This is a genomic window from Cribrihabitans pelagius, assembly GCF_048820915.1.
GTDB classification, from domain to species: Bacteria; Pseudomonadota; Alphaproteobacteria; order Rhodobacterales; family Rhodobacteraceae; genus Cribrihabitans_A; species Cribrihabitans_A pelagius.
Genome location: NZ_JBMERR010000007.1, coordinates 1 through 207,106, shown reverse-complemented (window position 1 = coordinate 207,106; position 207,106 = coordinate 1). Strand labels below are relative to the sequence as shown.

The 207,106-nt window shown below is 65.3% G+C and carries 206 protein-coding genes, 3 tRNA genes and 8 pseudogenes; 88 read left to right on the top strand and 129 right to left on the bottom strand.

The window, feature by feature from the left end:
- Positions 1-504 precede the first annotated feature (504 nt).
- From ACOHX0_RS08755 to ACOHX0_RS08730, 6 genes are all read right to left on the bottom strand, one after another.
- Positions 505-1,947, bottom strand: a complete 1,443-nt coding sequence (locus tag ACOHX0_RS08755) for a methyl-accepting chemotaxis protein (protein ID WP_420676288.1) — start codon at positions 1,945-1,947, stop codon at positions 505-507.
- Between the two features lie 241 nt (positions 1,948-2,188).
- Positions 2,189-2,265 (bottom strand) — tRNA-Arg (locus tag ACOHX0_RS08750).
- Positions 2,266-2,364: 99 nt separating this feature from the next.
- Positions 2,365-2,441: transfer RNA gene (locus ACOHX0_RS08745), tRNA-Arg, on the bottom strand.
- Positions 2,442-2,532: 91 nt separating this feature from the next.
- The gene (locus tag ACOHX0_RS08740) at positions 2,533-3,918 is read right to left on the bottom strand and encodes a sensor histidine kinase (RefSeq protein WP_420676287.1); all 1,386 of its coding nucleotides are present in this window, start codon (positions 3,916-3,918) and stop codon (positions 2,533-2,535) included.
- Positions 3,919-3,933: 15 nt separating this feature from the next.
- Entirely contained in the window at positions 3,934-5,352 is a 1,419-nt protein-coding gene (locus ACOHX0_RS08735; protein WP_420676286.1) for a dihydrolipoyl dehydrogenase family protein, read from the bottom strand.
- Positions 5,353-5,354: 2 nt separating this feature from the next.
- Complete coding sequence (locus ACOHX0_RS08730) at positions 5,355-6,122, bottom strand: TVP38/TMEM64 family protein (RefSeq protein ID WP_420676285.1); 768 nt, start codon at positions 6,120-6,122, stop codon at positions 5,355-5,357.
- A 354-nt stretch (positions 6,123-6,476) separates the two neighbouring features.
- Between ACOHX0_RS08730 and rpmH the strand changes: the two genes are divergently transcribed.
- From rpmH to ACOHX0_RS08675, 11 genes and pseudogenes are all read left to right on the top strand, one after another.
- Positions 6,477-6,611 (top strand): 50S ribosomal protein L34, encoded by a 135-nt coding sequence (gene rpmH, locus ACOHX0_RS08725; protein ID WP_008554144.1) that lies wholly within the window; start codon positions 6,477-6,479, stop codon positions 6,609-6,611.
- A gap of 23 nt (positions 6,612-6,634) precedes the next feature.
- Positions 6,635-7,060, top strand: a complete 426-nt coding sequence (rnpA, locus tag ACOHX0_RS08720; protein ID WP_420676284.1) for a ribonuclease P protein component — start codon at positions 6,635-6,637, stop codon at positions 7,058-7,060.
- A gap of 63 nt (positions 7,061-7,123) precedes the next feature.
- Positions 7,124-7,354, top strand: a complete 231-nt coding sequence (gene yidD, locus ACOHX0_RS08715) for a membrane protein insertion efficiency factor YidD (protein ID WP_420676283.1) — start codon at positions 7,124-7,126, stop codon at positions 7,352-7,354.
- A 101-nt stretch (positions 7,355-7,455) separates the two neighbouring features.
- Positions 7,456-8,343 carry a tRNA 2-thiocytidine(32) synthetase TtcA gene (gene ttcA, locus ACOHX0_RS08710; protein ID WP_420676282.1) on the top strand — a complete coding sequence of 296 codons (888 nt, stop codon included), beginning with the start codon at positions 7,456-7,458 and terminating at the stop codon, positions 8,341-8,343.
- A 65-nt stretch (positions 8,344-8,408) separates the two neighbouring features.
- Entirely contained in the window at positions 8,409-9,953 is a 1,545-nt protein-coding gene (locus tag ACOHX0_RS08705; RefSeq protein WP_420676281.1) for a putative bifunctional diguanylate cyclase/phosphodiesterase, read from the top strand.
- Between the two features lie 192 nt (positions 9,954-10,145).
- Entirely contained in the window at positions 10,146-11,954 is a 1,809-nt protein-coding gene (yidC, locus tag ACOHX0_RS08700) for a membrane protein insertase YidC (RefSeq protein ID WP_420676280.1), read from the top strand.
- Positions 11,951-12,703 (top strand): MOSC domain-containing protein, encoded by a 753-nt coding sequence (locus ACOHX0_RS08695; protein WP_420676279.1) that lies wholly within the window; start codon positions 11,951-11,953, stop codon positions 12,701-12,703. Before yidC ends, ACOHX0_RS08695 begins: the two co-directional genes overlap by 4 nt.
- Complete coding sequence (gene yihA / locus ACOHX0_RS08690) at positions 12,703-13,350, top strand: ribosome biogenesis GTP-binding protein YihA/YsxC (RefSeq protein WP_420676278.1); 648 nt, start codon at positions 12,703-12,705, stop codon at positions 13,348-13,350. Before ACOHX0_RS08695 ends, yihA begins: the two co-directional genes overlap by 1 nt.
- An 85-nt stretch (positions 13,351-13,435) precedes the next feature.
- Positions 13,436-13,747 (top strand): DUF2946 domain-containing protein, encoded by a 312-nt coding sequence (locus tag ACOHX0_RS08685; protein WP_420676277.1) that lies wholly within the window; start codon positions 13,436-13,438, stop codon positions 13,745-13,747.
- 126 nt (positions 13,748-13,873) lie between these two features.
- On the top strand, positions 13,874-14,173 hold the full coding sequence (locus ACOHX0_RS08680; RefSeq protein WP_420676276.1) for a PepSY domain-containing protein: 300 nt from the start codon (positions 13,874-13,876) through the stop codon (positions 14,171-14,173).
- Positions 14,163-14,339: pseudogene (locus ACOHX0_RS08675) on the top strand (PepSY-associated TM helix domain-containing protein); the annotation flags it as partial. The gene ACOHX0_RS08680 and the pseudogene ACOHX0_RS08675, both read left to right, overlap by 11 nt.
- Before the next feature lie 286 nt (positions 14,340-14,625).
- Here ACOHX0_RS08675 and ACOHX0_RS08670 read toward each other — a convergent pair.
- The gene (locus ACOHX0_RS08670; protein ID WP_420676275.1) at positions 14,626-15,354 is read right to left on the bottom strand and encodes an SDR family NAD(P)-dependent oxidoreductase; all 729 of its coding nucleotides are present in this window, start codon (positions 15,352-15,354) and stop codon (positions 14,626-14,628) included.
- Positions 15,355-15,491: 137 nt separating this feature from the next.
- On the opposite strand from ACOHX0_RS08670, the gene argB reads away from it, so the two are divergent.
- The 5 genes from argB (at position 15,492) to ACOHX0_RS08645 (ending at position 19,235) form a co-directional block, all read left to right on the top strand.
- Positions 15,492-16,352 carry an acetylglutamate kinase gene (gene argB / locus ACOHX0_RS08665; RefSeq protein WP_420676274.1) on the top strand — a complete coding sequence of 287 codons (861 nt, stop codon included), beginning with the start codon at positions 15,492-15,494 and terminating at the stop codon, positions 16,350-16,352.
- A 135-nt stretch (positions 16,353-16,487) separates the two neighbouring features.
- On the top strand, positions 16,488-17,282 hold the full coding sequence (locus ACOHX0_RS08660) for a sterol desaturase family protein (RefSeq protein WP_420676294.1): 795 nt from the start codon (positions 16,488-16,490) through the stop codon (positions 17,280-17,282).
- 104 nt (positions 17,283-17,386) lie between these two features.
- Positions 17,387-18,079: a ferredoxin gene (locus ACOHX0_RS08655; RefSeq protein ID WP_420676273.1), complete on the top strand. Its 693-nt coding sequence runs from the start codon at positions 17,387-17,389 to the stop codon at positions 18,077-18,079.
- A complete protein-coding gene (locus ACOHX0_RS08650; RefSeq protein ID WP_420676272.1) occupies positions 18,076-18,573 on the top strand; it encodes a SixA phosphatase family protein in 498 nt (165 codons plus the stop codon). The genes ACOHX0_RS08655 and ACOHX0_RS08650 overlap by 4 nt, the downstream gene beginning before the upstream one ends.
- A gap of 224 nt (positions 18,574-18,797) precedes the next feature.
- A complete protein-coding gene (locus ACOHX0_RS08645) occupies positions 18,798-19,235 on the top strand; it encodes a GNAT family N-acetyltransferase (protein WP_420676271.1) in 438 nt (145 codons plus the stop codon).
- A gap of 62 nt (positions 19,236-19,297) precedes the next feature.
- Here the strand turns inward: ACOHX0_RS08645 and ACOHX0_RS08640 are convergent, their stop codons facing one another.
- The 33 genes from ACOHX0_RS08640 to ACOHX0_RS08480 form a co-directional block, all read right to left on the bottom strand.
- Entirely contained in the window at positions 19,298-20,089 is a 792-nt protein-coding gene (locus ACOHX0_RS08640; RefSeq protein ID WP_420676270.1) for an amino acid ABC transporter ATP-binding protein, read from the bottom strand.
- A 12-nt stretch (positions 20,090-20,101) separates the two neighbouring features.
- Positions 20,102-21,421 (bottom strand): amino acid ABC transporter permease, encoded by a 1,320-nt coding sequence (locus tag ACOHX0_RS08635; protein ID WP_420676269.1) that lies wholly within the window; start codon positions 21,419-21,421, stop codon positions 20,102-20,104.
- Between the two features lies 1 nt (position 21,422).
- A complete protein-coding gene (locus ACOHX0_RS08630) occupies positions 21,423-22,691 on the bottom strand; it encodes an amino acid ABC transporter permease (protein WP_420676268.1) in 1,269 nt (422 codons plus the stop codon).
- A gap of 129 nt (positions 22,692-22,820) precedes the next feature.
- Positions 22,821-23,837: an amino acid ABC transporter substrate-binding protein gene (locus ACOHX0_RS08625; RefSeq protein WP_420676267.1), complete on the bottom strand. Its 1,017-nt coding sequence runs from the start codon at positions 23,835-23,837 to the stop codon at positions 22,821-22,823.
- 231 nt (positions 23,838-24,068) lie between these two features.
- Positions 24,069-24,773 (bottom strand): ATP12 family chaperone protein, encoded by a 705-nt coding sequence (locus ACOHX0_RS08620; protein WP_420676266.1) that lies wholly within the window; start codon positions 24,771-24,773, stop codon positions 24,069-24,071.
- A gap of 3 nt (positions 24,774-24,776) precedes the next feature.
- Positions 24,777-25,445, bottom strand: a complete 669-nt coding sequence (locus ACOHX0_RS08615; protein ID WP_420676265.1) for an HAD-IA family hydrolase — start codon at positions 25,443-25,445, stop codon at positions 24,777-24,779.
- Positions 25,442-26,488, bottom strand: coding sequence for an RluA family pseudouridine synthase (locus tag ACOHX0_RS08610; RefSeq protein ID WP_420676264.1), 1,047 nt, complete (start codon positions 26,486-26,488; stop codon positions 25,442-25,444). The genes ACOHX0_RS08615 and ACOHX0_RS08610 overlap by 4 nt, the downstream gene beginning before the upstream one ends.
- Positions 26,485-26,865, bottom strand: a complete 381-nt coding sequence (crcB, locus tag ACOHX0_RS08605; RefSeq protein ID WP_420676263.1) for a fluoride efflux transporter CrcB — start codon at positions 26,863-26,865, stop codon at positions 26,485-26,487. Before crcB ends, ACOHX0_RS08610 begins: the two co-directional genes overlap by 4 nt.
- A gap of 164 nt (positions 26,866-27,029) precedes the next feature.
- Positions 27,030-28,346 carry a replication-associated recombination protein A gene (locus ACOHX0_RS08600; RefSeq protein ID WP_420676262.1) on the bottom strand — a complete coding sequence of 439 codons (1,317 nt, stop codon included), beginning with the start codon at positions 28,344-28,346 and terminating at the stop codon, positions 27,030-27,032.
- Entirely contained in the window at positions 28,346-29,737 is a 1,392-nt protein-coding gene (locus ACOHX0_RS08595) for a trypsin-like peptidase domain-containing protein (protein ID WP_420676261.1), read from the bottom strand. Before ACOHX0_RS08595 ends, ACOHX0_RS08600 begins: the two co-directional genes overlap by 1 nt.
- 156 nt (positions 29,738-29,893) lie before the next feature.
- The gene (locus tag ACOHX0_RS08590; RefSeq protein ID WP_420676260.1) at positions 29,894-30,973 is read right to left on the bottom strand and encodes a 3-deoxy-7-phosphoheptulonate synthase; all 1,080 of its coding nucleotides are present in this window, start codon (positions 30,971-30,973) and stop codon (positions 29,894-29,896) included.
- Between the two features lie 294 nt (positions 30,974-31,267).
- The gene (locus ACOHX0_RS08585) at positions 31,268-33,565 is read right to left on the bottom strand and encodes a CHASE3 domain-containing protein (RefSeq protein ID WP_420676259.1); all 2,298 of its coding nucleotides are present in this window, start codon (positions 33,563-33,565) and stop codon (positions 31,268-31,270) included.
- Positions 33,566-33,751: 186 nt separating this feature from the next.
- Positions 33,752-34,174 carry a 50S ribosomal protein L17 gene (rplQ, locus tag ACOHX0_RS08580; protein ID WP_420676258.1) on the bottom strand — a complete coding sequence of 141 codons (423 nt, stop codon included), beginning with the start codon at positions 34,172-34,174 and terminating at the stop codon, positions 33,752-33,754.
- Between the two features lie 137 nt (positions 34,175-34,311).
- The gene (locus ACOHX0_RS08575) at positions 34,312-35,328 is read right to left on the bottom strand and encodes a DNA-directed RNA polymerase subunit alpha (protein ID WP_420676257.1); all 1,017 of its coding nucleotides are present in this window, start codon (positions 35,326-35,328) and stop codon (positions 34,312-34,314) included.
- Positions 35,329-35,440: 112 nt separating this feature from the next.
- Positions 35,441-35,830, bottom strand: coding sequence for a 30S ribosomal protein S11 (rpsK, locus tag ACOHX0_RS08570; RefSeq protein ID WP_420668257.1), 390 nt, complete (start codon positions 35,828-35,830; stop codon positions 35,441-35,443).
- 15 nt (positions 35,831-35,845) lie between these two features.
- Entirely contained in the window at positions 35,846-36,214 is a 369-nt protein-coding gene (gene rpsM / locus ACOHX0_RS08565) for a 30S ribosomal protein S13 (protein ID WP_420668256.1), read from the bottom strand.
- Between the two features lie 253 nt (positions 36,215-36,467).
- On the bottom strand, positions 36,468-37,112 hold the full coding sequence (locus ACOHX0_RS08560; RefSeq protein WP_420676256.1) for an adenylate kinase: 645 nt from the start codon (positions 37,110-37,112) through the stop codon (positions 36,468-36,470).
- On the bottom strand, positions 37,109-38,473 hold the full coding sequence (secY, locus tag ACOHX0_RS08555) for a preprotein translocase subunit SecY (RefSeq protein ID WP_420676255.1): 1,365 nt from the start codon (positions 38,471-38,473) through the stop codon (positions 37,109-37,111). Before secY ends, ACOHX0_RS08560 begins: the two co-directional genes overlap by 4 nt.
- Positions 38,474-38,584: 111 nt before the next feature.
- The gene (rplO, locus tag ACOHX0_RS08550; protein ID WP_420676254.1) at positions 38,585-39,055 is read right to left on the bottom strand and encodes a 50S ribosomal protein L15; all 471 of its coding nucleotides are present in this window, start codon (positions 39,053-39,055) and stop codon (positions 38,585-38,587) included.
- 268 nt (positions 39,056-39,323) lie between these two features.
- Positions 39,324-39,542 (bottom strand): DUF1127 domain-containing protein, encoded by a 219-nt coding sequence (locus ACOHX0_RS08545; protein ID WP_420676253.1) that lies wholly within the window; start codon positions 39,540-39,542, stop codon positions 39,324-39,326.
- A 269-nt stretch (positions 39,543-39,811) separates the two neighbouring features.
- On the bottom strand, positions 39,812-40,027 hold the full coding sequence (locus tag ACOHX0_RS08540) for a DUF1127 domain-containing protein (protein ID WP_420676252.1): 216 nt from the start codon (positions 40,025-40,027) through the stop codon (positions 39,812-39,814).
- 248 nt (positions 40,028-40,275) lie between these two features.
- The gene (gene rpmD / locus ACOHX0_RS08535; protein ID WP_420676251.1) at positions 40,276-40,464 is read right to left on the bottom strand and encodes a 50S ribosomal protein L30; all 189 of its coding nucleotides are present in this window, start codon (positions 40,462-40,464) and stop codon (positions 40,276-40,278) included.
- A 12-nt stretch (positions 40,465-40,476) separates the two neighbouring features.
- Positions 40,477-41,046 (bottom strand): 30S ribosomal protein S5, encoded by a 570-nt coding sequence (gene rpsE, locus ACOHX0_RS08530; RefSeq protein WP_420676250.1) that lies wholly within the window; start codon positions 41,044-41,046, stop codon positions 40,477-40,479.
- Between the two features lie 115 nt (positions 41,047-41,161).
- Positions 41,162-41,521, bottom strand: a complete 360-nt coding sequence (gene rplR, locus ACOHX0_RS08525; protein ID WP_420676249.1) for a 50S ribosomal protein L18 — start codon at positions 41,519-41,521, stop codon at positions 41,162-41,164.
- Positions 41,522-41,532: 11 nt separating this feature from the next.
- On the bottom strand, positions 41,533-42,066 hold the full coding sequence (gene rplF, locus ACOHX0_RS08520; RefSeq protein WP_420676248.1) for a 50S ribosomal protein L6: 534 nt from the start codon (positions 42,064-42,066) through the stop codon (positions 41,533-41,535).
- Between the two features lie 12 nt (positions 42,067-42,078).
- A complete protein-coding gene (gene rpsH / locus ACOHX0_RS08515) occupies positions 42,079-42,471 on the bottom strand; it encodes a 30S ribosomal protein S8 (RefSeq protein ID WP_420676247.1) in 393 nt (130 codons plus the stop codon).
- A 13-nt stretch (positions 42,472-42,484) separates the two neighbouring features.
- Positions 42,485-42,790, bottom strand: coding sequence for a 30S ribosomal protein S14 (rpsN, locus tag ACOHX0_RS08510; RefSeq protein WP_420676246.1), 306 nt, complete (start codon positions 42,788-42,790; stop codon positions 42,485-42,487).
- A gap of 18 nt (positions 42,791-42,808) precedes the next feature.
- Positions 42,809-43,372 carry a 50S ribosomal protein L5 gene (gene rplE, locus ACOHX0_RS08505; protein WP_420676245.1) on the bottom strand — a complete coding sequence of 188 codons (564 nt, stop codon included), beginning with the start codon at positions 43,370-43,372 and terminating at the stop codon, positions 42,809-42,811.
- Positions 43,365-43,676, bottom strand: coding sequence for a 50S ribosomal protein L24 (gene rplX / locus ACOHX0_RS08500; RefSeq protein WP_420676244.1), 312 nt, complete (start codon positions 43,674-43,676; stop codon positions 43,365-43,367). The genes rplE and rplX overlap by 8 nt, the downstream gene beginning before the upstream one ends.
- A 2-nt stretch (positions 43,677-43,678) precedes the next feature.
- Positions 43,679-44,047: a 50S ribosomal protein L14 gene (rplN, locus tag ACOHX0_RS08495; protein WP_005621870.1), complete on the bottom strand. Its 369-nt coding sequence runs from the start codon at positions 44,045-44,047 to the stop codon at positions 43,679-43,681.
- Between the two features lie 99 nt (positions 44,048-44,146).
- Entirely contained in the window at positions 44,147-44,377 is a 231-nt protein-coding gene (gene rpsQ / locus ACOHX0_RS08490; RefSeq protein ID WP_420676243.1) for a 30S ribosomal protein S17, read from the bottom strand.
- 11 nt (positions 44,378-44,388) lie between these two features.
- Entirely contained in the window at positions 44,389-44,592 is a 204-nt protein-coding gene (gene rpmC, locus ACOHX0_RS08485; protein ID WP_420676242.1) for a 50S ribosomal protein L29, read from the bottom strand.
- 228 nt (positions 44,593-44,820) lie between these two features.
- Positions 44,821-45,441, bottom strand: coding sequence for a 2OG-Fe(II) oxygenase family protein (locus ACOHX0_RS08480; protein WP_420676241.1), 621 nt, complete (start codon positions 45,439-45,441; stop codon positions 44,821-44,823).
- A 202-nt stretch (positions 45,442-45,643) separates the two neighbouring features.
- On the opposite strand from ACOHX0_RS08480, the gene ACOHX0_RS08475 reads away from it, so the two are divergent.
- Positions 45,644-47,806, top strand: a complete 2,163-nt coding sequence (locus ACOHX0_RS08475; protein WP_420676240.1) for a methyl-accepting chemotaxis protein — start codon at positions 45,644-45,646, stop codon at positions 47,804-47,806.
- 248 nt (positions 47,807-48,054) lie between these two features.
- On the opposite strand, the gene rplP is transcribed toward ACOHX0_RS08475, so the two are convergent.
- The 15 genes from rplP to rpsL form a co-directional block, all read right to left on the bottom strand.
- The gene (gene rplP / locus ACOHX0_RS08470; RefSeq protein ID WP_420668239.1) at positions 48,055-48,468 is read right to left on the bottom strand and encodes a 50S ribosomal protein L16; all 414 of its coding nucleotides are present in this window, start codon (positions 48,466-48,468) and stop codon (positions 48,055-48,057) included.
- A gap of 12 nt (positions 48,469-48,480) precedes the next feature.
- Complete coding sequence (gene rpsC / locus ACOHX0_RS08465) at positions 48,481-49,197, bottom strand: 30S ribosomal protein S3 (protein ID WP_420676239.1); 717 nt, start codon at positions 49,195-49,197, stop codon at positions 48,481-48,483.
- Entirely contained in the window at positions 49,197-49,577 is a 381-nt protein-coding gene (rplV, locus tag ACOHX0_RS08460) for a 50S ribosomal protein L22 (RefSeq protein WP_264212177.1), read from the bottom strand. Before rplV ends, rpsC begins: the two co-directional genes overlap by 1 nt.
- A gap of 3 nt (positions 49,578-49,580) precedes the next feature.
- The gene (gene rpsS / locus ACOHX0_RS08455; protein WP_008554066.1) at positions 49,581-49,859 is read right to left on the bottom strand and encodes a 30S ribosomal protein S19; all 279 of its coding nucleotides are present in this window, start codon (positions 49,857-49,859) and stop codon (positions 49,581-49,583) included.
- Between the two features lie 3 nt (positions 49,860-49,862).
- Complete coding sequence (gene rplB, locus ACOHX0_RS08450) at positions 49,863-50,705, bottom strand: 50S ribosomal protein L2 (RefSeq protein WP_420676238.1); 843 nt, start codon at positions 50,703-50,705, stop codon at positions 49,863-49,865.
- A 259-nt stretch (positions 50,706-50,964) separates the two neighbouring features.
- A complete protein-coding gene (locus tag ACOHX0_RS08445) occupies positions 50,965-52,362 on the bottom strand; it encodes a hypothetical protein (protein ID WP_420676237.1) in 1,398 nt (465 codons plus the stop codon).
- Positions 52,363-52,748: 386 nt separating this feature from the next.
- On the bottom strand, positions 52,749-53,045 hold the full coding sequence (locus tag ACOHX0_RS08440; protein ID WP_420676236.1) for a 50S ribosomal protein L23: 297 nt from the start codon (positions 53,043-53,045) through the stop codon (positions 52,749-52,751).
- The gene (gene rplD, locus ACOHX0_RS08435) at positions 53,042-53,659 is read right to left on the bottom strand and encodes a 50S ribosomal protein L4 (RefSeq protein ID WP_420676235.1); all 618 of its coding nucleotides are present in this window, start codon (positions 53,657-53,659) and stop codon (positions 53,042-53,044) included. The genes ACOHX0_RS08440 and rplD overlap by 4 nt, the downstream gene beginning before the upstream one ends.
- On the bottom strand, positions 53,656-54,378 hold the full coding sequence (gene rplC, locus ACOHX0_RS08430) for a 50S ribosomal protein L3 (protein ID WP_420676234.1): 723 nt from the start codon (positions 54,376-54,378) through the stop codon (positions 53,656-53,658). Before rplC ends, rplD begins: the two co-directional genes overlap by 4 nt.
- A gap of 19 nt (positions 54,379-54,397) precedes the next feature.
- On the bottom strand, positions 54,398-54,712 hold the full coding sequence (rpsJ, locus tag ACOHX0_RS08425) for a 30S ribosomal protein S10 (protein ID WP_420676233.1): 315 nt from the start codon (positions 54,710-54,712) through the stop codon (positions 54,398-54,400).
- Positions 54,713-54,869: 157 nt separating this feature from the next.
- Positions 54,870-55,532, bottom strand: a complete 663-nt coding sequence (locus tag ACOHX0_RS08420; protein WP_420676232.1) for a hypothetical protein — start codon at positions 55,530-55,532, stop codon at positions 54,870-54,872.
- A gap of 337 nt (positions 55,533-55,869) precedes the next feature.
- A complete protein-coding gene (gene tuf / locus ACOHX0_RS08415; protein ID WP_420676218.1) occupies positions 55,870-57,045 on the bottom strand; it encodes an elongation factor Tu in 1,176 nt (391 codons plus the stop codon).
- A gap of 64 nt (positions 57,046-57,109) precedes the next feature.
- Entirely contained in the window at positions 57,110-59,227 is a 2,118-nt protein-coding gene (gene fusA, locus ACOHX0_RS08410) for an elongation factor G (RefSeq protein ID WP_420676231.1), read from the bottom strand.
- An 18-nt stretch (positions 59,228-59,245) separates the two neighbouring features.
- A complete protein-coding gene (rpsG, locus tag ACOHX0_RS08405; protein ID WP_420668368.1) occupies positions 59,246-59,716 on the bottom strand; it encodes a 30S ribosomal protein S7 in 471 nt (156 codons plus the stop codon).
- Between the two features lie 15 nt (positions 59,717-59,731).
- Complete coding sequence (gene rpsL / locus ACOHX0_RS08400) at positions 59,732-60,103, bottom strand: 30S ribosomal protein S12 (protein ID WP_005980675.1); 372 nt, start codon at positions 60,101-60,103, stop codon at positions 59,732-59,734.
- A gap of 365 nt (positions 60,104-60,468) precedes the next feature.
- On the opposite strand from rpsL, the gene ACOHX0_RS08395 reads away from it, so the two are divergent.
- The gene (locus ACOHX0_RS08395) at positions 60,469-61,275 is read left to right on the top strand and encodes a putative rhamnosyl transferase (protein ID WP_420676230.1); all 807 of its coding nucleotides are present in this window, start codon (positions 60,469-60,471) and stop codon (positions 61,273-61,275) included.
- Positions 61,276-61,292: 17 nt separating this feature from the next.
- Here the strand turns inward: ACOHX0_RS08395 and ACOHX0_RS08390 are convergent, their stop codons facing one another.
- The 10 genes from ACOHX0_RS08390 to secE form a co-directional block, all read right to left on the bottom strand.
- Positions 61,293-62,168 (bottom strand): DMT family transporter, encoded by an 876-nt coding sequence (locus ACOHX0_RS08390; RefSeq protein WP_420676229.1) that lies wholly within the window; start codon positions 62,166-62,168, stop codon positions 61,293-61,295.
- Positions 62,165-62,977, bottom strand: a complete 813-nt coding sequence (locus tag ACOHX0_RS08385; RefSeq protein ID WP_420676228.1) for a glycosyltransferase — start codon at positions 62,975-62,977, stop codon at positions 62,165-62,167. The genes ACOHX0_RS08390 and ACOHX0_RS08385 overlap by 4 nt, the downstream gene beginning before the upstream one ends.
- Positions 62,978-63,444: 467 nt before the next feature.
- The gene (rpoC, locus tag ACOHX0_RS08380) at positions 63,445-67,686 is read right to left on the bottom strand and encodes a DNA-directed RNA polymerase subunit beta' (protein WP_420676227.1); all 4,242 of its coding nucleotides are present in this window, start codon (positions 67,684-67,686) and stop codon (positions 63,445-63,447) included.
- 93 nt (positions 67,687-67,779) lie between these two features.
- A complete protein-coding gene (gene rpoB, locus ACOHX0_RS08375; RefSeq protein ID WP_420676226.1) occupies positions 67,780-71,916 on the bottom strand; it encodes a DNA-directed RNA polymerase subunit beta in 4,137 nt (1,378 codons plus the stop codon).
- A gap of 251 nt (positions 71,917-72,167) precedes the next feature.
- Positions 72,168-72,542 carry a 50S ribosomal protein L7/L12 gene (rplL, locus tag ACOHX0_RS08370; protein WP_259967561.1) on the bottom strand — a complete coding sequence of 125 codons (375 nt, stop codon included), beginning with the start codon at positions 72,540-72,542 and terminating at the stop codon, positions 72,168-72,170.
- 80 nt (positions 72,543-72,622) lie between these two features.
- Positions 72,623-73,141, bottom strand: coding sequence for a 50S ribosomal protein L10 (gene rplJ, locus ACOHX0_RS08365; protein ID WP_420676225.1), 519 nt, complete (start codon positions 73,139-73,141; stop codon positions 72,623-72,625).
- 524 nt (positions 73,142-73,665) lie between these two features.
- Positions 73,666-74,364 (bottom strand): 50S ribosomal protein L1, encoded by a 699-nt coding sequence (gene rplA, locus ACOHX0_RS08360; protein WP_420676224.1) that lies wholly within the window; start codon positions 74,362-74,364, stop codon positions 73,666-73,668.
- A 1-nt stretch (position 74,365) separates the two neighbouring features.
- Positions 74,366-74,791: a 50S ribosomal protein L11 gene (gene rplK / locus ACOHX0_RS08355; RefSeq protein ID WP_420676223.1), complete on the bottom strand. Its 426-nt coding sequence runs from the start codon at positions 74,789-74,791 to the stop codon at positions 74,366-74,368.
- Positions 74,792-74,919: 128 nt separating this feature from the next.
- Positions 74,920-75,453: a transcription termination/antitermination protein NusG gene (nusG, locus tag ACOHX0_RS08350; RefSeq protein ID WP_420676222.1), complete on the bottom strand. Its 534-nt coding sequence runs from the start codon at positions 75,451-75,453 to the stop codon at positions 74,920-74,922.
- 218 nt (positions 75,454-75,671) lie between these two features.
- The gene (gene secE / locus ACOHX0_RS08345) at positions 75,672-75,869 is read right to left on the bottom strand and encodes a preprotein translocase subunit SecE (protein ID WP_420676221.1); all 198 of its coding nucleotides are present in this window, start codon (positions 75,867-75,869) and stop codon (positions 75,672-75,674) included.
- A 221-nt stretch (positions 75,870-76,090) separates the two neighbouring features.
- On the opposite strand from secE, the gene ACOHX0_RS08340 reads away from it, so the two are divergent.
- Complete coding sequence (locus tag ACOHX0_RS08340) at positions 76,091-78,235, top strand: O-linked N-acetylglucosamine transferase, SPINDLY family protein (RefSeq protein ID WP_420676220.1); 2,145 nt, start codon at positions 76,091-76,093, stop codon at positions 78,233-78,235.
- Between the two features lie 65 nt (positions 78,236-78,300).
- Here ACOHX0_RS08340 and ACOHX0_RS08335 read toward each other — a convergent pair.
- Positions 78,301-78,376, bottom strand: a tRNA-Trp gene (locus ACOHX0_RS08335).
- A 207-nt stretch (positions 78,377-78,583) separates the two neighbouring features.
- On the opposite strand from ACOHX0_RS08335, the gene ACOHX0_RS08330 reads away from it, so the two are divergent.
- A complete protein-coding gene (locus ACOHX0_RS08330) occupies positions 78,584-79,267 on the top strand; it encodes a lysophospholipid acyltransferase family protein (protein WP_420676219.1) in 684 nt (227 codons plus the stop codon).
- A 132-nt stretch (positions 79,268-79,399) separates the two neighbouring features.
- Here ACOHX0_RS08330 and tuf (ACOHX0_RS08325) read toward each other — a convergent pair whose 3' ends face one another.
- The 3 genes from tuf (ACOHX0_RS08325) to ACOHX0_RS08315 form a co-directional block, all read right to left on the bottom strand.
- Positions 79,400-80,575 carry an elongation factor Tu gene (gene tuf, locus ACOHX0_RS08325; RefSeq protein ID WP_420676218.1) on the bottom strand — a complete coding sequence of 392 codons (1,176 nt, stop codon included), beginning with the start codon at positions 80,573-80,575 and terminating at the stop codon, positions 79,400-79,402.
- A 123-nt stretch (positions 80,576-80,698) separates the two neighbouring features.
- Entirely contained in the window at positions 80,699-81,298 is a 600-nt protein-coding gene (locus tag ACOHX0_RS08320; RefSeq protein ID WP_420676217.1) for a hypothetical protein, read from the bottom strand.
- A gap of 128 nt (positions 81,299-81,426) precedes the next feature.
- Positions 81,427-83,775 carry a DNA topoisomerase IV subunit A gene (locus ACOHX0_RS08315; protein WP_420676216.1) on the bottom strand — a complete coding sequence of 783 codons (2,349 nt, stop codon included), beginning with the start codon at positions 83,773-83,775 and terminating at the stop codon, positions 81,427-81,429.
- A gap of 272 nt (positions 83,776-84,047) precedes the next feature.
- Between ACOHX0_RS08315 and ACOHX0_RS08310 the strand changes: the two genes are divergently transcribed.
- From ACOHX0_RS08310 to ACOHX0_RS08285, 6 genes are all read left to right on the top strand, one after another.
- The gene (locus tag ACOHX0_RS08310) at positions 84,048-84,719 is read left to right on the top strand and encodes an SH3 domain-containing protein (RefSeq protein WP_420676215.1); all 672 of its coding nucleotides are present in this window, start codon (positions 84,048-84,050) and stop codon (positions 84,717-84,719) included.
- Positions 84,720-84,776: 57 nt separating this feature from the next.
- Positions 84,777-85,607, top strand: coding sequence for an SDR family NAD(P)-dependent oxidoreductase (locus ACOHX0_RS08305; protein WP_420676214.1), 831 nt, complete (start codon positions 84,777-84,779; stop codon positions 85,605-85,607).
- Positions 85,608-85,706: 99 nt separating this feature from the next.
- Positions 85,707-85,910, top strand: coding sequence for a twin transmembrane helix small protein (locus ACOHX0_RS08300; RefSeq protein ID WP_420676213.1), 204 nt, complete (start codon positions 85,707-85,709; stop codon positions 85,908-85,910).
- A gap of 6 nt (positions 85,911-85,916) precedes the next feature.
- Positions 85,917-86,489 carry a cob(I)yrinic acid a,c-diamide adenosyltransferase gene (locus ACOHX0_RS08295; RefSeq protein WP_420676212.1) on the top strand — a complete coding sequence of 191 codons (573 nt, stop codon included), beginning with the start codon at positions 85,917-85,919 and terminating at the stop codon, positions 86,487-86,489.
- 276 nt (positions 86,490-86,765) lie between these two features.
- Positions 86,766-87,524, top strand: coding sequence for an electron transfer flavoprotein subunit beta/FixA family protein (locus ACOHX0_RS08290; protein WP_420676211.1), 759 nt, complete (start codon positions 86,766-86,768; stop codon positions 87,522-87,524).
- Positions 87,524-88,450 (top strand): electron transfer flavoprotein subunit alpha/FixB family protein, encoded by a 927-nt coding sequence (locus ACOHX0_RS08285; protein WP_420676210.1) that lies wholly within the window; start codon positions 87,524-87,526, stop codon positions 88,448-88,450. Before ACOHX0_RS08290 ends, ACOHX0_RS08285 begins: the two co-directional genes overlap by 1 nt.
- Positions 88,451-88,560: 110 nt before the next feature.
- Here the strand turns inward: ACOHX0_RS08285 and ACOHX0_RS08280 are convergent, their stop codons facing one another.
- Positions 88,561-89,385, bottom strand: a complete 825-nt coding sequence (locus ACOHX0_RS08280; protein ID WP_420676209.1) for a DUF6473 family protein — start codon at positions 89,383-89,385, stop codon at positions 88,561-88,563.
- Positions 89,386-89,539: 154 nt separating this feature from the next.
- Between ACOHX0_RS08280 and ACOHX0_RS08275 the strand changes: the two genes are divergently transcribed.
- Positions 89,540-90,415, top strand: a complete 876-nt coding sequence (locus ACOHX0_RS08275) for a 3-hydroxybutyryl-CoA dehydrogenase (protein WP_420676208.1) — start codon at positions 89,540-89,542, stop codon at positions 90,413-90,415.
- A gap of 218 nt (positions 90,416-90,633) precedes the next feature.
- Here the strand turns inward: ACOHX0_RS08275 and ACOHX0_RS08270 are convergent, their stop codons facing one another.
- From ACOHX0_RS08270 to ACOHX0_RS08240, 7 genes are read right to left on the bottom strand one after another with little or no spacing between them, the layout of a single operon-like run.
- Positions 90,634-91,527 carry a lysophospholipid acyltransferase family protein gene (locus ACOHX0_RS08270; RefSeq protein ID WP_420676207.1) on the bottom strand — a complete coding sequence of 298 codons (894 nt, stop codon included), beginning with the start codon at positions 91,525-91,527 and terminating at the stop codon, positions 90,634-90,636.
- A gap of 33 nt (positions 91,528-91,560) precedes the next feature.
- Positions 91,561-91,830: an HPr family phosphocarrier protein gene (locus tag ACOHX0_RS08265; protein WP_420676206.1), complete on the bottom strand. Its 270-nt coding sequence runs from the start codon at positions 91,828-91,830 to the stop codon at positions 91,561-91,563.
- Positions 91,831-92,238 (bottom strand): PTS sugar transporter subunit IIA, encoded by a 408-nt coding sequence (locus ACOHX0_RS08260; RefSeq protein ID WP_420676205.1) that lies wholly within the window; start codon positions 92,236-92,238, stop codon positions 91,831-91,833.
- Complete coding sequence (rapZ, locus tag ACOHX0_RS08255; protein WP_420676204.1) at positions 92,235-93,128, bottom strand: RNase adapter RapZ; 894 nt, start codon at positions 93,126-93,128, stop codon at positions 92,235-92,237. The genes ACOHX0_RS08260 and rapZ overlap by 4 nt, the downstream gene beginning before the upstream one ends.
- Positions 93,121-93,570 carry an HPr kinase/phosphorylase gene (locus ACOHX0_RS08250; RefSeq protein WP_420676203.1) on the bottom strand — a complete coding sequence of 150 codons (450 nt, stop codon included), beginning with the start codon at positions 93,568-93,570 and terminating at the stop codon, positions 93,121-93,123. The genes rapZ and ACOHX0_RS08250 overlap by 8 nt, the downstream gene beginning before the upstream one ends.
- Before the next feature lie 3 nt (positions 93,571-93,573).
- Positions 93,574-95,274 carry a sensor N-terminal transmembrane domain-containing protein gene (locus ACOHX0_RS08245; RefSeq protein WP_420676202.1) on the bottom strand — a complete coding sequence of 567 codons (1,701 nt, stop codon included), beginning with the start codon at positions 95,272-95,274 and terminating at the stop codon, positions 93,574-93,576.
- Positions 95,275-95,323: 49 nt separating this feature from the next.
- Positions 95,324-96,028, bottom strand: a complete 705-nt coding sequence (locus ACOHX0_RS08240; RefSeq protein WP_420676201.1) for a response regulator transcription factor — start codon at positions 96,026-96,028, stop codon at positions 95,324-95,326.
- A 339-nt stretch (positions 96,029-96,367) separates the two neighbouring features.
- Here ACOHX0_RS08240 and ACOHX0_RS08235 point away from each other — a divergent pair, with 339 nt between their 5' ends.
- Together ACOHX0_RS08235 and ACOHX0_RS08230 are read left to right on the top strand one after the other, a co-directional pair.
- Positions 96,368-97,966 carry a phosphoenolpyruvate carboxykinase gene (locus tag ACOHX0_RS08235; protein WP_420676200.1) on the top strand — a complete coding sequence of 533 codons (1,599 nt, stop codon included), beginning with the start codon at positions 96,368-96,370 and terminating at the stop codon, positions 97,964-97,966.
- Positions 97,967-98,139: 173 nt separating this feature from the next.
- Positions 98,140-98,826, top strand: a complete 687-nt coding sequence (locus tag ACOHX0_RS08230) for a PAS domain-containing protein (RefSeq protein ID WP_420676199.1) — start codon at positions 98,140-98,142, stop codon at positions 98,824-98,826.
- A 20-nt stretch (positions 98,827-98,846) separates the two neighbouring features.
- Here ACOHX0_RS08230 and dgt read toward each other — a convergent pair whose 3' ends face one another.
- From dgt to ACOHX0_RS08215, 3 genes are all read right to left on the bottom strand, one after another.
- A complete protein-coding gene (gene dgt, locus ACOHX0_RS08225) occupies positions 98,847-100,199 on the bottom strand; it encodes a dGTP triphosphohydrolase (RefSeq protein ID WP_420676293.1) in 1,353 nt (450 codons plus the stop codon).
- A 91-nt stretch (positions 100,200-100,290) separates the two neighbouring features.
- Positions 100,291-101,187 carry a cation diffusion facilitator family transporter gene (locus ACOHX0_RS08220; RefSeq protein WP_420676198.1) on the bottom strand — a complete coding sequence of 299 codons (897 nt, stop codon included), beginning with the start codon at positions 101,185-101,187 and terminating at the stop codon, positions 100,291-100,293.
- Positions 101,188-101,243: 56 nt separating this feature from the next.
- Entirely contained in the window at positions 101,244-102,020 is a 777-nt protein-coding gene (locus tag ACOHX0_RS08215) for a sulfite exporter TauE/SafE family protein (protein ID WP_420676197.1), read from the bottom strand.
- Between the two features lie 146 nt (positions 102,021-102,166).
- Here ACOHX0_RS08215 and ACOHX0_RS08210 point away from each other — a divergent pair, with 146 nt between their 5' ends.
- The 3 genes from ACOHX0_RS08210 to ACOHX0_RS08200 all read left to right on the top strand — a co-directional run bounded on the left by ACOHX0_RS08210 (position 102,167) and on the right by ACOHX0_RS08200 (position 105,365).
- Positions 102,167-103,852: an acyl-CoA dehydrogenase family protein gene (locus ACOHX0_RS08210; RefSeq protein WP_420676196.1), complete on the top strand. Its 1,686-nt coding sequence runs from the start codon at positions 102,167-102,169 to the stop codon at positions 103,850-103,852.
- Between the two features lie 146 nt (positions 103,853-103,998).
- Entirely contained in the window at positions 103,999-104,688 is a 690-nt protein-coding gene (locus ACOHX0_RS08205) for an SGNH/GDSL hydrolase family protein (protein WP_420676195.1), read from the top strand.
- A gap of 284 nt (positions 104,689-104,972) precedes the next feature.
- A complete protein-coding gene (locus tag ACOHX0_RS08200) occupies positions 104,973-105,365 on the top strand; it encodes an META domain-containing protein (protein WP_420676194.1) in 393 nt (130 codons plus the stop codon).
- Here ACOHX0_RS08200 and recO read toward each other — a convergent pair.
- The gene (gene recO / locus ACOHX0_RS08195; RefSeq protein WP_420676193.1) at positions 105,349-106,074 is read right to left on the bottom strand and encodes a DNA repair protein RecO; all 726 of its coding nucleotides are present in this window, start codon (positions 106,072-106,074) and stop codon (positions 105,349-105,351) included. The genes ACOHX0_RS08200 and recO overlap by 17 nt on opposite strands.
- Positions 106,075-106,212: 138 nt before the next feature.
- Here recO and ACOHX0_RS08190 point away from each other — a divergent pair, with 138 nt between their 5' ends.
- Positions 106,213-106,395, top strand: a complete 183-nt coding sequence (locus ACOHX0_RS08190) for a hypothetical protein (RefSeq protein WP_420676192.1) — start codon at positions 106,213-106,215, stop codon at positions 106,393-106,395.
- A gap of 123 nt (positions 106,396-106,518) precedes the next feature.
- Here ACOHX0_RS08190 and ACOHX0_RS08185 read toward each other — a convergent pair whose 3' ends face one another.
- The 10 genes and pseudogenes from ACOHX0_RS08185 to folK form a co-directional block, all read right to left on the bottom strand.
- Positions 106,519-106,848 (bottom strand): DUF1491 family protein, encoded by a 330-nt coding sequence (locus ACOHX0_RS08185; protein WP_420676191.1) that lies wholly within the window; start codon positions 106,846-106,848, stop codon positions 106,519-106,521.
- Positions 106,849-106,936: 88 nt separating this feature from the next.
- Complete coding sequence (gene era / locus ACOHX0_RS08180; protein ID WP_420676190.1) at positions 106,937-107,842, bottom strand: GTPase Era; 906 nt, start codon at positions 107,840-107,842, stop codon at positions 106,937-106,939.
- A 111-nt stretch (positions 107,843-107,953) separates the two neighbouring features.
- Complete coding sequence (rnc, locus tag ACOHX0_RS08175) at positions 107,954-108,631, bottom strand: ribonuclease III (protein ID WP_420676189.1); 678 nt, start codon at positions 108,629-108,631, stop codon at positions 107,954-107,956.
- Complete coding sequence (gene lepB, locus ACOHX0_RS08170; protein ID WP_420676188.1) at positions 108,628-109,464, bottom strand: signal peptidase I; 837 nt, start codon at positions 109,462-109,464, stop codon at positions 108,628-108,630. Before lepB ends, rnc begins: the two co-directional genes overlap by 4 nt.
- Before the next feature lie 58 nt (positions 109,465-109,522).
- Entirely contained in the window at positions 109,523-109,963 is a 441-nt protein-coding gene (gene acpS, locus ACOHX0_RS08165) for a holo-ACP synthase (RefSeq protein ID WP_420676187.1), read from the bottom strand.
- 73 nt (positions 109,964-110,036) lie between these two features.
- The gene (locus ACOHX0_RS08160; protein WP_420676186.1) at positions 110,037-110,783 is read right to left on the bottom strand and encodes a pyridoxine 5'-phosphate synthase; all 747 of its coding nucleotides are present in this window, start codon (positions 110,781-110,783) and stop codon (positions 110,037-110,039) included.
- A gap of 250 nt (positions 110,784-111,033) precedes the next feature.
- Positions 111,034-111,660: pseudogene (locus tag ACOHX0_RS08155) on the bottom strand (DUF2062 domain-containing protein); the annotation flags it as partial.
- 42 nt (positions 111,661-111,702) lie between these two features.
- Complete coding sequence (locus ACOHX0_RS08150) at positions 111,703-113,835, bottom strand: RelA/SpoT family protein (RefSeq protein ID WP_420676185.1); 2,133 nt, start codon at positions 113,833-113,835, stop codon at positions 111,703-111,705.
- A gap of 36 nt (positions 113,836-113,871) precedes the next feature.
- Positions 113,872-114,225: a DNA-directed RNA polymerase subunit omega gene (gene rpoZ, locus ACOHX0_RS08145; RefSeq protein WP_420676184.1), complete on the bottom strand. Its 354-nt coding sequence runs from the start codon at positions 114,223-114,225 to the stop codon at positions 113,872-113,874.
- A gap of 92 nt (positions 114,226-114,317) precedes the next feature.
- Complete coding sequence (gene folK, locus ACOHX0_RS08140; protein WP_420676183.1) at positions 114,318-114,887, bottom strand: 2-amino-4-hydroxy-6-hydroxymethyldihydropteridine diphosphokinase; 570 nt, start codon at positions 114,885-114,887, stop codon at positions 114,318-114,320.
- A 137-nt stretch (positions 114,888-115,024) separates the two neighbouring features.
- Between folK and ACOHX0_RS08135 the strand changes: the two genes are divergently transcribed.
- Positions 115,025-115,594, top strand: coding sequence for a LabA-like NYN domain-containing protein (locus ACOHX0_RS08135; RefSeq protein ID WP_420667797.1), 570 nt, complete (start codon positions 115,025-115,027; stop codon positions 115,592-115,594).
- Positions 115,595-115,700: 106 nt separating this feature from the next.
- Here the strand turns inward: ACOHX0_RS08135 and ACOHX0_RS08130 are convergent, their stop codons facing one another.
- On the bottom strand, positions 115,701-116,201 hold the full coding sequence (locus ACOHX0_RS08130; protein ID WP_420676182.1) for a c-type cytochrome: 501 nt from the start codon (positions 116,199-116,201) through the stop codon (positions 115,701-115,703).
- A 99-nt stretch (positions 116,202-116,300) separates the two neighbouring features.
- Between ACOHX0_RS08130 and ispH the strand changes: the two genes are divergently transcribed.
- The 5 genes from ispH (at position 116,301) to ACOHX0_RS08105 (ending at position 119,606) form a co-directional block, all read left to right on the top strand.
- Positions 116,301-117,251 carry a 4-hydroxy-3-methylbut-2-enyl diphosphate reductase gene (ispH, locus tag ACOHX0_RS08125; protein ID WP_420676181.1) on the top strand — a complete coding sequence of 317 codons (951 nt, stop codon included), beginning with the start codon at positions 116,301-116,303 and terminating at the stop codon, positions 117,249-117,251.
- A gap of 102 nt (positions 117,252-117,353) precedes the next feature.
- Positions 117,354-117,968, top strand: a complete 615-nt coding sequence (locus tag ACOHX0_RS08120) for a LysE family translocator (protein WP_420676180.1) — start codon at positions 117,354-117,356, stop codon at positions 117,966-117,968.
- Positions 117,965-118,420: a DUF3429 domain-containing protein gene (locus tag ACOHX0_RS08115; RefSeq protein ID WP_420676179.1), complete on the top strand. Its 456-nt coding sequence runs from the start codon at positions 117,965-117,967 to the stop codon at positions 118,418-118,420. The genes ACOHX0_RS08120 and ACOHX0_RS08115 overlap by 4 nt, the downstream gene beginning before the upstream one ends.
- Before the next feature lie 69 nt (positions 118,421-118,489).
- Positions 118,490-118,954, top strand: a complete 465-nt coding sequence (rnhA, locus tag ACOHX0_RS08110) for a ribonuclease HI (protein WP_420676178.1) — start codon at positions 118,490-118,492, stop codon at positions 118,952-118,954.
- Between the two features lie 28 nt (positions 118,955-118,982).
- Positions 118,983-119,606: a trimeric intracellular cation channel family protein gene (locus ACOHX0_RS08105; RefSeq protein WP_420676177.1), complete on the top strand. Its 624-nt coding sequence runs from the start codon at positions 118,983-118,985 to the stop codon at positions 119,604-119,606.
- A 15-nt stretch (positions 119,607-119,621) separates the two neighbouring features.
- On the opposite strand, the gene ACOHX0_RS08100 is transcribed toward ACOHX0_RS08105, so the two are convergent.
- From ACOHX0_RS08100 to def (ACOHX0_RS08085), 4 genes are all read right to left on the bottom strand, one after another.
- Positions 119,622-119,858: a GlsB/YeaQ/YmgE family stress response membrane protein gene (locus tag ACOHX0_RS08100; RefSeq protein ID WP_420676176.1), complete on the bottom strand. Its 237-nt coding sequence runs from the start codon at positions 119,856-119,858 to the stop codon at positions 119,622-119,624.
- Between the two features lie 47 nt (positions 119,859-119,905).
- Positions 119,906-120,811: a methionyl-tRNA formyltransferase gene (gene fmt, locus ACOHX0_RS08095; RefSeq protein WP_420676292.1), complete on the bottom strand. Its 906-nt coding sequence runs from the start codon at positions 120,809-120,811 to the stop codon at positions 119,906-119,908.
- A gap of 172 nt (positions 120,812-120,983) precedes the next feature.
- The gene (def, locus tag ACOHX0_RS08090) at positions 120,984-121,481 is read right to left on the bottom strand and encodes a peptide deformylase (protein WP_420676175.1); all 498 of its coding nucleotides are present in this window, start codon (positions 121,479-121,481) and stop codon (positions 120,984-120,986) included.
- A 28-nt stretch (positions 121,482-121,509) separates the two neighbouring features.
- Positions 121,510-122,028, bottom strand: coding sequence for a peptide deformylase (gene def / locus ACOHX0_RS08085; protein ID WP_420676174.1), 519 nt, complete (start codon positions 122,026-122,028; stop codon positions 121,510-121,512).
- A 98-nt stretch (positions 122,029-122,126) separates the two neighbouring features.
- Here def (ACOHX0_RS08085) and ACOHX0_RS08080 point away from each other — a divergent pair, with 98 nt between their 5' ends.
- Positions 122,127-123,299 (top strand): MalY/PatB family protein, encoded by a 1,173-nt coding sequence (locus ACOHX0_RS08080; protein WP_420676173.1) that lies wholly within the window; start codon positions 122,127-122,129, stop codon positions 123,297-123,299.
- A 2-nt stretch (positions 123,300-123,301) separates the two neighbouring features.
- Positions 123,302-123,829: a L,D-transpeptidase family protein gene (locus ACOHX0_RS08075; protein WP_420676172.1), complete on the top strand. Its 528-nt coding sequence runs from the start codon at positions 123,302-123,304 to the stop codon at positions 123,827-123,829.
- 615 nt (positions 123,830-124,444) lie between these two features.
- Here ACOHX0_RS08075 and ACOHX0_RS08070 read toward each other — a convergent pair.
- Complete coding sequence (locus ACOHX0_RS08070) at positions 124,445-124,813, bottom strand: hypothetical protein (RefSeq protein WP_420676171.1); 369 nt, start codon at positions 124,811-124,813, stop codon at positions 124,445-124,447.
- A gap of 220 nt (positions 124,814-125,033) precedes the next feature.
- Between ACOHX0_RS08070 and ACOHX0_RS08065 the strand changes: the two genes are divergently transcribed.
- The 4 genes from ACOHX0_RS08065 to ACOHX0_RS08050 all read left to right on the top strand — a co-directional run bounded on the left by ACOHX0_RS08065 (position 125,034) and on the right by ACOHX0_RS08050 (position 129,269).
- Positions 125,034-126,008 carry a glutathione S-transferase family protein gene (locus ACOHX0_RS08065; protein WP_420676170.1) on the top strand — a complete coding sequence of 325 codons (975 nt, stop codon included), beginning with the start codon at positions 125,034-125,036 and terminating at the stop codon, positions 126,006-126,008.
- Positions 126,009-126,183: 175 nt separating this feature from the next.
- Positions 126,184-127,146: a threonine-phosphate decarboxylase CobD gene (gene cobD, locus ACOHX0_RS08060; protein ID WP_420676169.1), complete on the top strand. Its 963-nt coding sequence runs from the start codon at positions 126,184-126,186 to the stop codon at positions 127,144-127,146.
- A complete protein-coding gene (gene cbiB / locus ACOHX0_RS08055; RefSeq protein ID WP_420676168.1) occupies positions 127,143-128,054 on the top strand; it encodes an adenosylcobinamide-phosphate synthase CbiB in 912 nt (303 codons plus the stop codon). The genes cobD and cbiB overlap by 4 nt, the downstream gene beginning before the upstream one ends.
- 45 nt (positions 128,055-128,099) lie before the next feature.
- Positions 128,100-129,269 (top strand): lytic murein transglycosylase, encoded by a 1,170-nt coding sequence (locus ACOHX0_RS08050; protein WP_420676167.1) that lies wholly within the window; start codon positions 128,100-128,102, stop codon positions 129,267-129,269.
- Positions 129,270-129,338: 69 nt separating this feature from the next.
- Here ACOHX0_RS08050 and ACOHX0_RS08045 read toward each other — a convergent pair whose 3' ends face one another.
- The 3 genes from ACOHX0_RS08045 to ACOHX0_RS08035 all read right to left on the bottom strand — a co-directional run bounded on the left by ACOHX0_RS08045 (position 129,339) and on the right by ACOHX0_RS08035 (position 133,491).
- Positions 129,339-129,494, bottom strand: coding sequence for a hypothetical protein (locus ACOHX0_RS08045; protein WP_420676166.1), 156 nt, complete (start codon positions 129,492-129,494; stop codon positions 129,339-129,341).
- Positions 129,495-129,602: 108 nt separating this feature from the next.
- A complete protein-coding gene (locus ACOHX0_RS08040; RefSeq protein WP_420676165.1) occupies positions 129,603-129,959 on the bottom strand; it encodes a hypothetical protein in 357 nt (118 codons plus the stop codon).
- A 76-nt stretch (positions 129,960-130,035) separates the two neighbouring features.
- A complete protein-coding gene (locus ACOHX0_RS08035; RefSeq protein WP_420676164.1) occupies positions 130,036-133,491 on the bottom strand; it encodes a chromosome segregation SMC family protein in 3,456 nt (1,151 codons plus the stop codon).
- Positions 133,492-133,752: 261 nt separating this feature from the next.
- Between ACOHX0_RS08035 and ACOHX0_RS08030 the strand changes: the two genes are divergently transcribed.
- Both ACOHX0_RS08030 and ACOHX0_RS08025 read left to right on the top strand, forming a co-directional pair.
- Positions 133,753-134,523, top strand: coding sequence for a FadR/GntR family transcriptional regulator (locus ACOHX0_RS08030; protein ID WP_420676163.1), 771 nt, complete (start codon positions 133,753-133,755; stop codon positions 134,521-134,523).
- Between the two features lie 119 nt (positions 134,524-134,642).
- A complete protein-coding gene (locus ACOHX0_RS08025; protein ID WP_420676162.1) occupies positions 134,643-136,232 on the top strand; it encodes a class I SAM-dependent methyltransferase in 1,590 nt (529 codons plus the stop codon).
- A gap of 132 nt (positions 136,233-136,364) precedes the next feature.
- Here ACOHX0_RS08025 and ACOHX0_RS08020 read toward each other — a convergent pair whose 3' ends face one another.
- The 6 genes from ACOHX0_RS08020 to ACOHX0_RS07995 all read right to left on the bottom strand — a co-directional run bounded on the left by ACOHX0_RS08020 (position 136,365) and on the right by ACOHX0_RS07995 (position 140,123).
- A complete protein-coding gene (locus tag ACOHX0_RS08020) occupies positions 136,365-136,925 on the bottom strand; it encodes a F0F1 ATP synthase subunit B (protein WP_420676161.1) in 561 nt (186 codons plus the stop codon).
- Positions 136,926-136,929: 4 nt separating this feature from the next.
- The gene (locus ACOHX0_RS08015) at positions 136,930-137,475 is read right to left on the bottom strand and encodes a F0F1 ATP synthase subunit B' (RefSeq protein ID WP_420676160.1); all 546 of its coding nucleotides are present in this window, start codon (positions 137,473-137,475) and stop codon (positions 136,930-136,932) included.
- A gap of 85 nt (positions 137,476-137,560) precedes the next feature.
- Positions 137,561-137,785: a F0F1 ATP synthase subunit C gene (locus ACOHX0_RS08010; protein WP_005636439.1), complete on the bottom strand. Its 225-nt coding sequence runs from the start codon at positions 137,783-137,785 to the stop codon at positions 137,561-137,563.
- 58 nt (positions 137,786-137,843) lie between these two features.
- Positions 137,844-138,647: a F0F1 ATP synthase subunit A gene (locus tag ACOHX0_RS08005; RefSeq protein WP_420676159.1), complete on the bottom strand. Its 804-nt coding sequence runs from the start codon at positions 138,645-138,647 to the stop codon at positions 137,844-137,846.
- Positions 138,648-138,687: 40 nt separating this feature from the next.
- Positions 138,688-139,032, bottom strand: coding sequence for an AtpZ/AtpI family protein (locus tag ACOHX0_RS08000; protein ID WP_420676158.1), 345 nt, complete (start codon positions 139,030-139,032; stop codon positions 138,688-138,690).
- A 194-nt stretch (positions 139,033-139,226) separates the two neighbouring features.
- On the bottom strand, positions 139,227-140,123 hold the full coding sequence (locus tag ACOHX0_RS07995; RefSeq protein ID WP_420676157.1) for a DMT family transporter: 897 nt from the start codon (positions 140,121-140,123) through the stop codon (positions 139,227-139,229).
- Between the two features lie 83 nt (positions 140,124-140,206).
- Between ACOHX0_RS07995 and ACOHX0_RS07990 the strand changes: the two genes are divergently transcribed.
- Positions 140,207-140,542 carry an ArsR/SmtB family transcription factor gene (locus ACOHX0_RS07990; protein WP_420676156.1) on the top strand — a complete coding sequence of 112 codons (336 nt, stop codon included), beginning with the start codon at positions 140,207-140,209 and terminating at the stop codon, positions 140,540-140,542.
- Positions 140,543-140,625: 83 nt separating this feature from the next.
- On the opposite strand, the gene ACOHX0_RS07985 is transcribed toward ACOHX0_RS07990, so the two are convergent.
- Positions 140,626-141,528 carry a DMT family transporter gene (locus tag ACOHX0_RS07985; protein ID WP_420676291.1) on the bottom strand — a complete coding sequence of 301 codons (903 nt, stop codon included), beginning with the start codon at positions 141,526-141,528 and terminating at the stop codon, positions 140,626-140,628.
- Entirely contained in the window at positions 141,525-142,403 is an 879-nt protein-coding gene (locus ACOHX0_RS07980) for a LysR family transcriptional regulator (RefSeq protein WP_420676155.1), read from the bottom strand. Before ACOHX0_RS07980 ends, ACOHX0_RS07985 begins: the two co-directional genes overlap by 4 nt.
- A gap of 143 nt (positions 142,404-142,546) precedes the next feature.
- Here ACOHX0_RS07980 and ACOHX0_RS07975 point away from each other — a divergent pair, with 143 nt between their 5' ends.
- Complete coding sequence (locus ACOHX0_RS07975) at positions 142,547-143,128, top strand: FMN-dependent NADH-azoreductase (protein WP_420676154.1); 582 nt, start codon at positions 142,547-142,549, stop codon at positions 143,126-143,128.
- Between the two features lie 267 nt (positions 143,129-143,395).
- On the opposite strand, the gene ACOHX0_RS07970 is transcribed toward ACOHX0_RS07975, so the two are convergent.
- Complete coding sequence (locus ACOHX0_RS07970) at positions 143,396-143,923, bottom strand: prolyl-tRNA synthetase associated domain-containing protein (protein WP_420676153.1); 528 nt, start codon at positions 143,921-143,923, stop codon at positions 143,396-143,398.
- 109 nt (positions 143,924-144,032) lie between these two features.
- Entirely contained in the window at positions 144,033-145,940 is a 1,908-nt protein-coding gene (locus ACOHX0_RS07965) for an elongation factor G (protein WP_420676152.1), read from the bottom strand.
- Between the two features lie 444 nt (positions 145,941-146,384).
- On the opposite strand from ACOHX0_RS07965, the gene ffh reads away from it, so the two are divergent.
- The 8 genes from ffh to rimM all read left to right on the top strand — a co-directional run bounded on the left by ffh (position 146,385) and on the right by rimM (position 151,876).
- On the top strand, positions 146,385-147,920 hold the full coding sequence (gene ffh / locus ACOHX0_RS07960) for a signal recognition particle protein (RefSeq protein ID WP_420676151.1): 1,536 nt from the start codon (positions 146,385-146,387) through the stop codon (positions 147,918-147,920).
- Positions 147,917-148,522, top strand: a complete 606-nt coding sequence (locus ACOHX0_RS07955) for a GNAT family N-acetyltransferase (RefSeq protein WP_420676150.1) — start codon at positions 147,917-147,919, stop codon at positions 148,520-148,522. The genes ffh and ACOHX0_RS07955 overlap by 4 nt, the downstream gene beginning before the upstream one ends.
- 146 nt (positions 148,523-148,668) lie before the next feature.
- On the top strand, positions 148,669-149,235 hold the full coding sequence (locus ACOHX0_RS07950; protein WP_420676149.1) for a GNAT family N-acetyltransferase: 567 nt from the start codon (positions 148,669-148,671) through the stop codon (positions 149,233-149,235).
- Entirely contained in the window at positions 149,232-149,765 is a 534-nt protein-coding gene (locus ACOHX0_RS07945) for a GNAT family N-acetyltransferase (protein WP_420676148.1), read from the top strand. Before ACOHX0_RS07950 ends, ACOHX0_RS07945 begins: the two co-directional genes overlap by 4 nt.
- Positions 149,766-149,820: 55 nt before the next feature.
- Positions 149,821-150,144 (top strand): chorismate mutase, encoded by a 324-nt coding sequence (locus ACOHX0_RS07940; RefSeq protein ID WP_420676147.1) that lies wholly within the window; start codon positions 149,821-149,823, stop codon positions 150,142-150,144.
- 72 nt (positions 150,145-150,216) lie between these two features.
- Positions 150,217-150,576 (top strand): 30S ribosomal protein S16, encoded by a 360-nt coding sequence (gene rpsP, locus ACOHX0_RS07935; RefSeq protein WP_420676146.1) that lies wholly within the window; start codon positions 150,217-150,219, stop codon positions 150,574-150,576.
- Between the two features lie 4 nt (positions 150,577-150,580).
- Positions 150,581-151,219 (top strand): 5,6-dimethylbenzimidazole synthase, encoded by a 639-nt coding sequence (gene bluB, locus ACOHX0_RS07930; RefSeq protein ID WP_420676145.1) that lies wholly within the window; start codon positions 150,581-150,583, stop codon positions 151,217-151,219.
- Positions 151,220-151,372: 153 nt separating this feature from the next.
- Positions 151,373-151,876 carry a ribosome maturation factor RimM gene (gene rimM, locus ACOHX0_RS07925; protein WP_420676144.1) on the top strand — a complete coding sequence of 168 codons (504 nt, stop codon included), beginning with the start codon at positions 151,373-151,375 and terminating at the stop codon, positions 151,874-151,876.
- Positions 151,877-151,896: 20 nt separating this feature from the next.
- On the opposite strand, the gene ACOHX0_RS07920 is transcribed toward rimM, so the two are convergent.
- Positions 151,897-152,889 carry an aminoglycoside phosphotransferase family protein gene (locus ACOHX0_RS07920; protein WP_420676290.1) on the bottom strand — a complete coding sequence of 331 codons (993 nt, stop codon included), beginning with the start codon at positions 152,887-152,889 and terminating at the stop codon, positions 151,897-151,899.
- Between the two features lie 107 nt (positions 152,890-152,996).
- On the opposite strand from ACOHX0_RS07920, the gene trmD reads away from it, so the two are divergent.
- The 5 genes from trmD to ACOHX0_RS07895 all read left to right on the top strand — a co-directional run bounded on the left by trmD (position 152,997) and on the right by ACOHX0_RS07895 (position 157,941).
- Complete coding sequence (trmD, locus tag ACOHX0_RS07915) at positions 152,997-153,797, top strand: tRNA (guanosine(37)-N1)-methyltransferase TrmD (protein ID WP_420676143.1); 801 nt, start codon at positions 152,997-152,999, stop codon at positions 153,795-153,797.
- Positions 153,798-154,106: 309 nt separating this feature from the next.
- Positions 154,107-154,481 (top strand): 50S ribosomal protein L19, encoded by a 375-nt coding sequence (gene rplS / locus ACOHX0_RS07910; RefSeq protein WP_420676142.1) that lies wholly within the window; start codon positions 154,107-154,109, stop codon positions 154,479-154,481.
- A gap of 11 nt (positions 154,482-154,492) precedes the next feature.
- The gene (rpmE, locus tag ACOHX0_RS07905) at positions 154,493-154,714 is read left to right on the top strand and encodes a 50S ribosomal protein L31 (RefSeq protein WP_420676141.1); all 222 of its coding nucleotides are present in this window, start codon (positions 154,493-154,495) and stop codon (positions 154,712-154,714) included.
- A 108-nt stretch (positions 154,715-154,822) separates the two neighbouring features.
- On the top strand, positions 154,823-157,021 hold the full coding sequence (locus ACOHX0_RS07900) for a DEAD/DEAH box helicase (protein ID WP_420676140.1): 2,199 nt from the start codon (positions 154,823-154,825) through the stop codon (positions 157,019-157,021).
- A 110-nt stretch (positions 157,022-157,131) separates the two neighbouring features.
- A complete protein-coding gene (locus tag ACOHX0_RS07895; protein WP_420676139.1) occupies positions 157,132-157,941 on the top strand; it encodes a division plane positioning ATPase MipZ in 810 nt (269 codons plus the stop codon).
- Positions 157,942-157,998: 57 nt separating this feature from the next.
- Here the strand turns inward: ACOHX0_RS07895 and ACOHX0_RS07890 are convergent, their stop codons facing one another.
- On the bottom strand, positions 157,999-159,225 hold the full coding sequence (locus ACOHX0_RS07890; RefSeq protein WP_420676138.1) for an adenylate/guanylate cyclase domain-containing protein: 1,227 nt from the start codon (positions 159,223-159,225) through the stop codon (positions 157,999-158,001).
- Between the two features lie 51 nt (positions 159,226-159,276).
- Positions 159,277-159,717, bottom strand: a complete 441-nt coding sequence (locus tag ACOHX0_RS07885; RefSeq protein WP_420676137.1) for a MarR family winged helix-turn-helix transcriptional regulator — start codon at positions 159,715-159,717, stop codon at positions 159,277-159,279.
- Between the two features lie 71 nt (positions 159,718-159,788).
- Here ACOHX0_RS07885 and hmgA point away from each other — a divergent pair, with 71 nt between their 5' ends.
- The 6 genes from hmgA to maiA all read left to right on the top strand — a co-directional run bounded on the left by hmgA (position 159,789) and on the right by maiA (position 166,252).
- Positions 159,789-161,156 carry a homogentisate 1,2-dioxygenase gene (gene hmgA / locus ACOHX0_RS07880; RefSeq protein ID WP_420676136.1) on the top strand — a complete coding sequence of 456 codons (1,368 nt, stop codon included), beginning with the start codon at positions 159,789-159,791 and terminating at the stop codon, positions 161,154-161,156.
- 106 nt (positions 161,157-161,262) lie between these two features.
- Positions 161,263-162,519 (top strand): fumarylacetoacetase, encoded by a 1,257-nt coding sequence (gene fahA / locus ACOHX0_RS07875; RefSeq protein WP_420676135.1) that lies wholly within the window; start codon positions 161,263-161,265, stop codon positions 162,517-162,519.
- 84 nt (positions 162,520-162,603) lie between these two features.
- The gene (locus ACOHX0_RS07870) at positions 162,604-163,554 is read left to right on the top strand and encodes an MBL fold metallo-hydrolase (RefSeq protein WP_420676134.1); all 951 of its coding nucleotides are present in this window, start codon (positions 162,604-162,606) and stop codon (positions 163,552-163,554) included.
- A gap of 175 nt (positions 163,555-163,729) precedes the next feature.
- Positions 163,730-165,349, top strand: a complete 1,620-nt coding sequence (locus ACOHX0_RS07865; protein ID WP_420676133.1) for an FAD-dependent oxidoreductase — start codon at positions 163,730-163,732, stop codon at positions 165,347-165,349.
- Positions 165,346-165,564, top strand: coding sequence for a DUF2783 domain-containing protein (locus tag ACOHX0_RS07860; protein WP_420676132.1), 219 nt, complete (start codon positions 165,346-165,348; stop codon positions 165,562-165,564). The genes ACOHX0_RS07865 and ACOHX0_RS07860 overlap by 4 nt, the downstream gene beginning before the upstream one ends.
- A 46-nt stretch (positions 165,565-165,610) precedes the next feature.
- On the top strand, positions 165,611-166,252 hold the full coding sequence (gene maiA, locus ACOHX0_RS07855; RefSeq protein WP_420676131.1) for a maleylacetoacetate isomerase: 642 nt from the start codon (positions 165,611-165,613) through the stop codon (positions 166,250-166,252).
- 4 nt (positions 166,253-166,256) lie between these two features.
- Here maiA and ACOHX0_RS07850 read toward each other — a convergent pair whose 3' ends face one another.
- A complete protein-coding gene (locus ACOHX0_RS07850; RefSeq protein WP_420676130.1) occupies positions 166,257-168,347 on the bottom strand; it encodes a peroxidase family protein in 2,091 nt (696 codons plus the stop codon).
- Positions 168,348-168,733: 386 nt separating this feature from the next.
- Between ACOHX0_RS07850 and ACOHX0_RS07845 the strand changes: the two genes are divergently transcribed.
- A complete protein-coding gene (locus ACOHX0_RS07845) occupies positions 168,734-170,383 on the top strand; it encodes a Glu/Leu/Phe/Val dehydrogenase dimerization domain-containing protein (protein WP_420676129.1) in 1,650 nt (549 codons plus the stop codon).
- A 92-nt stretch (positions 170,384-170,475) separates the two neighbouring features.
- Positions 170,476-174,609, top strand: coding sequence for a response regulator (locus ACOHX0_RS07840; protein ID WP_420676128.1), 4,134 nt, complete (start codon positions 170,476-170,478; stop codon positions 174,607-174,609).
- 42 nt (positions 174,610-174,651) lie between these two features.
- On the opposite strand, the gene ACOHX0_RS07835 is transcribed toward ACOHX0_RS07840, so the two are convergent.
- Positions 174,652-175,341, bottom strand: a complete 690-nt coding sequence (locus ACOHX0_RS07835; RefSeq protein ID WP_420676127.1) for an autoinducer binding domain-containing protein — start codon at positions 175,339-175,341, stop codon at positions 174,652-174,654.
- A 286-nt stretch (positions 175,342-175,627) separates the two neighbouring features.
- On the opposite strand from ACOHX0_RS07835, the gene ACOHX0_RS07830 reads away from it, so the two are divergent.
- Both ACOHX0_RS07830 and ACOHX0_RS07825 read left to right on the top strand, forming a co-directional pair.
- Positions 175,628-176,242, top strand: coding sequence for an acyl-homoserine-lactone synthase (locus tag ACOHX0_RS07830; protein ID WP_420676126.1), 615 nt, complete (start codon positions 175,628-175,630; stop codon positions 176,240-176,242).
- Between the two features lie 77 nt (positions 176,243-176,319).
- Complete coding sequence (locus ACOHX0_RS07825; RefSeq protein WP_420676125.1) at positions 176,320-176,571, top strand: hypothetical protein; 252 nt, start codon at positions 176,320-176,322, stop codon at positions 176,569-176,571.
- Positions 176,572-176,630: 59 nt separating this feature from the next.
- Here the strand turns inward: ACOHX0_RS07825 and ACOHX0_RS07820 are convergent, their stop codons facing one another.
- The gene (locus tag ACOHX0_RS07820; protein ID WP_420676124.1) at positions 176,631-178,076 is read right to left on the bottom strand and encodes an alanine/glycine:cation symporter family protein; all 1,446 of its coding nucleotides are present in this window, start codon (positions 178,074-178,076) and stop codon (positions 176,631-176,633) included.
- Between the two features lie 144 nt (positions 178,077-178,220).
- On the opposite strand from ACOHX0_RS07820, the gene ACOHX0_RS07815 reads away from it, so the two are divergent.
- Positions 178,221-179,033, top strand: a complete 813-nt coding sequence (locus ACOHX0_RS07815; protein ID WP_420676123.1) for a helix-turn-helix domain-containing protein — start codon at positions 178,221-178,223, stop codon at positions 179,031-179,033.
- On the opposite strand, the gene ACOHX0_RS07810 is transcribed toward ACOHX0_RS07815, so the two are convergent.
- From ACOHX0_RS07810 to ACOHX0_RS07800, 3 genes are all read right to left on the bottom strand, one after another.
- The gene (locus tag ACOHX0_RS07810; RefSeq protein WP_420676122.1) at positions 179,030-179,989 is read right to left on the bottom strand and encodes an asparaginase; all 960 of its coding nucleotides are present in this window, start codon (positions 179,987-179,989) and stop codon (positions 179,030-179,032) included. The genes ACOHX0_RS07815 and ACOHX0_RS07810 overlap by 4 nt on opposite strands.
- Before the next feature lie 256 nt (positions 179,990-180,245).
- Positions 180,246-182,654: a YbcC family protein gene (locus ACOHX0_RS07805; RefSeq protein ID WP_420676121.1), complete on the bottom strand. Its 2,409-nt coding sequence runs from the start codon at positions 182,652-182,654 to the stop codon at positions 180,246-180,248.
- Between the two features lie 13 nt (positions 182,655-182,667).
- Positions 182,668-184,218 (bottom strand): proton-conducting transporter transmembrane domain-containing protein, encoded by a 1,551-nt coding sequence (locus tag ACOHX0_RS07800; protein ID WP_420676120.1) that lies wholly within the window; start codon positions 184,216-184,218, stop codon positions 182,668-182,670.
- 113 nt (positions 184,219-184,331) lie between these two features.
- On the opposite strand from ACOHX0_RS07800, the gene ACOHX0_RS07795 reads away from it, so the two are divergent.
- The 3 genes and pseudogenes from ACOHX0_RS07795 to ACOHX0_RS07785 form a co-directional block, all read left to right on the top strand.
- Positions 184,332-185,222 (top strand): LysR family transcriptional regulator, encoded by an 891-nt coding sequence (locus tag ACOHX0_RS07795; protein WP_420676119.1) that lies wholly within the window; start codon positions 184,332-184,334, stop codon positions 185,220-185,222.
- A 182-nt stretch (positions 185,223-185,404) separates the two neighbouring features.
- The gene (locus ACOHX0_RS07790) at positions 185,405-185,563 is read left to right on the top strand and encodes a cytochrome ubiquinol oxidase subunit I (RefSeq protein ID WP_420676118.1); all 159 of its coding nucleotides are present in this window, start codon (positions 185,405-185,407) and stop codon (positions 185,561-185,563) included.
- A 36-nt stretch (positions 185,564-185,599) separates the two neighbouring features.
- Positions 185,600-185,929: pseudogene (locus tag ACOHX0_RS07785) on the top strand (cytochrome ubiquinol oxidase subunit I); the annotation flags it as partial.
- 134 nt (positions 185,930-186,063) lie between these two features.
- On the opposite strand, the pseudogene ACOHX0_RS07780 reads toward ACOHX0_RS07785, so the two are convergent.
- The 3 genes and pseudogenes from ACOHX0_RS07780 to ACOHX0_RS07770 all read right to left on the bottom strand — a co-directional run.
- Positions 186,064-186,150 (bottom strand): annotated as a pseudogene (locus tag ACOHX0_RS07780) (sigma-70 family RNA polymerase sigma factor); the annotation flags it as partial.
- Positions 186,151-186,331: 181 nt separating this feature from the next.
- Positions 186,332-186,676 carry a hypothetical protein gene (locus ACOHX0_RS07775; protein ID WP_420676117.1) on the bottom strand — a complete coding sequence of 115 codons (345 nt, stop codon included), beginning with the start codon at positions 186,674-186,676 and terminating at the stop codon, positions 186,332-186,334.
- A 113-nt stretch (positions 186,677-186,789) separates the two neighbouring features.
- On the bottom strand, positions 186,790-187,998 hold the full coding sequence (locus ACOHX0_RS07770; RefSeq protein WP_420676116.1) for an ROK family transcriptional regulator: 1,209 nt from the start codon (positions 187,996-187,998) through the stop codon (positions 186,790-186,792).
- Positions 187,999-188,154: 156 nt separating this feature from the next.
- Here ACOHX0_RS07770 and ACOHX0_RS07765 point away from each other — a divergent pair, with 156 nt between their 5' ends.
- The 6 genes from ACOHX0_RS07765 (at position 188,155) to ACOHX0_RS07740 (ending at position 193,365) form a co-directional block, all read left to right on the top strand.
- Entirely contained in the window at positions 188,155-189,168 is a 1,014-nt protein-coding gene (locus tag ACOHX0_RS07765; protein ID WP_420676115.1) for a sugar ABC transporter substrate-binding protein, read from the top strand.
- Positions 189,169-189,280: 112 nt separating this feature from the next.
- Complete coding sequence (locus ACOHX0_RS07760) at positions 189,281-190,345, top strand: ABC transporter permease (RefSeq protein ID WP_420676114.1); 1,065 nt, start codon at positions 189,281-189,283, stop codon at positions 190,343-190,345.
- Entirely contained in the window at positions 190,345-191,121 is a 777-nt protein-coding gene (locus tag ACOHX0_RS07755) for an ATP-binding cassette domain-containing protein (RefSeq protein ID WP_420676113.1), read from the top strand. The genes ACOHX0_RS07760 and ACOHX0_RS07755 overlap by 1 nt, the downstream gene beginning before the upstream one ends.
- On the top strand, positions 191,118-191,756 hold the full coding sequence (locus tag ACOHX0_RS07750) for a nucleoside/nucleotide kinase family protein (protein WP_420676112.1): 639 nt from the start codon (positions 191,118-191,120) through the stop codon (positions 191,754-191,756). Before ACOHX0_RS07755 ends, ACOHX0_RS07750 begins: the two co-directional genes overlap by 4 nt.
- On the top strand, positions 191,753-192,703 hold the full coding sequence (locus ACOHX0_RS07745; protein WP_420676111.1) for a carbohydrate kinase family protein: 951 nt from the start codon (positions 191,753-191,755) through the stop codon (positions 192,701-192,703). Before ACOHX0_RS07750 ends, ACOHX0_RS07745 begins: the two co-directional genes overlap by 4 nt.
- On the top strand, positions 192,700-193,365 hold the full coding sequence (locus ACOHX0_RS07740; RefSeq protein WP_420676110.1) for a D-lyxose/D-mannose family sugar isomerase: 666 nt from the start codon (positions 192,700-192,702) through the stop codon (positions 193,363-193,365). Before ACOHX0_RS07745 ends, ACOHX0_RS07740 begins: the two co-directional genes overlap by 4 nt.
- Before the next feature lie 143 nt (positions 193,366-193,508).
- Here the strand turns inward: ACOHX0_RS07740 and ACOHX0_RS21895 are convergent.
- A pseudogene (locus ACOHX0_RS21895) lies at positions 193,509-194,569 on the bottom strand (IS110 family RNA-guided transposase).
- 22 nt (positions 194,570-194,591) lie between these two features.
- Positions 194,592-195,337, bottom strand: a pseudogene (locus ACOHX0_RS07725) (IS5 family transposase); the annotation flags it as partial.
- A gap of 335 nt (positions 195,338-195,672) precedes the next feature.
- Here ACOHX0_RS07725 and ACOHX0_RS07720 point away from each other — a divergent pair.
- Complete coding sequence (locus tag ACOHX0_RS07720; RefSeq protein ID WP_420676109.1) at positions 195,673-197,229, top strand: trimethylamine methyltransferase family protein; 1,557 nt, start codon at positions 195,673-195,675, stop codon at positions 197,227-197,229.
- A gap of 120 nt (positions 197,230-197,349) precedes the next feature.
- On the opposite strand, the gene ACOHX0_RS07715 is transcribed toward ACOHX0_RS07720, so the two are convergent.
- Genes ACOHX0_RS07715 through ACOHX0_RS07700 form a run of 4 tightly spaced genes read right to left on the bottom strand, consistent with a single transcriptional unit; the run spans position 197,350 to position 201,828 of the window.
- Entirely contained in the window at positions 197,350-198,690 is a 1,341-nt protein-coding gene (locus ACOHX0_RS07715; protein WP_420676108.1) for an NAD(P)/FAD-dependent oxidoreductase, read from the bottom strand.
- Positions 198,687-200,186 (bottom strand): aldehyde dehydrogenase, encoded by a 1,500-nt coding sequence (locus tag ACOHX0_RS07710; RefSeq protein WP_420676107.1) that lies wholly within the window; start codon positions 200,184-200,186, stop codon positions 198,687-198,689. Before ACOHX0_RS07710 ends, ACOHX0_RS07715 begins: the two co-directional genes overlap by 4 nt.
- 3 nt (positions 200,187-200,189) lie before the next feature.
- Entirely contained in the window at positions 200,190-201,107 is a 918-nt protein-coding gene (locus tag ACOHX0_RS07705) for a dihydrodipicolinate synthase family protein (protein ID WP_420676106.1), read from the bottom strand.
- Positions 201,108-201,117: 10 nt separating this feature from the next.
- Positions 201,118-201,828, bottom strand: a complete 711-nt coding sequence (locus ACOHX0_RS07700) for a GntR family transcriptional regulator (protein WP_420676105.1) — start codon at positions 201,826-201,828, stop codon at positions 201,118-201,120.
- Positions 201,829-202,063: 235 nt separating this feature from the next.
- Between ACOHX0_RS07700 and ACOHX0_RS07695 the strand changes: the two genes are divergently transcribed.
- The 4 genes from ACOHX0_RS07695 to ACOHX0_RS07680 are packed head-to-tail and all read left to right on the top strand — an operon-like array spanning position 202,064 to position 206,069.
- Positions 202,064-203,068 (top strand): quaternary amine ABC transporter ATP-binding protein, encoded by a 1,005-nt coding sequence (locus tag ACOHX0_RS07695; RefSeq protein ID WP_420676104.1) that lies wholly within the window; start codon positions 202,064-202,066, stop codon positions 203,066-203,068.
- Positions 203,069-203,079: 11 nt separating this feature from the next.
- Positions 203,080-204,018, top strand: a complete 939-nt coding sequence (locus ACOHX0_RS07690; protein ID WP_420676103.1) for an ABC transporter permease — start codon at positions 203,080-203,082, stop codon at positions 204,016-204,018.
- Positions 204,019-204,071: 53 nt separating this feature from the next.
- Entirely contained in the window at positions 204,072-205,061 is a 990-nt protein-coding gene (gene proX, locus ACOHX0_RS07685; RefSeq protein WP_420676102.1) for a glycine betaine/L-proline ABC transporter substrate-binding protein ProX, read from the top strand.
- Positions 205,062-205,118: 57 nt separating this feature from the next.
- The gene (locus ACOHX0_RS07680) at positions 205,119-206,069 is read left to right on the top strand and encodes a GlxA family transcriptional regulator (RefSeq protein ID WP_420676101.1); all 951 of its coding nucleotides are present in this window, start codon (positions 205,119-205,121) and stop codon (positions 206,067-206,069) included.
- Positions 206,070-206,089: 20 nt separating this feature from the next.
- Here the strand turns inward: ACOHX0_RS07680 and ACOHX0_RS07675 are convergent.
- A pseudogene (locus ACOHX0_RS07675) lies at positions 206,090-206,889 on the bottom strand (IS5 family transposase).
- 128 nt (positions 206,890-207,017) lie between these two features.
- Between ACOHX0_RS07675 and ACOHX0_RS07670 the strand changes: the two are divergent.
- Positions 207,018-207,106 (top strand): annotated as a pseudogene (locus ACOHX0_RS07670) (IS5/IS1182 family transposase); the annotation flags it as partial.

Sequence of the window (207,106 nt, the reverse complement as noted above, 5' to 3'; positions counted from 1 at the left end):
TCCGGCCCGTCCCGGCGCCTCTCCGCCGCGTTTCCCGATCCGATCCTGCATCGCCATCCCTGGCTCAGCGTCCCGTCCGGTGTGTCTCAGCAGCGCCTCAGCGCCGCCGGTGAAGGGGGTTCTAAGGTTAGTCGCACAGAGTCGCAAGCGCTTTTTTGAGGTTCCTCCTGCTTTTTTCCGCATGATGGATAAGTGTCTTTATAATCAACGGCTTAAACAGAAAAAACTGCGGTCCTGCCATGGAGACCACCCAATGCGAGCCAGGAAAATCTGGAGTCCGATGGCTTAGCTCCCTTAATCCAAACCAGATATAGAGGTCTCGGACTTAACGCGCACAAGAGGGGCGCCCTAAGGGCGACTCGCACAGCCCGCAAAAGACCCTTGTTTCCGCGGCGCCGCCCTTCATTTGTTGCCAGGGGCGGCGCAGCCGCACAAAATCCACAGGGTGCGGGCCGGCCTCGCATCCCTCACGCCTTTCCGTGGCTTCATGCACGGACTTTGCGGTCAGAAGTCCTCCCAGCCCTGCACTTCGGGTGCCGGGGCTTGAGCCGGGCCATTGGCAACTGCAGCTGCGGGTGCGCGCTCCCGGGAGCCACCGGCGGCCGGTGCCGGGCGGGACAGCTGCACAACAGGCGCAGAAGTGGCGCCAGCGCCCGTCTTGAATTTGCCGACCTCGCGCATCAGCTGGCCCGCGTCGCTGGTGAGCGTCTGGCTGGCAGCGGACGTCTGCTCCACCATCGCCGCATTCTGCTGGGTGACCTGATCGAGCTGGGAGACGCCGGTGTTAATCTCGCCGAGCGAGGTCGACTGCTCAGCGGCGCCGGAGGCGATTTCGCTGATGTGCGAGGAGATCGTGCCGACGGACTTGATGATCTCCTGCAGTTCCGTCCCCGACTTGCCGACCAGGTCGACCCCATTGACAACGTGCTGCTTGCTCTGGCCGATAAGCTGCTTGATCTCCCCGGCCGCGTCAGACGAGCGCTGCGCCAGCGCGCGCACCTCAGAAGCGACAACGGCAAAGCCGCGCCCGGCCTCCCCTGCCCTCGCGGCCTCGACGCCCGCGTTCAAGGCAAGCAGGTTGGTCTGGAAAGCGATATCGTCAATCACGCTGATGATCTTGGAAATCTCCTCGGACGAGCCTTCGATCTGCGACATCGCCGCGATCGCGTCGCTCACCACCTGGCCGCTGCGCTCCGCCGTGGTCTGCGCCTCGCCGACGATGCCTTCGACCTTGCGGGCGCCGTCGGCGGCGGAGCGGACGGTTGCGGCCAGCTCCTCGATCGCCGCGGCGGTCTGTTCCAATGTGGCGGCCTGGCTTTCCGTGCGCTGGGAGAGGTCGCCCGCCGATTGCGCGATCTCGCCGGCGGTGCGCTCTACCGCGGCGGAGACCTGCTTCACGGTGATGACGGCTGTATCCAGCTGTTCGGCCGAGCGGTTGAAGGCTTCGCCCAGCGCGCCGATGTCCTCCTGATCGGAGATCTCCACCCGGTAGCCGAGATCGCCAGCGCTCATCGCGTCGAGCCCGCGGGCGATTTCCTGCAGCCCGAGGCGGCGCGCAGTGACGTCGGTGGCGACCTTCACCACCCGCTCCACCTTGCCGTCCGGCCCCTCCACCGGGGCGTAGGTGGCCTGGATCCAGATGGTCGCGCCATCCTTGGTAACTCGGGGAAATTGATCGGTGAACACCCGCCCGCCCGCCAGCTCCTGCCAGAAATTGCGGTAGCCGCTGCTTTTGGCAAGATCCGGCGCAACGAACATCGAGTGGTGCTGCCCCTGGATCTCTTCCAGCCGGTAGCCCAGCGCATTCAGGAAATTCTCATTGGCGGTCAGAATGGTGCCGTCCGGCTTGAATTGAATCGTCGCCTGGGTCCGGTCGATCATGCCGGCAATCACCTTGTCCATATCGACCTGTTGCGCGGCGGCACGGCGCTTCTTTTTAAAAATCACAGTAAAGTCTCCACTCTTGCAGAAATCTGGGCCAATGCCGTCAAACTGCACGTCCGAGAGTGAAGATTTCTTTTACCAGCCGTCGGGCGGCAGCCATTTTATTCAAGAAATCGCGAGAATCGCGCCCGTCCGGCGGCGGCCCGCCTGCAAATTTTAACGCCAATTTCCTGGATCTCAGCCGCGGCAGCACGGCATGGAATACGGCACAACCGCAGCCGCCCAGCCGCACACGGGCAGGCAGTGGCGGACCGAGGAGGATTCGAACCCCCGACCCCTTGATTCGTAGTCAAGTACTCTATCCAGCTGAGCTATCGGTCCACTGCGCGCCGGATCCCATCCGGCACAGCTGCCTGTGCGCCCCGTGAAGCCATCTCCGGCTTCGGTGCCCTGGGGTCTGGAAACCCGGGCGGAGGCTAGTGGCGGACCGAGGAGGATTCGAACCCCCGACCCCTTGATTCGTAGTCAAGTACTCTATCCAGCTGAGCTATCGGTCCACTGGTGGCGGGGTTTAATGTTAGCAGAGAGAAGCCGCAACCCCAAAAACGAAAATTCTTGCGGGACGCCTGCGGCGGAGAGCCCGCGGGCTCAGACGGTGCCGTCGCCCTTGGGAAGGCAGATCTCGAAGACTGTGCCTTCGGGGCCGGTCCGTTTCAGCGTGACCGTGCCGCCGTGGCCGCGCGCCAGTTCGCCCGCGATGGCCAGCCCCAGCCCGGTGCCGCCCTTGCGGGTTCCGCCCTGGAAGGGGGTGAACAGGTTGTCGAGCGCCTTCTGCGGCAGGCCGGGGCCGGTATCGGCGACCTCGATCCACCAGGCATCGCGCTCCTCGCGCGCCGAGATGGTGACGCGCCCGCCGCGGCCGGTGGCGGCAATCGCCTGGCGCGCGTTGCGCACGAGATTCATGATGATGCGGAACAGCTGTTCGGGATCGGCGCGCAGCATCATGCCGGGCGGCACCTCGCTTTGGATCTCGACGCCCTCCTCACCCGCCGCCAGCGCTTCGCTGCTTGCGATGTCGCCCGCGATCTGGTGCAGGTTCACATGGGCAAAGGCCGGGGCCGGCTCCTCGGCGCGGCCAAACGCCAGGGTGCCCTCGCACAAGGAGACCGCCCGGGTGATGGAATTCACCAGCTTCGGGGCCAGCCGCCGCACCAGCGGATCCTGGCTGGCTTCGATCCGGTCGGTGAAGAGCTGCGCCGAAGTCAGGATATTGCGCAAATCGTGGCTCACCTTGGCCACCGCCCCGCCCAGCTGGGCCAGCCGCTCCTTCTGCTTCAGCGCATGGGTGAGCTCGGTCTGCAGCTTCATCAGTGCTTCTTCCGCCTCGCGCAGTTCCACCACGCCGGCCTTGGGCTGGATGATGCCGCGGGCGTCCTCGGGCGCGGCGGCGTAGCGCTGCATGTAGCCGATCACCCCCTTGATCGGCTTCACCAGGAAGATTCGCACCGCGGCAAACAGCAACAGCGCCGTCACCACCGAGATCACCGCCGAGAGGATCAGGATGCGCACCCCGTAGTCGAGCATCGCCGCCCTGAGCGGCGCGGTCTCCATCGTGACCTCGATCAGCAGGCCCGCATCGCGCACCGGCGCGCCGATCACGCGGATGATCTCGTTGCGCGGTGTGACCAGCCGCCGCATCGCGTCACGGATAAGCACGTAAGGCCCCGCGTTGCGCAGATCGTAAGTGCCGTCGATCGGCCGGGGGATGGGGGAAGCCAGCATCAGCTGGCGGATCTCGTCGCGGCGCAGCACCACATTAAAGACGCCTGCGTTCTCCAGAAGCTCCGCCTCCAGGTCGGTGTCCAGCATGTCGTCGGCCAAGAGCGCAAGGGAGGCAATCTGCGCCCGCTCCAGCCGGTCGGACAGGTAATCGAGCCGGAAGCGCGCGATCGAGGGTACGAAGATCAGGACTTCGGCCAGCATCACGAAAACCGTGGTCAGGACCAGAAATCTCCCCGATAGCGTGTTGAGCATTCCCCAGCCCTATATTCAAGGAATCCAGCGCTGAACCAGCCGCACCGCGCGTTTGACCAACTCACTATCAAATAGACGCGGCGAGAAATAGGCCCCCGCCGCCCGCTTGTTCACCTCGCCGATGGTCGGATAGGACGCCACCATGGCAGCCACCTGGCTCATCTTCAGGTTATTGGCGAGCACGAGAGACCACAGGCCGATCAGCTCCCCCGCCTGATGGCCCGCGATGGTCACCCCGACCGGGCGGCCCTTGACCACCATCACCTTGATGAACCCATGCGAACGGCGCTCGGCAATCGCGCGGTCGTTATGATCGTAGCTGAACCGCGCCACTTCCAGATGCGCGCCGTGCACGTCGCGGGCTTCGCCCTCGGTCAGCCCGACCTGCGCCAGTTCCGGATCGGTGTAGGTGACGCGGGGAATATGGCTGGTCTTGGCCTTGGAGGGCAGGCCGAAGAGGATCGAGCGGATCACCACGCTGGCATGGTAGCCGGCCAGATGGGTGAACTGCATGCCGCCCGCCACGTCGCCGATGGCATAGACCTTCCTGTTGGTGGTGCGCAGGTTGCTGTCCACCCTGATCCCCTTGTCCGTGGCCTCGATTCCCGCGGCCTCGAGGTTCAGCCGGGCAGTGTTGGACTTGCGCCCTACCGCGACCAGGAGGTGCGAGCCCTTGAACAGGCGGCCGTCCTTGGCCTTGACCTCCACCGCGCCGGCGCTGCCGCGCACCTCCGCGGCATGGGCCCCCTCGGCGATCTCCACGCCTTCCTCGCGCAGCCGCTCCAGCACCAGCGCCGCCGCTTCCGGGTCCTCGGTGCCCAGCGCGCGGGCGCCTTCGATCACGGTGACCTTGCAGCCCAGACGCACATGCGCCTGCGCCATTTCCACCCCGATAGGCCCGCCGCCGATGATCAGCAGGTGGTCCGGCTTCTCCCGCAGATCAAACAGGGTTTCGTTGGTCTCATAGGGCACCTTGTCCAGGCCCGGCACGGGCGGCACCAGCGGCGCGGAGCCGGTGGCGATCACGATGCGGCGTGCAGTGATGCGGTAGGGGCCGGCCCCGACCTCCTCCGGACCGGTGAACTGACCGTATTCCCGGATCACCCGGACGCCCAGGCCTTCGAAGCGCTCCTGGCTGTCGACGGGGGCGATGGTTTCGATAACCTGATGCACATGATCCTTGGCGGCGGCGTAATCAGCCTGCGGCACCTGGTCCGCGACGCCGAAGGCCGCCGCGTGGGACTGGGCATGGGCCGCCTTGCCGCTGGCCAAAAGCGCCTTGGAAGGCACGCAGCCGTAGTTCAGGCAGTCGCCGCCCATCTTGTGGCCTTCGAGCAGCACCACATCGGCGCCCATCTGGCTGGCGCCCGCCGCCACCGACAGCCCGCCGGACCCGGCTCCGATGACCAGGAGATCGCATTTGATATGGCTCATCTTCACTGACCCCTCTTTTTGCCCTTCGGCGTGCCGCGCGACTTGCTGCGCACAGTCTTCACGATGATCGGCAGCACCGCCAGCCCGCAGAGCCCCAGAATCGGGCCAATCACATAAGGTTCCCACAACAGGCTCAGATCCGGCGCGCCGCCGCGGCTGAAGACCTCGCCCAGCCCGACGCCGATCCAGGTGAATACCAGAGCGCCGGGGATGATGCCCAGCGCCGTAGTCCACAGGAAGGTGCGGAACTTCACCCCGACCAGCGCGGGCAGCAGGTTGGCGGCAAAAAACGGCACCGCAGGCACCAGTCGCAGCAGCAAGAGCACCTCGGCCTCATTCTCGCGCAGGCCGTGCTTCAGGGTCTCGATCCGCCCCTCGGCCGCCTCCAGCTTGGCCGTCAGCGTCCGCCCCAGCCCCCAGCGCGCCGCCAGAAAGATGCCCGCCGCCCCGATGGTGGCCGAAACCACATTGAGCGCAGTCCCCGCCGCCAGCCCGAACAGGAACCCCCCGGTGACCGAAGCCACGGTGGCCCCCGGCAGCGAGAACAGCACGATCAGAATGTAGGCCGCCATGAACATCGCCGCCATGCCGAGGAAATTCCGGTCCCGGAACGCTTCCAGCGCTTCCCGGTGTTCGCGCAGCGTGTCGAAGGTCAGATAGTCGCGCAACAGCACGGCGCCCGCCAGGGCCGCCGCCAGCAGTGCAATCAGCGGCAGATAGCGGATCAGGCCGGGCCGCTCCCCGGCGCGGGGTTTGGGGGAATCAGTCATGCGTCCTTCCGGTCCCTTGTTGATCGGTGCCCCGAGCTGCACCCGGGTGTGCTTGTTTGGCTTGCTACGTGTTAAATGGCCCCCGTGCGAGGGCGCGCAGCCCCGGTTCACGGCTGCTTGATCAGCGGCGCGGCAATCGTGAGCCGCTTTGCGGATTCGCGCGTCTGATGTTACAGGCAGCCCCAGCATCAAGGCATTCCACCACCGTTTTGGGCAGAAATGTTGCAGATCGGCCGGAAAACCTGCCCCAATGGGTTTGACTTGCGCGCTATTCCCTTCTAGAGACCGGGCTTCGAGATAGACCCCGGGGGGCGATTCCGCGCCGCACCCGCATGACAGTTGGAGACCGGAGCGATGAAACGCACCTATCAGCCTTCGAACCTGGTTCGCAAACGCCGCCACGGCTTCCGTGCGCGCATGGCCACCAAGGCAGGCCGCAAGATCCTGAACGCCCGCCGCGCCCGCGGCCGGAAAGAACTGAGCGCATAAGCTCAGTTCCCGCGTCGACGGACATGACACCGCCGGAGGCCCCCAAGGACGGCAACGCTGCCCGCGGGGACACGCCTCCGGCGGTGTCCGTTTGTGCATCTGACGCAGCGAAGATCGAAGTCATGGCCAAGCGCCGTGATTTCCTCGCCTGCGCCCGCCCTCCCGCCCGCAAGCAGGGCACCAAGGCGATGATGGTCCAGGGCCGTGACCGCCAGGACGAGGGCGGTATCCGCATGGGCTTCACCTGCTCCAAGAAAGTCGGCAACGCGGTCGCCCGCAACCGCGCCAAACGCCGCCTGCGCGAGGCGGCGCGGATGATTCTGCCCGAGCATGGCCGGGCAGGCTGGGACTACGTTCTGATCGGCCGCGCGGCTGAGACGGCCCAGCGTCCTTTCGAGGAGCTGAAACGCGACCTGATCTACGCCCTGAAACAGATCCACGGCAAGTAAGCCGGCACAAGCCACGCGGGGTTCGTCATTGCGGCATCGGCGCCCTGCCCCTATCTACCCATCATGACCCCGCTCGCCCACATCTTTGCCCTGCCCGTACGCGCCTACCGGCTGCTGTTCAGCCCCTGGGTCGGCTTCAATTGCCGCTACCAGCCCACCTGCTCGGCCTATGCAATGGAAGCCTTGGAGAAGCATGGGGCCATCAAAGGCGCCTGGCTCACCGCCCGCCGTATCGGACGCTGCCACCCCTTTGGCGGCGCCGGCTACGACCCGGTGCCGGACAGGCAGGACTGACGCGCAGGTCTGACAAGCACGGCAGACACCCGCACCACGGGCGGGCGCCCGCACCGCCGATTTTTCTTGGCAAAACGCGCGCGCTCGGCTACGGGGCCGGCATGCTTGATGATGATCTGGACGAAATCCACCCGCTGTTTGCCGGGGCCCCCGCCACCACCGAGTTCAAGAAGCTCAGGAAGCGAATCGTGCGCTATACGCGCGAGGCTGTCGAGCAATACGGCATGGTCGAACGGCGCGCGGACGGCAGCACGCCGAAATGGCTGGTTTGCCTGTCCGGCGGCAAGGACAGCTACACGCTCCTGGCGGTGCTTTACGAGCTGAAGTGGCGCGGCCTCCTGCCGGTGGACCTGCTGGCCTGCAACCTCGACCAGGGCCAGCCCGGCTTTCCGGCCACGGTGCTGCCGGAGTTCCTGGAGCGGATGCAGGTGCCGCACCGGATCGAATATCAGGACACATACTCCATCGTGATGGATAAAGTGCCGCAGGGGCGCACATATTGCGCCCTGTGTTCGAGGCTGCGGCGCGGCAACCTCTACCGGATCGCCCGCGAGGAAGGCTGCTCGGCCGTGGTGCTGGGCCATCACCGGGACGACATCCTGGAAACCTTCTTCATGAACCTGTTCCACGGCGGCCGTCTGGCCACGATGCCGCCCAAACTGGTGAACGAAGAGGGCGATCTCTTCGTCTTCCGCCCGCTTGCCCATGTGGCCGAGGCCGATTGCGGGAAGTTCGCCCGCGCGATGAATTATCCGATCATCCCCTGCGACCTCTGCGGCAGCCAGGACGGGTTGCAGCGCCAGCAGGTGAAAGGGATTCTCGACCAGTGGGAATCAAACAGCCCCGGCCGCCGCCAGGTGATGTTCCGCGCCCTGATGAACGCGCGGCCCTCGCATCTGCTGGACTCCGGACTGTTCGATTTCGCCGGGCTGGAAATCAAAAAAAGCGCAAACGAAGAAGAAAATCCCGAAATCCCCAAGCTGCGTTAACTCCCGGGTCACGACCCAGACCTAATCTCCGGACTGCACGAAAGCTGCAGGCGAAAGGTCTGAATATGACAAACAGGGGTCCAGGTCTCCTGGCGCGCATCCGGAAATCCGCTGCTCCGGTCCTGTTCGGGCCGCCCGGCCTGGCGTTCCTGCCCGCCCTGACGCTTGCCACCTATTGGCTGGGCGGGGAGATCGCGCTGCTGATCGTGGCACTTGGCGCGCCGCTGATGATTGCCGCGGCAGGCGGGCTGACGCGCCGCGCACCTGCCGGCCAGCCGCGCGATGGAGTTACGGGCATGATCCTGCGTGAGGGATTCGAAGAGGCTGCCAGCCGCCTCCACGCCGACAGCGCCGCTTCGGGCTTGCGCTCGGCGCTCTATATTCTGGATGTCGACGACTACAAGCATGTGGCGGACCGCCACGGGCAGGAGGCGGGCGACCGCGTGATGCGCCACTGCGGCGCACAGATCGCCTCGATCCTGCGCAACAACGATGTGGTGGCCCGGATCGGCGACAGCCGCTTTGCCGTCTGCCTCGGCCCGGTGATGCAGCTGGATCTCGAACTCTGTATCCAGATGGCCGGCCGCATGCAGGCCGCGGTGGAGGAGCCGGTGGCGCTGGATGGCAGCACGCTTTACGTCTCCTGCTCGATCGGCTTCTGCCTGCGCAGCCGCGCGCCGGGCGCCGCGGCGACGGACTGGATTGCCGCAGCCGCCGCCGCCCTGGGCGAAGCGCAGAGCAATGGCGCCTCCAGCATCCGCGCCTATTCCGCCGACATGTCCGAACGTGTCACCGCCCGCAGCAACCTGCGCGAGGAGGCCGCCGCCGCGCTGGAAACCGGCCAGATCCAGCCCTGGTTCCAGCCGCAGATCTGCACCGATACCGGACGGGTCTCGGGATTCGAGGCGCTGGCGCGCTGGTCGCATCCGGTCCAGGGCCTGATCCCGCCCTCCACCTTCCTGCCCGCGCTGGAGGAAGCCGGGCTGATGGAGCGGCTGAGCCAGGTGATGCTCTACCACTCCATGGTGGCTCTCAAGGCTTGGGACGCGGCCGGGGTTGCGGTGCCGCGCGTCGGGGTGAACTTCGCCACTCAGGAGCTGCGCAACCCGGGGCTGGCCGACCAGATCCGCTGGGAGCTAGAGCGTTTCGAACTGCCGCCGGGCCGGCTGACGGTGGAAATCCTCGAAACCGTGATGACCGACCAACCTGACGATGCCGTCACCCGAAACATCCTCGCGCTTGGCGAGATGGGCTGCCAGATCGACCTCGACGATTTCGGCACCGGCCATGCCTCGATCGCCGCGGTGCGCCGCTTCAACATCTCCCGCATCAAGATCGACCGCTCCTTCGTGATGAAAGCAGACCAGGACCCCAGCCAGCAGAAGCTGATCGCCGCAATCCTCACCATGGCCGAGCAGCTCGACCTCGATACGCTTGCCGAGGGGGTGGAGACGGCGGGCGAACATGCGCTCCTTTCGCAGCTGGGCTGCGGCCACGTGCAGGGCTTCGGCATCGGCCGCCCGATGCCCTTTGACCAGACGCTGGACTGGATTGCCGCGCATCAGGCCCGCCTGCAGGACGCCCCCGCCATCGGCCGCGGCACGCCGTAGGGCGCGCCGAATCAGCCCGCTGCTGCAGCGGGACCCCGTGCCGGAAGTCGTGCCGGACCCGGCGCCGGGATCCTGCGCCCTCTCCGCCCCTGCCGCCGCTCCTGTCCCTGTGCGCCCCGATTCTGCTTGACCTTTGCGGCCCACGTCTGTTGAACCCCACCTGTCATACTATGCACGAGGTGGCAGTCCCCAATGGACGATCAGAACAAAAATCTCATTCTTGCAACCGCACTCAGCTTTCTGGTGATCCTCGGCTGGTACGTCGTTTTCCCGCCGCCGGAACCGGAACAGGCGCCGGAGACCGCGATCAGCGAAACCGTCCCGGAAAGCCGCACCGCCGCCGCGCCAAGCGCCGCTGAGGCCGAGGCAGGCTCCGCCCCCGCAGCGGAAGCCGCGGCTGGCGAGGAGGCCGCGCGCGTTGCCATCGACACCCCGCGGATCAAAGGCAGCATCTCGCTGCGCGGCGGCCGGATCGACGATCTGTCGCTGAAGGACTACCGGGTGTCGATCGAAGAGAATGCCGAGATCGTCAAACTGCTGAGGCCCGCAGGCGAGCCGCATGCCTATTACGCGCTTTACGGCTGGGCAGCGGGTGCCGGGCTGGCACCGGGCGATGTGCCTGGGGCCAACACTCTGTGGCGCGCCGAAGAGAACGCCACCCTGACCCCCGGCAGCCCGGTGACGCTGACCTGGGACAACGGCAAGGGGCTGACGTTCGCGCGCACTGTTTCGGTCGACCAGGACTACATGTTCACGGTCACCCAGTCGGTCACAAACACCTCCGGCAACAGCGTTTCGCTGGCGCCTTACGGCACGCTCGCGCGCCATGGCGAGCCGGAAAACCTGAAGAACTTCTTCATCCTGCACGAAGGCGTCGTCGGCATGGCAGATGGCGAACTGGCCGAGATCGACTATGACGACATCGCCGATTTCGACCCCGATCCGCGCGACGGCTCGCTGTCCGAGGTGCGCCAGGTCGAGACCAACGGCTGGATCGGCTTCACCGATCACTACTGGATGTCGACCCTGATCCCCGCGCCGGGCCAGAGCTTCCGCTCGCTCACTAAGTTCGACCCGCGCCGCGAGATCTACCAGACCGACGTGGTGCTGCCCACGATGAGTGTCGCGGCAGGCGAGACCGCTGAAGTCAGCACCATGCTGTTTTCCGGCGCCAAGGAATGGGCGACCATTCGTGCTTACGAGAAATCGGGCATCGAAGGTTTCCTCGATTCGATCGACTGGGGCTGGTTCTTCTTCCTGACCAAGCCGATGTTCGCGGTGCTGCACTGGCTGAACGCGCTGATCGGCAACATGGGCTGGGCGATCATCGGCCTCACCGTGCTGATCAAGATCCTGGTCTTCCCGCTGGCCTTCAAATCCTACGCCTCGATGGCGAAGATGAAGGAACTGCAGCCGGAGATGGAGAAACTCAAGGAGCGCGCGGGCGACGACCGCCAGCGGATGCAGAAGGAGATGATGGAGCTCTACAAGCGGGAAAAAGTGAACCCCGCCGCGGGCTGTCTGCCGATCCTGATCCAGATCCCGATCTTCTTCTCGCTCTACAAGGTGATCTTCGTCACGCTGGAACTGCGCCACGCGCCCTTCTTCGGGCCGTTCCAGGACCTCAGCGCGCCGGACCCGACCTCGATCATGAACCTGTTCGGCCTGCTGCCCATCGCTCCTCCGGCACCGGAAAGCATCCTGGCGCTGGTGTTCATCGGCATCCTGCCGATCCTGCTGGGCGTCTCCATGTGGCTGCAGCAGAAGCTGAACCCGGCGCCGACCGATCCGACCCAGCAGATGATCTTTGCCTGGATGCCCTGGGTGTTCATGTTCATGCTCGGCGGCTTTGCCTCCGGCCTGGTGGTCTACTGGATTGCCAACAACACGATCACCTTCACCCAGCAGTACCTGATCATGCGCAGCCACGGCTACAGGCCGGACGTGTTCGGCAACATCAAGTCGGGCTTCAAGAAGAAGCCTAAGGCGGACCCGAAATGACGCACACCGTTACGGACATCTGGCGCCACCCGCTCAAATCGCACGGGCAGGAAGCGCTGGAGAAAGTAACCCTGACCGCCGGGCAGACCATGCCCGGCGATCGTGTTTGGGCAGTGGCGCATGAGGCCTCGCAAGCCGATGGCAGCAAGTGGGTGCCCTGTGCCAATTTCACCCGCGGCGCCAAGGCGCCTCAGCTGATGGCGATCCGCGCCCGGCTGGATGACGCAACCGGCGAGCTGGCACTGTCGCACCCGGACCGGCCTGACCTGCGTTTTGACCCCGAAGACCCGGCGGACCTGCCGCGCTTTCTGGAGTGGGAGAAGCCGCTGACGCCTTCGGGCCGCGCGGCGTCTGCCCGCATCGTGCGGGTTCCCGGCCGCGGCCTGACCGACACGCCCTTCCCTTCGGTTTCGCTCTGCAATTGGGCAACGCACCGCGCGGTAGAGCAGGCAATCGGTCTTGAGCTGTCGCCCGAGCGCTGGCGCGGCAACATCTGGTTCGATCTGGGCGAGGCCTGGGCCGAAAACGAGCTGCTGGGCCGCGAGGTTCAGATTGGCGGCGCGGTCTTTGGAATTCGCGAGCGGGCGCGCCGGTGCCTCGCAACCACCGCCAACCCTGAGACGGGCGAGCGGGATGCGGACACGCTGAAGACCTTGCAGGACAATTGGGGCCATCAGGATTTCTCGGTCTATGGCGAAGTGGTCCGGGGCGGCGAGATCCGCCTCGGCGATACGGTGAAGGTGCTGTGATGCAGATGCAATTTCCCCTGGCCGACGCGCCGGATGAGCTCTCGGCCGAGAAGGGCCGCAAGCTGTTTGCAGGCGAGACGGAGTTTCTCAAGGGCGTGGTGGCGATGAACGGGCTGCCGCCCGCCGACCGGGTGGAGATCTGCTTTGCCGGCCGTTCCAACGTCGGCAAGTCGAGCCTGATCAACGCGCTGACCGGCACAAAGGCGATTGCGCGCGCTTCCAACACGCCGGGGCGCACGCAGGAGATCAACTTCTTCACCCAAGGTCCGGAGCTCTATCTCGTCGACCTGCCCGGCTATGGCTATGCCAATGCGCCGCTGCCGGTGGTGGAGAAATGGCAGAAGCTGCTGAAGCAGTATCTTTCGGGCCGCGTCTCGCTGCGCCGCGCCTTTGTGCTGATTGACAGCCGCCACGGGGTGAAGAAGGTCGACGAGGAGATCATGAAGCTCCTCGACAGCGCCGCCGTCACCTTCCAATGCGTGCTGACCAAAGCCGACAAGGTGAAGGAGAAGGACCGCGGCAAGGTGCTGGAGCAGGCTCGCGGCGCGCTGGCCAAACACCCCGCCGCCTATCCGGAGATCGTGCTGACCTCCTCGGAAAAAGGCGACGGCATCGCGACACTGCGCGCGATCATCGCAAACCTCTGAGTCCCCTCTCACCGTGCTGCGGCGCCTGTCTTCCGCCCTGCTGGCGACCGCCCTGGCCGTGGCCGGGCTGATCCCGGCCGGCTGAATGCCTGCGCCGGCAGCGGACGGCAAGATGCTGATGGTGACCTGTACTGGCGGCAGCATGGTGGAGACCTGGGCCGACCTTGGCCCCGGCGGCGACGGCAGCCTGACCGGGGCACCGCATGAGGCCGGGGACCGCAGCTGTCCCTTCCCGGCGATCCCGGCAAGCGCCCTTTTACCCGAAGCACGGCTTCTGCCCGCTCCCGCCGCGGCGCTAGCGGCGCGCTTCGAGCGCGAAGCCTTCACCCGTCACAGCGCCGGGTTCCACGGCCGCTACGACACCCGCGGCCGCCCGCACTCTCCTGATCTTCGCTGACACTTCTGATCTTGCAGCAGTGAACTCAGCATCGCCGAACAATCCGCCGCGGTTCTGGCCGCCCGGCCGGGAATCATCGCCGAATGGATCGGCTCCAAGGCCCCCGGTCTGGTCACCGTGTTCCGCGTGAAGACCGAAGACGGACAAAGCCTGGTGGCGCTCAACCAGTACACCGGCAAGGTGCTGGAGACCTGGGACCGCCGCGCCGGCTGGTACGATCTGGCCGGCAACTTCCATTCCAGCCTGCTCATCGGCGGCACCGGCAACCGTCTGATCGAGATCGCCGCGGGCCTTGGCATCGTTCTGGTGCTGAGCGGTCCGTACCTGTGGGGGCCGCGCGCTGGGGATAGAGGGCCGCTTCCGTCCGGCCTATCCGTCCGGCGAGACCGGCGTCTGGACCCTCAGCCGCGACCGCATGAGCAGTGATTCCGATGAGCCCTTCTCGGACCGCACGGCGCCCGTGGACCGGCACAGCGGCAAGATCCTGGCTGATGCGAGATACGGAGATTACCCCTGGGCGGGCAAGGCTATGGCGCTTGGCGTTCCTTTTCACATGGGGCGGATGGGCGGCTGGAACTTCGTGTTGAACGTGCTGTTCTGTTTCGCGGTGATCTTTGTCTGCCTCTCGGGCGTCGTCATGTGGCTGATCCGCCGCCCGTCCCGCGCCGCCCAAGCCGCGCGGCCTGCCGTTCTGGCAAGCGCCGGCGCTGATTTCGCTGATGGTTTCCCTGCTCTTCCCGCTGACGGCGCTTGCGCTCTTGGCGGTGCTGGTCTTCGACCTGTCGCTGCTTGCCGGCGTGCCGTTTCTGAAACGCGCGGCGAGCGAAGCGCAATAGGCCCGGTGATCCTGCCCGGCCCGGCTAAACGCTTTCCGGGCACTATACGTGCTGGGCGCCGTTCACCTCGATCTCGGCACCTGATATATAGGAGCTGTCCGGTGAGCACAGGAAATAGATCGCCGCCGCCACCTCCTCGGGCTGGCCCAGCCGCTGTAGCGGCAGTTTCTCGACGATCTCCTCGGTGCCGGGGCTGAGGATTGCGGTCTCGACCTCGCCCGGGGCGATGGCATTCACGCGCACGCCCATTGGTCCGAAGTCATGCGCCATCTCCCGCGTCAACGCCGCCAGCGCTGCCTTGGAGGTGGCATAGGCGGCGCCCGCAAAGGGATGCACCCGGCTGCCCGCGATCGAGGTCACGTTGACCACCGCGCCTTTGGCCGCGGCCAGCTCGTCCTTCAGCCCGCGTGCCAGCACCACCGAGGCGAAGAAATTCACGTGAAACACCTTGCCCCAGTCCAGAAGGTCGGTGTTGAGGGTATTGAGCCGCTCTCCCTCCGGCCCCTTCGGAGAGATGCCCGCATTATTCACCAAAGCATCGAGCTTGCCGTCCAGCCGCTCCTGGATCTCGCCCACCGCGTTGATCGTGCCCGCCGGGTCGGAGAGGTCCAGCCGCACGTGGTTCTCCTCCCCGCCGCCCCAGGGGCATTCCTTGGGAAACGGAAGGCGCGAGCAGGTGATGACCCGCCAGCCCCCGGCGTTGAAGCGGCGCACGGTGGCGTGGCCGATGCCGCGGCTGGCGCCGGTCAGCAGCAGGGTTTTCTGGCGCATGGCACGGGGCTCCCCGATAGGATGACATTCGCGCCACAGCCTAGCAGTCATGCAGGCGGCTGCAACGGCGCAACAGCCGCCTTCCTTGGCAGAGCCGCCGGAAAGGCGTAACACAGCCTGTCAAAGGGACCCAAGCGATGAAGAAACAGACCATGAACCGCGACTGGATTGCCACAGCCGAGACCCTGTCAAGCGCCCTGCCCTACCTGCAGCGCTTCTCCGGGGCGATTGTCGTCATCAAGCTGGGCGGCCACGCCATGGGCAGTGACGAGGCGATGGAGACCTTCGCCCGCGACATCGTGCTGATGCGCCAGGTCGGGGTGAACCCGGTGATCGTCCACGGCGGCGGGCCGATGATCAACAAGATGCTGGAAAAGCTAGAGATCAAGTCGGATTTTGTGAACGGCAAGCGGGTGACCGATGCCGCCACTATGGAAGTGGTGGAGATGGTGCTGTCGGGGCTTGTGAACAAGCGCATCGTGCAGGCGATCAACCGCCAGGGCGGCCGCGCGGTGGGGCTCTCGGGCAAGGATGCCAACCTCATCACCTGCGACCAGGCCGATCCCGACCTGGGCTTTGTCGGCGCGCCGGCCGAGATGGACCCGAAGGTGCTGTACGGTCTGTTCGAGAAGGACATGATCCCGGTGATCGCCCCGATCGGCGCGGGCCGCGGCGGCGAGACCTTCAACATCAACGGCGACACCGCGGCGGGGGCGATTGCCAAGGCGCTGACCGCGGACCGGCTGCTGCTGCTGACCGACGTTGCCGGCGTGAAGAACGGCAGCGGCGAAGTGGTGACCGAGCTGAAGGCGGCCGATGTCGAGGAGATGACGGCGAGCGGCGTGATCGCGGGCGGCATGATCCCCAAGACCGAAACCGCACTGGACGCGGTGCGCAACGGCGTCCGGGCCTGCACCATCGTTGACGGCCGGGTGCAGAATGCGGTGCTGCTGGAACTGTTCACCGACCACGGCGCCGGGTCGATGATCCGGGCTTGAGCGGCGGGAGGGGCTGAAGGGGCGCTGCCCCTCTTGGCCTTCCGGCCAATTCACCCCGGGGTATTTCCGGTCAAAAAGTTGCGGCGCCGCCGTGGCGGGCTTGCTATCCGGTATTGGATGCGTGTTTCTGAATGGATGGAACATGAAAGCCTGATCCGCCTGGCCATCTTTCTGGTGCTCTTCGGCCTCTTTGCCGGGGCCGAAGCATGGGCACCGCGGCGGCGGCGCTGCCTGCCGCGCGGGCGGCGCTGGCTGACCAACCTGTCGATTTCAGTGCTGAACACGGTGATGCTTCGGCTGTTGGCCCTAGGCCTGCCGCTGCTGGCGGCGGGGGCGGCGCTGGATGCGGCGGCGCGCGGGGCGGGACTTTTCAACCGCCTGGACTGGCCCGGCTGGCTGGAGGTGCTGCTGGCGGTGCTGATTCTGGATTTCGCGATCTGGGGGCAGCATGTGATCACCCATAAGATACCGCTGCTGTGGCGGCTGCACCGGGTGCACCATGCCGACCGCGACATGGATGTGACCACGGCTGTACGCTTTCATCCGGTGGAGATTGCGCTGTCGATGCTGGTGAAGATCGGGCTGGTATACCTGCTGGGAGCCTCGGTTCTGGCGGTGGTTCTGTTTGAGATCCTGCTGAGCGGCACCGCGCTGTTCACCCATGCCAACCTGCGGCTGCCTGCGCGGGTGGACGGCTGGCTGCGGCTGGTGCTGGTGACACCCGACATGCACCGGGTGCACCACTCGGTTCAGCGCGCCGAGCATGACAGCAACTATGGCTTTGCGCTGTCGCTTTGGGACCGGCTGTTCAGAACCTACCGCGCCCGGCCCGGAAATGGTCACGGCGGCATGACCGTCGGGCTCACCTGGCAGGACGGGCGGCCCGCGCGGCTGGTCTGGAGCCTGCTGCTGCCGTTCCGCCGCTACTGAGGAGAGGCGGCGCGGAGTGGCCAGACGCGGACGCTTTTGCGCGGGTCCGGCCGCGTGCCGGCCGGCTAGGCTGGGCGCATCAGCGCCGAGCCAGGAGTGCAAACATGCCCGATACCGCCCTGCCCCTTTCGCCTGCCGGAAACTTCGCCCGAGCGGAGGCCGCGGCGGCGGCGGCCGGGCTTATCGTTTTAGGAGCGCTGCACCCGGCGCGCCATGGGCTGAGTTATCCGGACCGGGGCACGTTGCTGCTGCTTGGCAGCGGCCCTGCGTTCTGGCCCGCGTTGACGGCTGCCCCCGAGTACCGCGGCGGGGCACCCGATCCAGTAGACCGCTGGTCGCGCCGCATCGGACAGGCGCTGGCGGCGGAGCTGGGCGCCACCGCGCATTTCCCCTTTGGCGGGCCGCCTTTTGCGCCGTTTGTTGCCTGGGCGCTGGCCTCCGGGCGGGCCTTTGTCTCGCCGGTGCGGATGCTGGTGCATGATGCAGCCGGGATGATGCTCTCCTACCGGGCAGCACTGCACTTCGAAGCGGAATTTGACATACCGCCACCGCCTTTGGCAGACTCGCCCTGCCAAAGCTGCGCTGCCCGCCCCTGTCTGAGCGCCTGCCCGGCCGGGGCGCTGGCGGCAGACGAGCCCTATGACCTGGCCGCGTGTCATGCGCATCTCAGCCGCGCCGCGGGCCGGGAGTGCATGGACGGGGGCTGCCTGGCACGGCGGGCCTGCCCGCTCAGCCGGGCCTCCGGCCGCGATCCTGCGCAGAGCGCGCATCACATGAGGTATTTTCATCCGCGATGACCTGCACCCTGATCCTCACCCGCCACGCCAAATCCGCCTGGGATACCAATGTGCCCAGCGATCACGCCCGGCCGCTGAACAAACGCGGCCGCCGCTCCGCTCCGGCTATTGGCGCCTGGCTGCGCGATACAGGCCATGTGCCGGAGCAGGTTATCGCCTCCTCGGCGCTCAGGGCCCGGGAGACCTGGGAGCTGATGGACCTGGAAGCGCCCGTGGCTTTCACCGAGCGGCTCTATATGGCGAGTTCAGACATGATCCTGAAGGTGCTGCGCCAGGCGGAGCACCCGCGGGTCATGCTGATCGGCCATAACCCCGGTGTCGCGGCCTTCGCCCATACCGTCGTCGCCCACCCGCCCGGCCATGCGCGGTTCGACGATTTCCCGACCGGAGCCACGCTGATTGCGGAGTTTGCGATCAGCAACTGGGCTGATCTCACCTGGAGCAGCGGCACTGCTGTGGATTTCACGGTGCCGCGGGAGCTTTTGGGCGAGTGAGCGCCGCGCTTGCCCAGCCGGGTCCCATGCGTCTAGGCTGACCGCGGAACCCAGGAGATTTGATGTCCCGCTGACCGGGGCGCTTCGGCGCCGCCACGCATTCCTGAAACGCGAAACGCCCGCAGCCATCCGCGGGCGGCTTGAAGGGTGCGGTCCAAGATCCCACGACATCTGCTGCACATGTGATTTCAGTCCGTGCGGCCTCTTTGCGGGAACAGCTGACAATGATCAGACCCTACGCCCCATCCGATCAGGAGCGGGTTCTTCACATCTGGCGCACAGCCAGCGCAATTGCGCACCCCTTCCTTTCAGCGGAAAAGACGGACCAGGCCGAGACCATGATCCGCGAGAGCTTCCTGCCTGTGGCGGAGACCTGGCTTGCCTGTCCCGGCGGAACGCCCGCCGGCTTCATCGCCCTCATCGGTGAGGAGGCAGGCGGGCTGTTCGTGCTGCCGGACTCGCAGGGCCGGGGGCTTGGGCGCGCGCTTCTGGATCATGCGCTTACACGCCGTGCGCGGCTGGAGCTCGACGTCTTTACCGGGAACCGGCGCGCCCTGCGGTTCTACCGCCGCTATGGCTTTACCGTGGTGGAGCAGCGCATGAACGCCTTCTTCGGCCATCCCGAAATCCGGATGCGTTTCAACCCGGCGGTCGGCGCCTGACGAAAAAGGCCCCCGGAATTTCTCCCGGGGACCTTGCGATTAATCCGGCCGCGGCCGTGGACTCAGTGGCCCAGGATCTGGCTGAGGAACAGTTTGGTGCGTTCGCTCTTGGGGTTGTTGAAGAACTCTTCCGGCTCGTTCTGCTCCACGATCTGGCCCGCATCCATGAAGATCACCCGGTTGGCGACCTGGCGGGCAAAGCCCATCTCGTGGGTCACGCAGAGCATGGTCATGCCCTCTTCGGCCAGTTCGATCATCGTGTCGAGCACTTCCTTGATCATCTCGGGGTCAAGCGCCGAGGTCGGCTCGTCGAACAGCATGATGCGCGGCATCATGCAGAGCGAGCGCGCAATCGCCACCCGCTGCTGCTGCCCGCCCGAAAGCTGGCCCGGGTACTTGTGGGCCTGATCGGGGATCTTCACCTTTTCGAGGAAATGCATCGCCCGGTCCACCGCTTCCTTCTTGGGCGTCTTGCGCACCCAGATCGGGGCCAAGGTGCAGTTCTCCAGGATGCTCAGATGCGGGAACAGGTTGAAGTGCTGGAACACCATCCCGACTTCGGAGCGGATCTTGTCGATATTCTTGAGGTCGTTCGACAAGACGGTTCCATCCACCACGATCTTGCCCTGCTGGTGTTCCTCCAGCGCGTTGAGGCAGCGGATCAGGGTGGACTTGCCCGAGCCGGAAGGTCCTGCGATCACGATGCGCTCGCCCTGGTTCACCGTCAGGTTGATGTCGCGCAGCACGTGAAACGAACCGAACCACTTGTTCATGTTGGTGATTTCGATGGCAACCTTGTCGCTCACCTGCATCTTGGAGCGGTCGATTGCGCGGTCGGTCATAAGTTCAGACATGTGTTGAACTCCTTAACGGTGGCCAGTCTGAAGCTTGCGCTCCAGATACATGGAATAGCGGGACATGGAGAAGCAGAAGACGAAGAACATCAGGGCGATGAAGCCGTAGAGTTCCCAGACGATGCCGTTCCAGTCGGCGTCCGCCCGGATGGCATTGGAGAGGCCCAGGGGATCGAGGAGCCCGATGATCGAGACCAGCGTGGTGTCTTTGAACACCCCGATGAAAGTCGACACGATGCCGGGGATCGAGATCTTCAGTGCTTGCGGCATGATGATCAGCCGCTGCGCCTGCCAGTAGTTGAGGCCGAGGCTGTCGGCGCCCTCGTACTGGCCCCTCGGCAGCGCCGCCAGGCCGCCGCGGATCACTTCGGCCATATAGGCCGAGGCAAACAGCGTCACCATGATCAGCACCCGCAGGATGATGTCGAAATCCGTGCCTGGCGGCATGAAGATGTTCAGAAGGGTCGATGCCACGAACAGCAGCGTAATCAGCGGCACACCGCGGATGAACTCGATGAAGCCGACGCAGATGTATTTGACAATCATCAGGTCCGACTGCCGCCCCAGCGCCAGCACCACGCCGATCGGCAGCGAGCAGGCGATGGCGACAACGCCGATGGTGACCGACAGCATGAAGCCGCCGAACTTGCGGCTGTCGACCGGCTCAATGCCGATAGGCAGGATCGACTCCAGCGCGCCCACCACGTAGCCCGACAGAACCAGCCACCACAAGAGCGCCGCGGCAACCGCCAGGATGATCCCGAAGAGCGTGCTTAGCTGTTCGGAGATCAGTTTGAACACCAGCCCGCCGATCACAAAGCCCGCCAGCGCCGCAAACGGGGCCCAAATGGTGCCGCCCCACAAGAGCCAAGGGAAGATGAACGGATAAAGCGCCGAGAAATACAGCAGTTTGGACGGCATCTTGTCCGAAAACAGCACTGGCGCCAGGGCCAGGCCAAGGAGCAGGAAGGCCGCAATCGGGCGCCAGTAGAGATGGCTGGGGTAAAAGCCGAAGATCAGCTGAATCCAGCGTTCCTTGATGACGCCCCAGCAGGCGCCATGGGCATCGCCGTGCCCGGCTGCCGCCAGTGTCTCGCGGCAGTTGTTGAGCGAGGTGCCGTCCCAGGTCGGCGACAGCAGCCACGGCAGCGCTGCGGCGAGCACGTAGTAGATCGCCGCAATCGAGGCCAGGGTCAGAACCGTGTTCAGCCAGGAGGAGAAGAGGTTATGGCGCATCCAGCCGACGGCGCCGACCTCGGATGCGGGCGGCTCCTGTTCGGGGAGCATGGTGTCGCGGACATAGGCGACGGTGTGTGCATGGGTGCCGCTCATCTCAGCGCTCCTTCAGCTTCACGGCTTCGTTGTACCAGTTCATCACTGCCGAGATGGTCAGCGAGATCGCCAGGTAAACGAGCATCAAGAGCAGAACACATTCCAGCTCGCGTCCCGTCTGGTTCATGGTGATTCCGCCCAGGGTGCCGGTGATGTCCATGTAACCCACGGCAATCGCCAGCGAGGAGTTCTTGGTCAGGTTCAGGTAGTTGGAGATCAGCGGCGGGATGATCACCCGCAGCGCCTGCGGCAGAATCACCAGCCGCATGATCCGGTTGGAGCGCAGGCCCAGCGCCGCGGCGGCCTCGGTCTGGCCGGTGGAGATCGCCAGGATGCCCGCGCGCACAATCTCTGCGATGAAGGCCGCGGTATAAAGCGACAGCGCCAGCCACAGCGCAATCAGAGAGTTGCGCAGGTGGGTGCCGCCCTGGAAGTTGAAGCCCCTCAGTTCCGGGTAGCCAAGGTGGAAGCCGAGCGCCGCCAGCAGCACCAGCATCGGCACCGCAATGACCGCGGTCCGCACATGCCAGGTCCTGGGCCGCACGCCGGTGGAGGCTTGCAGCCGGTCGGCGCGCTGGCGGATCTTGCGGGAGACAAACAGCCCCAGCCCCAGCACCACGAGGATTGCCACCAGGTCCAGGCTCACGTCGAAACGCAGCGAGCTGTCGCCGAGCAGATGCACGTCGCCCAGCGGCCGCGAGAACAGCGGCTCGGGGATGTAGACGCCGCGGTTGGTCACCGCCACGGTGTCGCCCAGGTTCATCACCGCTTCGGGGTTCTCGCCGCGGAACGCCCGCGGCGCCGGCAGCGTCTCGATCAGCACCGCCATCACGAAGACGATCCACAGAAGCACCGGCACGTTGCGGAAGACTTCCACATAGACCGTCATCAGCCGCGCCACCAGCCAGTTCGACGACAGCCGCAGCACGCCGATAACGACGCCGAGGATGGTTGCGGTGATGCAGCCGAGGACGGCCACCACCAGTGTGTTCAAAAGCCCCAGCAGGGCGGCACGCAGATGGCTGTCGCGCGAGGTGTAGTCCAGCAGGCGCTGGTTGATGTCATAACTGGCCGGCTCCGTGAAGAAGCCGAATTCGAAAGCCTTGCCCTGCGCCGCGAGGTTCTGGATCGTGTTGTTGATCAGCCAGGCAGCGAGAAGCATGAACCCGATCATCGCAATGACCTGAATCGTGGCCGAGCGGTAACGGGTATCGTAAAGGAGCATGGACAGCCGGAACTGCTCCTTTGGTGGGTCAGTAAGAGTGGACATAAGGTGTGATCCCCTGGCTCCGGAGGTCTGTCCTGGCGGTGTTGGCCACCGCTCCGCAGCAATCCGGAGATTCTTTTGGACGATAGGAAAAGGGCGCAGGATTGTCCCGCGCCCCTCCCGGTGGTTGATTTAACGGAACGGCGGCGAGTACAGCAGGCCGCCGTCGGTCCACTGGGCGTTCAACCCGCGGGCCAGGCCGATCGGAGTGTCTTCGCCGATGTTCTTGGCAAAGATCTCACCGTAGTTGCCGCCCGCCGAGATGGCGTTCTTGGCCCAGTCGTTGGACAGGCCCAGCATTTCGCCCAGGGTGCCTTCGGCGCCGAGCAGGCGGTTGATTTCCGGGTTGTCGGTGCCGGCTGCCATTTCGTTGATGTTGGTCGAGGTGACGCCCAGCTCTTCGGCTGCGACCAGCGCATTCAGGGTCCAGCGGACCACATCGCCCCACTCATGGTCGCCATGGCGGACCAGCGGGCCGAGCGGCTCTTTCGAGATGATTTCCGGCAGGATCACATGTGCCGACGGATCGTCGAAGGTGGCGCGGGTCGCGGCCAGGCCGGAGGCGTCGGTTGTGTAGACGTCACAGGCGCCCGCCAGATACTGCTGCTGCGCTTCGGCGTTGGTCTCGATCGGCACCGGCTCGTAGCTGATGTTGTTGGAGCGGAAGAAGTCCGCCAGGTTCAGCTCGGTGGTGGTGCCGGTCTGGATGCAGACGGTGGCGCCGTCCAGTTCCTTGGCCGAGGACACGCCCAGCTCCTTCGGCACCATGTAGCCCTGGCCATCGTAGTAGTTGATGCCGGTGAATTCGAACTTCAGGTCGACGTCGCGGGAGAACGTCCAGGTGGTGTTGCGGGCCAGCATGTCGATCTCGCCCGACGCCAGCGCGGTGAAGCGGGTCTTGCCGGTGGTCGGCACGAATTCCACCGCGGTGGAGTCGCCCAGCACAGCCGCTGCCACGGCGCGGCAGACCGCAACGTCGAAGCCTTCCCATTCGCCATTCGCATTCGGGGCCGCAAAGCCGACCAGGCCGGTAGTCACGCCGCAGTTCAGCTTGCCGCGCGCCTTCACGTCATCCAGCGTGCCCGCAGCTGCAGCGCCAGCCGCCAGACCGGCCACGGTCACAGCGCCCAAAAACACGGATTTTTTCATATTTACCTCTTCCTGATGGCCCGCCTGTCCGGCGGTTCTTATTTGCCGACGCTTGCCCGCCGGAACTCAGACTGAACAGGGGCTTCCCCCTGATCCGAGGCCAAGTTTGGGCGCATTCATCAGCAAACGTCAAGTATGGTATCAGGAAATTCGATGACCGGATAACGCACGGTCATACGCCCCGGCAGCAATCTTGCCCCAGCCGCCGAAGCTTTGAAATTTCTGGTCTTTTCAGGACAGGCGGAAGAAGCGCTCCGCATGCAGGAATTCCCGCCGTTTCACCGCGGCGGCGGCGGCAGCTTCCTCGTCCACGCCCCACTGTTCTTCCTGCCAGCGCTCATCCAGACGCGACAGCTGCCAGATCTCGTCCGCGCTGCGCCAGCCCTCAGCCGCGGCAAACCCCAGCACCAAGGAGCCGGAAATCCCTACCAGATCATGGAAAGCCGCCAGCTGGAACGGGGCCAGCGCATGCACCTTGCCGCCCAGGGTCTCCAGCGCCGCCGGATCCTGGGCGGCGTGCAAGACTCCTTCGCGCGGCAGCAGCCGGGCGCCCAGCGCCGCTTCCGCCCAGTCCAGCGCCGGGTCCCACTCCGCGGCCTGGCGCCGGGCCAGTTCCTCCGGCGCGGCGGCGCGGTAGCACAAGAGATCGGTGTCGCCGTATTCGGCCAGCATGGCGGCCACTTCGCCGTGCTGATGTGTCACCTTGTCAATCGCGGCATTGGCCGAGCGGGTGCAGGGCATCGCGTGGGGGTCAACCGATTCGCCCTGCGCGTTCCATTCCGCCGCGATCGCCTCCGCCATTGCGCGCGTCGGCACCGCCAGCGGCGCCTTGGCCGGGGTTTTCACCCGGCGGCCGTCCAGTTCCACCGCAAAGCTGCTGCCGGCCTCGGCAACCGTCACCTGTTTCCAGAACCGCTTTTGCTTCCACTCGCTCATCGCTCATGCCTTCCAGATATTTGCCAGCAGCGGACGCAGCTCCGCAAAGCTGCGGATCAGGAAATCGGCGCCCAATGTCTCTGCCGGATGATAGCCCCAGGGAACGGCAATGGTGGTCACGCCCGCCGCCCTGCCCATCTCGATGTCAAACCGCGTGTCGCCGATCATCACGGTGCTTGCGCGATCCACCCCGGTTTCCGCCATCGCCGCTTCGATCATCGCCGGATGCGGTTTCGAAGGGTGGTGATCCGCCACCTGCCGGGTCACGAAACAGTCGAGTCCATGGGAGGCCGCAAGCGCATCGAAACCACGCGCGGATTTTCCGGTGGCAACGCCCAGAAGGTATTCCGGCACCGCGTTCAGCTCCGCCAGCACTTCGCGCGCGCCGGGAAACAGCGGCGTATGCCCTGCACCTGCCGCCTCGCGCGCCTGCATGTAAGCGGTCTTGTATCCCTCCACCAGCGCATCCAGCACCGGCGCGTCCTGCTCCGGGGCCAGCACCCGCATTGCCAGGGGCAGCGACAGCCCGACGATCGACAGGATCGCCTCGCGCGGCGGCACGGCGAGACCGGCGCCGCCGAAAGCTGCGGCCATCGCGCCGGTGATCGCGGCCTGGCTGTCCGCCAGCGTGCCGTCGACGTCGAACAGGATGAGCCGCAGGGGCCCGCTCACTGCAGATCCTCGAAAGGATCGTCCGCCGCCAGGTCCTCGCTCCAGCCGAAGGTCTCCCAGCTTTCCTTCATATGCGCCGGCAGCGGCGCCACTACGGTCACGTTCTTGCGGCTCACCGGGTGTTCGAACACCATGCGGCGCGCGTGCAGGTGCAGCTTCTTGGAGATCACCCCGCCAAACCGCGCGCCCCAGCCATCGCCCAGGTTCTCCTGGCCCGAGCCGCCGTATTTGCCATCGCCGGCAATCGGATGCCCGATGCCCGACATATGCGCGCGCAGCTGATGGGTGCGGCCTGTGATGGGCTCCATCGCCACCCAGGCGGCGCGGCTCGCCACCCGGTACAGCGTCGCATAGACTGTATGCGCGCGCTTGGCGCCGGGCGTGTCGGCGATGTCGCGCGGATGCACGTTGATCATCTTCTCGCCTTCGCCGCCCTTGCCGTGGCCCGGGGCCTTCACCAGCCCGGTCTTGACCTCGCCGAGGTAGGGCGTCGGCACGCCTGCCACCAGCGCCCAGTAAATCTTGCGCGTGCTCTTGTGGCGGAAGGCGGCCGTCAGCGCCTGCGCCGCCTTGCGGTTACGCGCCAGCACCAGAACCCCCGAGGTGTCCTTGTCCAGCCGGTGCACCAGCCGCGGCTTTTCCTCCAGCCCGAACTTCAGCGCCTCCGACAGGCCGTCGACGTGGCGCGAGGTGCCGGAGCCGCCCTGCACCGCAAGGCCCGCGGGCTTGTTCAGCACGATGACGTCGTCGTCGCGGTAGATCACGCAAGCCTGGATCATCTTTTCATCCGCGGGCGAGATCCGCGTCGGCCGCGCCTCGGCCGGCTTGTGGTCGCTGTCGGGCAGCGGCGGCACCCGCACGGTCTGCCCGGCCTCGATCCGCGTGCTGGCCTTGACCCGGCCGCCCTCGAGCCGCAGCTCGCCCTTGCGGCACATCTTCTCGATCCGCCCCTGGCTCAGATGCGGAAACAGCCCGCGCAGCCAGCGGTCGATGCGCTGGCCGCCATCGTCGTCGCTTACGGTGATCATCTGCACGCCGCTCATGCGAACACTCCTCTTGCAGCCATCAGGCCCAGGAACAGGCCGCCGATGGATCCCCCCGCCGACAGCCCGACATATATCGCGGCCTGCCCGAAGGCGCCGCGTTCGATCAGATTGGCGGCCTCCAGCGAGAACGCCGAAAAGGTGGTGAAGCCGCCCAGCAACCCGGTCATCACAAAGGGGCTGAGCCAAGTCAGCCCGCGCATCGCCGCCGCCACCACAAAGACCCCCATCAGGAAGGAGCCGAGGATGTTCACCGACAGCACCGCCAGCGGGAAGGCGTGATGTCCCGCCAGCCGGATCACCGCCAGCCCGGCCAGATAACGGCCGGAGGCGCCGATCGCACCGCCAAGCGCCACCATGGAAACCGTTGAAATCATCCCCGTCCTGTCGCGCGCGAGGCCGCGGATGTCAAGTTTCCATGGCGCAAACCTGCCTTGCACGCGGCGCCCGCACGGCCGACCTGCGCGTACAGCCCCGCTCTTTCATCTTGCCGCAAATACTCCCGCCGGAGGCACCGGCTTTCCGGCGGAAAGCCGGTTCACTATTTGCGCTGCAGACGGAGCTTCGCAAAATACTCCGTGCGCCGCTTCAACTCGCGCTCGAACCCCCGCTCCACCGGCTGATACAGCACCGGCCGTTTCACGCCCTCGGGAAAGTAGTTCTGCCCAGAAAAACCGTCTTCGGCGTCGTGGTCGTAGTCATAGCCCGAACCGTACCCCTGCTCTTTCATCAGCTTGGTCGGCGCATTCAGGATATGCTTGGGCGGCGGCTCGCTGCCGGTCTGTTTGGCCAGCCTGCGCGCCGCCTTGTAGGCCATGTAGCCCGCGTTGGTCTTGGGCGCGAGCGCGAGGTAGATCACCGCCTGCGCCAGCGCCAGCTCGCCCTCGGGCGAGCCGAGCCGCTCGTATGTGTCCCAGGCCTGCAGGCACACCGCCTGCGCCTGCGGATCCGCCAGGGCGATATCCTCCACCGCCATCCGGGTCAGGCGGCGCGCCAGGTAGCGTGGATCTTCGCCGCCTTCCAGCATCCGGGCAAACCAGTAGAGCGCCGCATCCGGATCCGAGCCGCGCACCGATTTGTGCAGCGCCGAAATCAGGTTGTAATGCTCGTCGCCCGACTTGTCGTATTTCGCCGCCCGCCGCATCAGCCGGCTGGCCAGTGCCTCGCGCCCCAGGGGTGCATCAACCCGCCAGGCAGCAATCTGTTCGATCAGGTTGAGGAGCGCCCGTCCATCTCCGTCGGCCATCTCCTGCAACGCGTCGCGGGCATCCCCCGACAGCGGCAGCGCGCGGCCCAGCTCCTGCTCGGCGCGCTGCGTCAGCCGCTCCAGATCGGCCAGCGGCAAGCGCTCCAGAACCAGCACCTGCGCCCGCGACAGCACCGCCGCGTTCAGCTCGAACGAAGGGTTCTCGGTCGTCGCCCCCACCAGGAGGATAGTGCCATCCTCCATATGCGGCAGGAAGCTGTCCTGCTGGGCCTTGTTGAAGCGGTGGATCTCGTCCACGAACAACAGCGTCCCCTGCCCGTTCTGGCGCCGGATCTTGGCCGCCTCGAACACCTTCTTCAGGTGCGGCACACCGGTGAAAATCGCCGAGATCTGCACAAAATGCAGATCCGTCTCGCGTGCCAGGAGCCGCGCGATGGTGGTCTTGCCCACCCCGGGCGGCCCCCAGAACACCAGCGACGAAAGGGAGTTGGAGGCCAGCATCACCCCCAGAGGCGCGTCCGGCCCCAGAACCTGCGCCTGGCCGATCACCTCAGACAGGCTTTGCGGACGCAGCCGGTCGGCGAGCGGGCGGTTCGGCTCGGGCCGCGATGCGTCACCGCCGGGCGGGGGACTTGCAAACAGGTCCGCCATCAGATCCGGAACCGCAGCGACAGGTTGCGGCCGCGGCGCTGCAAGTCGATCTGCACCCAGCGGCCGCTGCGGGAGAGTACCCGGGCCACATCCTCGGGGTTGCGCACCGCCCGGCCATTCACGGTCGTCAGCAGATCACCCGGTTGCACCCCGCCGCGCGCGGCATAGGGGCCCGGGTCGACCACGGCAACGCCCTTGGCCGACAAGGGCAGCGCAAGGCGCGCAATCACCTGCGGGTTCACCTGCGCCACCGTCAGCCCCGGCAGTGCCGTGCGGCGGCCGAGCTGCACTGGCTCCGAGGGCGGCTCGTCCGGCGCGGCGGCCATGCGCACTTCGACCTCCTCCGCGCGGCCATCGCGAAACCGGGTGATGCGGGCGGTGCTGTCCATGCCGGCAACGCTCATGCGGAACACCATTTCCGAGGGCGAGTTCACCACTTCACCGTCAACATGAGTGATCACGTCGCCCACCCTGAAACCCGACTCCGCAAAGGGGCTTTCCGGGTGCAGGTCGGAGACCACCATCCCCTCCGGCAGGGCCATGCCGAGGGAGGCGGCGAGGTCCGCGTCCACCGGCTGCCCGGCCATCCCCGCCCAGGGCCGCTGGAATTCCTCCGCGCCATCGCGCGCCTGATCCACAAACTCCCGCACCAGATTGGCGGGGATCGCAAAGCCGATGCCGTTGGAGCCGCCCGAGCGCGACAAGATACGGGTGTTGATGCCGATCAGCCGCCCGTCCACCCCGATCAGCGCGCCGCCGGAGTTGCCCGGGTTGATCGGCGCATCGGTCTGGATGTAGTAGCCAAAGCCGTCGCCAGCCCCCATGCCGGTGCGGGCCAGCCCCGAGATGATGCCGCTGCTCACCGTCTGGCCCACACCAAAGGGATTGCCGATTGCCAGCGCCAGCTCCCCCACCTCGACCCGGTCGCTGTTGCGCAGCTCCAGATGCGGCAGCCCCTCGGCCCCCTGCAATTGCAGGATGGCAAGGTCGCTGGCCTTGTCGCCCAGAATCACCCTGGCGTCATATTCGCGCCGGTCCGCCGTCACCACGCGGATTTCGGTGGCCGAGCCAACCACGTGGTAATTCGATACCACGATGCCGTCAGCCGACAGGATCACGCCGGACCCGAGCGAGTTCTCGACCCGCGGGCGCGGTTCGGCAAAGCCGCGGAAGAAGTCGTCGAAAAATGGGTCGCTCGCAAAGGGCGAGCGCCGCTGCACCCGGGTCACGATCTTGGCATAGATGTTGACCACCGCAGGCGAGGCCTCCTTCACCAGCGGCGCAAAGCCCAGCGAGATTTCGGATTGACTTTGGGGCACACGGGTCTCGGCGGAGACGGCGGCGGGCAGGGCCAGCGCGAGGGCCAGGATAGTGAGGGCGGCGCGGATCATGATAGCTCCCTTGGTGGCTGCCCGAAGGATATGCGGAGCCGGCGCCGGGATTGCAAGCCGCGCGCCGTATTGCGGGCGCGCAGGCGCTTTTGTCATCTTGCCCCAAGTACTCCCGCCGGAGGCACGCGCCGCGAGGCGCGTCCCCCGCTGGCAGCGTCACGCCTCGGCCAGCTCGCGCCGCGCTGCCCGCTGGCGCCGCGCCTTGACCGCCTGCGCCAGCTTCTCCAGCTCCGCCACCGTGTCTTCCCAGCCGAGACAGCCATCAGTCACCGACTGCCCGTATGTCAGCGGCTCCTGTCCCAGGTCCTGGCGCCCAGCCACCAGGTGGCTTTCGAGCATCACCCCGGTGACGCGGTGGTCGCCGCCCGCGATCTGGCCTGCCACATCCGCGAGCACCTGCGGCTGGCGCATCGGGTCCTTGCCGCTGTTGGCGTGACTCGCGTCGATCATCACCTGGGGGCGGATACCATCGCGCGCTGCCAGGGTGCAGGCGGCCTCCACTGCGTCCGCGTCATAGTTAGTGCCGCCGCCCCCGCGCAGGATGATATGGCAGTCCGGGTTGCCGGTGGTCGCCGCAATCGCGGCGCGGCCGTTGCCCGCGAGCGCCATGAAGTGATGCGGATGCGCCGCCGCGCGCACCGCGTCCGCCGCGATCTGCACGTCGCCCTTGGTGCCGTTCTTGAACCCCACCGGGCAGCTGAGGCCCGAAGCCATCTCGCGGTGGATCTGGCTTTCGGTGGTGCGGGCGCCGATCGCGGCCCAGGCCACCAGGTCCGAGATGTACTGCGGCACCGCGGTATCCAGGAACTCGGTCCCCGCGGGCACGCCAAGCGCGTTGATCTCCAGGCACAGTCGGCGCGCCAGCGCCAGCCCGTCATTGATCCGGAACGAGCCGTCCAGCCCCGGATCGTTGATCAGCCCCTTCCAGCCGCTGATGGTCCGCGGCTTCTCGAAGTAGACCCGCATAACGACTTCGAGCTCTCCTGCCAGGCGGTCGCGCAGCGGCTTCAGGCGGCGGGCATAGTCCAGTGCCGCCTCGGGATCGTGCAGCGAACAGGGGCCGGTAACGACGATCAGGCGGCCATCGCGGCCGTGGAGGACGTTCTGGATCGCGGCGCGGCTGGCCAGTACGGTATCGAGCGCGGCCTTGGGCGCGGGCAAACGCTCGGCCAGCGCGCCGGGAGAGATCAGTTCCTGCATGCCGGTGATGCGCAGGTTTTGGGTTTCGGCTGTCATGGTTCTGCGGGTCCTTGCTGGAGGCCCGGGCCCGGCGGCGGATACGAAAAAACCGCCTGCGGGACGCGGGCGGCTGGTTTGGTATCATGCGGGTTCCAAAGATGTTCAGAACGCCAAGACCCCTCCGTCCGCCTGTCGGCGCGGATAATAAAAGTACCAGAATGCGGCATAGGTACGGGTCATGGCCGGGACGTTAGCGGGGGAAATCCGCCCTGTCACCCCAAAAATGCCCCGGCCCGGAACACCGGGCGAGGGCGGCATTGCACACGGCCACGCCTTGCGGCCACCGGAGCGTCAGGCGGCGGCGGCTTGAGACGGCCGTGCGGTCTGGGCTGTGCCGCCGGTGTTGAAATGCCCCATCAGCTCGGCCAGCCTCGCGGCATCGCTGTTCAGCATGTGGCCGGCCGCGGTGGCCTCCTCCACCATGGCGGCGTTCTGCTGAGTTACCTGATCGAGCTGCGACATGCCCATGTTGATCTCATTGAGGCCAACGGACTGCTCGGCAGCGCCTTCGGCGATGCCGGACACCAGCTGCGAGATATGGCTGACCTGGGCGACGATGCTTTGCAGCGCCTCGCCGGTCTTGCCGACAAGTTCGACGCCGCGCTCCACCTGTTTCGAGCTGTCGCCGATCAGCGTCTTGATCTCCATCGCCGCATCGGACGATCGCTGCGCCAGCGCGCGCACCTCGCTTGCAACCACCGCAAACCCCTTACCGGCCTCGCCCGCGCGCGCGGCCTCGACACCTGCGTTCAGGGCAAGCAGGTTGGTCTGGAAGGCGATGTCGTCGATCACGCTGATGATCTGCGAGATATGTTTCGACGATTGCTCGATCTCCGTCATCGCCGCGACGGCGCTTTGCACCACTTCGCCACTCGCTTCCGCCTCGGCCTTGGCCCCGCCCATGGTGGCTTCCACCGAACGCGCGCCTTCGGCGGCGGATTTGACGCTGGCCGTCAGCTCGTCCAGAGCCGCTGCGGTTTCCTCCAGGGTCGCCGCCTGGCTTTCAGTGCGGCGCGACAGGTCGTCGGAGGACTGGCTGATCTCCGCGGCGCCGTTACGGATGCTGGCCGACAGGCCCGCCACCTGGTCCACGATGGAATGCAGGTTGCGCGCGGTGGTGTTGAAATCCTGGCGCAGCTTCTCATAGTCCTGCGGGAAAGCATCGGCGATTTCCACAGTCAGGTCGCCCTGGGCCAGCAGGGACAGGCGCTCGCTCAGCTGGCGCACCACAGCGGTCTGCTCAGCGTCCTTGCCCTCGGCCTTCTTCTTCTCGGCTTCCTGCATCTTGATCAGCTCGCTGCGGAACGTATGCAGCGCTGACGCCATTTCGCCCACTTCGTCACGGCGGTTCTGCCCCTTGATTTCGACGCTGTTGTCTCCTTCGGCCAGGGCGCGCATCGCCGCGGCAATGCTGCGCACTCCGGAGGCGATGCTGGAGCCAAGCACCAGCGCCATCACCGCGCCGATCAGAATGGCAACGCCAATGGCGGCGGGGATCATCACCCGGGTTTCCGACGCGATCTTCTCGTTCTCGGCCTGCCGCTCGGCCATCAGCGCGGCCTCGGCGTTCCGGAAGTCCCCCAGCGCGGCGCGGAAGGCGTCGAAATATTGCTTGCCGCGGCCTTCAGCGACGAAATCGGCCATGTCGTCCATGGTGGCGGCATCGCCGATCTTGCGGCGCATCTGCATCGCAGGCGCGGCCACTTCGCTGCGCCATTTGCCGACAATGGAGGTCATGTTGTTGAGCCGGTTTATCTGCAGCAGGTTCTCCCCCAGCGCCGATTTCAGCTCGGCCAGCAGCCCGTCGAAACGAATGCTGCTGTCGACATAAGACCGCAGGAATTCCGGATCGCCCGCAAGCAGGAAGCCCCGCATCCGGGTTTCCATATCGACCGAGGCGGACAGCAGGTCCTTGGCGGTATTGATGACGCCATAGCCGTTTTCGACAGCCTGCAACGACTGGGTGAGGTAGTCGGCCTTGGCGATCCCCAGCTTCACAAGCGAAGAGAAGCTGCGGCGTTTGTCTTCGAGCGACACCTCCTCCTCGCTGGTGAAGCTCTCGATTTCGGCCCTGAGCTCCTTGAAGTAATCCTTGCCCAGGGATTTCTTCACTTCATCCGCCATGTCGTTCATGTTCAGCGCGTCGCCAATCTCGCGGCGCAGGGCAATGGCCTCGACTGCGACGTTGTCCTGCCAGTCGCGCAGGATCTGGCCTGCCTTTTCCAGCCGCGCCAGCTGATCCGGCCGGCCCGCTGCCGCGGTTTCCAGCGCCGCCAGAGCGGCTTCGGCGCGGCTTTGCCCGGCTTCAAAAGGCGCCAGGTACTCCTCGTGTCCGGCCAGCAGATAGCCGCGCAGGCCGGTTTCCATATCGACCGCAGCTGCTGTGAGTTCCTGCGCGGTCTCCAGCGTCTTCCGGGTAGCCTCCACCCGCTCTGCCGTTTCCGCCATGCGGCCGAGGTCGACCACGGCGAGCACGCCCACGCCCATGACCAGGATCAGCGGCAGCAGCGCCGTCAGGACGATCTTCGGTTTTGTCCTCAGGTTGCCGAGCGACCAGCGTCGGCGCGGGTTTTGCTTTGAAACTGCCATGTCATCCGTCCCATGCTTCACGATCAAGAACCGTCAAAGCAGAATAAAATTACGATTCCATTGCCAGCGCGGGAAGCCGGGCACGGGGGAGTGTCATGGGGGGAGGTCGTGGGGGCAAAAACGAAAAGCCCCCGCTCCGGGGCGGAGCGGGGGCCAGGGCGGCGATCCAGGCGGACCGGCTGCGCCTTATTCTTCTTCGGCGGCCTCGAACTCGGCCAGGCGGGCCTTGTCGGCGGCGCCTTTGGCAGAGGTGTCACGGTCGACGAATTCGATGATGGCCATCGGCGCCATGTCGCCATAGCGGAAGCCGGCCTTCAGGATGCGGATGTAGCCGCCCTGGCGGTCCTTGTAGCGCGGGCCCAGAACCTCGAACAGCTTGGCGACGTCCTTGTCCTCTTTCAGGCGGGCTGCGGCCTGACGGCGGGCGTGCAGGTCGCCGCGCTTTGCCAGGGTGATCAGTTTTTCAACGACCGGGCGCAGTTCTTTTGCCTTCGGCAGAGTGGTTTTGATCTGCTCGTGTTCGATCAGCGAGCCAGCCATGTTGGCAAACAGGGCCTTGCGGTGCTCATGGGTCCGGTTCAGGCGGCGGTAACCACGTTTATGACGCATTGTTCAATCCTTTGATCAGCGTTTTGCTTTGTCTGGCGCCCCATGCGTGCGGGGTGCTCTCCTTGGGGCAGATGCCCGCGTGTTCCCCGGCCAAACCCGGGAATTTGTGAAGGGGGCCGCGGCCCCCTCCGAATGGTTCAGAAGCTGTCTTCGAACTTCTTTGCCAGATCTTCGATGTTGTCCGGCGGCCAGTCCTCGACGTCCATGCCGAGGTGCAGGCCCATGCCCGACAGCACTTCCTTGATCTCGTTCAAAGACTTGCGGCCGAAGTTCGGAGTGCGCAGCATCTCGGCTTCGGTCTTCTGGATCAGGTCGCCGATATAGACGATGTTGTCGTTCTTCAGGCAGTTGGCCGAACGCACGGACAGTTCCAGCTCGTCCACCTTCTTCAACAGAAGCGGGTTGAACTCGAGACCGTCTTCGTCGTCCTGGCGGCTGGCCGATTCCGGCTCGTCGAAGTTGACGAAAATCGACAGCTGATCCTGCAGGATGCGGGCGGCAAAGGCCACGGCGTCATCCGGGGTGATGGAACCGTCGGTTTCCACCTTCATGGTCAGCTTGTCATAGTCCAGCACCTGGCCCTCACGGGTGGGCTGCACGTCATAGGAGACCTTCTTGACCGGCGAGTAGATCGCGTCGATCGGGATCAGGCCGATGGGCGCGTCTTCCGGCTTGTTCTTGTCGGCGGAGACATAGCCCTTGCCGGTGTTCACGGTCAGTTCCATGAACAGGTCGGCGCCGTCGTCCAGGTGACAGATCACGTGGTCGCGGTTCAGAACTTCGATGCCGGCGGTTTCGGCGATGTCGCCTGCGGTGACGACAGCCGGGCCCTTGGCATTGATCGACAGGCGCTTGGGGCCTTCGACTTCCATGCGCAGGGAAACGCCCTTGAGGTTCAGGATGATGTCGGTGACGTCTTCACGCACACCGGCAACGCTGGAGAATTCATGCAGCACGTTGTCGATCTGCACGCTGGTGATTGCGGCACCTTGCAGCGAGCTCATCAGCACGCGGCGCACGGCGTTGCCCAGCGTCAGGCCAAAGCCGCGCTCCAGCGGTTCGGCGACGACGGTCGCCTGGCGCGCGGGGTCATTGCCCGGCTTCACGTCAAGCTGCGTCGGCTTGATCAGCTCTGCCCAGTTCTTGTGGATCATGCGGTCCCTCCATTCTTGTCTCTGCCCCATGTCCGAAGGCGGAGACTCCCGAGGTTTAAATGACGGACTGGGGCCCTGCGGAAAAGCGGGGCCCCAGCGGAATTTCCTGCGATCAGACGCGGCGGCGCTTCGGCGGGCGGCAGCCGTTGTGCGCGATCGGGGTCACGTCACGGATCGAGGTGATGTTGAAGCCGACAGCCGCCAGCGCGCGCAGCGCCGATTCGCGGCCAGAGCCGGGGCCCTGCACTTCGACTTCCAGGGTTTTCACACCGTGTTCCTGAGCCTTCTTGCCTGCGTCTTCCGCAGCCATCTGAGCGGCGTAAGGCGTCGACTTCCGCGAGCCTTTGAAGCCCATGGTGCCGGCCGACGACCAGGAGATCGCGTTGCCCTGCACATCGGAGATCAGGATTTTGGTGTTGTTGAACGAAGAGTTCACATGCGCAACACCGGTTGCGATGTTCTTGCGTTCTTTACGCTTAACGCGGGATTTATCGCGTGCCATTGATCGAACCCTCCCTTACTTCTTCTTGCCGGCAATCGGCTTCGCCGGGCCCTTACGGGTGCGGGCGTTGGTGTGGGTGCGCTGACCGCGAACCGGCAGGTTGCGGCGGTGGCGCAGGCCGCGGTAGCAGCCGAGGTCCATCAGGCGCTTGATGTTCATCTGAACTTCGCGGCGCAGGTCGCCTTCGACGGTGTAGTTGGCGTCGATGTGCTCACGGACCGCCAGGACTTCTGCGTCCGACAGTTCGTTCACACGGCGGGTTGCATCGATACCCACGGCTTCGCAGATTGCTTTCGCCGAGGTGTTGCCGATACCGGTGATATAGGTGAGGGCGATGGGTACCCGCTTTGCAGTCGGGATATTAACGCCGGCAATACGTGCCACGTGTCACTTCCTTTTCGTTGCGGTTCCGTAGTACCAGAACCTTTTTTCACAACGCTTGACCGTGGCAGTGTGGCCAGAGGGTCCAGCATTTAATGAGGTATGTCAGCAGGCAAACGAATCTGCCCGCCGGGAATCGTTCCCAGGAGGGATGCGGTTGGGTATGTGGAAAATCCGGGGGCGTCAACCCCGCCGGAAACGGGAAAGGCCGGGAAACTTCCCCGGCCCTCAAAACTCTTGCCCGGACGTGGCCGCGTCAGCCGAGAACGGCCTGGATCGAGGCCTTCACCTCGGAAATATCGGCCAGACCGTTGACCGGGCGCAGGTCGCCCTTGGCGTAATAGTAGCCGATCAGCGGCGAGGTCTTCTTGTAGTATTCCATCAGCCGGGTGCGCAGGCTTTCCTCGTTGTCGTCGGCCCGGCGCACCATCTCGGTGCTGCCGCAATGATCGCAGACGCCCGGCTTTTCGGTCGGCTTGGTCTTGTCGTGGTAGACCTCGCCGCAGTTGCCGCAGGTGAAACGGCCGGTGATACGCTCGACCAGCGCATCATCGTCGACGCGAATCTCGATCACCGTGTGCAGCGACTGGCCCAGCTTTGCCAGCAGCGCCGCCAGCGCATCGGCCTGCGCAAGGGTGCGCGGGAAACCGTCGAAGATGAAGCCGCCGCCGGTCTGGCTCGTGAGTTTCTCCTCGATCAGCCCGATCACGATCTCATCGGTGACCAGCTTGCCGGCATCCATGATCTCGGCAACCCGCCTGCCCATTTCGGTGCCGCTGGTCTTGGCGTCGCGCAGCATGTCGCCGGTCGACAGCTGGATCATGCCGCGGGTCTCCACCAGGTGACGCGCCTGGGTGCCCTTGCCGGCGCCCGGCGGTCCAAGAAGAATAATATTGGTCATCGGCGAGAGGGCCCCCGTTTCGTGCGTTTCTTGTTGCGCCCGCGCAGCTGGCTCTTCTCGATGAGGCCTTCATACTGATGCGCGAGGAGGTGGCTTTGCACCTGCTGGATCGTGTCCATCGTGACCGAGACCACGATCAGCACCGACGTGCCGCCGAAATAAACCGGGATCGCGAACTGGCCACGCAGCACCTCGGGCAGCAGGCAGACCAGCGCCAGATAGCCGGAGCCCAGAACCAGGATGCGGTTCACTACATATTCGATGTATTCCGCGGTCTTCTTGCCCGGGCGGATGCCGGGAACAAAGCCGTTCTGGTTCTTCAGGTTGTTGGCCACGTCATCGGGTTTGAAGGAGACGTTGAAGGTGTAGAAATAGGCAAAGAACACGATCATCGCGACGAAGAACAGCAGGTACAGCGGCTGGCCGGGACCGAAATTGGCCAAGAGCCAGGACATCACCGGACCGGTCGCCGCCCCCGAGGAGAACGCCGAGATTGTGGTCGGCAGCAGCAAGAGCGAGGAGGCGAAGATCGCCGGGATCACGCCCGCCGGGTTCACCTTGACCGGCAGATGCGAGGAGCCGCCGTCATAGACCTTCATGCCGACCTGGCGGCGCGGGTACTGGATGTGGATCTTGCGCAGGGCGCGCTCCATGAACACCACGAACATGATCACCGCGATCACCATCAGGATCACGGCGATGATCACCGCGGGGCTGATCGCGCCGGAACGGCCGGAGGCAAAGAACTGCGCGATGGCAGCCGGAACCTCGGCGATGATGCCGACAAAGATGATCAGCGAAATACCGTTGCCGATGCCGCGCTGGGTGATCTGCTCGCCCAGCCACATCAGGAACATGGTGCCGCCGACCAGGGTGATCATGCAGGCCATGCGGAAATACATGCCCGGATCGGTCGCGAGGTCCCCGGATTCCAGCGAAACGGCCAGGCCATAAGCCTGCGCCGTCGCCAGCACCACGGTGCCGTAGCGGGTGTACTGGTTGATCTTCTTGCGGCCCTGCTCGCCCTCTTTCTTGATCTGCTCAAGCGCGGGCACCATGGAGGCCAGAAGCTGAACGATAATGGAGGCGGAGATATAGGGCATGATGCCAAGGGCAAAAATCCCCATCCGGCCAAGCGCGCCGCCGGTGAACATCGACACCATGCCGCCGATGCCCTGGCCCGCCTGCTCCATGAACTGGCGCAGGGCCGCGGCATCGATGCCGGGAACCGGAATGAAGGTGCCAAGCCGGTAGACGATCAGGAGGCCGAGGGTGAACAGGATCCGGTTGCGCAGATCCGTGGCCTTGCCCAGGGCTGCCCAGCTGGTGTTCGCCGCCATTTGTTCTGCTGCTGATACCATGAAAAGGTCTCTTCTTTAGCGGAAACGCCGCCCGGAACCGTTTTCCGGCTCGGGCGGCGTTCAAGGAAAACTTGGGACTATGTAAGCGGCATTGGCGCCGCGAACAAGCCGTTACTCCGCGGCGGCTGCCTGAGCCACGGTCAGAGCGCCGCCAGCCTTTTCAACGGCCTCGATGGCTGCCTTGGAAGCGCCGGTCACCGTGATGGTTGCCTTGGCGGTGATGTCGCCCTTCGCCAGCACGCGGACACCGTCCAGCTTGCGGCGCACCAGGCCGGATTCCACCAGCGAGTCCTCGGTGACATTGGCCGCGTCCAGCTTGCCTGCGTCGATGAACTTCTGGATCAGGCCCAGGTTCACAACGGCATATGCCTTGCGGTTCGGCTTGTTGAAGCCGCGCTTGGGCAGGCGCTGGTAGAGCGGCATCTGGCCGCCTTCGTAACCGTTGATCGAAACGCCCGAGCGGGATTTCTGACCCTTGATACCACGGCCGCCCATCTTGCCCTTGCCGGAGCCGGGGCCGCGGGCGACGCGGGTGCGTTTCTTGGCAGCGCCGGGATTGTCGCGCAGTTCGTGAAGTTTCATGTCGCTTCTCCTTGCCGGATGTGGCCCCCGAAGCGGATTGGGCCAACCGCGGCTTTGTTCAATTGGTGATTCCGTGGCCCGCAAGGCCACCGGGGGCGTATAGACCCGATAGCCGCCCGGTTCAAGCCCGCGGCTCGGAAATGCCCTCCCGGCCCCGGAGTGCGATGCCGAGGGCAAACAAAAACGCCCCTGCCGCAGGGCAGGAGCGCTTTTCATCCGGATCCGGAGAGGAGGGAGGAGAAGGATCCGGAGGGGAGACTCCCTGGCCTCAGATCCGGCCGTAGACCTGGGTCCGGGCTATGCCGCGGATCGCGGAGCGGTGCAGGCCGATGTCGGACAGCTCGCGGTCCGACAGTGCGCGCAGCTCGTTCACGGTGCGCTTGTATTCCATCCGCTGGCGCCAGGTTTGCGCCAGGCCGGAGACGGCGGTGCGCAGGCGCAGGGAGAAGCCGGAGGCGGCGGGGGCGGAGAGGGTCGAATATGCCATTGGTCAATTCCTTTTCAGCGGCGCCGGGACGGGTTCCCGGAGCAAGGCATGTCGTGGTCGTTTTGTGACAGACGGGAGATAGTCAGAGGCCCCTGCCCCCGCAACGCCCGCTTTGGTCTGGCCGCTTTGCAGCGGCTGCATGGCTCACGCGCAGGGCTCTTCCAGACCGACTTGAGAGACAACGCCCCCGCCAATGCGGCGGGGGCGCTCTGCGCCCGAAGGGCCAGGGAGGAGGAAGGGACCTCTCCGGGCGAAAACCTGAAGACCGTTTACCGGCCGTAGACGTGCTGGCGGGCGATGTCCGCGATATCGCAGCGGCGCACGCCGATGTCGGCCAGCTCGTGGTTGGACAGCCCGTCCAGCTCGGCATAGGTGCGTTTGTACTCGCGGTTCAGCGCCCAGGTGCGCTGCACGCTCTCGACGTAGCGGCTGATGCGGGCGGAGAGGCCAAGGCCGTGGTTCGGGGTGCTGATAACATGTGCCATCGTTTCGTCCTTTCTGTGCGTCCGGGCCTATTCCCGGCGCCTGTGTTTCCATCTTCTGGTGAGGCTGAGATAGGCGCTTGCGGTGGCGCTAACAACTGACAGTACGGACAACCGGCTATGCAGCACATGCATGGGCGGGACATTGGGCCGATGGGCGCCCTGGCTCCGGGCGAAACTGAAGAACACACGGCACAAAAAAAACGCCCCCGGCATCCCGGAGGCGTCTTCAGTCTTTGCTGCGAAGAGGCTTAGCCGCGCTCTTCGACGATCTCGACCAGATGCGGGATCTTGGCGACCATGCCGCGCACGGAGGGGGTATCCTCCAGCTCGCGGGTTTTGTGCATCTTGTTCAGGCCCAGGCCGACCAGGGTCTGGCGCTGTTTGGCCGGGCGGCGGATCGGCGAGCCGATCTGCTTTACAACGATGGTTTTAGCCATTTGTCCGTCTCCTTACGCTTCAGCGGCTTCGGCAGCCGGTGCTTCGTCCCGCTTGGGCAGGATGTCGGCGACCTTCTTGCCGCGGCGCTGTGCAACCGAACGCGGGCTCTGCTCTTTGGTCAGGCCGTTGATGGTGGCGCGGATCATGTTGTAGGGGTTCTGCGAACCGATCGACTTGGACACAACGTCCTTGATGCCGAGCATTTCGAAGACGGCACGCATCGGGCCGCCCGCGATGATCCCGGTACCTTCCGGCGCGGTGCGCATCACGACCTTGCCGGCGCCGTGGCGGCCGTTCATGTCGTGGTGCAGGGTGCGGCCCTCTTTCAGCGGCACGCGGATCATCTGGCGCTTGGCCTGTTCGGTCGCCTTGCGGATCGCCTCGGGCACTTCTTTCGCCTTGCCCTTGCCGAAGCCGACGCGGCCCTTCTGGTCGCCGACGACGACGAGAGCTGCAAAGCCAAAGCGCTTACCGCCTTTGACGGTTTTCGACACGCGGTTGATCGCGACCAGGCGATCTGCGAATTCCGGTGCTTCGTCGCGTTCGCGGCGGCCGCCCCGGCGGTTGTCACGTTCTGCCATAAGGCATCCCTTTCTGTCTGGCGCTTGGCGCCTGTTAGTTCAATCCTGGTGAGCCCGCGCCAATGAAGCGGGCTCCCGGATCATCGGGGCGGCGCGAACGCCGCCCGCAGCCACACTAGATCTTCAGGCCGCCGTCACGCGCGGCGTCGGCCAGAGCCTTCACCTTGCCGTGGAACAGGAACCCGCCGCGGTCGAAATAAGCTTCTTCGACACCGGCTGCCTTGGCGCGCTCTGCGATCACCTGGCCAACCTTGGTCGCTGCTTCGACGTTGTTCTTGCCGACGTGGCCCAGGTCCTTCTCCAGGGTGGAGGCGGAGGCCAGGGTCACGCCGCGCAGGTCGTCGATCAGCTGAACCGAGATGTTCTTGTTCGAACGGTGCACGGACAGGCGCGGACGGCCTGCGTTCACTTTGCGAAGCTTGTTCCGGACGCGCAGCCGGCGCTTCAGAAACAGGGTACGTTTGCTGTTTGCCATTTTGCTGGTCCTTACTTCTTCTTGCCTTCCTTGCGGAAGATGAACTCACCCTTGTAGCGGATGCCTTTGCCCTTGTAGGGCTCGGGACGGCGCCAGTCGCGGATTTTCGCCGCCACTTCGCCCACCTGCTGCTGGTCGTTTCCTTCCACAACGATTTCGGTCTGCTTCGGCGCGGTGATGGTGACACCTTCCGGAGCAACGAAATCGACGTCGTGGCTGTAACCGAGGTTCAGCTTCAGGGTGTTGCCCTGAACCTGCGCCCGGTAACCCACACCCTGGATCTCAAGCTCCTTCTTGAAACCCTGGGTCACGCCGGTAACCAGGTTTGCAACCTGGGTACGCGACATGCCCCACTGCTGGCGGGCACGCTTGGACTTGCCGCGCGGCTCGACCTTGACGGTGTTTTCCTCAACGGTGAGGGTCACATCGTCGGTGGCAGTGAAGGTACGGGCGCCTTTCGGGCCTTTCACCTCGATGGTCTGGCCGGACACGCTCGCGGACACGCCGCTGGGCAGTTCGACCGGTTTCTTACCAATACGGGACATCGTGTGGCCTCCTTAGAAGACGGTGCAAAGCACTTCGCCGCCGACGTTGGCTGCGCGTGCGTTTGCGTCCGACATCACACCCTTGGGGGTGGAGACAATCGACACGCCCAGGCCCTGACGGACCGACGGGATGTCATTGACGCCCATGTAAACGCGGCGGCCGGGTTTGGAGACCCGCTTGAGCTCGCGAATAACGGGTTCGCCGTCGAAGTATTTCAGGCTGATTTCGATGGCCGGGTGGCCATTTTCGCCAGTCATCTTCTCATAGCCGCGGATGTAGCCCTCGTCCGCCAGCACGTCCAGCACCCAAGCCCGCAGCTTGGAAGCCGGGGTCAGGACGGTGGATTTGCCGCGCATCTGAGAGTTACGGATACGGGTGAGCATATCGCCGATAGGATCGTTCATATCACTCTCTCCCTTACCAGCTCGATTTCACCAGGCCAGGAATCTGGCCGGCGGAGCCCAGCTCGCGCAGTGCGATACGGCTGATCTTCAGCTTACGGTAGTAAGCGTGCGGACGGCCGGTCAGCTGGCAGCGGTTGTGCAGCCGCGTGGGCGACGAGTTGCGCGGCAGTTTCGCCAGCTCGAGGCGCGCCTTGAAACGCTCCTCCATCGGGCGGTTTTCGTCAGTCGCGATTTCTTTCAGCTCGGCACGCTTCGCGGCGTATTTTGCCACCAGGCGCTCGCGCTTCTTCTCGCGTTCGATCATGCTTTTCTTAGCCATGTCTTTTCCTTCCCGCGCTTAGCTGTTGAAGGGCATGTTGAAAGCTTTCAACAGCGCCTTTGCTTCCGCGTCGGTTTTCGCGGTGGTGGCGATCACGATATCCATGCCCCAGGGCTCATCGATCTTGTCGAAGTCGATCTCCGGGAACACCATGTGCTCCTTCAGGCCCATGGCGTAGTTGCCGCGGCCGTCGAAGGAGGTGCCCGAAACGCCGCGGAAGTCGCGGATGCGGGGCATTGCAATGGTGATCAGGCGATCCAGGAATTCGTACATCCGGTCACCGCGAAGGGTCACCTTGGCGCCCATCGGCATGCCTTCGCGAACGCGGAAGCCGGCGATGGAGTTCTTTGCCACGGTGGTCAGAGCTTTCTGGCCTGCAATGAGGGTCAGATCAGCCTGAGCGGACTTGGCTTTCTTGCTGTCTTTGACGGCCGCACGGCCGCAGCCGATGTTCAGAACGACTTTCTCCAGCTTGGGGAGCATCATGTCGTTCTTGTAGCCGAACTCTTCCTTCAGGGCGCCACGGATGGTTTCCTTGTAAAGAGCTTTCAGACGCGGGGTGTAGGTTGCGTTATCAAGCATCGATCACGTCCCCCGTGGTTTTGGCGAAGCGAACTTTCTTGTCGCCTTCCATGCGGAAGCCAACCCGGGTTGCCTTGCCGTTTGCGTCCAGCAGCGCCAGGTTCGACAGGTCGATCGGCAGTGCCTTGGGCAGACGGCCGCCCTGTTCGGATTGCGACTGGCGGGTGTGGCGGATCGCCATGTTCACGCCTTCGACAACAGCTTTGCCGGCTTTCGGGTCAACGGAGGCGATGGTGCCTTCCTTGCCCTTATCCTTGCCGGCCAGCACGACGACCTTGTCGCCTTTGCGGAGTTTAGCAGCCATGATTACAGCACCTCCGGAGCCAGCGAGATGATCTTCATGAAGTTCTTCGCGCGCAGTTCACGAACAACCGGGCCAAAGATACGGGTGCCGACCGGCTCGTTGTTGTTGTTCAGGATGACAGCGGCGTTGCGATCGAAGCGGATCGCGGTGCCGTCTTCACGGCGGACTTCTTTGGCGGTGCGCACGACGACGGCCTTGCGGACGTCACCTTTCTTCACGCGGCCGCGCGGGATGGCTTCCTTGACCGAGACGACGATGATGTCGCCTACGGATGCGTATTTACGCTTGGAGCCACCCAGAACCTTGATGCACTGAACTCGGCGGGCGCCGGAGTTGTCAGCTACATCCAGATTTGTTTGCATCTGGATCATGTGGTTTCTCCCGACCTTTGGGGCGCCGATGCGTGGCGTGATCCCCCAGGGTTTCGACTGACTGTTAAGTCTAGCCGCCAGGAGTCTCGATTGAGACTCTTAGGCTTCCAGAACTTCCCAGCGTTTCGTTTTCGATTTCGGCGCGCATTCGATGATGCGTACGGTGTCGCCGACCTTGAAAGCGTTCTGCTCATCGTGAGCCCGGTACTTCTTGGACTTACGAATGGTTTTCTTCAGAACCGGGTGCGTAAAGCGGCGCTCGACCGAAACAGTTACGGTTTGGGCGTTGGCGTCGCTGGTCACGGTGCCAGTGAGAATGCGTTTGGGCATCGTGTCGCTCCTTATTCAGCAGCTGCGGCTGCAGCTTTTTCGTTCAGGATGGTCTTCACGCGGGCAGCGTTGCGGCGGGCCGCCTTGATGCCAGCAGTGTTTTCCATCTGACCGGTCGCCTGCTGAAAGCGCAGGTTGAAGCTCTCTTTTTTCAGGGATGCGAGCGTATCGCGGAGTTCATCCACGGTCTTGTCGCGCAGATCATTGGCGTTCATCGCCTTTGTTCCTTGTCCTAAGCACCAGAAGGCCCCGATGGGTCACCTTGTCCCTGGTGGGTTATGTCATCCGCGCAGCATAGCGCGGCAAAAAGAATCACCTGGCCCAGATCCTGTGCGGAAAAGGGACAAGCGATGGGTCCCTATAGAGGAGGATCGCCTTGGGGGCAAGGGCGGATTGGATGCAGCCCTGGGGCGGTGCGCGAACCTGCCATGCCGTGCCTGCGCCTACCCCCAAGCATAGTTGAAACTGACCGAGATCCGCTCGTCTTCGGCCATGTTCATCGGCACCTCGTGGCGCAGCCAGCTTTCCCACAACAGCACGTCGCCCACCTCGGGCTTCACGTAGATGAAGGGCTTCAACTCGCGCCGCGCGTCCTTGGTGCGGGCTGGGCTCGCCATCATCCGGGCCGAGCGCGGGTCTTCCAGCTTGAGCGCACTCGCTCCGTCCGGCATCGCGACATAGGTCGTGCCGGAAATCACCGAATGCGGGTGCAGATGCGAGGAATGGGTGCCGCCTTCAGGCAGGATGTTGATCCAGATGTCCTCCAGCTTCAGCTCGCGGCCGTCGAGGTCGAACTCCAGGTCCTTGGCAAAGGCCGCCACATGCTGGTCCAGCACCTTCACCAGGTCGGCAAAGATCGGGAAGCGCCACGGCAAATCGGTGAGCGAGGCATAGGAGGTGTATCCGGGATAACCGTTCTCTTCGCACCAGTCCTGGCCGGCGTCGTCATCACCCGCGATCACAAGGCAGGAGTTTTCCATCTCATCCGCGTCGACCTTCGGGGCGAACTCGGACAGGGGCGCGCGGTAGAGGCGCGTAACAAAGAGTGATTCAATTTGTGCCATGCCTCCTCTTACCCCAGCCCGCAAGTCAGGGCGAGAGGCCGCTTGCACGCAGCCAATAGCGTGCGGATTCCGTACGGAATGTATCAATAATTCAAACCAACCACGCAAACTCACGCTGTCTTAACGGTTTGCAGGCAGTTTTGCAGGCGAGTCCTGACAGTCACCAAACTCCCCAGCTTAACAGCAAACCGGTATTCCCCTCATGAAGTCACTCCTGACAATCCGTACCGCCATTCTCTCGATCATTGTGCTTGCGGGCGGGCTCATGTTTGCCCTGGTCAGCCTGTCGCTCTATTCCCACGGCGTGCGGGACCGCATGCAGGCCGAGGTCGCAATGATCGAAAAGATCTACATCCACCTCGACGAGACCGAATTGGAGTTCCTGATGGCCCGGAGGGCCGAGAAGGACTTCCTGCTGCGCCGCGACGCGAAATATGCCGCGCGCCACGCCGATACCATGGCGCGCCTCAAGGAAGCCTTCAGCAAGGTGCGCACGGAAGTTGCCGCGGTTCCGTCCCTCGCCGGCAATGACGCGCAGGTCGCCGCGATCCGCGAAGCGATCCGTGATTACGAAGCCGCCTTCCTTGCCCTCACCGCCAGCAACATGCGGCTTGGCCTGGACGAGAACAGCGGCCTCGAGGGCGAGCTGCGCGCCGCCGTGAAGAATGCCGAAGCCACGCTCAAACAGCTCGACCAGCCGGTCATGCAGGTCAAGATGCTGATGATGCGGCGGCACGAGAAGGATTTCATCATGCGCCAGGCCCCGAAGTACCTGGACCGCCTGAACGCCCGGGTCGAGGAATTCCGCGCCTTCCCGGCGGGTTACTATGAAAGCAGCGCCCAGCAGAAGGAAATCCTCGGACTGATGGATGTCTACCAGAAATCCTTCGCTGCCTATGTCGGGGAATCCCTGCGGGAAAAAGAACTTCGCCGCGAGGTGTCCAGCCATTACGCCACTGCGGAGCCAATTCTGGCCGAAGTTCACGAAAAGGTGCGGCAAGAGCTGGCCGGCGTGATGCATGAAAGCGAGGCGGTAAGCGCGGCGGCGCAAACCAACGCGCTGCGGGCCGGGATCGGCGGCGCCGCCATCTTTATCACCGTGGCCCTGCTGCTTGCCCGCAGCATCGCGCGCCCGCTGCAGCGGACCGACATCGTGCTCAAGAAGATGCTGCGGAACGACTTCGCCCCCGAACTCCCGAAGAGCCGCATCCGCGAGATTTCGGCAATTGCCACTGCGGTGGGCATGTTCCGCGACGCCGAAGAGTCCAAGCACCGGCTGACCGGAGAGATCACCACCGTCATCGCCGCCTGCGGCGAGGGCGACTTCTCGCGCCGGATCGCGGCCAGCGGCAGCAGCAGCCAGTTCGCCGGGCTGAGCCAGGGCGTGAACGCCATCGGCGATGTGGCCGAAAAGGGCCTCGGCGACGTGCTGGATGTGGTCGGCGCCTTGGCCAATGGGGACCTGACCCGGCGCATGCCGGACGGGCAGAAGGGCGTTTTCAAGGACATCTCCGACGCCATCGACAACCTGGCCGACAGTCTCGAAGGCATCATCCGCCAGCTTGCGGGCAGCAGCGAGATGCTGAACAACACCTCGGCTGAGATCTCCACCGCGGTGGCCGACGCCTCGCGCCGGGGCGAATCCTCGGCAGCCGCGCTGGAGGAAACCTCCGCCGCGCTGCAAACGGTCAGCGACACCGTGCGCGACACCGCAGGCAGCGCGCAGGAGGCCAGGAAGTTCGTCAACGACGCCCAGCACAAGGCCGAAGCCACCCGCGAGGTTGCCGAGCAGACCGTTTCGGCCATGCAGCGGATCAAGGATTCGTCGGATGCGATTTCCAAGATCACCGGGCTGATCGACGACGTTGCCTTCCAGACCAATCTCCTGGCACTCAACGCAGGGGTCGAGGCCGCCCGCGCAGGCGAGGCCGGACGCGGCTTTGCCGTCGTTGCCTCGGAGGTGCGGGCCCTTGCGCAGCGGTCTTCGGCCGCGGCCAAGGAGATCAGTGCACTGATCAACAGCAGCCAGACAGAAGTCACCTCCGGCGTGCAGCTGGTAGACGAGGCGGGCGACTCGCTGGCCGCAATCCTGGAAACGGTGAGCCGCGCGGTCGAGAAGGTGAACGAGATCGCCGAGAATTCCGTCGACCAGGCCAACGGCATCTCGGAGGTCAATATCGCGCTGGAATCGCTCGACAAAGATTCCCAGCGCAGCGCCGCCATGCTGGAGGAAACCGCCGCTGCCGGCCAGATGCTGAGGGAGGAGGCGGCCCGGCTTGCCCGCGCCATCGGCGGCTTCCGGACCGATGAGGAACACCGCGCGCGCCCGGTGCAGTCCGGAAGCGGCACTGCCCGGGCCGCCTGAGGCCGCTGCTGCGCACAGGTTCTCCGGCCCGGGGCACTGTATCCCCGGGCCGGAACACCTTTCCCCACCCGCACGCCCCCTCCCCTGGACACGAGACGGCACGAAACCGGCCAGACCCCGGCCCGAAGAACATGTCTCACCTGCCCCTGAGCCTCACGCCAGACGCCCTCTACGGGCCCGGTCAGGAACGAAAAAGCCCCCGCCGGATCTTCGGCGGGGGCTATTTTAGTTTTTGGGGAAGGCCGGGCTTACCAGTCTTCGCGGACCACGATGCGGGTCTTGATCGGCAGCTTCATCGCGGCCAGGCGCAGGGCCTCGCGGGCGATGTCGTCATTGACGCCGTCGATCTCGAACATCACGCGGCCGGGCTTCACTTTGGCAGCCCAGTAATCCACGGAACCCTTACCTTTACCCATACGGACTTCGGTCGGCTTCGAAGTCACCGGGGTGTCCGGGAAGATCCGGATCCAGACGCGGCCCTGACGCTTCATGTGGCGCGTCATGGCACGGCGTGCGGCTTCGATCTGGCGCGCGGTGACGCGCTCGGGCTGGGTAGCCTTCAGACCGTAGGTGCCGAAGTTCAGGTCGGAACCGCCTTTTGCCAGGCCGGAGATCCGGCCTTTGTGCATTTTGCGGAATTTAGTACGCTTTGGTTGAAGCATCTTTCTGTCTCCTTAACGGTCGCGGCGACCGCCACCAGCACCACGGGGTGCAGGGCCGTCCTGGAGTTCTTGTGCTTTGCGGTCACGCGCCGAAGGATCGTGCTCCATGATCTCACCTTTGAAGATCCAGACCTTGATCCCGATGATCCCGTAAGGGGTCATCGCCTCGGAAGCAGCGTAATCGATGTCGGCACGCAGGGTGTGCAGCGGCACGCGGCCTTCACGGTACCATTCGGTCCGCGCGATTTCCGCGCCGCCCAGACGGCCAGCGACGTTCACCCGGATACCCAGGGCGCCCATGCGCATGGCGTTCTGCACCGACCGCTTCATCGCGCGGCGGAAGGACACACGGCGTTCCAGCTGCTGAGCGATCGACTCGCCAACCAGCTGCGCGTCCAGTTCCGGCTTGCGCACTTCAACGATATTGAGGTGCAGCTCGCTGTCGGTCATCTTGGCCAGCTTCTTGCGCAGGACTTCGATGTCCGCGCCTTTCTTGCCGATGATGACGCCCGGACGGGCGGTGTGGATGGTGACGCGGCACTTCTTGTGCGGGCGCTCGATGATCACGCGCGCGATGCCGGCCTGCTTGCACTCTGCGTTGATGAACTCGCGGATGGCGATGTCCTCAAGCAGCAGATCACCATAGTCTTTGGTGTCTGCGTACCAGCGGCTGTCCCAGGTGCGGTTGACCTGAAGGCGCATGCCAATCGGATTTACTTTCTGACCCATTAGGCTTGCTCCTCAACTTGACGCACCTTGATGGTGATCTCCGCGAACGGCTTCAGGATTTTCCCGAACCGGCCACGAGCCCGCGGACGGCCGCGCTTCATGGTCAGGTTCTTGCCAACCCATGCCTCGGCGACGATCAGTTCATCGACGTCCAGGTTGTGGTTGTTCTCGGCATTCGCGATTGCGGACTGAAGGCATTTCTTCACGTCTGCTGCAATCCGCTTGTTGGAGAAGGTGAGGTCGGTCAGCGCCTTCTCGACCTTCTTGCCGCGGATCATCTGCGCCACCAGGTTCAGTTTCTGCGGGGAGGTGCGGAGCATGCGCAGTTTTGCCATTGCTTCGTTGTCTGCCACGCGGCGGGGATTCTTTTCCTTACCCATGACTTACTTCCGCTTCGCTTTTTTGTCAGCGGCATGGCCATAATAGGTGCGGGTCGGCGAGTATTCACCGAACTTCTGACCGATCATGTCTTCCGAGACGTTGACAGGAATGTGCTTCTGGCCGTTGTACACACCAAAGGTCAGGCCGACGAACTGCGGCAGGATGGTGGAACGGCGCGACCAGATCTTGATCACTTCATTGCGGCCCGATTCACGCGCTGCTTCGGCCTTTTTCAGGACGTAAGCATCAACGAAGGGGCCTTTCCATACGGAACGTGCCATGGATTAGCGGCCTTTCTTCTTGGCGTGGCGCGAGCGGACGATAAGCTTCTGCGACGCCTTGTTTTTGTTGCGGGTCCGTTTGCCCTTGGTCGGTTTGCCCCAGGGGGTCACCGGGTGGCGGCCACCGGAGGTCCGGCCTTCACCACCGCCGTGGGGGTGGTCGATCGGGTTCATCACGACACCGCGCACGGAGGGACGCTTGCCCTTGTGGCGCATACGGCCGGCTTTACCGAAGTTCTGGTTCGAGTTGTCCGGGTTCGACACGGCACCGACGGTGGCCATGCATTCCTGACGGACCAAGCGCAGTTCGCCCGACGAGAGGCGGATCTGAGCGTAACCGCCGTCACGGCCAACGAACTGAGCGTAGGTACCGGCTGCACGGGCGATCTGGCCGCCTTTGCCGGGCTTCATTTCGATGTTGTGAACGATGGTACCGATCGGCATGCCCGAGAACGGCATTGCGTTGCCCGGCTTGATGTCGGCTTTCTGCGACGCCACAACCTTGTCGCCGACAGCGAGACGCTGGGGGGCCAGGATGTAGGCCTGCTCGCCATCTTCGTATTTGATCAGCGCGATGAATGCGGTCCGGTTCGGGTCGTATTCGATCCGCTCAACGGTGGCCGCTACATCAAATTTGTTCCGTTTGAAGTCAACGATCCGGTAGAGGCGCTTTGCGCCGCCGCCACGGCGGCGGGAGGTAATCCGTCCGGTGTTGTTCCGGCCGCCCGATTTGGTCAGACCCTCAGTGAGAGATTTGACCGGACGCCCTTTCCAAAGCTCCGAACGGTCGATCAGAACCAGCCCACGCTGGCCCGGCGTCGTCGGCTTATACGACTTGAGTGCCATGCTTTCTGTCTTCCGTTTAGCGTGCCAGGCCTTAGGTTGTTGTCTTTGGCCCGGCTATGTTGAAGGCCCCCGTAGGTGCCTGAGTTATAGGGCCCCGAAGGTCCCCAGTTCGAACATCCCGACAAACGTAACGACCCCGGAACGAATCCGGGGTCTTCAGGATGGATGGCGTTTAGCAGTGATGGAGAGGGGTGTCCAGTACAATGCAACGAAGAATGTTCACTTCGCGCCGCCACTTTTTTGAACTCAACTTTTCATGTCAATTTACCCCAAATCTGGGTAAGTCAACAGTATGCTTCAAAGCAGCGTCACTGCTGAAGCCAACCGATGAGTGAGCTGCAGTTAACTCTTCCAAGTAGATCAAGTTTCCATCATTCGGACTCCGAAAACTTTGCGGGCGAAGAGCCCGCTCAATCAAAGCACTGTTACTGCGCTGGCTAATGTTTGCAACGGAAGCTGCCACACTTTTGAATAGCTTTCTTTTTCCGAGCGCACTTTTTATTGTCGGCGCCAACGAACTGAATACTGCAAGGCTTCTTCCACCAACCTCACCAACACCAAAGGCAACCAAAGAATGTGCGATTTTCAGAGACGAACGCTCTCTAAAACTTAAGAGGCTAACTCCACTTATGCCCTCTTCCGCCATGTACGCTGCTATGGCAGAAGCATAAGTGCGAAAGGCATCCTCAAGGTCCTTCTCCAAGTCCCCAATAGAATCTCTATTATTTAAAGACACTGCACTTTTTACAAAATTTAGGAACTCCCACTTTTTCTTGTAAATCCTAGTCCCTCTGACAGTAAAATTCAAAAATATGTCCAGGCGATCCCGAGGAAACGTCTGAGGTATCCCGATCAAGGGTGTCAAACCCGCTCGAAGTGGGTCTACCTCATAGTACTCACTAAAGCCTAGCAAATCCTCGAACGATCTCCCGATTGTAGTTTCAGCTCCAACATCTTGCCCCATACTATGAGAAAGGCACATTGCAAAATTGTAGTGGTAAGCTTGACAAGCGATAGACATCAAACTCCTCACAGCCATATCTGAAACTATCAGCCGCTCGGATTTGGCCTTTTCCAAAGTATCCTCAACAGTTTGCCTAGGAAACTCAGCATATTTCTCGTTCTCGACTATGCGATCAAATATCTCTGAAAAACTACTTTCTGAGAACCCCATGAGACCTAAGTCTTCTATACTTTTACCCTTCAACCTAGCGAATAGCTTTCGAAAACCGGCGTCCATCTGGAATGGCGGGAACGCTCTGAGTCCACCTTCATCGAAAAAACCGCAGTGTCTCTTAATTTCGGCTTTGCGCTCCGCATAGTCCGGACGAGCAAGTGTGGCTTCGTTTGAGGCCATACCTCTAGCCGACATTCTTTCTGGAGTATCGACAAAAGCATCCACATCCAGTTCGCCAGTCTTTGTAATAACTTGGGCAAATCCGGTGCGTATCATTCCCCATAACAGGCTTTTCTCATCGGAAAGTTGGTCAAACCCATCGCTTGCGAAAAGATAACCATCGTTGATGATTATCGGATAACCAAAAAGTGCTGACTTTATCAACTGCCTAGTAAAGAAATCAGCTTCGAAAACCCCAGCAATAGGGTCAAATCTTTGAATAACATCATCCAAGAGACCACCATAGGTATATTTTTGCACCAAAGAATTATCCTCTGCTTTATTCCTCCGAGGGGTGCCCGGAGTATGCTCTTTCACTCCATAAATTAGACAGGATAAGTGTAAAGCGCGAGCGGGCGCCTCCAATTCTTGCTGTAGGTAAGCATTTGAGTCTAGCAAACATTCTGGCTGCGCGGCCTGTCGCAGGGGGTTGATAGCTCTTCTCAAATCCTTGGGCAGCCTAAACTAGCGAGCCAGCCCGTTGCGCATCCACCGCACGCAGGGCTTCGCGGTTCTCAACCGGCAGCGGCTATACCTTGGGAAACAGCTTACCCAAAGGACCCCGCCATGCCCCACAAGCCCCCTACCCCAACACAAAAGGCCCCCGCTTGCGCGAGGGCCTCTCAATCTTGTCAAAAAGGCAAATCTCAGAGTCCGGTGGACACGTCGATGGTGTTGCCTTCTTCCAGGGTCACATAGGCCTTCTTCACGTCTTTCCGGCGGCCCATCTGGCCGCGGAAACGCTTGACCTTACCCTTGGTGACGGTGGTGTTGACCGCTTTCACCTTGACGCCAAAGAGCGCCTCGACGGCTTCCTTGATCATCGGCTTGTTGGAGTCGATTGCCACCTCGAACACCACTGCGCCGTTTTCGGACGCCATGGTGGATTTCTCGGTGATGATCGGCTTGCGGATCACGTCGTAGTGTTCTGCTTTCGCGCTCATTTCAGACGAGCCTCCAGTGCTTCGACACCTGCCTTGGTGATCACCAGGGTGTCACGCTTCAGGATGTCATAGACGTTTGCACCCATCGTCGGCAGGATATCCAGGCCTTCGATGTTGCGCGACGCTTTCAGGAAGTCTTCGTTGACCGAAGAGCCATCGATGATCAGCGCGCGTTTCCAGCCCAGGTTTTTCACCTGCTTGGCCAGAGCGGCGGTTTTGCCTTCGGCAGCTGCATCCTCGATGATGACCAGCTCGCCCGCTTTCGCCTTGGCGGACAGCGCGTGGCGCAGGCCCAGCTTGCGGAACTTCTTGGTCAGCTCGTGGCCGTGCGAACGGACGACGGGACCCTTGTAGATACCACCCTTGCGGAAGATCGGCGCGTTGCGGTCACCGTGGCGTGCGCCGCCGGTGCCCTTCTGGCGGTAGATCTTCTTGGTCGAGTAGGACGTCTCCGAACGGGTCTTCACCTTGTGGGTGCCCTGCTGCGCATTGTTGCGCTGCCAGCGGACCACCCGGTGCAGGATGTCCGCACGCGGCTCCAGGCCGAACAGGTCTTCGGACAGTTCGATGTCGCCAGCCTTGCCGCCGTCCAGTTTGATCACGTCAAGTTTCATGCTTCACCCCCTTCCGCGGGCGCTTCGGCAGCAGGTGCCTCAGCAGCAGTTTTCAGAGCAGCCGGGAACGGCAGGCCCTCGGGCGCCTTCTTCTTGACGGCGTCCTTGACGGTGACCCAGCCGGATTTCGGGCCCGGAACGGCACCTTTGATGAAGACCAGGCCGCGCTCGGCGTCGGTTTTCACCACTTCCAGGTTCTGGGTGGTCACGCGGGCAGCACCCATGTGGCCGGCCATCTTCTTGCCTTTGAAGACCTTGCCGGGGTCCTGACACTGGCCGGTGGAGCCGTGCGAACGGTGGCTGATCGACACGCCGTGCGAGGCGCGCAGGCCGCCGAAGTTGTGCCGTTTCATGGCACCGGCGAAACCTTTACCGATCGAGGTGCCGGTGACGTCCACTTTCTGGCCTGCCAGGAAGTGCTCGGCCGAGATCTCGGAGCCGACGTCGATCAGGCCGTCTTCGGAGACGCGGAATTCCGCGAGCTTCCGCTTGGGCTCGACCTTGGCAGCGGCGAAGTGGCCGCGCATGGCTTGCGAGGTGCGTTTGGCCTTTGCGGCGCCTGCACCGAGCTGAACGGCGGTGTAGCCGTCCTTGTCCGCGGTGCGCTGCGCAACAACCTGCAGCCCGTCCAGCGACAGCACGGTCACCGGGATCTGCTTGCCGTCTTCCAGGAACAGCCGGGTCATGCCGACTTTCTTTGCGATAATACCAGAGCGCATGTTCAACTACCCTCCGATCTTATGACTGCAGCTTGATTTCGACGTCCACGCCGGCCGCGAGGTCGAGCTTCATCAGCGCGTCCACGGTCTGCGGGGTCGGATCAACGATGTCCAGGAGCCGCTTGTGGGTGCGGATCTCGAACTGGTCGCGGGATTTCTTGTCGACGTGCGGGCCGCGCAGAACGGTGAACTTCTCGATCTTGTTCGGCAGCGGGATGGGCCCGCGCACCTGCGCGCCGGTCCGCTTGGCAGTGTTGACGATCTCCTGCGTGCTGGAATCCAGTACGCGGTAGTCAAATGCCTTCAGCCGGATACGGATGTTTTGGCTTTGCATAGATATGCCTTTTTATCCAGGCGTTGGGGTTGAGAGGAGGGCCCGCGCTCACCGCAACCCCTCATCGAACCCAAAAGGCGGGAATCATCCCGCCTCCATTCGCACGTGGCGAACTCGCGCCCTATACGCGGGTTTGAGCTGACGGGCAAGGGGCTCTTCAACGCTGTTCCGCAAAACGCTCCGGCAGCGGCGGATAGGTAATCGCGCGGAAAGCCGGGAAGTCCCGATAGCGCGGCTGGCGCTCATCTTCAGGCGGCGGCACTGCTCCGGCCTTGAGGATAGCCCGTGTCGGGCCGATCCAGGAGTAAACGCTTCTCTCCGGGTTCTCTCTCCACGTGAGATTGAACGCTGCGCGCTTCGGAAAGAAGCGAATGCGGTGAAAGTTGAGGTGGTCGTAGAGCCACCAAGCCAGATCAAGATAATCGCGCCCTTGCTCATACTGATCCGCAAACCAGGGGACGACGATACTGACGCAAGCGCCGCAGTTCCCGCCGTCATCCCTTTGGTCCCAAATATGTGACGCCCGGTTGGACTTGTTGGATGCACAGCCCAGCCCTTGCTCAGCCCCGTACCCGTTAACTTCAGGCGATCGGTAGGCCGACCGAACAGCAATCGGGCCGAAGGTTTCAACGAGAGGCTCGAGCAGCTCAGCAGCCAGCCTGCGGCCCACGCGGAGAGCTAATTCGGGATCATCCGGTATATTCCGAATCCTGAAGAAATTTCCGATCTCGCTGTAGAGAAAGTCCCGCATGAAGAAATGACGCGACAGCCGTTCCCGGCCCAGTGTTTCCAAAGATTTCACACTTCCCGGTTTGCGCAATGCCCCGTCCTCCCGGTTCTCCTGTGGCAATTAATCAGGACAGTGCGAGGCAAGCAATCGCAAATAGCCACGACCCGGCGGGCAGTCTCCTTCCCTCCAGTGGCACAGCCCATGATAAAACTGGATGCGCTCCCACAACATCACGGAAGCCTGTTGTTTGCCTTCAGGGAAAACGGCCCGGAATAATCGGTTTTTCCGGGCCGGAATCCGTGCCGGTTTCCGGTTGCTGCGATGAAAAAGGGCCGCTCGGTTGAGCGGCCCTTCCATCCAGGTATCGGAAGTTCCGATTACCCGGTGATCTTCGACACACCAACCAGGCGCGTCTCGGGATCTACGATCACTCGGTGATCTTCGACACCACGCCGGCGCCGACGGTGCGGCCGCCTTCGCGGATGGCGAAGCGCAGGCCCTGCTCCATCGCGATCGGCGCGATCAGTTCAACGTCGAACTTCAGGTTGTCGCCCGGCATCACCATCTCGGTGCCTTCCGGCAGGGTCACGGTGCCGGTCACGTCGGTGGTGCGGAAGTAGAACTGCGGACGGTAGTTCGCAAAGAACGGCGTGTGGCGGCCGCCTTCTTCCTTGGTGAGGATATAGGCCTCGGCTTCGAACTTGGTGTGCGGGGTCACCGAGCCCGGCTTGCAGAGCACCTGGCCGCGCTCAACGCCATCACGGTCGACACCGCGCAGCAGCGCGCCGATGTTGTCGCCCGCCTCACCGCGGTCCAGCAGCTTGCGGAACATTTCCACGCCGGTGCAGGTGGTTTTCTTGGTGTCGTTGATGCCGACGATTTCGATCTCGTCGCCAACGTTGATCACGCCGCGCTCGACACGGCCGGTCACAACGGTGCCGCGGCCGGAGATCGAGAACACGTCTTCGATCGGCATCAGGAACGGCTGGTCGACAGCGCGCTCGGGGGTGTCGATGTAGTCGTCGACAGCCGCCATCAGCTCCTTGATCTTCTCTTCGCCGATTTCGGGCTTGTTGCCTTCCATCGCCGCCAGAGCCGAACCCGCGATGATCGGGATATCGTCGCCCGGGTAGTCGTAGGAGGACAGCAGTTCGCGGATTTCCATCTCGACGAGCTCCAGCAGCTCTTCGTCGTCGACCTGGTCCACCTTGTTCATGAAGACGACCATCTTCGGGATGCCGACCTGGCGGCCCAGCAGGATGTGCTCGCGGGTCTGCGGCATCGGGCCGTCGGCTGCGTTCACCACCAGGATCGCGCCGTCCATCTGCGCCGCACCGGTGATCATGTTCTTCACATAGTCAGCGTGGCCGGGGCAGTCGACGTGCGCATAGTGGCGGTTCTCGGTCTCATACTCGACGTGCGCGGTCGAGATGGTGATGCCGCGGGCTTTCTCTTCCGGCGCGCCGTCGATCTGGTCGTAGGCTTTGAAGTCACCGAAATATTTGGTGATCGCCGCGGTCAGCGTGGTCTTGCCGTGGTCAACGTGGCCGATGGTGCCGATGTTGACGTGCGGTTTGTTACGCTCAAACTTTTCCTTAGCCATTATGGCCTCCTTTTGTTGCGGAGAAGGGCTCACGCGTGCCGCGAACCCTTCCTTGTCGTTATGCTCAGGCGTATTTCGCCTGGATCTCTTCCGAGATGTTCTGCGGCACCGGATCGTAGTGATCGAACTGCATGGTGAACTGGGCGCGGCCCGAGCTCATCGAACGCAGGGTGTTGATGTAGCCGAACATGTTGGCAAGCGGCACGAAGGCGTCGATCGCAATTGCGTTGCCGCGGTTCTCCTGGCCGGACACCTGGCCCCGGCGCGAGGTCAGGTCGCCAATGATACCGCCGGTGTATTCTTCCGGGGTGATCACTTCGACTTTCATGATCGGCTCGAGCAGCTTGGCGCCAGCCTTGCGCATGCCTTCACGCATACACATGCGGGATGCGATTTCAAACGCCAGAACCGAGGAGTCCACGTCGTGGAACTTGCCGTCGATCAGGGCAACCTTGAAGTCGATCACCGGGAAGCCAGCCAGCGGGCCCGAATCCATCACCGAGTTGATGCCCTTTTCGACGCCCGGAATGTATTCCTTGGGCACCGAACCGCCAACGATACGGGATTCGAAGGAATAACCTTCGCCCGGCTCTGTCGGCGAGATGATCAGCTTCACTTCGGCGAACTGGCCCGAACCACCCGACTGCTTCTTGTGGGTGTAGGAATGCTCGACTTCGTGGCCGATGGTCTCACGGTAGGCCACCTGCGGCGCACCGATGTTGGCCTCAACCTTGAATTCGCGCTTCAGACGGTCCACCAGGATGTCCAGGTGAAGTTCGCCCATGCCCTTCATGATGGTCTGACCGCTCTCGATGTCGGTCTCGACGCGGAAGGACGGGTCTTCGGCGGCCAGACGGGCCAGACCCTGGGACATCTTCTCCTGGTCGGCTTTGGTCTTCGGCTCGACCGCGATCTCGATCACCGGATCGGGGAAGGTCATGGTTTCCAGCACAACCGGGTCGTTGACGGCGCAGAGCGTGTCACCGGTGGTGGTGTCTTTCAAACCTGCCAGCGCGATGATGTCGCCCGCGAACGCTTCCGTGATTTCCTCACGGTTGTTCGAGTGCATCATCATCATCCGGCCAACGCGCTCTTTCTTGCCTTTGGTCGAGTTCAGGAGCGTATCGCCCTTGTTCAGGACACCGGAGTAGATCCGGGTAAAGGTCAGCGAGCCGACGAAGGGGTCGTTCATGATCTTGAACGCCAGGCCCGAGAACGCCATGCCATCGTCCGCACGGCGGGCAATGTTACGGGTTTCGGTTTCGTCACCGGGTTTGAAGCCCATGTAATCGACAACGTCCAGCGGGCTGGGCAGATAGTCGATCACGGCGTTCAGCAGCGGCTGCACGCCTTTGTTCTTGAACGCGGAACCGCCCAGAACCGGCACAAAGGCCAGGTCCAGCGTGCCCTTGCGCAGCAGTTTGCGCAGGGTCGGCACGTCGGGTTCTTCGCCTTCCAGGTAGGCTTCCATGGCGTCGTCGTCCATTTCGACGGCCGCCTCGATCATCTTGCCGCGCCATTCTTCGGCCATGTCTTTCAGGCTGTCGCGGATCGGAGCCTTGATCCACGAAGCGCCAAGGTCTTCACCCTGCCACAGCCATTCTTCCATGTTGACCAGATCGATCAAGCCTTCCAGCTCGTTCTCTGCGCCGATCGGGATACCGACGGGCACGGCGCGCGCGCCGGTGCGGTCTTCGATCATGTTGACGCAGTTGAAGAAATCAGCGCCGATCTTGTCCATCTTGTTGACGAACACCATGCGCGGAACCTTGTAGCGGTCAGCCTGACGCCACACGGTTTCGGTCTGCGGTTCAACACCGGCGTTGGCGTCGAGCACGCAAACAGCACCGTCGAGGACCGCCAGCGAGCGTTCGACTTCGATGGTGAAGTCGACGTGGCCGGGGGTGTCGATGATGTTCAGGCGGTGCTTTTCGGAATCGGGCGTCTGGCCGTCTTCGGTGCGTTCCCAGAAGGTGGTGGTCGCAGCCGAGGTGATGGTGATGCCGCGTTCCTGCTCCTGCTCCATCCAGTCCATGGTGGCTGCACCGTCGTGCACCTCACCGATGTTGTGGGATTTGCCGGTGTAAAACAGGATACGCTCCGAGCAGGTGGTCTTGCCTGCATCGATATGCGCCATGATACCGAAGTTGCGGTAACGTTCGAGCGGATAGTCGCGTGCCATAGGTCTAGGTCCTCTAGCTTACCAGCGGTAATGGCTGAAGGCTTTGTTCGCCTCGGCCATCTTGTGGGTGTCTTCGCGCTTCTTGACCGCGGTGCCGCGGGACTGCACAGCGTCCAGCAGCTCGCCGGCGAGGCGTTCTTCCATGGTGTTTTCGTTGCGGTTGCGCGCGGCGGTGATCAGCCAGCGGATCGCCAGCGCTTCACGGCGCTCGGGGCGGACTTCAACCGGCACCTGGTAGGTGGCACCGCCCACACGGCGGGAGCGCACTTCGACCGAGGGCTTCACGTTGTCGAGCGCTTCGTGGAACACTTCGACAGGTGCGCGCTTGATCTTGGCTTCAACGCGGTCAAAGGCGTTGTAGACGATACGCTCTGCGACCGACTTCTTGCCGTCGATCATCAGGTTGTTCATAAATTTGGTCAGAACGCGGTCGCCGAACTTGGCGTCGGGCAGGACTTCGCGTTTTTCTGCGGCGTGACGACGGGACATCTCAGCCTCTCCTTCTTACTTGGGACGCTTCGCGCCATACTTCGAACGGCGCTGCTTACGGTCTTTGACGCCCTGGGTATCCAGAACACCGCGCAGGATGTGATAACGCACACCCGGAAGGTCTTTTACCCGGCCGCCGCGGATCAGGACCACGGAGTGCTCCTGAAGGTTGTGGCTTTCACCGGGGATGTAGGAGATCACCTCGTAACCGTTGGTCAGGCGGACCTTGGCCACTTTCCGCATAGCGGAGTTCGGTTTCTTCGGAGTGGTGGTATACACACGGGTGCAGACGCCGCGTTTTTGCGGGCACTGCTCCAGGTGCATGGATTTCGAGCGTTTAACTTTCGGCTGCCGCGGCTTGCGGATCAGCTGCTGGATCGTGGGCATTCCGGTTTTTTCCCCGTTTTGCAACACTTCGTGTCATGCACGCCGGCGCGTGCGGGTGATATCGCTGCACATATGCGTCCACATGCGCAAAAACCGCAATCGCTCCCGTTCCGAGGTGAGACGACGCGGTGAGTTTACAGAGGCTCCGGGGGATAAAATTGCCCGGAACTTGATCCACTACATTTTGAATTCGGCTTGCGGGAGCTGTCCCGGGTGCCGGATAGGCGCGCGTATATGGGGAGTCGCGGGGCTTGTCAACCGCAGCCGGCCCCTGCCCTGCCCCCGGGCGCGGCGCGGCGCGCTTGCTGCGCCGCGGGCGGCCGTGCATAGTCCCCCTGGCGCTGTCGCGCAAGAGGTATTTCAGAATGCAGGTCATTGGTCTGTGCCGGTTTTCCTACCCGGCCGTCGGCGGCTTCCAGATCCGGCACTCCACCGTCGAGGAGCGCACCGCCTACCTCTATGGCGCCGCCCGGCTGGAGGAGCGTTTCCGCCTGTTCGAGACCGTCGCCCTGCCGAGCCTGCGCGCGCAGACCGATCCGGATTTCGAGCTGATCGTGGTAATTGGCGACAGCCTGCCCGCGGGGCACCGCGACCGGCTCTACGGGCTCACCGCGGATATGCCGCAAGTCCGCATCCAGGCCGAGCCGCCGGGGCAGCACCGGCCGGTGATGAAACAGATCCTGAACGCCGCCCGCCGCAATCCCGCCGCGCCCTGCCTGCAGTTCCGCCATGACGACGACGACGCAATCTCGGTGGATTTTGTCGAACGGCTGCGGCAGGCGGCGCGGGATTGCGAAGGGCTGCTGGGGCGGCACAATTCCGTCGCCTTCGATTTCAACCGCGGCTACCTGGCGGAACTGGGTCCTGCGGGCATCTCTGCGATGCCGATCTTCCGGCCCTATTACACCGCGGCGCTGGGGATGCACGTGCGGGGCGGCTGCCCGCTCACCATCATGAACTTCGCGCATGAGAAGATTCCGCAGTTCATGCCGACCGTCACCTTCTCCGATGCGCCAATGTTCGTGCGCACCCAGAACACCTTCAACGACTCACCGCCAAAGCCCGCGGGCGGCGCCCGGCCGGAGCCGCTCACCCCGGAAGAGGAAGGCGAGTTCGAAGCGCGTTTCGACTTGCGTGCGGATGCCGTGCGGCGGGCTTTCGCGACAATCTGATCCTCCCTCTTCCCTGCTCAGGCCCGGCTGGCCCGGGTCTGGCGGCGCTCGCGGTAGAAGGTGAAGCCGCCCGCCGCCACCACGATGGCCGCGCCCAGGAGCGTCAGGGCATCGGGCCAGTCGCCAAACACCGCCCAGCCCAGAAGCAGCGCCCATAACAGCCCGCTGTAGCGGAACGGCGCCACCACCGCGACCTCGCCCGCCCGCATCGTCATCACCGAGCAGAGGTAGCCCGCAAAGATGAACAGCGCGGCCCCCATCAGCAGGCCGAAACTGTGCCGGTCCATCGGCTGCCACTCGGTTCCAACAGACAGCAAAAGGCCAAAGACCGTCACCGTCAGCGCCGCCATCAGCGTCACCGTCATCGAGGGCACATTCGGCGGCATCCGCCGTGTGGTGAGGTCGCGCACAGTGACGCAAGCCACCGCGCCTATGGCATAAAGCGCACCGTCGCCAAAGCCCTCGGGACCGGGGCGCACGATCAGCAGCATGCCCAGAAATCCCGCCGCAATCGCCGCCGCCCGGCGCCAGCCCACCGGCTCGCGGAAGACCAGCGCAGCCCCCAGCGTCACCGTCAGCGGCAGCCCCTGCAGCATCGCCGTCACATTGGCCAGCGGCATCCGCATCAGCGCGGTCAGGAAAAGGTAGGTCGCGCCTGCCTCGGCCAGGCAGCGCAGCCCTACCAGCACCCAGGACGCCGCGGGGAGGCGCAGCCGCAGACTGCCCAGCACGCGCGCCAGCACTAAGATCAGCAGGCTCGCCGCCAGCCCGCGCACCACCAGGATCTGCGGCAGCGGCAATTCTTCTCCGGCAAGTTTCACCAGCGTGTCGTTGAAGGTGAAGGCCGCCATGCTGACCATCATCAAGAGGGCCCCCGCCTGGTTCCCGCTCATGGCAGCAGCACCTCCAATTCCTCAAGCTCCAGCCCGAAATGGCGCCGCAAGGCGGTGGCCCGGCGCGCCGCGCTCCAAGCGCCGGAGATGCCGTTCTTGGCCGGGGTGGACTTGTTGTCGCCATGGATCGTGCGCAGGAAGGCAGGCACCGAGATGTCGCTGAAGGTGTTGTAATGCTGGGCAAAGCGGCGGTGGTTCACCGCATAGGGCGTGCCGCCATGCCCGGCCGGCGCCACCAGCGCGGCCCCGGCAGACAAGGGCGCGCGTTCGCAGGTGTCGATGAGTGCTGCGCGCTTCGCCTGCCGCTCCAGATAGAAGCCGCGGTTGTGGGCGATGATGAAAGGTGTCTCTGCCCCCTGCACCGGGATCAAACCCCGGGCCAGCGCCTTGGTGCGCCGCACGAAGTGCCGATCCACCGCGTCGTCGTCGTCCAGCCGGAACAGGATACGGTGCGTCGCCCGGCGCACCGGCACCGTGTCATAGGCCTCCTTCAGCTGCCGGTGATGCGCCGCGGGCGGCACCGCGCGCAAACTCGCGTTGGGCATCGGTGCAATCAGCGCCTGCAAGCGCTGCATATAGGGCTGCGGCAGGTCCCTGGCCGTCAGCACCACCAGGCGGAAGCGCCGGTCGCTTTGCCGCACAAGCGAGCGCAGGCAGAGCTGCTCGAACAGCCGGAAGCGCAGCTCCATGCGTCCGGGCGCAAACAGATGTGCGGCGGTGTCCTCCAGGCTTGCGAAGCGCTCGGAATAATAGCTCGGACTAAGCACGGAAAAGCGCACCAAACCGATCATCCGCAAATTCACCCTCATCCCGTGCTCCCCGGAGACCCGCCCGGCCACAAGGAATAGCCTCGGGCGCGTAAAAGAAAAGGGGGTGTCCATTTGTCGTGCTGACGGGTTTCCCCTCACGAAAGAACGGCCGATCGAGGCGGTCATGACGCAACCGCCTCAAACGCCTTCCCCCTCCCCGAGATACAAGCCTCGCCCCGCCGGTGCGCGCAGGGGCGATCCGAAGGCTCGGAATTGGCAGCTTATTCCGGCCAAACCTGCGCTGCCTTCTCGAAGGAGCGCCCAACCGCACCAAATCGCCGCCGCGTGGCCGCGCACCGGCGATGCGCGGCGGCCTGGCATCATTGTCCCGCGCCGGGGAAGACTTGGGACCGGGTTTTGGCAGATTGATCTTCTTGTCGGCCCGGCACGGTCTGCAGACACCTGGAACGAAAAAGCCCCCGCATGTCTCCATGCGGGGGCTTTCGGTTTGTCTCAGAGCGGGCGGATTACTCGCGGCTTTCCGGGGTTTCGACCAGAATGTCGAAATCGTCGCCCGGAGTATCCTCTTCCATCACCGGCGCAGCCAGGGCAGCGGCGGCTTCGGCTTCCTCGCGGCGGGCTTCCAGCACCACGTTGTCGCGGCCCTGGGCAATCTGGCGCACCCTCTGGGTGGCGCCACCGGTGCCCGCCGGGATCAGGCGGCCGACGATGACGTTCTCCTTGAGGCCGACGAGCTTGTCCTTCTTGCCCTGCACCGAGGCTTCGGTAAGCACCCGGGTGGTCTCCTGGAAGGAGGCCGCCGAGATGAAGGAGCGGGTCTGCAGCGACGCCTTGGTGATGCCGAGCAGGATCGGCTCGCCCTGGGCAGGACGTTTGCCACGCGACAGCGCCTTCTCGTTGGCGGCGTCGAACTCCTGCTTGTCCACGTGCTCGCCTTTCAGCAGCGTGGTCTCGCCGGAGTCGGAGATCTCCCACTTCTGCAGCATCTGGCGGACGATCACCTCGATGTGCTTGTCGTTGATCTTCACGCCCTGCAGCCGGTAGACGTCCTGGACCTCGTCGATCATGTAGTTGGCCAGCGCTTCGACACCCATGATGGCGAGGATGTCATGCGGCGCCGGGTTGCCGTCCATGATGTAGTCACCCTTCTGCACGAAGTCGCCTTCCTGCACCGGGATGTGCTTGCCCTTGGGCACCATGTATTCGACGGGCTCCATCGAGTCGTCGGACGGCTCGATCGAGATGCGGCGCTTGTTCTTGTAGTCGCGCCCAAAGCGCACGTAACCATCGATTTCGGCGATGATCGCGTGGTCCTTGGGACGCCGCGCCTCGAACAGTTCCGCAACCCGCGGCAGACCACCGGTGATGTCCTTGGTCTTGGCGCCTTCACGCGGGATCCGCGCGACGACGTCACCGGCCATGATCTGCTGACCGTCTTCGGCCGACAGGATCGCGTCCACCGACATCGGGTAGGTCAACGGGTTGCCAAGGTCGTTGCGGACCGGCTCGCCATCGGCATCGACCAGGATGATCTCCGGCTTAAGGTCGGAGCCCTTCGGAGCCGCGCGCCAGTCGATCACGATCTTCTGGGTCATGCCGGTTGCATCGTCGGTTTCCTCGCGCACGGCGAGGCCCGAGACCAGGTCGACATACTTCGCGGTACCCGGCTTCTCGGCGATGATCGGCAGGGTGTAGGGGTCCCACTCGAACAGCTTGTCGCCGCGCTTGACCGTGTCGCCTTCCTTGACGAACAGCTTGGAGCCGTAGCCCAGCTTGTGGCTGGACCGCTCTTCGCCGTGCTCGTCCTGGATGATCAGCTTCATGTTACGGCCGACAACCAGGGTCTCGCCATTGGCGTTCTCCAGGGTCTGCGGCATTTCGAAGACGATCTTGCCTTCCTGGCTGGCTTCCTGGAACGACTGCTGGCCGCCCTGGGCAACGCCGCCGATGTGGAAGGTCCGCATGGTCAGCTGGGTGCCCGGTTCCCCGATCGACTGCGCCGCGATGATGCCGACAGCTTCGCCGGTGTTCACCTTGGTGCCGCGCGCCAGGTCACGGCCATAGCACATGGCGCAGACGCCCTCTTCGGACTCGCAGGTCAGCGGCGAGCGGATACGGGTGCTTGGCACGCCCGCTTCCTCAACCGCATCTGCCATCCGCTCGTCGATCAGCTGGCCGGCCGCAACCAGAACCTCTTCGGTGCCCGGGCGCAGGATGTCGTCAGCTGCAACACGGCCCAGGATACGCTCGCCCAGGGTTGCCACGACCTCACCATCGTTGACCGCCGCTTCAGCGGTGATCGCACGCTCGGTGCCGCAGTCGTTTTCCCGCACAATGCAGTCCTGCGCCACGTCCACCAGACGGCGGGTCAGGTAACCCGAGTTAGCCGTCTTTAGCGCGGTATCCGACAGACCCTTACGGGCACCGTGGGTCGAGTTGAAGTACTCGAGAACGGTCAGGCCTTCCTTAAAGTTCGAGATGATCGGGGTCTCGATGATGTCGCCGTTCGGCTTCGCCATCAGGCCGCGCATCCCGCCCAGCTGCTTCATCTGCGTGACCGAGCCCCGCGCACCGGAGTGGGCCATCATGTAGACCGAGTTCGGCTCCATCACGGCGCCTTTCTCGTCCCGGCGGTCGGCCGAGATGGTCTTCATCATGGCTTCGGTGACACGGTCGTTGCACTTCGACCAGGCATCGACAACTTTGTTGTACTTTTCGCCCTGGGTAATCAGGCCGTCCATGTACTGCTGCTCGAAGTCCTTCACCTGCTCGCGGGTGTCGTCGACGATGGTCCACTTGGTATCCGGGATCACCATGTCGTCCTTGCCGAAGGAGATGCCGGCCTTGAACGCTTCGCGGAAACCCATGGTCATGATCTGGTCGCAGAAGATCACCGATTCCTTCTGGCCGCAGTAGCGGTAGACGGTGTCGATGACCTGCTGCACCTCTTTCTTGCGCAAGAGGCGGTTGACCAGTTCAAAGGGCGCCTTGGCGTTCTTCGGCAGGAGCGCGCCCAGACGGACACGGCCCGGCGTGGTCTCGAAGCGCTTCAGCACCTCGTTGCCTTCCTCGTCGATCTGCGAGATCCGCGCGGTGATCTTGGTGTGCAGGTGCACCTCGCCCGCGTCCAGCGCGTGCTGAACCTCGTCGATGGTGCCGAAGATCTTGCCTTCGCCCGGCATGCCTTCGCGTTCCAGGGTCACATAGTAGAGACCCAGGATCATATCCTGCGACGGAACGATGATCGGCGCGCCGTTGGCGGGCGACAGAACGTTGTTGGTCGACATCATCAGGACGCGCGCTTCCAGCTGGGCCTCAAGGCTCAGCGGCACGTGCACGGCCATCTGGTCGCCGTCAAAGTCCGCGTTGAACGCCGAGCAGACCAGCGGGTGCAGCTGGATGGCCTTGCCTTCGATCAGCGTGGGTTCGAACGCCTGGATGCCAAGACGGTGCAGCGTCGGTGCGCGGTTCAGCATCACCGGGTGCTCGCGGATCACCTCGTCGAGGATATCCCAGACCTCGGGGCGCTCTTTCTCGACCAGCTTCTTCGCCTGCTTCACGGTTGAGCTGAGGCCCTTGGCCTCCAGCCGCGAGTAGATGAACGGCTTGAAAAGTTCGAGCGCCATTTTCTTGGGCAGGCCGCACTGGTGCAGCTTCAGTTCCGGGCCGGTCACAATGACCGAACGGCCGGAGAAGTCGACGCGCTTACCCAGAAGGTTCTGACGGAAGCGGCCCTGCTTGCCTTTCAGCATGTCGGACAGCGACTTCAGCGGACGCTTGTTGGCGCCGGTGATGACGCGGCCGCGGCGGCCGTTGTCGAACAGCGCGTCCACCGATTCCTGCAGCATCCGCTTTTCGTTACGCACGATGATGTCGGGCGCACGCAGCTCGATCAGCCGCTTCAGGCGGTTGTTCCGGTTGATCACCCGGCGGTAGAGGTCGTTCAGGTCCGAGGTCGCAAAGCGGCCGCCGTCCAGCGGCACCAGCGGACGAAGTTCCGGCGGGATGACCGGAATGACGGTCATGATCATCCACTCGGGCCGGTTGCCCGACTCGAGGAAACTCTCCACCACCTTCAGACGCTTGATGATCTTCTTGGGCTTCAGCTCGCCGGTGGCCTCGGCCAGTTCGGCGCGCAGGTGCTCGGCTTCTGCCTCAAGGTCGATCGCCGCCAGCATTTCGCGGATCGCTTCAGCGCCGATGTTGGCGGTGAAGGCGTCCATGCCATAGGCGTCCTGGGCGTCCATGAACTCTTCTTCGGTCATCATCTGGCCGTATTGCAGGTCGGTCAGACCCGGCTCGATGACAACATAGTTTTCGAAGTACAGCACGCGCTCCAGATCGCGCAGCGTCATGTCCAGCATCAGGCCGATGCGCGAAGGCAGCGACTTCAGGAACCAGATATGCGCAACGGGCGCCGCCAGCTCGATGTGGCCCATGCGCTCGCGGCGCACTTTCTGCAAGGTAACCTCGACGCCGCATTTCTCGCAGACGACGCCGCGGTACTTCATCCGCTTATATTTGCCGCAGAGGCACTCGTAGTCCTTGATCGGGCCAAAGATCCGGGCGCAGAACAGGCCGTCGCGCTCGGGTTTGAAGGTCCGGTAGTTGATGGTCTCGGGCTTCTTGATCTCGCCATAAGACCAAGACAGGATCCGTTCCGGCGACGCCAGCGAGACTTTGATTTCGTCAAAGACCTTGGGCGGCGTCAGCGGGTTGAACGGGTTGTTGGTGATTTCCTGGTTCATTTTGATGTCCTCAAATTCGTGCGGAAAGGCCGGGAGGGGCGGCAAGCTTCTTGCAAGAAGCTTGCCAAGATTTTTCGAAAAATCTTGTGCCCCTTATTCCTCGCCCTCCGCATCCAGGAGTTCCATATTCAGGCCGAGGCCGCGGACTTCCTTCACAAGAACATTGAAGCTCTCGGGAACGCCCGCCTCGAAATTGTCCTCGCCCTTGACGATCGATTCATAGACCTTGGTCCGGCCCGCGACGTCATCCGACTTGACGGTGAGCATCTCCTGCAGGGTGTAGGCGGCGCCGTAAGCTTCCAGAGCCCAGACCTCCATCTCCCCGAAACGCTGGCCGCCGAACTGCGCCTTGCCGCCCAGCGGCTGCTGGGTGACCAGCGAGTAGGGGCCGGTCGAACGCGCGTGGATCTTGTCGTCCACCAGGTGGTGCAGCTTCAGCAGGTACTTGATGCCGACGGTGACGGGACGCGCGAACTGCTCGCCGGTGCGGCCATCGAACAGGATCGACTGGCCCGACTGATCAAAGCCCGCCCGCACCAGCGCGTCGTTCACGTCGTCTTCCTTGGCGCCGTCGAAGACCGGGGTGGCGATCGGCACACCGCGGGTGACGTTGCCTGCGGCGTCAATCAGCGCATCCTCGGACATGCCGGCGATGCCTTCGTCGTAGACATCATCGCCATAGGCGTGATGCATCGCTTCGCGCACCGGGGTCAGGTCGCCCGAGCGGCGGTATTCCTGCAGCGCCTCGTCCACCTTGATGCCAAGGCCGCGCGCGGCCCAGCCCATGTGGGTTTCGAGGATCTGACCGACGTTCATACGCGACGGAACACCGAGCGGGTTGAGGCAGAAGTCGACCGGAGTGCCATCGGCGAGGAACGGCATGTCCTCCATCGGCACCACTTTCGAGATCACACCCTTGTTGCCGTGACGGCCGGCCATCTTGTCGCCCGGCTGCAGCTTGCGCTTCACCGCGATGAAGACCTTGACCATCTTCATCACACCCGGCGGCAGGTCGTCGCCGCGGCGGACCTTCTCGACCTTGTCCTCGAAACGGGCATCCAAAGCGCGCTTCTGCACTTCGTACTGCTCGTTCAGGGCCTCGACCACCTGCGCGTCCTGCTCGTCTTCCAGCGCCAGCATCCACCACTGGCCGCGGGACAGCGTGTCCAGCAGCTCTTCGGTGATTTCGGTGCCGGCACGGACGCCTTTCGGGCCTTTGACAGCCACTTTGCCCAGGATCATGCCGCGCAGACGCGCATAGATGTTGCGGTCCAGGATCGCCAGCTCGTCGTCCCGGTCACGGGCCAGACGCTCGACTTCCTCACGCTCGATCTGCAGCGCGCGCTCGTCTTTTTCCACCCCATGGCGGTTGAAGACACGCACTTCCACGACGGTGCCGTAGTCGCCCGGCTTCACGCGCAAGCTCGTGTCGCGCACGTCCGAAGCCTTCTCGCCGAAGATGGCGCGCAGGAGCTTCTCTTCCGGGGTCATCGGGCTTTCGCCCTTCGGAGTGATCTTGCCGACCAGAATGTCGCCCGGCTCCACATCGGCACCGATGTAGACGATGCCCGCCTCGTCGAGGTTGCGCAGGGCTTCCTCGCCGACGTTGGGGATGTCGCGGGTGATTTCTTCCGGGCCCAGCTTGGTGTCACGGGCGGCGACCTCGAATTCCTCGATGTGCACCGAGGTGAACACGTCGTCGCGCGCGATACGCTCGGAGATCAGGATCGAGTCTTCGTAGTTGTAGCCGTTCCACGGCATAAACGCGACGACCACGTTCTTGCCCAGAGCCAGCTCGCCGATATCGGTCGACGGACCGTCGGCGATGACTTCGCCCTTGGTCACGGTGTCGCCCACCTTCACCAGCGGACGCTGGTTGATGCAGGTGTTCTGGTTCGAGCGCTGGAACTTGCGCATGCGGTAGATGTCCACACCCGCGTCGCCCAGCTCCAGATCCTCGGTGGCCCGGATCACGATCCGCTGCGCATCGACCTGGTCGATGATGCCCGCACGCTTGGCCTGGATCGCCGCGCCGGAGTCGATTGCGACCTTTTCCTCGATGCCGGTGCCGACCAGCGGCGCCTCGGCGCGCAGCAGAGGAACCGCCTGACGCTGCATGTTCGAGCCCATCAAAGCGCGGTTGGCGTCGTCGTTTTCCAGGAACGGGATCAGCGAGGCCGCAACCGAGACCAGCTGCTTGGGCGAAACGTCAATCAGATCGACGCTTTCGTTCGGCGCCAGCGTGTAGTCGCCCGACTGGCGGGTCGACACCAGGTCGTTCACGAACTTGCCGTTCTCGTCGAGAGACGCGTTCGCCTGTGCCACGGTGTGGCGCATTTCCTCGGTGGCGGACATGTAGTGGACCTCGTCGGTCACTTGTCCGTTGTTCACCACGCGGTAGGGCGTCTCGATGAAGCCGTATTTGTTGACGCGCGCGAAGGTCGCCAGCGAGTTGATCAGGCCGATGTTCGGGCCTTCCGGCGTTTCAATCGGGCACATCCGGCCATAGTGGGTCGGGTGCACGTCGCGCACCTCGAAGCCGGCGCGCTCGCGGGTCAGACCGCCGGGGCCAAGCGCCGAGAGGCGGCGCTTGTGCGTCACTTCGGACAGCGGGTTGGTCTGGTCCATGAACTGGCTGAGCTGCGAGGAGCCGAAGAATTCACGCACAGCTGCCGCGGCGGGCTTGGCGTTGATCAGGTCCTGCGGCATCACCGTGTCGATCTCGACCGAGGACATGCGCTCCTTGATCGCGCGCTCCATGCGAAGGAGACCGACGCGGTACTGATTTTCCATCAGTTCGCCGACAGAACGCACACGCCGGTTGCCCAGGTGGTCGATGTCGTCGATGTCGCCGCGGCCGTCGCGCAGGTCGACCAGCGCCTTGATACAGGCGACGATGTCTTCCTTGCGCAGGGTGCGCTGGGTGTCTTCGGCGTCGAGTGCCAGGCGCATGTTCATCTTCACGCGGCCAACGGCCGAGAGATCATAACGCTCGGAATCGAAGAACAGGGTGTCGAACAGCGCCGAAGCGGCTTCAACGGTGGGCGGCTCGCCCGGGCGCATCACGCGGTAGATGTCCATCAGCGCGCTTTCGCGGCCCATGTTCTTGTCCGCCGCCATGGTGTTGCGCATATAGGGGCCGACGTTGACGTTGTCGATATCCAGCACCGGAATGTCGGTTATGCCGGCATCCAGCAGCTCTTTCAGAGAGCCGCCGATCAGCTCGCCGTCCTTGTCGTACTCCAGGGTCAGCTCATCACCGGCCTCGACATAGATCGCGCCGTTGTCTTCGTTGATGATGTCCTTGGCGACATATTTGCCGACGATGTGGTCGAAGGGCACCAGCAGCTCGGTGATGTTGCCTTCGTCAATCATCTTCTTGACGGCGCGCGGAGTGACCTTCTTGCCGGCCTCGCAGATAATCTCGCCGGTGGCGGCATCGACCAGGTCGTAGGTCGGGCGGGTGCCACGCACGCGCTCGGGGAAGAACGGGGCAATCCAGCCGCGGGACTTCTCCAGCTTGAAATGGATGGTGTTGTAATAGGCATCCATGATGCCTTCCTGGTCCAGTCCCAGGGCATACAGCAGGGTGGTCACCGGCAGTTTGCGGCGGCGGTCGATCCGGGCAAAGACGATATCTTTGGCGTCGAATTCGAAGTCGAGCCAGGAGCCGCGGTACGGGATGATGCGGCAGGCAAACAGCAGCTTGCCCGAAGAATGCGTCTTGCCCTTGTCGTGGTCGAAGAACACGCCCGGGCTGCGGTGCATCTGGGACACGATCACACGCTCGGTGCCGTTGACCACAAAGGTGCCGTTCGGGGTCATCAGGGGCATGTCGCCCATGTAGACGTCCTGTTCCTTGATGTCCTTCACCGACTTGGCGCCGGTGTCTTCGTCGACATCAAAGACGATGAGGCGCAGAGTGACCTTCAGCGGCGCGCTGTAGGTCATGTCGCGCTGCATGCACTCCTCGACATCATATTTCGGCTTCTCGAAGGAATATTTCACGAACTCCAAAACGGAAGTTTCGTTGAAATCCTTAATCGGGAACACCGACTGGAAAACGCCCTTGATGCCTTCGCCGTCAAGCGGTTCTGGAGCATCGCCGGAGCGCAGGAACAGATCATAAGAAGATTTCTGAACCTCGATGAGGTTCGGCATTTCCAGCACTTCGCGGATTTTGCCGTAGTATTTGCGTAGACGTTTCTGGCCAAGGAACGATTGAGCCATGTCAGATGTCACCTTTCGAGTTCTCACCGGTCAAGGATGCCGCCGGGCCCCGGCACCTTGCCCATACGAGACAGCGTGTTCGGATCAATTCATGGCCACCGTCCCGAATGGCAGCCTCCCGATCCTGTGAACTCCGCCTGAAAAAGAACCTCCCCCCGGAGGCCCTTTTTAAGACAGGTTCGGCTGGACCCGGGGAACCCCCGGGCCCAGCCAAATTTCTCGATGCATCAGCAGTGCACCGGATGCCGGGCTTAGGCCAGCTCGACTTCCGCGCCAGCTGCTTCCAGCTTCGCCTTGACGTCTTCGGCTTCGTCCTTGGACACGCCTTCTTTGATCTTGCCGCCGGCTTCGACCAGCTCCTTGGCTTCTTTCAGGCCCAGGCCGGTGATGCCGCGGACTTCCTTGATCACGTTGATCTTGGACGCGCCGGCGTTCTTCAGAACGACGTCGAATTCGGTCTTTTCTTCTTCAGCTGCACCGCCGGCGTCGCCGCCAGCTGCCATGACAACTGCGCCGCCGGCTGCGGGCTCGATGCCGTACTCATCCTTCAGGATGGTTTTCAGTTCTTGTGCTTCCAGCAGGGTCAGACCCACGATGCTTTCTGCGAGTGCTTTCAGATCAGCCATTGTATCAGCTCTTTCCGTTTACAGTATGTGTGTTCCAACGTGCGGGACTTGCCCCACGCCAGTCATTCAGTGCCAACCGCTTACGCAGCTTCCGCCTTCTCTTCGATGGTCGAAAGGATGCTTGCGATGTTGCTTGCAGGTGCGCCAATCGCGCCGGCGATGTTGGAAGCAGGTGCGCCAATGCAGCTTGCGATCTGAGCGATAAGCTCGTCGCGGGACGGCATTTTCGACACGGCTTCAACGCCTGCGCGGTCCAGAGCGTTCTCACCCATTGCGCCGCCGAGGATCTCAAACTTTTTGTTATCCTTGGCGAAAGCCTCGGCCACCTTGGCGGCGGACACGGGGTCTTCGGAATAGGTCAGAACGGTCATCCCTGTCAGCAGGTCGGCCATGCTCTCACACGGCTTACCCTCAAGGGCGATTTTGGCGAGCCTGTTCTTGGCAACACGCACCGACCCGCCCGCTTCGCTTGCACGCGCGCGCAGATCCTGCATTTCGGCAACTGTCAGACCGGCGTAGTGAGCAACCACCACGACGCCAGAGCTTTCGAAGATCTGGCCGAGTTCCTCGACCACTTTCTCTTTCTGGGCTCTATCCACAGTTCTCTCCAAGTTTGGGATGCTTGCGCACCCCGGCTCTCATTTGCCGGTTCCGGAGAACCGGCGTTCAGGTCCGTTTTACGGGATCGAGCCAAATCCGCCCGAGGGAAGAAAACCCCCGATCTTCTTGGTCTGTACCCGTCTCAGGAGGGAAATTAAGGCCTGATCGGCAGCCACCCACCTTCTTGGACGAAATGAAATAAAGCGCACGACGAATCGCACGCTTTACCTCGCCCCCCTCCTTAGGGCAGCGGCCGGGGGATGCCAAGGGCTAATCGGAGCAACGCCCGCCAGGGCCGGGGCCGGGGCCGGGGCCGGAAAGAGGGATGACCGGCACGGGACAAGACCCCAGGCCGCCGCGCATCTTCGGCGCGCGCGCTCGCGCCGGAGGCGCACGGCCCCGCGCTGCACGCACTACGGCAGTTGCCCTCGTGCCGGATCAAAACGGGTTGCGGACGCCGCCACAAAAAAAAGGGCGGCGCCGCATGGCACCGCCCTTTCCGAATTCCGCAACAGCGCACCGGTCACTCGGTGACGGCGTTATCCACATCGACCGACAGGCCCGGACCCATGGTCGAGGACAGGTTGATCTTTTTCATGTAGGCACCCTTGGCACCCGACGGCTTGGCCTTGGCCACGGCCGACACGAAGGCGCGGATGTTTTCCACCAGCTTGGCTTCGTCGAAGGAGGCTTTGCCGACGCCTGCGTGCACGACACCGCCTTTTTCCGCCTTGAACTGGACTTCACCGCCCTTGGCTGCTTCCACGGCCGCTTTCACGTCCATAGTCACGGTGCCGACCTTGGGGTTCGGCATCAGGTTGCGCGGGCCCAGGATCTTACCCAGACGGCCGACGACGGGCATCATGTCCGGGGTCGCAATGCAGCGGTCGAAATCGATGCTGCCGCCCTGGATGGATTCCATCAGGTCCTCGGCGCCGACGATGTCCGCACCGGCTTCCTTGGCTTCATCCGCCTTGGCGCCGCGGGCGAAGACCGCAACGCGCATGGCCTTGCCGGTGCCGTTCGGCAGGCCGACTACGCCGCGCACCATCTGGTCCGCGTGGCGGGTGTCGACGCCCAGGTTCATGGCGATCTCGACGGTTTCGTCGAACTTGGCATTGGCGTTGGCCTTGATCAGGCTCACCGCCTCTTCCACCGACAGGTTTTCCTTGCCAGCGAAAGCTTCGCGCGCGGCGCGGGTGCGTTTACCGAGCTTTGCCATCTTACTTCACCTCGATGCCCATGGAGCGGGCGGAGCCCAGGATGATCTGCATCGCCGCTTCGATGTCGTTGGCGTTCAGATCTTTCATCTTGGCTTCGGCGATTTCCTTCACCTGAGCCGCGGTCACGGTGCCGGCAGTCTCGCGCGAGGGGTTGTTCGCGCCGGATTTGATCTTGGCAGCCTTCTTCAGGTAGTAAGACGCGGGCGGCGTCTTGATGTCCATGGTGAAGGACTTGTCCTGATAGTAGGTGATCACGGTCGGGCACGGCGCGCCGGGCTCCAGATCTGCGGTCTTGGCGTTGAACGCCTTGCAGAATTCCATGATGTTGATGCCGCGCTGACCCAGCGCCGGGCCGACCGGCGGGCTGGGGTTTGCCTGACCGGCTTTCACTTGCAGCTTCATCGTGCCGACGAGCTTCTTGGCCATTGGCCTTCTCCTTTTCCAACACCCTTCGGACGCGTCCTCCGGGCTTCTCTGCTGTGTGGTCTGGCCTTGCCACCGCGGTGCCGCGGCCTCCCACGCTCGGGGTGCTGCCCGGACCGGGCAGCGTCACATCACATCTGCTTGGTGACCTGTGCGAAATCCAGCTCGACCGGGGTTTCCCGGCCGAAGATCGAGACGGTGACCTTGAGCTTCTGGTTGTCCTCGTCGACCTCTTCGACCATGCCGTCGAAATCCTCGAACGGGCCGTCGTTGACCTTGACCTTTTCGCCGATCTCGAAGTGGATCAGCGTGCGCGGGGCCTCTTCGCCTTCCTGGACGCGGCCCAGGATGCCCTGCACCTCGGCGTCGCGCATCGGCATCGGGCGGCCCTGCGGGCCGAGGAAGCCGGTGACGCGGTTGATCGAGTTGATCAGATGGTAACCGCGGTCCGACATCTCCATATGCACCAGCACGTAGCCGGGCATGAAGCGGCGCTCGGTGGAGACCTTCTTGCCGCGGCGGATCTCGATCACTTCTTCGGTGGGGACCAGGACCTCGTCAATCTCGTCCTCCAGGCCGTGCTCAGCGACCGACGTGCGGATCTGCTCTGCGATTTTCTTTTCGAAGTTCGAAAGAACGCTGACCGAATACCACCGTTTCGCCATGAACCGACCGTCCTTGTCTTGCCGGGCGGGCACTGCCGCGCCGCCGCCTTAATTCCACCTGCAGCCGAACGGCCGCGCTTGCCAACAAAAAGCGGCGTGCAACCCGAATCGCCGCACGCCCGCTTCAAAACCTGTGGGTCACCTACCGCCCCGCGCGGCCAAGATCAAGGGTGGCAGAACCCCTGCCCGCCCCGCTTGCCGCCGGACCCGCGGCGGCTTCAGCCGAACAGGCCCAGAAGCCCCTGCAGCCCGTAGCGGATCAGCAGATCAACCAGCGCAAAGAACACCGCCGTCAATGCCGCCATGATGAACACCATCACCGTGGTCAGCAGAACCTCGCGCCGGGTCGGCCAAACGACCTTGGACACTTCGGCGCGGACCTGCTGGATGAACTGTACTGGATTGATAGTCGCCATAAGGGGGAGTGTCTCTCTGCTAGCAGTCAGCGCGATGTAACGCCAAGCGCCGCCGAATTCAAGCCCCGCCGGGGCCCGGGCGCACCGCGCCTCGCGGGGGTCAATCCAATTTTAATCCATTTGCCGCCAAACTGGCCGGGAATATTGGGGCGCCGCATCCGGCCGGCGCGATTGCAAAAGCTTGTCTCATGAAACGGAAACCCATGTCTGTCGCAGCCTCCATGTCCAAAGCTCAACGCCTCGAACGCGCCTCCAAGCTGGAGGACGCCGCCAGGATCTACGGCGATATCCTCACCCGCTTCCCCAAGAATCAGCGCGCCAAACAGGCGCTGGAGGCGCTGCGCCAAAGGGTGGCACAGGCCAAGGAGCCGGCCGCCACCGTCAAGCAGGCGCTCGCCGCCCAATTCAATGCGGGCCGGTTCGAGGCCGCCGCCAAACACTGCGGCACGCTGCTGCAAACGCATCAGCAATCGCATTTCCTGTGGGACTTCCTGGGCCGCTGCCATCTGAAGGCCGGCAATCTGGACATGGCCGCAACCTGCCTGAACAAGGCCCTGGGCATCCAGCCGGGCTCCGCCAACACACTCAGCGCGCTCGGCAATGCCAGCCAGCTCCGCGGCCAGATGGAAGACGCCCTTGCGCTCCACCACAAGGCGCTGGAGGCAGAAGCGGACCACCTCCCGTCCCTCAACAACATGGCCGCCGCACTGATCGCGCTGGAGCGCTTCTCTGAGTCCGCCACCATTCTGCAAAAAGCCATGGAACTGGCGCCGGAGAACGCCCAGACACGTCTCCACCTTGCAAACACGCTGCGCAGCCTCGGCCGCCAGGAAGACGCGAAGGCGCAGTATGCCAAGGCGGCGGAGCTGGCCCCGAACCTGGCTGCGGCGCACTTCAACCTCGGCCAGCTCTGGAACCTCGAAGGCAACACAGCCCGCGCGGCCGGATGCTTCGGACGGGCTCTGGCCGTGAGCCCCGAGGACGACAAGGCACGGTCGCAACGGCTGCACATGCTGGCGCAGCTCAATGACTGGGACTGGGTTGCGGAGTATGACGCCCACCGCCGCCACCTGGGCCTCAGGGGAACCCCATGCGCGGCCTTTGTGATGATGACGCTGGAAGACAATCCCGACCTCCTCCGTCTGCGCACCCAGGCCTATGCCGCCTCCCAATTCAAGACCATCGAGCCGAGACCGCCCGCCCGTGCAGCCTCCCGCCCGGAGCGGCTGAAGATCGGCTATTTCTCCGCCGATTTCCACGATCATGCCACCATGCACCTGATGGGCGGCCTGTTCGAGCAGCACGATGCAGCCCGTTTCGAGATCTGCGCCTATTCCTACGGCACCGCCCCGGCCGACGCGGCCCGCAGCCGGGTGCAGGACAACGTGGCCCGGTTCCGCGATGTCGCCGGGCAGCCCGACAGCCGGATCATCGAAACGGCCAAGGCAGACCAGCTCGATATCGCGATCGACCTCAAGGGCTACACCGGTAGCAACCGCGCGCGTCTGTTCGGCGCCCGGCTGGCACCGCTGCACATGTCCTATCTGGGCTATCCCGGCACCATGGGCACCGCCGCCTTCGACTATTTCATTGCCGACCACACCACCTGCCCGCCTGGCAGCGAGCGGCATTTTGACGAACACCTGATCCGCCTGCCCGGCAGCTACCAGGTCAACGACCGCACCCGCCAGATCTCCCCCCACGCTTTCAGCCGCGCCGACTGCGGCCTGCCGGAAGAGGGCTTCGTCTTCTGCTGTTTCAACAACAGCTACAAGATCACCCCGCGCGAGTTCGGCATCTGGATGCGGCTGCTGGCCGGCGCGCCGGGCAGCGTGCTGTGGCTGCTGGACACCGGGGCGCATTCCGTCTCCAACCTGCGCCGCGCGGCCGCCTCGCAGGGCATCGACCCGGAGCGGCTGGTGTTCGCGCCGCGGATGCCGCAGGCAGAGCACCTGGCCCGGCACGCGGCAGCGGATCTGTTTCTCGACACATTCGCGGTCAACGCCCATACCACTGCCAGCGACGCGCTTTGGGCGGGACTGCCGGTGCTCACCCTGCCCGGCCGCCAGTTCGCGGCCCGGGTCGGCGCCAGCCTGGTGCAGGCGGCAGGCTTGCCCGAACTGGTGGCCGGCAGCGAAGCCGAATACGAAAGCATCGCCGCTGCTCTGGCCCAGGACCCGAAGGCCTGCGCCGCACTCCGCACCAAGCTGCAAGAGAACCGCCTCAGCGCGCCGCTGTTCGATACCGTCCGCTTTGCCCGCACCCTGGAATGCGCTTTCGACATGGCTCACGACCGCCATATGCAGGGGTTGCTGCCAAACCACCTCTCGGTGCCGGACGCGGACGGTTCAGCCGCGGCGCAATAGCGCTGCAACGGCATGGGCCTTGCTTGCCTCGGCGAGGCCGTGCCGGACTGATCTGTAGCGGGAAATGGCAGGGGCAGCAGGGTTCGAACCCGCGACCTACGGTTTTGGAGACCGTCGCTCTACCAACTGAGCTATACCCCTGTGGTGCGGCCTGTCCTAAGACAGCCGCGCGGCGCTGGCAAGAGGGAAATCGGGATTTCTGTACCGCCTCGGGCGGTTTACCGCCCCCGGCCTTTGCCTCCCTGCCCACATGCTGTAAGACCGGGCCGGGCCGGGCCGCGGGGCCGCGGCGACAGCCCCGGCGCATGAGCCCCGGGACAGTGAACCTGAGACCGTGAGGCAGAGACCGTGAGCCTGAGAAAGAAACTCGCCGACAGCCCGCGCCTCAACCGCGCCATCGAGGACTTGCTGGCGGCCTATGTGCGATTCGCCTGGCGCAGCAGCCGCTGGCGGCGCACCGGCTTCGAGGAGATGGACGCCTGCGTGCGCCGCGGCGAGCCGGTGATCTTCGTGCTCTGGCACCAGCGGCTGATCATGGCGCCCTATCTCTTCGACACATCGCTGGGGCGCATCTGCGCGCTCACGTCCTCGGCGCGGGCGGGTCGGCTGGCCGGGCAGATCCTGGTGCGGCTGGGGTTCGAGACCATCCCGATGTCGAGCCACAAGCGCCACGTCGCCCTCTCGCGGGAGGTGCTGCGGCGCACCAAAGAGGGCTGCTCGATCGGTATCGCCGCCGACGGGCCGCGCGGACCGGCGCGGCTCTCCTCCACCGTGCCGATCGTCTGGGCGCGGATGACGGGCTGCCGGGTGTTCACCGTCGCCTTTGCCGAAAAGCGGGTAATCGAACTGCCCACCTGGGACCGCCAGATGCTGCCGCTGCCGTTCTCCAGCGGCACACTGATGTGCCGCGAATGGACGGATGCGGTGCCCAGGAAACCCAGCGAGGCAGAGGCGGAGGCTTTGCGGCAAAGCCTGGAAGCGTCGCTGGACGCCATCACCGACGCCGCAGACGCCGCGGCCGGCCGCCGCTGACCCGATAATTTCGCCTCAGGTGCCGTTTTCATACAATGAAAACGGTCCGGAAACCGCGCCGGTTTCCGGTTGCGGCAAAGAGAAAGGGCGCCGCAGTGGCGCCCTTTCGGTTTCAACACTCGCAGGCGCGAATTACTCGGTGATCTTCGACACCACGCCGGCGCCGACGGTGCGGCCGCCTTCGCGGATGGCGAAGCGCAGGCCCTGCTCCATCGCGATCGGCGCGATCAGTTCAACGTCGAACTTCAGGTTGTCGCCCGGCATCACCATCTCGGTGCCTTCCGGCAGGGTCACGGTGCCGGTCACGTCGGTGGTGCGGAAGTAGAACTGCGGACGGTAGTTCGCAAAGAACGGCGTGTGGCGGCCGCCTTCTTCCTTGGTGAGGATATAGGCCTCGGCTTCGAACTTGGTGTGCGGGGTCACCGAGCCCGGCTTGCAGAGCACCTGGCCGCGCTCAACGCCATCACGGTCGACACCGCGCAGCAGCGCGCCGATGTTGTCGCCCGCCTCACCGCGGTCCAGCAGCTTGCGGAACATTTCCACGCCGGTGCAGGTGGTTTTCTTGGTGTCGTTGATGCCGACGATTTCGATCTCGTCGCCAACGTTGATCACGCCGCGCTCGACACGGCCGGTCACAACGGTGCCGCGGCCGGAGATCGAGAACACGTCTTCGATCGGCATCAGGAACGGCTGGTCGACAGCGCGCTCGGGGGTGTCGATGTAGTCGTCGACAGCCGCCATCAGCTCCTTGATCTTCTCTTCGCCGATTTCGGGCTTGTTGCCTTCCATCGCCGCCAGAGCCGAACCCGCGATGATCGGGATATCGTCGCCCGGGTAGTCGTAGGAGGACAGCAGTTCGCGGATTTCCATCTCGACGAGCTCCAGCAGCTCTTCGTCGTCGACCTGGTCCACCTTGTTCATGAAGACGACCATCTTCGGGATGCCGACCTGGCGGCCCAGCAGGATGTGCTCGCGGGTCTGCGGCATCGGGCCGTCGGCTGCGTTCACCACCAGGATCGCGCCGTCCATCTGCGCCGCACCGGTGATCATGTTCTTCACATAGTCAGCGTGGCCGGGGCAGTCGACGTGCGCATAGTGGCGGTTCTCGGTCTCATACTCGACGTGCGCGGTCGAGATGGTGATGCCGCGGGCTTTCTCTTCCGGCGCGCCGTCGATCTGGTCGTAGGCTTTGAAGTCACCGAAATATTTGGTGATCGCCGCGGTCAGCGTGGTCTTGCCGTGGTCAACGTGGCCGATGGTGCCGATGTTGACGTGCGGTTTATTACGCTCAAACTTTTCCTTAGCCATTCCTCAGGCGCCCTTTTGAAATGAGGGGTCAGCATGGACCCGGTTTCCTCTGCGCCGGCGGGTTATTTGGTTTGCAGGGAAAAATCAACCCGTTCCTGCTTGACAGAGGCCGAAATCGCAGGCTCAGCCCGATGGGACCGGCGCCGCTGCGCCCGCTGCGGAGGGTTCCGCGGCCGCGTCAGCGTCGCGCGGTGCAAACCAGCCCTCTTCACGGTGCTGCGCCGCCATCCATTCCTCGACCTTGTCGGCGATATTGACCGCCAGGCCTGCAATCTGCTCTTCCTTGCTGCGGGCATGGCCCGAGCCCAGCACCGCGCTTTCGCCCGTGGTGCTTTCGAAGATCTCCATCTGGTGTTTCTTGGCGAGGAATTCCTTTGCCGCGACGTCATAGACAAAGACATTCACCACCGCGACGCTCTTGGGCGAGAACAGCACCGGCACCCCGGCAGGCGCCAGCATGAAGCCTTCCAGCGTCACCGCCACGTCGTATTCCTGGCTGCCTTCGTAGCGGCGGAGCCGGGTTTCCAGCGCGTTCTTGACCGGCGCGGTCCATTCCGATTGATCGGCCTGCCGCGACATCGGCCATTGCAGCGCTTTTTCGGTGTATACATAGGCCAGCCGCGGTTTGAAGGCGCCGAGATCCTCGGGCGGCTCGTCCAGCCGGGTTTCCCCGCAAGCGGCAAGCAGGGCCAGGGCGGCGAGGGAAGCAATCATGCGCAGCATGGCGGGTCCTTGTCCGTTAATTCCAGCCTCACAGATAGCCCCGCCTTGCACCGCGGGTAAAGGCCAGGAAAATCAGCGCCCCGCGCATCGGTGGCACGCGGGGCACAGAATGGCGCCGGGGAAAGGCCTTATCTGAACTTGTAGTTGCGCGGGAAACCGTGCGGCGGGCGCTTGCCGACACCCGCGCGTTTGCCCAGCCAGGGCGTCAGGTCGCTCTCGTGCCGTGTCTTGCCGCCGCCCATTTCCCACTTCAGCCCGTCGTCCCAGTTGAAGGTGGTGACGTCGCTCAGGCCGCCGTCCAGTTCCAGCGCCCCCTGTTTGCCGCGGGCCATGTGGTATTTCTGCAGGCGCACGCCCTTGCCGCGGGTGAGCTCGGGCATTTCCTCGACCGAGAACACCAGGAACTTGCCGTTTTCCGAGACCACTGCGACGTGGTCGCCCTCGACCGGGATGCAGATGCTGGCGCGGTCGCCGTCCTTCACGTTCAGCACCTGCTTGCCGCCGCGGGTCTGGGCGACGATCTCCTTCTCGGCACAGACGAAACCGTTGCCCGCGTCGGAGGCGACCAGCAGCCGGCCTTCGGGATTGTGAATGAGCAGGTCGACGATCTCCACCTCGTTGGGCAGGTCGACCATCAGCCGCAGCGGCTCTCCCATGCCGCGGCCGCCCGGCAGATTCGCCGCCGACAGCGTGTAGAACCGCCCGTTGGAGCCAAACACCAGAAGCCGGTCAGTGGTCTCCGCGTGGAAGACGAAGCGCGCACCGTCGCCGTCCTTAAACTTCAGCTCGCGGGTGAGGTCGATATGGCCGGTCATCGCGCGGATCCAGCCCATCTGAGAGCACACGACGGTGATCGGCTCGCGGTCGATCATCGCCTCCAGCGGCACCTCTTCCACCTCGCCCGCCTCGGCAAAGCGGGTGCGGCGGGCGCCGCCGGCGTAGCCCTTGCCGAACTGCTTTTTGGTTTCCTTCAGCTGTTCGGAGATGCGGGTCCACTGCAGCTCTTCCGAACCCAGAAGCTCCACCAGACCGGCGCGTTCGGCGCGCAGCGCATCGCGCTCGCGGACCAGCTCGATCTCCTCCAGCTTGCGCAAGCTGCGCAGGCGCATGTTGAGGATCGCCTCGGCCTGCACTTCGCTCAGCTCCCCCGTGCCGGCGGCGGGCGTGACATAATCGTCCTCGCTCATAGCGCGCGGGTGCGCATGGCCCCAGCCCTCGCGCATCAGCGCGGCCTTCGGGTCCTCGTCATAGCGGATGATGTCGATCACCCGGTCCAGGTTGAGGAAGGCGATGATGAAGCCGTTCAGCACTTCCAGCCGGTGGTCGATCTTCTCCATCCGGTGCTGGGAGCGGCGCTGCAGCACGTCGCGGCGGTGATCGAGGAAGGCGCGCAGCACTTCCTTCATCGAGCAGACCTTGGGCGTGACGCCGTCGATCAGCACGTTCATGTTCAGGCTGAAGCGGATCTCCAGGTCCGAGTTGCGGAACATCATCCCCATCAGCAGCTCGGGGTCCACGTTCTTGGACTTGGGCTCCAGGATGATGCGGATGTCATCGGCGGATTCGTCGCGCACATCAGCGAGGATCGGGACCTTTTTGGTCTGGATCAACTCGGCGATCTTCTCGATCAGCTTGGACTTCTGCACCTGATAGGGGATTTCGGTGACCACCACCTGCCACTGGCCGCGCCCCAGATCCTCGACCTCCCAGGTGCAGCGCAGCCGGAACGAGCCGCGGCCGGTGCGGTAGGCCTTGGCGATGTTTTCCTTCGGCTCGACGATGACGCCGCCGGTCGGGAAGTCAGGTCCCGGCACGTGGTTCAGCAGCGTGTCGTCGCGCGCATCCGGCGTCTTGATCAGATGCAGGCAGGCGTCGATCAGCTCGGCGATGTTGTGCGGCGGGATGTTGGTCGCCATGCCCACCGCGATGCCCGCGGCGCCATTGGCCAGAATATTGGGGAAAGTCGCGGGCAGCACCGACGGTTCGGTCAGGCGGCCGTCGTAGTTGTCGCGGAAGTCGACCGCGTTCTCGTTCAGCCCTTCCAGCATCGCCTCGGCGACGAAGGTCATCCGCGCTTCGGTGTAGCGCGAGGCGGCCGGGTTGTCGCCGTCGATGTTGCCGAAGTTGCCCTGGCCGTCGACCAGCGGGTAGCGGACCGCAAAATCCTGCGCCAGGCGCGCCATCGCGTCATAGATCGCAGCGTCGCCATGCGGGTGAAAGTCGCCCATCGTGTCGCCGGAAATCTTTGCCGACTTCAGGAAACCTCCTGTGGAAGACAGCCGCAGCCGGTTCATCGCATAGAGGATGCGCCGGTGCACCGGTTTCAGGCCGTCACGCGCATCGGGCAGCGCCCGGTGCATGATGGTGCTCAGCGCATAGGTCAGGTAGCGCTCGCCAATGGCGCGGCGCAACGGTTCCAGGATCTCTCCGTTTTCAGGAGATGCGGGGATGTCGTGGTGATCTTCCAGGTCGCTCATGGCAAGCGTGATACTGTCCGCGTTGAAATTGGTAAAGCGGGCGCGCGCGAAATTCGCACAAGCCCGTCCGGCGCCCGCGCGCCTTGGCGCGCAACGCGCAAAAGCCGCGCCGGGCGGGCACGAAGCGTGGTTTCCCCTCACCGCAATCGCACTAATTTAACCGCAAGGCGGAACAATACAGCAGGCCTGTGCGTAGGGTATCCAGCAGGGCGCATCGCTAGCGCCTTTGAATTTGCAGGTTTTTTTCAGCTGTTCCGTGGGGGGTTAGTGTAATGCCGCGTCTTGTGATCGCATCGTTTCTTATTCTGGGCTGGACTTTCTACGAAATGAGCGGGGGCGCGGATTTCGAGCCGCGGCAAGGCCCGTCCGCTGCGGTGGATATTGCCAAGACCGCGTTTTCCCATGATCCGGATCCGGCGCCGGTCGGCCGCACTCAGGTTAACGCAGATTCGCTGGTGACCCGTGTCGCGCTGACAGACAGCGCCCCCGTTCGCCCCGCCGCCGATCCGGGGTTGCGCAGCCAGGTGGCCCGCCGCCAGATCGCCGCGGCAGGCCCCGCCATTGCCCGCAGCAGCACCGCCTTCCCGCCAGCGGGAGAGCAGCAGGCCATGGTGCAGCTGGCCTCGCTCGATGCCGGGCTGTCCGGGCTGCAACCGGTGAAAGCCTCCGCCACGGCAGACGATGCCGTGCTTGAAGCCCAGCCTGAACCGCAGGACGCCGCAATGGAGCAGGCTGACACCAGCCCTGCCGAAGACGTCCGCCAGATCACTGCCACCCGCGTCAACATGCGTCTTGGGCCGGGCACCAATTACCCGGTGCTGTCCCAGCTCAACCGCGGCGACGAAGTTGTGGTCTTTGAGAACGATGGCCGCGGCTGGCTGCACCTGCGGGTGCCGTCCCAGGGCCAGGTCGGCTGGATTGCCGCTTCCCTGGTCAGCGATTAAGCCCCATAAGTCTGCGCGAGGCCCGGTTGCCGGGCCGCCGCAGCACAAGGGCGCTTCATGCAGAAAACCATCCTGATTACCGGCTGTTCTTCCGGCATCGGCCTGGACGCGGCCCGGGGCATGCGGGAGCGCGGCTGGAAAGTCTTTGCCTCCTGCCGCCAGCAGCGCGACTGCGACCGGATGCGCGCCGAGGGCTTTCACAGCCCGCGCATTGACTATACCGACCCCAGCAGCATCGAAACGGGCCTCGCGGAGGTACTGGAGGCCACCGGCGGCACTCTCGACGTGTTGTTCAACAACGGCGCCCACGGGCTGCCCGGCGCGGTGGAAGACCTGCCAACCGCGGCGCTGCGCACCATTTTCGAGGCAAATTTCTTCGGCTGGCACGAGCTCACCCGGCGGGTGATCCCGGTGATGCGGGCGCAGGGGCATGGGCGGATCGTGCAGAACTCCTCGATCCTCGGTTTGGTCTCCTTCCCTTGGCGCGGCGCCTATGTGGCCACCAAATACGCGCTGGAAGGGCTGACCGACACTCTGCGGGTAGAGCTGCGCGGCAGCGGCATCCACCTGGTTCTGATCGAGCCCGGCCCGGTCACCTCAAAGATCCGGGAAAAATCCATCCCCTATTTTGAACGCTTCGTCGACTGGAAAGCCTCACCCCTGCGTGCACGCTACGAAGCAGGGCTGCTCGACCGGCTCTACCACAGCAGCGGCCCGGACCGTTTCGAGCTGCCCGCCGCCGCCGTTACCGCCAAGCTGGCCCGCGCCTGCGAATCCCGCAGGCCCCGGCCGCGCTACTATGTGACCACGCCCACCCATATCGCGGGTGCGTTGCGCCGCCTGCTCAGCACGCGGGCAATTGACCGCATCCTGGCCCGGCTGCAATAGCGCGATTCCCGGTCGCATCCGCGCGCCCGGCAGGCTACACGCCAACCTGCAAACCAGCCCGCCACGCCAGCCTGGCTTGGGAGACACTTGGGGGACACGATGACCGATCCGTTATACTACATCGCCGTGCTTGCGGTCCTTGCCACCATTGCCGTTCTGGTGATCGGCATCGGCGGCTTCGGCAAGGGCGGCACGTTCAACCAGAAATACGCGAACAAGATGATGCGGTTGCGCATCCTGCTCCAATTCATTGCAGTGGTGCTGATCCTGGCCTACATCTACCTTCGCAGCCAGGGAGGATAAGGCGCCATGGTGGTCCTGAACAAGATCTACACGCGCACCGGCGACAAGGGCGACACCGCGCTTGGCAATGGCGAGCGGGTCGCCAAGCATTCGGCCCGGGTCAGCGCTTATGGCACCGCGGACGAGCTAAATGCCTTTGTCGGCGCGGCCCGGCTGGAGGCGGAAGCTGAAATGGACGCAGCCCTTGCCCGCGTTCAGAACGACCTCTTCGATCTCGGCGCCGACCTCTGCCGCCCGGACATGGAGAAGGACGCCAAAGCCGACTACCCGCCGCTGCGCATCGCCGCCGCCCAGGTGGACCGGCTCGAGGGCGAGATCGACGCGATGAACAAGGGGCTGGAGCCCCTGCGCAGCTTCATCCTGCCGGGAGGCTCGCGGCTCTCGGCCCAGCTGCACATCTGCCGCACTGTGGCGCGCCGTGCCGAGCGTCTGGCGACCGAGCTTAGCACCATCGAGGACGTGAACCCGGCCACGGTGAAATACCTGAACCGGCTCAGCGACTGGTTCTTTGTCGCCGCCCGCACCGCCAACAACGGCGGCAAGGACGACGTGCTTTGGGTGCCTGGCGCCAACCGCTGAACCCGCCGCGCCCTGCCCGGCGCCGATTCGCGCCGGACCTCTCCTGCCCGGTTTTTCCCCTTGCAGCGTCCGCCGCCGGCAGTGCCATGCGGCTGATTTACGCTGGGAAACATTCTTGCAAAGATGTGGGTCCAAAGCTGCAAACGCGACGTCGGCGTGCGCTAACGTGACGATTTTGCCCTGTTGCAGCGCCACCCCAGCCGGTATCAACGCAGCGAGAGCATGGAGGAGAGTCGCCTTCGGGCGGCTTGCCGTTTGTTAAGGAGAGAACGCAAAATGAAGGTACTCGTGCCTGTCAAACGCGTGATTGACTACAACGTGAAGGTCCGCGTGAAAGCGGACGGCAGCGGTGTCGATCTCGCCAACGTCAAGATGTCGATGAACCCTTTCGACGAAATTGCCGTCGAAGAGGCGATCCGCCTGAAGGAGGCCGGCAAGGCCGATGAGGTGATCGCGGTGTCGATCGGCGTCAAGCAAGCGCAGGAAACCCTGCGCACCGCGCTGGCGATGGGCGCCGACCGCGCCATCCTGGTGGTGGCCGCTGACGACGTGCATCAGGACATCGAGCCGCTGGCGGTGGCCAAGATCCTCGCCAAGGTGGTCGAGGAAGAGCAGCCGGGCCTGGTGCTCTGCGGCAAGCAGGCGATCGACAACGACATGAACGCCACCGGCCAGATGCTGTCCGCCCTCTTGGGCTGGAGCCAGGCAACCTTCGCCTCTGACGTGGAGATCGACGGTGAGAATGCCAAGGTCACCCGCGAGGTCGACGGCGGCCTGCAGACCATCAGCGTGAAGATGCCCGCCATCATCTCGGTCGACCTGCGCCTCAACGAGCCGCGCTATGCGTCGCTGCCGAACATCATGAAGGCAAAGAAGAAACCGCTCGACGAGAAGACCGCCGCCGACTACGGCGTCGACGCCGCGCCGCGCCTGACGGTGGTTGAGACCAAGGAGCCCGAAGCGCGCTCCGCCGGCATCGTGGTCGGCTCGGTGGACGAGCTGGTGGCGAAACTCAAAGAAGCGGGGGCTGTGTGATGGCTGTTCTTCTCCTTGCCGAAGTGACCAATGGCGAGCTGGCGCTGGACGCCACCGCCAAGGCGGTGACCGCCGCCAAATCCCTGGGTGACGTGACCGTACTGGCCGCAGGCGCTTCCGCCGCCGCTGCCGGTGAAGCCGCCGCCAAGATCGACGGCGTTGCCAAGGTGCTGGTTGCCGAGGACGCAAGCCTCGGCCACCGACTGGCGGAGCCCACCGCGGCGCTGATCGCCGCGCTGGCCTCGGACTACAGCCACGTGGTGGCGCCCGCGACCACCGACGCCAAGAACATCCTGCCCCGGGTTGCGGCTCTGCTGGACGTGATGGTGCTGTCGGACGTGACTGCGGTGGTCGACGCCGACACCTTCGAGCGCCCGATCTACGCGGGCAACGCGATCCAGGTGGTGAAGTCGTCGGACGCCAAGAAGGTGATCACCTTCCGCACCTCCACCTTCGACGCGGCTGGCGACGGCGGTTCCGCTTCGGTCGAGACTATTTCGGCGGCCGAGAACCCTGGCCTGTCGTCCTGGGTCGAGGACAAGGTGGCCGCAAGCGACCGCCCCGAGCTGACCTCGGCCGGGGTGGTTGTCTCCGGCGGCCGCGGCGTCGGCTCCGAAGAGGACTTCAAGCTGATCGAGGCACTTGCCGACAAGCTGGGTGCCGCCGTTGGCGCCTCGCGCGCGGCGGTCGATTCAGGCTATGCGCCGAACGACTGGCAGGTCGGCCAGACCGGCAAGGTTGTCGCCCCCGATCTCTACATCGCCGTCGGCATCTCGGGCGCGATCCAGCACCTGGCGGGCATGAAGGACTCCAAGATCATCGTCGCGATCAACAAGGACGAAGAGGCGCCGATTTTCCAGGTCGCCGACTATGGCCTGGTTGCCGACTTGTTCCAGGCGGTGCCGGAGCTGACCGAAAAGCTCTGATCCCAGGAGCAAAACGCAAAACGCGAAGGCCCGCCATCTGGCGGGCCTTTTGCCTTGGGCGGGGGGGAAGCGTCCGAAAGCCGCCCGCTGCCCTGCACGGCCACCCCGCGCTAGGCGTCGGCCAGCGTGCCGCGCAGCCGCTCCGACAGCGCCCCGGCGATACGGGCATGTTCCCGCGGGCCGATCATATGGCGCGCGGCCGGCAGCTCCATTTGGCCAAATCCCATGCCAGCGGTGTCCTTGGCGCTGCCGGCAGGTGCGGCATGGCACTCCAGCAGACCTCGCACCTTCGGCCGCAGCGCATCCGCCATCGCCCGGTCCACCATCACCGGCTCCTCCGGGAACTCCGTGGTGCGGCCCAGATCATAGCGCAGCCACAGCAGCAGCACCCGGCCCCCGAGCACTTCGACCAGGCGGCTCATCCGCTCGACCCAGCTGCGCTGCAACTCCTCCCGCACCTGTTCGAACCGCCCGGCGGAGATGTCCCGAAGGGTGCTGAGCAGGTGCTTGTTGAAATGAAATTCGGTGAAGTCGACCTCCGGATAGAGCGTTTCCAACGCCGGCTGGGCCTGCAGGAAGCGGTCGTTTCTGCGCGGATGCACCCGGTAATAGGGGTTCGACATGTTCTGAGCCCCCAGCATCTGCAGGACCGAAACCCGGGCTGCCCTGGCAATGTCCAGAAGGGTTTCGTCACGCAGGAAACTGTCCAGCCCGGCGTTCACGCTGCCAAGATTGATACAGGGCACGCCCAGCGTCTGCTCCGCACCTGCGGTGAAGGGAATGTCAACATATCTGCCGTAGACTTCGGTGCCGCCCAGGACGGCTATATAGGGCTGGCTCAGATCCCGTTCGGGACCGCGTACCAGCAATCTGGATTCGCCATATCTGCACGGCTCACCCCAAAGCGCCCCCGCGCTTTTGAGTTCGTAGCTCATAGTACCCACCAATATTTCACCCGAGACTCACCCTGAACGTGAATGATTGCAAATTCCCTAAAGCTAGAATTTGCCTCAAATCCGCCTTTGCCGCCCTTGTGCCTGCCCGTGCGCCGCCAGTAAGATCGCGGCAAATGTTTCGGGAGCGTTAGGAATGGAAATTCAGAAAATCGGCGTGATCGGGGCCGGGCAAATGGGCAATGGCATAGCCCATGTGATGGCGCTCGCCGGATATGACGTGGTGCTCACCGATGTCAGCCAGCAGGCGCTGGACGGCGCGCTGAGCCACATCCACAAAAACATGGCCCGCCAAGCCAGCCGCGGCAAGATAGCCGAGGAGGAAGTACAGTCGGCACTGGCCCGGATCACCCCGACCCTGACGCTGGCCGACGCCGGCGCCTGCGACCTGGTGATCGAAGCCGCGACCGAACGCGAGACCGTGAAACAGGCGATCTTCGAGGACCTGCTGCCGCATCTGCAGCCGCATACGATCCTGACTTCGAACACGTCCTCCATCTCGATCACCCGGCTGGCCAGCCGCACCGACCGGCCGGAACGCTTCATGGGGTTTCACTTCATGAATCCGGTGCCGGTGATGCAGCTGGTCGAGCTGATCCGCGGTATCGCCACCGATGAGCAGACCTTCCAGGCCTGCCAGAAAGTGGTGGAGCGGCTCGGCAAGACCGCAGCCAGCGCCGAAGATTTCCCGGCCTTCATCGTCAACCGCATTCTGATGCCGATGATCAACGAGGCGGTCTATACGCTCTACGAAGGGGTGGGTTCGGTCAAGTCCATCGACGAGTCGATGAAACTGGGCGCCAACCACCCGATGGGGCCGCTGGAGCTGGCCGACTTTATCGGGCTGGACACCTGCCTGGCGATCATGAACGTGCTGCACGACGGGCTGGCCGATACAAAGTACCGGCCCTGCCCGCTGTTGACCAAATATGTCGAGGCAGGCTGGCTGGGGCGCAAGACCCAGCGCGGATTCTACGACTACCGCGGCGAGACACCGGTGCCGACGCGTTGAGCCGGCAGCGGTGACGGAGGGGGCGCTGCCCCCTCGGCCCGAAGGGCCTCCCCCCGGGGTGCTTCCGGCCAGAAAGTGACTCTAGCATCAAATCTGAATGTGGTCGGGCCTGCAGCGGCCGGACGTCTGGCGCAGGGGGCGAAGCGGCATAGCGGCCGCTGCCCCTCTTGCATGCCGGGAAATTTGCAGCAGGGGCAAGGGGCGCGGGGGGGGCGTTTTCAGTTGTCTTTGCCGAGCGCCAAAGTGTGCTCGCGCAGCCAGGCCATGAAGCCGCGCGGGTCGCTGTGCAGGCGCTCCATCTGCGCGTCCGTGAGCGGCTTGCCCACCACCGGTTTCTGCGGCTTGTTGCAGGAGCGCACAATTTCATGCAGCAGCAGCCCCTGGCGCAGAACCGGCGAGATCCGGCAGGCGATCTGGTACCAGCGCGAGTTGTGGCCGGGGAAATAAATCGGCACAACCCGGGCGCCGGAGCGGCGGATCAGCTGGGCGGTGAAGACGTTCCATTCGCGCTCTTCGGCGGGGCCGAACCAGCTGTCCGAAGACATCACAACGCCCGAGGGGAACAGCGCCACCGCGCCGCCCGCCTTCAGATGCGCCATCGCCTTGCCGCGCATCTCCACCATCTTGCGCTGCGCTTCCGGGTCATGCGGGAAGGGCACCGGGATCATGAAGGAGGTCGCCGCCTCGTCCAGGCCAGTCAGAACCGAGCGGGTCAGGATACGGTAGTCGAGCCGCCGCCGCCCGATCAGATCGGCGAAGATCATGCCGTCGACCATGCCGTGGGGATGGTTGGCAACAATCACCACCGGACCGTCGGCCGGGATGTTCTCGATTTGCGCCTGCGGGGTCTGCAGCTCGATGCCCATGATGTTGAGCGCGCCGCGCCAGAACTTCTGCCCGCGGTACCGCGCATTCTGGCGCTCGAACTTGCTGACCATGCGCAGGATGCTGATCTTGCCGGTGCACCATTCGATCGCCTTGATCGCCAGCGCGGTCCAGCGGTCGTCAAAGGAATTGGCGTAGGTCAGGGTGCGGCGGTCGTAGATCTCGCCGGTATCCGCCCGTGCGTCCGGCGCCAGGCCGGTGTTGCTGTCATGTGCGGTGTCCGCCACTGTGCCCATCCCGTTCCGCTGCCGGCCCGGCCTCTAATAGCCTTCGCCGAACTTGTCGGCCACCAGCGTTTCCAGCGCATGCGCAAGCGCGTCAGCGTCCGGCCCCGACGTCTCGACGTCAATAGTCGTTCCTTTCGAGGCTGCCAACATCAAAAGCCCCATGATGCTGTCGCCGGAGGCGGAGATGCCGTCCCTCATCACTTCGGCTGAAGCGTCAAAGCCTTCGACGACCTCCACAAGCTTGGCCGACGCGCGGGCGTGGAGCCCCTTTTCGTTGATTATTTTCAGCGTTTTCACAGCCATTTAATGTGCCTGCTCCCCATCAGGGTTGACGTTTTGCGCATTGATGTACTTGCGCCCGGCCTCCATCGCCTGCCGCACTGCATCGGCAACCGGCAGATGGCGGGATTTTGCCAGTTTGATCAGCATCGGCAGGTTGGCCCCGTAAAGGATGCGCCGGTCGGCGGGGGCACAGGCCTTGAGGCTCAGATTCGAGGGCGAGCCGCCGAACAGATCGGTCACCAGCACGACACCGTCGCCGCTGTCCACTTCGTTGGCGGCGATGCAGATTTCGTCCTGCTTGTTGTCGCGGTTGTCCTCCGGGCCGATGGAGATGGCCACCAGGCAGGGCTGCGGACCCACGACGTGTTCCACAGCGGCGAGATATTCCTTCGCCAGCCCTCCATGCGCAACGATGACAATTCCGATCAACCCGGCCTCTTACCTGTTTGCTGGCCCTGCAGCTCGCGGTGTCTAATTGACACCTGCTGGCCCTCCTCCGCAAGGGCCTTGGCCAGGGTTTCTGCCAGCATCACGGACCGGTGCTGGCCGCCGGTGCAGCCGAAGGCGATTGAGAAATGCGACTTCCCCTCGGCCTTGTAGGCGGGCAAAAGGAAGCGGGTCAGGTCCAGCACCCGGGCGAAGAAATCGCCGAAGCGGGGATCGCTGCGCACATGCGCCTGCACCGTGGCATCGCGCCCGTCCAGGGCGCGCAGGTCCGGCTGCCAGTAGGGGTTTGACAGGAAGCGGCAGTCAAACACCATATCGGTGCCATGCGGGATACCGCGCTTGTAGGAGAAGCTCTGCACAGAAACCGCCAGGGCGCGGCCGCCGGGGGCGAACCAACGCTCGATCTCGGCCTTGAGCTGGTGCACGTTCATCTGCGAGGTGTCGAGCAGCAGGTCGGCGCGGTTGCGGATCGGCGCCATCAGGTCGAGCTCGCGGCGCACCCCTTCGCCCGGCGATTCCGCGGGCGCGAGCGGGTGGCGGCGGCGGGTCTCGGAGAAGCGGCGCAAGAGCACGTCGGGCTGGGCGTCGAGGTAGAGCACGGTAAGCTCGGCTTCGCGGCGGCCCGCCAGCATGCCGATCACGTCCAGCAGCGCGGGCGGCGAGAAATCCCGGTTGCGGCTGTCGAGCCCCAGGGCCAGCGGCCGCGGCGGGCTGGGCGCAGCCTCGATCAGGCCGGGCAGCAGGCGCAGCGGCAGATTGTCAATCGCCTCGAAGCCGAGGTCTTCGAGCACGTTGATCGCCGTGGTGCGCCCGGCGCCGGAGGGGCCGGTGACCAGCACCAGCGGCACGGTTTTCTGGTTTGCGTCAGGCATCGGGTCCGGCATCCGGGTCAAGGGCTCCGCATTTCAGATACTGCAGCAGGGCCGGTGCGAAATGGGCGCCTTCCGCCCGCCGCAGCCGGATCAGCCGCACCCCCAATATAAGCGTTGTTTGCTGCACTGGAAGACGTGCGTCCTCAACGTCATCCAGATCCACCAGCGCCGCCACCGGCACCGGGCCGCAGGCGGCGGCCCGCAACAGGCCGACGCCGCGCGCCTCGATCAGTCCCTTGGTGGCCGAAGGCGCGCGCGCGGCAAGCTGGCCGTCCCTCGCCTCCAGCAGCACCCGGTCATCGGCCACCAGCGCGGCGCCATATGCCATCAGCTCCAGCGCCAGGGCCGATTTACCGCTGCCGGAGGCCCCGGCGATCAGGAGCCCCCGCCCCCCCAGCGCCACGCAGGAGGCGTGCAGGCAGAGGCTTTCGGGGGCGTGCATCGCTCAAACCGGCAGGCCGACGACAAAACGCGCGCCCAGCGGTTCGGAGGTGACATCAGCCTCGGTCGGGCGGATGTTCTCGGCCCAGATCACGCCGCCATGCGCCTCCACGATCTGCTTGGAGATCGCCAGGCCAAGGCCCGAGTTATTGCCGAAATGCTCGGCCGGGCGCTGCGAGTAGAAGCGTTTGAAGATCTTCGACAGGGCCTGGTCTGGGATCCCCGGGCCGGTGTCCTCGACCACCACCAGCACCCGGTTGGCGCGGCGCCGGGCCCAGACCCGGATCGCGTCGCCCTCCTCGCAGAAGGAGATCGCGTTGGTGATCAGATTGACGAAGACCTGCGCCAGCCGGGCCTCCAGCCCCTGGATCATCACCGGCTGACGCGGCAGGTCGGTGATGTAGTCGATGCCCTTGGAGCGGGCATCCTCGCCCAGGTACTGGTTCAGGTTGCCGAGCATGGTGAGGAGATCGAATTCCTCTTCCTCTTCCTTGACCAGCTCGGCGTCCAGCCGCGAGGCATTGGAAATATCGCTGACCAGCCGGTCCAGGCGGCGCACGTCATGTTCGATCACGTCCATCAGTTTCTCCCGCTGGTCGTCCCGCTTGACCATGCGCAGCGTGCCGACGGCGGACTGCAGGCTGGCAAGCGGATTCTTGATCTCATGCGCCACGTCGGCGGCGAATTGTTCGTTGCTGTCGATCCGGGTGTAGAGCGCCTTGACCATGCCGCGCAGCGCCCGGCTGAGGCGGCCGATTTCGTCCGGGCGGGCGGAAAGATCGGGGATGCGCACCCGGCCCGGGTTTGATTGGCGGCTGTTGCGGTCGCGGCCCAGCTCGGCGGCTTCCGCCAGGTCGGCAAGCGGATTGGCGATGGTGGAGGCCAGCACCAGGCTGAGCCCAACCGAAACCAGCAGCGCCACCACAAACATCTGCAGCACCCGCTCGCGCTCGCCGCGCACCAGAGTGTCGATCTCGCCGGTGGGCGAGGTCAGTGCCACCACGCCCAGCGCGCGGCCGTTGTGCACGATCGGGGTGGCGGCGGAGAATACCGTGCCGCCGCTGGTGTCGACTGCGGCTTCGATGCCGGTGCCGCCGCTGACGGCGCGTTCGACCAGACCGCGCAACCGGTCCTCCATCGGCACCGCGCCGCCTTCGGCCGGGCTGCTGCCCGCGCCGGGCCACAAGGCCGACAGCCCGTCGCTGATCAGGGTGCGCCCGCGGCGGTTTTCGTTAAGCGAATTGAGCGCGTCGCCGCGGCTGACGCCCTTGGCCTGAGAGATCAGATTGCCGGAGGTGTCAAAGACAAAAGCCTCCACCCCGCCGCGCAGGCTGAGCCCGGCCAGGGTCCGGGCCGGGTCGATGCCGTCGCCGGCGGCGAGGCTGACAGTGCCGGAGGACGGCAGCTCGGCCTCGAAGACATCGGCTACCAGCATTGCCTCGGACACCAGGGCGCCGGCGCGCTGCGCCACCAGGCTCTGGCGCGAGGAATTGAGGTAGAGAATGCCCGCCACCAGGATGGTGAGCGCGATCAGGTTGAAGGTGATGATCTTGCGGGTGAGCGGCGAGCCCTTCAGCGACAGCAGGCCGCGGCGGGCGCGCTTGACCTGCATCTCCTGCACCACGGCCGGATCGGGGGAGACCCAATCCTCCCCGAGGACGACGCCGCCTGCGGGCCGCTGCTCTGTCATACTGGTATCGCGCATTCGCGCCTGCTCCCTCCGGCGGCGCACCGCCGGCCACCCGTCAAACTCGTCACTCTTCGTTGTAGCGGTAGCCGATCCCGTAGAGGGTTTCGATTGCCGCGAACTCCGGGTCTGCGCTGCGCATCTTCTTGCGCAGGCGCTTGATGTGGCTGTCGATGGTGCGATCGTCCACATAGACCTGGTCATCATAGGCCACATCCATCAGCTGGTCGCGGCTCTTCACGAATCCGGGCCGCTGCGCCAGCGCCTGCAGCAGCAGGAATTCGGTGACGGTCAGCGACACGTCCTGACCCTTCCAGCCGACCGAATGGCGCAGCGGGTCCATGCGCAGGTTGCCCCGCTCCATCACCTTGGCTTCTGGGCTGGCGGTGCCGGCCGCATCGCCGCTGATCGCGTCCTGGCGGCGCAGCAGCGCGCGGATGCGCTCCACCAGCAGGCGCTGGGAAAAAGGCTTCTTTACGTAGTCGTCCGCGCCCATGCGCAGGCCAAGGACTTCGTCGATCTCGTCGTCCTTGGAGGTGAGGAAAATCACCGGCATCTGGGACTTCTGGCGCAGCCGCTGCAACAGATCCATGCCGTCCATGCGCGGCATCTTGATGTCGAGCACCGCCATGTCCGGCAGTTTCTTGTTGAAAGCGTCCAGCGCCGCCTGACCGTCGTTATAGGTTTCGACCTCGAACCCTTCCGCCTCCAGCGTCATCGACACCGAAGTCAGAATGTTCCTGTCATCGTCCACTAAAGCAATCTTTGACATCGCAGTTGCCCCTAATCTGCTCAACCCCGGTATTTTTTAACCTTCATCGCCCGTCCGCAGCCCCGAATCAATCCCCATAAGCGAATCGCCCAGCCCTCTGGGACCGATTGCAGCAAAAATACCTTAGCATCTGCTGAACGCAGGCAGGCGCGGCGGCGGGCGGAAAATGGTTGCGCTAAACATTCCCGTGGTGGCGCTAACCTGTGGAAAGCAACCTGTTCACCCCCCAAATCGTCATGTTAAGACCGCCGGTATCGGCAGCTCAGCCGTGCCTATTGCCCCCTGGCGCTTCCCCGCGCGACCCGCGTGCCGCAGGCGCCGCCACAGGAGAAAAAACGCATGACATCTGGACGGGTTAACCCGCAATTCCGCCTCGAGGATCAGGGCATCGAGGGACTGGGACATGTCTATTACAACCTCATGGAGCCGGCGCTGATCGAGGCCGCGCTGCAGCGCGGCGAAGGCACGCTGGGCAATGGCGGCGCTTTCCTCGTGACAACCGGCAAATTCACTGGCCGCTCCCCCAAAGACAAGCACGTGGTGAAGACCGCAAGCGTGGCCGAAACGATCTGGTGGGAGAACAACGCGGCGATGAGCCCGGAAGGCTTCGATGCACTGCATGCCGACATGCTGGAGCACATGAAGGGCCGCGACTACTTCGTGCAGGACCTGGTCGGCGGCGCCGATCCGGTGCATGCGATCAACGTCCGCATGGTGACAGAGCTCGCCTGGCACAACCTGTTCATCCGCCACCTGCTGCGCCGTCCCGACCGCGAGGACCTGAACGACTTCGTGGCGGATTTCACCATCATCAACTGCCCGTCCTTCCAGGCGGACCCCAAGAAGCACAACTGCCGCTCGGAAACCGTGATCGCGCTGAACTTCGATAAGAAGATGATACTGATCGGCGGCACCGAATATGCGGGCGAGAACAAGAAATCAGTCTTCACCCTGCTGAACTACCTGCTGCCGGAAAAGGGCATCATGCCGATGCATTGCTCGGCCAACCACGCCAAGGGCAACGCGGTCGACACCGCCGTCTTCTTCGGCCTCTCCGGCACCGGCAAGACCACGCTGTCGGCGGACCCGGACCGGGTGCTGATCGGCGATGACGAGCACGGCTGGGCTTCCAACGGGACCTTCAACTTCGAAGGCGGCTGCTACGCCAAGACCATCAGTTTGAACGCCGAGGCTGAGCCGGAAATCTACGCCACCACCTCCAAGTTTGGCACTGTGATCGAGAACATGATCTTCGATCCGGAGACCAAGGAGCTGGATTTCAACGACGACAGCCTGACCGCCAACATGCGCTGCGCCTATCCGCTGCACTACATCTCGAACGCCTCCGCGAGCGCGCGCGGCGGCCACCCGAAGAACATCATCATGCTGACCTGTGATGCCTTCGGCGTGCTGCCTCCGATCGCGCGGCTGACGCCGGCGCAGGCGATGTACCACTTCCTGTCGGGCTTCACCTCCAAGGTGGCCGGCACCGAGCGCGGCGTGACCGAGCCGGAGCCGACCTTCTCCACCTGCTTCGGCGCCCCCTTCATGCCGCGCCGCCCCGAGGTCTACGGCAACCTGCTGCGCGAGAAAATCGCCCAGCACGGCGCCACCTGCTGGCTGGTCAACACCGGCTGGACCGGCGGCGCCTACGGCACCGGATCGCGGATGCCGATCAAGGCCACCCGCGCGCTGCTGACCGCGGCGCTGGACGGCTCGCTGGCGGAGACCGCGTTCCGCAAGGACCCGAACTTCGGCTTCGATGTGCCGGTCAACGCGCCCGGCGTGCCCGAGCTGCTGCTCGACCCGCGCCGCACTTGGGACGACAAGGAGGCCTACGACCGTCAGGCGGCCAAGCTGGTGGAAATGTTCTCGGACAACTTCGAGCAGTACCTGCCCCATATCGACGACGACGTGAAGGCGGCCGCCATCGGCTGACTTGCCTTCCGTCCGCGCAAGACGTGAACCCCGGCCTCAGTGCTGGGGTTTTTCATTTCAGGAAATTCTTTTTCCCATTAACCCCCCGTTAACCGATTCCCGCAAAGCTTCCGTCAATTGTTGTTTTGCGCCGGCCTTACCCGTTTCCACGGCGCCCAAAAGAGGATCCCGCCATGGAGCCCGCGAAAGACCAGAACGCCTTGGAGATATTCAACAGCGTGTTCACGTCAGGCAGCGCCTTTGTCTACCGCTGCGAGAATGACGCGCAATTCACGATGCATTTCATGGCTGGCCAGGTGGAGGAACTCTGCGGCCGCCCGCGCACCGACATCCTCGGCAACGCCAAGCTGTCTTTTGTCGATGCCATGCACAAGGACGACACCGAACGGGCTCTGGCCGAGATCGACGCCGCCATCGCCGCGGGCAAGGCCTGGGATGTCTCCTACCGGCTGAGCCACCCGGACGGCTCTGCCGCCTGGGTGCGCGAGCGCGGCAGCGCGATCTATGACGACGACGGCACCCTGCGCTTTCTGGAAGGGCTGGTGGTGGATGCCTCCGCCGAGGTGCAGTTGCGCCGCAGGCTGGAGGAAACCCTGCGCAGCACCGAAGCCGCCAATGCCGAGATCCTCGGTCTCGCGGAAAACATCCTGCGCTCGGTGCGCAAGCTGTCGATCCTGTCGATCAACACCGGGATCGAGGCGGCGCGGGCTGGCAAGGCGGGGGCGGGCTTTGCCTACTTGGCGCGGGAGATCAAGGCACTGGCCGATGAAAACAGCCTCTGGGCCAGCCGCATCACCGATACGATGGCCAAGCGCAGCGCCGGAGCCGGCCGAGCGGCAGACGGGTCAAAGCCGGCTTGAAGCCGTCCCTGCCCCGCGGCTCAGACTTGCGGCACAGAGCCCGAGATCATGTCCCGCACCTTGACGGCATAACGGTCGGTCATGCCGGAGACGAAATCGGCCAGTGAATGCATCGCGGAATACTCATCCTCGACCCCGCGCAGGTCGAGATCCACCGCCCGGATCAGCCGAGCCCAGTAGCCGTGCCGCTGCTGCAAGGCTTCCACATCCCAGCTGCAGTCGCGCAAGTCGCCGTAGAGTCCGTGGAAATGGCCCAGCACCGCGTGCAGAACCTGCCGCCCCGCGACCTCCAGCCCGGTTTTGCGGCGGGCGGTGAAGATGCGCTGTTCCGAAAGGTTCTTGAGCCGGGCAAAGGCCTCGGCCTTGCTGGAAACCTCCATCAGCCCGGCGCTGAACTCTCCCGCCATGATCGGCTCATAATGCGCGAGAAAAGCCTCCACCGCGGACTCGATCGACTGGCCGATGGCATAGGCGCGCCACAGGCCGATGCGGTCGCGCAGGGTCAGCCCGCGGTCATCGTTCTGCTTGCCGATGATAGTTTCCAAAGCTTCCGCCACCTCGGCGCGCTCCAGATCGCCCATGCTGGCAGCGTCCTCGATGTCAAGAATACGGTAGCAGATGTCGTCCGCGGCCTCGACCAGGAAGGCGAGCGGATGGCGCCGCCGCCAGCCGCCGGGGCCTTCCGGCAGGCCAAGCGCGTCGGCGATCTCCTCGAACAGGGCGCGCTCGCTCTCGAAGACGCCGAATTTCTTGAGCCCCGCATAGCTGCCGTTGCCTGCGGCCACCGCCTGGTCGCGCATCGAACGGGTGCATGGGTATTTCATGAAAGCGCCCAACGTCGCATAGCTGAGCCGCATCGCGCCCTCGCGGCGGGCATATTGCAGCCGCCCGGTGATGCGCAATCCTTGCGCGTTGCCCTCGAAATGTTCGAACTCGGCGCGCAGGTGCTCAGGCACGCTGCCGGCCACGCCGCTGCCCGCGCGGAAGCGGGCGGCAAACCACTCGCCGATGCTGTCCTCGCCGGAATGGCCAAAGGGCGGGTTGCCGATGTCATGCACCAGGCAGGCGGCCTCCACGTGGCCCGCCAGCCGCGGCGCCTGGCCGGCGGCGATCCAACCTCTCTCCGCCAGCGCGGTGCCCACGCCCGCCCCCAGCGAGCGGCCGACGCTGGCGGTTTCCATGCTGTGGATCATCCGGTGATGCACGTGGTCATGGTCGTGCAGCGGATGCACCTGGGTCTTCTGCGCCAGACGGCGGAAGGGTTCGGAGAACAGGATGCGGTCGTAATCCTGCAGATAGGCCGGCCGGCCCGGCTTTTCCGGAAAGTCCGGCCGCGCCAGCCGTCCCGGGTTCAGAAGCCTGTTCCATTGCATCGCCATCCGCCTGCTCCTCTGCCTGCCAGGGCGGCACGTGTGGCCCCGGTGCCTGCGGTTAAACGCGCGCGGACGGAGAAATGCAAACGCTTCAGCGCGGGCGGATGCCGCGCGGTTCCAGCTTGTGCTCCGGCTCCACGTGAATCACCGCCTGAGCGCCGGGCAGCGCGGCGCGGATCTCCGCCTCCACCCGGTCGCAGATCTCATGCGCGGCCTGCACTGCCATTGTGCCGTCGACCACCATGTGGAACTCCACGAACAGCGCCTGCCCGGCGCGGCGGGTTTTCAGCCCATGCACCTGCAAGGCGCCCGCCGCGCTGCGGCGGATGATTTCCTCGATCCTTGCGCGCTCACCTTCGGGAGCAGCGGTGTCCATCAGCCCGCCGAGCGAGGCCGCAATCACCCGCCAGCCCTCACGCAGGATGTTCACGGCCACCAGCAGCGCCAGCAGCGGGTCGAGAATGGCCCAGCCGGTCACAAGCGCCAGCCCCAGCCCGGCAAGCACGCCGGCCGAGGTCCAGACATCGCTCATCAGATGCCGCCCGCCCGCCGCCAGCGCGGGCGAACTGAGCCGCGCCCCCGCTCCGAGCAGCACTTGCGCCCAGATCAGGTTCACCCCCAGCGCCAGCGCGTTTACCGCAAGCCCGAGCGGGTGCCAGGCGGCGGCCTCGGGCTGCCAGAGCGCGCCTGCGGCCTGGTGCAGGATCACCAAGGCGGCGATGACGATCAGGATGCCCTCGGACACAGCCGAGAAATACTCTGCCTTGTGATGGCCGAACGGGTGGCCCGCATCCGGCGGCCGCCGGGCATAGCGCACCGCGCACCAGGCCATCACCGCGCCGCCGATGTTGACCAGCGATTCCAAAGCATCCGACATCAGCGCCAGAGAGCCGGTCATCGCCCAGGCCGCCGTCTTCAGCGCCATCACCGCCAGAGCCACCAGAAGCGATCCCGCTGCCAGCTGCTCTGCGTTCCATTGCCTGTGCATGCTGCCTCCGCTCACCGCGCGCGGCCCCCGGTCGGGAGCGGGCCGCTGCTTTCTGCCTACAGGAACAGGCCACGGCGCAAAAGGTTGAGCCCCGCCGCCAGCAGCACCACCAGCGTCGCGCGCCGGAAGGCCGCCTGGTCGATGCGGTCGTGCAGAAGCCCGCCGATCCACATGCCCGCCACCGCAGGCGGGATCAGCGCCAGCGAAAACGGCAGCGTTTCGGCCCGCATCACGCCCGAGCCGGTATGCGCCGCCAGAAGCGCCACCGCGCCGAGGCCGTAGATCACCCCCTGCACCCGCACCTGCTCTCGCTTCTCGGTGCCAAGCGCGGTCAGGTAAGCGACCGTCGGCGGCCCCCAAACCCCGGAAATGCCGCCGATCAGCCCGGCAATTCCGCCCACCATCGCCTCGGCCTTCCGTGTCGGCTTGCTGAGCGTGAAGGAGCGGCCCAGGAGCTGCATCAGCGCAAACAGCGAAACCGGCAGGCCGATGATCAGCATCATCGCCTGCTGCGGCAGGATGCGCACCATCTGGGCGCTGAGCAGCAGACAGACCAGCCCGATCAAAAGGAACACCCGGAACCGGCGCACCGACTCCATGGCGGCCCTCGTGCCCTGGCGCAGCGCCTGCATGCCGTTGGTGGCGAGCGTCGGCAGGATCAGCCCGGCCAGCGCCAGTTCCGGCGGCAGGAAGAAGCCGAGGCCGGAAATCAGGATCATCGGCATGGCAAAGCCCACCATCCCCTTAACCGTGCCCGCCAGCAGTGCAACCGCGGCCGCGGCGGCCATCTCCACGGGCGAAAGCAGGGTTGTCAGGGCAAGCAGCATGTCCATTCCCTCGCTCTATACGGAACAGCGGGTTGCTGCACGGCCAAAATCGGCGCGTAACTTTTGAACGAAATGACGCAGCAATTGGTATTTATGTTGCGCTGCAACTGCAAAGTGATTTACCACCAAGCGACCGAAGAAGGATCTGATTCATGGCCCACGACGGACAGGACTTGCATATGACACCGACGCTCATCCCCGGCCTGCTGGCGCAGACCGCCGCCGCCCTGGACCCGCTTGACCAGCTGTTCGAAACCGCCCGCAGCGCGGTGCGGGAGAAGGTGAGCGAAGACGGCCGTGTCTCCGGCCGACTGATCGAGGCGGAGCAGACCGCCGCGCACGGGCTGTCCTGGCTTGCGACCTATGTCTACTGCCTGCGCCAGATGCAGAAATGGGCCGAAAAGCTCGACGCCGAGGGCAAGTTTGGCGAGATGGAGCAGCTGATCCACCAGATCGGCTTTGGCGAATACCTCGCGCAGGCGCAGGGGGGCATCCAGATGAACCAGGGCGAGATCGTGCGGCTGCAGGATCTGGGTCTCGGCGAGGAGGCCCGCGCCGCGCTGATGACGCCTGCGGTCACCACGCTTTGCGCTGAAGGCAACACCCAGGCCGCGCGCAGCCGCCTGGTGGAGCTGATGGAGGAACAGGCGGGTGCTACCATGTTCGGCAACTCCGGCCTGGAGGAAGAGCTGGAGATGATCCGCGACCAGTTCCGCCGCTACGCGGTGGAGAAGGTCGAACCGCACGCCCACGACTGGCACCTGAAGGACGAGCTGATCCCGATGGAAGTGATCGAAGAGCTCGCCGAGATGGGCGTCTTCGGCCTCACCATCCCCGAGGAATACGGCGGCTTCGGCCTCTCGAAAGCGTCGATGGTGGTGGTCTCCGAGGAGCTCTCGCGCGGCTATATCGGCGTCGGCTCCCTCGGCACCCGCTCGGAGATCGCGGCGGAGCTGATCCTCTGCGGCGGCACCGATGAGCAGAAGGCGAACTGGCTGCCCAAGCTAGCCAGCGCGGAGATCCTGCCCACCGCCGTCTTTACCGAGCCGAACACCGGCTCCGACCTCGGCTCCCTGCGCACCCGCGCGGTGAAGGACGAAAACGGCAACTACAAGATCACCGGCAACAAGACCTGGATCACCCACGCCGCGCGCACCCATGTGATGACCCTGCTTGCGCGCACCGACCCGGAGAGCATCGACCACCGCGGGTTGTCGATGTTTCTGGCGGAAAAGACCCCCGGCACGGAGGAGGCCCCCTTCCCCACGGAAGGCATGACCGGCGGCGAGATCGAAGTTCTCGGCTACCGCGGCATGAAGGAATACGAGCTGGGTTTCGACAATTTCCACGTGAAGGGCGAGAACCTCTTGGGCGGCGCCGAGGGCAAGGGCTTCAAGCAGCTGATGGAGACCTTTGAGTCCGCCCGCATCCAGACCGCCGCCCGCGCGGTGGGCGTGGCGCAGTCGGCGCTCGACATCGCGATGCAATACGCGCAGGACCGCAAGCAGTTCGGCAAACCGCTGATCCGCTTCCCGCGCGTCTCCGGCAAGCTGGCGATGATGGCGGTGGAGATCATGATCGCCCGCCAGCTCACCTATTTCTCCGCCTGGGAGAAGGACAACGGCCACCGCTGCGACCTGGAGGCGGGCATGGCCAAGCTGCTCGGCGCACGTGTCGCCTGGGCAGCCGCCGACAACGGGCTGCAGATCCATGGCGGCAATGGCTTCGCGCTGGAATACAAGATCTCCCGTGTGCTCTGCGATGCCCGCATCCTCAACATCTTCGAAGGCGCAGCCGAGATCCAGGCCCAGGTGATCGCCCGCCGCCTTCTGAGCTGAGGGTTCGGTTTTCCCGCTGCGGACAGTTTCCCCGCCTCACCCGGCGCCCCGGCGCCGGGCCTTTTTCCGCCGCCGCTTCCACGGCGACGGCGTTTCACGGACGCAAGCGGTTCCGGTGCCCCTGGTTCGGCGCTAGAAGAAGCCGCATGACGCTCCTAGCCCGCCTCACGGCCCTCTTCTGCCCCGCCCTCCTGCTTGCCGCTTGCGCCGCTCCGATGCCGCCCGCGGGCGAAGCGCGCATTCTTGCGATGGGCGATTCGCTTTTGGCCTGGAACCGTCTCACCGGCAACTCGATCGCGGATGCGGTGGAGGACACGCTGGAGGAACCGGTCGCGGACCGCGCGGTCAGCGGCGCGCGCCACCTCTACCGGCTGCCGCTGACCGGCGCCGCCGGGATGAACATCGCCAAACAATACCGCCCCGGCCCATGGGAGTGGATCATCGTGAACGGCGGCGGCAACGACCTCTGGCTGGGCTGCGGCTGTCTGGCCTGCGACGGCAAGCTGGACAGGCTGATTGCTGAGGACGGTCAGAGCGGCGCCATCCCGGACCTGCTCACGCGGCTCCGGGGCACCGGGGCCAAGGTGATCTACCTCGGCTACCTGCGCAGCCCCGGCCGCGGCTCGCTGATCGAGCACTGCCGCGACGAGGGCAATACGCTGGAGCGCCGCATCGCGCGCCACGCGGAGGGCGATCCCGGGGTGGTCTTCCTCTCCCTCAAGGGCATGGTGCCGCCCGGCGATCGCTCCTATCACGCGCTCGACATGATCCATCCTTCAGTGAAGGCCAGCCGCAAGATCGGCGGCAGGATCGCCGCGGTCATCCGCGCGCAGTGAGCCCCTGGCAGGGAACCAAACCAGCTAAGGAGGCGCTCCCGCCCGCTCCCGCGCATCCTCGGGATGCACCGGAGCAGTTGGGCCGGGCGCCTTGCTGCGCACGGCGCGGGAGACCCCGCCGGCGGTTCGCGCCCGCGCCGCGCCGTAGGCGCGGCGACTGGCCCAACGGGAGCGCGGCAGTCCAGAACTGCTGCGGCGACGGGCGGGAGGGCTTGCCCCTTTGTCGGGGGTGGCGCAGGCTGCCTGCCGGAACACACGCGCATGTCCGGCAGACCGGAGGAAACATGACCCGGCTCACCCTGATCGCCGCCTGCGCCGCGCTGGCCGCCTGCGGCTCCGGGGAGACCCTTTATTCTTATGGCGCGGCGGGAAAAGCTTGGCAGCTTGAAAGCCTTGATGGCGCGGACCACCGGGGCATGGTCTCCCTGCGCTTTCCGGCACCAGGCAGGGTCGCCGGGCAAAGCCCATGCGGACGCTTCCGCGCCCGGCAGACCGCGCCATACCCCTGGTTGGAGATCCAAGCACTCACCGTCTCAGGCCCGGCCTGTCCGGGTCAGACTGCGGAAGCCGCCTTGCTTGCCGCCCTGCAAGAGATGAGCCTGGCCGAGGTCGCGGGCGATGTGATGATCCTCAGCAATGACGCGGGCCGGGAAATGCTGTTCAGAGCCGGCGGCTGAGCGTGTCGCACAGGCGCCCGCGCGCCTCCGGCAGCGGCCGGTTGCCGAGCGACGGCGCCAGGTGCGCCTCCAGGAAATACCCCGTGGCGCGCAGCGCCTGCAGGATCTCCCCGTCGTCCGCCTCACCCTGCCCGAGCATCACTGGCGGCAGGGGCAAGAGCCGGTCCGCCCATTCCCCCGCGCCTTCACGTGAAACAGCCCGTCCCGACTTGGGCGAGACATAGGCCAGACCCTCAACCGTGCCCGTCACCGCGCAGGCGCCGAGGTCGAGACCGAAGCCCATTTCCTCCAGCAGCGCCATCTCCCAGCGCAGGTAGGCCAGCGGCCAGAGGTCCTCCTGCTCCAGAAGGTCGAGCAGCCGCTCGCTGCGCATATAGAGATCCGGGTGCGGCTCGCGCTCTGGCAGGCAGAAAGCCAGCAGTGCCGTCACCGCATTGAGGCCAGCAAGCGCCAGCCGCCCCGACAGCGCCGCGGCAGCGCGGCTGCGCAGGGGTTCCGCGTGGTAGCTGCCCAGGTGATCCTCCAGCCGCGCCCGCCAGGTCAGGTCGAGCTGCGCCCCCGGTTGCAGAACAGGCGCCATCCTGCGCCCCGCGCCGCCGCGCACCACGCCTGCGTGGCGGCCGTGGCCCTCGGTGAAGACATCGATGATTGCCGCATGTTCGCCGTGGCGGCGCATGGTCAGCAATATGCCCTGATCACGCCATTCCACCGGCGGCTCTCCCTTTCAACCCTGGCTCCTCCCCTGCCCGGCAGCAGAGACGAATTGGCGGTCTTCTTCAAGACGTCCCTTGACGGCGCCGGAATGCCGCCCTCCACTTAACGATATCGTTAAATATAGGAGGCCACCATGCGCGGCATTACCATCACCTACGCCTACAGCGGCGACGAGGATGCCTGGCGGCAGGCCACGTCGGAGTTCATAGCGGCGATCGACGCAGATCCCGCGGCGGCCGGTAAGTTCACCTACCAGGTGGCCGTCGCCGATGACGGCGAAACCCGCATCCATTGGGGCCGCTGGGACACCGCCTAAACCCTGGCCCATGTCCAGTCGCAGGACTACTTCAGAACCTTCGCGGGGCGGGTGAAGGAATTTGCCGGCGGCGCTCCGCAGGCCACCGGCCATGACATCCTGGCCAAAACCGGGGGCTGGTGATCACTCGAGGCCGGGCTCATCCAGCAGGTGACGGCCCGCGCGGTCCTCGACCTCGACCACCCAGAGGTCGGGGTCGAATCCCTGCTGGCGGCGGATTGAGGCATCGACCTCCGCCTCATCGCCCGCGGCCAGCGTGTCCCACTTGCGGGCTCCGGTCATCAGGTCGAAGGTGCGGTGAAAGGCGCGGGCCTCTCCGTCGAGGGTGTTGAGCTTCACCAGCACCGCCCCTGCCGTGTCGTCGCCATGGGCGGTGACGAAGGCCGGAATGTCCATCAGCCGCAGCCGCGCCAGATAGGCATGCACCCAGAATTCGGCGGTGAGGCGGGTCATGCCGCGCCTGCGCGGGCGCTGCTGCGCGCTGCGGCGGCAGGGGCCTCCGGCGGGAGTATTTCCGGCAAGATGACGGGCACGGGGAGGCTCAGTTGCCGTCCTTGAAGTCGAGGCCCATTTCCGAGTAGCGCTCGGCCTCTTCCAGCCAGTTCGGGCGCACTTTCACCTGCAGGAAGAGATGCACCTTGCGGCCGAGAAATTCTTCGAGTTCGGTGCGGGCCGCCTGGGAGACGGCCTTGATGGTCTCGCCGCCCTTGCCCAGCACGATGCCTTTGTGGCCGTCCCGCATCACGTAGATCAGCTGATCGATGCGGGCGGAGCCATCCTTGCGCTCCTCCCATTTCTCGGTCTCGACGGTGAGCTGGTAAGGCAATTCCTGGTGCAGGCGCAGGGTCAGCTTCTCGCGCGTCATCTCGGCCGCGATCATCCGCATTGGCAGATCGGCGATTTGATCTTCGGGGTAAAGCCATGGGCTTTCCGGCAGCTTGCCCGCAAGCCAGACGCGCAAATCGTCGACACCGTGGCCGCGCTCGGCCGAGATCATAAAGGTTTCGGCAAAGCCGTAGCGGGCGTTCAGGTTCTGCGCCAGCCCGAGGAGCTTTTCGGCCGGAACCCGGTCAATCTTGTTGATCGCCAGCGCCACGGTGCGGCCCGCGCCGATCTCGCCCAGGCCGTCGAGGATGGTCTCCACGCCTTCGGTGATGCCGCGGTGGGCTTCGACCATCAGCACCACGATATCGGCGTCCGCCGCCCCGCCCCAGGCTGCGGCGACCATCGCGCGGTCCAGCCGGCGGCGCGGACGAAACAGGCCGGGGGTGTCGACAAAGACGATCTGCGACTGGCCCTCCATCGCGACGCCGCGGATGCGGGCGCGGGTGGTCTGCACCTTGTGGGTGACGATCGAGACCTTCGCCCCGACCATGCGGTTCAAGAGGGTCGATTTGCCCGCGTTGGGCTCCCCGATCAGGGCAACGAATCCGGCGCGTGTGGTCATCTGTCTGGTCCTGTTAGCAGAGCAGTTCCCCTACAGGAAAACGCCCGCTGGGGCCAGAGGGGTTTTGCCGCCCCCCATGGCTGCATCGGGCGGCCGGGCACCGCCCGCGCATTACTCCAGCCGTTCCAGCAGCGCCTTGGCCGCGGCCTGCTCCGCCTGCCGCTTGGAGCCCGCGGTGGCCTCGGCCTCGGTGCCGTCCTGCAGGCGCGCCGCGATGGTGAAGACCGGAGCGTGGTCCGGGCCGCTGCGCGAGACCTCGACGTATGCGGGCGGCTTCTGGCCGCGGGCCTGCGCCCATTCCTGCAGCGAGGTCTTGGCATCGCGGGCGTCTTCCTCGACCTGGTGCACGCGTTTGCCCCAGAGCCGCAGGATCACCTCCCGCGCGGCATCGAAGCCTGCGTCCTTGTAGACCGCGGCGATCACCGCCTCCATCGCGTCGCCCAGCAGCGCCTGCTTGCGGCGCCCGCCGGACATCATCTCCGATCGGCCCAGCTTCAGCACCGCGCCCAGATCGATCTCGCGCGCGACTTCGGCGCAGGCCTCCTTGCGCACCAGCGCGTTGAAACGCGGCGCCAGCTGGCCTTCGGTGGCGGTCTTGTCGTGCTCCAGGAGCGCGGTCGCCATCACCAGCCCCAGCACCCGGTCGCCCAGGAATTCCAGACGCTGGTTGTCCTTGCGGTTGGGCGAAGAGACAGAGGCGTGGGTCACCGCGCGCTGCAACAGGTCGGGCCGCTCGAAGCGGTGGCCGATGCGCTCTTCGAACGCACGCATTTCCTTGGAAAGTTTCACTCGATCCCCTTGAAGAAACGGTCGGCGCGCCAGGTCCAGAAGTAGAGCATGGACCGCCCGGCGGAGGAGAACATGACCCGGTCGGCGCGGCCGATCAGGTTTTCATAAGGCACATAGCCAACCCCGCCCGCGGATTGCGGCAGGCGGCTGTCCGAGGAATTGTCCCGGTTGTCGCCCATGAAGAAGTAATGGCCCGCCGGCACCTGGTAGACGCCGGTGTGGTCGACGCCCTGGTTGGTGATGTTCAGGACCGCATGCGAAGTGCCGCCCGGCAGGGTTTCGATCTGGCGGGACTTCTTGCAGACCGCGCCCTGCCCCACCGGCGCGTTCTCGCAGCGCGGCAGCGAACCTTGCGGGCCCTGGCGCTGCATCAGTTCCTCGAACTCACCGGCGTCTTCCAGCTTGACCGGAGTGCCGTTGATGTGCAGCACGCCGTTCTTCATCTGGATCTTGTCGCCCGGCAGGCCAACAAGCCGTTTGATGAAGTCATTGCCGTTGACCGGGTGGCGGAACACCACCACGTCGCCGCGCTCGGGCTCCCCGCCCCAGAAGCGGGTGTTGTCGCCATCGAGGAAGCCGCAGATATCCTCGGCGTCTATGTCGATGCCCACGGCGGGCAGGCGCACGCTGGGACAGGAGGCGTAGGAGTAGCCGTAGGCCATCTTGTTGACGAAGAGGAAGTCCCCGATCAGCAGGGTTTCCTTCATCGACCCGGAGGGAATCCAGAAGGGCTGGAAGAACAGGGTGCGGAATATCCCGGCGATCAGCAGCGCGTAGACGATGGTCTTCACGGTTTCGAGAATGGAACTTCCGGCCTTTGCTTTTGCCGTCATCAGGCTCTCCGGTTTGGAATGAGGGTCCGGCGCTACATGCGGGCGCGCCGGGCGCAAGTCAAGTTCCGCCGGGGCTTTCCGCCGGGGCCGCCGGGTCCTGCGGCAGGGGACGGGCCTCGATCACCACGAAGGCCTGCGCCCAGGGGTGGTCGTCGGTCAGGGTGACATGGATCACCGCCTCATGGCCGGGAGGCGTCATGTCGCGCAGCCGGTCGGCCGCCCAGCCGGTCACATGCATGACGGGCTGACCGGACCGCAGGTTGGAGACTGCCATGTCTTTCCAGGCAATCCCCATCCGCAAACCGGTGCCAAGCGCCTTTGAGCAGGCTTCCTTGGCGGCCCAGCGCTTGGCATAGGTTCCCGCAACGTCGCGGCGGCGCTCGGCCTTCCGCTGCTCCACCTTGGTGAACACGCGGTTGCGGAAACGGTCGCCAAAGCGGTCCAGCGTGCGCTGGATGCGCTCGATATTGGCGAGATCGGTGCCGGTGCCGAGAATCATCGCAGCGCCCGCCACGGGAACCGGAATTTTTGAAAATTCCGGTCCGTATTCATCGCTGAATACGGCCTCCGCCTCATGCCCGCGCGGCGTCCATCAGGCGGCGCATCTCTTGGACTGCCGGGGTCAGGCCGCGGAAGATTGCCTCGCCGATCAGGAAGTGGCCGATGTTCAGCTCGCGCACTTCCGGGAAGGCCGCGACCGGCTGCACCGTGTCGTACGTCAGCCCGTGGCCGGCATGCACTTCCAGCCCCAGAGAATGGGCATAGGCCGACATCTCCCGCAGCGCTTCCAGCTCGCGGTCGCGCTCGGCCAGCTTGCCCTCGGCGTGGTAGTCGCAATAGGCTCCGGCGTGCAGTTCGATCACCTCGGCGCCGATCCGGTTTGCGGCCTCAATCTGCCGCTTGTCTGCGGCGATGAAGATCGACACCCGGCAGCCTGCGTCACGCAGCGGCGCAATGAAATGCGCGAGCCGGTTTTCCTCCCGCGCGACCTCCAGCCCGCCCTCGGTGGTGCGCTCCTCGCGCTTCTCCGGCACGATGCAGACCGCATGCGGCTTGTGGCGCAGGGCGATTTTCTGCATCTCGTCCGTGGCGGCCATCTCGAAGTTCAAGGGCACCGTCAGCGCCGCCATCAGCCCGTCGATATCGGCGTCGGTGATGTGGCGGCGGTCCTCGCGCAGATGCGCGGTAATGCCGTCAGCGCCCGCCTCCTCGGCCAGTTTTGCGGCGCGGACCGGGTCCGGATAGGCGCCGCCGCGGGCATTGCGCACGGTGGCCACGTGGTCGATGTTCACACCCAGCCGCAAGGAATTCTGTGCCATATCATCAAGTCCTGAAATTGGTCCCGTTTGCGCAGAACACTAGACGCAAGGGCGGCAAGGGCAAGCCCTATCCCGCCTCCCGGTTGCGCCCGCCTGCGGCGCGCGGCGCGTCGCCGGCGGCGCCAGGCGCCAGCTTGGAGGCCGCGGCGCCGGGCGGCTTGACCGCGGCGGCGGCGTCCTCCTGTAGCCGCGGCGCAGGGGCCGGCGCACCGGCCTTGCCGGCGGCCTGACCCGAAGCCGGACCGGAAGCCAGTTCGGCACGCTGCATGATGGCGTCGAACTTGGCCTTGATGCGGGCGCGGCGGCGCTGCTGATAAACCCGGATCACCGGCAGGCTGAGAAAGTAGCAGACCGTTGCGCAGATCACGCCGGGAAGGATCCCACCGATCATGTAGGGGTAGAACACCTCATCATAGAACAGCAAAAGCCCCTGCCAGTCCGCGGGCCGGTCCATGAACAGCGCAATGAGGTTGTCTTTCAGATCCGCCCCGGCGGCAAAGAACTTCCCCACCAGCGATTTGTCGACATCGGCGTCGAACTCGGTGCCCAGCAGCCAGTGCCCGGTCTGCAGGGCGGCCACGCCGATCGGTACATAGGTGAGCGGGTTGCCGAAGAAAGTGGCGCTGAGGGCAGCCAGGATATTGCCGTTCATCAGCCGCGCGATCAGTGCGGCGACCAGGAAATGCAGCCCGTAGAACGGCGTGAAGGTGGTGAACACTCCGGCCCAGATGCCGCGGGCGATGCGTTCGGGCGAATCGGGCAGGCGCCGCACCCGGTGCTGCACATACAGGAAGGCCCGGCCCCAGCCGCCGCGGGGCCAGAAGAAATCCGCAACCGCACGCAGGGGCGGGCGTCTGTCCCGGCGCCTGAAAACCAAAGCCGTCCGTCCTTCCCAGTTCCCGGCTGGCGCGTCAGCGGCCTATCCCGGCGTAACCCGCCGCTCCGGCTTTTCCCGGAACCGCGCCACCGCAGCGACATCGCTTTCCGCCTCCAGCGTCAGCATCAGCGAGTGCAGCTGTTCCACATCCCGCAGCTCCACGTTGACCATAAGCCGGTAAAAGTCCGGTTTCCTGTCGACAAATTCCAGGTCCGAGATATTGGCCTTTTTCTCGCCAATCAATGTGCAAATACGCCCCAGCACCCCGGCATCGTTACCTATGGTCAGCTCCAGCGTGGTGCCATAGACCGCCGGGTGGGTGCCGCTGTGCCAATGCACGTCGACCCAGCGCTCCGGCTGTTCCTCGAATTCGCCAAGTTTGTCACAATCGGCGGTATGCACCACGACGCCGCGGCCGCGGTAGGTGATGCCGATAATGCGCTCGCCCGGTAAAGGCTGGCAGCAGGACGCGCGCTCGAAGCTCTGGCCCGGCTGCAGGCCGATCACCGCGCGGCGCGGCGAAACCTCGTCGCCCTCGCCGGTCGTCAGCTCCGGATAGACCGACTGCACCACGTCATGCGCGGTGATCACCGCGGCCCCGAGCCGCGCCAGGAGCTCGTCTGCACTGCCCACGCGCAAAGCCCGCGCGGCGGTTTCCAGAGCCTTGTCGGTGGCCTTGCGGCCGACGTGCTCGAAGGCCGAGCGCGCCAGTTCATGGCCCAGTTTCACGAACCGCGCCCGGTCCGCCTCGCGCAGGGCGCGCCGGATCGCGGTGCGGGCCTTGCCGGTGGTGGCAATCTCCAGCCAGCTGGCCTGCGGGGTCTGACCCTCGGCGGTGATCACCTCAACCGACTGGCCATTGCGCAGCCGGGTCCACAAGGGCACCCGGATGCCGTCCACCTTGGCGCCGACGCAGGCATGGCCGATACGGGTGTGGATGGCATAGGCAAAGTCGATCGGCGTTGCCCCCTTGGGCAGCTTCGTCACATCGCCCTTGGGGGTGAAGCAGAACACTTGGTCCGAGTACATCTCCAGCTTCACCGCTTCGAGGAACTCGTCGTGGTCTTCCTCGGCGTCGAACTGTTCGGTGAGCGAGGCGATCCACTTGGCGGGGTCGACGGCAAAGGGGTTCTCGGTGCGCACGCCATCGCGGTAGGACCAATGCGCCGCCACCCCGGTTTCGGCGACGTCATGCATCTGACGGGTGCGGATCTGCACCTCCACCCGCTTGCCGTCGCGCCCCGACACAGTGGTGTGGATGGAGCGGTAGCCGTTGGATTTCGGCTGGCTGATGTAGTCCTTGAACCGGCCCGGCACCGCGCGCCAGCGCTGGTGGATGGCGCCTAGCGCCAGATAGCAGTCTTCTTCCGTGGCGGTGATGACGCGGAAGCCGTAGATGTCCGACAGCCGCGAGAAGCCCTGGTCCTTGGCCTGCATCTTGCGCCAGATCGAATAGGGTTTTTTGGCGCGGCCGAAGACCTCGGCCTCGATGCCCGCCTTCTCCAGCTCGGTGCGCATGTCGCCGGTGATGCGGTGGATCACGTCGCCGGTTTCGCGCTGCAGGGTGACGAAGCGGCGGATGATCGACTGGCGGCCCTCGGCGTTCAGCACCCGGAAGGCCAGATCCTCCAGCTCCTCGCGCATCCACTGCATGCCCATGCGGCCTGCCAGAGGCGCATAGATATCCATCGTTTCGCGCGCTTTCTGAGCCTGTTTCTCGGGCCGCATCGCCTTGATGGTGCGCATGTTGTGGAGACGGTCGGCCAGTTTCACCAGGATCACCCGCAGATCCTTGGACATCGCCATGAACAGCTTGCGGAAGTTCTCCGCCTGCTTGGTCTCCCGGCTGGACAGCTGCAGGTTGGTCAGCTTGGTGACGCCATCGACCAGCATCGCCACCTCGTCGCCGAAGCGGCGCGCGACCTCCTCGTAAGAGGCCTTGGTGTCTTCGATGGTGTCATGCAGAAGCGCGGTGATGATGGTGGCATCATCCAGCCGCTGTTCGGTCAGGATCGCGGCGACCGCCACCGGATGCGTGAAGTAGGGCTCGCCGGAATGGCGGTACTGCCCTTCGTGCATCTGCGCCCCGAAGGCATAGGCCGCGGCAATCCGGGACGCATTGGTTTTCGGATTGTAGTTGCGGACCAGTTCGATCAGGTCTTCAGGCGAAATCATGTCCGGTCCGCAGCCTCAATTGTCCGTCGCGGCAGGTCAGCCCTGCCCCTGGGCCTCCATCAGCGCGCGCAGGAGCTTTTCTTCCGACATGTCGTCCTCGGCCGGCTTGTCGCTCTCGCCGCCCATCAGCAGGGCCATGGAATCCTCTTCCGGCTCGTCCACTTCGATCTGGGACTGGTTGGCCTCGATCAGGCGCTCGCGCAGGGCGTCGGCGCTCTGGGTTTCCTCGGCGATTTCGCGCAGCGACACAACCGGGTTCTTGTCGTTGTCGCGGTCCACGGTCAGCTCGGCCCCGGCCGAGATCTCGCGGGCGCGGTGGGCCGCCAGCATCACCAGCTCAAAGCGGTTGGGAACCTTGTCGACGCAATCTTCAACCGTCACGCGGGCCATGAACGACTCTCCAAGTATTGTGGGTCCGGAGCGCAGACATGTACGCCCAAATGTTTCCCTTGACAAGACCAGAAAATGCCGCACCGAAATCGCTACAGCGGAACGATCTCCGCGGTTTCCGATGCAGGCAGCGCAGCCAGCAGCGCCGCGGCGGTCTTATCCAGCACAGGATGGCGCCAATCGGGGCGGATATCGCAGAGCGGCACCAGCACGAACCCCCGGTCCTGCAGGCGCGGATGCGGCAGGATCAGCTCGCCCGGCGCCTCCTGCATCTGCCGTTCCAGCGGCAGCCCCTGCCATCGCGCAAAGCCGGCCGCATCGGGCCGCACCGCGCCGCCGTGGCTGATCAGGTCCAGATCCAGCGTGCGCCGCCCCCAGCGCTCGGCGCGCACCCGGGCAAAGCGCGCCTCCAGCGCGTGCAGCCGTTCCAGCAGCTCTGCCGCGGACAGCGCGCTTTCCACCTCCACCGCGGCGTTCACATAGTCCGGCCCGGTCCCGGCGGGAAAGCATGGCGTGCGGAAAAACCGCGACACCGCCCGCAGGGCGATGTCCGGCTGCGCCAGCGCCGCAACTGCCATTGACAGCGTGACCTGGGGCGCCTTAGCGTCAACCGGCATATTACCGCCGAGCGCGATCAGTGATTTTGTCCGGTATCCGGTCATTTTTGACCCTGTTTCTGAATGCCATCGCCCTTGCGGCAGATGGCAAATAACATACATTAAGTCCACCCGTTTAGCCGATTTCAGGCATTCACTCACGGAACCAGGGCCTAAACGGGCCGACCGGAAGGACAAATTTGATGTTTTACAAGGACGAACGGCTTGCGCTGTTCATAGACGGGTCGAACCTATACGCCGCGGCCAAGGCGCTAGGGTTCGATATCGACTACAAGCTGTTGCGGCAGGAATTCATGCGCCGCGGAAAACTTTTGCGGGCCTTTTATTATACGGCGCTGCTGGAAAATGACGAGTATTCGCCGATCAGGCCCCTGGTGGACTGGCTGCATTACAACGGCTTCACCATGGTCACCAAACCGGCCAAGGAATACACCGACAGCATGGGCCGCCGCAAGGTGAAGGGCAACATGGACATCGAACTGACCGTCGATGCCATGGAGCTGGCGCCGCGCGTCGACCATATCGTGCTGTTTTCCGGCGATGGCGACTTCCGCCCGCTGATCGCCAGCCTGCAGCGCCAAGGTGTGCGGGTGTCGGTGGTCTCCACCATCCGCAGCCAGCCGCCGATGATCTCCGACGATCTGCGCCGCCAAGCCGATAATTTCATCGAGCTGGAGGAGCTGCGGGACGTGATCGGCCGCCCGCCGCGCGAACAGAACGACCCGCGTTCGGCCGCTGCCGCGCAGGGCTGACCGCTTCGCACCGGTCCCGCGGCCGCGTGCAGGCCACTAGCGGGCTAGGTTCAGGCAAACGATAATGGCGCAGGTCCGGCGTGCACCGGCCTGCGCCATTTGCGTTCTAGGGCTGCGCCTGCGCGTTGATCTCATTGTGGCGCCGGATGATATCCGCAGGCCAGCGGCTCTTGATGTAGGCCAGCGCCGCCAGCATCTGCGCATCGCTCAGCAGCTCCTCGTAGCCGCCCATGCGGCTGCGGTAGCCCGCCCCGGCCAGCGCCTCGACGCCGAACTTGGTGATCGCCAGCAGCTGGCTGTCGGCATGGTGCCAGGTGTGGCCCGTTTCGTCATGCGGCGGCGCGGGCAAGTAACCACCGGCATCGCGCTGGCGCCAGTCTGGCTCGCCTTCCAGGCTGGCGCCATGGCAGCTGGCGCAATATTCCGCATAGACCTTGCGCCCCTCCTCAACCGCGGCCGGATCCTGGTACGGCAAGAGCCCTGCCGCCTGCGCGCCGCGCTCGGCCGTCCAGAAATAGACCCCGCCCGCCAGCACCACTGCGCCCGCCGCAAACAGCATCGCCTTCACGCCTGCTCCCCCATCAGTCTTCAGCAGACCTTTGTGCATCCTTCCGCCGCTGGAAGCTCCAGTCACAAACCCGTGAGCACACCCCGGGCTGGACCTCGCGCCCCGGAACCCTTACCTCTGGCCCGCAAGGAGACCCGCATGACCAAGCCGCCCCTGATCCTCTACCTCGCCGCGCCGCGCGGATTCTGCGCCGGTGTCGACCGCGCGATCAAGATCGTCGAGATGGCGATCGAAAAATGGGGCGCGCCGGTCTATGTGCGGCACGAGATCGTGCACAACAAATACGTGGTCGACAGCTTGCGCGAAAAGGGCGCGGTCTTTGTCGAGGAACTGGACGAATGCCCCGATGACCGGCCGGTGATCTTCTCCGCCCACGGGGTGCCGAAATCGGTGCCCGCCGCAGCAGAGGCGCGCGAGATGATCTTTGTCGACGCCACCTGCCCGCTGGTCTCCAAGGTGCATATCGAGGCGCAGCGCCACGCCGAGAACGGGCTGCAGATGATCATGATCGGCCACAAGGGCCACCCGGAGACCATCGGCACCATGGGCCAGCTGCCCGAGGGCGAGGTGCTGCTGGTGGAAACCGTCCCGGACGTGGCCAAGGTCGAAGTGCGCGACCCATCGCGGCTGGCCTTTGTCACCCAGACCACCCTGTCGGTGGATGACACCAAGGACATCGTCGCAGCCCTCAAGGCCCGCTTCCCCGGGATCACCGGCCCGCACAAGGAAGACATCTGCTATGCGACCACCAACCGCCAGGAAGCGGTGAAGGCGGTAGCGCCGGAATCGGACGCGCTTCTGGTCGTGGGGGCGCCGAACTCTTCGAACTCGCGCCGCCTGGTCGAGGTCGGCGCCAAGAACGGCTGCGGCTACGCCCAGCTGGTGCAGCGGGCGGAAAACATCGACTGGCGCGCGCTGGAGGGTATCCGCTCCATCGCCATCACCGCCGGCGCCTCGGCGCCCGAGCTGCTGGTGAACGAGGTGATCGACGCCTTCCGCGCCCGCTATGAAGTGACGGTCGAGGTGGTCGAAACCGCCGTGGAGCGGGTCGAATTCAAGGTCCCGCGGGTGCTGCGCCAGCCGGCCTGAGCCCGGCAGGCCACGGCTGTGAACAGGATCATGGAAGCGGCCCTCCGGGCGGGTTAGTTATGCTAGGCATATTCCAACACGCATTTTGCCGGAGCCGCATTGATGATAAGCCTGCAATTCCTGATCACCGCCTTTGTTGTCGTCCTCGCACCGGGCACCGGTGTGCTCTACACGCTGGCGCTTGGCCTCGGCCAGGGCTGGCGCGCCGCGGTCTGGGCGGCGCTTGGCTGCACCATTGGCATCCTGCCGCATCTGGCCGCGGCCACCCTGGGACTGGCCGCTGTGCTGCACGGTTCCGCCGCGCTGTTCCAGATCGTAAAGGCCGCAGGCGTTCTCTACCTTCTCTACCTGGCCTGGCAGGCGCTGAAAGCGGGCGGCGCGCTCGCGATCTCCTCGGACAGCCGCCGCCAGCCCGGCTGGACCATTGCCCGCCGCGGCGCCCTGATCAATATCCTGAATCCCAAGCTGTCGGTTTTCTTCCTGGCGCTGCTGCCGCCTTTCCTGTCGGGCAACGCCGCCTCTGCCACGGCAGAGATGGCGCTCCTGGGCGGTGTATTCATGGCGATGACCTTTGCCGTCTTCCTCGCTTACGGGCTGTTTGCGGCGCGCGCCCGCGCGCTGATCCTCGGCTCCACGCGGGTGATGGCCTGGCTCAACCGCAGCTTTGGCGGCATCTTTGCAGCACTCGCCGCGCGGCTTGCAATGGAGCGCGCATGAGGCAGATCCCTGCCGCCCCGCTTATCCTTGGCCTCGCCGGGCTGATCCCGTTTGTCTGGGGTGTCCTCACCGTGATGCTGCCCGATCTGCAGGCTTGGGGCAGTGCACGGCTGGGGCCGCGGTTTGTCGGGCCTTACGTGCAGCTGTTCTACGGTTCGGTGATCCTCAGCTTCATGTCCGGCGTGCTCTGGGGGTTTGCCGCCAAGGCGCGCGGCCGTCTCCAGTCCGCGGCCTGCTATGGTCTGTCGGTGATCCCTGCGCTCTGGGCCTTCCTGATGACCGGAGGCGGGCCGGACCGCGCCGCAATGCACCTGATATGGGGCTTTGCCGGGCTTTTGCTGCTGGATGCCGGCTTCTCTGCCTGGGGGCTGACGCCGCGCTGGTGGATGCGGCTGCGGGTGCTGCTGACAGCAGTGGCGGTGCTCTGCTTGGGTGCGGGGCTCTACCTGTAAGACGCCGCCCGTGCGCCGCACCGCGCCTGCGCTCTGGCGCCTGCCGCGGCAGCGGTGTAGGGAGCGGCCATGACTGATTTGTTTGCATATACCGATGGTGCCTGCTCCGGGAATCCCGGCCCCGGCGGCTGGGGCGTGCTGCTGCGCGCGATGGACGGGGACACCGTGGTGAAGGAGCGCGAGCTTCAGGGCGGCGAGGCCGAAACCACCAACAACCGGATGGAGCTTCTGGCCGCGATCAACGCGCTGGAAAGCCTGGCGCGGCCCTCGAAGATCACCGTGGTGACCGATTCGGCCTATGTGAAGAACGGCGTCACCGGCTGGATCTTCGGCTGGAAGAAGAACGGCTGGAAGACCGCCGCCAAGAAGCCGGTTAAGAACGTCGAGCTCTGGCAGCGGCTGGACGAAGCGCAGAGCCGCCACCAGGTGACCTGGGAATGGGTCAAGGGCCACGCAGGCCACCCCGAGAACGAGCGCGCGGATGAGCTGGCCCGCGCTGGCATGGCCCCCTTCAAGAAGGCCCGGCCCAAGTGATGAGCGGCCTGCGCCGGGGCGGTTGCGCATGAGCGTGCTTACCTTGCTCGACTACGCCTCGGTGCTGGTCTTTGCGCTGACCGGCGCGCTTGTGGCAAGCCGGGCGCAGCTGGATATCGTCGGCTTTGCCTTTGTCGCCTGCCTCACCGCGGTGGGCGGCGGCACCGTGCGCGACCTGCTTCTGGACCGCGACCCGGTGTTCTGGATCGGCGATCCCAACTACATCCTGCTTGCGGCGCTGGCGGCGGTGGCGGTGTTCTTCTCCGCGCACCTGGTCGAAAGCCGCCTGCGCTGGGTGGTCTGGCTCGACAGCTTCGCGCTGGCGGTTGCCGTGCCCGCGGGCACCGGCGCGGCACTTGCGCTGGGAAAGGGCCCGGTAATCGTGGTGCTGATGGGCATGGCGACCGGCTCGCTCGGCGGGCTGATGCGCGATGTGGTCTGCAACGAGGTGCCGCTGGTGCTGAAACAGGGCGAGCTCTACATCACCTGCGCCATGGCGGGGGCGATCACCGCCGTCGTTGCGATCTGGGCCGGGGTGGAGCTGCGCTTAGCGCTCCTGGCCTGCGCCGGTGTCTGCTGGACGCTGAGGGCCGGGTCGATCACCTTTGGCTGGCACCTGCCGGTCTACAAGAGCCGCCCGCCGCGCAGCTGACCCCTGCCGGCGGCGCTAGCGCTGGACATAGCGCTGCCACAGCCAGATCAGCGCCAGCGCGCCCAGAAGCGCACCCAGGAAGCCGGAGGCAAACCCCAGCACTGCCAGCAGCGCGCGCAGGATGAGCCCGCCGATCAGCGCGCCTGCCATGCCGATTACGACGGTGGTAATGATATCGGTTTCCACCCGCATCAGCCGGGTCGCGAGGAACCCCGCCGCAGCGCCGATGATGACAAGCGCGATAATGGACATGCTGCCTCCACATTCCGGTCAGAGAGCTGCGGTCACAGACCCCGGGGTTACAGGCGGCTGCCCTTCTCCACCGGGAAGCCGCGCAGGAAGATCTCCCGGTCCTGCGCGCTCTTGCCCGCCCGCTGCAAACGCAGCAGGGTGACGGCGCCGCTGCCGCAAGCCACGGTGAGGGCGCCGTCCAGAACCTCTCCCGGCTCACCCTGCCCCTCTGCAAGCCGCGAAGCCAGAAGTTTCACCCGCTGGCCGCCGATCTCGCACCAGGCGCCGGGGAAAGGCGACAGCCCCCGGATCTGGCGGTCGGCCTCTTCGGCCGGGCGGGTCCAGTCGATCTGCGCCTCGGACTTGCCGATCTTCTCGGCATAGGTGACGCCTTCAGAGGGCTGCGCCGCGGCCGTCAGCTCCGGCAGGCGCTCCAAGGCGTCCACGATCAGCCGCGCGCCCATGGCTGACAGCCGGTCATGCAGCTCCGCCGTGGTTTCCTCCGCCCCGATCGGGGTGGCCTCGCGCAGAAGCACCGGCCCGGTGTCGAGCCCGGCCTCCATCTGCATGATGCAGACGCCGGTCTCCTCGTCGCCCGCCATGATGGCGCGATGGATCGGCGCCGCGCCGCGCCAGCGCGGCAGCAGGCTGGCGTGAATATTCAGGCAGCCGTGACGGGGCGCATCCAGCACAGGCTGCGGCAGGATCAGACCATAGGCCACCACCACCGCCACATCGGCGTCAAGCGCGGCAAACGCTTCCTGCTCCGCCGCGCCCTTCAGCGAGTCCGGGTGCCGCACCTCCAGCCCCAGGGCCGCGGCGCGAGCGTGGACGGCGGTTGGACGGTCTCTCTTGCCGCGGCCCGCAGGCCGGGGGGGCTGACAGTAGACGGCGGCAATCTCGTGCCCTGCGTCCACCAGCGCATCCAGCACCGGCACCGAGAAATCAGGCGTTCCCATGAAGATGATGCGCATGTCGTTATATCCCTCCTGCGGCTTCATATCCGGCTCATCGCCGGGCAAGGTCGAAACTCCCGCTGTTGCGCGCAAAGGGCTGCGCAGGCCCGCGGGGTGGCGCAATCGCGCCGCCCCATGGGGGCGGGCCGGCGCGGCCCGGCTTGCAGCCGGGCGGGGCTTGATCCAGCGGTCAGCCGTTCAGTTTCTTTGCCTTCCGGATCAGCATGTCGCGCTTCACCTTGCTGAGGCGGTCGAAATACATCCGGCCGTTCAGATGGTCGATCTGATGCTGCACCGAGGTCGCCTCGATGCCGACGAAATCGCGCCGGTCCACCATGCCCTGATCGTTCAGGTAACGCACGGTGACGGCCCGCGGGCGTTTCACCTTGGCCGAGACTCCGGGCAAGTTGGGGCTGGCTTCTTCGTGTTCGCGCAGCTCGACCGAGGCGTGCAGGATCTCCGGATTGGCAAGCCGCACCGCGCGGCCGCGCTCGGAGGAGCCGTCCACCACCGCCAGCCGCAGCATCACCCCGATCTGAGTGGCGGCAAGGCCGACGCCGGGCATCGCCTCCATCGTGTCGATCATGTCATCCCAGATCGCGCGGATCTCGTCGGTGATCCCGGTCACTTCCTCGGCCTTCGCGCGCAGGCGCTTGTCGGGCCAGGGCAGGCAGGTGCGGACGGTCATAGGTGTAATGTCCCCAAAGGTGCGGGCCTCAGGCCCGAGCGCGCTCGCGCTTGAGCTTCTGCATCTTGCGGGTGATCATCTGCCGCTTCAGCGGTTTCAGATAGTCGATGAACAGCTTGCCGTTCAGGTGGTCGATCTCGTGCTGCACGCAGGTCGCCCAGAGCCCGTCGAAGGTCTCACGCTGCGCGTTGCCGTCGCGGTCCATCCACTCCACTTCCACCACCTTGGGGCGGGTCACCTCGGCGTATTGGTCGGGGATCGACAGGCAGCCTTCCTCGTAGACGCTGGTATCGTCCGAGGCCGACAGGATCTGCGGGTTGAACATCACCAAGGGGCGCGGGTTGCCATCCTCTTCCTTCACGCAGTCCAGCACGATCAGCCGCTGCAGGATGCCGACCTGCGGCGCCGCCAGCCCGATGCCCGGCGCGGCATACATGGTTTCCAGCATGTCGTCCGCCAGCGCGCGCAATTCGTCGCTAAGGTCGGCCACCGGGACGCAGACCTTCTTCAGGCGGGGGTCGGGATGGATCAGGATCGGTCTTTTCATGACATTCATGTAAGCGATTGCCCCCGCCGCCGCAACGCCCCCTTGCGCAGGCCGGATTTGCCGATAGCTTCGCTGCCATGGACAGAGGAGATTGGCTTATGGATTTTGACGACCTCATCGACCGCCACGGCACCCATTGCCACAAGTGGGACCTGATGGAACCGGTTTACGGCGTGCCGGCAAGCGATGGTTTGGCGATGTGGGTTGCCGATACCGATTTCCGCGCCCCGGAAGCGGTGCGCAAACGCCTCCAGGAGATGCTGGACCACGGCGTCTTCGGCTATGTGAATGCCGACAAGCCCTACAAGGACGCGATCCGCTGGTGGATGCGCAACCGCCACGACTGGACGGTGGAGGCGGATGCGATCTTCACCACCACCGGGCTGGTCAACGGCGTCGGCATGTGCCTCGACACATTCACCCAGCCCGGCGACGGCATCGTGCTGTTCACGCCGGTCTACCATGCCTTTGCCCGGGTAATCCGCAACGCGGGCCGCGAGGTGGTGGAATGCCGGATGGTGAACAGCGATGGCCGCTACGAGCTGGATTTTGACGCCTATGACGCGCAGATGACCGGCAAGGAGAAGATGCTGATCCTGTGTTCGCCGCATAACCCCGGCGGCCGGGTCTGGACCCACGGAGAGCTGCAGGCGGTGGCCGATTTCGCCAAGCGCCACGACCTCTTGCTGCTGTCGGACGAGATTCACCACGATCTGGTCTTCCCGGGCCACACCCACATTCCGATGCAGATGGCCGCGCCGGAGATCACCGGCCGGCTGCTGATGCTGACCGCGCCGTCCAAGACCTTCAACATCGCGGGCCTGCACACCGGCCAGGTGATCATCCCCGACCCCGAGCTGCGCGGCCGCTTTGCCAAGCGGATGCAGGCGCTGTCGCTGGCGCCGAACTCGGTCGGGCAGTTCGCCACCGCCGCCGCCTATTCGCCCGAAGGTGCCGAATGGGTCGATGCGCAGGTCGCCTATCTCGCCGAGAACTGCAAGCTTTTCGACGCAGCGGTCAACGCCATCCCGGGGCTGAAGTCCATGCCGCTGGAGGCGACCTATCTAGCCTGGGTCGATTTCTCCGGCACTGGAATGGAGCGCAGCGAGTTCACCACGCGGGTCGAGCAGCAGGCGAAGATCGCGGTCAACCACGGCACCAGCTTCGGCACCGGCGGCGAGAGCTTTCTGCGCTTCAACCTCGGCACCCAGCGCGCCCGTGTGGAAGAGGCCTGCCGCCGCCTGGCGGACGCGTTCTCGGACCTGCAATAGCGGTGCGGCGTCTGCTGCGGCTCCTGGCGCTTGTGCTGCTGGCCGGCGCCGCCTGGGTGGCCTGGCAGGCGCTGGCGCCGCGGCCCGCGCCGCCGCCTGCCCCGGCGGTGGAGCGAATCGACCGGATCCTGATCGAGAAATCGGCCCGCCGCCTGACCGCCAGCCGCAACGGAGAGACGGTGCTGGAGTTTCCCATCGCCCTCGGGTTTGCGCCTGAGGGCGACAAGGCCCGGGAAGGGGACGGCAAGACGCCGGAAGGGCGCTTCAAGATCGACCGGCGCAACCACGGCAGCGCCTATCACCTGTCACTCGGTATCAACTATCCAAGGCCCCAGGACCGTGCCCGTGCCCGCGCCGCCGGCGTCAGCCCCGGCGGCGACATCTTCATCCACGGCCAGCCGAATGCGTTGGGCAGCCTCGTGACCCTGCCGGGCGACTGGACGGCCGGCTGCATCGCCGTCAGCAACACTCAGATGGAGACACTCTGGCGGCTGGCACAGATCGGCACCGAGGTGGAAATCCGGCCCTGAGCCGACAGGCCTGCGCGGGGCCGGCGCACCACACATAGCGCGGCGCCTCTGCCCAAGCATTCAAAAGAAAGAAGTACCCGAAAACTGTGCCGGACCCTATGCGAACCGGTTCGCCATCACCCCAGGCGGCAAACCGCGCCTCGACGGCGCGCGGTGGCGCGGGGGTGCTCAGAAAGGGTGTATCCGGTAGTTTATCGCGGCCAATTCCTTACCCTGCTGATGGGAGCGCCCAGCCTTTGCCAACCCGCCGCCGCGATGCGCGGCGGCCTGGCGGCCCTTTCCGGCCCTGGCGGACACTCGGGTGAGGGCCCCCGGCCAATGCCGAAAGAGTTTTCGCCAAGAACGCGATTTCCTTCGCGCGCAAGCTTACCAACAGGTTCCATGGACGCGCACAAAGAGATATACATCTGCCACGGCCCCAATTGCCCGGGCGCTGCGGCCGCTCCTCTTGCCAGTCACTCGCAGCCCTCCTCTGCGGTTCAAATTGCCGCCAGCGGTCAAGCAAGCCCGCAAGGCGTTTCCACACGCCTTGACGCGGCTTTCAAGCCGCGTTGAAGCCGCTTGCAAGCGGCTTCAACCCCGGTATGCGGTCAAAGCTTCCCACGGCAGCCGGTGTCAGATCAGTCCCTGCGACCGGTCGAAGGGGATCAGCCCGGCCGGCGCATCCGGCGATTTGCAGAAATCCAGCGGCGGCTGGTCCGAGGCAAGCGTGGCGCGCTTGAACTCATAGCGCATCTCGCCGCCCTCCTCTTCGCTGGCGACGATCAGGCACTGGGACAGCTGCCGCGCGCCGTCGTAAAGATCCACCCGCCCGCGCAGCGCCGGGGCGCTGCCTGCGGCGACGGAAAAGCCGGTCTTCCACATCCGCAGCACCGGCACGGTGTCCTCACCTGCCATCACACGCAGGCGGCTTTTTCTGCGCATCCCCGCCTCTCGGGCGGCATCGAGGGCGTCTTGCACGGCTTTCGGCACATAGGTGTTCATCAGTCCAGTCTTCCCGTCCCAGGGGTTGTGAAATGGCGTCCTCTTTAGGGTGCGCCGCAAATGGATAAAATCAAGTGAACTTTTTAAGAAGCGGCAGCTCCGAAGCGGCCCGGCGCAGGGATGTGCAGGCACGCAGGCCGCCTGCGCGCAGCCTCGCATGGGCGCGCCAGGCCCGCACCCCTATGTTCAGGACAAGACAGCAACATGGGGAGCACGGGCAATGGGCCTTCTGATCGACGGCAAATGGCACGACAAATGGTATGACACCGCCTCCACCGGCGGCGCCTTCAAACGCAAGGAATCGCATTTCCGCAACTGGGTCACCGCCGACGGCAGCGCGGGGCCCTCCGGCGAGGGCGGCTTCAAGGCCGAAAGCGGCCGTTACCACCTCTATGTCTCGCTGGCCTGCCCCTGGGCGCACCGGACGCTGATCTTCCGCAAGCTGAAAGCGCTGGAGGAGCATATCTCCGTCTCGGTGGTGCATCCCGACATGCTGGGCGAAGGCTGGACCTTCAAGACCGACGAGCACGGCGCCACCGGCGACCATTTGTTCGGCAAGACCCATATGCACCAGATCTACACCCAAGCAGAGCCGGACTACACCGGCCGCGTCACCGTGCCCGTGCTCTGGGACAAGCAGCGCGGCACCATTGTCTCCAACGAGAGCGCCGAGATCATCCGCATGTTCAACAGCGCCTTCGACGCGATCACCGGCAACCGCGACGACTACTGGCCTGAGGCGCTGCGGGAGCCGATCGAGACCGTAAACGCACGCATCTACAGCACGGTGAACAACGGCGTCTACAAGTGCGGCTTTGCCACCTCGCAGGAGGCTTATGACGAGGCCGTCGGCCCCCTGTTTGAAACTCTCGACTGGCTGGAAGACCTGCTGTCCGAGCACCGCTACCTGATGGGGGAACAGCTCACCGAGGCCGACTGGCGCCTGTTCACCACGCTATTGCGCTTCGATGCGGTCTACAACGTGCACTTCAAGTGCAACCGGGCCCGGCTGATCGACTACCCCAGCCTCTGGGCCTACGCGCGCGAGCTGTACCAAAGGCCGGGGGTGGCAGAGACCGTGGGCATGAATCACATAGTGCGCCATTACTACTACAGCCACGACACCATCAATCCGCACCGGATCATCCCGGTGAACCCGCGCCCGGACTGGACCGCGCCGCACGGCCGCGGCTAGGAGGCACCCCCGCCTGCGGCCTGCCGGGTCCGCCCCCTTCATCGCGTCCGCCGCGGCGGCCGCGATTTATGCCTCATTTTTGACCGCCGCCGCCGCCGCAGTTGCTTTATCAAACCGCATGTTTCATACGGCTGATAACCTGTTTCGATAGAGTAGTTCTGCCGCTAAGACCGCGATGCCTGAAACCGAGATCACAAATCCGCCCTCCGGGCGCGACCACGGCGGCAATCTGAGTGCGGCCATCGCGGCCTATGGCGGCCGCCCGGCGCGATGGATCGACCTCTCCACCGGCATCAACCCGCAGCCCTACCCGCTGCCTCATTTCACCGCTGCCGACTGGGCGGCGCTGCCGGATGCGGCAGCACTGCCGGACCTGGAGCGCGCCGCGCGCGCCTTCTGGAACGTCCCGCCGGGCGCCGCGGTGCTGGCGGCGCCCGGTGCCTCGGCGCTGATCGCGGCGCTGCCCGCGCTTGCGGCGCCGCGCTGGGTGCGGATCGCGCCGCCCACCTACAACGAACACGCCGCCGCCTTCGAGGCACACGGCTGGAAGACCCGCCGGGACGGCCCGGCGGAGGCGCTGGTGGCGGTGCACCCCAACAACCCCGATGGCCGCCTGTGGCAGCCTGGGGAACTGCAAGCGCCCTTCACCGTGATCGACGAAAGCTTCTGCGACACCTGCCCGAAGCAGAGCCTGATCGCGATGGCGGCCCGCCCCGGCGTGGTGGTGCTGAAAAGCTTCGGCAAGTTCTGGGGCCTTGCCGGACTGCGGCTGGGCTTTGCCATCGGAGACCCGGAGCTGATTGCGAAGCTCGCCGCGTGGCAGGGGCCCTGGGCGGTCTCCGGCCCTGCCTTGCGCACCGGGCGGCTGGCGCTGGAGGATCAGGCCTGGGCCGCGGAGACCCGCGCCCGGCTTGCTGGGGATGCCCGCCGGTTGGATGATCTGCTGACCCGTAAGGGCGCCCGCATTCTGGGCGGCACCGATCTGTTCCGGCTCTGCGAGGTGCCGGATGCCGCCGCCTGGCAGGACAGGCTGGCGGCGGCGCAGATCTGGAGCCGCATCTTCCCTTATTCCCGCACTTTTCTGCGGCTCGGCCTGCCGCCCGCCGATGGCTGGGACCGGCTGGAGGCCGCGCTATGAGTTCCGCGGGTGTGCTGATACTGGCCTTGCTGCTGGACGCCGCTCTGGGGGAGCCGCAATGGCTCTGGTCGCGGCTGCCGCACCCGGCGGTGCTGATAGGCCGCGCCGTGCGCGAGCTCGACCGCCGCCTGAACCATGGCAGCAACCGCCGCGCCAAGGGCGTTCTTGCCGCTCTGGCGCTGCTCGTCGGCGGGCTGCTGCTCGGCGCACTGCTCGCCCTGCCCGGCACGATCTTTGAAATCCTGATCGCCGCCATTCTGATCGCGCAGCGTTCCCTCACCGCGCATGTGCAGGCGGTCGCGGACGGCTTGCGCCAGAGCCTTGCCGCCGGGCGGGAGGCGGTCGCCATGATCGTCAGCCGCGACACCGGCCAGATGACCGCACCGCAAGTGGCGCGGTCTGCCATCGAAAGCGGCGCCGAGAACCTCTCCGACGGGGTCATCGCGCCTGCTTTCTGGTTCCTGGTTGCGGGGCTGCCGGGGCTGGTGGCCTACAAGCTGATCAACACCGCCGACAGCATGATCGGCTACCGCAACGCGCGCTATGAAGACTTCGGCTGGGCCGCGGCGCGGCTCGATGACCTGCTGAACCTGATCCCCGCGCGGCTCACCGGCTTTCTCATCGCGCTTGCGGGCGGGCAGCTCAGACACTGGCGCGCCATCGCCGGGAACGCCCGCAAGCACCGCTCCCCCAACGCCGGCTGGCCCGAGGCCGCGATGGCGCGCGCGCTCGACACCGCGCTGTCGGGGCCGCGCTCCTACGATGGTGAAATGCACACGTTCCCCTGGGTCCACGCCGGGGGCACCAAGAGCGCCAGTGCCGGGACTATTTCCCGCTCCGTCACGATGCTCTGGCGCAGCTGGGGCTTGGCTGTCCTTCTGCTGGTTGCTATCGCCGTGATTTTTTAGCACATAAGGCCCGGGGGGAGCGACATGACAAGGAACCCGGGACCCATGCGCCTATTGCCCTTCGCCCTCGCGGCCGGCCTGATGCCCGCCGCCCTGCAGGCCCAATGCGGCGGCGATTTCCAGAATTTCGTGCAGGCCCTGAAGGACGAGGCAGTGCTGGCCGGCTACGACGCCGCCACCATCCGCGGCTTCTTCGAAGGCACGCGCCAGGACCCGGAGGTGATCGAGGCCGACCGCAGCCAGGGCGTTTTCCAGAAACCCTTCCTCGAATTCTCCCGCCGGCTGATTTCCCGGCACCGCCTGCAGCGCGGCCGCCGCATGGCAGAGGAGCACGACCGCATCTTCCGCCGGATCGAGGCGGCCTATGGCATCAGCCGCGGCGTGCTGCTGGCCTTCTGGGCGTTCGAGACCGACTACGGCGGCTACCAGGGCGATTTCAACACCCGCGACGCGCTGGTCACCCTGGCGCATGACTGCCGCCGCCCGGAGCTGTTCCGCCCGCAGGTGCTGGCGGCGCTGGAACTGTACCGGCGGGGCAACTTCGACCCCGCCACCACCACCGGCGCCTGGGCGGGCGAGATCGGCATGGTGCAGATGCTGCCCGGCGACATCCTGAGCCATGGGGTGGATGCCGATGGCGACGGCCAGGTGAATCTGAAGGGCTCGGCCGCCGATGCGCTGATGTCGGCCGCCCGGATGCTGTCGCACCTGGGCTGGCGTCCGGGGGAGCCCTGGCTGCAGGAGGTCGTGCTGCCCGAGGGTTTTGATCCGGGCGAGAGCGGGATTCTGCACAAGAAACCGGTCTCCGTTTGGCAGCAGCTGGGTCTGCGCCCGCGCAGCGGCGCCCTGGCGGAACCCGAGATGAAAGCGGCGCTGCTCCTGCCGCAGGGGCACAAGGGCCCGGCCTTCCTCGCCTACCCCAACTTCGGCGTTTTCTTCGACTGGAACCAAAGCTTCACCTACGTGCTGACCGCCGCCTATTTCGCGACAAGGCTGGAGGGCGCCGGCGTCTACCAACCGGGCCGGCCGGAGCCGGGTCTCAGCGGCGCCGAGATGCGCGAGCTGCAGCAGAAGCTCCAGGCCCGCGGCCACAATGTCGGCGGCATCGACGGCATCCTCGGCGCGCGCACCCGCATGGCGGTCAAGAAGGAGCAGGAACGCCTCGGCCTGCCCGCCGACGCCTGGCCCACCCCGGGGTTGCTCGGCCAGCTCTAAAGCGTTGCCAGGTTTGCTTTTTGGCAAGATTTGGGGTATAGATCGGGTTCGAGAACGTGATCCAGTTCATCACTGAATCAAAGTGCCGGGTAGAGTGGCTTCTCTACCCGGCTTCTTATTCTGGACTTGGAGGTACTCCAGAACAAACTTCACGATGGAGACCGCCGGCGCAGCGGCTGACAGGATCACCATCCATTTCGAGAACGACTTTTGATCCAGGTTCATCACCTCCTCCCACCGCCAAGGTTGGCGGTGGCGCTATCGTGACGGGTTCTGGTTGAACATTGGTAAACTGGTTGCCCGAAAGTTAACCGCCGTGCGCGCTGTCGGCGGTCAGCGCCGCACCGGGAAGCGTTCGCCCTCCTCCGTGATCAGAATCATCCGTGCACCGTTGCGCACGTAGAGGTCGCAGCGCGAGAAACCATTGGTGAAATCCACGCAGACGCTTCCATCCGGCAGCAGGCGGTAAGTGCCCCAGGCAGTGCCGCCGCCGTTCTCTGCCGAATAGGTGTAGGAATAGGCACCCTCGGCGCCATAGCGCGACTCGCCGCCGTCATAGAACCGGAAAGACTGGCCCGGCAGCGCCGCGAGCTCAACCGCGCTGAGCGGCTGGTCCCCGGGTCTGAACTGCCAGTCGGCGGCCGCGGCGGGCAGCGGCGCCAGCAGCAGGGAAAGGAGCAAATGTCTCATGCGCCAAGCCTAGCCGCATCCGCCTCACCCCGCAGTCACGATCGGGTTATGCTTCCAACCCGCCCCCGCACGGCGTTCAGGCCACCAGCGCCTCAGCCTTCTTGAGGTCAACGGAGACCAGCTGGCTCACGCCCTGCTCCTGCATGGTGACACCGAACAGCCGGTCCATCCGCGCCATCGTCACCGCGTGGTGGGTGATAATCAGGAAGCGGGTGTCGGTCTGGCGGCACATCTCGTCCAACAGGTCGCAGAAGCGGGTGACGTTGGCGTCATCCAGCGGCGCATCGACCTCGTCCAGCACACAGATCGGCGCCGGGTTCGACAGGAACACCGCAAAGATCAGCGCCATCGCGGTGAGCGTCTGCTCGCCGCCAGACAGTAGCGACAGCGTCGACAGCTTCTTGCCCGGCGGCTGGCACATGATCTCCAGTCCCGCATCCAGCGGGTCGTCGCTCTCGACCATCACCAGATTGGCCTCGCCGCCGCCGAACAGATGGGTGAACAGCATGGCAAAGCTGTTGTTCACCTGCTCGAAAGCGGTCAGCAGCCGCTCGCGGCCTTCGCGGTTGAGGCTGGCGATGCCGTTGCGCAGCGCCTTCACTGCCTCTTCCAGGTCGCGCTTCTCGGCCACAAGCTGATCGTGCTCTTCCTGCACGCTGCGGGCGTCTTCCTCCGCACGCAGATTGACCGCGCCAAGCGCGTCGCGCTGGCGCTTGTAGCGATCCACGTCGTCTTCCAGCACCTTCAACGGCGGCATGTTGTCAGGCGACAGGCCAAGCTTTTCCAGGAGCGCCTGCGGCGTGATCTCCTGCGCCTCGATGATGCGGCCCGCGGCCTGGGTCACGCCATCGCGCGCCGCGTCGCAGCGCGCCTCCGAGCGGGCCCGCGTCTCGCGTGCCTCGGACGCCAGCCGCTCGCATTCGCGCTCGCCCTGAACCGTCTCGCGCAGCTCGCCTTCGGCCGCCACCAGCATCTCAGTGGCCGCCGATTTGCGGGCCCCGGCCTCGCGGATCGCCTCGTTCAGCTCTTCGCGCTTCTCCGCGATTCCGGCAGGGGCAGCGTTGGCACTCTCCAGCTCCTCCTGCGAGGCCTCGCGGCGCTCGGCCAGTTCCTCGATCCGCTGTTCGGCGCTTTCCAGCCGCAGACGCCAGCCAGAGAGCTCTTTAGTCACCTCCTGCGTGCGCTTGGTGCGGGCCTCGCCCTCGCGGCGCAGCTCGTCGTGCGAGGAGCGGTGCGTCAGCATGGTGATGCGCGCGGCCTCAACCGACTGCTTGATCTCTTCCGCCGCGGCGCGGGCCTCATCCAAGTCGCCAAGCTCCGCCAGCGCGGCCTCGGCTTCCTGAAGCTGTAGGCGGGCCGCTTCGGCGTCCTCGTCGTGGCGGGCGAGTGCAGCGGCCAGAGTTTCCAGCTTGCCCTCGGCGAGGTTGCGCGCGGCCTCGGCGCGGCTCAGCGCGCGGCCTGCATCAGCCACCCGCTGATCGGCCATGCGGCGGGCCTGACGGGCGTCCTGCCCGGCGCGCGTCGCGTCTTCCAGCTGGCGCAGCAGTGCCTCATGCGCGGCGCGGGCGGTTTCGGCGCGGGCTTCAGCTGCGGCCAGCTCCTGCCGCAACGCGTCCAGCCGGTTCTTCTGTTCCAGCCGCAGCGCAGCGGCGCTCGGCGCATCCCCGGCCCAGGCGCGGAAGCCGTCCCAGCGCCACAAATCGCCCGCGCGCGTGACTAGCCGCTGACCCGGCTGCAACTGTTTCTGCAAGGCCGGCGCGGCCTCTGCCTCGACCGTGCCGATCTGCCCCAGCCGCCGCGACAGCGCCGCGGGACCTTCCACATGCTGCAAGAGCGGCTCCGCCCCGGCGGGCAGCGCGGCCTCCGCGTCATAGCCCGGCAAGGCCAGCCAGCCGGTCGGCCCGTCCAGTTCGGCCAAGGGCGCGCGCAGGTCATCCGCCAGCGCGGCGCCAAGTGCCTTCTCGTACCCCGGCGCCACGGTGAGCGCATCCAGCACCTGGCCGTCCCCGGAGGTTTCCCGCTGCACCAGCTTCGCCAGCGCTGCAGCTTCCGAGCGCAGTGTGCCCAGCCCGCCTTCCGCCTCCGCACGCGCGGCGCGGGCTTCGGCTTCGCGGTCCTGGATCGCGCTGCGGGCCTCCTCGGCAGCGGCGAGCGCTTCCTCGGCCATCTCCGCGGCTTCGCGCGTCTCTTCCTCGGCTGCGACCGCGGTCTCGAAACCAGCCTCGGTCTCGGCCAAAGCCACCTGCGCCTCGCTCTGCGCAGCGCGCGCCCGTGCGGCCTCGGCTTCCGAGCGTTCCAGCGCGCGGCGGCTGTCGTCCAACGCGCGGCGGCCCGACTGGTGCCGCGCCGACAGACGGGCGGTTTCCTCCGTCACACGCGTCAGGTGTTCCTCGCGCTCTTCCAGCACCGCGGCTGCTTCACCCGCCAGTTCCCCGGCCTCCGCCAGACGCTCGTCCTGGCCGATGCCAGCGCGGGACAGCTCGCGCTGCTCCCATTCCAGCCGCTCGATGGTGTCGCCCGCGTCGCGGTTGAGGCCGGTTTCCCGCGCGATATCATTGCCCAGCTGCTCGATGCGCGCGCTTAGCCGTTCGATGATCTGGCGCGCCTGCGCCTCCTGCCCATCGAGCGAATCGCGCTGCACGGTCAGGCGCTGCAGCACCGCGGCCGCGATTGCCTCTTCCTCGCGCAGGGGCGGCAGGCGCTCTTCCACCGCGGCGCGGCTGGCGGCGGCGGCGCGCACCAGCGCTTCGGCCTTGGACGCCTGTTCGACCCGCAAGCGCAGCTCTTCCTCCGCGGTGAGCCGCGCCTCGTCCGCTTCGCGCCAGCGCCGGTAGAGCAGCATGCCCTCGGCCAGCCGCAGCTTCTCGCCGATCTCGCGGTAGCGCTGCGCCTGCCGCGCCTGCCGCGCCAGCGACGACAGCTGCCCCGCCAGCTGCTCGATCACGTCGTCGACGCGCAACAGGTTGGCCTCGGTGCTCTTCAGCTTCAGTTCGGCCTCGTGGCGGCGCTGGTACAGGCCCGAGATCCCCGCCGCATCCTCAAGAATACGCCGCCGCGCCTTGGGCTTGGCGTTGATCAGCTCGGCAATCTGCCCCTGCCGCACCAGCGCAGGTGAATGCGCGCCGGTCGAGGCATCGGCGAACAGCATCTGCACATCGCGCGCCCGCACGTCCTTGCCGTTCGATTTGTAGGCACTGCCGATGTCGCGGGTGATCCGGCGCACGATCTCGACCACGTCGCCGTCGTTGAAGCCGGCAGGCGCCAGACGGTCAGCATTGTCGATCTGCAGGCTCACCTCGGCAAAATTTCGCGCCGGCCGCGTCGACGTGCCCGCAAAGATCACGTCCTCCATGCCGCCGCCGCGCATCGCCTTGGCGCGGGTCTCGCCCATCACCCAGCGCAGCGCCTCCAGAAGATTGGACTTGCCGCAGCCATTGGGGCCGACCACGCCGGTCAGCCCGTCGGCGATCGCCAGTTCCGTGGGATCGATGAAGCTCTTGAAGCCGTTCAGCCTGAGTTTGGAAAACCGCAAAGCTGCCCCTTCGTGTTTCCGTGCCGTGAATTTTCACCGCTACCTAGCCGGCGTGTCAATGTGGTGCACCCCCAAATCGGGGTTTGGGCTCATGCAGCTCCACCATATCTTGGGGATAAATCGCCCCGTCGGCGGGGTTTTGCCGGTCAGCAGGCCCGGCGGTGCCCCCGCAGCCCTGCCCGCAGCCGCCTGGGCCCCGCGGTCTTGCAGCCGCGCCCGCGCCGTGGTCATATGTTTTGACCAATCCGCAAGAGCGCCCGCATGCCCTTCCAGAAAGTCCAGTCCGAGAAACTCTCCGCCGCGGTGGTGCGGCAGATCGAGCAGCTTATCCTGCGCGGCATCCTGTCACCCGGCGAGCGCCTGCCGGCCGAGCGCGAACTGGCCGAGCGGCTCGGCGTCTCCCGCCCCTCCCTGCGCGATGCCATCGGCGAGCTGCAGGGCCGCGGCCTCCTGGAGACGCGGGCGGGCTCCGGCGTCTTCGTGGCGGAGGTTCTGGGCAGCGCCTTCTCGCCGGCGCTGATCCAGCTCTTCGCCACCCATGAGGAGGCGGTCTCAGATTACCTCTCCTTCCGGCGCGACATGGAGGGGCTGGCGGCCGAGCGCGCCGCTAAGTTCGGCTCGGACTACGATCTGCGGGTGATCCAGACGATCTTCGACAAGATGGAAGCCGCGGGCAATCCGGCGGTGTCGGAGGAGGCCGCAAGGCTCGACGCAGAGTTCCACTCCGCGATCATGGACGCCAGCCACAACGTGATCATGCTGCACATGATGCGCTCGATGTTCGACCTGCTGCGCGAAGGCGTGTTCTACAACCGCCGCATCATGTTCCAGCAGCACACGACCTATGATGCGCTGTTGCAGCAGCACCGGGCCATCAACGCGGCCCTGCAGGCGCGCGACCCCAAGGCCGCCCGCGCCGCGGTGGAGGCGCATCTGGACTACGTGAAACAGGCACTGGCCGACCACCAGCGCGCCGAGCGCAACGCCGAAGTGGCCCGGCAGCGGCTGGAACACGAGACCCGGCGGGGCTGAGCCGCCGCTTTCACGAACCGCTGCCGGGCTTTTTGCGGGTGTTTACGCATTTCTCATAAATTTACGGAAAAACTGGCCTTCCACCCCACCGTTCCACCCCGGGTCAGGTAAGGCACTTCATGAACGACTGGACGTCCGGCTACGTCGCCGATCTCGACTACACGCACGACTTCTTCCAAGAACTCTCGCCCGCGAACATGGCCTTCTCCGCCGCCTCGCAAGGGCAGAAACACGGTTTGAAAAAGCCCGGTCTCACCTATTGCGAGCTGGGCTGCGGGCAGGGGTTTTCAGCCAACCTGCTGGCCGCCGCCAACCCGCACGTCCAGTTCCACGCGATGGACTTCAACCCGGCAATGATCGCAGGCGCGGCTGAGCTGGCCGCGGAAGCCGGGCTGGACAACGTCACCTTCCACGAACGCGCCTTTGACGATTTCGCTGAAACCCCGGGCCTGCCCGCCGCCTTCGACGTGATCGCGCTGCATGGCGTCTACAGCTGGGTTTCGCGGGAGAACCGGCAGCATATCCTCGACTTCCTGTCCCGGCGGCTGAAGCCCGGCGGGCTGGTCTACATCAGCTACAACGCCCTGCCCGGCTGGGCCGCGGCGCTGCCGCTCCGGCGCATTCTCGCGGACCGCGCAGCGCAGGGCAGCGGCCCGCTGGCGCCGCGGATCGGCGAGGCAGTGCAGTTTGCAACGCTGCTGCAACAGGCGGGTGCCGGCTATTTCACCGCCAACCCCTCGGCCACCACCCGGCTTGCCAAGCTGGGGGACATGCCCGCCAACTACCTGGCGCATGAGTTCTTCAACAAGGATTGGACGCCCTTCCACTTCGCCGATGTGGCGCAGGATCTGGCGGGCGCAAAGCTCAGCTTTCTCGGCGCGGCCAGCCCGCTCGACCGCATTGACGATATCGTGCTGACCGCAGCGCAATGCGAGATGCTCGCGGCGGAAGCGGACCCGGTGCGCCGCGAGGGGCTGCGCGACATCCTGGTGAATGCGCAGTTCCGCAGCGATCTATATGTGCGCGGCCGCCTGCCCCACACCCGGCGCGGCGCGGTCGGTGCCTGGTTCGAAACCCCGCTGGCACTGACCAAGCCCTACAATGGCGGCGTGCTGAAACTTCCAGAAAGCCAGACCGGCGAGCTGCTGGAGCAGGCACAGTACGGCCCGGTGCTCAGCGCGCTCTGCCGCGGCCCCGCCACGGTGCGGGAACTGCTCGATCAGGGCGTGTTCGGAGACATGGTCTGGGGCCGCATCACCCGGATGCTGACGCTGCTTTCGGGTTCGGGCCACCTCGCGCCCTGCCTGCCGCAGGTAGGGCTGGCTGAGCGTGCAGAGCGCTGCCGCGCCTTCAACCTCGCCGTCTGCAAGCGGGCCGAGGAAAGCGAGACCTACCGCTTCCTCGCGTCGCCGGTGACCGGCGGCGGCATCGCGGCGGACTGGTTCGAGCAGCTGTTCCTGCTCGCCCGCAGCGAGGGCCGCGAAACCCCGCAGGACTGGGCAGATCTCGCCTGGCAGATCCTCGCCCCGCAGGGCCAGCGGCTGCAACACGAGGGCCGGGTGCTGGAAACCGCAGAGGAGAATTTGGCGGTGCTGCGCGCCCGCGCCCATGCCTTCGCCGCCCGCCGCCTGCCGCTTTTCAAGAGCCTCGGGCTGACGCTGGAGGCCGAAAGGGAAACTGCTGCGGCGCGCGTCGAAGCGGTGGCCTGAGCGCAATACCGCAGCGCCCTGCCCTCCACAGGGGGGGCTTGAGCGGCGCGGGCTGCTGCACAGACGAAAAAACCCGGCCGCGAGGGCCGGGTTCTTCATTTCTGCCGGAGACGGCCGTGCATCTGCCGCTGCTTAGTGCAGCTTGGCGTCCACATCCGCGATCGCCGCATCGATCAGCTTGTTGGCCTCGGCTGCGGTCATCTGCTTGGAGATCACCTCATCCGCGGCCGCCACGGCGATCATAATCGCCTGGTCACGGACTTCCTTCACTGCCGATGCTTCTGCCGAAGCGATCTGTTCCTCGGCGGCGCTAACGCGGCGCGCGATGGCGGTTTCCAGATCCGCCTTGGCCTGGTCGGCCGCGCGGGTTGCATCGTCCCGGGCTGCGGCGACGATTGCCTCTGCCTGGGCCTGGACTTCCCTTTGCTTGCGCTCGTAGGAAGCCAGAATGGTCTGCGCTTCTTCGCGCAGCGCCCGGGCTTCCTCCAGCTCCCTGCGGATGGTCTCGGACCGGCCGTCGAGCTGTTTGCCCAGCAGGCTCGGAACCTTCGCCATCAGCAGGATGCCGACGAAGAGCAGGAACGCCAGCACCACCACGAAATCGGTGTTGCCCAGCGAGAAGAACGGGCCTTCAGCCGCCAGCGCCGGGCTGGCTGCCCCGAAGGTCAAGGAAAGAGCGAGAATGTTGCGCATGTCCTTATCCCTTCGTCCGCTCTGCAACTGCCTTTGCAATCGCGTCCTTTTCCGCCGACCCTCCGAGAGCGGCCACCAGGGCCTCTGCAGTGTCGGTGGCGACGGCTTTCACGCTTTCCAGCGCGCCCGCCTTGATTTCGGCAATTGCCTTCTCCGACTCGGCCGCCTTGGCGGCGATCTGCTCGTCGGCCTTGGCGATGGCCTCGTCCAGGTCAGCCTGGATTTCGGCACGGGTCTCGGCCGCGATCCGCTGCGCCTCGGCGCGGGCATCGGCCAGCGCCTGGTTGTAGGCAGCTTCGGCCTCGGCAGCCTTGGCCTTCAGGTCCTCGGCTGCGGCAATGTCGTTGGTGATCGTGCCCTGGCGCTCGGCCAGCACCGCACCGATGCGGGGCAGCGCGACGCGCGACAGGATCAGGTAGATTGCGACCAGCGTGATTGCGAGCCAGAAAATCTGGTTCCCGAAGGTCGAGAAGTCCAGCTGCGGCATGCCGCCACCGCCGTGCGCCGCGTCTGCTGCGCCCTGAGCTGCATCATTCGTATTAGATGCCATGTCGTCCTCCTTGGGAACTTGCCGTTACACCGGGCGGTGCGGGGTTCCGCACCGCCCGGCCGTAAGGAAAAAGGTTCCTAAGGTCTTAGACGGCGAACATCAGCAGCAGGGCAACCAGGAACGAGAAGATGCCCAGTGCTTCTGCAAATGCGATGCCGATGAACAGGGTTGCGGTCTGGGAAGCAGCCGCGGAGGGGTTGCGCAGCGCGCCGGCCAGGAAGTTGGCAGCAACGTTGCCAACACCCAGAGCAGCAATACCAGTACCCATGCCAGCCAGGCCTGCGCCGATGTATGCGAGATCGCCTTCCATTGTGATATCTCCTTACGATTGGAAGTTGATTGTAGAGTTCGGACCTTGCAGCCTGCCCTTAGTGGGCCGGATGCAGCGCGTCTTTCAGGTAGACGCAGGTCAGAATGGTGAACACGTAGGCCTGGATGAAGGCCACGAGAACTTCGAGTGCGTAGACCGCGGTAATCGCGAAGACCGGCAGGAATGCCCCTGCGCCCAGGGCGCCGGCAAAGCCTGCAAAGACCTTCAGAACCGCATGGCCCGCCATCACGTTACCTGCAAGACGGATGCAGTGGCTGACCGGGCGCACGAAGTAGGAAATCAGTTCGATCACCGCCAGAACCGGACGCAGCAGCAGCGGCGCGGAACCGACCCAGAACAGGCCCAGGAACTTAGTGCCGTGCAGCACAAAGCCGGTGACGGTCACGGTCACGAAGACCAGCAGCGCCAGCACGGCGGTCACGGCGAAATGCGAGGTGGTGGTGAAGGACATCGGGATCAGGCCCAGGAAGTTGGCCATCACGATGAACATGAACAGGGTCATGATGTAGGGGAAGAACTTGACGCCTTCCTTGCCGGTCACGTCCTCGACCATCTTGTAGATGAAGCCATAGGCCAGTTCCGCCACCGACTGGGCCCGCGAGGGCACGATGGCGCGGCGCGAGGAGCCCAGCACCAGCAGCGCAAACACCGCGGCAACGGCCAGCGCCATCCACAGGGTTACGTTGGTCGGGGTGTACCAAGCCACATGGTCACCGCCAAAGAGCGGCGTCACCTGGAACTGGTCCATCGGGTGGATCGCCAGCTTTGACTCCGCGGGAGTAAAAATCAGGCCCGAGACCAGCACCAGCGCCAGCGCTACGTAAAAGAAAATTTTGCCCATCAGTCCGCTTCTCCTGTCGCCGGCTGCCGATCCCGCCGGATCAGTCCCGGTCCTGCGCATTCTTGTCGGCCTCTTCGGCCAGTTTCTTCTCTTGGATCTCCTGCGCGCTGCGGAGCATCGTCTTCACCCCGGCCGCAAGCCCCAGAAATACAAACAGCACCATGAAAACCGGGAGCGTGCCAAACAGCAAGTCGAGCCCGTATCCGATGCCGAAACCGATCCCGAGACCGGCCACCAATTCGATCACCATCCGCCAAGCGAGGTTCGCCATCGAATAGTGCTGATCCGCGCGCGGCTTGGGCTCCTGGGCCTTACGCGCCGCCGCCAGCTTCTCCTCCAGCTGCGCCAGGCGCTGCTTTTGGTCGTCGTCTGTCACGGGCGCCATCCTCACGCGAAATCTTGGGAGGGTGCTAAGCCGGCGGGGCGCCAGAGTCAATTACAAGGATCGCCCCTGGATTTTCCGCGCAAGCACTTAAAAAGTAACGGATAAATATATCACACTGCGCTAGGCAGCCCGCCCGCGCGTTGCAAGCAGGCGCCTGGGACGGCCCAACGGCATATTCAACCGCCCGGTTGATCTTAGCCCGCGGGCGCTCCGGCCGGACGCCAGCGCAGGACACGCCCGTCGATCAGCAACAGCCCCAAGAGGATCGCCGCCATGCCCCAGAGATGCGCCGCCAGCAGCTCCTCCTGCAGGATCCAAGTCCCGAGAACCAGCGCCGAGACCGGCGCGATCAGCGTCGGCAGGGTGGTGTTGGTCGGCCCCACCTTGGGCAGCACCCAGTAAAAGGCGATGAAGGCGGCCGAGGTCAGCACGAAGCCGATCACAAACAGCGAAGCCCATGTCTCGGGCCGCGTCACCACCGGCAGCCCCTCGCGCCAGATCGCCAGCGGCGCAATTGCGGCGGTGGCGCCGGTCATCGCGATCGCCACCAGCACCACCGGCTCCATGTCGCGGAAGCGGCGGGCGATATTGACCGAGATGGCATAGCACAGCGGGGCCAGCAGCGTGATCAGCACCGCCCAGACCGCGGACGGCTGGCCGCTTGCCAGGATCGGCTGCGACAGGATCACAATGCCGCTGAAACCGCAGAGCACCCCGAGCGTCTTCAACACCGTCGCGCGCTCGCTGCCGGGCCAGAAATGCGACACCACCACGGCAAAGGCCGGGGTGGTGGCATTGACGATACCGGCGACACCGCTGGCGATATGCTGCTGGCCCAGTGCATAAAAAGCAAACGGCCCGGCATAGGTCAGCGCGCCAAAGCCGAACAACGCCAGCCAGCGCCCCGGCGCCAGCGGCACCCGCTTCCTCGCCGCCAGAACGTAGATCCAGCAGCCCAGCGCCCCGAAGCCGACCCGTCCCATCGAGACCGACAGCGGCCCCAGCTCGCGCAAGAGGATGGCGTTGAACATGAAGGACATGCCCCAGCCAATGCCGAGAATGAAAATTACCAGCCAATATTTCAATGCCACGACAGTTCCCCTGCCCAAAACGCGCAGCCTCTGCCGGATTTGGCAGATTGTCAAACTGCAGGGTGCTGGCTAGGAGTGAAGTCATGAGCGATCCTCTCGACAGCGTTTTTGCCGCCCTGGCCGATCCGACCCGCCGGGCGATCCTGACCATGCTGCTGGAGGATGACATGGCGGTGACCGACGTGGCCGAGCCCTTCGCGATGTCGCTTGCCGCTGTGTCCAAGCATCTGGCAATCCTGAGCCGCGCCGGGCTGATCGCGCAGGAAAAGCGCGGCCGGGTCAAATGGTGCAAGCTGCAACCCGACGCGATGCGCGCGGCCTCGGTCTGGATGCAGGGCTTCGGCCAGTTCGAGCCGGTGAACCTTGAGGCCTTCGAACGCTTCCTGGAAGCCGAGCTTGGCAGCAGCGAGGAACCCTGAGCCACGGGCGCCGGAAAATCCGATTTTTCCGGCCCGGAATTCGCGCCGAATTCCGGCTCCCGCAGCCGCCGCATGAGGCCCGCTCAGGCCTTGGCGCGGGAGGGGCGGGCGTCGCTTTCCAGCAGCATCACCAGTGCCAGCGCCGACATCGCCACCCCGATCAGCACCAGCCCTGGCGGCGCCCCGCGGCCCAAGCCGATTTCCCACAGGATCACCCAGCTGGGAGTCAGATAGGTATAGGCCATCACCTTGGCCGAGGGCAGCCGCATCGCCGCATATTGCAGCAGCACGAAGGTCGCGGCGCTGGCAAACAGTGCCAGGTAGAACAGCCCCAGCCAGACAATCGGCGGCAGCGCCAGCCAGTCGGTTGCAGCAATGTCGCGCCAGCCCAGCGCCACCAGCAGACCCGCGCCGGCAATCAGCGTGCCGAAGGTGAAGACCACCGCAGGCTCGCCCCGGTTCAGCTTGCGCACCATCGGCGTGTAGATCGCATGCAGCACGCAGCCCCAGAAATAGACGATCTCGCCCTGGCCGATCTCGAAAGCCGCCAGTGCTGCCAGGTCGCCGCGCAGGATCACCCAGACCGCGCCCGCAGCCCCGATTGCCAGCGCCAGCGCCATCCAGCGCGTGGTCACCTGCCTGAGCAGCAGCCAGCCGAACAGCGCGCTCATCACCGGCACCAGGGTGAAGACCGCCGCCGCGCTCACCGGTGCCGCGGTCCTGAGCCCGTAGAACATCAGCACGAAATACCCGCCGAACAGCCCGCCCAGCAGCAGATAGCGCCAGGGCGCCCGGAAATGGCTGCGCCTGAGCCCGGTGGTCGCTATCGCCGCCATGCCGATCACTACCGCGGCAATCCCGAAACGGGCGGCGTTCAGCGCCGCGGGCGCAATCTCATTCGCAACCATCACCCCAAGCGAGAACGACCCCGCCACCAGGGCGGAAAACAGCAGCATCGCAAGATGCCCCTTCAGTGCCTCGCTCAGAGCTGCCACTGTTTGGCCTGTTCTTTGAGGAAGCTGAGGAAAGCCTGCACCTTGGTGGTGCGGTGCAGGTCGACATGAGTGACCAGCCACAACGGCCCTTCCCACTCCTCCAGCGGCGCCATCATCTCCACCAGGTCCGGCTGCTGGCGGGCCTCCCAGGCGGCCATGAAGCCGATCCCAGCGCCGCTGTGTACCGCCCGCTGCATGGTAAAGCCGTTGGTGCAACGGAAGGCGATCGTCTCGGCCGGGGCATGCGCGCGCAGCCAGCGCGAAAACGGCGCCCTTGTGTTTTCGTCATCCTGGCCGACAAAGCGGTGGTTGGCGAAATCCTCCAGCCCCTTCAGCGGCCCGTATCTCTCCACATAACTCTTTGACGCAAAAAGCCCGATCTGCTGTTTCATGAAGGGCTGCACCACATTGTCGAGCTGATCCGGAACCGAGCCCGCCCGGATCGCCACATGCGCCTCGCCATATTCCAGCCGGAACAGCCGGTCGCCGGTCAGGTAGCGGATGATCAGCCCCGGGTGCATGTCCTGGAAGTCCTTCAGCGCGGGCACCATCATTGGCGCGAAAGACGCCAGCGACGTCACCACCAGCTCGCCCGAGACATCATCGCCCTGCCCCTTCAGCCGCCCGACCAGCTGGTTGAACTGATCATCGGTGGCCTGCGCCACCCGCAGCAGGTCCTGGCCCGCCTCGGTCGGCGTATAGCCGCGGGCGTGGCGCTGGAACAGCTTGATCCCGAGCCGCGCCTCGATGGCGTCGATATGGCGGATCACGGTGGCATGATGCACGCCCAGCACCTCGGCCGCACCACTGACCGTGCCCATGCGCGCCACCTGATAGGCGGTGCGCACCTCGTCCCAGTTATCCATCGGTCCTGTCCATTGCTCGGTTCCTTCCAAGACTGCGGCGCACACCTGCGCACAGGCGCACATTTCATGTGAAGAAAGCAGCATTGCGTTCGCAAATGCAATAGCCCATTTCTCTCCCAGCACATGAGCAAGGGAAAACCATCATGACCAAGACCGTTCTGCACATCGATTCCTCGGCCCGTCTCGAAGGCTCGGTCACCCGCGATCTTTCCGCCCGCATCACCACGCGTCTCGGGGCGCAGGAGGTGATCCGCCGCGATTTCGCCAGCCCGCTGCCGCTGCTGACCGAGGGCTGGGTTGCGGCCAATTTCACCCCGGCCGATCAGCGCAACGCGGAGCATAAGGCGCAGCTCGCCCTGTCTGACTCTCTGGTGGAGGAGCTGCAGCGCGCCGATACCATCGTGATCGGCACCCCGGTCTACAACTTCTCGGTGCCTGCCGCGCTGAAGGCCTGGATCGACCTGGTGGCCCGCGCCGGGCTGACCTTCAAGTACACCGAAAACGGCCCTGTTGGCCTGCTGGAGGGCAAGCGCGCGATCATCGCGCTGGCGTCGGGCGGCACTCCGGCTGGGTCGGAGATCGACTTTGCCACCAGCTACCTGCGCCACGTGCTAGGCTTCATCGGCATCACCGACGTTGAACTGGTCGCGGCCGATGCCATGGCGGTCGATGCCGACGGCGCGCTGAAGAAGGCCAACGACCAGATCGCGGCGCTGGCGGCCTGATTCGGCACCCCTATTGCACGCGAGGGCTGGAGGAAACTCCGGCCCTTTTTCGTGCCACGCAACGATACATGTTCAGCAAATGAGTTCCCAGCGCGGGACAAGGCCGAAGGCCGCCGCGCATCGTCGGCGCGCCCCTAAGCGGCGGCGATTTGGCCGAGGCTGGGCGGTCCCTCGATAGAGTGTACGGACTTGGCCGGGATAAACTCCCAGCAACGCCCGTTTGGATCGCCCCCGCGCGCGCCGCCGACGCGCGGCTCATCCCCCCCTTCAGACCCAGTTCACCGCGACGCCGGTCTTCTCGAAAAACGCCATCACATCGTCCCGCGCCATCACCACGGTGCGGTCGTTGACCAGCGGGTGCATGCAGATCACCTCCGCCTCCCGCGCCGCCTTGTCGAGGAAGAAGGCCACGCCCTTTTCCGCCCCGGTGATCATCGCCAAAGGGCTTACCGCGCCGGGGCGGATGCCGAGGTTCTCCATCAGCCGATCCGCCGAGCCAAACGACAGGTTGCCCGCGCCCAGCTCCCCGGCCAGCGCTTTCAGGTCGATTTCCCGGTCCTGCTGCAGGGTCACCAGGTAGTTCCGCTTCTTCTTGTCGCGCAGGTAGAGGTTCTTCACCCGCAAGGCGCGCTGCCCCGGCACCAGGTACTGCGCCTCCACCGCTTTGGCGTCCTCCACCGTGCGCAGCGGCACGTGTTCGTGCAGCGTATACGCCAGCCCCCAGCCGTCCAGCTGGCGCAACAATGCATCCGAGGTGACAGGCAGGCTGTCCTGAGAGGCCGAGGAGGCATCCATGATCTTACTCCGCAGTTCGGGTCCGAATTGCGGCGCAGATCACGCCGGATTGCCGCTGGATGCAAGGGGCGAGACGCCGCTTGCATCCAGTTTTGCGGCCTGCCGGACTTCAAGCCTCCGCGAAATCGGCGCGCCTGGCTTCCTCGTAGTGGTCGAAATCGGTGCTGAACCAGCCGGTGCCGCGGGTGGCGCTGGCGAGCGTGTTGCACAGCTGGTCCTGCGCCGCCATCGGCAAGAGCGTTTCGAAAACATCCCAGCCCGCGACACCGTCCTCGGCCTCGAAGCCCAGGATCTGGCCCTTCATGCCGCTCACCATTGGCACCAGCCCGCCGGTAAAGACCGAAGGCACATGGATCTGCACCCGCATGATCGGCTGCAGCAGGATCACTGCCGCCTCCGCCAGGGCCTCACGCACCGCATTCTTGCCCGCAGTGCGGAAGGCATAGTCGGAACTGTCGACCGAATGGTGCTTGCCGTCCTTCAGCGTGACGCGGACATCCACAACCGGGTGGCCGTTCAGCCCCTGCGCCAGCGCCTCGCGGGCGCCGGCCTCGACCGAGGGAATATAGTTCTTGGGCACCGCGCCTCCCTTCACCGTCTCCTCGAAGACGAAGCCGCTGCCGCGCGGCAAGGGCGCCAGCTCGATCACCACATCGGCAAACTGCCCGGCGCCGCCCGATTGTTTGCGGTGGCGGTGGTGGATCTGCACCGGTTTTCTGATGGTTTCGCGCAGGGCCGGCGGCACCGGCTGCTCCGCCACTTCAATGCCGAATTCCTGCATCAGGGTCTGGGTGATACGGCGCAAGTGAAGCGGGCCTTGCAAGGCCAGCAAAGCATGGCCCGAGGCCTCGTCCTGACTCACCCGCAGCGCCGGGTCGATCTCCGCCAGCCGCTCCAATGCGGCCGAAAGCCGGGCGTCGTCGCGTTCATGCGCGGGGGTGATCACCCGGCAGAAGGTCGAAGGCCGCGGCTGCGCCCAGTCCGGCAGCGGCGCCGGCCCGTCGCGGCCATAGGCGAAACCGAGGTTCAGGTGATCCGATTTCACCGCCTGCCCCATGTCGCCCGCCAGCATCGCGTTGCTGACCGCACCGCCGATGCCGGTGAGCGCGCCCAGCGTGGCACCGCCCAGCGGCGTGCCATTGCCCATGCCGCTCTCCATCGCGCGCACCATCACTGTCTTGCCCAGATGCTTGACAAGGTCCGCCATGCATCCAACCGCCACCACGCTGCCGTCCGGCGACAGCCGGTTCAGCGCCGCGTCCACGTCGGGCGCCTCGTGGCGCAGCGACTTCATCAGCCGCAGAATACCGTTGCGGTACTCGGCCGAGCCCATCAGCGCCGGGATCAGGTCATTTTGCTGCAGCACCTTGGTGGCCACGTCATAGACCTCATCCGCCATCACCTTCTGATCCTCGATCAGCTCCTCCAGCAGCGTGTCGTCAAAATCCGCCAGCGCCTCCAGCAGTTCGGTACGCGCCTCCTGCTCCCGGGCATACATCGCCACCGGCAGCTCGATCAGCGCCGAGGGCTCGCCCTCCCGGTACTGCCAGGCGCGTTCCGAAATCAGGTCGACCGCGCCCACCACCTGGCCGTCCTCGCGAATCGGCACCTGGCGCAGGATGATGTTGTGGCTGCAATAGGCCTGCAAGGCCGCCACGATTTCTGCCACCCGGCCAGTGGCCTGATCCATGCGGTTGAAAAAAATGAAGGCGGGGATGCCCGCCTCTTCCAGCTTGCGCAAGTAAGGCGCGCTCAGCACCGCAGCCCCGGCATCGGCCGGCACGCAAAGCACCGCCGCATCGCTGGCCGCCAGCGCCGGGCCTGCCTGCGCCAGGTTGTCGGCGCCGCCCGCGATGTCGATCGCAGCCCAACTCTCCCCCATGAATGAAAAAGGTTGCAGAGCGGCGACACCTGCAACCTCCTGACGTTTGCCCGGGGCACCGTCCAATTCGGCCAGCGCCCTGGCCAGTGACGATTTCCCGGACTGCGACGGCCCCAATATGGTAAAGACGCGCATGTTCTCAGTTCCTCCCTCGGCTGGTGTGCCTGCCCGGTAAGGAAAACCGCGCGCCCCTGCGGCGGCGGTGCTTGCCTGAGATGCGCGCTGCCTCGAAACGCGGAGGGCGGAGACTGCCATGCATAGCCGGAGCCTCTCACGAGAGACTCGGCCCAGGCAGGCGCCCGTTCTCCTCCATGTTCCGCCAGCCGCCCCCTTCCGTCAAGCCGCCCCGCGCGCTCTGGCCGCAAGACCACGGCGGCGGCGCAAAGGTTGACTCGCGGCCTGTTTCGGGGTAGCGCCTGCCCAAACATCCGGAAGCACCCGAGTCTTCCGGTCCCTGCCCCATGCCAGGGATCGCCCCCCACCAGCGTATCACGCCCGTGGGGGCATTTGCGCATGGATCGCATGTCCCCTACATACGGGGGGCGCCACAGGTGAAACCGGCTAAGGAGGCCGAGAGGCATGTTTGAAAATCTATCCGAACGCCTTTCCGGCGTCTTCGACCGGCTGACCAAGCAGGGCGCCCTCAACGAGGAGGACGTGAAGACCGCCCTGCGCGAGGTGCGCGTCGCCCTGCTTGAGGCCGACGTGTCGCTGGCGGTCGCGCGCGACTTCGTCAAGAAGGTGCAGGATCAGGCCACCGGCCAGGCGGTCACCAAATCGGTGACGCCGGGCCAGCAGGTGGTGAAGATCGTCCACGACGCTCTGGTCGGCGTGCTGCGCGGCTCGGAAGACCCCGGCAAGCTGAAGGTCGACAACCCGCCGGCGCCGGTGCTGATGGTCGGCCTGCAAGGCTCGGGCAAGACCACCACCACCGGCAAGCTGGCCAAGCGCCTGAAGGACAAAGAAGGCAAGCGCGTCCTGATGGCCTCGCTCGACGTCTACCGCCCGGCGGCGATGGAGCAGCTGGCGGTGCTGGGCGCGCAGATCGGCGTCGACACCCTGCCGATCGTGCCCGGCCAGAAGCCCGTCGATATCGCCAAACGCGCCAAGCAGCAGGCGGCACTGGGCGGCTATGACGTCTACATGCTGGATACTGCCGGCCGTCTGCACATCGACGAGACCCTGATGCAGGAGGTCGAGGACGTCCGCAACGTGGTCTCCCCGCGCGAGACCCTGCTGGTGGTCGATGGCCTCACTGGCCAGGTTGCGGTGGAAGTCGCGGAAGAGTTCGACGCCAAAATCGGCATCTCCGGCGTGGTGCTCACCCGGATGGACGGCGACGGCCGCGGCGGTGCGGCGCTGTCGATGCGCGCGGTCACCGGCAAGCCGATCCGCTTTGTCGGCCTGGGCGAGAAGATGGACGCCATCGAAACCTTCGAGCCGGAGCGCATCGCGGGCCGCATCCTCGGCATGGGCGACATCGTGGCCCTGGTCGAAAAGGCGCAGGAAACCATCGAGGCCGAACAGGCCGAGAAGATGATGAAGCGCATGATGAAGGGTCAGTTCAACATGAACGACCTGAAGATGCAGCTGGAGCAGATGCTCCAGATGGGCGGCATGGAGGGCATGATGCAGATGATGCCCGGCATGGGCAAGATGGCCAAGCAGGTGCAGGACTCCGGCATGGACGACAAGGTGCTGACGCGCCAGATCGCCATGATCCAGTCGATGACCAAGAAGGAACGCGCCAACCCCGCGCTGCTGCAAGCTAGCCGCAAGAAACGCATCGCGGCCGGCTCCGGCATGGAAGTGTCCGACCTCAACAAGCTTCTGAAAATGCACCGGCAGATGGCCGATGTGATGAAGAAGATGGGCAAGATGGGCAAGGGCAAGATGCTGAAACAGGCCATGAAGGGCATGTTCGGCAAAGGCGGCGGCATGCCCGGTATGGACGGCATGGACCCCAGCCAGATGGACCCCAAGGCACTGGAAGCGGCGGCCAAGGCGATGGGCGGCGGCAAGGGTCTTCCCGGTGGCATGCCCGGCGGCCTGCCCGGTCTCGGCGGCGGCATGGGCCTGCCCGGCGGCCTCAGCGGTTTTGGCAAGAAGAAGTGACCAATCAGGCGGCAAATCCCTGGGAGGTTCCCGCCTCCGGCCCGTCTGCCGCGCTCGCGCGGCAGACGGGCAGCCATGTGCCGCGGATCGAGAGCGCGCGCCTAGTGCTGCGCGCGCCCCGGCTGGAAGACTTTCCGGCCTATGCCGCCATCCTGATGTCAAACCGCGCCCGCCATATGGGCGGCCCGTTCAGCCGCCGGGACGCCTGGCTGGATTTCACCCAGTACATCGCGGGCTGGCAATTGCGCGGCGCCGGCATGTGGGCGGCTGAGCATCGTGAAACCGGTGCCGTCGCCGGGTTCTTTTCCGCCGGCATGGAATATGGCGATCACGAGCACGAACTCGGTTACCTCCTCGCCGACCGGTTCGAGGGCCAGGGTCTCGCGGCCGAGGCCATTGCAGCCGTGCGCGACTTCGCTCTTTCGGCACTGGAGCTGCCCTCGCTGGTGAGCTACGTCGACCCCGGCAACTCGCGCTCTGCACGCGCCGCGGAACGCACCGGCGCATCGCGCGACAGCGATGCCGAAGCCGCCTTTGACGCGCCGGTGCTGGTCTTCCGCCACGCGCTCCCGAACCGCAGCGGGATGGAGGCGAGCACATGAGCGTCCATCAGTTTCACTCCAGGCACCCCCGCCAGGCTGCGGAAAGCCGCGGCTTAACCGAATGTTACGCAGAACCCCGCATACTCCCGGATTACCTAGCTCAATCACCCGCCGGTCCCAGCGCCCGGCTGGCGAAGGGAGATGTTATGTCTGAAAATTTCCACCGCTTCGCGCGGCTGATCTCGCCCCGGCTGCTGCTGGTCTCGCCGGCCGAGCCCGGTTTCGACGCCAACGAAGCCTTCCTGGACCCCGATGCGCCCCGCTTCTTTGAGGCGTCGGACGATCCGGACTCGCTCTGGTGGTCGATTGCCTCGATCATCGGCCACTGGCACCTGCGCGGCTACGGGCTGTTCGTGGTGATTGAACGCAGCAGCGGCGATCCCGTGGGCCTCGTCGGCCCCTGGTTCCCCAAGGGCTGGCCCGAACCCGAACTGTCCTGGCACCTGACCGAAAACGCCCGCGGCAAGGGCTATGCCAGCGAAGCCGCGGAATGCGTGCTGGAATGGCTGTTCTCGGCGCAGAACTGGGGCACCATCGTCTCTTACATTCCCGAGGAGAACGAACCCTCCATCGCGCTGGCCCGCCGCATCGGTGCCCAGCCGGAAGAACCGGTTTCCTTCCGGCTGCAGCCGGCCCCAAATATCCGCGCCTGGCGCCACGACCGGGACCGCTACTGCCACGCCCAGATTGCCGCGGCGCGGGTGCTGCAATGACACAAGCCGCCGTCCAGTTCTCCGTGCCCTGCGTGGAAACCGCCCGCCTGATCCTGCGCGCTCCCGAAGCCGCGGATTTCGAGGCGCACGCCGCCTTTATCGCCTCGGAGCGCAGCCGCTTCGTCGGCGGCCCGCAGCCGCGCGAAGACGCCTGGCGCGGCTTCTGCGGCAGCGTCGGCCACTGGGCGGTGCGCGGCTATGGCATGTGGGTGATCGCGGAGCAGGACGGCAATGTACCGCTGGGCCGGGTGGGATTCATCAATCACGAAGGCTGGGACGAGCCCGAGCTGGGCTGGCACGTCTATGAGGGCGCCGAGGGCAAGGGCATCGCCTATGAGGCCGCACTCGCCGCCCGGGCCTATGGCGCACGCCACTTCTGGCTCGACGGAGTGATTTCCTACATCGATCCCGCCAACACCCGTTCCCTGAAGCTGGCCGAGCGGCTTGGCGCGCGGTATGAGCGGGACGGCGAAGTGATGGAGACGCCCTGCCAGGTCTGGCGCCACCCGCATGAGGGGGAGGCCGCCTGATGTACTGCCTTGCCGGACCGGCCCGCCCCGGAATTGCTGCCTTGCGGAGGAACAGATGACGACAGCCACCCAAGACGCGGCCGCGCAGGACGCCGTTGCCCGTGCCGCCGAGCTGCTGAAGGAACACCGCGAAAGCATCGACCGGCTCGACGCGATCCTGGTCTACACCCTGGGCGAACGCTTCAAGCACACCCAGGCAGTGGGCCGGCTCAAGGCCGAACACAAGCTTCCCCCGTCCGATCCGGCCCGCGAGGCGGCCCAGATCGCACGGCTTGAAGACCTGGCGGAACAGGCCCATCTGGACCCGGAGTTCGCCAAGGCATTTCTTAACTTCATCATCGATGAAGTGATCCGCCACCACAACAAACACCGGGAATGATCCCGGCATAACAGCACACAACAGGACAAACCGGGGCTTCCCCGGGAAACGCCATCAAAGGAGACTGAACCCATGGCAATGAAAATCCGTCTGGCCCGCGGCGGCTCGAAAAAGCGTCCCTTCTACCGTATCGTGGCGGCCGACAGCCGCATGCCGCGCGACGGCCGCTTCCTCGAGAAGCTGGGCACCTACAACCCGCTGCTGCCGAAAGATTCGGAAGACCGCGTGAAGATGGACGCCGAGCGCGTGCAGTACTGGCTCGACCAGGGCGCCCAGCCGACCGACCGGATCGCCCGCATGCTGGAAGCCGCAGGCGTCCGCAGCAAGGCCGAGCGCAGCAACCCCAAGAAGGGCACCCCGGGCAAGAAAGCCCAGGAGCGCGCCGAAGAGAAAGCCGCCAAGGCCGCCGAAGCGGCCGAAAGCGCGGAATAATTCGGTGGAGCTGCGGGGCGCTTTTCCCGAGGGTTTCCGCAGCCAGCTGGACCTTCTGATGCGGCTCCGGCGCGATGTGCGCCGGTTCCGCTGCGACCCGGTGGAGGAGGCGGTGCTGGCGCGCTGCCTCGCCGCCATCCCGCTTGCCCCCTCGGTGGGGTTGAGCGAACCCTGGCGCATCCTGCGGGTGGACAGCGAACCCGCCCGCGCCGCTGCGCTCGAGAACTTTGAGGCCGCCAACAGCCGCGCTCTGCAGGGCTATTCCGGCGCACAGGCGGAACGCTACGCCGGGCTCAAGCTTTCGGGCATGCGCGATGCGCCGGTGCAGCTGGCGATCTACTGCGACGATGAAACCGCGCAGGGCCATGGGCTCGGCGCCGCCACTATGCCGGAGATGCGCCGCTTTTCGGTGGTGACCGCGATTACCCTGTTCTGGCTTGCGCTGCGCGCCGAAGGCCTCGGCCTTGGCTGGGTGTCGGTCCTGGATCCCGGCCAGCTGAACCGCGATCTCAGCGCGCCCGCAGGCTGGACCCTGATCGGCTATTTCTGCATCGGCTACCCGGAACGGCTGTCGGACACGCCCGAGCTTGAAGAGCAGGGCTGGGAAAACCGCATCGCCGCCCTGCCCATCGAGACCCGCTGAGGCCGCCGGTGGGACGGTTGATCCGGCTTGTATTTTTTGTTGCAGTGGCCTTTACCGCTGGCATCTTCGCCGAACGCAACAACCAAGGCGAACGCTGCGAAGCGGCCGGCGGCAGCTGGCAGCGCGAGGGCTTCTGTGCAAGGGAATGAGACCATGAGCGAACTGATCTGCGTCGGTGTGGTGGCAGGCGCTTTCGGCGTCCGCGGCGAAGTGCGCCTGAAAAGCTTCTGCGCGGTGCCGGAAGAGATTGAAAGCTACTCTCCGCTGACCAGCGAAGACGGCAGCCAAAGCTACACGCTGACACTCACCCGTCCCGTCAAGAACGGTTTCGCCGCCATTCTCGGCGGCGTCCAGACCAAGGAAGAGGCGGACGCCATCAGGGGCCTGCAGCTTTTCGCCCGCCGCGACCAGCTGCCCTCGCTGCCGGATGATGAGTTTTATCACGCCGACCTGATCGGGCTGGAGGTGCATGACACTGGCGGCACCTTGCTGGGCCGGGTGAAATCGGTGCAGAACCACGGCGCTGCCGACCTGCTGGAAATTCACGGGCCCGGATTGAAGGCAACCGTGCTGCTGCCCTTCACCAGGGCCGCGGTGCCCACAGTGGACCTCGCCCAGGGCCGCATCGTCGCCGACCCGCCGGAAGGGCTGTTCTGACAGCGGCGCCTCCCGGCAGCTCAGCCGGGTTCATCGGCGAGCAGCGATTCGTACACCCGAACCAGCGCCTCCGCGAGCCGCATGCTTTTTGCCTCCAGCGGCCAGGCCGGACCGGTGAGCCGCAGCCAGGAGCTATACACCTGCAGGGCAAAAAAGAACCGGAACAGCAGATCGCTGGTCAGCTCCGCGCCATAACCGTCCTGGAAAGCGTCCCAGTCCGCCTGCCCTACCAGCCCGTATCCGGGTTTGCGGCCGCCGTTCGCAAGCTGGTCGGGGCAGTTTGCCAGCCATATCTTGACAAGGTCGCGCTGCGGAAAAGCCTCCTTGTGGTTTGAAAAGTCGATGAAGGAGACGGTTTCCCCGGACATCAGAATATTACGCAGATGAAGGTCGCCATGTTCCACGGCGCCGGCATAGCTATGTCCACGCGCCCGCCGGCCCGCCCGGTGCAAATAGGCGCAGAGGCCCAAAAACTTGTTGGGCTTCGGCAACCGCAGCCGGCCGTCCCGCACGGCCACGGCCCGGCCGGACACTTTGGCAAGGAAAGTCTTGGGCCAGAACTTTCTCCCGCCCACTTCGGACACCCTGTGCAGAGCCGCAACTGCATGCCCGATTCGCCGCAGCACATCGCCTCTGCCGCCGATCCCGTATTCTGTCATCGCCAATTCGCGGAAAGCGGTGTCCCCTGGGGCAAATTCCATAAGGACGAAAGGCTTTTGCGGGTCGTGCCAAAGAATGCCCGGCGCCGAGACACCAGGCACGGGCTTAAGACCGTCCGCGGCTGCCTTGTGCCGTTCCAGGTATTGCCGGAAGCGCCCCGGGCGGCTCCCGGCAAATTCCGCGCGCAGGACGAAGCGCTCTCCGCCGGCGGACCTTACCTCCAGCGCGCAGCGGCGGTCTTCCTTGCTGCTGTGCACCTGCATCCTGCGGAAACTGGCCCCGGCCGCGGGCACCCCCAGACTGGCGGCTGCCTGCGGCCAGAGCGCGCGGGTACGGGCTGCGACGTCCTCCATCACAGCATACCGGCCGCGGTCCAGCGCTGCGGAGGACCTGTCTGAACTCATGCAATCTCCAAAAGCTTTTTATTGCGCGCAGAACTGGCTCGACTAAACACACCCTCATGAGTGCACCAAATAAATCCCACGGCCGCAAGGCCATCCGCCCCACGTTGACCCCGCGCGAGCTGATCACGCCGACGCCGGATCTTGCCGGCGTGTGGAAGGCGAAGATCATTACCCTGTTTCCTTCCGCCTTTCCCGGGGTCCTCGGCGAAAGCCTCACCGGCAAGGCGTTGCAGGAGGGGCTGTGGCAGCTGGAGACCGTGGACCTGCGCCAATTCGGCATCGGCAAGCACCGCAATGTCGATGACACCCCCGCCGGCGGCGGCGCGGGTATGGTGCTGCGGGCCGATGTGCTGGGCGATGCGATCGAGCATACGATGGCGGGCACCGGCGGCAACTGGCCGCTGATCTACCTGTCGCCGCGCGGTCGGCGGATGGATCAGCAGATGATGCAGAATTTCGCCCGCTGCGACGGGCTCACCCTGCTCTGCGGCCGTTTCGAGGGCGTCGACGAGCGGGTGCTGGAGCACTACGGCATCCAGGAGGTGAGCCTCGGCGATTTCGTGATGACGGGCGGCGAGATTGCCGCGCAGGCGCTGATCGACGCCACCGTGCGGATGCTGCCCGGCGTGCTCGGCAACCAGGCCTCGGCCGAGGAGGAGAGCTTTTCCTCCGGCCTCTTGGAGCATCCGCAGTATACCCGCCCGGCCGAATGGCAGGGCCGCGCCATCCCCGAGGTGCTGATGTCCGGCCACCACGGCAAGATTGCCGAATGGCGCCATGGCATGAGCGAGGAGATTACCCGGGAGCGGCGCCCGGACCTCTGGCAATCCTATCAGGACGCGAAGTCCAGGACCTGAGCCAGCCGCGCCCGGGAGTGGCCCGTCCACGAAAGGCCGCCCTGGGCACGATAGCCCTTGATTTGCGGCGCCCGCGGCCGTATGAAGCGCCGGTCTGGATTCGCTTGCGCGGCTCCGGGCCCTTTTGCGGTTTGCCACTCAAAGCTGCCCGGCCTTCTTCGGCCCCTCCCAGCCGGTGTGCCGCAAGACCCAAGAAACGAACGGCGTGATCTCTGGCGGGCCGCAAGGCGGGACCCGGTGAAGACCAGGAGCTCTCATGACGGCAGAAACCTCCGCGGCGTGAACCGCGGGCAGATTAGGAGAGTTGCGATGGACTTGATCGCACAGCTGGAGGCGGAACAGATCGCCGCCCTGGGGAAAGAGATCCCCGACTTCAAAGCCGGTGACACCATCCGTGTCGGCTACAAGGTGACCGAAGGCTCGCGCACCCGCGTGCAGATGTACGAAGGCGTCTGCATCAGCCGCAAGAACGGCGCAGGGATTGCCGGTTCGTTCACCGTCCGCAAAATTTCCTTCGGTGAAGGCGTGGAGCGCGTGTTCCCGCTCTATTCGACCAACATCGACAGCATCACAGTTGTGCGCCGCGGCCGCGTGCGCCGCGCCAAGCTGTACTACCTGCGTGCGCGCCGCGGCAAATCGGCACGGATCGCGGAAGACGCGAACTACAAGCCCAAGAAAGCCTGAGGAGCGGTATCATGAAAAAAGACACCCATCCCGAATACCACACCATCAACGTCAAGATGACCGACGGCACCGTCATCCAGATGCGTTCCACCTGGGGCAGCGAAGGCGACCAGCTGTCGCTGGACATCGACCCCACCGTGCACCCGGCCTGGACCGGCGGCACCTCGCGCCTGCTGGATGCCGGCGGCCGCGTCTCCAAGTTCAAGAAGAAATACGAAGGCCTGGGCTTCTAAGCCGCTGCGTATCTCTCGACACATCCCGAAGGCTGCCCCTGACGGGCAGCCTTTTTTCTGTTCTCCCTTACGCGCGGCAGATGGCTGCGCGGGAAAGTTACCCTGCCCGTGAAACAAGCCCTGGCCGACGCGCTGCAACAGCGCGGATATGACACCCTGACCCAAGTGCAGGAGGCGGTGACCAAGCCCGAGGTGGAAGGCCGCGACCTTCTGGTGTCGGCGCAGACCGGTTCTGGCAAGACGGTGGGCTTCGGGCTGGCGCTGGCGCCGGACCTTCTGGGCGAGGGGGAGAGCTTTGGCGAGGCTGCGGCGCCGCTGGCGCTGGTGATTGCGCCCACGCGCGAGCTGGCCTTGCAGGTGAAACACGAGCTGAGCTGGCTTTACGCCGGGGCCAATGCCTCCATCGCCTCTTGCGTCGGCGGCATGGACATGCGCGACGAGCGCCGGGCGCTGGCCCGCGGCGCCCATATCGTCGCCGCCACCCCGGGCCGTCTGCGCGACCACATCATGCGCGGCTCGATCGACCTCAGCGCGTTGCAGGCCGTGGTGCTGGACGAAGCCGACGAGATGCTGGACCTGGGCTTTCGCGAGGATCTGGAGTTCATCCTCGGGGAGGCGCCCGAGGATCGCCGCACGCTGCTGTTCTCGGCCACCGTGCCGCCGGCGATCGCCAACCTTGCGGAGACCTTCCAGAAGGACGCGCTGCGGATCAAGACCGTGGCCGAGACCTCGCAGCATGCCGATATCGAATACCGGCTGATGGCGGTGGCGCAGCAGGATGCGGAAAACGCGATCATCAACGTGCTGCGTTACTACGAGGCGCCGAGCGCGATCATCTTTGCCAACACGCGGGCGATGGTGAACCGGCTGGCAACCCGGCTTTCGAACCGCGGCCTGCCGGTCGTGACGCTTTCGGGCGAGCTGTCCCAGACCGAGCGCAGCCATGCACTGCAAGCGATGCGCGACGGGCGCGCGCGGGTCTGCGTCGCTACCGATGTGGCGGCGCGCGGCATCGACCTGCCGGGGCTTGAGCTGGTGATCCACGCCGAGCTGCCCTCGAACCACGAAACCCTGCTGCACCGTTCGGGCCGCACCGGCCGGGCCGGGCGCAAGGGCGTGAGCGCGCTGATCGTGCCGCCAAAGGCACGCGGCAAGGCGCTGCGCCTGCTGAAATGGGCCAAGCTCACGGCCGAGCACTGCGAAGCCCCCTCGGCTGACGACGTGATGGCGCGCGACGAAGAGCGCATGCTGGGCGATGCGATCTGGCAGGAGCCGGTGGCCGAGGGCGAGCAGTCCACGGTGGAAACCCTGATGGCGCAATTCAGCGCCGAGCAGCTCGCCGCCGCTTATCTGCGTCTTTACCGCAGCCGCCACTCCGCGCCCGAGGAGCTGGGCCCGGCAGACGCCGCCCCGCCCCGCAAGGAGCGCAAGGAACGCCGCGATTTCGGCCCCAGCGTCTGGTTCTCGCTGTCCGGCGGCCGCGCCGCCGGCGCCGATCCCCGCAAGGTGCTGCCGATGCTGTGCAAGGCCGGCAATATCGAGCGCGACGCCATCGGCGCGATCCGGGTGCAGGACAATGAAACCTTCGCCGAGATCAGCGAAAGCGCGGTCGAGGGCTTCCTCGGCGCGCTTGGCGGCAAGACCGAGCTGGAGCCCGGCGTCGAGCTGACCCGCCTGGCAGACGCCCCCAACCTGCCGCCGGCCCCGCGCCGCGGTCCCGGCGGCCCGGGCGGCTTTGGCGGCCCGCGCGGCCCGAAAGGCAAACCGCACCGCGGCAAGCCCGAGGGCGCCCGGCCGGAAGGCGGCAAACCGGACTGGAGCAAACCCCGCGGCGGCGACCGTGAGGGCGGCGGCTACGAGGCGCGCAAGCCTTATCAGGGCAAATCCGAGGGCGCGGCGCCCGCACACCGCAGCAAACCGGGCGGCAAGCCCGGCGGCTTTGGTGCGGACCGCGACAGCCGCCCGCCGCGCAAGGACTGGAAGGACTGGAAGGACAAGCCGCGCCACGACAGCGCGGACGGCAAGGCACCGCGCCGCGACAAGCCGGAGGGCCGCTTCAGCAAGCCCGAACCCGCCGCAGTGGCCAAGCCGCGCGGCCCCAAGGGCGCGTCGGACACCTCCAAGCGGATGGTGAACCCGAACGCCCCTGGCAAGCCGCTGCGCGCCAAAGGGCCAAAACCGCCGGCGGGCAAGCCCACCAGCAAGAAGAACAAGGCCCGCGCGTCCACGGCCTTTGGCGGCAAGGGCGCAAAAGGCGGCGACGCGCGTCCGCAGCGCAAGCCCGCGGGACCCGGAAAACACAAGTGATACACTAAGTTTACCAGCCCGCGCCCGGTGCTTTTCTTGCCCCGGAACACTGCCTATACAGGGCCGGAACAAGGACGTGCGCATGCGCGTATGAGCGAAGGAACCGGTACATGGCGCATATCATTGTCGTCGGAAACGAGAAGGGCGGCGCGGGCAAATCAACTGTTTCCATGCATGTCGCCACCACCCTGGCCCGGCTCGGCCACCGGGTGGCGGCGCTGGATCTCGACCTGCGGCAGCGTTCGCTGGGCCGCTATCTGGAAAACCGCAGGGAGTTCATGGCCAAGGCCGGGCTCGACCTGCCGACGGTGGAAATGCACGAGCTGCCGGAGATCGACGCCGCCAGCCTGCAGCCGGGCGAGAACGTCTATGACCACCGGCTTTCGGCCGCGGTGTCCAGCCTGGAACCGGGCCACGACTTCATCCTGATCGACTGCCCCGGCTCGCACACGCGGCTGAGTCAGGTGGCGCATTCGCTGGCCGACACGCTGATCACGCCGCTGAATGACAGTTTCGTCGATTTCGACCTCCTGGCCCACGTCGACCAGAAGGGCGAGAAGATCACCGGCCCCTCGGTCTATTCCGAGATGGTCTGGAACGCCCGCCAGCTGCGCGCGCAAGCGGGCCTCAAGCCGATCGACTGGATCGTGATCCGCAACCGCGTCGGTACCCAGCGCATGGTCAACAAGGAAAAGATGGAGCGCGCCATCAACATGTTGTCGCGCCGCATCGGCTTCCGCGTGGCGCCGGGGTTCTCTGAGCGGGTGATCTTCCGCGAGCTGTTCCCGCGCGGGCTGACACTGCTGGATCTCAAGGACGTTGGCGTCAAGCAGCTGAACATCTCCAACATCGCGGCGCGCCAGGAGCTGCGCGACATGATGAAGGAGATGAACCTGCCGGGAGTCGAGATCAGCCTCTGATCCCGGCTTCGCCTGTCCCGGCGCCAGGCCCGATGCGCGAGGACCGGGCCGCGGTGCCTAGCAGCCGCAACTGCCGCGGTGGATCGTGTAAAGCTCAATCGGATCGGCGACGCCGCGCAGCATGTAGCGGCCCAGCGACACCAGGTCGTGGCTGGTGCCTTTGGCCGCCGCCTTCACGTCTTCCGACAGGATGATGTTCTGCCCCACCGAGCGGTGCATGCCGGAGATCCGCGCGGTCTGGTTCACCGCCTGGCCGATCACGGTGAAATCCAGCCGGTTCTCCGCCCCGACATTGCCATAGAGGATTTCGCCCGCGTGCACCGCCAGGGTGAAGCCCATGGTGGGCAGATTCTCCGCCTCGCGCGCGGCGTTATGGGCGCGTACCTTGCCGCAAAGCTCGTTGGCGGCGGCAAGCGCGGCGTGGGCGTCCTCCTCGATGCTGCCGAGGTTGAACATGGTCAGCATGCCGTCGCCCATGAACTTCAGGATGTTGCCGCCATGTTCCTGGATGCTCGCCACCGCAAGGCCGAAGTAGCCGTTCAGCATCTCGATCAGCTCTTCCCCGGGCAGCGCCTCGGCCAGCTCGGTGAAGCCTTTGAGGTCGAACAGGCAGAGCACCGCGTCGATCTTCTCGGAGGAGCCGCGCTGGATCTCGCCCGACAGCACCCGACGGCCGGCATCGCGGCCGAGGTAGACCTGCAAAAGATCGCTCGCCATCTGCCGGTTGGAGGAGGATTTCAGTGCCAGCCCCAGATGCGGCAGCGTGGTTCGGATCAGGTCCAGCTCGCGGCTGGTGAAGCCGCCCGCGCGGTCGGTGCTCCAGGAGACCAGCATGCCTTCCTGCGGGTGGCGCGGATCATTGGGGCCGGCCTCCGGCGGGGCAAAGCGCAGGCCCTTGGCGAAATATTCGGTGGCGCCGCGCTCGCGCAGTTCGGACAGCAGCGGGAACTCCTCCGGCGCGCCGCCTTCGATGTTCTCGCGGAATTCCTCCAGGTCGTGCTCCAGGATGTGGAAAAACGGGCTGCGCAGCCATTCCTCCCGCGGGCTCTCGCGGTATTCGTAATGCTCGTGCGAAATGCCCGCGGCGCGGGTCCAGTTGAAACCGATGCCGCCGAACCGCGGGTGGAACGCGCGCTGCGCCAGGTGGAACCGCCACAGCGGCACGCCGGCGTCGGCCAGCCGCAGGCAATAGCCTTGCAGCAGATCCTGCTGCCGCGCACCTTGCAGACCCTGCTCCATCAGCCAGGCGATCAAAGGGCCGGCATTGACGTCAACTTGAATCATTTCTCGCCTTTCAATTCACCGCCTTCATTTGGGGCCTGGCGCGGGCAATGTCTACGCCTCGATCCCTGCTAATTCGCGCAGCATATACCGCAAAATCGCAACCTCGTCCGCGCTGAAGCGGGCACACATCTTCGCATCGAACGCCTGCGCCACCTCGCGCAGGTCGCGGTAGGCCGCCTGTCCCGCCGGGGTCAGCGTCAGATGCTCGGCCCGGCGGTCCGTCTCGTCGCGGCTGCGGGTGACAAAGCGTTTCTGCGACAGCTTCGCCACCGCGCGGCTGATCTTGGTCTTGTGGATCTTCGCCCGCGCGCCGATCTCCTTGGCCGTCATCTGACCGTAGCTGCCCAGGTGGAACAGCACCCGCCATTCGGTGCGCAGCATACCATAGCGGTCCTTGTAATGGCGCTGAAATTCTAGCGAGCTTTCCTCGGCCGCGCGGTTCAGCAGGAAGGGCAGGAAATCCTGCAGGGTGAAATCATCTTTTTCGCTCATTTGCGCTCCCTCTCCCTTGTTGGTTACAAAAACAACTATTACCCCGCAAGCAGCAACAGGAGGAACGTGTCATGAATCGGCCCGCAGATCCGCACCAGATGATCCAGGCCCCCTCGATGGCGGGCCCGCACGAGGGCTACATGCCCGGCTTCGGCAATGACTTCGAGACCGAGGCCCTGCCCGGCGCGCTGCCGCAGGGCATGAACAGCCCGCAGAAATGCAGCTACGGCCTTTATGGCGAGCAGCTGTCCGGCACCGCCTTCACCGCAGACCCGCCGGAGCGCACCTGGAGCTACCGCATCCGCCCCTCTGTCAAGCATTCCCACCGCTACGAGAAGATCGAGCTGCCCTACTGGAAGTCGGCACCGCATGTGGTGGATGATGTCATCAGCCTGGGCCAGTACCGCTGGGACCCGGTTCCCTTGCCCGAGCCGCATTCGGACAAGGGGCTGACCTGGCTCACCGGCATGCGCACCATGACCACCGCGGGCGACGTGAACACGCAGGTCGGCATGGCCAGCCACATCTACCTGATCACCGGGTCGATGGTGGACAGCTACTTCTTCTCTGCCGACTCGGAACTGCTGGTGGTGCCGCAGGAGGGCCGCCTGCGCTTTGCCACCGAGCTCGGCATCATCGACCTCGCGCCGCAGGAAATCGCCATCCTCCCGCGCGGGCTGGTCTACCGGGTCGAGGTGCTCGAAGGCCCGTGCCGCGGTTTTGTCTGCGAAAATTACGGCCAGAAGTTCGAACTGCCCGGCCGCGGACCGATCGGCGCCAACTGCCTTGCCAACCCGCGCGACTTCAAGGCCCCGGTGGCGGCATTTGAAGACCGCGAAGTGCCGTCCACCGTGACCATAAAATGGTGCGGCCAGTTCCACGAGACCAAGATCGGCCATTCGCCGCTGGACGTGGTGGCCTGGCATGGCAACTACGCGCCTTACAAGTATGACCTCAGCACCTACTGCCCGGTGGGCGCGATCCTGTTCGACCACCCGGACCCGTCGATCTTCACCGTGCTGACCGCGCCCTCGGGCGTGCCGGGCACCGCCAACATCGACTTCGTGCTGTTCCGCGAGCGCTGGATGGTGGCCGAGAACACCTTCCGCCCGCCGTGGTACCACAAGAACATCATGTCCGAGCTGATGGGCAACATCTACGGCCAGTATGATGCCAAGCCCAAGGGTTTCGTTCCGGGGGGCATGAGCTTGCACAACATGATGCTGCCGCACGGGCCGGACAAGAACGCCTTCGAGGGCGCGTCCAACGCCGAACTGGGCCCCGAGAAGCTGGACAACACCATGTCCTTCATGTTCGAGACCCGCTTCCCGCAGCACCTGACTGGCTTTGCCGCCAAGGAAGCGCCCTTGCAGGACGACTACATCGACTGCTGGGCCGACATCGAGAAAAAGTTCGACGGCACCCCCGGAGAGAAGTGAAGGTAGAGGGGGCGCTGCCCCCTCTGGGCCTCAGGCGGCCCATTCACCCCCGGAGTATTTCCGGCAAGATGACAAGGATCCCCCGATCCGCAGACCTGGAGGCACCATGCCGCTTCTGAAATCCTGGGTGGCCTCGGCCAATGACGCGGCCCACCCGTTCCCGCTCAACAACCTGCCCTATGGCGTGTTCTCCACCGGCGCGGACGAGCCGCGCTGCGGTGTCGCGATTGGCGGCATGATCCTCGACATGCAGGCCGCGGAGGAGAGCGGCCTGATCCAGCTTGGCGATGCGCCGTTATTCGACGTGCCCTACTGGAACGACCTGATGGAGCAGGGCCCGGCGGTCTGGGCCGCGCTGCGGGCGCGGCTCATGGCGCTGCTTGAGGAGGGCGCCGAGGAGCGCGGCAAGGTGGAGCCGCTGCTGGTGCCGATGGCGGAGGCCGATCTGCACATGCCCTTCGCGGTGAGCGAATACACCGATTTCTACGCCGGCCGCCACCATGCCCAGAACGTCGGCACCATGTTCCGCGGTGCGGAGAACGCGCTGCCGCCGAACTGGCTGCACATCCCGATCGGCTACAACGGGCGGGCCTCTTCGGTGGTGGTCTCGGGCACGGATGTGCGCCGCCCCTGGGGCCAGCTGAAAGGCCCGGATGACGCCAAGCCCCGCTGGGCGCCCTCGGCCCGGTTCGATATCGAGCTGGAGATGGGCGCGATTGTTGGCACCCCGTCGGACGGCCCGATCACCGTGCAGGAGGCCGATGACCACATCTTCGGCTACGTGCTGCTGAACGACTGGTCCGCGCGCGACATCCAAGCCTGGGAATACCAGCCGCTCGGGCCCTTCCAGGCCAAGGCGACCGCAACTTCGATCAGCCCCTGGATCGTCACCAAAGCGGCGCTGGAGCCGTTCCGCTGTGACACGCCGGCACGCGAGGTGGAGCTCTTGGACCACCTGAAGGACTGCGGCCCGATGCTCTATGACATCGAGCTGGAGGTGACGCTGGCGCCCGAAGGCAAGGACGCCACCACCATCGCGCGCACCAACTACCAGGAGATGTACTACTCCGCCGCCCAGCAGCTGGCGCATCACTCCACGTCGGGCTGCCCGATGAACCCAGGCGACCTTCTCGGCTCCGGAACCATCTCCGGGCCCGCCAAAGACAGCCGCGGCTCGCTTCTGGAACTCAGCTGGGGCGGCAAGGAACCCCTGACGCTGGACGGCGGCGAAACCCGCTCCTTCGTCGGGGACGGCGACACCCTGACACTGAAGGGCGCAGCCCGGGGCGATGGCTACACCATCGGCTTCGGCGACTGCACCGGCACCCTCCTGCCCGCCCTCGACGACCCGTTCCAGAGGTAGACCCCCGCCCTTCTTCTGGCCCAAAATATCCCCGCCGGAGGCTCCCTCACTTGGCCTCGGGCGCAGCGCTGAAAGGACAGACCCATGGCCAAGGCATTCGCCTCCCAAGGCGACATGAGCGAAAAGACAATCTCCTTCACCGAAGTTGGCGACGGGCTTTATGCCTTCACCGCAGAGGGCGACCCGAACTCTGGCGTGATTATCGGGGACGACTCCGTGATGATCGTCGAGGCGCAGGCCACCCCGCGGCTGGCGCAGAAGGTGATCGACTGCGTGCGCTCGGTCACCGACAAGCCGATCACCCATGTGGCACTGACCCACTACCACGCCGTCCGCGTGCTCGGCGCCTCGGCCTTCGGGGCGCAGCAGATCCTCATGTCAGAGACGGCGCGCGCGATGGTGGCGGAGCGCGGGCAGGAGGACTGGGACAGCGAGTTCCAGCGCTTCCCCCGGCTGTTTGAAGGCCATGAGAGCATTCCCGGGCTGACCTGGCCGACCACCACTTTCTCGGACCGGATGAGCGTTTTCCTCGGCAACCGCCGGGTTGATCTGATGCATCTGGGCCGCGCCCACACCGCGGGCGATATCGTGATCCACGTGCCGGACCAGAACGTAATGTTCACCGGCGACATCGTCGAATACCACTCGGCCTGCTACTGCGGCGACGGGCATTTTGGAGACTGGGGTACCACGCTCGACGCGATCAAGGCGTTTGACGTGGACGCCATCGCGCCGGGCCGCGGCGATGCGCTGGTCGGCCGCGAGATGGTCAATGCCGCAATCGAGAACACCCGCGACTTCGTCGACAGCACTTACCGCCCGGCGGCACGGGTTGCCGCCCGCAACGGCACTCTGAAGGAGGCTTGGGACGCTGTGCGCAGCGAATGCGACCCGAAGTTCGCGGACTACGCGATCTACGAGCATTGCCTGCCCTTCAACGTCGCCCGCGCCTATGACGAGGCCCGCGGTATCGACACGCCGCGGATCTGGACCGCCCAGCGCGATCTGGAGATGTGGGACGCGTTGCAGGGCTAGACCGCGCCGCATCCCGGGCGCGGTTTGATCCAGATCGTGTCGCGCCTGGCAAACCTGTGAGACACTTGGCTGCCCTCCCGGCGTGCCCCACGCCGTCCGGATGCCGGCCAGATACTGGCCGGACGCCGGGACGCGGCGGAGCCGTGCCGGATGGCACCCACCGAGGGAGGACCCGATGAACCAGATCTTTGAACGCCCCCTGTACCCCTACCAGCGCAGCCCGGATCAGGACGCCCCGGCCCCGGTGCGCCACAAGGTGATCGTGGCGGGCGCAGGCCCGGTCGGGCTGGCCGCGGCCATCGACCTGGCCCAGCAGGGGGTGGACACCGTGGTGCTGGATGACAACGACAAGGTCAGCTTCGGCTCCCGCGCGATCTGTTTTGCCAAGCGGCAACTGGAGATCCTCGACCGGCTGGGTTGCGGCCAGGAGATGGTGGACAAGGGGGTGCAGTGGCACACCGGCAAGGTCTTTTTCGACCACCGCAAAGTCTACGAGTTCGACCTGCTGCCGGAGACCGGCCACCACCGCCCGGCCTTTATCAACCTGCAGCAATACTACTTCGAGGCCTTCCTGGTGAAGCGCCTGCACGAGCTGCAGGAACAGGGCGCCCCGGTGGAGATCCGCGGCCGCAACAAGGTTTCGGCCATCGGCACCCACCAGGACCACGTGACTTTGGAGGTGGACACCCCCGAAGGCGCCTACAACATCGAGGCCGATTGGCTGATCGCCTGCGACGGCGCGCACTCTCCAGCCCGGCGGATGCTGGGCATCGACTTCGCCGGCCGCGTGTTCGAGGACAACTTCCTGATTGCCGACGTGGTGATGGAGGCCGAGTTCCCGGCCGAGCGCTGGTTCTGGTTCGACCCGCCCTTCAACCGCGGCCAGTCGGCGCTTCTGCACAAGCAGCCGGACGGGGTCTGGCGCATCGACCTGCAGCTTGGCTGGGACATCGACAAGGAGCGCGAGAAGCGGCCCGAAAACGTGATCCCGCGGCTGAAGGCGATGCTGGGCGAGGATGTGAAATTCGAATTGGAGTGGGTCTCGATCTACACCTTCCAGTGCCGCCGGATGGAGAAGTTCCGCCATGGCCGGGTGATCTTTGCGGGCGACGCCGCGCATCAGGTCTCTCCCTTTGGCGCGCGCGGGGCCAACTCCGGCTTGCAGGACACCGACAACCTGTGCTGGAAGCTGAAGCTTGTGATCGATGGCAAGGCGCCGGAAGCGCTGCTGGACAGCTACGAGGCGGAACGGATCCAGGGCGCGGAGGAGAACATCCTCAACTCCACCCGCTCGACCGATTTCATCACCCCGAAGTCGGAGATGAGCCGGCTCTTGCGCGATGCGGTGCTGGACCTGTCGGAGCACTATGAATTTGCCCGCCCGCTGGTGAACTCGGGCCGCTTGTCGGTGCCCACGATCCACGACGGCTCGCCGCTGAACTCGGCCGATGCGCTGGATGGCCCCGAGCGCACCCGCCCGGGCGCGCCCTGCCCCGACGCGCCGCTCGGGGACGGTTATCTGCTCGACCGGCTGGGCGGCAAGTTTGTGCTGCTCACCATCGACGCCGCCGCCCCGGACCAGATCGAGGAAGCCGGGATCGAAGTCACCCGGCTGGCGCTTTCGGTGAAGGACGACAAGACACTGGCGCTGAAGGACCGCTACCTGGGCAAGGCCGAAAGCGGGGTCTACCTGATCCGCCCGGATCAGCACATCGCCGCCCGCCGCCCCAGCTATGACGACACCCAGTTCCGGCACGCCATCCGCCGGGCTGCAGGCAAGGAGCACGTGCAATGACCACCACCGATGACCTGATCCTTACCCCCAATATCGAGGGCGCAGATGATTTCTACGCCGACCTCCTCGCCGCGCATGAGGGCCTGAGCAAGGCCGGGAGCGATGCGTATAACGCGCGGCTGGTGCTGGTGCTGGCCAACCACATCGGCGCCCGCACGGTCCTGGCCCAGGCGCTGGAGGCCGCCGCGCGCAAGCCATCGGAGACCGGCGCTTGAGCGGCGGGCAGACAGGCTGCCGCACCCCGGACGGGGGCGGTGCAGGATGAGCGAGGCGGTGCTTTACGACTACTGGCGCTCCTCCGCCAGTTACCGGCTGCGCATTGCGCTGAACCTCGCGGGCGTCGCATATCGCACCGTGCCGGTGGATCTGGCCGCGGGCGAGCACCGCAGCGCCGAACACCTAGCCCGCAACCCGCAGGGCTTCGTGCCGGTCTTGGAGATCGACGGTCTGCGGCTGACCCAGTCACTGGCGATCCTCGACTACCTGGAGGAAACCCGGAACCTCGGCCTGCTGCCCGCCGACCCCGCCCAGCGCGCGAAAGTCCGGGCCCTCGCGCAGTCGGTGGCGGTCGATGTGCACCCGGTGTGCAACCTGCAGGTGGCGCGCCATGCCACCCTGCTCAGCGGCGGCAGGGCCGATATGCCGACGGCCTGGATGCAGCATTTCATCACCCCCGGGCTCAGGGCGTTCGAGGCGCTGCTGCACGGTTTCAACCCCGCGCCGTTCTGCGCCGGAGCGGTCCCGGGGTTCGCCGATATCTGCCTGATGCCGCAGCTCTACAACGCGCGGCGCTGGCAGGCGGAATTCTCCGGCCTGGCGCGGGTGCTGGAGGTGGAGGCGGCCTGCGCAAGCCACCCCGCCTTTGCCGCGGCGCACCCGGACGCCGTGCGGCCCGCGGGCTGAGGTCCTACCAGAGCAGGCTCACGCCCTGCATTTCCAGCTCGGCCAGGCTGATGCCCTCGACCAGCAGCGACCAGCCATCGCCATTGGCAATGCTGACGCCGTGGCGGCTTTCGGTGACTTCGAGCCCAGCGGGATTGCGGCTGTGGAGGCGGATCTGGTCCGCCCCGGTCTCGTAATCGGTGACCCTGTTGGCGCCCGGCTGATGCGTCTTGAACAGGAACACATCGTGACCGGCGCCGCCCTGCAATGTGTTGTCTCCGGGCCCGCCCGTTATAACGTCATCACCTTCGCCACCTTCCAGCAGATCATCGCCCCGGTGGCCGTGCAACACGTCATTGCCCGCGCCCCCTTTCAGCGTATCGTTTCCGCCCAGCCCGTAGAGCATGTCGCGCCCCTCACCGCCGAAGACGAAGTCGTCACCACGGCCGCCCCGCAGAAGATCGTTGCCCCAGCCGCCGTCGAGGCAGTCGGCGCCACGGTTGCCCTTCAGGACATCGTTGCCGGCGCCGCCCTGCAGATCATCGTTTCCGGCGCGGCCAAACAGGTAATCGCGCGCTTCGCCGCCAAAGATGAAATCCGCGTCCCCCGTGCCCTTTAGAACGTCCTGGAAACCGCTGCCGCCGATCCGGTTCATCGCGATGAACACATCCTTCTGGATCGCCTCGATGCCGGTGTTGTTGAGCAGCACATCGGCGAGCGTTGTCTCCCACAGCGCCGCCCGCTCCTCTGCCGCCAGACTGCCGCGGCTGGCGCTCCAATAGGGGTCGCCATCGCGCAGCCGGGAGAACTGATCGACCATGACCGCAGTGAAAGTTTCCCCCAAGAGCCCGCCGCCCGTCGGGTCCTCGGCCAGGCCGCCGACCCAGGCATCGACCAGATCGGTGCCGCCGTAAAGCGCCTCCAGCCGCGCCGCCAGCTCCGCGTCCGAGGTGATGTCGGAGAAGTGCTCCGCCCGTGCCAGCCCCATCGCCTCGCGCAGGTTGTTGTAGCTGGCCACCCCCATGTCGCGGCCGCGCTGGATATTCAGCGCCGCCAGGTCAAAGCCCCCCGCTCCCGGGGGGCCGAACAGGAAGGAGCGCACATCCTCCACAACCTGGGTGTCGATGGCCTGCGACTGCTGATCGGCCGCACCGCGCATGACGTCGTCGATCATGTGTTTCCCGCTCAGCAGATGCGGCTGGAAGAAGGCATCGCGCAGCGCGAGCGGGTCCAGCGCGGTGCCATCCTCAGCCACCCGGTGCAGGTTCGCGGACAGAAGCGTATGGCCCAGCCGGAAGACCACGGTGGAAAACTCGGCCGAAATGCCCGGGTTCACCGTGGCGTCATAGCCCCGGTAGTCCGGCAGCGCGTCCTGTCCGATCAGCAGCGGCAGGAATTCCTTGTAGGTGATCGCCTGAATGACCGCCTCCACCCGCGCCCGCGCGGCGTCAAACAGTGCGTCTTCCGAAAGGTGCGGCATGCGCTCGGCCAGCAAGTCCACCTGGCGGTTATGCTCGCGGGTGAAGATCGTGTGCATCGAGGACAGCGCCGTATTCTCCGCCGCCCGGACATCGCCGGTCAGCAGAGCGCCTTCCTCCAGGTAGAGATAGCCGTCCGCGGTCATCTTCATCCTTCCGCCGTCAATGCGCATGCTCTCCAGCTTTGCAGCGTCCGAGCCATAGATCATCGAGGCATCCATGAAGCCGGTGATCTGATTGACATAGGCGCCGTCCTGCCGGTCCGCCCGGAAGAAATTGATCACCGCATCGCCGCTGCCGAAGGGATCGAAATAGGGGTCCCCTGCAGGCACCGGGATATCTGCGGTCACGCCCCTCCCGGCTTCGGTCAGCGACAGGTCATGGTCCAGAAACTGCCCCCAGATCCACAGGAAGTCCGACAGGCCCGCGGCATTGCCCGGCTCCCCCTGCTGCACCGCGATCAAGTTGGAAATCTCCCGCGGGCTCGGTCTGTCCGCGCCGGACATTTCCCCGTCCGGGCCCAATTCGGACGATGCCAGATGCAGCAGTGCGGTTCCTGCCGCCCCCCAGTCCGGATTTTCCGGGTTCGACGCATAGCCATCGTCCGGCCGCTTGGCCGCATATAAAATTTTGGACATCTGTCCCCCTATTCACTCGTAATTCACACAACAATTCAATGCGCCGTTTCCGGGACCGCAGGGGAACGGTGCCGGACGGCCGCCAACGGCGTATGAGTCGCGGCGGTCCACCCCAGCCGCCGCGCACGCGCACAGAACAGGTTATCACAAATTCGGCATCAGGTGTGAGCAACCGGGCAGGTCCCGGGCACTTTATATTTGCCTGCCGGGACCGCACTTGCCTTGCCAATCCAAGGCGCTGCGCTAGTGCGCGCTGCCAGCGCGGCCCCCGCGCCATCCGTGATCACATCTTGGCGATCAAGCGCCGGTAAAGGTGACTGCGGCGGCAATCTGTATCAGCATGGGGAGGCCGTTTGCCGCCGTTTTGACTGCTGAAAGGACACAGCATGGCCGGCCCGCCTGTCCGCCTCCTCCTGGTTGAGGACAACCCGCTGCACGCAAAGCTTGTCGAACGCCTGATCGAAGGCGCGCCGCAGCTCGACTGCGCGCTGCAGACCGCGGCGAGCCTGGCCGAGGGGCTGTCCTGCCTGGGTGCCGGCGGAGTGGATCTGGTGCTTCTCGACCTGGTGCTGCCCGACAGCCGCGACCTGGAAACCCTGTTCCGGGTCCGCGCCGCGGCGCCCGAGACGCCGGTGGTGGTGCTGACTGCGGTCGATGACCTCAAGCTCGCCGCCAGCGCGGTGGAGGCCGGCGCCAGCGATTACCTGGTGAAATCCGATCTCAACGCGGTCTCGCTGGACCGGGCGATCCGCTACACCCTGGCCCGCGCCCGGGCGCGCACCGCGGAATGGGACTCGCCGATGTTCCGCCTCGCGCAGCAGCAGTTCCTGAAGGCGGCGCAGATCATGGAGCTGGACGACAACATCCGCCAGCGCCTGCTGTTCCCGCAGCGCACGCAGGTGGTTTCCTTCCCCTTCTTCCGCGACGACCGCACCCAGGTGGAAACGGTGTTCGGCTACCGGGTGCAGCATGTGCTGACGATGGGGCCGACCAAGGGCGGGGTGCGCTACCACGAGGACGTGGACCTGGGCGAAGTGGCAGCACTGGCCACCTGGATGACCTGGAAATGCGCGCTGATGCACCTGCCCTTCGGCGGTGCCAAGGGCGGGGTGCGGGTCGATCCAACAGGCTTGTCACGGCACGAGCTGCAGCGGCTGACCCGGCGCTACACCACCGAAATCATCGACATCATTGGCCCCGACAAGGACATCCCTGCCCCCGATATGGGCACCAACGAGCAGGTGATGGCCTGGATGATGGACACCTACAGCCAGCAGGCGGGCTACACCGTGCCCACGGTGGTCACCGGCAAGCCGGTGGTGCTGGGCGGCTCGCTCGGCCGCCGCGAGGCCACCGGCCGCGGCCTCGTCTACATGGTTGAGGCGGCGGCAAAACACAGCGGCCTGGACCTTCAGGGCGCGAGCGCGGTTGTGCAGGGCTTCGGCAACGTCGGCAGCTACACCGCCAAGTTCCTTGAAGAGGCAGGCGCCCGCATCATCGCGGTCAGCGATGTCTCCACCGGGCTCTTCAATCCCAAGGGCCTGCCGGTGCAGGCTCTCATGGAGCACGTCGCGGAGAACCGGGTGCTGAAAGGGTTCACCGGCGGCGAGGCGATCACCAATGCCGAGCTCCTGGAGACCAAATGCGACGTGCTGGCGCTGGCCGCGCTGCAGAACCAGGTGACCGCCGCCAATGCGGACCGCATCCAATGCCGGATCCTGGCCGAGGGCGCCAACGGGCCGACTTCGCTGGAAGCGGATGAAATCCTGAACGAAAGGGGCATCACCATCCTGCCCGACATCCTGGGCAATGCCGGCGGCGTGACCGTGTCATATTTCGAATGGGTGCAGGGCACCCAGAACCTCACCTGGCGGCTGGAGGAGATCAACCGCCGCCTGCGGGAGATCATGCTGAACGCCTTCGAACGCACGGTGGCACGGGCGGCGCGCGGCGGGCTCGACATGCGCACCGCGGCGCTGGTGGAAGGGGTGCAGCGGGTGACCGACGCAAAGCTCCTGCGCGGATTGTTCCCCTGAGGCCCCCAGGCCGTGCCCAGGCCGCGCCGGCCGGGCATGGCTGGGACCCATATCGCACGTGCGCATGATGCGGGGATGGAAAGGCGGGACGGATGCAGAAGGCGCCACATACCGCCGCACCGCCCCGGACTGCGCTGGCAGAACGCATACTGCTGCGCGGCCGGGGCTGGGTGATCGGCACCGTTGCGCTCCTGAGCCTAGCGCTGACGCTGGTAGTGTGGCTGGCGCTGCTGAAGGAAGCGCGCGAAACCCGGGCAGCGGAATTTGCCCGCATGGCCGCGCGCCAGGTCGAAGCGGTGGAACGGCAGCTGTTGCAGGGCGCCTCGGCGCTGGATGCGCTGCATGGTTTCTTTGCCAGCTCGCGCTCGGTCGAGCGGCGCGAGTTCGCCACCTTCTCCCGCCCCTTCCTGGAGAGCCAGCCCAACGTCGATCTCGCGCTTTATGCCCCGGCGGTGCAGAACAATCTGCTGGGCTATTGGGAAAACCTCGGCACCGCTCAGCGCGGGGAGGCCTTCACCATCTTCGAGACCGCCCCGGATGGCAGCCCCCGGGACGTGCAGCCGCGCGGCCTGCATTATCCCGTGTTCTTTGCCCAATCCGCCGTGGCCAGCGCCGCCGGAACGCTGGGCTACGACCTCGCCTCTCAACCGGTGGCGATGGAGGCGATTGCCGCCGCCAAAGGAAGCCGTGGCACCGCCGCCAGCGGATTGCTCCCGCTGCCGGGTCTGCCGCCAGGGCAGGCGCGCATCGCTGTCGTCGGCCTCCATTTCGGCCGCGAGGGCGTGGTCGAGGCGGACCCGCAAGGCGTGGTCGCCGTGGTTCTGCAGGTCAGCGGCATCCTGGCCGCCGTGCAGCAGCAGTTTTCCCGGGACGGTATCGCGCTGCATCTGTTCGACGGCACCAGCGGCGCCTACATGGCGGGTGCGGCGCCGGTTCCGGCAGCGGCGGAGGGGGAAAATCCGGATGCGGAGGCCCTGCTGGCCGCAGCGCCGGTCAGTCACAGCGCCGGTATCCGCTTCCGCAGCCGCGATCTCTTCCTGATCGCCCTGCCCGCTCAGCCCGCGCCGCCCTGGCAGTGGCTGTCGGGCGCCACCGTGGCGCTGGCGGGCGGGCTGGCGGTGACCGGCCTGCTTGCGGCCTTCCTCATCTCGCTCAGCCGTCAGATCGCCGAGCGCAGCCGTGCCGAGGCCGCGCTGCGCGAACACGCGGCGCGGCTGCGCTGCAACCAGGCGATCACCCGCGCCGCCAACGAGGCCGCGGGGCAGGACGACGCGCTGCAAGCGGCGCTGACCGAGATCTGCCGCCACACCGGGTGGCCCGCCGGGCATGTCTACCTCTACGACCCAGCTTCGGGCGAGTTGCATCCTTCCGGCATCTGGCAGCTGCCGGATCCGGACGCCTTTGCCGCCCTGCGCCGGGTCACCGCGGTCACCCGCTTTGCCCCCGGCACCGGGCTGCCCGGGCGGGTCTATAAAAGCGGCCGCCTGGCCTGGATTCCCGATGTCACCCGCGATCCCAACTTCCCGCGCGCGCAACAGGGCGCCGATATCGGCGTCCGCACCGCCGCGGGCTTTCCGGTGACCCATGACGGCCAGGTGGTGGCGGTGCTGGAGTTCTTCTCGGACCAGGTCGAGGAGAAGGACCCCGCGCTGATGGAGATGATGGCGCAGATCGGCGTGCAGCTGGGTATTGTGGTTGCCCGGCAGCGCGCCGAAGCAGAGGTGCAAGAGGCGCGTGCCCGGGCCGAATATGCCAGGACACAGCTGGTGGATGCGATCGAGTCAGTCGAAGAGGGCTTTGTCCTTTATGACGCCGACGACAGGCTGGTCCTGTTCAATTCGGTCTTCCGGGAAAAATTCTACCCGCCGGGGGAAAAGCTGGAGCCGGGGATGACGTTCCACGAAGTGATATCGTCAGCGCTTCGGGCTGGCGGCGGTCTCCTCCGGCCGGCGGAATTGAGCGACGACGAGTTCTTGGAGTCCCGCCTGGCCATTCACCGCAATCCGGGCAAGCCGATAACAGCGGCGACGACGGACGGACGCTGGATTATGATCAGCGAACACAAGACCCGCGATGGCGGCACCGTCTGCGCCTATACCGACATCACCGAGCTGCAGAAGCACCGCACCCGGCTGGAAGAAATGGTGGCCGGGCGCACCGCCGAGCTGAACCAGCGCACAGAGGAGCTGCGCCGCTCTCATGCGGAACTCAAAAAAGCCCGCGACGCGGCGCTGCAGGCGAGCACCGCAAAGAGCCAGTTCCTTGCCAACATGAGCCACGAGATCCGCACGCCGCTGAACGGGGTGATCGGCATGGCCGAGCTGCTCTGCGGCACGAAGCTCACACCGCAGCAGCGCGAATACGCGCAGATCATCATGCAGGCGGGCGACACGCTGCTGGCGCTGATCAACGACATCCTCGACTTCTCCAAGATCGAGGCGGGGCGGCTGGAGCTGGAGACCGCCCCCTTCCGCCTGCGCGACCTTCTGGGCGATACACTGCACACTCTGGCGATGCGGGCGGCCGAAAAAGGGCTGGAGCTGGCGCACCACATCCCGCCCGAAGTGCCCGACCGCCTGATGGGCGACCCGACGCGGCTGCGCCAGATCATCGTCAACCTGGTCGGCAATGCGATCAAGTTTACTGAAGCCGGCGAGGTCATCGTCTACACCCGCCTGGCGGACCAGGACCCAGATCACGTGACGCTGGAGTTTGAGGTGCGCGACACCGGCATCGGCATCCCGGCCGCGCAGCAGGAGCGCATATTCGAGGCCTTCGGCCAGGCCGATGCCTCCACCACCCGGCGATATGGCGGCACCGGGCTGGGGCTGGCGATCTCGGCCCGGCTGGCGCGCAAGATGGGCGGCGGGATGCGGCTGAAAAGCGCCCCCGGCCAGGGCAGCGTGTTCTCCTTCGCGGTGCGGCTGGGACGCGCCAGCGAGGATGACCTGCCGCGCGCCGCCGTGCCGCGGGAGCTGGAGGGGATGACGGTCCTGGTGACCGACGACAACGCCACCAACCGCCGCATTCTGGCGGAGGTTCTGGAGAGCTGGGGCATGGAAGTGGTGCTGAGCGAGGACGCCGTCGGCGCTTTGGCGCGGCTCGATGCGCTGGCGGCGAAAGGCGGCGCGCCGCGGCTGGCGCTGCTCGACCTGATGATGCCGGAAACCGACGGGCTGATGCTGGCGGAACAGATCCGCAGCCGCCCGGCGCTGGATGGAATGTGCATCCTGATGATGTCCTCGGCCGGCTACCCGGACGGCGAGGCGCGGCTGCGCAGGCTGGAGATCCGCCGCCTCTTGGTCAAACCGGTCAAGCAATCGGACCTGCTGAACGCCATCCTGGACGCCGCCGGGCCCGGCCAGATCCCCGCCAGGCCCAGCCGCACCGCTCCGAGGGCTGAACCGGAGACCGGCCCGCCGCCGCTGCACATCCTGCTGGCCGAGGACGGCGTGGTGAACCAGAGGGTGGCGATGGACCTGCTGAGCCGGCAGGGGCACCGGGTCGACCTTGCCGAAAACGGCCGCGCGGCAGCGGATATGGCGGCAGGGACCCGTTATGACGTGGTGCTGATGGACATGCACATGCCGGTTCTGGATGGCGTCGCCGCCGCCCGGGAGATCCGCGCCCGCGAACAGGCAGACGGCCGCCCCCCGGTGCCGATCATCGCCTGCACCGCCAGCGTCACCCCGGCTGACCGCGCCCGCTGCGCCGCCGCCGGGATGAACGGCTTTCTGGGCAAACCCTTCCGCGGCGAGGACCTGCTGCAGGCCGTCGCCGCCGCCCCGGACCAGGCCGGACTCGTCGGCCTCGCGCTGCTGGCCGGTGCCGGAGAGGACGCAGCCGCAGCCGCGGCGGAGGAGGTGCAGACCGCGGAGCGAGAGACCGCGCCAGTGGACTGGCAGGACGCGCTGGGGCGGCTTGGCGACGAAGCGCTCCTGCGGGAGATGGCTGCGCTGTTCCTGACCCAGGCGCCCGGGCTGGCCGATGCAATCGAGACCGCCCGCACCGCAGGCGACGCTGCGGAGCTGCGCCGCGCCGCCCACACGCTGAAGGGCTCCGCCAAGGTGGTGAGCGCATCCGCCGTCGCCGCCCTGGCCGAACAACTGGAAGCCCTCGGCCAGCAGGCCCGGCTCGCTGCCGCGCCGCCCCTGCAACAGCAGCTGGAACGCGAGCTGCAACGCTGCACCCGCGCGCTGGAGGACAAGCTGGCCGCGGCAAGCTAGCGCCGCAGGCAGGCCGGATCATCCGGAGCGCCAGCCCCGCGCCTACCCGGGCAGCGGCGGCTCCACTCCGAACAGGTTGCGCTCCTTCGCCAGATAGCCGAGCCGCGCAGTGGACTTGCAGCCGAACTTCTGCCGCATCCGCAAAAAGCTGCTTTTGACCGCGGACAGCGACAGCCCGACATGGTTTGCGATCTGCTCGTAGGTCAGTTCCTTCTGCACGTGCAGCCGCAGCATCTCGAGCTCTTTTGCCGACAGACTGGGCGGCGGCAGCAAGCTGTTGAAAAAGCTGGTAACGGCGGCATTCAGGCCCTGCATCTCGTCACTCGTGACTTCCCGGTCGTGGCGGGACAGGAACACCATCGAACGCTTGCTGCCAGTCTGGTAGGAAAACGCGGCACCAAAGGCCAGCCCGTAGCGTTTCGACTTCTCCAGGATCTCCACCGGGTCGGGCAGCGCCACTTCAGACCAGCGGATCGCGCCCTCGTTCAGCAAGGCCCATTGGAAAACGGGATCGTGCAGGAAGTAGTTTCCGCCATCGTATTCCTCCTTCCATTTCTCGTGGAAGGAGCATTCGAAATGTTCGTATCCCATGATCGAGAAATTGACCATCAGCGTGTAGCCCGCGGTGCTGACCTGGTTGATGGCCGCCCGGCAGCCGGCAAAGGCATTGGCGATCTTCGTGCTGTTGGCGCCCCCGGCCGGCGGGTTCGATGTGATGATTGTTTCCGTCACGGCTGCCCCTGTCCGTCCCCGTTTGTTCTTGTCCAGCTGCGCCGGACCTCCCTGCGCAACCCAGGTTGCAAACCCTGCGACCGAAGTTGCAGGCTCCCCAACCAAAGTTGCATCGCAAGCAACCATGGTTTGAATTAAGCTATCGCATAACGATACGTCTGGACAAAGGGAAAACTACCTGTAGCTGTATAAAGCGGCGATTTGGCGCCGCGGCAACAGGCGGAGGCAGAAGATGCAGGGCAATAGCACACTCAGGCGTCCCGGGACGATCGGACAGGCGGAGACCATGGTTGTGCAATTTGCGCCCGTGCGGCTGCCGAAGGCGCTCAGAAGCCCTTGTCAGGATGTGCTCGATTCCCTGATGGACCTGCGCCGCCGGGTGTTCGCCGAGGAGCTCAACTGGCGGGTCTGGCTTTCCTGCCGCAGCGATCTCGACCAGTACGACCATCTCGACAGCCACTATGTGGTGGCCTGCGACCCGGTAACCCGCGAAGTCTTTGCCGGCGCGCGGCTGCTGCGCACCGACCGCGGCGGGGCGGACCCGGACCGCACGCAAATGACCTATATGGTGCGCGACGCTGTGCGCGGCCTGCTGCCTGGATTGCCGCAGGATCTCTGCGATGCGCCGCCGCCCTGCGACGACAAGGTCTGGGAGCTGACCCGCTTTGTCTCAAACGGCGACCCCGGTATGGGCCAGCTGGTCCTGCAGCGGCTGCACCGCTTTCTGCTGGAGCAGGGGGCCGAGCGGTTCGTGTTCCTGTCACCGCCGCCGGTGGCGCGGCTGGCGAAATCATCGGGCTTTACCAACGTGGTGCCGCTGGGCCCGCTGCGTGGCGGCAAGGGCGGCCGCTACCGGGTCTACTCCGCCGATCTGCCGCCGCTGCCGCAATTGCCCAAATGAGCCCTGCCCTGCAAGCTTCGGCGACGGAGCGCGGCGCACCATTCCCCAGTTCAATGCAAGAGTCCGGATAGATGCAGATGTCCCAGACGTGCTCCTGGCAAGCTCACAAGGATTGGATGGTCCTGGCCGAGATGCGCGGCATCCCGCGCGCGATGCAATTCCGGACCATGGGCGGCGGCATCGACATCTGCCCCGGCACAGCGCGGCGCTGGCGCGTCCGCCTGCACGGTGTCGCGGCCGAGGGCGAGACCCTGCGCGATGCCATCGACACTTGGGTGGCGCGCGCGGGGCTGAGCCCCTTCCCGCCGCTCAGCAAGCCGCCTGCCTGAGCCGCAGCCGCCTGGGTGCGCGCCGCCGCAGCGGCACGCCCCGATTTCACCTCAGCGCCTCACGCCGCCTCGCTGCCCTGCTTCGCCACCGGCTTCCACGCGCTCCGGTCGATGTCCAGATCGGCGTAGTTGTCCGGATCCAGCACCGGGCGGGCCACCCCCGCCTTCAGCTGCGCCCGGAAATCGCGCAAGAGGCGCATCGCCACGGGGAACAGCATCATGATTGCCAGCAGGTTCACCAGCGCCAGGATGCCCATCATCGGATCGGAGAAGAAGAACACTGCCGTCGCACCCGGTGCGGTCGCGCCCAGGAAGACAATGCCCATGATCGCCACACGGAACAGGACCAGCGACATTGGATGCTGTGTCAGCACGGTCAGCGCGTTCTCGCCCAGGTAGTAGTTGTACGTGATCGAGGAGAAGGCAAACAGCAGGATCGCCCCGGTCAAGAAGTACTGCGCCCAGTCCCCCAGGTGATAGACCATCGACTGCTGCGTCAGCGCGACGCCGTCAGTGCCCTCCGCACCCGGCTGGTAGACATCGCCCAGAAGGATCACGAAAGCGGTACAGGAGCAGATCAGGATGGTGTCGATGAAGACCGAAAACGCCTGGGTGATGCCCTGGCTGATCGGGTGGCGCACATCGGCAGTTGCGGCGACATTCGGGGCGGAGCCGAGCCCTGCCTCGTTGGAGAACAGCCCGCGCCGCAGGCCTTGCGCAATCGCAGCCCCCATGCCGCCGCCGACGGCCTGCTCCAGCCCGAAGGCATTCTTGACGATGGAAATCAGCACGCCGGGCAGTTCGGTGAGGTTCAACAGGATCACCACCAGCGCCATCAGGATGTAGCCGATTGCCATCACCGGCACCACGACATCCGCCACTTTGGCAATCCGGTGGATACCGCCAAAGATGACAACGCCCGCCACGATGGACAGAACTGCGCCGGTCCACAGCCGGTCTACGCCCAGGCTGTCCTGCACGGCACCGGCAACGGTATTGCCCTGGAAGGCATTGAAGCCGAGGCCGAAGGCTGCGATCAGGCAGATGGCATAGACCACTGCCAGCCATTTGTACTCAATCCCCAGCCCGTGGATGATCGAGCGGGCCGGGCCGCCGCGGAAGTCGTTCCCGCCCTCCCGGCGCTTGAACAGCTGCGCCAACGAGCATTCGACCAGACTGGTCGCCATGCCGACCAGCGCGACCGCCCACATCCAGAACACCGCACCGGGACCGCCCAGAGTGATGGCAACCGCCACCCCGGCGATATTTCCGCCGCCGACCCGGCCGCCGACCGAAAGCAGCAGCGCTTCGCGGGCGGAGATTTGGCCGGGGTCGTCCGAATTGGCATCGCTCCGCAGCACGCGGAACATGCGCCCGAAGAACTGGAACTGCACAAAGCCGGTGGCCAGGGTGATGAAAACGCCGAAAATGACCAGGATCGGGATCAGCGACCAGCCCCAGGTCAGGTCGCCGATCAAGCCGAAAATTCCTTCGACAAACTCCATAATATGACTCCTTCTGCGGCGGGGAACTGCCCGCGCCGGTGCGGCGCAACCTAGGCAGCGCGGCCGGAATTCTGAATTCACAAACTTGAAGCCGGATTGGGCGACTTGTAACAACAACCGCATCAACTAGCGAAAGTTCCCCAAATGTCGCGCGACCTGCCGCAAAATCTGCGCCTCCTGTGCAGCTACCACAAATCCGTCGCCGAGGTCTGCCGGCGGCTGGGCGTCAACCGCTCGCAGTTCAACCGCTATCTCAACGGCACCAGCTTCCCGTCGCTGCGGCTGATGCGGCGGATGTGCGATTTCTTCGGGGTCGAGGAATCCGAGCTCTTGCTGCCGCACGGCCAGTTTGCTGAGGTGGTGCGGCTGAAGCCGAGCGAATCTGGTGTCAGGGCGCAGACCGATGTGGTTTCCGCCATTGCCGAGGATATCCGCACGGCCTCGCGGTCCCGGCTCGACGCCTATACGGGCTATTACTTCACCTATTACAACTCGATGTCGCATCCCGGGCTGGTTCTGCGGTCGCTGACGCGGCTTTACCGCACACCGAACGGGATCAACGTGAAGAGCGTGGAAAGCGTCGGCTTCCCCGGCGCCCGCAAGTTCACCTGCAAATACGAAGGCGCCTGCTTCACGCTGGGCGACCGGATCTTCATGACGGTGATGGAGACGCTGACCCGCAACGAGGTGATGCAGATCATCCTCTACCCCAGCTACAACAACCGCATCCGGCTGCTGAGTGGCGTGGTTTCCGGCGTCGCCGCCCGCGCGCCGCGCCCGCCAGCGGCGACGCAGATCGTGCTCCAGTACCTTGGCAACCGCGTCGATCTGATGAAATCGATGCGGATGTGCGCGCTGTACCGGCCGGATGACGCGCATATCCCGGAAGAGATCCGCAGCATGCTGGCCACCGGGATGCGCGGAAATGGCTACCTGATCGAGGCGCCGCTGAGCTAGGACGCCGCCGTCAGCTCGCCGCAGAGGCAGGTTTGCAGGTAGAGCTGCCGGGCCTCGAAATCCGCGGCGCGGGCCAGCGCGAAATGCATCTTCACATAGGCCATCTCGGGGGTGATGTCGCGGCCGTCAATAACGCCGCTGTCACGCAGCACCTTGCCCGCCGCATAGGTGCCCAGCCGCATACCGCCCTCGGGGCACTGGCTGACCGCGATTACCGGCACCGCGCGCGCACGGGCGCGCTCCAGCGCGGCGCGCAGCTCCGGAAGATCCGGCGCAGTACCTGACCCGTAGCAGCGCAGCACCAGCCCGCCGCAATGCGCTGCGGCATGGTCCAGAAGCCCGGCCCACAGCCCCGGCGTGACCGAGAACACGCCCACCCGGTGGCCCGCGGTGCGCTGCAAGGCAGGCTCTGCGGCCGGAACCAGCGGCGGCGCCGTGCTCTGCCCGGCGGCAAAGGAATCGAGCGCGCTGGAATGCGACTTCCGCACCCGCGCCCCGTGCAGGAGCTTGCCCGCGAACTGCACCCAGACCCCGGCCGGAGCGCTGGCGGCGGCACCCAGCGCATCGCTGAGATTGCGCGCCCCGTCGCTGCCCGCGACTATGAGCGGCAGCATGGCGCCAGTGACAACGACCGGCCTGCCCAACCCCTCCAGCGCCAGGCAAAGCGCGGCGGCAGTATAGGCGAGCGTGTCGGTGCCATGGGTGACGGCAAAACCGTCATAGCGGTCCCGGGCGGCAAAGATGGACTGGGCAATGCGGTCCCAGTCCCCGGGCGTTGCCTCGGCGCTGTCGATCAGCGGCTCCAGCGTCTCGATATCAATGCTGGCTCCCACCGTGCCTGCGGCCGTGAGCTGCCGCACCGCGGCTTCCACCACGCCCTGAAGCGGCGCAAAGCCGTCCGGCGTTTCGGCCATGCCAATGGTGCCGCCGGTGTGGATCAGCAGTATCTGTTTCAAAACGTTCCCCCTCGCAGTCCGGGACAGCACATCTGGTGCGGTGCCGTCCGCGGCCTGGAGACTGTACCACCAAAAGCCTTGAGACCAGACACTTGCCTTGCGGATGCTGACGCGGACTGCGCCAAAACAAGGGCCAACTCGCGCCAGCCAGAGGCGGACCGGCCGGGCCCCGACCGCCGCAAAGAATACCCCGGGCCTGCCCGGCGGCAGGCCCCGGGCGGTCAAGCCCCGGCCTGGCGGGGTACCCGGCAGGCGGCTATTCGGCGGCGAGCGCGGGTTCCTCCTTTTGATCCCCTGCCGGCACCCAGCGCAGATCGCGGTCATAGCGCCAGGCCAGCCGGCCCGCATCATCCATCGCCAGAAGGTGCAGCCAGCGGTTATCGAACAGCGCTTTCACCTCCGGGTGGCGGGCGAGAATTTCGCTCATCGCTTCGCGCGGTGCCTCGATCACCACCGTGAGGCGCAGCGGATCGTGCTGCAGCCCGGTGCCGTCATGCACCGACTGCCACGGCAGGCCGGGCCGCAACGCGCCGCCGTTGCCCTCCAGCACGCCGATGCCGCCCGCCACGTTGTGCAACAGCTTGTTGCCGCCGCCGAACAGCGCAGGTGCCACAGTCGAGCCGTAGTATTGCAGGCTGATCCAGCTCGCCACCACCACCGGCGCGGTCAGGATCAGCTCCAGCACGCCAAAACCCTCGTCACCGCGCCAGTCATAGCTGTGCAGGAAGGACTGACCGGCCAGCGCCGTGCCTTCGGTGCGCCGGCGCGGGGCGGCGATGAAAGCGCGGCAGCCGACAAGGCCCCATTCCGGGCGCAGCTCGGCCCAGTCCCGGGCGCGGCGCAGGACATCCGCTTCGCCCCCGGCGCGCGGCAGGCGGCCCGCCCGCTCGGCCCGGGCCAGGCGGCCCGCCGCCTCCAGCCAGCCGCGGAGCTTTGCGATATCCGCATTCCACGGCCCGTTGGGCAGGTCCTGCTCATACAGAGTGACCCGGTCCGTCGTGGTGTGGTGCATAGCGGGCAGGAACACGGTGTCCAAGGGGATACCAATTCCGTGTTCGCGCAGCCCGGCGCGCACCTCCGCATCGTTCAGTAGGCCGGCCAGAAGCCGTGCGTTCACGTCGCCCGCATAGCCGCCGCACGCTCCGCAATGCAGCGCGCTTTCATGCGGGTTGTTGGTTACATCCGCGCCATGCCCGGCCAGCATCACCACCCGTACGAAATTGCCGGTAAGCGACATCGCGCCCAGCACGTTCCTGGCCATGATGATGCGCGCCGCAAGCCCGATCGACGGGTCCAGCTGCGGCGCCGGGCCGGCGGCCTTCTGCGCGCCGTCCGTCGCCAGCGCATCGCGCAACAGCTTGCCCGCATAGACCGGGCCAGTCGCCTCCACAAAGGCAAAGGAGGAAACCGCCGCCAGCTTGAACCGCCCCCAGGCCCGCTTGGCCCGTGCCGCATAGCGGCGGTCGAGGCCTGCCTGTTCGGGCTCGGCAGCCTCGGACCGCACACCGGCCTTCAGCAGCACCGGCCCGCGTGCCTCGGTCACGTCGGAACCGGCTGCCTTGTGGGCGCTGGCGAGGCCGAAGAAACCGGCAAATCCGATGGTCTCTACCCTTGCGTCCTGCGCCTCCAGGGCCCGGCGGAACACCTCTGAGCGCACGTCGATGCAGAAGGCGGCCTGCACCTCCGGGCGGCCCTCACGCTTGCGCGGCGCGGCCTCGGTCAGCATGGCCGCGAGCTCGCGCTGCTGGGCGCGCTCGGCGGCTTCCTGCAGCACCGCACCGATCACCTCGGCACGGCCCGGAGTGACCGGCGCCTCATGTGCGGCGGCCACCTCCTGCCAGCGCTCCGCGATCTGATCGTGGTAGAGCCCGAGCAGCGCCTCGTCAAAGACCATGCGGATCGCCAGCAGCTCGGTCACCGTGTTGTCGCGGCCGCCCTCGAGCTCGGCCTGCCACAAGAGACAGCGCGCGTATTTCGCCCAGCCGCCGAGAGTGCAGAGCCAGCGGTGAAACAGCGTGCCCGCGGCCGCCGAGCTGACGCCCAGTGCCTCGCTCGCGCGGCCGATCACACGCCAGTGCGAGCGGTTTGTGTCTGCGACGAAGGCGGCAAAGCCGGTCAGCCCACGGATTTCCGGCGTCAGGTCGCGCATGGCGAACTCGCGCCAGGCGTTGAAGGCGCCGCCCGCCCGGCTCGGTTGCCAGAGCGCCTGGCCCTGGTCGAAATGGCTCGCGGCCCAGTGGCCAATGCGCTCATCGATCAGCCCCGGCCAGTCGATGCCGGAGACGTCTGCCGCCAGCTCAGCCACCGTGGGCAGCGCAGCGGGTGCGGCGCCCTCACCGTCGAGCGCGGCCTTCACCTGCTCCAGGCTGGGTTTGCCGAAAGGGCCATCCACCGCGGCGAGTGCTGCGCGCAGATCCTCGTCCAGGATCTCGCCCGCGGCGATCTTCGCGGCCCAATACTTGCGCTCCGGTGTGACCCGGCTGCCCGCCACCCGCGCCAGCCGCGCGGAGGTTACGGCCAGCGGCTCGCCAGTCTGGCCGAGGAAGGGGTTCACCGCGACACTGGCTGACAGCGGGAAAAGTGGCGGGATCGCCTTGGCGGCGCTGTTGGCCTCGGCAGCCAGTTCCAGGAGCGCGGCGGGATAGGTTTCAAGTTTCATGAACATGTGGGAGCTCCCTTCAGGCAGCTTCTTGCTTCGACCGGCCGCCCAGCAGCTTGTCGAAGACCGCGTTTGCATAAAGACCGTTGGACAGGTGCACCCGGAGGCCGGCGGCAGCCGGATGCGTGGCCCAGAGCGGGAAGGTGGCCTGCGCGACGGCGGTGACGCCAAAGCTCTGCAAGGCTAGGATGATCAGCGCCCACTCCAGCGGCCCCGGTGCAGGGGCCGCCGGCAACGTGCCGGCAGTGAGATGCTGTGCTGCCGCCTGCAGCAGGAAGTAGCTGGCCGAGACCGCCGCGGCATAGATCACCGTGCGGCGGGTCAGCGCGCCCGGTGCGGCATCGGCAAAGCCCTGCTCCAGAAGGTATGCCACCCCGAAGATCAGGATCACGCCCAGCGCAATCGTCTGCACCGATTTGCCGTCAAAGCCGGACAGCGCGCCGATCAGCACGTAGATCGCGATGGCCGCGCCAAAGGCCTGCAGCACGTTGCGCGCGCTCGGCACCGCAACCGGACCGGGGCGCCGGATCGCCGCGACGTTGCGCACGGCTTCGCCTGCGCTGAGGAAAGCGTGCGCCTTGTAGAGCGAATGCGCCACGATGTGCAGCAGCGCCAGCGGGAACAGCGCCAAGCCGCATTGCATCACCATAAATGCCATCTGCGCGATGGTGGACCAGGCGAGCGAGGTCTTTACCGCGGGCTGGGTCAGCATCACCAGACCGCCGAACAGCGCGGTGAACCCGCCCAGCATGACCAAGAGCGCCATCACCCCGGGCGCGGCCAGCATCACGTCGGCAAAGCGGATCAAGAGGAACCCCCCGGCGTTGATCACGCCCGCGTGCAGCAGGGCGGAGACGGGCGCCGGCGCCTCCATCACTTCGGTCAGCCAGCCATGCACCGGGAATTGCGCCGAGGCCAGAGCCGCCGCCAGCGCCAGCAGCAGCGCCGCCGCGATGGTGAGCGCGCCGGGCTCCACCGCGGCAAGGATGGCGGCGATGTCGGTGGTGCCGTGCAGCGCAATCAGCACCGCCGCCGCGGCCCCCAGCGCCCCTTCGGCCAGACGCGAGACCACGGCCTTCTTGCGCGCTGCCCGCCGGGCGGTGGCGCGTTCCGGGTAAAACAGCAAGAGCCGGTTCAGCGCGAGGCTAGTCGCCGCCCAGGCCACGAGCAGCTGAATCAGGTTGCCCGCACTCACCAGCAGAAGCACCGACGCCAGCGTGCCCGCCATCCAGGCCGTGAACGCCCCCTGCCGCGGCTCACCATCCATGCAGGTGGCCGAATAACGCAAGACGATCCAGCCGATGAAGCTCACCAGCACCAGCATGGTGGCGCTCACCGCATCGAGCCGCACCGAGAGCCCGACGCCCAGCGCCCGGATCAGCGGCGAGGTGCCGGGGCCGTTCACAGCCAGCAGCGCCGCGGCGGCCACGGCGACGCCGGAAGCGGCCAGCGCCGCCTGTTCCGCAAGCTGCGGCACTCGGCCCGGACGCGGCCCCGGGTGGCGGCTGGCGTGGAACGCCGCTGCCAGCAGGATCAGCGGGCCGAGCAATGGCAGGAACAAATAGAACATGATGCGTTTCCCCTTATCGTGACAGGCCGCGGCCCTTTGTGGGAGAGGTACGAGGTGGGCAGCGGTAAATAAAATTCATTGTTCGCGCCTTATCGTTCTATTATCTAAATGTTATGCCGCTGAACTATCACCACCTGCGCTATTTTTGGGCCGTCGCCCACGATGGCAATCTGACCCGCACGGCGGCGCGGCTGAATCTGTCGCAATCGGCCCTGTCGGTGCAGATCAAACAGCTGGAGGAGCGGCTGGGCCACGCGCTGTTCGAGCGGCGCGGCCGGCAGCTGCACCTGACTGAGGCGGGCCGCATCGCGCTCGACCATGCGGATGCAATCTTTGCCGCTGGGCAGGAGCTGGTCGCCACGCTGCAGGAGGCAGGCCAGGGCCGCAAGGCGCTGCGCGTCGGCGCCCAGGCCACCCTGTCGCGCAACTTCCAGATCGCTTTCCTGCGGCCGATCCTGGCGCGGCTGGATGTGGAGGTGATCCTGCGCTCCGGCAGCCCGGCCGAGCTACTTGAAGGGCTGGAGACGCTGAACCTCGACCTGGTGCTGATGAACCGGCCGCCGCCAAGCGACAGCCTCACCCCTTATGAGACCCACCACATCGCTGAACAGGCGGTCAGCATCGTCGGCTGCCCCGGGCGGCTCGACCCCGCTCTGCCGCTGACAGCGCTCCTGGAGACCCAGCCCTTTATCCTGCCCACCTCCGACAATGCGCTGCGCACCGCCTTCGATGCGATGGCCAGCCGCCTGTCGGTGCGCCCGCAGGTGGCGGCGGAGGTGGACGACATGGCGATGATGCGGCTGCTCGCACGTGAGGACATCGGGCTGGCGCTGGTGGCGCCGATCGTGGTGAAGGGGGAGCTGGCCTCCGGCCTTCTGCTGGAGGCCGAGGAGCACCCGCGCATCCGCGAAACCTTCTATGCCATCACCCTGCGGCGGCGGTTCCCCAACCCGCTGGTGCAGGAGCTTCTGGCGAGCAGCCACAGCCCTGCTTTCCTGCCCTGAGCGCGGCTCATCGGGCCCCGGACCCGCACCGCTGAACGGGTGCCTGCGAAAATTGCCACGCATTCTTGCAAAGGCCGGAGGCCAAATCTCTCTTCCCATCCTGTGTCCCGCCATCTCTACTATGTTGGATGGATGCTTCCAGTCTTCCGGCTGCGCTTTTCCCGGACGGAGGCGAAAAATGGATGGCGGCCTGCCGCTTCTGGGTGAGGGTCTTTGCGCTCAGCATTGCGGTGCGAGTGGTCTCTGGCATCGCCATGCTGTGCCAGTCCGGCACCCATTGGCCGGGCTCCATGGAGACCGCCAGCAATATCGCCGGGCCGCTGCTGGCCCGGGAGGTGTAGACCGCCTTCTGCCTGGAGGCCGTGTTCGTGCGGATCATGCTGTTCGGCTTTGCCCGCGTGCGGCCGTGGCTGCACACGCTGGCGACCGGGCTGGGCGCCTTTGACCACCGTGCCGGCCTTTTGGATCATCGTGCCGAGCTCTTGGATGCACACGCCCCAGGGATTCGAAACGAACGGCGGCGTGAGCCATCCCGCGCGCTGGCGGGAAATCCTCCTCAGCCCTCTATGCCCTGCAGTTTCACCCATATGCTGCTGACCGGCTTGTTGGCCGAGGGCTTTCTGATCTCCGGCGTTTCGCCCTTCCGCTGGCTGCTGAGCGACCGCGGCAGCGAGGTGCGGGCGGCGCTGAAGACCGGCCTGGTGGCCGGCGCACTGCAGATCCCCTTGCAGATCCCCGCGGGCGGCAAGCAAGGGCTGTGCGCAATCTGGCAAATCCCAGCCGACGCCTGCGGTTTGTGCGGATCGAACATCGCTACCTTGCGCCAGAACGTCAGCATCACGTCCTGCACGATCTCCTCGGCCAACACGGGACGCGCGCCGGAGCGGGTCACAAAACCCTTCAAGCGCGGCGCCAGAAAGTCGAACATCTCCCCAGACGCCTCACGGTCCCGGCGAGCGCGCACAGCCCCCCCGCCACGCCGCAGGTCCGGGCGCTGCAGGTGGATTACCTGGACGAAACCTCGCTCGAAGTTGCGGCCATGGCTGCCGCCGAAGAGGGGCCCGCCCATCGGGTGATCGCCGCGGGCAGCATCCTGCCTCAGGACGGTCTCATGCCGGAAAAATCCCTGTGCGATTTAAGCGCTGAAGCTGGTGACTGATAATTTCGCTATCACGGTGGCGCGGGCGTTGCTGGCCAAATACTTCCTTCCACTCCTGCCGCGCGGTCTTTGCAACGATCTCCACGCGCGTGAGCAGCAACTCGGACAACCAGCTTGGCGGCTGGTATTCCCATCGCGCCTCCAAGGCGGCGCTGAACATGATCCTGCGCAGCACCGCGATCGAAACCGCCCGCAGCAACCCCGGGGCGATCGTCGCGGGCCTGCACCCCGGTACCTCCGACAGCACACTGTCGCGCCGGTTCCAGCACGGCGGAGCTGGGGGAAAGCTGTTCACGCCGCCATGTTCCGCCGACTGGATGCTGGATGTGATCGGCGCACTGACACCAGAAGACAGCGGCCATTGCTTTGCCTGGGACGGCAACCGAATCGAGCCGCAGGTGTGCCGCTTCAGGGCGCCTGGTAGACTTCGCCCGGGCCAGTATGGGTGTCGAGCAGGAACTGCGCGAACAACGGCCCGCTGGCGGCTCCGATAGGCCGGGCATTGGCGCCGGTCTGCCCTTCCGCAACGGCCGGGCGGATCAGCCCGCGGGCGTCGAGTTTTGCGATCTCCTGCCGCACGCTGCCAGCCAGACGCGCCCTGAACTCCGCAGGCAGAGCGCCGTCGATGAGCACGGCTTCAAAATCGATCACCGCACAGGCGGCGAGGCTGGCCTGCGCCAGCGCCGATGCCGCCTCCTCCAGCCAGGCGCCGGACTGCGCCTCGAACCCGGACCAGTCGAGCGGCAGGCGCCAGAGCCTTTCGCGCTCCAGCCCGGCCGCGTGCAGCCGGCTTTCCAGCACGTGCAGTGACGCGACATCCAGGAGCTGCTGCGGGCCCTGTGACCCCTGGACGGTCATCGGGCCCAGGGCGCCGGCATTGCCGCGCACCCCTTCGTAGACCGAGTGGTTCAGAACCACCCCGCCGCCGATGAAAGCGCCGACGAAGAAATAGACGTAGTCGCGGAATTCCTTGCCCCGGCCAAAGGTATGCTCGGCCCGGCAGGCGGCAGTGGCGTCATTGACCGGGAAGACCGGCAGCGCTGAAAAGCGCGCGATCTCATCCGCAACGCTGGTGTCCTTCCAGACCCGGAAGTCCGCCTCCGGTGCCTTGGCCTGCCGGTGCCAGCTCCACAGCTCGAAGGGCGCGGCGACGCCGATGCCGCAGATCCGCTTCACGCTTTCCGGCGGCAAGGCGCCCTCGATCTCCCGCATGCCCTCCCGGACAAAGTCAAAGACCGGTTCCGGCATCGGATAGGCATAACGCAGCTGCAGCTGGCTGCGGATGCCGCCGGTGAAATCCATCAGCAGCAGGTCGGCGCTGCGGCGGCCGATCTTCAGCCCGTAGGAAAACAGCCCGTCCGGGTTGATGGTCATCGGCACCGAGGGCTTGCCGACCCTGCCTTTCACGCTTTCGCCGCGGATCAGCAGCCCGTCGCTTTCCAGTTTGCGCAGGATCACCGAGGCCGTCTGCGGCGACAGTTTGGTGCGGCGCGCGATCTCACTGCCCGGCAGCGCGCCGTGGCGCAGGAGGGTCGAGAGCAGCAGGCGCTCGTTATAAGCGCGCACGCCGCTCTGGTTCACACCGCTGCTCAGGGTTCTGACTTTGTCGATTGCCATGCCACAGCCTTAAACAGATCCGGGGGTGGGAGAACAATGGCTTTCGCGCATTAATAAATCAAGTTTATTTAATTATTGACGCAACGGTATGATTCGGGTTTTCCTGCCTGCATTCGGGCGCAATGCGCAGAAAACAACCGATGTAGGGAGGACAAGATGAAACAACTGATGCTGGGTGCCGCCGTCGGACTGACCGGAATGGCCGGAATGGCCCAGGCCGAGGATATCTCCGCGTGCCTGATCACCAAGACCGACACCAACCCCTTCTTCGTGAAGATGAAGGAAGGCGCCGAGGCGAAAGCCGAAGAGCTTGGCATGACGCTGAAATCCTTTGCGGGCAAGGTCGACGGCGACCACGAAACGCAGGTCGCGGCAATCGAGACCTGCATCGCGGATGGCGCCAAGGGCATCCTGCTGACCGCTTCGGACACCAGCTCGATCGTGCCTGCCGTGCAGCAGGCGCGTGATGCCGGGCTCGTGGTGATTGCGCTCGACACGCCGCTTGAGCCGATCGACGCAGCCGATGCCACCTTTGCCACCGACAACTTCGTCGCGGGCGAGCTGATCGGCAAATGGGCCGCTGCCACCCTGGGCGAGGAGGCCGCAAATGCGAAGATCGCGATGCTTGACCTGGCTGTCAGTCAGCCCTCCGTCGGAGTGCTGCGCGATCAGGGCTTTTTGCAGGGCTTCGGCATAGATCTGGGCGATCCGAACAAATGGGGCGACGAGACGGACCCCCGCATCGTCGGCCATGACATCACCGCCGGCAACGAGGAAGGCGGCCGCCGCGCCATGGAAAACCTGCTGGCCGCCGACCCGATGATCAACGTGGTCTACACCATCAACGAGCCCGCCGCGGCCGGCGCCTATGAGGCGCTGAAGGCGATCGGCCGGGAAAACGACGTGCTGATCGTTTCGGTCGACGGCGGCTGCCCCGGGGTGCAGAATGTGAAGGACGGTGTGATCGGCGCCACGTCGCAGCAGTATCCGCTCGACATGGCCGCGCTCGGCATCGAAGCGATCAAGGCCTGGGCCGAAACCGGAGAGAAACCGCAGCCATCCGAAGGCAAGGAGTTCTTCGACACCGGTGTGGCGCTGGTGACCGACCAGCCGGCCGATGGCGTGGAATCGATCGACACGGAAAAAGGCACCGAGCTGTGCTGGGGCTGACCCCGCCCGGCTTGCGTTCCCGTAACACCTGAACCAACAGAGGGGCGGGCGCCGCGCCTGCCCCTCCCCGGCCCGGAGCCCATCGCGCTCACCGGGCGAACGGAGGCTTCCCATGACCACCACTCCGCAGGACTTCGAGGCCGCGGCCGCAAACAGCCCGCAGGCCGTCGCCGAGTTCGACGAAAGGTCCGCATCTTTCCTCTCGAAGTTCCAGCACCTTCTGCACGTGACACCCTCGCTGGTGCCGCTGATCGTGCTGACGCTGTCGCTGATCGTCTTCGGGCTGCTGCTCGGCTCGAAGTTCTTCTCGCCTTTCGCGCTGACCTTGATCCTGCAGCAGGTCGGTATTGTCGGCATCGTCGCCTGTGCCCAGTCGCTGGTGATCCTGACCGCGGGCATCGACCTGTCGGTGGGGGCCATCATGGTGCTGAGCTCGGTGGTGATGGGGCAGTTCACCTTCCGCTACGGGCTGCCGCCTTCGGTTGCCATCATCTGCGGCCTGGCCTGCGGTACGCTCTGCGGCTTCATCAACGGCTGGCTGGTCGCACGGATCAAGTTGCCGCCCTTCATCGTGACGCTCGGCATGTGGCAGATCGTGCTGGCGACCAACTTCCTCTATTCCGCGAATGAGACCATCCGCAGCCAGGAGATCGCCGAACAGGCACCGCTTCTGCAGCTGTTCGGTGAGAAAGTGCGGATTGGCGGCGCGATCTTCACCTACGGCGTGATCTTCATGGTGCTCCTGGTGCTGCTGCTCGCCTATGTGCTGCGCCATACCGCCTGGGGGCGCCATGTCTATGCGGTGGGCGATGACCCGGAGGCGGCTGAGTTGTCCGGTGTCAAGGTCAAGCGCACGCTGATTTCGGTCTACATGCTGTCGGGGCTGATCTGCGCCTTTGCCGGCTGGGCGATGATTGGGCGTATCGGCTCGGTATCGCCCACGTCCGGGCAGCTCGCCAATATCGAAAGCATCACCGCGGTGGTGATCGGCGGCATCTCCCTGTTCGGCGGCCGCGGCTCGATCCTGGGCACTTTCTTTGGCGCGCTGATCGTCGGCGTCTTCTCCCTCGGCCTGCGCCTGATGGGGGCGGACGCGCAGTGGACCTATCTGCTGATCGGCCTGCTGATCATCGCCGCTGTTGCCGTGGATCAATGGATCAGAAAGGTATCGGTCTGATGGAACCCATTCTCAAAGCCCGCAACCTGGTCAAACGCTACGGCAAGGTCACTGCGCTGGATCATTGCGATTTCGACCTGATGCCCGGGGAAATCCTGGCCGTCATCGGCGACAACGGCGCCGGTAAGTCCACGCTCATCAAGGCGGTCTCCGGCGCGGTGGCGCCGGACGGCGGAGAGGTCTGGCTGGAGGGGCGCAAGGTGCGGTTCTCCTCGCCGCTCGATGCCCGCGAGGAAGGCATCGAAACTGTCTACCAGACCCTCGCCATGTCGCCTGCGCTGTCGATTGCCGACAACATGTTCATGGGCCGCGAACTCAGGAAGCCGGGCTGGCGGGGCAAATACCTGCGCCAGCTCGACAAGGCCGAAATGGCCCGCGTCGCGCGGGAGAAGCTCACCGAGCTGGGGCTGATGACGATCCAGAACATCAACCAGGCAGTCGAGACGCTCTCCGGCGGGCAGCGGCAGGGCGTCGCGGTGGCCCGCGCGGCGGCCTTTGGCTCCAAGGTGATCATCCTGGACGAGCCCACGGCGGCCCTTGGCGTCAAGGAATCCCGCCGGGTGCTGGAGCTGATCCAGGACGTGAAGTCGCGCGGCATTCCGATCATCCTGATCAGCCACAACATGCCGCATGTCTTCGAAGTGGCGGACCGCATCCACGTGCACCGGCTGGGCCGGCGGCTGTGTGTGCTCAACCCCAAGGAACACTCGATGTCGGACGCGGTGGCCTACATGACCGGCGCCAAGGCACCGGAAGAGGACCTCGCAGGCGCATGACCACAACGCTGTCGGACATCGGCGCATTGGCCGCGGCCATCACCGCGGCCGCCCCCGCCGGGCGGCGGCGGCTGGTGGCCGTTTCCGGGGCGCCGGGCAGCGGCAAGTCGACCCTGGCGCAGGCGGCCGCCGACGCGCTGAGCCAGCAGGGACACCGCACCGCGGTGGTGCCGATGGACGGTTTTCACCTCGACAACGAAATCCTCTCCAAGCGCGGCCTTCTGGCGCGTAAAGGCGCGCCGGAGACCTTCGACCTCGGCGGGTTAGCCCGCCTGCTGCCGGCGCTGACACAGGAAGAGGAGGTCTTCTACCCGGTATTCGACCGCCCCCGCGACATCGCCATTGCCGGCGCGGGCCGGGTCGGGCCGGAGCATAATATTGTACTTGTAGAAGGGAACTATCTCCTTTTCGATGAAGCCGGCTGGCGCAACCTTGCACAGAACTGGGACCTGGCCATTCGCGTCAAGGTTGACATTTCGGAATTGCGGCGGCGCCTGGTCACCCGCTGGCTGTCGCACGGGCTCGATGCGCAGGCCGCCACGGCCCGCGCGGAAGGCAACGACCTTGCAAACGCGGCCCGGATCGAATCTGCGGAACTGGCGGCCGGTATCGAGTATCGGGGAGAGCCGGTATGATCCTGTGCTGCGGAGAAGCCCTGATCGACATGATCCCCCGGCAGACCCGGGGGGGGGGGGGCCAAGAAGCCTACGTCCCCTATAGCGGCGGCTCGGTGTTCAACACCGCCATTGCACTTGGCCGCCTCGGCGTGTCGGCCGGCATGCTGACGGGCCTTTCGGCGGACCGGTTTGGCCGACAGCTTGCGGCCGAACTGACAGCCAGCCTCGTGGACACCTCCTATTGCGTGACCACCAGCCGCCCGTCGACCATTGCCGTCCTGCACATGAATGACGGCCAGGCCGCGTATACGTTCTACGACGAAAACTCCGCCCTGCGCGGGATCCGCGCGCAGGACCTGCGGGACATCGGCGATGAAGTGAACTGCCTGTTCTTCGGCGGAATCAGCCTGTGCCACGCACCGGCCGCGGACGTGCTGCTGGAGCTTGCCGAACGCCACGCCGCCCGCCTGCCCGTGATGGTGGCCCCCAACATCCGGCCCGGTTTCATCCGCGCGCCGGACGCCTACAGGGACCGCCTGGAGCGCATCATTTCCTTGGCGTCAATCGTCAAGGTGTCGGAAGAAGATCTGGACTGGATCTTCCCGGAGGCGGCAACGCTGCAGGACAAGATCGCCAGGATCCTCGACATCGGCCCGGGCCTGGCGGTACTGACCCGCGGCGCCAGCGGCGTGGCCGGTTTCCGGCGGGATGGCCGGCTGACCGAAGCTGTCGCGCATCCCGCAGAAGTCGCGGACACCGTGGGCGCGGGCGACACCTTCAATGCGGGTTTCCTGGTCAAGGCCAGCGAGTTGGGCCTGCTCACTCCGGGCGCGCTGGAAGAGGCGGAAGACTCGGACCTGGCCGCCTGCCTCGCCTTTGGCGCACGGGCTGTTGCCGTTACCGTTTCCCGCGCCGGGGCAAACCCGCCCTGGCGCCACGAACTGAAGGATATTACCGGGCTATGAAGAGATCCAAGGTCAACGAAATCCTGCGTGAGGGCGAGGCCTTCATGCGCACTCTTGGCGTGCACCTGCCGCCTTTTGCCTATTGGCAGCCGGACCGGCTGCGCGGGCCGGACGGCGACCTGATCCGCGCGCGCAAGCTGGGCTGGGACATCACCGATTACGGCGAGGGCCGTTTCGACGAGCTCGGCCTGTTCCTCTTTACCGCGCGCAACGGGACGCTGGACACGCTGTCGTCCGGCCGCGGCATGCTCTACGCCGAGAAGATCATGATCTCGCGCGAGCAGCAGCTCTCCCCGATGCACCGCCACAACGTCAAGGCGGAAGACATCATCAACCGGGGCGGCGGCGATCTGATCGTGGAGCTGTATGCCCCCGGCGCGGACGGCGGCATTGACCGGCAGTCGAAGGTCAGCGTGCCCTGCGACGGATGCAATGTGACTCTGGAGGCTGGCGGCCGCCTGCGGCTGGCTCCGGGCGAAAGCGTCACCCTGCTGCCCGGCATCTGGCATGCATTCTGGGCTGAAGGCGGGGACTGCCTGATCGGAGAGGTGTCGACGGTCAACGATGACGACACCGACAATGTCTTCGAGGCCCCGATCGGCCGCTTTGCCGAAGTCGAGGAGGACGAAGCTCCGCTGCACCTGCTGGTTTCGGATTACTGATCGACCAGCGGCTGTCGAGGCCCCCCGCCTCGGAGCAGCCCGCACTGCGCCGGCTCCTGGCAGCCGGAAGCTGGAGATTTTACCTTCTGGTATTGCAGCGTGGATGACTTGGGGCATCCTCGGAACCACGTCCCTTGGGGACCTCAAGTGCCGGCGATCAGGCGTACTTTCCGGCGGGGCCATGGGTTCGCTGCGGCCTCCCACCGGAAGGCCGCTCCGCCGGCCCAAATATGGTGCAGGATCACGGCAATGCGGCGCGCGAGGGCTGCCATGGCCCGCTTGCGGCCCCGGCGCCTGGCGATCTGTGTGCCCCGTGTCCCGAGCCAGGCAGATCGGCCGCGGTTTATCATCACTGCGGCCGTATGGCACAGAGTTCGGCGCAGATTTACGCTGTCGGCCCGGGTGATGCCGCCCGGGACAACGCGGTTACCGGACTGGCTCCTGAAAGGTGTGAGGCCGGCCCAAGGGCCAACATTCTTGGATGAGCGGAAGCGCGGCGGATCATCGGCTGCGGATCGGTACGTCAGCGCAACGACGGTCCCGGCACCGGACATAGCCATCAGCCGCATGCAGAAAGGGTCCTCAGATGCCATCTGCCGGACGCGTCGTTTGAGTGCTGCCAACCCCAGACGCAGCGCAATTCTCGCGCGAAACATCGGGTGCGCCGCTGTCTCAAGCATCATGTTTCCGCTCACCGGTTCCCGGATGCGCGCTTCGAATTCCCCGCGGGAGATTGCGTCGGCCTTGAGCCGAAGTTCCGAAGCAAACCGCGCAGGGACAGCTCCAGCGCGATCATGTTCTGCTGAATGGTCTCACGCGCTGGGAGCATGGCCCTGATTTCCTGCGCCGGGACCGACTTGCAATGGACTGGGCGGAACCACCCGAGATGAAGCATCCGGGCAATCCCCTCGGCGTCCCGGAGGTCAGTCTTGATCGGCATTGATTTCAGGGCACCCTTGACCTGCCGGGTTTCCATCCGCACGGCATCCAGTCCCACCGACGTCAGTCCACGATGCAGCGATTGCGGCAGAGGGCCGGCCTCAAGACTGGCAGGGGCAATGGTTCTTTCCAGTGCTTGGAGCCATACGACCGAGGGTTCCGGCTCACTGGCGGCCTGGGCCTCCCGGATGATCTTTCCGTGCTCAATGACCACGCAGATCCCAGTCTTGGCCAGCGACACATTCAGTCCGCCAAACAGTTTGATCCCGTAGTCCTCCATTCAGGTTCAACACGGGAATGGCGAGAGCCATGCCGGATAGGAAGACCTTCGCGCATCCGCCGTATCGGGTTGCGACGCGACGCCAGTCCTTGAGGCCGCCGCACATGATCTCGATCCGGTTGCGCCGTTTGTATCGGCGCTTGTCGTATTGGACGGGTGTCTTCCGTTGCTTTCGCCCCGGGATACATGCGCGTATCCCTTTGGCTTTCAACGCTTCTCTAAACTGACCGGCATCATGGCCGCGATCCCCGAGCAGCCACCCGGCTTTGGGCAAGCTGCTCAACAACGCCCGTGCCCCGGTGTAATCACTCACCTGCCCAGCAGTGACAAACAGGCCAGCGGGCGGCCTTGACCGTCGCAGACGGCGTGCAGCCTGGTGTTTATGCCACCTTTGGTGCGCACCCTCTCGGGACATCGCTGCGCAATGCCCTGCCGGGCAAGGGATCAGGCGTTCACGTCCCCTTCCATTACCGCGAGGCTCGATGCCGTGCGATGCGCCTTGAGATAGGTCGCGTCGACCTTCACGGTCTTCTCTTCATTGTGCAGACCGTCTTCCTTGGGTGCGCCGCGCCACCGTAAGCCATTGCGATTGATAAAGATGATCCCGCTCAACACACGCGGTCATCCACGCGTGATATGCCATGGGACTTCGGGATTTGAGGAGGAGTAGAAAACAGCGTCGGGTGCTGACTTCCCGACGAAAGGTTCAAGACGCGCCATCCGCGCGTCGCTCAACCAGAAAAGATCTGACATATCACCGCTCGTTATTCGAACAGTGAATTGTGCAGATTAGCGGAAATCGATGGGTCCTGAGCCCAAGGCTGCGCTGCAGACGCAAGGCCGAGAAGCCGCCTTCCCGAAAGCGGTCGTTCATCAATGTGGGATGGACCCATTGGGTGCTGCGGGTATGACCTGCGGCCGGCACCCAGAACGCTGACTTCTGAGCTGAAGTATTCACGATGATCTTAACTGCAACTCTGAAAGCCGAGCTGCAGCTGATACAGGTCGCTTCCTGCAAGCAGATTTCGGTATTTTGCAGGCGCGCCCACGGGTGTCTCAGCAGACTGACGTCAAAAGGAGACCCCGCCATGACCGAGACTCTCATCCGTTCCCGCAGCCGCTCCGGAGGTCGATCCGCCCGCCGAACACTTCGCACCGCGAGCGATTTCACCATGTTGCCGGGACTGACCCGCGCACTGCCGCTCTGCGAGGTCATGGACGGCGCACAGGTTGAACGCATCGACAATACTTCAATGGATATTCTTGAAAATGTCGGTGTTCAGTTTCGCGACGAGACAGCGCTGTCGGACTGGAAGCGCGCCGGTGCGAAAGTCGAGGGCGAGATGGTCTATCCCGACCGGGGCCTGGTGCGCGAATTGATCGCGACCATCCCGTCAGAGTTCACCTATCACGCGCGCAATCCCGTCAACAACGTCCGGCTTGGCGGCAAACACTCGGTGTTTGTCCCAATGACGGGCGCGCCCTTCCTGCGCGATCTCGACGACGTGCGCCGCAACCCCACGCTCGAAGACCTCGCGATGTTCCACAAGCTCTCCCACATGCTGCCTGCGCTGCATTCCTCGGCGCATCACATCGTGGAGCCCTACGACCATCCGATCAGCCAGCGCCACCTGCGCATCACTTATTCCTCGATGAAACACTCGGACAAGATGTTCATGGGCATGACCACGAGCCCCAAGAATGCCGAGGACGTAATGGAGATGTGCGCAATCCTCTTTGGTGAGGAGTTCCTTGAGGAGCATCCCGTCACCACCGGCAACTGCAACGGCAACTCGCCGCTGGTGTGGGACGAAACCATGCTCGGGGCGATGCGCGCCTTCTGCAAACGCAAGCAGCCTGTGCTGTGCTCGCCCTTCGTCCTCGGCGGGGCCAACACGCCTGCATCGGTCCCTGCGGCTGTCGCGCAACTCAATGCCGAGGCGCTTTCGGCGCTCGCCTACACGCAGGTGATCCGCAAGGGCGCACCCGCGATCTACGGCCATTACCTGTCGACCGTCAGCATGAAGTCCGGCGCGCCGATGGCAGGCACACCAGAAATTTCGCTGATGAACTTCATGATCGGCCAGATGGCGCGCCACTATGGCGTGCCGTGGCGGACTTCGAACACGCTTGGCGGGGCCAAGACCTTTGACGCGCAAGCCGGCTATGAGAGCGCAACGACCTTGTCGGCCGTGCTGCACGCAGGCGCCAACTACATCTGGCACTCGGCCGGTTGGAATGAAGCCGGCATGCATTGTTCGGTTGCCAAATTCATCGTCGATGCAGAGCAATGCGCCATGGGCTACCGGATGGCGCAAGGCCCCCGCTGGGACGATTTCGACCAGGCGGTTGCGGCGGTGCCGGATGTGGGCCCGGGCGGCCACTACCTCGGTCACCCGCACACGCTGGAGAACTTCCAGGAGGCGTTCTTCATGCCGGAGCTGTTCGACAACAACTCGATCGAACAATGGCAGGCCGAGGGCAGCGTCGAGATCACCGGACGGGCTCTGACCCGCGCAAAGAAGCTCCTGTCCGAATATCAGGAGCCAAAGCTCGACGAAGCCAAAAACGAGGAACTCCTTGCCTATATCGCCCGGCGTGAGCGGGAAATACCTGCCGCGGACGAGCTGAACCAGAGTTACTGAATCCCCCCGGACCACCTTGCCCGCCCTTGGCCTCCGAGGGCGGGCCTTTTGCTTGGGTCCAAAACGACAAGAACGGCAGGCGCTCTGCCGCTCGTTACCCTTTACCCGGCAGCACCGGGGTTATTCGTCCCGAGCCCGCCATTCTTTCCAGCGCAGCACCGCATTGGCGCCGATCTGGCGGAAGGGTTGCGGCGGAAGACGTTTGGGGCGCGCCTCTGAGCTGAAATACCGCGATATCTCGCTGCTTGTTCCTGCCGCCAGCTCCGCTGCCGCAATGCCCGTCAGCGTTCCGCGCGCGGTGCCCAGCCCGTTCTGCACACAGCCGGAGAACACGCCCTCTTCCACCTGACGGGTGACGCTGACCCCGTTGAGGCTGAGGCAGAGGTGCCCGGCCCAGGCGTGCTCCATCTTCATACCCGCCAGTTGCGGGAAGCGCTGGTCGAACTTGCGCTGCATCACCTGCGCCGCGCGGCGCAATTCCCGCGCCGAAGGGCGCGCATTGGGCAAAAGCGTCGCGCAGGTGCGGGTGACGATACGATTGCCGCCCTGCCCCGTATCGATGCGGCGCATGGTGGTGCCCATCGGGTCGGACGGGGTAACGCCCCAGCGGGATGCTCCGCCAAGCTTGGCCAGCGCCCCGGCGTCGAGTTCCGGCGTCATCACCGCGTAGAGGAACAGCTGCATCAGCCGGCCCTTCTCGATGCCGAAGCTTTCCAAGTGACCGTTCACGGTCAGGATGACGCGCGGCGCCGTCACCTGCGCGCTCCGCGTTTTCACTACCCAGTCGCTGCCCTCGCGGGTGAAACCAGTGACCGGCGAATCTTCGCAGATCCGCACGCCCGCGCGCCTCAGCCCCGCCGCCAGCCCGCGGATATAGCCCGCCGGCTGCAACATCACCGTCCCCGGCGTATAAAGACCGCCGACGTAATGCGGTGAGCCGGTGAGCTCCCGCATCGCCTGAGCATCCAGCATTTCGCTGCGCTCGCCCAGCGAGGCGAGATGGGCCGCGTAGCTCTCGTTATGGCGGGCAGCCGCGACGCTGGCTGCGCCATTCACCTTGCCCGCCCGGTCGAAATAGTTAGGGTTGATCTGGTATTCGTCCACCGCCGCCCCGGCAAAGCCGATGGCCTGCCGGTTCAGGGCGATCATCACCCGGTCATCACCCGAACCTGCGTAATCGTCCGACGCGAGGTCATGCGGCAGATCGATCATGAAGCCGGAATTGCGCCCGGCAGAGCCTTCGGCCACACGTCCGGCCTCCAGCACCACAGTACGCGCATCAGGTTGCAGCTGCGTTAGCCGCCGCGCCGCCGACAAGCCGGCAAAACCCGCGCCCACCACGACGAAATCCGCGCCGGTGTCCTCGGTCAGCGGCTCAGGTGCCGATTGCGGCCCGAGGATCGTGTTCCAGGCCGCCGGCCCCATTTGAACCGGCAGCCGTTTGGCACAGTAGCGTGTCAAGACACGGCCTCATCCGCATCATCGGCGAGGTCGATCCAGATGGTCTTGAGCTGGGTGTACTGGTCATGGGCATGAAGGGAGTTATCCCGGCCGCCAAAACCCGACTGCTTATAGCCACCGAAGGGTGTGGAGATATCGCCTTCGCCAAAGCTGTTGACGGTCACCGTCCCGGCGCGAAGAGCACGAGCGCCGCGGATCGCGCGCTTGGCGTTGGTGGTGAAGATCGATGCACAGAGACCATATTCGGTATCATTGGCGATGCGGATCGCCTCGTCGAAATTCGCGGCCTCGATGACGCTCAGCACCGGGCCGAAAATCTCTTCCTTCGCCAGCACTGAGTCATTTCCGGAGGCATTGACCACGGTGGGTTCGACAAAGGCGCCGTCGTAGGTCTTGCCGCCGAGGATCACCTTCTCCGCCTTGGCGAGGTATCCGCAAACCTTGTCGAAATGCGCCTTGGAGACCAGCGCTCCGACACGGGTCTGCGGGTCCAGCGGATCACCCACTTTCCAGGATCTGGCATGATGGGCGATGCGCTCCAGGAGCTCTGCTTTCACGTCCTTGTGGACTATGAGGCGGGAGACGGCGGAGCAGTTCTCGCCCATGTTCCAGAAGGCGCCATTCACAATATGCGCGGCGGCGCGGTCGAGGTTTTCGGCATCTTCCATCACGATGGCGGGGTTCTTGCCGCCCATCTCCAGCACCACCTCCTTGGCGTTGCTTTCCGCCGCATAGGTGAGAAAGCGCTTGCCGGTGGCGGTGGAGCCGGTGAAGGAGACCAGGTCGATGTCCAAGTGCCGGCCGATCGGCTCGCCGACCCCGGCGCCGCTGCCGGGCACCACGTTCAGCACGCCGCGGGGCAGGCCTGCCTCATGGGCCAGCTCGGCCACCCGCAAGGTTGTGAGCGTGGTCTCGGCCGCGGGTTTCACCACCACCGAACAGCCGGCCGCCAGCGCCGGGCCGATCTTCCACGCGAGCATCAGCAGCGGGAAGTTCCAGGGCAGCACCAGGCCCGCCACGCCAATGGGCTCGCGCACCACGAGGGCGATATGGTCTTCAGAGGCAGGCGCGACCTGGTCGTAGATCTTGTCGATCGCTTCGGCGTGCCACTTCAGGCAGTGGATGGCCTCGGGCACGTCGACGGTTTCGCAGTCATAGATAGTCTTGCCCGAATCCAGGCTCTCCATCAGCGCCAGCTCGCGCGCGTTACGGGTCATCAGCTTGCATAGCCGGATCAGCACGTCCTTTCGCGCGGACGGGTGCAAGCGGGACCAGCGGCCGTCGTCAAACGCCTCACGGGCCTTTTCGACGGCGAAGTCCACGTCCGCGGCGCCGCAGGCGGCGATATCGGCAAGCTTCTCGCCGGTGGCCGGGTTCACGGTCTCAAACGTCTTGCCCGAGGCCGCCGGGCGGAAGCCGCCGTCGATGAAGGCGCCTTCCGGCAGATCGAGAGTGGCCGCGAGGGCCTTGTATTCTTCGGTGGTCAGCAGAGACATGGATCAGCCCTCAGCTTGAATTTCGGCAATGGTGGTTTTCAGGACGCGCACAACCTGTTCCAGCGCGCGTTTGTCGTCCTTGTTCAGCCCCTTGAGGGGCGGGCGCATTTCTCCGGCAGAGATCCCGTTCATGGTGACACCGTGCTTGATGGTCTGGATGAACTTGCCGCCCTGTTCGAGCACCCGCATCAGCGGCAGCATCGCCGACATGATCCGGCGGCCCTTGGCGAAGTTTCCGTCGGTCACGCAGGCATTGTAGAGCGCCACATGCTCGGCGGGCAGGAAGTTCGAGCCGCCGCAGACCCAGAAGGGCGCGCCCCAGGCGAAGAACTCAAGCGCCTGATCGTCCATGCCGCAGCCCAGCTGGATATGCGGGTAGTCGCGCGCCAGGAGATGCACCCGGTTGATGTCGCCCGAGCTTTCCTTGATGCCGCAGAAGTTGCGGCTGCGCCCGACCCGGTCCAGGAACTCCTCGCCCATCATGGTGCCGGTGCGGTGCGGGTAGTTGTAGAGCATCACCGGCAGATCGGCGGCCTTGTCGATCGCCAGCGCGTTCAACGCGTTCTCCCGGTCGGTCGGCACCGAGTAGGCGGGGCTCGCAAGAAGGATCGAATCGGCTCCAAGCTCCCGGGCGCCCGCGGCCAGCGCAATCGAATCCGGCGTCATCATCGCGCCGGTGCCCACCACCAGCGGCAGCCGCCCGTTCAGCCTTTCGCGGGTGAAGCGGGCCAGCTCCAGCCGTTCTTCCACGCTCTGGGCGTAGTTCTCGCCCGTCGACCCCCCGCTGATGATGCCATGCACGCCCTGGCTGACCAGGTATTCGATGACATCGGCCAGCGCGTCCCAAATGACCCGGCCGCCGTCGTCATAGGGTGTCACGACCGGGGTGTAGATCCCTCGGAATTGGAAGATTGGGGTCATTCGGGGTCCTCTAGACTGGGGATTGGCGGGTGAATGTGCCCATCGGCACATCCAGCGCCGAGGGCATGACGAAAAGTTCGATCTGTCCGCGCGACAGGTTCCAGTGGTCCTCGGCCAGCTGCGCTGCCGCGGTCTCGTCGCCTGCCTCGATGGCGGCGATTATGGCGTCGTGCTGCTGGCTCGCCTCCGACAGGTTCTCTGCCATTTCGGCGTTTTGCGGACGGTAGAAGGTCATACCGATGCGGGCATGGTCGATCAGCAGCCGCTGGAAGGAAGGCAGCAGGTAGACGTTGCCCGCCATCTCGCCCGTGATCTCGTGGAAACGGTTGTTGGCCAGCGCCCGGTCGGCGCCCGAGCCAGTGCGCAGTGCGGCGCGGAACTCCTCCTGCGCGGCCTTCAGCGCGGCGATCTGCTCCGGACGGGCATTGGCGGCGGCCAGGCGCAGCACCGCGCCATAGATCATCGGTGCGGCTAGGAAGAAGTCGCGCAGGGTGGTGTAGGACATGCCCGACACCCGCGCCGGGCGGTTTTCGCGCAGCACCAGGTAGCCTTCGCCCGCCATCTGGCGGCAGACCTCGCGCAGCGGGGTGCGCGACAGGCTGAATTCCTCGCAGAGCCGGGGCTCATCCAGATCCTCGTCCGGTGCCAGGACCAGGGTCAGGATTCGCTGCTTCAGGCTCGCATAGGCCTCTGTCTTTCTTAGTTTGGCTGCGTCTTTCAAAGCTTTCGCCTCCGTCAATCACCAGTGCAGGGCGCCAGAATGACCCGCCGCAAAGGCATGCGCAACTTGGCTGTACGACTCGTACTAGACTAAAATACAGCTGGTATACAATAAGAAAACGTGCAGTATTCTCAAATCTACTTGTTGGAGGATTGATGTGACTGGAAACCCGCAAGACGCCGTCATCGACTGCCGGAGACTTTGGAAGATCTTCGGAAAGCATGCGGATGAGGCGATGAAAGCTGTTCAGGAACAGGGGCTTGGCAAGATTGAAGTGCGCGACCGCTTCAATTGCGTTGTTGGCGTGCAGGATGCGAGCTTCAGCGTCGGGCGCGGTGAGATCTTCTGCATCATGGGGCTTTCAGGCTCGGGAAAATCCACTTTGATTCGCCACGTGAACCGGCTGATCGAACCCACGTCGGGGCAGCTTTTCATCGAAGGGCAGAACGTGAATGCGCTGTCGGCCCGCGATCTGCGTCAGCTTCGGGCCGAAAAGATCGGGATGGTGTTCCAGAACATGGCGCTGATGCCGCACCGCACGGTGCTGGAGAACGTCTCCTTCAGCCAGGAGGTGCGCGGCCACAGCGCCAAGGCGCGCCGCGACAACGCCCTGCGGGCCATCAAGGCGGTGGAGCTCGACGGCTGGGAGCAGAAATACCCGGATGAGCTGTCGGGCGGCATGCAGCAGCGCGTCGGCCTCGCCCGCGCCATCGCCGCCGATCCCGCGATCCTCTTGATGGACGAGCCCTTCTCGGCCCTCGACCCGCTGATCCGCCGCCAGTTGCAGGACAAGTTCATGGCGCTCTCGGCCGAGATGAAGAAAACCACGCTCTTCATCACCCACGACCTGGATGAGGCGATCCGGATCGGCCACCGCATCGCCATCATGAAAGACGGCGCCCTGGTGCAGGTCGGCACGCCCGAAGATATCGTCACCAACCCGGCCGACGACTATGTCGCCGACTTCGTTGCAGGGATTTCCAAGCTCGGCCTGATCTCGGCAGGCCGGATCATGGAGCCGGTTGCCGCCTATGAGCAGCGCAAGGGTCCGGCCGACATGGCCGGATGGGCGGAGGCGCACCCGGACCACTCCCTCGACGACCTGCTGAACCTCTCGATCGCAACCCAGCACCCGATTGTCGTGAGGGCCGACGGCAAGGCGCTGGGTGTGGTCACTAAGAACGCGCTGTTGCGCGGCATCAAGGGCGAGACCAGCGCCCTGCAGCAGGCAGCGGAATAAGGACGCATCCCATGGCCGAAGAACAGACCTTCTCGATACTCGACCCGTTCTCCTCAGTCGATCTCGGCATCGCCGGCAGCGCCGATGGAGTGAAGCAATGGGCAATTTCCAACCGCGGCGCTATCCAGCCGGTGAAGAACTTCTTCAACGAGATGATCACCGGCATCGACGGCGCCCTGAATGCGGTGCCGCCGCTGGTGATGCTGCTGATCCTGGTGCTGATCGCCTGGCAGGCAGCCGGGCCGCGCATCGCGGTGCTGGTCGGGGCCTGCCTGACCGTGCTGGGCTTCCTGTCGCCCAACGCCTGGGGGCTGGCGATGACGACGCTGGCAATCGTGGTCTCCGCCGTGATCCTGTGTTTCATCATCGGCCTGCCGCTGGGCGTGCTCGCGGGCAAGAACGACCGCCTGGAAAAGGCGATCCGGCCGGTGCTCGACACGATGCAGACCATCCCCGCCTTCGTATACCTGGTGCCGGTGGTGATGCTGGTCGGGATCGGCAATGTCTCCGGCGTCATCGTGACCATCATTTTTGCGCTGCCGCCGATGATCCGGCTCACTTCGCTTGGCATCCGCGGCGTTAACGCCTCGGTGGTGGAGGCCGCGCGCGCGTTCGGCGCGAGCCCCGCACAGGTGCTTTTCAAAGTCGAGCTGCCGCTCGCGACGCCGACCATCCTCGCGGGCGTCAACCAGACCATCATGCTGTCGCTGTCGATGGTGGTGATCGCTTCGATGATCTCGGTCAAGGGGCTGGGGAACGAGGTGCTGCGGGCGATGGGCCGGCTCGATGCGGGCAAGGCCATCGTTGGCGGCCTCGGCATCGTGATCCTCGCCATCGTGCTGGACCGGATTACCCAGGGCATGGGCCGGGCCGGGCGCGACCGCGGCCACCGGCACTGGTGGCAGGGCGGCCCGGTGGGCGCCGTGCTGCGCCTCGCGGGCCGGGCCTGAGACACAACTCAAGAACCAAAGAAAACTGAGCACAGACAGAGGAGCGATTTTCCATGTTCAGGACCACCTTCACCTTTTCCCTGGCCGCAAGCACAATGCTTGCAGGCGCCGCCCTAGCCAGCGAGACCCCCGGCGAAGGCGTCACCGTGCGCCCGGTCATCGGTCTGATCGCCGAGGAATACTTCCAGTCGCGCATCCTGTTCCGCGCGCTGGAGGATCTTGGCTACACGGTTGCCGAACCGCTGGAGACCGAAATCCAGACCGCGCATCTGGCGGTCGGCACCGGGGATGCGGATTTCTACCCGATCCACTGGAACACGCTGCATTCCGCCTTCTTCGAGGAATCGGGCGGCGAAGACGTGCTGGAGAAGGTTGGCCCCTTCGTCGACGGCATGCTGCAGGGCTATCTCGTCGACAAGGCCTCTTATGATGCGGGCGTCACCAGCCTCGGCGACCTGCAGGACCCGGACGTCGCGGCGAAGTTCGACGCCAACGGCGATGGCAAGGCGGACCTGGCGGGCTGCGTCCCGGGCTGGGGCTGCGAGCGCGTGATCGAGCATCAGCTGACCGAGTTCGGCTTGCGTGATACCGTCACTCACAATCAGGGGGCTTACAACGCGATCATCGCGGAGACGATTGCTCTGCACGCCAATGGCGAACCGGTCATCTATTACACTTGGACGCCCTACTGGGTTTCCGGCGCCCTTGTTCCCGGCCAGGATGTGGAATGGCTGAACGTCCCCTACACCTCGCTGCCGGACGGGGCGGAGGCCAACACCGAGTTCAACGGCAAGAACCTCGGCTTTGCGGTGGACAGCATGTACGTACTCGCCGCCGACGCCTTCCTTGAGGCCAACCCGGCCGCTGCGAAACTGTTCGAGGTTGCAAAGATCGACGTCAACGACATCTCGGCCCAGAACAAGAAGATGGCGGATGGCGAGGACAGCTCCCGCGACATCGGCCGCCATGTCGACGCCTGGATCGAGGAGAACCGCGCGGACTATGACGCCTGGCTGGACGCCGCCCGCGCCGCTGCGGAATAATAGCTGAGGCGCTGCGCGGGGTCCCTGCGCAGCGCTGCCCGCCTCAAGGAGCCTGAAATGCCCGAGAGCCAGCACTTCGTCTTTGCCCTGGTCGAGGATTTCACCCACATGGCGTTTTCCTGCGCCGTGGACCCTTTGCGCATTGCCAATCTGATCAGCGGCAAGCCCTTGTACCGCTGGTCCTTTGCCTCGCAGAACGGCGAGACCGCCACCGCCTCGAACCAGTCGGTCACGCTGGTGCACCACGGTTTTGACAGCCTGCCGGACTGCGGCCGGCTGTTCGTGCTGTCCGGCATCCGCATGAAGGAGCAGGACAACCGCGCCCTCATTGCCGCCCTGCGCCGCGCCCGCAGCCGCGGCATCCGCATAGGAGCCTTGTGCTCGGGCGCCTATGTCCTGGCAAAGGCGGGCTTCCTGGACGGCATGCAGGCGGCGATCCACTGGGACTACCACGACAGCTTCATGGAGGAGTTCCCGGAAGTGAACCTGGTGCGCAACGTGTTTGTCGCCGACGAGAAATACGTGACCGCCTCGGGCGGCACCGCCACCGCCGACCTGATGCTGCACCTGATCGAACGCGACCACGGCTATGACCTCTCGGTCGCGGTGGCGGATCAGATGGTCTACAACGCAGTGCGCCACGCCACCGCGGCGCAGCGGGTGTCGCTGCAATCGCGCAACGGCATGCGCAACAAGCACCTCGCCAAGGCGATCCAGATCATGCACGACCGGCTGGATGATCCGGTGTCGCCCTCGGTCATCGCGCAGGAGCTGGGCATATCCGCCCGCCAGCTGGAGCGGCTGTTCGGCAAGTTCCTCAATACCTCTCCCAAGAAGTACTTCATGGAGATGCGCCTTGAACGCGCGCGTCATCTGCTGTTGCAGACCGAAGCCTCGGTGACCGAAGTGGCGCTGGCCTGCGGCTTTGACAGCCCCGGACACTTTTCCCGCGTTTACCGTGCTGCTTTCGGCGTGACACCGATGCTGCAGCGCGACCGGATGAGCTAGAGTCAGGCCTCGTTCTTGCTTCACAGCCAGCACATGACGGTTGCGGCGGAAGCGATGGCGGACAGGAACACCTTTGGACACCTGTCGTACCGGCTTGCGGCCCGGCGTCAATCCTTGGGCCTGCCGGACATGATTTCGATACGGTTGCGCCGTTTGTATCGGTGCTTGCCGTATCTGACGGGCATCTTGCGTCGCTTCCGGCCGGGGATGCAGGCGCGTATGCTTTTGTCTTTCAACGCTTCTCTGAACCAATCAGCGCCACGGCCGTGATCCCCAGGAGCCAATCGGCACCTGGCAGGCTGTTCACCAATGCCCTTGCGCCGAAATAATCGCTAACCTGACCGGAAGTGACCAACAAGCTGACCGGTCGGCCCTGGCTGCCGCAGACCGTGTGCAGCTTGGTGTTCATCCCGCCCTTGGTTCGGCCTATCAGGCGTCCGCGCCCCTATTTTGACGCCCATGCGGGTCGCTGTCCGGCGGGTCTTGAGGCAGGTTGCATCGACCTTGACGGTCTTCTCTTCACCGTGTTCCGCCGCCAGGCCTGGCAGGCCCGCGCAAAAACGCCCTTGCCGCTCCATCGCTTCCAGCGGTTGTGCAGCGTTCAGCGGGCTTACGCCGCCTCCCTGGGGCGACGGTCCCTTTTCACTGTGAGGGCCGTACACTTTGGACGCATTCCGCTGCCGCAAGCCATTGTGATTGATAAAGATAATCCCGCTCAGGACACGTCGGCCGCCAGCCCGCGGCTTGCCGCGGGGCTTTGGGAAAAGAAGGGCTCCAGACGGGCCATCTGCTCGTCATCCAACCAGAAGAGGTCGCTCATGTCATCGCTCGATTTTCAACCTGTGAATTATGTCGAACGGCTGAAATCAATGGGTTCAGAGCCTAGGGTCAGGACCCATTGATTTTCGGCTATCGGTATGATTCACGGCTCGAAAACGAGCGGTGACCATGTCTGATCTTTTCTGGCTAACTGACGCGCAGATGGCGCGCCTTGAGCCTTTCTTCCCCAAGTCCCACGGCAAGCCACGCGTTGATGA

Excerpts from the sequence above, each read along its gene's own strand:
- ACOHX0_RS08740 (WP_420676287.1), bottom strand. The coding sequence starts at position 3,918 with ATGCTCAACACGCTATCGGGGAGATTTCTGGTCCTGACCACGGTTTTC.
- ACOHX0_RS08735 (WP_420676286.1), bottom strand. The coding sequence starts at position 5,352 with ATGAGCCATATCAAATGCGATCTCCTGGTCATCGGAGCCGGGTCCGGC.
- ACOHX0_RS08730 (WP_420676285.1), bottom strand. The coding sequence starts at position 6,122 with ATGACTGATTCCCCCAAACCCCGCGCCGGGGAGCGGCCCGGCCTGATC.
- rpmH (WP_008554144.1), top strand. The coding sequence starts at position 6,477 with ATGAAACGCACCTATCAGCCTTCGAACCTGGTTCGCAAACGCCGCCAC.
- rnpA (WP_420676284.1), top strand. The coding sequence starts at position 6,635 with ATGACACCGCCGGAGGCCCCCAAGGACGGCAACGCTGCCCGCGGGGAC.
- yidD (WP_420676283.1), top strand. The coding sequence starts at position 7,124 with ATGACCCCGCTCGCCCACATCTTTGCCCTGCCCGTACGCGCCTACCGG.
- ttcA (WP_420676282.1), top strand. The coding sequence starts at position 7,456 with ATGCTTGATGATGATCTGGACGAAATCCACCCGCTGTTTGCCGGGGCC.
- ACOHX0_RS08705 (WP_420676281.1), top strand. The coding sequence starts at position 8,409 with ATGACAAACAGGGGTCCAGGTCTCCTGGCGCGCATCCGGAAATCCGCT.
- yidC (WP_420676280.1), top strand. The coding sequence starts at position 10,146 with ATGGACGATCAGAACAAAAATCTCATTCTTGCAACCGCACTCAGCTTT.
- ACOHX0_RS08695 (WP_420676279.1), top strand. The coding sequence starts at position 11,951 with ATGACGCACACCGTTACGGACATCTGGCGCCACCCGCTCAAATCGCAC.
- yihA (WP_420676278.1), top strand. The coding sequence starts at position 12,703 with ATGCAGATGCAATTTCCCCTGGCCGACGCGCCGGATGAGCTCTCGGCC.
- ACOHX0_RS08685 (WP_420676277.1), top strand. The coding sequence starts at position 13,436 with ATGCCTGCGCCGGCAGCGGACGGCAAGATGCTGATGGTGACCTGTACT.
- ACOHX0_RS08670 (WP_420676275.1), bottom strand. The coding sequence starts at position 15,354 with ATGCGCCAGAAAACCCTGCTGCTGACCGGCGCCAGCCGCGGCATCGGC.
- argB (WP_420676274.1), top strand. The coding sequence starts at position 15,492 with ATGAAGAAACAGACCATGAACCGCGACTGGATTGCCACAGCCGAGACC.
- ACOHX0_RS08660 (WP_420676294.1), top strand. The coding sequence starts at position 16,488 with ATGGAACATGAAAGCCTGATCCGCCTGGCCATCTTTCTGGTGCTCTTC.
- ACOHX0_RS08655 (WP_420676273.1), top strand. The coding sequence starts at position 17,387 with ATGCCCGATACCGCCCTGCCCCTTTCGCCTGCCGGAAACTTCGCCCGA.
- ACOHX0_RS08650 (WP_420676272.1), top strand. The coding sequence starts at position 18,076 with ATGACCTGCACCCTGATCCTCACCCGCCACGCCAAATCCGCCTGGGAT.
- ACOHX0_RS08645 (WP_420676271.1), top strand. The coding sequence starts at position 18,798 with ATGATCAGACCCTACGCCCCATCCGATCAGGAGCGGGTTCTTCACATC.
- ACOHX0_RS08640 (WP_420676270.1), bottom strand. The coding sequence starts at position 20,089 with ATGTCTGAACTTATGACCGACCGCGCAATCGACCGCTCCAAGATGCAG.
- ACOHX0_RS08635 (WP_420676269.1), bottom strand. The coding sequence starts at position 21,421 with ATGAGCGGCACCCATGCACACACCGTCGCCTATGTCCGCGACACCATG.
- ACOHX0_RS08630 (WP_420676268.1), bottom strand. The coding sequence starts at position 22,691 with ATGTCCACTCTTACTGACCCACCAAAGGAGCAGTTCCGGCTGTCCATG.
- ACOHX0_RS08625 (WP_420676267.1), bottom strand. The coding sequence starts at position 23,837 with ATGAAAAAATCCGTGTTTTTGGGCGCTGTGACCGTGGCCGGTCTGGCG.
- ACOHX0_RS08620 (WP_420676266.1), bottom strand. The coding sequence starts at position 24,773 with ATGAGCGAGTGGAAGCAAAAGCGGTTCTGGAAACAGGTGACGGTTGCC.
- ACOHX0_RS08610 (WP_420676264.1), bottom strand. The coding sequence starts at position 26,488 with ATGAGCGGCGTGCAGATGATCACCGTAAGCGACGACGATGGCGGCCAG.
- crcB (WP_420676263.1), bottom strand. The coding sequence starts at position 26,865 with ATGATTTCAACGGTTTCCATGGTGGCGCTTGGCGGTGCGATCGGCGCC.
- ACOHX0_RS08600 (WP_420676262.1), bottom strand. The coding sequence starts at position 28,346 with ATGGCGGACCTGTTTGCAAGTCCCCCGCCCGGCGGTGACGCATCGCGG.
- ACOHX0_RS08595 (WP_420676261.1), bottom strand. The coding sequence starts at position 29,737 with ATGATCCGCGCCGCCCTCACTATCCTGGCCCTCGCGCTGGCCCTGCCC.
- ACOHX0_RS08590 (WP_420676260.1), bottom strand. The coding sequence starts at position 30,973 with ATGACAGCCGAAACCCAAAACCTGCGCATCACCGGCATGCAGGAACTG.
- ACOHX0_RS08585 (WP_420676259.1), bottom strand. The coding sequence starts at position 33,565 with ATGGCAGTTTCAAAGCAAAACCCGCGCCGACGCTGGTCGCTCGGCAAC.
- rplQ (WP_420676258.1), bottom strand. The coding sequence starts at position 34,174 with ATGCGTCATAAACGTGGTTACCGCCGCCTGAACCGGACCCATGAGCAC.
- ACOHX0_RS08575 (WP_420676257.1), bottom strand. The coding sequence starts at position 35,328 with ATGATCCACAAGAACTGGGCAGAGCTGATCAAGCCGACGCAGCTTGAC.
- rpsK (WP_420668257.1), bottom strand. The coding sequence starts at position 35,830 with ATGGCACGCGATAAATCCCGCGTTAAGCGTAAAGAACGCAAGAACATC.
- ACOHX0_RS08560 (WP_420676256.1), bottom strand. The coding sequence starts at position 37,112 with ATGACCAATATTATTCTTCTTGGACCGCCGGGCGCCGGCAAGGGCACC.
- secY (WP_420676255.1), bottom strand. The coding sequence starts at position 38,473 with ATGGTATCAGCAGCAGAACAAATGGCGGCGAACACCAGCTGGGCAGCC.
- rplO (WP_420676254.1), bottom strand. The coding sequence starts at position 39,055 with ATGAAACTTCACGAACTGCGCGACAATCCCGGCGCTGCCAAGAAACGC.
- ACOHX0_RS08545 (WP_420676253.1), bottom strand. The coding sequence starts at position 39,542 with ATGGCATATTCGACCCTCTCCGCCCCCGCCGCCTCCGGCTTCTCCCTG.
- ACOHX0_RS08540 (WP_420676252.1), bottom strand. The coding sequence starts at position 40,027 with ATGGCACATGTTATCAGCACCCCGAACCACGGCCTTGGCCTCTCCGCC.
- rpmD (WP_420676251.1), bottom strand. The coding sequence starts at position 40,464 with ATGGCTAAAACCATCGTTGTAAAGCAGATCGGCTCGCCGATCCGCCGC.
- rpsE (WP_420676250.1), bottom strand. The coding sequence starts at position 41,046 with ATGGCAGAACGTGACAACCGCCGGGGCGGCCGCCGCGAACGCGACGAA.
- rplR (WP_420676249.1), bottom strand. The coding sequence starts at position 41,521 with ATGGCAAACAGCAAACGTACCCTGTTTCTGAAGCGCCGGCTGCGCGTC.
- rplF (WP_420676248.1), bottom strand. The coding sequence starts at position 42,066 with ATGTCCCGTATTGGTAAGAAACCGGTCGAACTGCCCAGCGGCGTGTCC.
- rpsH (WP_420676247.1), bottom strand. The coding sequence starts at position 42,471 with ATGAACGATCCTATCGGCGATATGCTCACCCGTATCCGTAACTCTCAG.
- rpsN (WP_420676246.1), bottom strand. The coding sequence starts at position 42,790 with ATGGCTAAGAAAAGCATGATCGAACGCGAGAAGAAGCGCGAGCGCCTG.
- rplE (WP_420676245.1), bottom strand. The coding sequence starts at position 43,372 with ATGCTTGATAACGCAACCTACACCCCGCGTCTGAAAGCTCTTTACAAG.
- rplX (WP_420676244.1), bottom strand. The coding sequence starts at position 43,676 with ATGGCTGCTAAACTCCGCAAAGGCGACAAGGTCGTCGTGCTGGCCGGC.
- rplN (WP_005621870.1), bottom strand. The coding sequence starts at position 44,047 with ATGATCCAGATGCAAACAAATCTGGATGTAGCTGACAACTCCGGCGCC.
- rpsQ (WP_420676243.1), bottom strand. The coding sequence starts at position 44,377 with ATGCCCAAACGCATTCTCACTGGCACCGTGACCAGCGACGCCAACGCC.
- rpmC (WP_420676242.1), bottom strand. The coding sequence starts at position 44,592 with ATGAACGCCAATGATCTGCGCGACAAGACCGTGGATGAACTCCGCGAT.
- ACOHX0_RS08480 (WP_420676241.1), bottom strand. The coding sequence starts at position 45,441 with ATGGCACAAATTGAATCACTCTTTGTTACGCGCCTCTACCGCGCGCCC.
- ACOHX0_RS08475 (WP_420676240.1), top strand. The coding sequence starts at position 45,644 with ATGAAGTCACTCCTGACAATCCGTACCGCCATTCTCTCGATCATTGTG.
- rplP (WP_420668239.1), bottom strand. The coding sequence starts at position 48,468 with ATGCTTCAACCAAAGCGTACTAAATTCCGCAAAATGCACAAAGGCCGG.
- rpsC (WP_420676239.1), bottom strand. The coding sequence starts at position 49,197 with ATGGGTCAGAAAGTAAATCCGATTGGCATGCGCCTTCAGGTCAACCGC.
- rplV (WP_264212177.1), bottom strand. The coding sequence starts at position 49,577 with ATGGGTAAGGAAAAGAATCCCCGCCGCGTGGCAGACAACGAAGCAATG.
- rpsS (WP_008554066.1), bottom strand. The coding sequence starts at position 49,859 with ATGGCACGTTCCGTATGGAAAGGCCCCTTCGTTGATGCTTACGTCCTG.
- rplB (WP_420676238.1), bottom strand. The coding sequence starts at position 50,705 with ATGGCACTCAAGTCGTATAAGCCGACGACGCCGGGCCAGCGTGGGCTG.
- ACOHX0_RS08440 (WP_420676236.1), bottom strand. The coding sequence starts at position 53,045 with ATGAGCGCGAAAGCAGAACACTACGACGTGATCCGCAAGCCGATCATC.
- rplD (WP_420676235.1), bottom strand. The coding sequence starts at position 53,659 with ATGAAACTTGACGTGATCAAACTGGACGGCGGCAAGGCTGGCGACATC.
- rplC (WP_420676234.1), bottom strand. The coding sequence starts at position 54,378 with ATGCGCTCTGGTATTATCGCAAAGAAAGTCGGCATGACCCGGCTGTTC.
- rpsJ (WP_420676233.1), bottom strand. The coding sequence starts at position 54,712 with ATGCAAAGCCAAAACATCCGTATCCGGCTGAAGGCATTTGACTACCGC.
- tuf (WP_420676218.1), bottom strand. The coding sequence starts at position 57,045 with ATGGCTAAGGAAAAGTTTGAGCGTAACAAACCGCACGTCAACATCGGC.
- fusA (WP_420676231.1), bottom strand. The coding sequence starts at position 59,227 with ATGGCACGCGACTATCCGCTCGAACGTTACCGCAACTTCGGTATCATG.
- rpsG (WP_420668368.1), bottom strand. The coding sequence starts at position 59,716 with ATGTCCCGTCGTCACGCCGCAGAAAAACGCGAAGTCCTGCCCGACGCC.
- rpsL (WP_005980675.1), bottom strand. The coding sequence starts at position 60,103 with ATGCCCACGATCCAGCAGCTGATCCGCAAGCCGCGGCAGCCGAAAGTT.
- ACOHX0_RS08395 (WP_420676230.1), top strand. The coding sequence starts at position 60,469 with ATGCAGGTCATTGGTCTGTGCCGGTTTTCCTACCCGGCCGTCGGCGGC.
- ACOHX0_RS08390 (WP_420676229.1), bottom strand. The coding sequence starts at position 62,168 with ATGAGCGGGAACCAGGCGGGGGCCCTCTTGATGATGGTCAGCATGGCG.
- ACOHX0_RS08385 (WP_420676228.1), bottom strand. The coding sequence starts at position 62,977 with ATGAGGGTGAATTTGCGGATGATCGGTTTGGTGCGCTTTTCCGTGCTT.
- rpoC (WP_420676227.1), bottom strand. The coding sequence starts at position 67,686 with ATGAACCAGGAAATCACCAACAACCCGTTCAACCCGCTGACGCCGCCC.
- rpoB (WP_420676226.1), bottom strand. The coding sequence starts at position 71,916 with ATGGCTCAATCGTTCCTTGGCCAGAAACGTCTACGCAAATACTACGGC.
- rplL (WP_259967561.1), bottom strand. The coding sequence starts at position 72,542 with ATGGCTGATCTGAAAGCACTCGCAGAAAGCATCGTGGGTCTGACCCTG.
- rplA (WP_420676224.1), bottom strand. The coding sequence starts at position 74,364 with ATGGCAAAGCTCGGTAAACGCACCCGCGCCGCGCGCGAAGCTTTCGCT.
- rplK (WP_420676223.1), bottom strand. The coding sequence starts at position 74,791 with ATGGCCAAGAAGCTCGTCGGCACGATGAAGCTGCAAGTGAAAGCCGGT.
- nusG (WP_420676222.1), bottom strand. The coding sequence starts at position 75,453 with ATGGCGAAACGGTGGTATTCGGTCAGCGTTCTTTCGAACTTCGAAAAG.
- secE (WP_420676221.1), bottom strand. The coding sequence starts at position 75,869 with ATGGCGACTATCAATCCAGTACAGTTCATCCAGCAGGTCCGCGCCGAA.
- ACOHX0_RS08340 (WP_420676220.1), top strand. The coding sequence starts at position 76,091 with ATGTCCAAAGCTCAACGCCTCGAACGCGCCTCCAAGCTGGAGGACGCC.
- tuf (WP_420676218.1), bottom strand. The coding sequence starts at position 80,575 with ATGGCTAAGGAAAAGTTTGAGCGTAATAAACCGCACGTCAACATCGGC.
- ACOHX0_RS08320 (WP_420676217.1), bottom strand. The coding sequence starts at position 81,298 with ATGCTGCGCATGATTGCTTCCCTCGCCGCCCTGGCCCTGCTTGCCGCT.
- ACOHX0_RS08315 (WP_420676216.1), bottom strand. The coding sequence starts at position 83,775 with ATGAGCGACCTGGAAGATCACCACGACATCCCCGCATCTCCTGAAAAC.
- ACOHX0_RS08310 (WP_420676215.1), top strand. The coding sequence starts at position 84,048 with ATGCCGCGTCTTGTGATCGCATCGTTTCTTATTCTGGGCTGGACTTTC.
- ACOHX0_RS08305 (WP_420676214.1), top strand. The coding sequence starts at position 84,777 with ATGCAGAAAACCATCCTGATTACCGGCTGTTCTTCCGGCATCGGCCTG.
- ACOHX0_RS08300 (WP_420676213.1), top strand. The coding sequence starts at position 85,707 with ATGACCGATCCGTTATACTACATCGCCGTGCTTGCGGTCCTTGCCACC.
- ACOHX0_RS08295 (WP_420676212.1), top strand. The coding sequence starts at position 85,917 with ATGGTGGTCCTGAACAAGATCTACACGCGCACCGGCGACAAGGGCGAC.
- ACOHX0_RS08290 (WP_420676211.1), top strand. The coding sequence starts at position 86,766 with ATGAAGGTACTCGTGCCTGTCAAACGCGTGATTGACTACAACGTGAAG.
- ACOHX0_RS08285 (WP_420676210.1), top strand. The coding sequence starts at position 87,524 with ATGGCTGTTCTTCTCCTTGCCGAAGTGACCAATGGCGAGCTGGCGCTG.
- ACOHX0_RS08280 (WP_420676209.1), bottom strand. The coding sequence starts at position 89,385 with ATGAGCTACGAACTCAAAAGCGCGGGGGCGCTTTGGGGTGAGCCGTGC.
- ACOHX0_RS08275 (WP_420676208.1), top strand. The coding sequence starts at position 89,540 with ATGGAAATTCAGAAAATCGGCGTGATCGGGGCCGGGCAAATGGGCAAT.
- ACOHX0_RS08265 (WP_420676206.1), bottom strand. The coding sequence starts at position 91,830 with ATGGCTGTGAAAACGCTGAAAATAATCAACGAAAAGGGGCTCCACGCC.
- rapZ (WP_420676204.1), bottom strand. The coding sequence starts at position 93,128 with ATGCCTGACGCAAACCAGAAAACCGTGCCGCTGGTGCTGGTCACCGGC.
- ACOHX0_RS08250 (WP_420676203.1), bottom strand. The coding sequence starts at position 93,570 with ATGCACGCCCCCGAAAGCCTCTGCCTGCACGCCTCCTGCGTGGCGCTG.
- ACOHX0_RS08245 (WP_420676202.1), bottom strand. The coding sequence starts at position 95,274 with ATGCGCGATACCAGTATGACAGAGCAGCGGCCCGCAGGCGGCGTCGTC.
- ACOHX0_RS08240 (WP_420676201.1), bottom strand. The coding sequence starts at position 96,028 with ATGTCAAAGATTGCTTTAGTGGACGATGACAGGAACATTCTGACTTCG.
- ACOHX0_RS08235 (WP_420676200.1), top strand. The coding sequence starts at position 96,368 with ATGACATCTGGACGGGTTAACCCGCAATTCCGCCTCGAGGATCAGGGC.
- ACOHX0_RS08230 (WP_420676199.1), top strand. The coding sequence starts at position 98,140 with ATGGAGCCCGCGAAAGACCAGAACGCCTTGGAGATATTCAACAGCGTG.
- dgt (WP_420676293.1), bottom strand. The coding sequence starts at position 100,199 with ATGCAATGGAACAGGCTTCTGAACCCGGGACGGCTGGCGCGGCCGGAC.
- ACOHX0_RS08220 (WP_420676198.1), bottom strand. The coding sequence starts at position 101,187 with ATGCACAGGCAATGGAACGCAGAGCAGCTGGCAGCGGGATCGCTTCTG.
- ACOHX0_RS08215 (WP_420676197.1), bottom strand. The coding sequence starts at position 102,020 with ATGGACATGCTGCTTGCCCTGACAACCCTGCTTTCGCCCGTGGAGATG.
- ACOHX0_RS08210 (WP_420676196.1), top strand. The coding sequence starts at position 102,167 with ATGGCCCACGACGGACAGGACTTGCATATGACACCGACGCTCATCCCC.
- ACOHX0_RS08205 (WP_420676195.1), top strand. The coding sequence starts at position 103,999 with ATGACGCTCCTAGCCCGCCTCACGGCCCTCTTCTGCCCCGCCCTCCTG.
- ACOHX0_RS08200 (WP_420676194.1), top strand. The coding sequence starts at position 104,973 with ATGACCCGGCTCACCCTGATCGCCGCCTGCGCCGCGCTGGCCGCCTGC.
- ACOHX0_RS08190 (WP_420676192.1), top strand. The coding sequence starts at position 106,213 with ATGCGCGGCATTACCATCACCTACGCCTACAGCGGCGACGAGGATGCC.
- ACOHX0_RS08185 (WP_420676191.1), bottom strand. The coding sequence starts at position 106,848 with ATGACCCGCCTCACCGCCGAATTCTGGGTGCATGCCTATCTGGCGCGG.
- era (WP_420676190.1), bottom strand. The coding sequence starts at position 107,842 with ATGACCACACGCGCCGGATTCGTTGCCCTGATCGGGGAGCCCAACGCG.
- lepB (WP_420676188.1), bottom strand. The coding sequence starts at position 109,464 with ATGACGGCAAAAGCAAAGGCCGGAAGTTCCATTCTCGAAACCGTGAAG.
- acpS (WP_420676187.1), bottom strand. The coding sequence starts at position 109,963 with ATGATTCTCGGCACCGGCACCGATCTCGCCAATATCGAGCGCATCCAG.
- ACOHX0_RS08160 (WP_420676186.1), bottom strand. The coding sequence starts at position 110,783 with ATGGCACAGAATTCCTTGCGGCTGGGTGTGAACATCGACCACGTGGCC.
- ACOHX0_RS08150 (WP_420676185.1), bottom strand. The coding sequence starts at position 113,835 with ATGATTTCGCCTGAAGACCTGATCGAACTGGTCCGCAACTACAATCCG.
- rpoZ (WP_420676184.1), bottom strand. The coding sequence starts at position 114,225 with ATGGCCCGCGTGACGGTTGAAGATTGCGTCGACAAGGTTCCCAACCGC.
- folK (WP_420676183.1), bottom strand. The coding sequence starts at position 114,887 with ATGACCGGATACCGGACAAAATCACTGATCGCGCTCGGCGGTAATATG.
- ACOHX0_RS08135 (WP_420667797.1), top strand. The coding sequence starts at position 115,025 with ATGTTTTACAAGGACGAACGGCTTGCGCTGTTCATAGACGGGTCGAAC.
- ACOHX0_RS08130 (WP_420676182.1), bottom strand. The coding sequence starts at position 116,201 with ATGCACAAAGGTCTGCTGAAGACTGATGGGGGAGCAGGCGTGAAGGCG.
- ispH (WP_420676181.1), top strand. The coding sequence starts at position 116,301 with ATGACCAAGCCGCCCCTGATCCTCTACCTCGCCGCGCCGCGCGGATTC.
- ACOHX0_RS08120 (WP_420676180.1), top strand. The coding sequence starts at position 117,354 with ATGATAAGCCTGCAATTCCTGATCACCGCCTTTGTTGTCGTCCTCGCA.
- ACOHX0_RS08115 (WP_420676179.1), top strand. The coding sequence starts at position 117,965 with ATGAGGCAGATCCCTGCCGCCCCGCTTATCCTTGGCCTCGCCGGGCTG.
- rnhA (WP_420676178.1), top strand. The coding sequence starts at position 118,490 with ATGACTGATTTGTTTGCATATACCGATGGTGCCTGCTCCGGGAATCCC.
- ACOHX0_RS08105 (WP_420676177.1), top strand. The coding sequence starts at position 118,983 with ATGAGCGTGCTTACCTTGCTCGACTACGCCTCGGTGCTGGTCTTTGCG.
- ACOHX0_RS08100 (WP_420676176.1), bottom strand. The coding sequence starts at position 119,858 with ATGTCCATTATCGCGCTTGTCATCATCGGCGCTGCGGCGGGGTTCCTC.
- fmt (WP_420676292.1), bottom strand. The coding sequence starts at position 120,811 with ATGCGCATCATCTTCATGGGAACGCCTGATTTCTCGGTGCCGGTGCTG.
- def (WP_420676175.1), bottom strand. The coding sequence starts at position 121,481 with ATGACCGTCCGCACCTGCCTGCCCTGGCCCGACAAGCGCCTGCGCGCG.
- def (WP_420676174.1), bottom strand. The coding sequence starts at position 122,028 with ATGAAAAGACCGATCCTGATCCATCCCGACCCCCGCCTGAAGAAGGTC.
- ACOHX0_RS08080 (WP_420676173.1), top strand. The coding sequence starts at position 122,127 with ATGGATTTTGACGACCTCATCGACCGCCACGGCACCCATTGCCACAAG.
- ACOHX0_RS08070 (WP_420676171.1), bottom strand. The coding sequence starts at position 124,813 with ATGAACACCTATGTGCCGAAAGCCGTGCAAGACGCCCTCGATGCCGCC.
- ACOHX0_RS08065 (WP_420676170.1), top strand. The coding sequence starts at position 125,034 with ATGGGCCTTCTGATCGACGGCAAATGGCACGACAAATGGTATGACACC.
- cobD (WP_420676169.1), top strand. The coding sequence starts at position 126,184 with ATGCCTGAAACCGAGATCACAAATCCGCCCTCCGGGCGCGACCACGGC.
- cbiB (WP_420676168.1), top strand. The coding sequence starts at position 127,143 with ATGAGTTCCGCGGGTGTGCTGATACTGGCCTTGCTGCTGGACGCCGCT.
- ACOHX0_RS08050 (WP_420676167.1), top strand. The coding sequence starts at position 128,100 with ATGCGCCTATTGCCCTTCGCCCTCGCGGCCGGCCTGATGCCCGCCGCC.
- ACOHX0_RS08045 (WP_420676166.1), bottom strand. The coding sequence starts at position 129,494 with ATGAACCTGGATCAAAAGTCGTTCTCGAAATGGATGGTGATCCTGTCA.
- ACOHX0_RS08040 (WP_420676165.1), bottom strand. The coding sequence starts at position 129,959 with ATGAGACATTTGCTCCTTTCCCTGCTGCTGGCGCCGCTGCCCGCCGCG.
- ACOHX0_RS08030 (WP_420676163.1), top strand. The coding sequence starts at position 133,753 with ATGCCCTTCCAGAAAGTCCAGTCCGAGAAACTCTCCGCCGCGGTGGTG.
- ACOHX0_RS08025 (WP_420676162.1), top strand. The coding sequence starts at position 134,643 with ATGAACGACTGGACGTCCGGCTACGTCGCCGATCTCGACTACACGCAC.
- ACOHX0_RS08020 (WP_420676161.1), bottom strand. The coding sequence starts at position 136,925 with ATGCGCAACATTCTCGCTCTTTCCTTGACCTTCGGGGCAGCCAGCCCG.
- ACOHX0_RS08015 (WP_420676160.1), bottom strand. The coding sequence starts at position 137,475 with ATGGCATCTAATACGAATGATGCAGCTCAGGGCGCAGCAGACGCGGCG.
- ACOHX0_RS08010 (WP_005636439.1), bottom strand. The coding sequence starts at position 137,785 with ATGGAAGGCGATCTCGCATACATCGGCGCAGGCCTGGCTGGCATGGGT.
- ACOHX0_RS08005 (WP_420676159.1), bottom strand. The coding sequence starts at position 138,647 with ATGGGCAAAATTTTCTTTTACGTAGCGCTGGCGCTGGTGCTGGTCTCG.
- ACOHX0_RS08000 (WP_420676158.1), bottom strand. The coding sequence starts at position 139,032 with ATGGCGCCCGTGACAGACGACGACCAAAAGCAGCGCCTGGCGCAGCTG.
- ACOHX0_RS07990 (WP_420676156.1), top strand. The coding sequence starts at position 140,207 with ATGAGCGATCCTCTCGACAGCGTTTTTGCCGCCCTGGCCGATCCGACC.
- ACOHX0_RS07980 (WP_420676155.1), bottom strand. The coding sequence starts at position 142,403 with ATGGATAACTGGGACGAGGTGCGCACCGCCTATCAGGTGGCGCGCATG.
- ACOHX0_RS07975 (WP_420676154.1), top strand. The coding sequence starts at position 142,547 with ATGACCAAGACCGTTCTGCACATCGATTCCTCGGCCCGTCTCGAAGGC.
- ACOHX0_RS07970 (WP_420676153.1), bottom strand. The coding sequence starts at position 143,923 with ATGGATGCCTCCTCGGCCTCTCAGGACAGCCTGCCTGTCACCTCGGAT.
- ACOHX0_RS07965 (WP_420676152.1), bottom strand. The coding sequence starts at position 145,940 with ATGCGCGTCTTTACCATATTGGGGCCGTCGCAGTCCGGGAAATCGTCA.
- ffh (WP_420676151.1), top strand. The coding sequence starts at position 146,385 with ATGTTTGAAAATCTATCCGAACGCCTTTCCGGCGTCTTCGACCGGCTG.
- ACOHX0_RS07950 (WP_420676149.1), top strand. The coding sequence starts at position 148,669 with ATGTCTGAAAATTTCCACCGCTTCGCGCGGCTGATCTCGCCCCGGCTG.
- ACOHX0_RS07945 (WP_420676148.1), top strand. The coding sequence starts at position 149,232 with ATGACACAAGCCGCCGTCCAGTTCTCCGTGCCCTGCGTGGAAACCGCC.
- ACOHX0_RS07940 (WP_420676147.1), top strand. The coding sequence starts at position 149,821 with ATGACGACAGCCACCCAAGACGCGGCCGCGCAGGACGCCGTTGCCCGT.
- rpsP (WP_420676146.1), top strand. The coding sequence starts at position 150,217 with ATGGCAATGAAAATCCGTCTGGCCCGCGGCGGCTCGAAAAAGCGTCCC.
- rimM (WP_420676144.1), top strand. The coding sequence starts at position 151,373 with ATGAGCGAACTGATCTGCGTCGGTGTGGTGGCAGGCGCTTTCGGCGTC.
- ACOHX0_RS07920 (WP_420676290.1), bottom strand. The coding sequence starts at position 152,889 with ATGGAGGACGTCGCAGCCCGTACCCGCGCGCTCTGGCCGCAGGCAGCC.
- trmD (WP_420676143.1), top strand. The coding sequence starts at position 152,997 with ATGAGTGCACCAAATAAATCCCACGGCCGCAAGGCCATCCGCCCCACG.
- rplS (WP_420676142.1), top strand. The coding sequence starts at position 154,107 with ATGGACTTGATCGCACAGCTGGAGGCGGAACAGATCGCCGCCCTGGGG.
- rpmE (WP_420676141.1), top strand. The coding sequence starts at position 154,493 with ATGAAAAAAGACACCCATCCCGAATACCACACCATCAACGTCAAGATG.
- ACOHX0_RS07895 (WP_420676139.1), top strand. The coding sequence starts at position 157,132 with ATGGCGCATATCATTGTCGTCGGAAACGAGAAGGGCGGCGCGGGCAAA.
- ACOHX0_RS07890 (WP_420676138.1), bottom strand. The coding sequence starts at position 159,225 with ATGATTCAAGTTGACGTCAATGCCGGCCCTTTGATCGCCTGGCTGATG.
- ACOHX0_RS07885 (WP_420676137.1), bottom strand. The coding sequence starts at position 159,717 with ATGAGCGAAAAAGATGATTTCACCCTGCAGGATTTCCTGCCCTTCCTG.
- hmgA (WP_420676136.1), top strand. The coding sequence starts at position 159,789 with ATGAATCGGCCCGCAGATCCGCACCAGATGATCCAGGCCCCCTCGATG.
- fahA (WP_420676135.1), top strand. The coding sequence starts at position 161,263 with ATGCCGCTTCTGAAATCCTGGGTGGCCTCGGCCAATGACGCGGCCCAC.
- ACOHX0_RS07870 (WP_420676134.1), top strand. The coding sequence starts at position 162,604 with ATGGCCAAGGCATTCGCCTCCCAAGGCGACATGAGCGAAAAGACAATC.
- ACOHX0_RS07865 (WP_420676133.1), top strand. The coding sequence starts at position 163,730 with ATGAACCAGATCTTTGAACGCCCCCTGTACCCCTACCAGCGCAGCCCG.
- ACOHX0_RS07860 (WP_420676132.1), top strand. The coding sequence starts at position 165,346 with ATGACCACCACCGATGACCTGATCCTTACCCCCAATATCGAGGGCGCA.
- maiA (WP_420676131.1), top strand. The coding sequence starts at position 165,611 with ATGAGCGAGGCGGTGCTTTACGACTACTGGCGCTCCTCCGCCAGTTAC.
- ACOHX0_RS07850 (WP_420676130.1), bottom strand. The coding sequence starts at position 168,347 with ATGTCCAAAATTTTATATGCGGCCAAGCGGCCGGACGATGGCTATGCG.
- ACOHX0_RS07845 (WP_420676129.1), top strand. The coding sequence starts at position 168,734 with ATGGCCGGCCCGCCTGTCCGCCTCCTCCTGGTTGAGGACAACCCGCTG.
- ACOHX0_RS07840 (WP_420676128.1), top strand. The coding sequence starts at position 170,476 with ATGCAGAAGGCGCCACATACCGCCGCACCGCCCCGGACTGCGCTGGCA.
- ACOHX0_RS07830 (WP_420676126.1), top strand. The coding sequence starts at position 175,628 with ATGGTTGTGCAATTTGCGCCCGTGCGGCTGCCGAAGGCGCTCAGAAGC.
- ACOHX0_RS07825 (WP_420676125.1), top strand. The coding sequence starts at position 176,320 with ATGTCCCAGACGTGCTCCTGGCAAGCTCACAAGGATTGGATGGTCCTG.
- ACOHX0_RS07820 (WP_420676124.1), bottom strand. The coding sequence starts at position 178,076 with ATGGAGTTTGTCGAAGGAATTTTCGGCTTGATCGGCGACCTGACCTGG.
- ACOHX0_RS07815 (WP_420676123.1), top strand. The coding sequence starts at position 178,221 with ATGTCGCGCGACCTGCCGCAAAATCTGCGCCTCCTGTGCAGCTACCAC.
- ACOHX0_RS07805 (WP_420676121.1), bottom strand. The coding sequence starts at position 182,654 with ATGTTCATGAAACTTGAAACCTATCCCGCCGCGCTCCTGGAACTGGCT.
- ACOHX0_RS07800 (WP_420676120.1), bottom strand. The coding sequence starts at position 184,218 with ATGTTCTATTTGTTCCTGCCATTGCTCGGCCCGCTGATCCTGCTGGCA.
- ACOHX0_RS07795 (WP_420676119.1), top strand. The coding sequence starts at position 184,332 with ATGCCGCTGAACTATCACCACCTGCGCTATTTTTGGGCCGTCGCCCAC.
- ACOHX0_RS07790 (WP_420676118.1), top strand. The coding sequence starts at position 185,405 with ATGGCGGCCTGCCGCTTCTGGGTGAGGGTCTTTGCGCTCAGCATTGCG.
- ACOHX0_RS07770 (WP_420676116.1), bottom strand. The coding sequence starts at position 187,998 with ATGGCAATCGACAAAGTCAGAACCCTGAGCAGCGGTGTGAACCAGAGC.
- ACOHX0_RS07765 (WP_420676115.1), top strand. The coding sequence starts at position 188,155 with ATGAAACAACTGATGCTGGGTGCCGCCGTCGGACTGACCGGAATGGCC.
- ACOHX0_RS07760 (WP_420676114.1), top strand. The coding sequence starts at position 189,281 with ATGACCACCACTCCGCAGGACTTCGAGGCCGCGGCCGCAAACAGCCCG.
- ACOHX0_RS07755 (WP_420676113.1), top strand. The coding sequence starts at position 190,345 with ATGGAACCCATTCTCAAAGCCCGCAACCTGGTCAAACGCTACGGCAAG.
- ACOHX0_RS07750 (WP_420676112.1), top strand. The coding sequence starts at position 191,118 with ATGACCACAACGCTGTCGGACATCGGCGCATTGGCCGCGGCCATCACC.
- ACOHX0_RS07745 (WP_420676111.1), top strand. The coding sequence starts at position 191,753 with ATGATCCTGTGCTGCGGAGAAGCCCTGATCGACATGATCCCCCGGCAG.
- ACOHX0_RS07740 (WP_420676110.1), top strand. The coding sequence starts at position 192,700 with ATGAAGAGATCCAAGGTCAACGAAATCCTGCGTGAGGGCGAGGCCTTC.
- ACOHX0_RS07720 (WP_420676109.1), top strand. The coding sequence starts at position 195,673 with ATGACCGAGACTCTCATCCGTTCCCGCAGCCGCTCCGGAGGTCGATCC.
- ACOHX0_RS07710 (WP_420676107.1), bottom strand. The coding sequence starts at position 200,186 with ATGTCTCTGCTGACCACCGAAGAATACAAGGCCCTCGCGGCCACTCTC.
- ACOHX0_RS07705 (WP_420676106.1), bottom strand. The coding sequence starts at position 201,107 with ATGACCCCAATCTTCCAATTCCGAGGGATCTACACCCCGGTCGTGACA.
- ACOHX0_RS07695 (WP_420676104.1), top strand. The coding sequence starts at position 202,064 with ATGAAAGCTGTTCAGGAACAGGGGCTTGGCAAGATTGAAGTGCGCGAC.
- ACOHX0_RS07690 (WP_420676103.1), top strand. The coding sequence starts at position 203,080 with ATGGCCGAAGAACAGACCTTCTCGATACTCGACCCGTTCTCCTCAGTC.
- proX (WP_420676102.1), top strand. The coding sequence starts at position 204,072 with ATGTTCAGGACCACCTTCACCTTTTCCCTGGCCGCAAGCACAATGCTT.
- ACOHX0_RS07680 (WP_420676101.1), top strand. The coding sequence starts at position 205,119 with ATGCCCGAGAGCCAGCACTTCGTCTTTGCCCTGGTCGAGGATTTCACC.